The organism is Sphingomonas spermidinifaciens, from assembly GCF_002351485.1.
Taxonomy (GTDB): domain Bacteria; phylum Pseudomonadota; class Alphaproteobacteria; order Sphingomonadales; family Sphingomonadaceae; genus Sphingomonas; species Sphingomonas spermidinifaciens.
Genome location: NZ_NWMW01000003.1, coordinates 1 through 227,456 on the forward strand (window position 1 = coordinate 1; position 227,456 = coordinate 227,456).

Genomic DNA, 227,456 nt, shown 5'->3' on the forward strand with positions numbered 1-227,456 from the left:
GTTCATCGGCGTCGCCATGACCGCGGTGGGCGAGAAGGCCGCGCCGCTCCTGCGCGGGGTCGAGGCGTTGGCGCAGGTCATCCTTCAGGTGACGAACTACGTCATGCGTTTCGCCCCCCTCGCCGTGTTCGCGGCGGTGGCCGGGACGCTTGCCGAGCGGGGCGCGGGGATCATCGGCAGCCTCGCCTACTTCATGGGCACCTTCTATCTCGGCATGGGGCTGCTCTGGCTGCTGCTGATCGGCGTCGGGTTCGACGACCAGTCGGAGCGATAGCTGCCGTCATAGCCGAAATAGAACTGCCCGCTCTCGCCGAAGAGGTTGCCCTCGGCATTGGCCTCCGCGCCCCACGAGAAGGCCCACTTCGACACGCCCGGCAGGTCCTGGCCCGAGGCATCGACGAAAGGCGGGCTGTTGCCGCCCGGCGTGCCCGGCGCGCTCGGCATGCCCGAGAAGCTGCACGGCCCCGTTGCCGGCAGCGTCATGCCGCCCGACAGCTCGGGCGGCGGCGGCGCGTCGCAGAAGGTCACATATTCGGCATCGGTAAAGGCGCCGCTGGCATAGGCGTTGAACCGAGCGCTCGGCCGGACCGAGAAATCGGCCTCGAACCCGCGGCTCCTCACCTTTTCGGCATTGGCGAGATAGCCACGCACCGTGCCGAACTGGCCGTTGCTGACGTTGGCCTGGAAATCCTTGATGTCGGTCCAGAAGCCGGTGACGTTGAAGGTCACGCGTCGGTCCCAGAACTGCGTCTTGATGCCGCCCTCGAAGTGATCGACCTGCTCGGGCTCGATCGTTGCGGCCGCGAGAATCGGCGCGCCATTGGCATTGGCCGGCACGCCGTTCAGGTTGATACCGCCCGTCTTGAACGCGCGCGAATAGGTCGCATAAAGGTTGATGTCCTCGGCCAGCTCGTACCGAAGGTTGAGGTCGTAGCTGAGGTTCCACGCGCTGAAGCGCGGCTCGAAATACTGCGACGCCTGAATGCCGCGCTGCTGCGCGGTCCAGGAATCGTTGTAATAGGGCGAGCCGGGAACCGCCGAGACGATCTGGCGCGTGCCGTCCGACGCGGTGCCCGTCACGACCGAATCGTAGAGTCCGTCCTTCCTGTCGTAATTGACGCGGATGCCCGGCGACACGGTGAAGCGGTCGGTCACTTCCCAGTTGAGCTTGCCGAAGACCGCCAGGCTGGTGTTGTCGAGGCGGATGTCGTTGATCGCGACGACGTTGTTGAGCACCGCCGGATTGTTCGACAGCGCGCTCGTCGGGTTGAGCAGCCACCTGCTCGCCGCGGGGCCGGTTTCCTGGATGCCGCTAGTGCGGATCTTCTGGTGGAAGCCGAACAGGCCGAGCGTCAGGTCGAATCCGCTACCCTGATGGTTGAAACGGAACTCCTGCGTATACTGGTTCTGCTTCGTCGGATTGTTGACCTTCGTATAAATGGGCAGGCCGGTGTAGTCGCGGTCATTGGCGGGGGTCCAATCCCAGTATCGCCACGCGCTGATCGACGTGATGGTGTTCGCCTCGTCGAGCTCCCAGACCAGCCGCGCCGACAGGCCGCCATGTTCGTTGCGTGCGCGCAGCTCCGCATCGACGTCGGTCAGGCGGTCATAAGGGTTGGTGCTCGGCACCGCGTAGCCGGGGAAATAGCCGACCAGTGCCGGAAACTGCCGGTTCGCCGCGCGCTGCGTCGAGCCGTAGCTGCCATAGGAAAACGCGCAGCAGATCGGGTCCTGAAGGTTCCAGTCGCCCGAGACGGTGATGTCGAGGTCGGGCTTCACCTTCCAGAGGAGCGACCCGCGCACGCCGACGCTGTCCTGCGATTGGACATACTGGTCGGTGGTGGTGTTGTAGACCGTCCCGCGCCGGTCGGTCACGGTGGCACTCAGCCGCGCGGCAAGCGTTTCGGACAGCGGGCCGGAGACCGAGACCTTGCCCTGCTTGAAGTCGAGATTGCCGGCGGTCACCTCGGCCTTGCCCTCGAACTCGAAGCTCGGCGCCCGCGTCGTGATGTTGATCGCGCCGGCGGTCGTGTTCTTGCCGTAGAGCGTGCCCTGCGGCCCGCGCAGCGTCTCGACCCGCTCGACATCGACGAAGTCGAGCGTCGCCGACGCGATCCGGTTGTAATAGACATCGTCGATATAGATGCCGACGCCCTGCTCGAACCCGTCATTCGTCAGGCCGAACGGCGCACCGATGCCGCGGATGTTGATGAAGGTGTTGCGTGGGTTCTGCGAATAGAATTGCAGCGTAGGCGTGAGCTGCGTCAGGCGCGAGATGTTGTACGTCCCCTGCGCGTCGAGTGTCGCGCCGCTGACGACCGAGACGGCGATCGGCACCTGCTGCACATTCTCCTCGCGCCGGCGGGCGGTGACGGTGATGTCGCCGGCTTGCTGCGCGGCGAGTTCCTCGCCCTCTTCGAGCGCGGGGGCGACGACGGGCGCTGGCACGCGCGGCGGCTCGGCTACGGCGACAACCTGCGGACTGGCCGCGATCAGCAATACTCCCTTCAGCGCAACAACACTCATGACGATGATCCTCCCTGGAACATCGTCAAACCTACAATTCCTATCGGGATGGTCGATAAAGAAGCATTTGGGGATTGTGAAGCGTCGCTGCTCCGGTCGTTGCTCTTGAAATCAGACCGATCCGGCCCATCTTCGTTCCTGTCGGCGACGCCAGCGAACGGGTCGTCGGCGGCGCCGCGCCGTTACCGGGCGGCGGCCAACGTCACATTGCTTCCTCGGAGGATATGACATGAGCCGTTTCGACTTCACTCCCTATCGCCGCTCGACGATCGGTTTCGATCGCCTGTTCGACCTGCTCGAGGCAAGCACGCGTCAGCAGCAGAGCGACAACTACCCGCCCTTCAATCTCGAGAAGACCAGCGAGGATCATTACAGGATCACGCTCGCGGTCGCCGGCTTCAAGTCCGACGAGATCGACATCACCGCGCAGCAGAACCTGCTCCTGGTGTCGGGCCGCAAAGGCGAGGACAATGACAACCAGCGCGGCAGCTTCCTGCACCTTGGCATCGCCAACCGCAGCTTCGAGCGGCGGTTCGAGCTGGCCGATTTCGTGCGGGTCGAGGCCGCTAACCTCGCCGACGGGCTGCTGACGATCGACCTCGTCCGCGAAGTGCCCGAGGCGATGAAGCCCAAGAAGATCGCGGTGACCACCGGCACGCCCACCGGCCCGGCGATCGAACACAAGGCGGCGTAACGCGCCGCTTCCTCGCTAGCAGGCGCCTTGCTCCCTTGGGCGTCGCAGCGAAAGGCGTCCGGACCATGGGTCCGGGCGCCTTTTGACTCTCCAGGAAATGTGCCGAACTTCCTTCGTCACCCCGGACTTGGTTCGGGATGACGAGAGACTCAAACCAGTCGCGACTGCGCCACCGCCGCCGCGATGAAGCTTGCGAACAGCGGGTGCGGGTCGAAGGGCTTGGACTTGAGTTCCGGGTGGAACTGGACGCCGACGAACCAGGGATGGTCGGGCCGCTCGACGATCTCGGGCAGCATGTCGTCGGGCGACATGCCCGAGAAGACGAGCCCGCCCTTCTCCAATGCGTCGCGATAACCGGTATTGACCTCGTACCGGTGGCGATGGCGCTCCGAAATCTCGGTCCCGCCATAGATCGAGGCGACGACGCTGTTACCCGCCAGCTTCGCCGGATAGGCGCCGAGCCGCATCGTGCCGCCCAGGTCGCCGCCTGCCTCGCGCGTCTCCAGCCCCTTTTCGCTCATCCATTCGGTGATGATGCCGACGACGGGCTCCTTGGTCGGGCCGAACTCGGTCGAGGACGCCTCGGCGATCCCGGCCAGGTTCCGCGCCCCCTCGATACAGGCCATCTGCATGCCGAAGCAGATGCCGAAATAGGGTACGCGCCGTTCGCGCGCGAAGCGCACGCTGGCGATCTTGCCCTCTGCCCCGCGCGACCCGAATGCGCCGGGGACGAGGATCGCGTGGCACGGCTCGAGCGCGGCGGCGACCTCCGCCTCGTCGCCCTCGAACAGCTCGGCGTCGATCCAGCGGATGTTGACGCGTACCTTGTTGGCGATGCCGCCGTGAACCAGCGCTTCGTTGAGCGACTTGTAGGCGTCCTGCAGGCCGACATATTTGCCGACGACGCCGACCGTCACTTCGCCCTCGGGATTGAACAGGCGGTCGGTGATCTCCGACCAGCGACCGAGGTTCGGCTTCTCACCCGGCTCGATGCCGAAGGCGCGCAGCACTTCCTCGTCCAGCCCCTCCTCATGGTACTGGAGCGGCACGGCATAGATGCTCTTGGCGTCCAGCGCGGCGATCACCGCCTCGGGCCGGACGTTGCAGAACTGCGCGATCTTGCGCTTGTCGCCCTCGGGCAGCGGCTTTTCGCAGCGGCAGACGAGCACGTCGGGCTGGACGCCGAGCGCCGCCAGCTCGCGCACCGAATGCTGCGTCGGCTTGGTCTTCAGCTCGCCCGCGGCGGCGATGTACGGCACCAGCGTCACATGGACGCTAATCGACTGGCCGCGGCCGAGGTCGTTGCGCAGCTGGCGGATCGCCTCGATGAACGGGAGCGACTCGATGTCGCCGACGGTGCCGCCGATCTCGCACAGGACGAAGTCGAGATCCTCGGTCTGGTCCTGCGAGAACGCCTTGATCGCGTCGGTGACGTGCGGGATCACCTGCACCGTCGCGCCCAGATAATCGCCGCGCCGCTCGCGCTGGATGATCGTCTGATAGATACGACCCGACGTCACATTGTCCGACTGGCGCGCCGATACGCCGGTGAAGCGCTCGTAATGGCCGAGGTCGAGGTCGGTCTCCGCCCCGTCGTCGGTCACATAGACCTCGCCATGCTGATAGGGGCTCATCGTCCCCGGATCGACGTTCAGATAGGGATCGAACTTGCGGATCCGCACGCGATAGCCGCGCGCCTGGAGCAGCGCCGCGAGGCTCGCTGCCATAAGACCCTTGCCGAGCGACGAGACCACGCCGCCGGTGATGAAGATGTACCGCGCCATGGGAGGAAACGCCTAACGCCGAAAACAATGGGGACCAAGCGCGCGAATCCGCGACGCCCGAAAATAATGCGAAGCAAGGGGCCTCGCGCGCCGTGGGCGTTACTGGCCCGGCGCGCTCGAATTGCCGGCCGGTGCCGCCTGGTTCGCGACCACCGCACCGGCAGCCGCGTCGAGCGGATCGACAGCGGGCGCCGCAGGCGCGGGGCCGGTCGGCACCGCGGGGGCTGCCGAGGTCGGCCGCGCGAGGCTGGTGTCGATCGCGTCGGCGCGCCGCGTCGCCGCCAGCACCGCGAGCAGGATGCTCATCGCGATGAACAGGCCCGCCAGCACCGCGGTCGCGCGCGTGAGGAAATTGGCGGCGCCGCGCGCCGACATCAGCCCGGAGGGGCTGCCGCTCGAGGTCAGGCCGCCGCCCTCCGACTGCTGCATCAGGATGACGGTAACGAGCAGGGCTGCGATGACCGCATGCACAATGAGGAGGAAGGAGAACAGCATCGGGGGCAAGGAATCCAGTTCGCGGGCGCGACAGGCGACGCCCTGATTGCCGCGCACATAGGCCGGGCGCGCCGCCGGATCAACCGCGCCGGCACCGGCCTCGATCGGACGAATGTGACATTTGCGGAACGTCGCGAAACCGCAGGGCTTTCAGGGCGTTCAGGTGCGCAGAGAGCCTCCGTGCTTGCGGAGCTGTAACGATATGGATTCGCGCGTGAATGCGATCAGCCCTGCAGCATTGTCGTCATGGATGCACACGCTGGTGGATTATGTCCGCTCGGGCGAGCCCGATCTGACCAATCGCCAGATGGCATTGTTGATGCTCGTCTACCTCGAACCCGGCCCGCATACGGTGCGCGGGCTTGCCCGAGCGCTCAACGTCTCAAAACCGGTCGTCACGCGCGCCTTGAACAGGCTGGGCGCGCTCGGCTATCTGCGCCGCCAGCGCGACGATAGCGACAAGCGCAACATTTTCGTGACGCGCACACCGGAAGGGGCGGAGTTTCTTGCAGAATTCGGGCATTTCCTCGAGGCCGACGACGCCTATCCCCGCCGTAACGGCGTCGGCACCGCGTGAACGCCATGCGCTGACCGGCCGCTCGGTCCGCCTCGATCCCCGGATCGACGCGGTGCGCGCCGACCTTACCGACCTGCGCCTCGCCGACCGCGTGTTTGCCCCGCATTATGCGGAGGCGCAGGCGCAGACCGCGCTCGCCGCGACACCGCTGCTGGTGGCGCCCGGCGGCATCGCGGTGTCGGAGCTGTTGCCGGGCGACGCCTTCGACTTGCTCGAGCTCAGCGGCGGTTTCGCCTGGGGCCGGTCGCTCACCGACGGCGTCGTCGGCTATATCGATGCCGGCGCGCTGGGCGAGCCCGTGACCGCGACCCATATCGTCTCGGCGCGCGAAGCCGCATTGCACGAGGCGCCCGACCGCAATGCCGCACCGCTCGCGGCACTACCGATGGGCAGCCGCATCGCCGCCCTGGGCGAGCGTGACGCCTTCCTGCTCACCGATCACGGCTATGTCGCGGCCGAGGCGGTTCGGCCGATCGGCGAAGCCGACGCCGCAGAGGTCGCCGCCGCGGCGCTCCGCATGATCGGGGCGAGCGAGCGTGCCGGTGGCCGGTCAGGCGCGGGCGTGGATGCGGCGGGCCTCGTCTTCCTTGCCCACGACGTTGCCGGAGTCGCGGTGCCGCGCCTCCCCGACCTGATCGCGGCGGCGCTGACACCCGGCGGCGACGCGCCGGCGGCGGGCGATGTGGTCGTGTTCGCCGATCACCTCGCGATCATGGTCGATGCGGTCAGCGCCGTGCATGTCGAGGGGCGCGTCGCCCGCGAACGGCTGTCGACGCTGGCAGAGCGGCACGGTGCGCCGGTCGCATATGGAAGGATCGGCTGATGCGCAGCGTCTTCATCGACGGCGGCGCGGGGACCACGGGCCTCGAAATCCGCGAACGGCTTGAGGGTCGACCCGAGTTTCACGTGACGACGCTGGAGGGCGACGCGCGCAAGGACGCCGCCGCGCGCGCCGAGGCGCTCGACGCCGCCGACTTCGTCATCCTCTGCCTCCCCGACGACGCCGCGCGCGAGGCGGTAGAGCTGATCCGCAACCCCGCCGTCCGCATCATCGACGCCTCGAGCGCGCACCGCGTCGCCGACGGCTGGACCTATGGCTTCCCCGAGCTTGAGCCGGTGCAGGCCGCGGCGATTGCCGAAGCGGCCCGCGTCAGCAATCCCGGCTGCTATCCCACCGGCTTCCTCGCGCTGGTGCGGCCGCTGGTTCGGACCGGCCTCGTCCCGCACGACTGGCCGCTCAGCGTCAATGCCGTGTCCGGCTATTCGGGCGGCGGCAAGGCGATGATTGCCGAGTTCGAGGCCGGCGCGACCGCCACGGCGCACCGCGCCTATGGCCTGTCGCTGTCGCACAAGCATTTGCCGGAGATGCAGCGCCACGCGCGTATCGCCCACCCGCCGATCTTCCAGCCTGCAGTCGCGCGGACCTATCGCGGCATGCTGGTCGAAGTGCCGCTGCCGCTCCACGCGCTGCCGCGCAAGCCCTCGCTCGCTGCGATCGAGGCGGCGTGGCGCGAAGCCTACCGCGACCAGCCGCTGGTTCGTGTCGCAGCAAGCGAGGAAGCGACGAGCGTCGAGATCGAGGCCGATGCCGGCACCGACCGCATGACGCTGCGCGCCTTCGGCAATGCCGAGACGGGGCAGGCGCGGCTGATCGCCACCCTCGACAACCTGGGCAAGGGCGCAGCGGGCGCGGCCGTGCAGAACCTTAACCTGATGGCCGGGCTGGATCAGGCGGCGGGGCTGCGGGTCTGAACGGGCAAACCGTAACCCAGCGGATGCTGGGGTACGGCGCCGAATTCTACGCGGTGACCAGCGCCTCCAGCGCGTTGATCGTGAGCGGCTGGGCGCAGAGAAAACCCTGGTAATACTGACACCCCTCGGCCGCCAGCAGTTCGAGCTGCTGATCCGTCTCCACCCCCTCCGCGATCACGGCGAGGCCCAGTGAGCGGGCCATGTCGATGACGCCGCGCACGACGATGCGGTCGCGCGGATTGCCGGCAATGTCCTGCGCCAGCGCCTTGTCGATCTTGAGATAATCGAGCGGCAGCGCCTTGAGATAGGCGAGGCTCGAATAACCCGTGCCGAAATCGTCGATCGCGACGCGCAGGCCCGCCCGGCGCAGTTCGGCGAGCAGGCGCGACGCCTCGCCCAGCTCCGCCATGAGGCCGCTCTCGGTGATCTCGACGGTCAGCCGCGCGCGCGGGAAGCCGCTCGCATCGACGCGGTCGAGCAGCCGGTCGGCGAACCCCGCGCGCGCAACGTCGCCGGCGGTGACGTTGATCGAGACGCGGAGCGCCGTCAGCGCTGCTGGCCACGCCGCCGCGCGCGCGAGCGCCAGCGACTGGACGTGATCCGACAGCGTCGATGACAGGCCCGCGCGGCCGGCGGCGGCGAACAGCGTTTCGGCCCCCAGCTCGCCCAGCTGGGGATGACGCCAGCGTGCCAGTGCCTCCACCCCGACAATCGCGCCGCTCGCAATCGCGACCTGCGGCTGCCAGAGGATCTCGATCTGCCCGCCCTCGATCGCATCGCGCAACTGTACCGCGAGCGCGTCTATCGACACCGCCTGGTCCGAATCATCCTCGCCCAGCCGCCGCAGCAGCGCCGCCGCATCGTCGCCGGGTTGACTAACGACACCGCGGACAGATGCGCCGACGGGCATCAACTCGCCTTCGACGACAAAGGGCCGTGAGAGCGCCGCCTCGATAGCCGGTGCCGCCTCATCGAGCGGGCGGCGCGCAGCGACCACGAACTCGGCGCCGTCAAGGCGCGCGACGATCGGCCGCGGAGCGCCCTGCGCCCCCAGCGCCTCCTCGATCCGCCGCGCCGCCGACTGGATCAGGCGGTCGCCCGCGCCCCGTCCGTAAGCGAGATTGACGATGTCGAGCCGCGCCAGGCCGATCGCGAGCAGATGCACCGGCCCCTCGATCAGCGCATGATCGATCCAGCGCCGCGCGCCCGCGGCGTCGCGCACGCGCGGCATCGCCTCGCGAAGCAGGGCGGCGACGTCGGGCGGCGTGCCCAGCGGCTCGACCAGCGCTAGCAGCCGGCCGGTGCGGGCGTCACGCTGGAGATGCTGGACGACGCGCCCGAGCGGCTCGATCGTCTGGACCACCGCCGTCGTCGCGGCGATGTCGCGCAGCGCGCCGCGAAGCTCGTCCCGTGCCCCGGCCGACAACAGGCGCATCGCGGCACGCGCCGTCAGCGAATCGGGCTGATCGACCAGCCGCGCAAGCAGCGGCGACAGCTGCACGCGCCGGCGCTCGGGATCCCAGCGCCAGCCGATCAGGTCGCGGCCCGGCGCGGCACTGCCACGCGGCGTCGCACCGCGCGCGGCGAATCGGAGCGCCTGAAGCAGTTCTTCCTCGCCAAAGGGGCTGGCGAGGAAATGCGTCGCCCCCGCCTCATACAGCGCGCCGAGCCGCGACAGGTCGGTCTTCGACACGCAAACCAGCATTGCTGCCGGCCGCTCCACCGCCTCGCCGAGCGCGCGCGCCGCGATCAGCCCGTCCTCGAACGCTCCGCGCGCATCGATCAGCGCCATCGCCGCACCCGAGGTGCGAAAGCGGCGCTCGACCGCTTCCCCGCGCCGAGCGGCTACCGCCTGCCACCCGCCGCGCGCCACCAGCGCGGCGAGCTCGTCACGTTGTCGGAACGAAAGCACGAACAATGGCGGCTGGCCGCGCGGTGCAATCTCGGCGTCGCTGGTCACCCGCTCCCCTTCCCCTCTGACCTGAGGGTGTAGCGCGGCGGCACTTGCGCGCCAATCCGGGGTTGTTCGCAATTCACCGACGACCTAGGTTATTTGGCAGCATGACGATCCCCACCCCCCTTATCGATCGTCACGGCCGCGCCATCCGCTATCTGCGCGTCTCGGTCACCGACCGCTGCGACCTTCGCTGTCGCTATTGCATGGCCGAGAAGATGAGCTTCCTGCCGCGTTCGGCGCTGCTCACCCTCGAGGAGATGGCGCTGATCGCCGAGCGGTTCGTCGCACGCGGGGTGACCAAGATCCGGCTGACCGGGGGCGAACCGCTGGTCCGGCGCGACGCGATCGATCTCGTGCATCGATTGGGGCGGCACGTCGGCACCGGGCTCGACGAACTGACGATGACGACCAACGGCACGCGGCTCGCAGATCATGCGGGGGCGCTGTTCGCCGCGGGCGTGCGGCGGATCAACGTCAGCCTCGACAGCCTCGATCCCGCGACTTTCCGGCACATCACCCGCCACGGCGACCTGGGCCAGGTGCTGGGCGGCATCGCTGCGGCCAAGGCGGCGGGGCTGGCGGTCAAGATCAACGCGGTCGCGCTTGCCGGGCTCAACGATCATGCGCTCGGCGACATGCTCGACTGGTGCATCGCCGAGGGGCATGACCTGACGCTGATCGAGACGATGCCCGTCGGGGCAATCGACGAGGATCGCGCCGACCGCTTCGTCCCGCTGACGAAGGTGCTTGGACAATTGCAGGCTCGTTTCGAGCTTACCCCCGATGCCCGCTCGACCGGCGGGCCTGCGCGATATTGGCGTGTCGGGGACAGCGACGTTCGCCTCGGTCTTATCTCTCCGCTCACGGGCAATTTCTGCGCGGGCTGCAACCGCGTCCGGCTGACGACCGAGGGGATGCTCTATACCTGCCTCGGTCACGAGGATTCGGTCGATCTGAAGGCGGCGATCCGCTCGGGCGGGCTCGCTGGCGTAGACGCTGCAATCGACGCGGCGCTCGCCGCCAAGCCGCTCGCTCACGAGTTTCGCATCGCGCCGGGCGCGGCGCCGGCGCATGCACGGCACATGAGCGTCACCGGCGGATGAGCATCTTTTCGCGGGCCGCGCTGGTGGCCTCTCCCACGGGTCCGGCGCAGGCCGCGATCGGCGAGCTTCGCGAGCGCTATGAGTGGGTCGATCTGGACGCGGCCGAGATGCTCGTCGTCCTCGGCGGCGACGGCTTCATGCTCCAGACGTTGCACATGATGCTCGAGCGGCGGCGGATCGTGCCGGCGTTCGGCATGAACCTCGGCACCGTCGGCTTTCTGATGAACGAATGGCGGCTGACCGGGCTGGAGGAACGGATCGCCCGCGCGCGACCCTTCCGCGTATCGCCGCTCCTCATGACCGCCACGACGATCGACGGCACGCGCCACGTCCTGCCCGCAATCAACGAGGTGTCGCTGCTGCGCGAGACGCGTCAGACCGCCAAGTTGCGCGTCGAGGTCAACGACCGCGACGTGCTACCCGAATTGGTCTGCGACGGCATCCTCGTCGCGACGCCGGCGGGCTCCACCGCCTACAATCTGTCGGCGAACGGCCCGATCCTGCCCTTGGGGTCGAAGCTGGTCGCGCTCACTCCTATCAGCCCGTTCCGCCCCCGGCGCTGGCGCGGCGCGATCCTGCCCGAAAAGGCGCGCGTCGCGCTGACGGTGCTCGAGGCGGACAAGCGCCCGGTCAGCGCCGTCGCCGACCAGCGCGAGGTCCGCGACGTCGCCCGTGTCGAGATCGCGATCGACCATATCCGTGACCTCACCCTGCTGTTCGATCCCGAACACGCGCTCGACGACCGGATCACGATGGAACAGTTCATCGCCTGACCGCCCGGGCCGCCCGTCGCGGCGCCGACCATTTTTTCCAATCGCCGCCGGTCAGGTCGCGTTAGATGGTCGCGCGGGGGTGTAGTTCATGACGATAAAAGTGATCCTGCTCGCCACTGCCGCGGCGGTTACGGCCGCACTGCTGCTCTTGGCTCATCGCAAGTCGCAACGCAAACGACGCGCCGCACGCGCATCTCGGCGCGAACACAACCTGGAACTCGAGCGCAAGTGGCAAGCGTTCGTCGCGCGTCAGCAAGAAAGCGAATGATTGCACGAGGAACTCGAGAGCGATCCGCCGCGACGGACAGGCTTCCGGTGGCTCCCTGAGTAGGATTCGAACCTACGGCCGCTCGATTAACAGTCGAGAGCTCTACCGCTGAGCTATCAGGGATCACCAAGTGCCGGCGGGCGTCCCGCTCGCCGGAGGCGCGCCTATAGCAACGCCGTTTCGGATCGCGCAAGCGGGGAAGGCAGGTTTTTTTGCCCTCCCCGCCGTCGTCCGGTCACCCAACGAATGCGCGCTCGATCACGAAGTCGGCAGGCCGCGCATTCGAGCCTTCCTCGAAGCCGATCGCCTCGAAATGCTTGGCGAACTCGTTGATCATCGCGGTCGAGCCGCAGAGCATGATGCGATCCTCGGCGGGATCGAACTGCGCCGGGCCGGTGATAGGCTCGGCGAACATCTTGCCGCTTTCGATCAGCGCCTGGATGCGGCCCTGATTCTCGAACGGCTCGCGCGTGCAGGTCGGCAGATAGTGAAGCTGCGCCGCCGCCTGCTCGCCGACCAGCGGATCCTCGGCGAAGCTGGCCGACAATTCCTCACGGAAGGCGAGGTCGCTGACCCGGCGCACCGAATGGACGACGATCACCTGCTCGAACCGTTCATAGGTGTCGGGATCTCGGATCAGGCTGAGGAACGGAGCAAGGCCCGTGCCGGTCGACAGAAGGAACAGCCGCTTGCCCGGCCGCAGCGCGTCGGTGACAAGCGTACCGGTCGGCTTGCGGCCGAGATAGAGCTCGTCGCCCTCGCCCACCAGCTGAAGGCGCGAGGTCAACGGGCCGTCCTCGACCTTGATCGACAGGAACTCGACCTCCTCGGCCCAGGCGGCGCTGGCGATCGAATAGGCGCGCATCAAGGGCTTGCCCTCGACTTCCATGCCCAGCATCACGAACTCGCCCGAGCGGAATCGGAAGCTTTGCGGGCGTTCGACCGCCAGGCTGAACAGATGCTCGTTCCAGTGGCGGACCCAGAGCACCTTGACCGTGTCGAAGGCGGCGTGCGGGGGCTGGACGATCGGCAGGCGGGCGGGGGCGTTCAAGACAAGGGCTCCGTGGCGGGGCGCGCAGACGGGCGCGCGAGGAATGGCGGCGAAATGATCGCAGCCGCTTCCGGTTGCAAGACAGTTTGTCTTGGGCAGGCATGCCGAGCACCTTGGCCCGATTGAATGTTGCATCGCAAAACTTATGAACGGGCTCGTACAAAAATGTTGTGCGGGTACCTTGCAATCGGATGAACGGCTTCGCACTTAGCTGCTGCCCAAGCGCCGTGAGAGCGCGGCCTTGCAAAAGGGATTCATCCAGATGCGAACCTTCCCCGCCCCTGCCCGCATCGCCGTGCGCAGCACTGCCGCGACTCCTTTGCTGGCGCTGCTGGCGCTGACCGCCTGCGGGGGCGGACAGCCGCCCCAGGCACCTCCGCCGCCGGTGGTGCAGGTCGCCAACCCGATCCAGCGCGAGATCTACGACTGGGACGAATATGTCGGCCGGTTCGAGGCGATCCAGGATGCCGAGATTCGTCCGCGCGCGTCGGGCACGATCCAGGAAGTGCTGTTCAGCGACGGCCAGCGCGTGTCGCAGGGTCAGGCGTTGTTCCAGATTGACCCCCGCCCCTACCGCGCCGCGCTCGCAAATGCGCGGGCGCAGGTGCTGCGTGCGCAGGCGACGCTCGCCAACGCCCGTTCGGTGGCGGCCCGCTCCGAATCGCTCCTGAAGGCGCAGGCGGTCAGCCGCGAGGAGTATGAGCAGAACACCGCGAACGTCCGCACCGCCGCCGCCGATCTCGAAGCGGCGCGCGCACAGGTGCAGACCGCCGAGCTCAATCTCGGCTTCACCACCGTCCGCTCGCCGATTGCCGGCCGCGTGTCGCGCCGGTCGGTCAGCCGGGGCAATTTCGTCCAGGAGGGAACGACGGTGCTGACGCGCGTCGTCTCGGTCGATCCCATCTGGTTCAGCTTCGACGGGGCCGAGGCATTCTACCTCAAATACAGCCGCCAGAATGCGCGGGGTGAGCGCGGCTCGTCACGCGACACCGGCAATCCGGTCGAGGTCCAGCTCGCCGACGAGAGCGGCTATAACTGGCGTGGTCGGATGGACTTCGTCGACAACGCGATCGATCCCAATTCGGGCACGATCCGCGCGCATGCCCGGATCGCCAATCCCGACGGCTTCCTGACGCCGGGCATGTTCGGCCGCGCGCGACTGCTGGGATCGGGCACCTATCGGGCGATGCTGATCCCCGATACCGCGATCGTCACCGATCAGGCGCGCAAGATCGTCTATGTCGTGGGGCAGGACGGCAAGGTCGCGCCGCGCCCGGTCGTCACCGGGCCGCCGGCCGATGGCCTGCGCGTCATCCGTGACGGCTTGGCGCCCACCGACCGCGTCGTGATCCAGGGGCTGACCACGCTCCAGCCCGGCATGGCCGTCCAGGCCAAGCTGACCCGCATCCAGGCCAAGCCCAAGGGCGACACGCCGGGTTCCCAGCCGGTGACGACGCCCCCCGCCGCCGACGCCAGCCAGGCGAACTGACATGCGCTTCCCGCATTTCTTCATCGACCGCCCGATCTTCGCGGCGGTCCTCTCGGTTCTGATCCTCGTCTTCGGCATCGTCGCGCTGCCGACGCTGCCGGTGACGCAGTATCCGGAGATCGCGCCGCCGACCGTCGTCGTCACCGCGCAGTTCCCCGGCGCGAGCGCCGAGACGCTGGCCGAGACCGTGGCCGCTCCGCTGGAGGAGGCGATCAACGGCGTCGAGAACATGATCTACATGTCCTCGTCCTCGACCGGCGACGGCGCGCTCCAGATCACCGTGACCTTTGCGCAGGGCACCGACGCCGACCAGGCGCAGGTGCTCGTCCAGAACCGCGTCGCTTCTGCCGAGCCGCGGCTCCCTGAACAGACGCGACAGATCGGCGTCACGACGCTCAAGAACTCGCCCGACTTCCTGATGGTGGCGATGTTCTCGTCGCCCGACGGGTCGCTCAGCCAGGAATATGTCTCCAACTATGTGGGGACGCAGGTCATCGACCGGCTGGCGCGTGTGCAGGGCGTCGGCAATGCGCAGGCGTTCGGCAGCCGCGACTATAACATGCGCGTCTGGATCGATCCCGACCTCGCCGCCGCGCGCAACCTGACCGTCGATGAAATCACGACCGCGATCCGCGGTCAGAACGCACAGGTCGCCGCCGGTGCGGTTGGCCAGCCGCCGTTCGCAGGCTCGGGCTCGGCCTTCCAGCTCGGCGTCCAGACCGAGGGGCGGCTGACCACGCCCGAGCAGTTCGGCGAGATCATCATCAAGCGCGACGCCAATGGCGCGATGACGCGACTGCGCGACGTTGCGCGGATCGAGCTGGGCGCGGAGACCTATGCCGTCAACGCCTATCTGAACGGCGTGCCGGTGACCGCGGTCGCGATCAGCCAGCTGCCGGGTTCGAACGCGCTCGACGCCGCCGACGCCGTCATCAAGGAGCTGGAGGAAGCGAAGAAGTCGTTCCCGCCGGGCATGACCTATTCGATCCCCTACAATCCGACCGAGTATATCTCTGCCTCGATCGAGGCGGTGGTCGACACGCTGGTCGAGGCGATCATCCTCGTCGCGCTGGTGGTGCTCGTCTTCCTCCAGAGCTGGCGCGCGGCGATCATCCCGATCATCGCGATCCCGGTTTCGCTGCTCGGCAGCCTCGCGATCCTCGCGGGCTTCGGCTATTCGCTCAACAACCTGTCGCTGTTCGGCATGGTGCTGGCGATCGGTATCGTGGTCGACGACGCGATCGTCGTCGTCGAGAATGTCGAACGCCTGATGGAAGAGCGCGGCATGTCGCCGCGCGAGGCCGCGCACGAGACCATGGATGAAGTGGCCGGCGCGCTGATCGCAATCGCACTGGTTCTGTGCGGCGTGTTCGTGCCGACGATGTTCATTCCCGGCATTTCGGGGCAGTTCTATCAGCAGTTCGCGCTGACGATCGTGTCGGCGACCGCCATTTCGGCGATCGTGTCGCTCACGCTGTCGCCTGCGATGGCCGCGCTGATCCTGAAGCCCAAGGCGCATGACGCCGAGCCGAAGCGCGGCTGGCGCGGCCTGCCCGGCCGCTTCGCGCGCGGCTTCAACCGCGGGTTCGACTGGCTGGCGGAACGTTATGGCCGCTTCACCGCGCGCGCGGTGCGCATGCTGGGCGTCATCGCCATCGCCTATGTGCTGTTGATCGGGCTTGCCGGCTGGCGCTTCTATGCGACGCCGACCGGCTTCATCCCGGCGCAGGACCAGGGCTATCTCATCACCGCGGCGCAGCTGCCGCCGGGCAGCTCGCTCCAGCGGACGACCGAGGTGATGCTTCGCGCCGAGAAGACCGCGCGCCAGATCCCGGGCATGAAGGACACGGTGATGTTCGTCGGCCTCGACGGCGCGAGCTTCTCGACCGCGCCCAATACCGCGGCGATGTTCGTCACCATGCAGCCGCATGCCGAGCGCGCCGACGCCGACACGCTCGCCAATCAGCTGCGCGGCGCGCTCGCCCAGTTCAACGAGGGGCTGCTGCTTGTCATCCCGCCGCCGCCTGTCCAGGGCATCGGCACCGGCGGCGGCTGGAAGATGATGATCGAGGACCGCGAGAATCGCGGCTACCAGGCGCTCGAGGCCGCGACCTTCGGCATGATGATGAAGGCTAACCAGACCCCCGGCATCGCCGGCGCCTTCACCCTCTTCAACACGCGCACCCCGCGCCTGTTTGCCGATGTCGATCGCGAGCGCGCCGAGCAGCTGGGCGTCCCCGTCAGCAACATCTTCTCGACGATGGGCACCTATCTCGGCTCCTCCTATGTCAACGACTTCAATCTGCTGGGCCGCACGTTCCGCGTAACGGCGCAGGCCGACGCGCCCTATCGCGACGAGACGTCGGACATCGGCCGGCTGCGCACGCGATCGGCGTCGGGGGCAATGGTGCCGCTCGATGCCGTCATGACGATCCGCGACGACAGCGGGCCGTACCGCGTGGTGCGCTACAACCTCTATCCCTCGGCCGAATTCCAGGGGGATACGGTGCCCGGCTTCTCCTCGGGCCAGACGCTCGCCGCGCTCGAAAAGATCGCCGCGGAGACGCTGCCCGAGGGCATGTCCTACGAATGGACGGAGCTTGCCTTCCAGCAGAAGCAGGCGGGCAATACCGGCGTGATCGCCTTCGCCCTCGCGGTGCTGTTCGTCTTCCTGCTGCTCGCGGCGAATTACGAGAGCCTCGTGCTGCCGCTAGCGGTCATCCTGATCGTGCCGATGTGCCTGCTGGCGGCGATGCTGGGCGTCAACCTGATGGGGATGGACAACAACATCCTCACGCAGATCGGCCTCGTCGTGCTCATCGGCCTCGCGGCGAAGAACGCGATCCTGATCGTCGAGTTCGCCAAGCAGAACGAGGAGGAGGGCAAGGAACTGCTCGAGGCGGCGCGCCTTGCCGCCGCGCAGCGACTGCGCCCGATCCTGATGACCTCGATCGCGTTCATCCTCGGCGTGCTGCCGCTGGTGATCGGGACGGGGCCGGGTGCCGAGATGCGCCGTGCGCTGGGCGTGGCGGTCTTCTTCGGGATGATCGGCGTGACGCTCTTCGGCCTCGTCTTCACCCCCGCCTTCTACGTCATCAGCAGGAAGTTCGGCGATTGGGCCGGCCGTCGCCTCCGGCGGAAGCCCAAGGCAACGCCGCCCGCCCCTGTCGCCGAACCGGGAGCCCCGGCATGAAGAAACTCGCCAGCCTGACGGCCGCGCTGCTGCTCGGCGCCTGCGCGGTCGGTCCCGACTATGAAAAGCCGGCGACGCCCGGCGGGATCAATGCCGAGGGGGCGTTCGTGGAGGGTGCCCGCCTGTCGGCGGTCAACGCCGCCGAACTGCCGCCCAAATGGTGGCAGCTCTACGACGATCCGAACATCGACCGGCTGGTCGGTGAGGCGCTGGCGCACAACACCGACATCCGCGTCGCCGCCGCCAACCTCCAGCGCGCACGGGCGGTGCTGAACGAGGCGCGCGGGCGGCGGCTGCCGACCACAGAGCTGTCGGCCCAGTACACGCGCCAGCGGACCGGATCGAACAGCTTCGGGGCGCAGTTCGGGGGCACGCAGCAGATCCCCTCGTTCGAGACCGACCTGTTCACCACGGGCTTCAACGCCAATTACGAGCTCGACCTGTTCGGCGGCGTCGGCCGCGCGATCGAAGCGGCGCGCGGCGACGTGCAGGCGGCGGCGGCGCAGATCGACGCCGCTCGCGTCTCCGTCGCGGCGGAGACGACGCGCTCCTACGCGCTCGTCTGCAGCAACGCCCAGCAGATTGCCGTCGCGCAGGAGACGGTGCGGCTTCAGGAACAGACGCTCGCCCTCACCCGCCGGCTGTTCGATGCCGGCCGCGGGCAGCGCCGCGATGTCGAGCAGGCCGATACGCTCCTCGCCCAGACCCAGGCGCAGCTGCCGGGACTGGAGGCCGAACGCCGCGCGGCGCTATACGCGCTGGCGACGCTGACCGGTCGCCCGCCCGCGGAGACTGACGCCGCCGCTGCGCAGTGCGCGCGGCTGCCGCAGCTGACGCAGCTCATCCCCGTGGGCGACGGCGCCTCGCTGCTCCGCCGCCGGCCCGACGTGCGCCAGGCCGAGCGCCAGCTCGCCGCCGACACCGCACGCGTCGGCGTGGCGACCGCGGCGCTCTATCCGTCGATCTCGCTGCTGGGTTCGATCAGCCTCACCTCGACCACGCTCGACACGCTGGTCGACAATGACAGCGTCGGCTTCTCGCTCGGGCCGCTCATTTCGTGGAGCTTCCCCAACCAGACTGCGGCACGTAGCCGCCTGCGGCAGGCCGAGGCGACGGCCGAAGGGAGCCTCGCCAGCTTCGACGGCACGGTACTGACGGCGCTGCGAGAGACCGAGCAGGCGCTGGCCCGCTATGCCGGCGAGCTCGATCGCAACCGGGTGCTCCGCCGCGGCGAGCGCTCGGCGGCCGAGGCGGCGCGGCTGTCGCGCCTCCGCTTCGACGCCGGCCGCGAGAGCTTCCTCCAGCTGATCCAGGCAGAACGCGATCGCGCCGATGCGCGCGCGGCGCGGGCGCAGTCCGACGCGGCGCTGGCGGAGGCGCAGATCGCCCTGTTCCGTGCGCTTGGCGGCGGATGGGAGGATGCGCCGGAGACGACACGGCGGGCCGGTTGAGGAGAGAAGCGGGATTTCGAGCCAGGCCCGGGATGACGTGACTGGGTAGGCCCTTCCCCTCGCCCCCCGCGTCACCGCCGGACCCGATCCGGGTCCCTCTTCTGCTTCCTTCCTCCGACGACCACCAAAATCGCGCTAGAATAGCTATGCACGGGTTGCGCCCGCCGCCCCATCCGCTACCCCGCGGCCAGCGGCAATGAAGGGAGACGGCACGAAATGCGCGATGCGGTGGGCAAGCTGCTGTTGTTCGGCGCCACCGGCGACCTGTCGCAGCGGATGCTGCTGCCGTCGCTCTACGGCCTCCATGCCGACGGCCTGCTGCCCGAAGGGCTGACGATCACCGGCACCGCACGTTCGCCCCAGAGCGATGACGAGTTCCGTGCCTTCACCCGTAAGGCGCTCGACACCTTCCTCCCCGACGACCGCAAGGACGAGGCCGCGATCGAGGGCTTCCTCGCGCGGCTGCAGTACCAGGCGCTCGACGCCTCGACGATCGAGGGGTTCGACGATCTGGCGGCCAAGATCGGCGACGTATCGGGTGGACTGGCCATCTTCCTGTCGACCGCGCCGTGGCTGTTTGGCCCTACGATCAAGGGGCTGCAATCGGCGGGCCTCGCCGGCGACAATGTCCGCATCGGGCTCGAAAAGCCGCTGGGCAAGGACCTCGCTTCCAGCCGCGAGATCAACGATATCGTCGCCGCCGCCTTCCCGGAGGAGCGGACCTTCCGGATCGACCATTATCTCGGCAAGGAGACGGTCCAGAACATCCTGGCGCTCCGCTTCGGCAATTCGATGTTCGAGCCGATCTGGAATGCGCGCGGCATCGACCATGTCCAGATCACCATCTCAGAGACGGTGGGGCTCGAGGGGCGCGCGGGCTATTATGACGAGGTCGGCGCGCTGAGGGACATGGTCCAGAACCACATGCTCCAGCTGCTGGCGCTGATCGCGATGGAGCCGCCCGCGCGCTTCGACGGTACCGCCATTCGCGACGAGAAGGTGAAGGTCCTCCGATCGCTCCGCCCAATTCCGGCCGACGAGGTCCCGCACGTCACCGTGACCGGCCAATATGACGCCGGCGCGGTCAAGGGCGAGATCGTCAAGAGCTATGACGAGGAGCTCGGCAAGGATTCGCGGACCGAGACGTTCGTGGCGCTCAAGGCGCATGTCGACAACTGGCGCTGGCAGGGCGTGCCCTTCTATCTGCGCACCGGCAAGCGGATGCCGGAGCGGCGCAGCGAGATCGTCATCCAGTTCAAGCCCGTGCCGCACTCGATCTTCGCCGAGCGTGGCGGCATGCTACAGCCCAACGTCCTCGCCATCCGGCTGCAGCCTGAGGAATATGTCCGCCTGCTGGTGATGGCGAAGCAGCCCGGCCTCGACCGCGAGGGCGTGCGGCTGCGCGAGGTGCCCTTGAACCTCAGCCTCGATACCGAGTTCGCCGGCACCCGCCGCCGTATCGCCTATGAGCGCCTGCTTCTCGACCTGATCGAGGGCGACCCGACCCTCTTCGTCCGCCGCGACGAGGTAGAGGCGCAGTGGCAGTGGATCGACCAGATCCGCGCCGGCTGGAAAGCCAACGACGTCAAGCCCAAGGGCTATCAGTCGGGCAGCTGGGGGCCGTCCTCCAGCATTGCTCTGACCGAGCGCGACGGCGTGACCTGGAACGAGTGATTTTTGCGGGGGACCTCATCGCAACCTCCCCCGTTCGTGCAGAGTAGGCGCCGAGCTTGTCGAAGCGCCGGATCGACGCACCTGATCGAAAACTGTCCTTACGATACGCCGCTTCGGCTTCGCCCGGCGGCTACTCAGGACAAGCGGATTTGGATGGGTACATGACCGAGATTGAATGGTGGGACTATGATGACGCGGACGAGCTGGCCGACGCCGTGGCCGGTGACGTCCAGTTCGTCATCGAAAGCGCGATCGACGCGCGCGGCAGCGCGGTCGTTGCGCTCGCGGGCGGCAAGACGCCCTTCCCAGCCTACGAAAAGCTCGCCGCGGCGAAGCTCGACTGGAAGCGGGTGACGATCGTCCCCACCGACGACCGGCTGGTGCCGATGGGCGATCCGCTGTCGAACGTGACCGCGCTCGGCAAGCTGTTCGTGCCCAGGGGCGCGCGCGTCTTCCCGATCACCAGCGAGGCGGCCAAGGATTACAAGGCCGCTGGCCGCGCCGCCGATGCGCGGCTTCAGGACCTGCACTGGCCGCTCGACCTCTGCCTGCTGGGCGTCGGTGGCGACGGGCATACCGCCTCGATCTTCCCCGGCCCCGATTTCGACGAGGCGCTGAACGGGCCGAAGGATCGCCGCGCGCTCGGCGTCATGCCCGACCCGATGCCGCCCGAGGCGCCGGTCGCGCGCGTGTCGCTGACCCGCGCCTCGATCGTCTCGGCCAAGGCGGTGATGATCGCCGTCACCGGCCAGGCCAAGCGCGACGTGATCGAGGCGGCAATCAAGGAGGGGGCCGGCTCCCCTTATCCGATCGGCCGCGTGCTCGCCGACGCCGAACTGCCCGTCGACATCCACTGGGCCGCGTGATCCGCGACAAGAGGCCAGACGCATGACGCTCCACCCCATCATCGCCGCCGTCACCGACCGCATCATCGAGCGGTCGCGACCGGGCCGCACCGCCTATCTCGACCTGATCGAGCGGGAGCGCGCGTCGGGCTTCGATCGGCCCAAGCTCGGCTGCGCGAACCTCGCCCATGCCTATGCAGGGACGGACGAGCAGCGTGACCGGATGAAGGACGGGCGGGCGATGAACATCGGCATCGTCACCGCCTACAACGACATGCTGTCGGCGCATGCGACCTATTACCGCTATCCCGAACAGATGAAGGTATGGGCGCTTGAAGCGGGCGCGACGGCGCAGGTCGCGGGCGGCGTGCCGGCGATGTGCGACGGCGTGACGCAGGGCTATCAGGGGATGGAGCTGTCGCTGTTCAGCCGCGACACGATCGCGCTCGCGACTGCGATCGCGCTCAGCCACCGGACGTTCGAGGGCGCGGCACTGCTCGGCATCTGCGACAAGATCGTGCCGGGGTTGCTGATGGGGGCACTCCGCTTCGGCCACCTGCCGATGGTGATGGTCCCCGGCGGCCCGATGCGCACCGGTATTCCCAACAAGGAAAAGGCCGCGGTCCGCGAACGTTATGCCGAGGGCAAGGCAACGCGCGAGGAACTGCTCGACAGCGAGATCGCCGCCTATCACGGCAAGGGCACCTGCACCTTCTACGGCACCGCGAACTCGAACCAGATGATGATGGAGGCGATGGGCCTCCACATCCCCGGCGCCGCCTTCGCCAATCCGGGCACCAAGCTGCGCCAGGAACTCACGCGCGCGGCGGTGCAGCGGCTGCCCCAGATCGGCTGGGGCACCGACGATTATCGCCCGATCGGCCACTGCGTCGACGAGCGCGCGATCGTCAATGCGGCGATTGCATTGCTGGCGACCGGCGGCTCGACCAACCACCTCATCCACCTGCCCGCCATCGCGCGGTCGGCAGGGATCGTCATCGACTGGGAGGATTTCGACCGCCTGTCGAAGGTCGTGCCGCTCCTCACCCGCGTCTATCCCAACGGCTCGGCCGATGTGAACGCGTTCGAGGATGCCGGCGGGCCTCCGTTTGTCCTGCGGGAGCTGTCGCGCGGCGGGCTGATCCATGACGACATCCTGACCATCGCCGAGGGCGGCTTCGCCCAGTACGGCCGCAAACCCGATATCGAGGGCGACGCGCTGGTGTGGCGCGACCTGCCCGCCGAGCCCGGCGACGACGGCATCGTCCGCACGGTCGAGAACCCCTTCTCGCCCGAAGGCGGCTTTCGCATCCTGCAGGGCAATCTCGGCCGCGCGTGCATCAAGACCTCGGCCGTCGATCCCGACCGCTGGGTGATCGAGGCGCCGGCCCGCGTGTTCTCGACGCAGCAGGACGTGCAGGACGCGTTCAAGGCGGGTGAACTCGACCGCGACGTGGTGGTCGTCGTCCGCTTTCAGGGGCCGCAGGCCAACGGCATGCCCGAACTGCACAAGCTCACGCCGCCGCTCGGCGTCCTTCAGAACCGCGGTTTCCGCGTCGCGCTCGTCACCGATGGGCGTATGTCGGGCGCGAGCGGCAAGGTGCCCGCCGCCATCCACCTCTCGCCCGAGGGGTTCGCGGGGGGGGCGGTCGCGAAGCTGCGCGACGGCGACGTGGTGCGGCTCGATGCCGAGGCGGGCACGCTCGAGGCGCTGGTCGATGCCGCGGAATGGGAAGCGCGACCCTATGCCCAGACGCCGCCGATGGCCGACGGCACCGGCCGCGAGCTGTTCCGCATGATGAATCAGGCCGCGGATGAGGCCGAACGCGGTGCCAGCGCGATGCTGGCCGCAGCGGGGCTGTAAGAACCGTCACCCCAGCGAAAGCCGGGGGCTCGTGCCACGAGCGTGCGCTTGCGGATGGCGGTCCCAGCTTTCGCTGGGATGACGGTGGGGAAAGGGAGTTTCAGATGGAAGTCGTCGCAGTCGATATCGGGGGTACCCATGCCCGCTTCGCCATCGCCGAGGTCGAGGGCGGGCGCGTCGTACGCATCGACAATCCCGTCACGCAGAAGACCGCCGAGCATGGCAGCCTGCAACTCGCCTGGCAGGCCTTCGGTGAGGCGGCGGGCCGCCCCCTGCCCCGCGCCGCGGCGATCGCCGTCGCCTCGCCGATCAATCCCGACCTCATCAAGCTCACCAACAATCCCTGGATCATCCGCCCGCCGCTGATCCGCGAGCGGCTGGAGGTCGATGACTGGACGCTCATCAACGATTTCGGCGCGGTCGGTCATGCGGTGGCGCAGCTGCCCGACGAACATTTCGTCCACCTTTGCGGACCCGAGGGCGGGCTGCCCGACAGGGGGTCGATCACCGTCTGCGGGCCGGGCACCGGCCTGGGCGTCGCACAGGTTTTCCGCACCGGCACCGGCTATCATGTGATCGAGACCGAGGGCGGGCACATGGACTTCGCCCCGCTCGATCATATCGAGGATGCGCTGCTCGCCCGGCTGCGCAAGGATTTCACCCGCGTCTCGACCGAGCGCGTCTGCTCCGGTCCCGGCATCAAGGCGATCTACGAGACGCTGGCGGGGATCGAGCATCGCCCGATCCACCAGCTCGACGACAAGGCGATCTGGACGATGGCGTTCGAGGGCACCGACAGCCTCGCCGCCGCGGCGATGGACCGATTCTGTTCGGCGCTGGGCTCGGTAGCGGGCGACCTCGCGCTCGCGCACGGGCCAAAGGGGGTGGTGATCGCCGGTGGCCTCGGCCTCCGGCTCAAGGACCATCTGCTCAACTCGGGCTTCGGTCAGCGCTTCGTCGCCAAGGGACGTTTCCAGGGCCTCATGGCCTCGATCCCCGTCAAGCTCATCACCTATCCGCAGCCGGGCCTCTACGGCGCCGCCGCCGCCTTCGCGCAGGAGCATACGCAATGACCATCGAAGACATCATGCGCACCAGCCCCGTGATCCCCGTACTGGTGATCGACGATGCCGCGACCGCCCGCCCGCTGGCCGAGGCACTGGTGAAGGGCGGCCTCAAGGTGCTGGAAGTGACCCTGCGCACCCCCGCCGCGCTCGACGCCATCGCCGAGATGAAGAAGGTCGAGGGCGCGATCGTCGGCGCGGGCACCGTCGTCTCGACCCAGCAGTTCGAGCAGGCGATCGCCGCGGGCAGCGAGTTCATCGTCTCGCCGGGCCTGACCGAAGCCCTTGCCGAGCCGATCGTCAATTCGAACGTCCCCTATCTGCCCGGCGTCGCGACCGCGGGCGATATCATGCGCGGCTACGCACTGGGGCTCCGCCACTTCAAGTTCTTCCCCGCGGAAACCTCGGGCGGACTGAAGGCGCTGAAGGCGCTGGCCGCGCCCTTCTTCGAGGCGCGGTTCTGCCCCACCGGCGGCATCTCCGAAGTGACCGCGCCCGACTGGCTGGCGTTCGACCCGGTGCTGTGCGTCGGCGGCAGCTGGGTAACGGGCGGCGCGCTCGCCGACGTGGAAGCGCGGGCGGGCGCGGCGGCGCGGCTGGGGCGTTGATAGCCTGATTCCGGCATCCCGAACGTGGTCCGAGGTCCCGCTTCGTCCGAGCCGATTGAAGACGAAGCCAGCGGGATCTCGGATCAAGTCCGGGATGACGTAAAGATAATGGCTTTCAGGGTGTATTAGCGGCTGACAGCACCGCCCCCACCGGCTTAAGTGGCGGACATGGCGCTCGACATCCGGAACAGCGGGCTTTCCGATGCCCTCGTCATCCTCGGCTCCGCCGGGCTGGTGATCCCTGCCTTCGCGCGTTTCAAGATCAGCCCGGTGATCGGCTTCATCCTCGTCGGCATTCTCGTGGGGCCGAACGCGCTCGGCTCGATGGTCGACCGATATCCGTGGCTCTATTTCGTCACCATCTCGAACGCCGAGGCGATCGAGCCGTTCGCCGAGTTCGGCATCATCCTGCTCCTGTTCTCGATCGGGCTCGAGCTGTCGTTCCGGCGGCTCTGGGCGATGCGCGTGCAGGTGTTTGGGCTGGGTGCGGCGGAGCTCGTGATCTCGGGTCTGCTGATCGGCACTGCACTCTACCTGATGGGACAGGCATGGGGCGGCGCCATCGGCCTGGGCCTGGCGCTCGCGCTTTCCTCGACCGCGCTCGTTCTCCCGCTCGCGGGCACTACCAGCGCGATCGGGCGCGGCGCGTTCGCGATGCTGCTGTTCGAGGATCTGGCGCTCGTCCCGATCATCTTCATGCTCGGCGCGCTCGCGCCGACCGCCACGGACGAGGGCTGGAACGGGCTGGCGGAGGTTGCGATCGCCGGCGGCATCACCATCGTCGCGCTCTATGTCGCCGGGCGCCTTGTCCTTCCGCGCATGTTCGGACAAGCGGCGCGGACGAAAAGCCCCGAGCTGTTCCTTGCCGCCAGCCTGCTTGTCGTCATCGTCGCCAGCCTCGCCACCGCGGCGGCCGGCCTGTCGCCGATCGTCGGCGCGCTGCTCGCCGGTCTTCTGATCGCCGAGACCGAATATCATGAGGAGGTCGACGCGATCACCGCGCCGTTCAAGGGACTGGCGCTCGGCGTGTTCCTGATCTCGGTCGGCATGGCGCTCGATCTCAGACTCGTCGCGCGGTACTGGCCCGAACTGCTCGCGGCGATCGCAGGGGTGATGGCGGTCAAGACGCTCGTCACCATGGTTGCGCTTCGCCTGTCGGGCACGCGGCCGGGCGTCGCCGCCGAAACCGGCGTGCTGATGGCCAGCCCCTCGGAAACCACGCTGATCGTGCTCGCGGCGGCGGGCGCGGCGGGGCTGATCCAGCCGTCGACCGCGGCGTTCTGGACCACCGTTACCGCGATCGGCCTGACGATCACCCCGCTCCTCGCCAAGGGCGGCCGCCTGATCGCCCGACGGATCGAGGCTAAAGCAGGCGGGCCGACCGAACCTGCGGACCTCGGCAGTGTCGTGTCGAACGGCACCGTCGTGGTCGGCTTCGGCCGCGTCGGCCGCACCATCGCCGACATGCTGCGCGCGCATGACAAGCCCTATCTCGCGATCGAGGCCGATATCGACGTCGTCAACATGGCGCGCGCCGAGGGCTATCACGTCCAGTTCGGCGACGTGGCGCGATCGGACATGGTCGATCGCCTGAACCTCGGCCATGCCAAGGCGCTGGTCATCACGATGGACGATCCGGTGTTGAGCGTCCGGCTGACGCGGCGGGTGCGCGGCTGGGTGCCCAATCTGCCGATCATCGTCCGCGCGCGTGACGCCGCGCACGCCGCCGCGCTCTATCGCGCGGGGGCGACCGACGCGGTGCCCGAAACGCTCGAAAGCTCGCTGCAATTGTCGGAGGCACTGCTCGTCGATCTGGGCGTCGCGGTCGGGCCGGTGATCGCCTCGATCCACGAGAAGCGCGACGAGATGCGCAAGACGATCAAGGACGCGGCCGGGCTCGAGCGCGAGCCGCGCATCCGCCGCGTCCGCCAGGCTGAAGCTTGAGCACGCCCGCACAGGCCGGCCTTGGCCGGCCGCGGCCGACGCTGGGGCCGATCGACCTGCTCGCGCTGATCGTCGGCATCGTCATCGGTGCGGGCATCTTTCGCACCCCTGCCCTTGTCGCGGGAATGGCGGGGAGCGAGGGCGCGCTCGTCGCGGTCTGGGTCGCCGGCGGACTGCTCTCGATCGTCGGCGCCCTCTGCTATGCCGAGCTTGCCGCCACCTATCCGCATGTCGGCGGCGACTATCACTTTCTCGGCCTCGCCTACGGCCCACGCATCGCCTTCCTCTATGGCTGGGCGCGGCTGGCCGTCATCCAGACGGGCTCGCTGGCACTCCTCGCCTATGTCTGCGGCGACTATCTTCAGGCGCTGCTGCCGCTCGGCCCCGTCGGCTCGAGTCTGTGGGCGGGTACAGCCGTCATCGTCATCACCGCGATCAACTGGCTGGGCGTGCGCGAGGGGGCGGCGGTGCAGCGCTGGCTGACGCTGGCCGAGGTCGGAGGACTCGTGCTGCTGATCGTCGCCGGCTATGCCGCCGATCGCGCGCCCCCCGCACCGGTGACGGCCGGGGGCGGATCGGTCGGGCTGATGCTCGTCTACGTCCTCCTCACCTATGGCGGGTGGAGCGAGGCGGCGTATCTGTCGGCGGAGGTGCGTGGCAGCAAGCGGCGCATCGCCTCGGTCCTCGTCGCGGGGCTCGCGCTCGTCACCGCGCTCTACGTCCTCGCCAACCTCGCCTTCGTTAACGCGCTCGGCCTTGACGGGGTGGCAAAGAGCGAGGCGGTCGCGGCAGAGGTCGCACGCGCCGCGTTCGGCCCCACCGGTGCCGCGCTGATCGCCGGCGCCGTCGCGATCGCGGCGCTGACCTCGGCCAACGCGACCGCGATCACCGGCGCGCGGACGACCTGCGCGATCGGCCGCGAGTATCCGGCGCTCCGCTGGCTGGGCCGCTGGAACGAGGCGCGGGATACGCCCGCCAATGCGCTGCTTACGCAAGCGGCGATCGCCCTGCTGCTGGTCGGCGCCGGGGCGGCCGCACGTGACGGGTTTGCGCTGGTGGTCGACTACACCGCGCCGGTCTTCTGGCTGTTTCTGCTGCTTACCGGCCTGTCGCTGTTCATCCTCCGCCGGCGCGACGCCGCGATCGAGCGGCCCTTCCGTGTGCCGCTCTATCCGGTGACGCCGGCACTTTTTTGCGCGACGACCGCTTATCTCCTGTGGTCGAGCCTCACCTATACCGGCTGGGGCGCGCTTGCGGGGTGCGCGGTGCTGGCGGCGGGCGCGGCGCTCCTCCTGTTCCTGAAACCGGCCGCGACGGAGATGGCGTCATGAAATCGCTGATGCTCTGCCTTGCCCTGATCGCTGCGCCCGCCATTGGCCAGACCCCGCCACAGAACCCGCCCGAGCGACTGCCCGACGTCATCTATGTTCCCACCCCGCCCGAGGTGGTGGCGGCAATGCTCGACCTTGCCGAACTTAAGGACGGGGATGTGCTCTACGACTTGGGCTCGGGCGACGGACGCATCCCGATCGCCGCGGTCAAGCGCAACCGCGTGAAGGCGACGGGCATCGACATCGACCCCACCCGCATCGGCGAGGCCCGCGAGAATGCGCGCGCGCAAGGCGTCGAGGGCAAGGTGACGTTTAAACAGGACGACATCTTCACCACCGACTTTTCGGACGCGAGCGTGGTCACGCTCTATTTGCTCGATTCGCTCAATGAAAAGCTGCGCCCGCGGCTGATGCAGCTGAAGCCGGGCACCCGGATCGTCAGCCACGCCTTCCGAATGGGCGACTGGCAGCCCGAGGCCGAGCGCGATATCGGCGGCCGCCGCATCTTCCTGTGGCGCGTGCCCAAACGATGAGCCGCGTCACCGCTTCTTGAAGAGAAGCCACATTCTGGGGCGGCCGGTCGGCTTCCTGACACCGTCGATCCGCTCGACGCGCAGGATCGGGATGGGCCTCAGGATCATCTGGCCCTTCATCGCATCGAACCCGCCACCGGTCGGCACCGCCAGGATCCGCTTGGCGACTGCCATTCCGGCGATAACCCGCCCGAACGCGGCATAGCCCAAATAACCTTCGCGCCCGTCGAGCTGTGGCGCCGGGCCGACGCAGATCACCCAATTGCCGCCCGCCGACTTGGGATTGGCCCCCCGCGCCATCGAGATCGCGCCATCGACATGGCGCAGCCCCGTTTTGGTCGTCGGCTCGAACGCAAAGGGCGGCAGGATGCGGCGCGCGTCGGTCTGGATCCCGCCCTGGATGAAACCGGTGCCGGGGATCTTCTTCGATCGCGCCGCGCGATAGAAGCGCGTGCCGTCGAACCGCTCGTCATCGACATAGGCGAGGAAGTTGGCGGTCGTCGCCGGTGCCCGCCGCGCATCCAGCGCGACGATGATCGCACCCACCGGCGTCACGATCCGAACCCGCACGACGGCCGGCTCGCGCGCGGCGGCCGCGCGCGGGGCGGCCAGCAGCGCCGCACCGCCCGCGATCAGCCCTCGCCGCGTCAGCAAGGTCAGCGCGCCATGCCCCCCGCCGCCAGCACCGCGAGCGTCACGAGGTCGCTCGCCGTCGCGGTCATCGGCGCGATCTGGACGTTCTTCTCCATCCCGATCAGCATCGGCCCGATCATCTGGTCGCCGCCAAGCTCGCGCAGCAGCTTGGCCGAGATGTTGGCCGACTGAAGGCCCGGCATGATGAGCACGTTGGCTGGCTCGGACAGGCGGGCGAAGGGATAGTTGGCGAGCTGCTTGGCGTTGAGCGCGACGTCGGGCGCCATTTCGCCCTCATACTCGAAGCCCGGCTGGCGCTTGTCGAGCGCGCTCACCGCCTCGCGGATGTTGTCGAGCCACTTGCCCTCGGGATTGCCGAAGGTCGAGTAGCTGAGGAACGCAACGCGCGGCTCGTGGCCCATGCGCCGCGCGACCTGCGCCGTCGCCTCGGCGATGTCCGCCAGTTCCTCGCCGGTCGGCCGCTCGTTGACGGTCGTGTCCGCGATGAAGACGGTATGCGTCTGGCCCACCAGCACATGGATGCCGAACGGCGTGCGGCCGGGCGCCGGGTCGATCACGCGCTTGATCTCGCGCATCGACTGGGCATAGGCGCGGGTGACGCCGGTAATCATCGCATCCCCCTCGCCGAGCTGGAGGAGCAGCGCGCCGAAGATGTTGCGGTCCTGGTTAACCATCCGCTCGCATTCGCGGCGCAAGAAGCCGCGCCGCTGAAGGCGGGCGTAGAGGAAGTCGACCATCGCCGGGACGAGCGGCGAGATGCGGCTGTTATGCACCTCGAAGCTCTCGGGATCGGCGACGCCGAGCGCCTTGAGCCGATCGTGCACGTCGTCGCGGCCGACCAGCACCGGCGTGCCGTAGCCGCCGTCGCGAAAGGCGATCGCTGCGCGCAGCACGACCTCTTCCTCGCCCTCGGCGAAGATGACGCGCTTCGGCCGGGCGCGCGCGCCCTCATAGGCAAGGCTGAGTACCGCAGTGGTCGGGTTCAGCCGCGCGCGCAGGCTGGTGCGGTAAGCCGCCATGTCGAGGATCGGCCGCGTCGCGACACCCGAGTCCATCGCTGCCTTGGCAACGGCAGCCGACACGACCTCCATCAGTCGCGGGTCGAAGGGCGCGGGAATGATGTATTCGGGGCCGAAGCTGTGCTGCACGCCATAGGCCGCCGCCACTTCGTCAGGCACCCGGTCGCGCGCCAGCTCGGCGATGGCGTTGGCGGCAGCGATCTTCATCGCGTCGTTGATCCCCGTCGCCCGCACGTCGAGCGCGCCGCGGAAGATGAAGGGGAAGCCGATGACGTTGTTGACCTGATTGGGATAGTCCGACCGGCCCGTTGCGATAATCGCGTCGGGTCGCGCCGCCTTGGCGAGTTCGGGCCGGATCTCGGGCTCGGGATTGGCCATCGCGAAGATGATCGGCGCGGGCGCCATGTCCTTGACCATCTCGGGCTTGAGCGCGCCCGCCGCCGACAGACCCAGAAACACGTCGGCGCCGTGTAGCGCCTCGGTCAGGGTGCGCGCCTCGGTGGCGGCGGCGTGCGCCGACTGCCACTGGTTCACGTCGTCGCGCCCCTGATAGATGACGCCCGTGCGATCGCACATGATAACGTTGTCGTGGCGAACCCCCATCGCCTTGACGAGCTCGGTGCAGGCGATCGCCGCCGCGCCCGCGCCGTTCACGACGACCTTGATATCGCTGAGCCGCCGCCCCGTCAGCAGGCAGGCGTTGATGAGGCCCGCGGCGGTGATGATCGCGGTGCCGTGCTGGTCGTCATGGAATACGGGAATGTTCATCCGCTCGCGCAGCGTCTGCTCGATGATGAAGCATTCGGGTGCCTTGATATCCTCAAGGTTGATGCCGCCGAAACTCGGCTCCATCAGCTCGACTGCGTCAATGATGCGATCGACGTCCTCGGTCTTCAGCTCGATATCGATCGAATCAACGTCGGCGAAGCGCTTGAAGAGCACCGCCTTGCCCTCCATCACCGGCTTCGAGGCGAGCGCGCCGAGATTGCCGAGGCCCAAGATAGCGGTACCGTTCGAGATCACGGCAACGAGATTGCCCTTGGCGGTATAGTCGTAGGCGGTCGACGGATCCTCGGCGATCGCCTTCACCGGCCAGGCGACGCCCGGTGAATAGGCGAGCGCCAGGTCGCGCTGCGTCGTCAGCGGCTTCGATGCGACGATCTCGATCTTGCCCGGCCGGCCCTCCGCATGGAAACGCAGCGCCTCGCGCTCGGTGAACTGGTCGGCGGGTACATCGGTCATGCTGCGCAGCGCTCCGGGGACGGGAATGACGCTACGGCTCTTGGCCGCTCGGGCCGCGAAGGGCAACCCCGCTAGGCAAGTGGTTAGCTGCCGCCTAAAGGCCGGGGATGATCGCGGACGCCCCCTTCCACCGCCCATGACAACCAGCGCGCCGACGCCGATGATGGCGCAATATCTGACGCTGAAGGAAGAGGCGGGTGACTGCCTGCTCTTCTATCGCATGGGCGACTTCTTCGAATTGTTCTTCGACGATGCGAAGGTCGCCAGCGCTGTCCTCGACATCGCCTTGACCGCGCGCGGCGAGCATGACGGGGAGAAGATTCCGATGTGCGGCGTGCCGATCCACGCCGCCACCGCCTATCTTCAGCGGCTCATCAAGGCCGGGCACCGCGTCGCCATCGCCGAACAGGTCGAGACGCCAGAGGAAGCCAAGAAGCGCGGCGGGTCAAAGGCGCTGGTCGCGCGCGCGATCGTCCGCGTCGTCACGGCGGGCACGCTGACCGAGGAGGCGCTGCTCGACTCGCGCGTCGCCAACTGGTGCGTTGCGGTGGGCGAGGCGGGCGGCGCGGTCGCCGTGGCCGCCGCCGAAGTGTCGACCGGCCGGTTCGAGCTGTTCGAGACCGACGCCGCGGCACTCGGCGCCACGCTCGCTCGCCTGTCGCCGGCGGAGACCGTCGTCGCCGAGGGGTCGCCAGTCGAGGCCACCGTCTATCGCCCGCGCGGCGAGTTCGACAGCGCGAAGGGAGAGGCGCGGCTGAAGGCGCTGTATGGCGTCGCCACGCTCGACGGTTTCGGCCAGTTCGACCGTGCGTCGCTGGCGGCGGCGGGGGGCCTCATCGCCTATCTCGACCATACGGCGAAGGGCGCGCTCCCGTTCCTGCGCCCGCCCGTCCGTCACGCCGGCGGTGCGACGATGGCGATCGATGCGGCGACGCGCGAAAGCCTTGAGCTTACCTGCACGCAGGCCGGTGCGCGGGCTGGCAGTCTGCTCGACGCCGTGGATCGCACCGTCACCGGCGCCGGTGCGCGGCTGCTTGCCGCCGACCTCTCCGCACCGCTGATGGACAGCGACGCAATCGGCGCCAGGCTCGATCTCGTCCAACGCTTCCATGACGAGGGTAGTCTCCGCGAGCGAGTGCGCGCGAAGCTGCGCGCGCTGCCCGATATCGGCCGCGCGCTCGGCCGCATCGTCGCCGGACGCGGAAGCCCGCGCGACCTTGGCCAGTTGCGCGATGGCCTCGACGCCGCGTGGCAACTCGGCGAGAGCCTGTCGAAGATAGCCGCGCCGCCCCCGCTCCTCGCCGACCTCGGCCCGCGACTGCGGGGGCACGGCGCACTGATCGACCTTTTGCAGCGCGCGCTTGTCCCCGCGCCGCCGATCGAGACGGCGCAGGGCGGCTACATCGCCGAGGGGTTCGATCCCGCGCTCGACGACCTGCGCGCGGCCGGCGCCGGGGGCCGGCGCGTCATCGCCGCGCTCGAGGCCGAATATCGCACCCGTACCGGCATCGCCGCGCTCAAGATCCGCCACAACGGCGTGCTCGGCTATCATGTCGAGGTGCCCGCGCGCGCCGCCGACAAGCTGATGGCCGAGGGGAGCGGCTTCACTCATCGTCAGACGCTGGCCGGCGTCGTCCGCTTCAACGCTCCCGAACTGCATGAAGCCGCGCTCCGCGTGACTCAGGCGGGCAACCATGCCCTCGCTGCCGAGGCCGCGCATCTCGAAACGCTGATCGAGGAAGCGATGGCGCGGCGCGAGCCGATCGCCGCCACCGCCGATGCGCTCGCCCGGATCGACGTGGCCGCAAGCCTTGCCGAACGAGCGGTCGAGGGCGGGTGGTCGCGCCCCGCCTTGGTCGATCACGCCTGCTTCGAGGTCGAGGGCGGCCGCCATCCGGTGGTCGAGGCAGCGCTTGCCAAGCGAGCGGAGCGCTTCGTCGCCAATGACTGTGCGCTCGGCGAGGACTCGCGCCTTTGGCTCGTCACCGGGCCGAACATGGGCGGCAAGTCGACCTTCCTGCGCCAGAACGCGCTGATCGCCGTCCTTGCACAGGCGGGCAGCTACGTCCCCGCAACCCGCGCGCGCATCGGCCTGGTCGATCGCCTGTTCAGCCGCGTGGGCGCCAGCGACAATCTTGCGCGCGGGCGCTCGACCTTCATGGTCGAAATGGTCGAAACCGCCGCGATCCTTGCTCAGGCGACTCCCCAGAGCTTCGTCATCCTCGACGAGGTGGGGCGCGGCACCTCGACCTATGACGGGCTCGCCATCGCCTGGGCGGTGGTGGAGGCGATCCACGAGGTCAATCGCTGCCGCTGCCTGTTCGCGACGCACTATCACGAGCTGACGCGGCTCGCCGAGCGGTGCCAGGCGCTCCGCCTCCACCATGTCCGCGCGCGCGAATGGAAGGGCGATCTCGTCCTTCTTCACGAGCTCGCCCCTGGCCCCGCCGATCGCAGCTACGGCATTGCCGTCGCCCGGCTCGCCGGCCTGCCCCCGGCGACGGTCGCGCGGGCGAAGGCTGTGCTGGCGAAGCTGGAGGCGGGGCGGGCGAAGACCGGCGGTCTGGCCGCGGGTCTCGACGACCTGCCCCTATTTGCCGCCGCCGCGGAGCAGGAGGCGCAGGAGGTCGATGCGCTACGGGACATGCTCGCCGCCATCGACGTCGATGCGCTGTCCCCGCGCGAGGCGCTCGACGCGCTCTACAGGCTCAAGTCGCTGGCCGCCGAACCTGCGCGTTAGATGAACGAGCGGCCCACGCCCCGTTCAGGCGAATCGGCCTAGTGCAGCTTCACCGGGAACGCCGGATCGGCTGAACGTTTCGTTCATGAAACTCTCTGCCGAAACCGACGTTCAGAGGGGCGAGATTGAGAATTAGGGAGTTTGAACCATGCGTAATCTGATGATGGCGGTTGCCGCCGCCGGCCTGATCGTTCCCGCCGCCGCGGTGGTCCCGACCACCAAGGCCGAGGCTTCGGCGCAGAAGCGCTACAAGTACCGCGAGTGGCGCGGTCGTGACGGTCGCCGTTACTGCCGCAAGCCCGATGGCACGACCGGTCTGCTGGTCGGCGGTGTCGCGGGTGCGCTGGTCGGCCGCACGATCGACACGCGCGGCGACCGTACGCTCGGCACGCTGCTCGGGGCCGGTGCGGGTGCGCTGGCAGGCCGCGAGATCGAGCGCAGCGGCCAGCGTCGCTGCCGCTGACGCGATCATCCGAAAAGATGTAACGAAGGGCGGGCATCCATTGCCCGCCCTTTTCGTTTGGGCGACGCACCCACAAAGGAGAAGCCTGAGATGACGACCCGCAGCGCCAGCGCGAAATATGAAGGCCTCGGCAAGGAGGGCAAGGGCCACGTCTCGCTCCAGTCGGGCGTGCTCAAGGACCAGTTCTATGGCTTCAACACCCGCTTCGCCGACGAGCCCGGCACCAATCCCGAGGAGCTGGTCGCCGCCGCCCACGCCTCCTGCTTCACCATGGCGCTCAGCTTCGCGCTCGCGGGCGCCGGCTACACGGACGGAACGCTCGAGACCACCGCGAAGGTGACGCTCGACAAGGACGGCGACGGCTTCAAGATCACCCGCTCTGCCCTGACCCTTGCGGCGCAAGTCGGCGGGATCGAGCCCGCCGAGTTCGAGCGGATCGCGGGCGAGGCCAAGGCCGGCTGTCCGATCTCGAAGCTGCTCAATGCCGAGATCACGCTCGAGCATACGCTCAACGCGTGATGCACGGCGCGGGAAGGTGGCGGATCGCTTAACCTTCCCGCGCTAGACGGGCGCGATGCTGCGCGCCCTTACGCTATCCACGCTGTTCCCCGACGCGAAGCGGCCGAACTTCGGCGTGTTTGTCGAGCGACAGACGCTCGGGTTGGCGGCGCTGCCAGAGACCGAGGTGCGGGTGGTCGCGCCGGTCGGCCTGCCGCCATTCCCGCTGTCGCGGTACCCGAGCTATCGCGGGCTGGCGGGTTTGCCGCGAGCCGAAATGTGGAAGGGGCTTGCGGTCGAGCGGCCGCGCTTCCTCAACCTGCCCGCCACGAGCGGCCGCTTCCACGCGGCAATGCTTTCCCGAGCGCTGACGCCAGCGCTCGAGCGCATCCGCCGCAACTTTGCGTTCGACGTGATCGACGCCTCCTTCTTCTTTCCCGACGGTCCGGCCGCGGTGGCGCTCGGCCGGCGCTTCGGGGTGCCGGTATCGATCAAGGCGCGCGGGGCCGACATCCACCACTGGGGCCGATCGCCTGCCACTGCCGCTGCAGTGCACGCGGCGGGCGAGGCGGCCGACGGCCTGCTCGCGGTCAGCGCGGCGATGCGCGAGGACATGATCGCGCTGGGCATGCCCGCGGACCGCATCGCCGTGCACCACACTGGCGTCGACCAGACGCGCTTTCGTCCCGATCCGACGGCGCGGAAGGCGCTCGGGGTCGAGGGGCCGCTCGTCGCTTCGATCGGCGCGCTGATCCCGCGCAAGGGGCACGATATCGTCATCGATGCTGTCGCGCGGCTGCCCGGCGTGTCGCTGCGCATTGCCGGCGACGGCCCCGAGCGCGCGGCGCTTCAGGCGCAGATCGATCGGCTTGGCGTCGGCAACCGGGTGCGGCTGCTGGGGCCGATCGCGCATGATGCCCTGCCCCCGCTCCTCGCCGCCGCAGACGTGATGGCCCTCGCATCGTCGTCGGAGGGGCTCGCCAATGCCTGGGTCGAGGCGCTGGCGAGCGGCACGCCGGTCGCCATCCCTGACGCCGGCGGCGCGCGCGAGGTGGTCGACCGGCTTGAGGCCGGGCGGATCGTCGATCGGACGCCAGAGGCGTTCGCGGCGGCGATCAATGAGCTACTGGACGCGCCGCCGGACCGCGAACTGGTCCGTGCCGCCGCGGCGCGCTTCTCCTGGGAGCGCAATGCCGAGACGTTGCGCGCTCACCTTCAAACATTGGTCCGCAGCCGACTTGGCGGACAGAAACGGGCTTAACCCGACCGCAGCAGCGCGACGCCGGCATCACGCTCGAACAGATAGAGCGCCAGCCGCGCCGCCTCCCCCCGCGGCCCGCTGAGCCCCCCATCGCGATCGACGAGGAGCCGCGCGTCGGCATTGGCGACGGGCAGCAGCTCGCCCAGCATCTCGGGGGCGGCCAGCCGGAACGCCGCTTCCCCCGACTGGCGCGTGCCGAGCAGTTCGCCCGCGCCGCGCAGTTCGAGATCGCGCTCGGCGATGACGAAGCCGTCATTGGTCTCGCGCATCAGCGCCAGTCGCGCCCGCGATGTTTCGGACAACCCGCCGCCGCGCAGCAGCAGGCAGATCGACTTGCCGCCACCCCGCCCCACCCGCCCGCGCAACTGGTGCAGCTGGGCGAGGCCGAAGCGGTCGGCATGCTCGATGACGATCAGCGTGGCGTTGGGCACGTCGACCCCGACCTCGATCACCGTCGTCGCGACAAGCACGCCCGCGCGCGCCGAAGAGAAGCGCGCCATCTCCGCATCCTTCTCGGGCGGCTTGATGCGACCATGGACCAGCGCCACCGCGTCCTCACCGAAGCGTTTGCGCAGCACTTCCGCGCGCATCTGGGCGGCGGCCATGTCGGACTTCTCGCTCTCCTCGACGAGCGGGCAGACCCAATAGGCCTGGCCCCCGCCGGCGAGGTGCCGGCCCAGCCCCTCGATCACCTCGGCCAGCCGGTCTTCCGAGACCACCCGCGTCTCGATCGGCTCGCGCCCCGGCGGCATCTCGTCGAGCCGGCTCACGTCCATCTCGCCATATTGGGCGAGCGTCAGCGTGCGCGGGATCGGCGTCGCGGTCATGACGAGGAGGTGCGGCGGCCGCTCGGCCTTGGCCTGGAGGAGCATCCGCTGCGCAACGCCGAAGCGGTGCTGTTCGTCCACGACGACGAGGCCGAGGTCACGGTACGTCACCGCCTCCTGAAAGATCGCGTGCGTGCCGATCAGGATGTCGATCTCCCCCGCCGCAAGCCCCATCAGCGTCGCCTCGCGCACCCGCCCCTTGTCGCGGCCGGTCAGGATCGCGACGCGGGCGATGCCCGACAGGGTGCGCGACAGGTTCTCGTAATGCTGCCGCGCGAGAATCTCGGTCGGCGCGAGCAATGCGCCCTGCGCCCCGCCCTCGACCGCGATCAGCAGCGCCATCGTCGCGACCAGCGTCTTGCCCGACCCGACATCGCCCTGCAGCAGCCGGAGCATTGGCCGCGCCTGCGCCATGTCGCCCTCGATCTCGGCCACCGTCCGCGACTGTGCGCCGGTGGGCGTGTAGGGCAGGTTCAGCCTCGCACGCAGCCGCCCGTCCCCGGCGAGCGCCCGCCCTCGCTTCGCCCGCGCCTCGCCGCGCACCAGCAGCAGCGCCAACTGGTTGGCGAACAGCTCGTCATAGGCGAGCCGCGCCCGCGCCGGCCCGTCGCTGGGGTCGGCATGGATGCGCGCCAGCGCCTCCCGCCAGCCGGGCCATTGCCGCTGTGCCAACACGCTCGGCTCGATCCATTCGGGCAGGTCAGGGGCGCGCTCGATCGCCTGCGCGGCGAACCCGGCAAGGCGCTTCGAGTTGATGCCCTCCGACTGCGGATAGATCGCCTCCCGCCCACCGACCGTCTCGGCTTCTTCGGGCGCAACCACGATGTCGGGGTGAACAATCTGGAGCATCTCACCATAGGTTTCGAGCTTGCCCGACACGAAGCGCGGTTCGTTCAGCGGAAACAGCTTCTTCACCCAGCCTGAATGGCCGCCGAAATAGGTGAGCGCGACGGCATTGCCCGCGCCGTCGGTGGCGATCGCCCGGGTCGGCCCACGACCGCTGGACGTTCGATAGTCGATCGCGGTCAGCACGATCGCGATCACCAGCCCAGCGTCGGCTGGATCAAGCCGGTCGCGCCGCACCCGATCGACATAGCCGGTGGGCAGGTGGAACGCCATGTCGACGACGCGCGCGATCTTCAGCCGTTCGAGCGGCTTGGCGAGCGCCGGTCCCACGCCCTTGAGCGCGGTGATCTCTGCAAACAGCGGATTGAGCAATTGGGGTCGCATGCCTATTTCGCCCCATACACCAGCCGACGGCCGCCGCCAGCGCCCGCCGGCCATTCGGCATTGGAGGATCGCCCATGGATCGCGAACATCGCCTCAAGCGCCTGCGCTTTCGTGCCTGGCACCGCGGGACCAAGGAAGCGGACCTGCTGATCGGCGGCTTTTTCGACCGGCATCATGGCGGCTGGGGCGATGCGGAGATCGACCTGTTCGAGCGGCTGGTGGAGGAACAGGATGTCGACATCATGGGCTGGGCGACGGGCTCGCAGCCGGTGCCGCCCGAATATCGTGGGCCGATGATGCAGGCGCTGGAGGCGCTGAACTACGTGCCGATCGCGGAATAGGCAGCGAGTGACCTCAAAAATCCGTTCGCGCTGAGCCTGTCGAAGCGTTGTCCTGCCTTCCGGCCATTGCCAAGAAGGACAGTGCTTCGACAAGCCCAATACGCACGGCTCTTAACGTGACCAATCAAGGCGTTTGATGCCCGACCTCTCGAAGATCCTCACCGCAAAGCATCCCCTCACGCTCGCGGGCGTGCCGAGCGGCTTCCTTCCCTCGCTGCTCGCCGACCTCACCCGTGCGGCGTCCGGCGGCGCGGTGTTCGTCGCGACCGACGACAATGAAATGCGCGCGATCGCCGCGACCGCGCCCTATTTCGCGCCCGAGATCGAGGTCGTGCAGTTCCCCGCCTGGGACTGCCTCCCCTACGACCGCGCCAGCCCGTCGCTCCGCGTCATGTCGGAGCGGCTGGCGGCGCTCCACACGCTTCAGCAGAAGCCGACGCGCCCGCGCCTGTTCCTGACGACGGTCAACGCCGCGACGCAGCGCGTCCTGACCCGCTTCCGCGTCCGCCAGCTCGTCGCCCGCCTCGCGCCCGGCGAGCGCATCTCGCTCGACAAGCTGACCGCCTTGCTCGCCGGCAACGGCTATGTCCGCACCGATACCGTGCATGACGCGGGCGAGTTCGCGATCCGGGGCGGGTTGGTCGACCTGTTTCCCTCGGGCGCCGAACAGGCGCTGCGCCTCGACTTCTTCGGCGACGAGATCGAGAGCGTGCGCACCTTCGACCCCGCCGATCAGCGAACGACCGGCCGGATCGACGGCTTCACCCTTCTTCCAGCGTCCGAAGCGTTGCTCGACGAGGACACGATCAAGCGCTTCCGCACCCGATACCGCGAGCGGTTCGGCGCGACCGCGACGGGCGATCCGCTCTATCAGGCGATCAGCGACGGCCGCCGCCTCGCCGGCATGGAGCATTGGCTGCCGCTGTTCGAAGAGCGGCTGGAGACGCTGTTCGACCATCTGCCCGCCGATGCCGTCATCGTCCGCGACGCCAATGCCGTGTCGGCGGCGGACTCGCGGTTCGAGGGGATCGCCGACTATCAGGCCAACCGCGTCCGCGCCCAGTCGAGCGATCCGGGCAGCTATCGCCCGCTCGGCCAGGACCAGCTCTACCTCCTCGCCGAGGAATGGGCGAAGCGCGTGGAGGAGGCCCCCGCGCACCTCGTCACCACCTTCCACGAGCCCGAAAGCGCCCGTGTCCTCGACTTCGGCGTCGACGGCCCGCGCGACTTCACGCCCGAGCGGACCGCGCAGGCCAACGTCTATGAGGCGGTGGCCGAGCATGTCGAGAAACTGCGGAAAGAAGGCCGCAAGCCGATCCTCGCCAGCTATTCGGGCGGTGCGCGCGAGAGGCTGATGGGCCTGCTCGTCGATCACGGGCTGAAGGGCGCAGTGCTGGCCGACACGTGGCAGGAGGCACTGGGCAAGGCCGACACCTCGAAAAGCTTCGGCGTCAGCCTGATCGTCCTGCCCCTCGACCACGGTTTCACTGCCCCGGGCGTCGCGGTGCTGACCGAGCAGGACATGCTCGGCGACCGGCTGATCCGGCGAAAGAAGCGCAAGAAGTCGACCGACGCCTTCCTCGCCGAACTCGCCACGCTGTCGCCCGGCGACCTCGTCGTCCATGTCGATCATGGCATCGGCCGGTACGAGGGGCTGACGCAGATCCCGGTGCAAAAGGCACCGCACGACTGCGTCGCACTGACCTATGCCGGCGGCGATAAGCTCTACGTTCCGGTCGAGAACCTCGAGGTGCTGAGCCGCTACGGATCGAGCGAAGAGGGCGCGAGCCTTGACCGGCTCGGCGGCGAGGGCTGGCAGCGGCGCAAGGCGGCGATGAAGGAGCGCATCCGCGAGATCGCGGGCGAGCTCATCAAGACCGCCGCCAAGCGCGCGCTCCGCCCCGGCCAGGTCGCCGAGCCCGATGCCGGCGGCTACCCCGCCTTCCTCGATCGTTTCCCATATGAGGAGACCGAGGATCAGGATCGCGCCATCGACGATGTGCTCGGCGATCTGGGATCGGGCAAGCCGATGGATCGTCTGGTCGTCGGCGACGTCGGCTTCGGCAAGACCGAGGTGGCGCTGCGCGCCGCCTTCGTCGCGGCGATGGCCGGGATGCAGGTCGCGGTCATCTGTCCGACCACGCTGCTCGCGCGCCAGCACTACACCAATTTCTCCGCGCGGTTCGAAGGGTTCCCGATCAACATCGGCCGCATCAGCCGCCTGGTCCCCGCGCCCGAGATCAAGAAGGTGAAGGAGGGGCTCGCCGCCGGTACGATCGACGTCGTCATCGGCACGCATGCGCTGCTCGCCAAGGGTCTCGACTTCAAGCGCCTCGGCCTCGTCATCGTGGACGAGGAGCAGCGCTTCGGCGTCACTCACAAGGAACGGCTGAAGGCGCTGAAGGCCGACGTGCATGTCCTTACCCTCACCGCCACGCCGATCCCGCGCACGCTCCAGATGGCGATGTCCGGCCTGCGCGACTTGTCGGTGATCCAGACGCCGCCGGTCGATCGCCTTGCGGTGCGCACCTATGTCATGCCGTGGGACCCCGTCGTCCTGCGCGAGGCACTGCTGCGCGAGCATTATCGAGGCGGGCAGAGCTATTTCGTCACCCCGCGCATCGCCGACCTGCCCGAGATCGAGGAGTTCCTCCGCAACGAAGTGCCCGAGGTCCGCTACGTCGTCGCTCACGGCCAGATGGCGGCGAGCGAGGTCGAGGAGCGCATGTCCGCCTTCTACGACAAGAAGTTCGAGGTGCTGATCTCGACCACCATCGTCGAAAGCGGCCTCGACATCCCGAGCGCCAACACGATGATCGTAAACCGCGCCGACAAGTTCGGCTTGGCGCAACTCTACCAGCTGCGCGGCCGTGTCGGGCGAGCGAAGACACGCGCCTATGCCTATCTCACGACGCCGCCCGAACGGCTGATGACCGAGGCGGCGGACAAAAGACTGAAGGTACTCTCCGACCTCGATTCGCTGGGCGCCGGGTTCCAGCTCGCCAGCCACGACCTCGACATTCGCGGCGCGGGCAATCTGCTTGGCGACGAGCAGTCGGGGCACATCAAGGAAGTCGGCTACGAACTCTACCAGGCGATGCTGGAGGAGGCGATTCTGGAGGCCAAGTCGGGCCGCACCGCCGACGACGGCGACCTCAAGCCCACCGACTTCTCGCCGCAGATCACCGTCGACGCGCCGATCATGCTGCCGGAGGACTTCATCCCCGACCTAGACCTGCGCATGGGCCTCTACCGACGCCTCAACGACGTCGAGGACCGCCGCGGGATCGAGGCGTTCGCCGCCGAGCTCATCGATCGCTTCGGCAAGCTGCCCGAGGCGACCGAGAACCTCCTCATATTGATGGAGGCGAAGCTCAACGCGAAGAAGGCGTGCATCGCCAAGCTCGACGTGGGGCCGAAGGGCGCGCTCATCAGCTTCGCCAAGGATTACTTTCCCAACGTCGACGGGCTGATGGCCTATGTCGGGCGCCTCGAGGGAACGGCGAAGCTGCGCCCGGACATGAGGCTGGTGGTCAATCGCCCGTTCGCGACGCCCAAGGCGCGCCTGAACGCGGCGCTCCAGATCAGTCGTGGATTGGCGAAGGCGGCGGGCTGACCGTCCCGCCAAGCTGACAAACAAAACGGGCGCGGCCTCCGATCGGAAGCCGCGCCCATCTTGCTTGAACCGGAGCGGGTCACCCCGCTCCGACCAAATCAATAGCGATAGTGATCCGGCTTGAACGGCCCCTCGACCGGCACGCCGATATAGCTTGCCTGCTTCTCGGACAGCTTCGACAGCTTCACGCCCAGCTTTTCGAGGTGCAGCGCCGCGACCTTCTCGTCGAGGTGCTTGGGCAGGACATAGACCTTGTTCTCGTACTTCTCGCCGGCCGTCCACAGCTCGATCTGCGCGAGCGTCTGGTTGGTGAAGCTCGACGACATGACGAACGACGGGTGGCCGGTCGCGCAGCCAAGGTTCACGAGGCGGCCCTTGGCCAGCACGATGATCTGCTTGCCGTCGGGGAACTCGACGAGGTCCGTGCCCGGCTTCACCTCGGTCCACTTGTAGTTCGACAGCGCCGCGATCTGGATCTCGCTGTCGAAGTGGCCGATGTTGCAGACGATCGACATCGGCTTCATCGCCTTCATGTGATCGGCGGTGATGACGTCGGCATTGCCGGTCGCGGTGCAGAAGATGTCGGCGCGGCCCACGGCCTCCTCCATCGTCACGACCTCATAGCCCTCCATCGCCGCCTGCAGGGCGCAGATCGGGTCGATCTCGGTCACGAGCACGCGCGCGCCGCCGTTGCGGAGCGACGCCGCCGAGCCCTTGCCTACATCGCCGAAGCCCGCGACGACCGCGACCTTGCCCGCGAGCATCACGTCGGTGGCGCGGCGGATCGCGTCGACTAGCGATTCCTTGCAGCCGTAGAGGTTGTCGAACTTCGACTTGGTGACGCTGTCGTTAACGTTGATCGCCGGGAAGGGCAGCTCGCCCTTCTTGGCGATCTCATAGAGCCGGTGGACGCCGGTGGTGGTCTCTTCGCTGACGCCCTTCAGGTTCTTGACCGTCTCGGTCAGATAGCCGGGCTTGCGTGCGATGAAGGCCTTGAGCGCGCGCTGGAACTCGACCTCTTCGGCGTTCTCGGGCTCGGGCAGCGTCGCGCCGGCCTCGAGCTTCGCGCCCCACAGCGCGAACATGGTCGCGTCGCCGCCGTCGTCGAGGATCAGGTTGGCCGTCGTGCCCGAACCGTCACGATCCCAGTCGAAGATCTCGCCGACATAGTCCCAGTAATCGGCCAGCGTCTCGCCCTTCACGGCGAACACCGGGATGCCGGCGGCGGCAATCGCGGCCGCGGCATGGTCCTGCGTCGAGAAGATGTTGCACGTCGCCCAGCGGACATCGGCGCCGAGCGCGGTCAGCGTCTCGATCAGCACCGCGGTCTGGATCGTCATGTGGAGCGAGCCGGTGATGCGCGCGCCCTTCAGCGGCTGCGACGCGCCGAACTCCTCGCGCAGGCTCATCAGGCCCGGCATCTCGGTCTCGGCGATCTTGATCTCCGCACGGCCGAACTCGGCGAGCGACAGATCGCTGACGACGTAATCCTGCGTCTCGAGGACGGGGGCGGTGGCCACAATCATTCTCCTGAATCGCGATAGCGTGGCCGTCCCCTAGCGAACTCCCAGGCGGAACGCAAACTCGATATAAAGATATCTTTATATGTGGCTGGCCACCGACTTCGAGTCGACCTTGTCGGTATTGCGAAAGCGGAAGGGCAGCGACAGCCAGTCGCCGACGGTGCGCGGCTGGTCGAGCTCGGCGATGCCGGTGTCGGGCCATTCACCCTCGCGCGGCATCCAGGCGGTGCCGAACAGCCGGTCCCACAACGGCGTGAACGCTCCCTGCGCTATCAAGGGGCCGTTTCCGCGCGGTTAATGTGCCGCCGCCTCAGGCACTTCCCGCCGAGGGCGTTAGCATCCGCGGGTCGATGCCCGCGGCCGAGAAGGCGCGGTGCCAGCGATCGTCGGCATCCGTGTCGTACAGAAGCGCCTCGTCCCCCTCGACGTTGAACCAGCCGTGGCGCGTCATCTCGCCGTCGAGCTGCCCCTCGCCCCAGCCGGCATAGCCGAGCGCGACGATCCAGCGCGCCGGCCCCCGGTCCTCGGCAATCGCGCGCAGCACGTCGACGGTACCCGACAAGGCCCAGCGGCCCGCGACATCGACAGTGTCCTGTCCGCTCCAGTCGGTTGAATGAACCACAAAGCCGCGGCGCGGCTCGACCGGGCCGCCAAAATGCACGGGCGCGGCGGGGACGCCGTCGGTCGCGATCTCGAACTGGGCAAGCACGTCGTGGAGCGTCAGCCCGTCGACCACCGCGCCGATGCCGATGCCGAGCGCTCCGGCCGCGTCGTGCGCGCACATCGCGATCACCGCCCGCTCGAAGCGCGGATCGCCGATGCCAGGCATCGCGAGCAGGAACTGACCGGTCAGGAACGGGCTGGGAGTGGGAGACACATTCATGACGCCAAAACCCTAAGGCGGCCGGTTATGATCCGCCAATGCTTGAAAAAGGCCCGGAACGAACCAAGCTGGCGTGCGACCGAAGAGGAGCAAGGCATGACGATCAAGGCAGGCGACCGCATTCCCGATACGACCTTCATCAAGGCGGGGGACGCCGGTCCCGAGCCGGTCGCCGCCGCCGACTTCTTCAAGGGTCGCCGCGTCGCGCTGTTCGCGGTGCCGGGCGCCTTTACCCCCACCTGTTCGGCCCGCCACCTGCCGGGCTTCGTCGAGCGCGCCGAGGAGCTCAAGGCCAAGGGCATCGACGAGATCGCCTGCACCTCGGTCAACGACGCCTTCGTGCTCGGCGCCTGGCGCCGGGCAAATGATGCGGAGGCGGTGACGATGCTCGCCGACGGCAATGGCGAGTTCGCGCGGGCGGCGGGGCTCGAGATGGACGGCAGCGCCTATGGCATGGGCACGCGCAGCCAGCGCTATGCGATGATCGTCGATGACGGCGTGGTCGAGCAGATCCATGTCGATCAGCCGGGCGAGTTCAGCGTCAGCTCCGCCGATCACCTCCTCGAACGGCTTTGACGCGGAACCCTGCTGCTCCGAAAATGTTGCTCCTGCGAAAGGAGATATCGCGATGACCACCGAAGCCGCGACCACCACCGCAGAGGACGCCGCCGAGGCGACCAAGAACAAGGCCGCTAAGGCGACAGCCGCCGTCAAGCAAGCGGCGAGCGATGCCGCCGACAAAAGCCGCACCGTCGCCAAGAAGGCGGCCAAGCGCATCGACGAGGCGACCGAGACGACGGTCGATTCGGCCAAGCGCCACCCGGTCGCCGCCGCCGCGATCGCGGTCGGCACCGCTGCCGCCGTTGCCGGCGCGGCGTTCGGCGTCAGCAAGCTGGTCGAAAAGCGCAAGGACACCAAGCCTGCGGCCAAGCGCAAGCCCGCGGCGAAGAAGCCGGCCGCCAAGCCGAACGGCGCGGCCACCGACTGACGATCGATCGCGGCGGCGCTTGGCCCGCGCCGCCGCGAGATCGTCACGGACACGTCTTGCCAGCGTCATCGCGGCGAATTAGCCGTCAAAGATGACACAGGCAGAATCCATCGTCGCCGACCTTGATCGGCTCTACACCGCCTCCGTCTCGCGCTTGAAGACCGCGCTTGAGATTTATCTCGCCACCGGCGAGGCGCCCGCGCCCGAGACGCGCAAGGACGGCAGCTTCGCCTATCCCGAAATCCGCGTCCGCTACACCGGTGGGCCCGACCGCCCCACGCCGACGCGCTCGTTCGGCCGTCTCGTCACCGCGGGCGACTATCGCATCAGCGTGACCAAGCCGGCGATGTACGGCGACTATTTGACCGAGCAGCTGACGCTCCTGATCGAGGATTACGACGTCGAAGTCGAGGCGGTGCCGGGGCGCCAGGAAATCCCCTTCCCCTACGTCCTCGACCCCGGCCATGCGCTCCAGCTCGACGAGGTGTCGGCTTCCGAACTCGCGCGCTTCTTCCCCGCAACCGAGCTCGCGCATATCGGCGACGAGATCGCCGACGGGCTGTGGGTCAGCCTCGACGGCACCCGGCCGCTCGCGCTGTTCGATGCGCTGCGCACCGATTTCAGCCTCGCGCGGCTGCGCCACTACACCGGCACGCCGACCGAGCATGTGCAGAAATATGTGCTGTTCACCAACTATCACCGCTATGTCGACGAGTTCGTGCGCTGGGGCACCGAGCAGCTCGGCAAGGGCCAGTACACGGCGCTGTCGGGTGCGGGCGGCCTCTATCTGGAGGCGGACGCCGACCCGGCCGATCACGTCGCCGACAGCGCGTGGCGCCGGCACCAGATGCCCGCCTATCACCTGATCGCGCCCGACCGCAGCGGCATCACCCTCGTCAACATCGGCGTTGGTCCCTCGAACGCCAAGACGATCACCGACCACCTGGCGGTCATGCGGCCCGAGGCGTGGCTGATGATCGGCCATTGCGGCGGCCTGCGCCCCAGCCAGCGGATCGGCGACTATGTGCTCGCCCATGCCTATCTTCGTGACGATCACGTGCTCGACGAGGTGCTGCCTCCCGCCATCCCCGTCCCCGCGATCGCCGAGGTGCAGCAGGCCCTGGCTCGCGCGGCGCAGACAATCTCGGGCCAGTCGGGCGACGAATTGAAGCGTCGGCTGCGCACCGGCACGATCGTCACCACCGACGACCGCAACTGGGAGCTGCGCTTCTCGGCCTCGGCGCTGCGCTTCTCTCTGAGCCGCGCGGTCGGCATCGACATGGAATCGGCGACGATCGCCGCGCAGGGCTATCGCTTCCGCGTGCCCTACGGCACGCTCCTTTGCGTCTCGGACAAGCCGCTGCACGGCGAACTCAAGCTGCCGGGCCAGGCCAACCGCTTCTACGAGCGGGCGATCAGCGAGCATATGCGGATCGGCATCGAGACGGTCGAGGAACTGCGGCGCGAGGGCGCGAAGCTTCACAGCCGCAAGCTGCGCGCATTCAACGAGCCGCCGTTCCGGTGACGGATAGGATCACCGCCTAAGGCGTTGAGCGTTCGACCTTCCTCCAGGAGAACGCATCATGTCGATCAGCCTGAAGCCGCTTGCCGAACAGACGATCGTCATCACCGGTGCCTCCTCGGGCATCGGACTCGCCACGGCACGCCGCGCGGCGCGCGCCGGCGCGCGCGTCGTCATGGTCGCGCGCAACGAGATGGCGCTGCGCGAGGCGGCCGAGGCGATCGGCCGGGCGGGCGGCAAGGCGGCCTGGATCGCGCTCGACGTGGCGGACGAGGATGCGCCGCAGCGGATCGCGGCACTCGCCGACCAACGCTTCGGCGGGTTCGACACCTGGGTCAACGACGCTGCGGTCGCGCTCTACGCCCCGCTCGCTGAGACCGGCCTCGAGGAGCATCGACGGGTGTTCGAGGTCGGCTATTTCGCGCTCGTCCGCGCCTCGCTCTTCGCAGTCGAGCGGCTGCGCGACCGCGGCGGCGCGCTCATCAATCTGGGCTCGGTGCTGTCGGAGCGAGCAATCTCGCTTCAGGGCAGCTATTCGGCGATGAAACATGCGGTGCTCGGCTTTACCGAGGCGCTGCGCACCGAGTTGGAGGGTGATGGCGTGCCAATCTCGGTCACGCTGATCAAGCCGACCGGGATCGACACGCCCTATCCCGAACATGCGCGCAACAAGCTCGACAAGCCCGCGCGCATCCCGCCGGTCGTCTACGACCCAGAGCTCGTCGCCAAGGCGATCTGCTTTGCGGCGGCGCACCGGAAGCGCGAGCTGACCGTCGGCGGCGGCGGGTTCATGATCTCGGGCCTCGGCAACGCAATGCCGCGCATGACCGACTTGATGGTCGAAACGGTGTTCGGCAAACCGGCCCAGACGATCGACACGCCCCCCGAACCCGGCACCGAGGACAATCTGCTCGAGCCGCGCAAGGACGGGCGTGAACGCTCGAACCAGGACATCTATGTCCGCCGCACCAGCCTGTCGCTCGAGGCACAGATGCGCCCGGCTGCGACCGCGGCGTTGGTCGGTGGCGCCGCGGCGGCGTTATGGCTGCTGCTCCGCCCCACGCGACTTGGCGACGGGACGCTCATGGGACGCGCGCATCAGGCGGACGGAACGGATTCGACCGCCTCATGGCAGGCCGGAATCGCGGACGAAGGCACAATTCCGGAGCGCGAGCCGGTCGCGGCGAGCTAACGCATTTTCCTGGCCCCGGGCCTGCCCCCGGGGTCACACTTTTGCTTCTATCAAAAAGTTGGCGGGACTTCGGAACAAGTCCGGGGCCCCGACATGGCATCAATTAGCGCCGAGCCACGCCGCCAGGGCATCGCCCAGTTCGGGCTTCGTCACCGCGCTCATATGTCCGCCCGGGACCTCCACCAGCGTCGCGCCGGGAATTGCCGCCGCCAGCTCGCGGTGCGAGCCGTTGTCGTCGTCTTCCTCACCCGCCAGCACCAGCGTCGGCTGATTGATCGCGCGCACCCGCTCGATCGGCGTATCGACGAAGGTGTCGAGGACGTGACGCAGCGCGACCGGATCGCCCTTGGTCGTCTTCAGGAACGCCTCGACCACCCACTTCGGCGACCCGCGCTCGAACGTGCCCAGATTGTCGAGGATGCCCCGGAAATGCCCGCTGCGGCGGTTGGTGTCGGTAAGCCCCTCCAGCCCCATGCCGACAAAGATGACCTTCGTCGGCGTCGGCACCCGCGCCCGGTCGAGCACCCGCATCGCCGTCCGCGCGCCCAGCGAGTAGCCGCCGAGGTCATAATCGGTCAGGCCGAGCCGCGCGATCAGCGCCTCGGCATCCTCGGCCAGCACATCGGGGCGATAGGCGGCGGCGTCGTGCGGCCGGTCACTGCCCCCGTGCGCGCGCAGGTCGGGCATGATGACGCGGTAACCTTGCGCCGCGACCTTGCCCGCATGCCCCCAGCGCATCCAGTTGGTGAAGGCGTCGGACATGTAACCGTGGATCAGGACCACCGGCCGCCCCTCCCCCAGTTCGTGCCAGCTCAGTCGCGTGCCGTCGGTCGCGGTCAGGTGGTGGATGGTGGATTGATCGGTCATGATAGCTTCAACGCCTCTACGGGGAACGCGCGCCCGCTGATGGCGGCGAGGAACTTTCGGTCGGCGGTCACGCGCGTCGCGCCGGTTTCAATCGCGAGCATAAGATACAAACAATCGTCGAGCGCGTGATTGAGATCGACCGCCATCCGCATTGCCCGCATCGATAACGAGCATCACTCCGTCCAACCGGCCGGCCTTGCTAACACGGTCATGGTGGATCGTGAGTGCTGTCGGCAACTCGCAACCTCCGGCCACACGCGACCGGAAAGCGCCATCAGCGTCGCAGGGGTTCTTTTTGGCGAAAGGCGCAGTCGCCTCGATCACGCAGCGCAGTTCGGTCTTCCGCGAACTGACGCATCCGGATGCCAGCGCGCGATAGGCGGCCAGCATGCCCGGCTTCAGCTTGCGGATCAGCGCCTGTTCCATCGTGCGTTGATAGCAGGTTGCTATCAACGCTCCAGCGGCTTCACCCCTTCTTCAGATGCCGGCGCCCGAGCAGTTCGGCGATCTGCACGGCGTTCAGCGCCGCGCCCTTGCGGAGATTGTCGCTGACGCACCAGAAGGCGAGGCCGTTCTCGACCGTCGAGTCCTCGCGCACCCGGCTGACGAAGGTCGCATAGTCGCCGACGCATTCGATCGGCGTCACGTATCCGCCGTCCTCGCGCTTGTCGACGAGCATGATGCCTGGCGCCTCGCGCAGCAGGTTCTGCGCCTCCTCGGCCGAAATCTCGCGCTCGAACTCGACGTTCACCGCCTCCGAATGGCCGACGAACACGGGCACGCGAACGCAGGTCGCGATGACCTTGACCTTGGGGTCGAGGATCTTCTTGGTCTCGACCACCATCTTCCACTCTTCCTTCGTCGATCCGTCGTCGAGGAAGCTGTCGATGTGCGGGATGACGTTGAAGGCGATCTGCTTGGTGAACTTCTTGGGCTCGGCCTGGTCGCCGACGAAGATGTTGCGGCTCTGCTCGAACAGCTCGTCCATCCCCGCCTTGCCCGCGCCCGACACCGACTGATAGGTCGCGACCACCACGCGCTTGATGCCCGCCGCATCGTGCAGCGGCTTAAGGGCGACGACCATCTGCGCGGTCGAGCAGTTGGGATTGGCGATGATGTTCTTGGCCTTGTAGCCGTCGATCGCCTCCGGGTTCACCTCCGGCACGATCAGCGGCACATCGGGGTCCATGCGGTAGAGCGAGCTATTGTCGATCACGACGCAGCCCGCCGCCGCGAACTTGGGCGCGTACACCTTGGTCGCGTCGCTGCCGATCGCGAACAGCGCCATGTCCCAGCCGGTCGGATCGAAATGCTCGATGTTCTGGATCTTCAGCCGGCGGCCCGTCTCGCCATATTCGGCTTCCTCGCCGACAGAGCGGCTGCTGGCGAGCACCGCAATCTCGTCGGCCGGAAACTCGCGCTCGGCGAGGATGTTGAGCATCTCGCGCCCGACATTGCCCGTGGCACCCGCGACGACGATCCGATAACCCATGGTCCGCAACTTCCTGTCGTGAATTGCCCTTGTCGGGGCACGAAAACGACGGTGGCTTTAGAAGGTCCCGCTGCGAATGGAAGGGCCTTTCCCTTGCGCACAGCCAAGCCCCGCTTGGTCAGGCGGCGACGCGGCCGTATCGCTGGACGGTGAACGGATGGCTTGAAGAGAGCCCGCCATCGACGACGATCGCCTGCCCGTTGACATAGCTCGCCGCATCGCTGGCGAGGAACAGGACCGCGGCGGCGACCTCCTCGGGCAACCCCGCGCGCTTCAGCGGGTTGAGCGCGCCGATCCTCCCCTCCACGCCCTTCTCTCGCGCCCGGTCGAAGATCATCTGCGTCATGCCCGTCTCGATCAGGCCGGGGCAAACGGCATTCACGCGGACGCCCGATCCGGTGAGCTGCTGCGCGGCAGTCTGGGCAAGGTTGACGACCCCCGCCTTCGACGCCGAATAGGCAGCCCCGCCCGCGCCGGACCGCAAGCCCGCAACGCTGGCGGTCAGCACGATCGACCCGCCGCCGCGCTCGGCGATCCGGGGGGCGGCGTGCTTCACTGCGAGAAAGGGGCCGATCAGGTTGATCCGCAGGATCTCTGCCCAGTCGGCCGCGCTCTGCTCGAACAGTCCGGCGAGCCCGCCCGACACGCCGGCATTGGCGTGGAAGATATCGAGCCCGCCATGCGCCGCCACCGCCGCCTCGACGAGGTCGGCAACCGCCGGCTCTTCTCCCGCATCCGCGGTCACGCCGATCGCGCGTCCGCCCGCCTCCCGGATCGCCGCCGCCGTCTCGTCCGCGCCCGACAGGTCGGCGCAGACCACCGCCGCGCCTTCGGCCGCCAGCCCGATCGCAGTGACTCGGCCGATCCCCGATCCGGCGCCCGTCACGATTGCCGACTTCCCCGCAAATCGCATCAGCGCGCCCCCTCGATTGCCCGGTCGTCGAACATCCCGAACATCAACGTCGAGGCATAAAGCGCGACCGCCCGTTCACGCGGCATCGTGCGTGCCCAGTTGCGCATGTCGAAGGCGGCGTTCTGGAGCGCCATCAGCGCCTGTGCCGCGACCAGCGGATCGACGGCGCGGCACGACCCCTCGGCGATGCCGTCGCTGATCGTGCCGGCGAAGCGGCGGGCGATCCGGTTCGAGCGGTCGATCATCACCTGTCGCACGCCCGTCGGCAGCCCCGACAGGGCGGTGGTGCGCAGGAGTGGCCCCGCTTCCGAAAACTGGATGTCGAGCAATGTCGCGATCATGCTCGACAGCCGCTGCCAGTGGCTGCCGCCCGCCGCATCGCCTTCGCGCTGCGCGCCCGTGATGGTCTCGAAGCTGCGCGCATAGCATTGCGCGACGAGATCGTCCTTGGCGTCGAGATGGTGGTAGAAACTGCCCTTGGTGACGTTGAGCTCGCTCGCGATCCGCTGCACCGAGGCACCGCGATAGCCGAGCTCGTTGATGAGGCGTGTGGCGGCGAGCAGGAAATTCTCGCGGCTCGTGCGCGGCGCACCGTGCGTGAGATCGAGCAGCGCCGGGGTCCAGCGCGCTCCCGGTCCGGCGACGCCGCTCGCGAACAGGTCCATCAGCCGCGCCTCGATGCGCGGAAACTGATCGAGGTCGTAGCGGTCGAGCCAGACCGTCAGCCAAAAGCTGTTCTCGAGCAGCACATGCGCGCGTGCACCGTTGAGGTCGGTTTGCGCGCGCGTCGACATCGGTCCGAACAGCTGGCGCGTCCGCCGGAACACCTCGCGCCAGCGGGCGAGCAGCGCACCCTTGGCCGGTTCGTCCATCGCACGCAGGTCCGACAGCACCGCGACCGCCGACTCGCTCCCCTCGCGCACCCGCGCCAGCCGCGCGAAGGTGAGCGCGACGAACCGCGCCACGCGGTCCTGCGGCGTCGCCTGTTCGAGCGCATCGTCGAGCGTGGCGAGCAGCACGTCGATCGTCTGCTCGAACGTCGCGGCGGCCAGGTCCTCCTTTCGCTTGAAATAATAGGTGACGCTCGTCGTATTGAGCCCGACGCGACGCGCCACGTCGGCGAAGGTCATGCCCTTGGCCGATTGCTCGTTGATCGCCGCCGCCGCCGCCGCGAGGATCGCGTCGCGCTTGGCCTGAAAACGTTTGGTCCCCTCGGCCGCACGTGCGGCCCCCTCTGTCGCGCTCATGGCATCGAGATTAGCGAATGCTTTTCGAAGATACAGTGTTTTTTGGGTTCGCCCGACGATCGCTGTTAACGCGGCGGCAACGCGCATCGGGTGCCGCTTGTCCGAAGATCGGGTATGGTCTACCCCGGTTGCCACACGGATTGCCGGAGGGGATCGATGGACTTCACGCTGACCGCGCGCCAGACACATTTCCGCGACCGCGTGCGCGACTTCATCGCGCGAGAGATCGCCCCGCGCGACCACGACTATCATGTCGAGATCGAGCGCGGCGACCGCTGGGCGCCCTCTACGGTTATCGAGGCGCTTAAGCCAAAGGCCCGCGCTGCCGGCCTCTGGAACCTCTTCATGCCCCCTGCCCCCGCGATCGATCCCGTCGACGATCGCTTCCGGTTCGAGGGCGAGCAGCTTACCAACCTCGAATATGCACTCTGCGCCGAGGAGATGGGGCGGTTTCATTGGGCGAGCGAGGTGTTCAACTGCTCGGCCCCCGACACGGGCAACATGGAAGTGCTCGAACGCTACGGCACGTTCGAACAGAAGGAACGCTGGCTGCGCCCGCTGATGCACGGCGAGATCCGCTCGGCCTTCCTGATGACCGAGCCGGCGGTCGCCTCCTCCGACGCGACGAACATCGAGACCTCGATCCGCCGCGACGGCGACAGCTACGTCATCAACGGCCGCAAATGGTGGTCGTCCGGCACCGGCGACCCGCGCTGCAAGATCGCGATCGTGATGGGCAAGACCGATACCGAGGCGAAGCGGCACCAGCAGCAGTCGATGATCCTCGTCCCCCTCGACACGCCCGGCGTGCGGATCGAGCGGATGCTAGGCGTCTATGGCTATGACCACGCCCCCCACGGGCATGGCGAGGTGGTGCTTGAGAATGTCCGCGTTCCCGCCGACAACTTGCTGCTCGGCGAGGGGCGCGGCTTCGAGATCGCGCAAGGAAGGCTGGGGCCGGGGCGCATCCACCATTGCATGCGCACGATCGGGACCGCCGAGATGGCGATCGAGCTGATGGCGAAGCGGCTGATGTCGCGCACGGCCTTCGGCAAGCGCATCGCCGACCATTCGATCTGGGAACAGCGGATCGCTCGGGCGCGCATCGACATCGAGATGACGCGCCTCCTCTGCCTCAAGGCCGCCGACATGATGGACCGTGCGGGCAACAAGGCGGCCCAGCTCGAGATCGCGATGATCAAGGTGCAGGCGCCGACGATGGCGCTGCAGCTGCTCGACGACGCGATCCAGGCGCATGGCGGGATGGGCGTGTCGCAGGACACGCCGCTCGCCGCCGCCTGGGCAGGGCTGCGCACGCTCCGCTTCGCCGACGGGCCTGACGAGGTTCACAATCGCGCGATCGCCCGCGCCGAGTTCGGACGGCACGGCGCGTGAGGGTAGACGCCGCGGTCCTGCGCGAGGCGGGCCGGCCGCTGTCGATCGAACCGATCGAGGTCGATGCGCCCGGCCCGCGCGAGGTGCTGATCCGAACCGCGGCGTGCGGCGTCTGCCGGTCGGACCTGCACTTCGTCGATGGCGCCTTCCCGCACCCGATGCCGACCGTGCCGGGGCACGAGGCGGCCGGCGTCGTCATCGCGGTGGGCGACGGCGTGGCGAGCGTGAAGCCCGGAGATCACGTCGTCACCTTCTTCACCGTTTTCTGCGGCGCGTGCGAGTTCTGCGCGAGCGGACGACCCTCGCTCTGCGTCAGCCCGGCGACGCGCCGGCCGAAGGGTGCGCCGCCGCGCCTCCGCCTTGACGACGGCACGCCGCTCGCCCCGTTCCTCAACCTGTCGGCGTTCGCCGGGGCGATGCTTGTCCACGAGAATGGCTGCGTCGCGATCGACCCTGCCATGCCGCTCGACCGCGCCGCGCTGCTCGGCTGCGCGGTCATCACCGGCGCGGGTGCGATCTTCAACGACAGCCGGGTGCGGCCGGGCGAGAGCGTTGCAGTGATCGGCGCGGGCGGCATCGGCCTGGCTGCGATCAACGCCGCGCGGATCGCAGGCGCGGGACTGATCGCGGCGATCGACCCGGTCGCTGACAAGCGCGACCTTGCGCTGAAGATGGGCGCAACCCACGCCTTTGCGCCCGAGGACGCCGCGCGCGAGCTGACCGCGCTGCCCGGCGGCGGCGTCGATTACGCGATCGAGGCAGTGGGGCGCCCCGCGACCGCCGAGCTTGCCTGGACGATCCTCAAGCGTGGCGGCACCGCGACGATCCTCGGCATGATCGCGCCGGGTCAGGCGGTGTCAATTCCCGGCCCGTCCTTCCTCACAGGCAAGAAGCTGCAGGGTTCGCTCCTGGGCTCGACCCGCTTCCCGATCGACCTGCCGCGGCTGGTGCGCATGTACCTCGATGGCCTGCTCGACCTCGACACCATGGTCGCGGAGCGGATCGCGCTCACCGACGTCAACGCCGCGCTCGACCGGCTGCGCGCGGGCGACAGCGTGCGGTCGGTGATCGTCTTCAAATAGAAAACGGGCGGGGGCCCGAGAGCCCCCGCCCGCTCCCCTCCCCCCGGATCAGAAGCGGGTGCGCAGCGTCACGCCATAGGTGCGCGGCTCGGCCAGATATTGCGAGAAGATCTGGCGCCCGCCCGGGAATTGCGGATCGACGAAGGGCGCACTGGTCGCCCCCGCCTGGAACGGCGAGTTGAACGCGACCTGGGCGTATTGCGTGTTGGTCAGGTTCTGCGCCCAGACCTCCAGCGCCCACAGCTCGTCGCGCCCGCGGATGCCGACGCGCGCGTTGACCAGGACGAAGCTGTCCTGCGCCTTTTGCGGGAACAGGTCGGACCCGGTGTTGAAGTCGTCCGTCACGCGCGTGTCGACATAGAACAGCCCCTGCAGCCCCGAGCTGCCGAGTTCGGGCGTCCACGACGCGCTCGCCGTCGCCACGATCTCGGGCGCGTTCGACAGCTGGCTGCCGGGCAGCACGCGCAGCGCCGGGTCGAGCGGCACGCCGCTTGCGCTGCCGACGAGATTCTCGCGGTAATGCGTGTCGGCATAGGTCACGCCGAGATTGAGGTTGACGTCGCGGGTCGGCCGCAGGCTGCCCTCGAGCTCGAGGCCCTGCGATACGACGCCGTACGTCACGTCGTCGGGCGCGCAGGCCCCCGTCGTCGCGCTCAGATCGCGGTCGGCGCCATTGAGGTCGCTCTTGCAGGCGTTGACCGTGGCGACGAGGAAGACCGCGCCGTTGAAGGTGTTGAGCTGGAAGTTCTTGAACTCCTGCCGGAACGCCGCCGCTGTGAGGGTGAAATTGCGCACCGACAGCTTGGCGCCGATTTCGTAGGCGTTGACGATCTCGGGGTCGAACTGGAGGTTGCGCGTCAGTGCCTGCGGCCCGCCGAGCGAGGCGAAGCTCTGAAGCGGGTTCTTGAGAGCCGAGCGGTCGAGGTTGAAGCCGCCCGCCTTGTACCCGCGCGAGTAGCTGCCATAGACGAGCAGGTCGTCGGTCGGCTTCCACGACAGGACGGCAGTGCCGGTGAACTCGTCCTCATTGCGCTCATCGGCGATCTGCGTGCCGTTGATCTCGCTGGTCGAATTGCCCTGGCACGACAGGCCGATGATGCCCCCCGCCACCGCCGCCAGCGCCGGATTGGTCAGGAAGCTGCCCAGTGCCTGCTGGTTCTGGACGCAGGCAGTATTGTCGTTGGTGAAGGCAGCGTTCAGCCGCTTGCGCTCGTTGGTGTAGCGAAGGCCGAGCGTCAGATCGAGCGTGTCGGCCAGATGGATGATATTATGCGTGAAGAACGCATAGTTGCGGCTGTTCTGCTCATAGACGTCGACGATCGATCCGCGATTGTTGATCCCGTCGAGAACGTCGAGCGCGCGGACGACCCCCGGCCCCGCCGGCCCCAGCGGCGACGGCACGGTCGGCACCTGGCCGTTGAGCACTGCGCGGCCGGTCGGACTGATGCACCCGGCACTCGTCGGCGAGTAGAGGCTTGCGAGCGCCCCGCCCGAGATGATGCGGCACGTCGCGAACCGCCCATATTGGTTGCCGAAGCGCAGGTTGTCGGTGACGGTCAGATCCTCGTTGGCATAGTAACCGCCCACCAGCCAGTCGAGCGTGCCGCCGAACGCCTCGCCCTGCAGCCGCAGCTCTTGGCTGAACGTCTCGAACCGGCGGCTCGAATTGCCGTCGGCGGCGCGATAGAGGATGTCGATCGTCGAATAGTCGGTGTCTGACCCCTGATCCGAGCGATAGTCGCGATAGCCGGTAATCGAGGTGAGCTTCGCCCCGCCGAAGTCCCAGTCGATCTGCGCCGAGATGCCCTTGTCCTCGGTCTCGCCGGCGAAGCTGCGGCCCGGCGTCGAGTAGATCGTCCGGTCGTAGCCCGGCGTGAACGACGCCAGCGGCTGGCCCAGGTCGCGCAGCACGTTGATGATGTTGTTGCCGCCCGGCAGTCCCGTCGTCAGCGGCGTCGCCGGGTTGTTGAGGTTGCCAACCGACGGCTCGACGGAGCGATCGACATAGGTCGCGCCGCAGCACCGCTCGTCGCGCTTGGTGTAGTCGCCGATGATACGGACGGTGAAGTCGCTGGTCGGTTCGAACAGGATCTGACCGCGCACGAACCAGCGGTCGCGGTTGTTGACGTCGACATTGTTGGCGACGTCGTTGTAGAAGCCGTCGCGCTTGACATAGACGCCGTCGACCCGTGCCGCGAGCGTCTGGCCAAGCGGCACGTTGAGCGCGCCCTGCAACCGCCAGAAATCATAATTGCCGTAGGTCGCCTCGGCCATGCCGTGGATGCCGCTGAAGCTCGGCTGCTTCGAGACGATGTTGATGATGCCGGCCGACGCGTTGCGGCCGAACAGCGTGCCCTGCGGCCCGCGCAACACCTCGATCCGGTCGATCTCGCCCAGTTCGTTGAGGCCGATGCCCGAACGCGAGCGATAGACGCCGTCGATGAACACCGCGACCGAGCTTTCGAGGCCCGGATTGTCGCCGACCGTGCCGATGCCGCGGATGCGCGCCGATCCGTTCGCCTCGGTCCCCGTCGAGCTGACGAGCAGCGAGGGGGCCAGCTGGTTGAGTGCGCGGATGTCGGTTGCGCCCGACAGCTGCAGCGCCTCTGCGGAAACCGCCGACACCGCCACGGGCACGTCGGTCAGGATCTGTGCGCGGCCTTGCGCCGTCACGATGATGTCGGCGGCCTCCTGTTCGGTCGTCGATGCCTGCTCGGTCGGGCTTGCCGGCTGGGCGGCCGGATCGGTCGCGGCCGTCTGCGCGGCGGCGGGCGATGCCCCGGCGAGCGCCAGCGCGGCAAGCCCGCACGCGGTCATCAACTGCGGCTTGGTCATATCCTCTCCTCCCGGGCCACGCATTTATCGATGCGCGTACCCATTGCTCGAATAAGCGACGCTTGCGCCCGGACGTCAAGCGGTATCTGCACGTCTACGTCTGGCTTTTCCGGGACGTGTTGCCCGCATGTCATCATCCTAATTGAGCATACCCGGCTTCCGAAAAGTTGCACTTTGCAACTCGCGCCTGCGACATTTCGCGACAAACACGTCGGTCGGGCGACATATCGGTGCGACAGCGTGCGGCGATAACATGGCCACGACGCCGGGAATGGCCCCCGTCGCTTATGCTGGAGCTACCCCCAATGACCCGAACCACCCTGTACCGATGGATTGCCGCGCCCCTGCTTGGCGGTGCCGCACTTGCCGGCGTCGCCTACGCCGCACAGGATCCCGCGTCCCGCCCAGCCCCGCCGGCCACCCAGGCCGAGGCGATGGCGCGCGCCGACCAGCGCTTCGCCGCGCTCGACGCCAATCGCGACGGCCAGCTTACCGCCGACGAGTTCAAGGGTCGCCGTGCCGCTCGGATGATCGGCCGCGTCGATACCGACAAGAATGGCGCAGTCAGCCAGGCCGAATTCCGCGCCGCCGCGGCGCAGCGCTTCGCCCGCGTCGACGCCGATCGCGACGGCACGATCGAGCCCGGCGAGCGCCAGGCGATGCGCGGTAAAGGCGGCAAGCGCGGCGGCGGCATGGGCATGCTCGCGCGGCTCGACACCGACCGCGACGGCGCGATCAGCCAGGCCGAGTTCGCGGCGGGTGCGCAGCAGCGGTTCCAGCGGATCGACACCAATGGCGACGGCCGCATCGACGCTGCCGAGATGCAGGCCCGCGCCGATCGCCGTCAGGGCCCACGCCGCGGTCCCGGCACGCCGCCGCCGCCCTCCGGCGCCTGACGCCGGCGCGCCGGGCGGGCGAGCCTCCTCCCCGACGCCCGCCCGGCGCAACCTTCCGACTAGCCAAGCCGACCCCTCGCCTGCCAAGGTCCCAACATGGCCGAAATCCCGCATCTGCTCCTCGTCGACGATGAACGCTCGATCCGCGAGCCGCTCGCGCAGTACCTGACCAGGCAGGGCTTCCGCGTGACGCAGGCGGGCGATGCGGAGGGCGCACGCGCGCGCCTCGCCGCCTATGCTATAGACCTCGCCATTCTCGACATCATGATGCCGGGCGAGGACGGCCTCAGCCTCTGCCGCCATATCCGTGAGACGAGCGAGACGCCCGTCATCCTGCTGACCGCGCGCAGCGAGGAGACCGACCGCATTGTCGGGCTGGAGATGGGCGCCGACGATTATGTCGTGAAGCCCTTCTCCCCGCGCGAGCTGCTCGCGCGGATCAAGGTGATCCTGCGCCGGGTCGCCTCCGGCGCCGTGCGGCAACATGCGCCGGAGGCAGGCGCCTACGCCTTTGCCGGCTGGGTGCTCAAGACCGGCGAGCGAACCCTGGTTGATCGCGAGGGCGTCGAGGTGCCGCTCTCAACCGGTGAGTACAACCTCCTCCTCGCGCTCGTCACGCGGCCGCGGCAGGTGCTGACGCGCGACCAGCTGCTCGACCTGACACAGGGGCGAGAGGCGGCGGCGTTCGACCGCGCGATCGACAACCAGGTCAGCCGGCTTCGCAAGAAGATCGAGGGCGATCCCAAAAATCCCGCGATCATCAAGACCGTGTGGGGCGGCGGCTATACCCTCGCCGCCGAAGTCACCCGCCTGTGAAGCTGCGGCTGGAGCCGCCGCGCAGCCTGTCGGGCCAGATCGCGCTGCTCGTCGCGGTCGCGCTCTTCGTCGCACAGGCGATAAATTTCGGCCTCCTCTATCGCGAGCGGCGCGAACTGCGCTTCACCCAGATCGTCGTTCCGACGGTGACGCGCGTCGTCGACGCGGCCGAGCGCTATCAGGCGGGCCGCATCGCCCCGTTCGAGCGGCCGCGCTCGCGGCTCAAGATCGTTCCGAGCAATCCGGTGCCGCCGGGCCTGCCCCATGCCGAGGAGATCGAGGCGGGCATCCGCGCGGGCCTCGCCGACAGCAATGTCGAACATGGCCGCGTGGTCAGCGGCATCCGGCGCTTCAGCTCGAACGATCCGCGGCTTGCCGACATGCGACCCGACCGTGCCCGCCGCCTCGCCAGCCTGGGCGCCGAGGTGATCGTCGGCGTCGAACTGCCCAATGGCCGCTGGCTGAGCCTCAACGGCCCTTGGCCGCGTACCGAGCAGGGACTGGTCTGGCAGCTGATCGCGCAGACGCTGATCCTTTATGCCGTCGTCCTGCTGCCCGTCCTGTGGATCGGCCGCCGCGTCGCACGTCCGCTGTCCGAGCTCACCGCCCGCGCCCGCGCCTTCGCCCCCGGCAGCGATCCCGAACCGATGGTCGAGCGCGGGCCGGGCGACCTGCGCGCGCTGATCGTTGCGTACAATGAACTCTCCGCCCGCGTGTCGGCGATGCTCGACGAGAAGGATCGCATGCTCGGTGCGATCGGCCACGACCTGCGCACCCCGCTCGCGGCGCTGCGCGTCCGGATCGAATCGGTCGATGACGATACCGACCGGCAGCGCATGGCCGACATCGTCGACGAGATGACGCGGACGCTTGAGGACATCCTCTCGCTTGCGCGGCTCGGGCGCCCGTCGGAGCCGCTTGCCGACGTCGATCTCGCCGCGCTGGTCGACGCGGTGGTCGAGGATTTCCGCGACCTCGACCACGACGTCGCCTTTGACGAGGCCGAGCGCATCCGCATGCGCCTGCGCCCCAGCCTGATGCGGCGCGCCGTCCGCAACCTGATCGAGAACGCGATCAAATATGCAGGCGCGGCGGAGGTGCAGATCAGCGTCGCGGCCAACCGCATCGTCATCGCCGTCTGCGACCGCGGCCCCGGTTTGCCGCCTGACAAGCTCGACGCGGTGTTCGACGCGTTCGTCCGCCTTGAAAGCTCGCGCAATCGCGACACGGGGGGCATCGGCCTCGGCCTCGCGCTCACCCGTGCGATCGTGCGCGATGCAGGCGGGCGGGTGACGCTCCAGAACCGCGATGGCGGCGGGCTGATCGCGCGGATCGAGCTCGACCGGTGAGCGTGGGGGAACCGGCCAGCGTGCGGGGGCTTTCAAAGACCCGATGCTGAAGGTCGCGAGCTACAACATGCGCAAGGCGATCGGCACCGACCGTCGCCGCCGTCCCGAGCGCATCCTCGACGTGCTGGCCGAGATCGACGCCGATATCGTCGCCCTGCAGGAAGCCGACCGCCGCTTCGGCACGCGCGCGGCGGTGCTCACCCCCCACCTCCTCGCCGAACACAGCGACTATCAGGCGGTACCCGTCGCCGTCCGCGCCGCCAGCATGGGGTGGCACGGCAACGTCCTTCTCGTGCGCAAGTCGGCGACGATTCTCGATGCCGAGCCGATCCATCTACCGGCGCTCGAGCCCCGCGGTGCCGTCCGCGCCGACGTTCGCGTCGACGGGCGCGAGGTGCGCGTCGTCGGCATGCATCTCGACCTGTCGGGCCTGTGGCGGCGACGCCAGGGCAAGGCGGTACTGGACCACCTCGATGCTGCGCAGCATAAACTGCCCGCGGTGATGATGGGCGACCTCAACGAATGGCGGACGGCCGCCGGCTGCCTTCAGGATTTCGCGCGCGGGCACCGGATCGCGGAGACGGGGCCGAGCTTCCATGCGCGCCGCCCCGTCGGCCGGCTCGACCGGATCATGGTCACCCCGGACCTGACCATCGCCGATTGCGGCGTGCACATGAGCGCGGCGGCGCGCGTCGCGTCCGATCACCTCCCGATCTGGGCACTGCTTCGCTGATGCGCGACAAGGAACTGCGGCTTGCGCTGGTCTGCTACGGGGGCATCAGCCTCGCCGTCTACATGCACGGCATCACCAAGGAGCTTTGGCGGCTGCTGAGCGCCAGCCGCGCCTTTTGCGCCGGCGATCCGGCGGCGGGCGGCAGCCAGGGCATCTACCGCGCGCTGTTCGAGGAAGTGGCGGCGGCTTCGGGCGTGCGCTTGAGGGTGCTGACCGACATCCTCGCCGGCGCGAGCGCGGGCGGGATCAACAGCGTGTTCCTGGCCCGCGCGATCGATACCGGCGAGAGCCTCGACCCGCTGACCGAGCTGTGGCTGCGCGATGCCGATGTCGAGCGGCTGATCGACCCCGCACAGGCGCCCGGCCACGCGATGACAAAGTTCTGGGCACGTCCGCTCGCTTGGCTGGCGGCGGGAAGCGGCAAGCTGATCGACGAGACGGTCGAGGCGGGCGCCCGCGAGGAGGTTCACGCCAAGCTCGACCATTTCGTCCGCTCGCGATGGTTCGAGCCGCCGTTCGGGGGCGAGCGGCTGTGCCACCTGATCCTCGACGCCTTCGACGCGATGGCGGCGGCGCCGGCCGGCCCGCGCCTGCTGCCCCCGGGCCAGCCGCTCGATTTGTTCGTCACCGTCACCGATTTCACCGGCCATCCCGAGCGGCTGCGGCTTCACTCGCCCGCCGAAGTGGTCGAGACCGAGCATCGCCTCGTCCTGTCGTTCGCCTCGCAAGGTCGGCCGGGCGAGCGACTGGCCGCGGCACCGGACCTCACCTTCGCCGCGCGCGCGACGTCGAGCTTCCCGGGCGCCTTTCCGCCCTTCACCGTCGCCGAACTCGACCGCGTGATCGCCGCGCGCGGGGCGGCGTGGCCGTCGCGCGACGCCTTCCTCGCCCGCGCGATGCCGCGCCATGTCAGCGCACTCGGTGCCGAGCGGGCGGTGCTGATCGACGGATCGGTGCTCGCCAATGCCCCGTTCCGCCCCGCCATCGCGGCGCTGCGCGAACGGCCGGCGCGGCGCCAGGTCGACCGGCGATTCGTCGTCATCGACCCGGCGCCCGGCTTTCGCTTCGCACTCAGCGGCGAGATCGACGGGGTACCCGGCTTTTTTCAGACGCTGATCGGCGCGCTGTCAGAGATCCCTCGCCAGCAGCCGATCCGCGACAGCCTCGAGACGCTGTCGGCCCGCTCGGCGCGGATCGAGCGGATGAACGCCATCCTCGAACAACTCCGCCCGGAAGTGGAGGGACAGGTCGAACGGCTGTTCGGCTACACCTTCCTCCTAGACTACCCAACGCCCAAGCGACTGGCCGCATGGCGGCGCCGAGCGCAGGCGGCGGCGGCGACGCGCGCGGGTTATGGCCAGGCGGCCTACGGGCTCCTCAAGCTCGAGGGGGTGATCGATCGCATCGCCCAGCTCCTCTCGCAGCTCGCCGGTCATGATGGCGGCGAGCCGCAGCATCGCATCCGCGAGGCGGTGGCGGCGGCGGCGCGGACGCGCGGCGCGTTCGAGATCGGGACCGCGCATGCGGGCGGGGCCGCACCCCAGGCGATCGGCTTCCTGCGCGCCTTCGACATCAGCTTTCGCATCCGCCGCCTTCGCCTGCTCGTCCGGCGGATCGGCGAGCAGGACGGCGATGAGGAGCTCGCTGAGGTCCGCGAGGCGGCCTATGCGGCACTCGCGGCCTATCTCGAACGCCAGCGCGTCGAGACGCACGCCGGACTGCGCGAGGCGGCGCGCGCCTTGCCGGTCGAAGCGGAGGCGACGCTCGCCTCCCTCGAAAGCACGCTCGACCTTACGCGCCTCGACGCCGAAACCGACGCCGCGCTGGCCGCGGCGCTCAGCGGCCTGTCGCGCGAACACAAGCGGCCGCTGCTCCTCGCCTATCTCGGCTTTCCCTTCTTCGACATTGCCACGCTGCCGCTGCTGCAGGGTGAGGGACTCGACGAGTTCGATCCGGTGCGCGTGGACCGGATCAGCCCCGACGACGCCACCGCCATTCGCGGGGGCGGCGCGGCGGCGTGCCTCAAGGGCATCCAGTTCCACAATTTCGGCGCCTTCTTCAGCCGGGCCTATCGGGAGAACGACTATCTCTGGGGTCGCCTCCACGGCGCCGAGCGGCTGGTCGATATCGTTCTTTCCTCGCTTCCCACCGGTACAAGCCTCGGCGCCGGCCGCGCGGCGGCGATCAAGCGCGCGCTGTTCCACGCGATCCTCGACGAGGAAGCCGACCGTCTGACCGCCATCCCCGCCCTGATCGCGGCGGTCCGCTCCGAATTGGGGCCGCCGGTGGACGCCGGAGAGGGCTAGCCCCCGCGCGCCCGAACGCCTAGCATCGGGGCTTCACAGCCCTAGGGGTCGCAATGCAGTTTCTGCGCACGTTGATATGGGTGCTGATCGCCGGCATCGTCGTTGCCTTCTCGTTCAACAACTGGGCGCCGGTGCCGGTGAAGTTGTGGGGCGGGCTGGTCGCCGACATCAACCTGCCGCTCTTGATGGGACTGATGTTCCTGCTGGGTTTCCTGCCGATTTGGCTGGTGCATGTCGGCACACGCTGGCGTTTCAAGTCGCGGCTGGCGAGCACCGAACGGACGATCAACGAGCTGCGCGCCGCTCAGGCCGCCCCCGCTGCGGCGCCGGTCGCGGGGGACACCCTGATCCTGTCGGAGCCCGCCGCCGCGCCGCCGCTGATCCCCGCCGACACGGCCGTGGAGACGCGCGCATGAGTTCGCCGATCTACGTCGCGCTCGATACCCCCGATCTCGATCGCGCGGCGGCGATCGCGAAGCGCGTTCGCCACCATGTCGGCGGGATCAAGCTCGGCCTCGAATTCTTCATGGCCAATGGCCGTTCGGGGGTGAAGGAAATGGCGGAGATCGGACTGCCGATCTTCCTCGACCTCAAGTTCCACGACATTCCCAACACCGTGGCCAAGGCGATACAGGCATTGCGACCGCTGGAGCCCGCGATCCTGACCGTCCACGCCTCGGGCGGGCGCGCAATGCTTGAGGATGCGAAGGCGGCGGCACCGACCGGCACGAAGGTGGTGGCCGTCACGACGCTCACCAGCCTCGACGGAGAGGACCTTCGATCGATCGGCGTCGAGCGCGACCCGCACGAGCAGGTGCTGCGGCTGGCCGAACTGGCGCATGAGGCGGGGGTCGACGGCATCGTCTGCTCGGGCGCAGAAGTCGCCGCCGCGAAAAAGGCCTGGCCGCAGGGGTTCTTCGTGGTGCCGGGGGTGCGTCCCGCCGAGGGCCCGGCGGGCGACCAGAAGCGCGTGGTGACGCCGCGCACGGCGCTGGACGCGGGGGCGTCGATCCTCGTCGTCGGGCGGCCGATCACCCAGGCCGAAGATCCCGATGTCGCAGCCCGCGCGATCGAGGCGACACTCTAACCGCCCCCGTGGCCCGGGCTTCATCCGGAATTTTTAGTCTGCGGTGGTTCGCATCGCCGATCCGCATGCTTCACGGGCTCGGTGGGGCCGCCCCGCGCGGTCAGAGGCGTGACCTCTCTGCGCCTCCGCATGACCCACCTTCTGTCCTTCGCTAAAGGGACGAGGCAGAACCGCGGATCAAGTCGAGGGTGAAAAGCCAGGCGAGTCTACGCGACTGTCAGCAGTCGCTGGGCCTGTGCGCGCGCTTCCGGCGTCACCTCCTCGCCCGACAGCATTCGGGCGATCTCCTCGCGGCGTTCCTCGGCGTCCAGTGGCGTCACGCCGGTGCGCGTCACGGTGCCGTCGCTCGACTTGGCGATGCGATAGTGGCGGTCGCCGCGCGCCGCCACCTGGGGGCTGTGCGTCACCACGAGCACCTGATTGCGGCCCGACAATCGCGCCAGCCGCTCGCCGATCGCGCTCGCCACCGCGCCGCCGACGCCGCGGTCGATCTCGTCAAAGACAAGCGCGCGCGCCCCGCCCTCCTCGGCGAGCGCGACCTTCATCGCCAGGATGAAGCGTGACAATTCGCCGCCGCTGGCGATCTTCATCAGCGGCGCGAAGGGGGCACCGGGGTTGGTCGAGACCTCGAACTCCACCCGGTCGCTCCCCTCCGGACCCCAGCCCTCGCGCGGGAGCGACGCGACGACGGTACGGAAGCGGGCGGCATCGAGCTTGAGTGGTGCGAGTTCGGTCATGACCGCGGCGTCGAGCCGCGCCGCCGCCTCGCTTCGCTGCGCCGACAGTGTCTGCGCCGCCTCGGCATAGCGCGCCTCTGCCGCGGCGGCGGTTCGGGTCAGGCCGGCAAGGCTCGCCTCCCCACCTTCGACCAGCGCCAGCCGCTCGGCCAAGTCGGCGGCCAGTGTGGCAAGATCATCGGGCTGGACACGGTGCTTTCGCGCCAGTCCACGCAGCTCGAACAGCCGCGTCTCGTCGGCCTCCAGCACCGCGGGGTCGAAGGCGAGCGCCTCGGCCGCGGCGTCGATCTGATCCTGCGCGCTCGCGCCCTCGACGATCGCGCGGTCGATCGCTGCCAGCGCCTCGGCGAGCGCGGGATGCGCGTCGCCTGTGCGTTCGAGGATCCGCGCCGCCTGGCGCAGCCGCGACAGCGCGCCGTCCGACCCGTCGAGCAGGTCGGCGACCGCGGCAAGCTCGCCCGCTGCGCGCTCGCCGCGCTGCATCGTCGCACGGCGCTCGGCCAAGCGGGCTTCCTCGCCCGGCTCGGGTGCGAGCTTGGTCAGCTCCTCGACAGCATGGGCCAGATATTCGCGGTCGCGCTCAGCCACGTCCTGTAACGCCCGCGCCTCGTCGAGCCGGGCGAGCGCCGCTCGCCAATCGCGCCACGCCGCATTTACCGCGGCGGTATCGGCGCGCGCGAAGGCGTCGAGCAGCGAGCGATGGCCGCGCGGATTGAGCAGGCCGCGGTCGTCATGCTGGCCGTGGATCTCGACCAGCATCGCGCCGAGCTCGCGCAGCAGTCCGGCAGAGGCCGGCTGATCGTTGACGAACGCGCGGCTGCCGCCATCGGCCTTGACCAGCCGCCGGATCATCAGCGGTTCGCCGGGTTCGAGATCGAAGCCGTTCTCGGCGAGCAGCGCGGCGATCGTGCCGCCCGCCGCAGGTGTCTCGAAGCTTGCGGTCACCACCGCCTGCCCCGCGCCATGCCGCACCAGCCCGCTGTCACCGCGCGCGCCAAGGACGAGGCCGAGAGCGTCGAGCAGGATCGACTTGCCCGCCCCCGTTTCGCCGGTCAGCACGCCGAGACCCTGGCCGAAGTCGAGGTCCAGCGCCTCGATCAGCACGACGTCGCGGATCGACAGCGCGTTCAGCATGGGCGAAGCGTCGCGGCGGGCGTCAGGCGCCCACCGGGTCGATCTCAGTCGCGGGCTTCACCGCCTGCTGCGGCGGCAGGACGGGATATTCGTTGACCAGCTTGTAAGCGCGCTCGTACCAGTCGGTACCAGGATAATTGGCACCAAGCACCGCCGCCGACTTCTTCGCCTCCTCGCGAAGGCCGAGGTTTAGATAAGCCTCGGTCAGGCGCAGCAGCGCCTCGGGCGCATGGCTGGTCGTCTGAAACTGGTCGACGACCGAGCGATAGCGCATCGAGGCGGCGAGCCACTGGCCGCGGCGGCCATAGAAGCGCCCGACCTCCATCTCCTTGCCGGCCAAGTGGTCGCGGACCAGATCGACCTTGAGCCGCGCATCCGCAGCGTAGCGCGTGTCGGGATAGCGGCGCGACAGCTCGCCCAGCGCGTCGAGCGCCTGGCTGGTGATCTTCTGGTCGCGCGTCACGTCGGTGATCTGCTCGTAATAGCCGAGCGCGATCAGATAATAGGCATAGGGCGCATCGCGGTTGCCGGGGTGCACCGACAGGAAGCGCTGCGCCGACTGGATCGACTCGGTGTAATCCTTGTTGAGGTAATAGCTGAACGCACTCATCAGCTGCGCGCGGCGCGCCCAGACCGAATAGGGGTGCTGGCGCTCGACCTCGTCGAACAGCGCCGCCGCCTGCTTGTACTGGCCGCGGTCGAGCCGCTGCTTGGCGGCAGTGTAGAGCGTGCCCACGTCACGCGCGACATACGGGATGTCCGCGCCCTTGTTCGACTGCGCACAGCCCGACAGGCCGATGGCGGAAAGGGCAATCGCGCCGAGCGCGAGCGGGCGGAGAGGAAAGCGACGCATCGCGCCTCCTTACCCGAGCGGGCAAGGCGCGAACAACGGATTTTTAGGGATGCGAAAATCGGTTGCCCGCGGGGGCACCGCTGGCGATACCGCTGCGTTGCAGCGACGCCATTTAATCCACGGAGAAGCCCCTTGCCCGCGACCAAGCTTGCCACCCACCGCGTCGAAAAGCCCTGGGGCCGCACGCGGCTTTTCCCCGGCTTTCCCGATCCCGCGCCGGGCGGCGAGCCGGTGGGCGAGGTCTGGTTCCAGCAACCCGGCGACAGCACGCCGGACCTGCTCATCAAATACCTGTTCACCAGCGAGAAACTTTCGGTGCAGGTCCACCCCAATGACGAGCAGGCACAGGCCCGCGGCCTGCCGCGCGGCAAGGACGAGTGCTGGCTGATCCTCGACGCCGAACCCGATTCGACGATCGCGGTCGGCACGGTCCGCCCCCTCTCCGCCGACGAGCTGCGTGCCGCCGCGCTCGACGGGTCGATCGAGGATCTGCTCTACTGGAAGCCGGTGAAGGCGGGCGACTTCCTCTATTCGGAATCGAACACTGTCCACGCGATCGGCGCGGGCATCACCCTGATCGAGGTCCAGCAGAACAGCGAGACCACCTATCGCCTCTACGATTATGGTCGCCCGCGCGAGCTGCACCTCGACGACGGTGTCGCGGTCAGCGATCCGGTGCCCTATGTCCCCTACGCCTCGCCGGGTGAGGTCGAGGCGGGACGGACGATCCTCGTCGAAGGGCCGAAGTTCGTACTCGAGCGCTGGACCGGCGGGCACGACGTGGTGCTGCCGGCCGGCACGACCGGCTGGCTCGTCCCCGTCAGCGGCAGTGGCAAGGTCGCCGATGTCGAATGGCAAGCGGGCGAATGCGTGTCGATCACGGGAAGCGAGAAAGTCGAGGCGGAAACAAGCGCCGATCTGCTCTTCGCCTATCCAGGCATGACCCGTCTGTAAGCTGAACCGAACGTAGTTTTACGTTCACGCAACTGCGGACAAATCGCATCGTTCTTCCGCCACCAACTTAGGAGGAAGTTCGATGCGTACGCCCATCCTGACCGCGCTGATCGCCGCGATTGCCATTCCCGCGGTTCCGCTCGCGGCGCAGCAGACCCCCGGTCAGGCCAATCGCGAGTATCGCCGCGAAGTGCGCGACGCGCAGCGCGATTATCGCCGCGACCTGCGCCAGGCCGACTCGCGCCGCGACGTGCGCGAGGCGCGGCGCGAATATCGGGACGAGGTGCGGGATGCCCGCCGCGACCGGCGCGAAGATCGCCGCGACTGGCGTCAGGCGCGCAACTATGACTGGAACCGTCTGCCGCCCGGCCAGCGCCGTTACTATGCCGATAACTATTACCGGGACGGGCGCTATTATCAGCCACGTCGCCTCGGTCGCAACGACCGGATCTATCGCGGCAATGACGGGCGCTACTATTGTCGCCGGAGCGACGGTACGACGGGCTTGATCATCGGCGCGGTCGGCGGCGGCGTGCTCGGCAACCTTTTGACCAACGGCAATTCGGGCCTGCTCGGCACGCTGATCGGCGGCGGTGCGGGTGCGCTGCTCGGCCGCCAGATCGACCGCGGCGGGATCAGCTGCCGGTAAATCATCACGAAGCGACGGACAGGCCCGGCGAGCGATCGCCGGGCCTTTTCCTATGTCAGATGATGCCGCCGCCAAGCATCAGCCGAAGGGCACCAATCACGAGGATGACGAGGTTGAGGTTACGGCCGGCATTGCTGCTCGACAGCGCGCCCACCACCGCGCCGACGATGGGGATCATCAACCCGAACCACAGCGACCAGCCGAGAAACGGGATGAAGCCGAACAGCAGGAACGGCAGCGCGACGAGTCCGATCAGGATCGAGAGCAAATTCAACATAGAGGTGATATAGCCCTATAGAACACCGGCTTCAATAGATGCTGGAAACCGGCAGTAGCACCTCGCTGCGCCGCAACGGTCCCGGCATGAGCGGCGCGTTGTAGAACGCATATTCGGCCGGCCCTGTTGGCTTGAGCCCATAGCCCGACAGCCACTCGCGCAGCACCGCTTCGCGCTCGGCCAGCAGCGCATCGTCGGCGCGGCCGGCGAAGCGGATCGCGGCGACGCGACGCGGCGCGAGCGTCATCGTACGCACCGCATCCGTCGCGGGCGCTGGTGGGGCAAGGTCGAGATACTGGGCCGGCAGCACGAAGCGGGTGCGCCACCCGTCCCCGGCGCGATCGGCGATCACCGGCGCGGTCATCGCGATCTTCTCGCCCCCGCGCGACCTCGCGAAGATATAGTCGGCGAGCGCGCGGAAGCCCTTGCCAAGCGCCGCGTCGCGCTCGCCGTCGTGCACGGCCTCGGCGACCGGCAGGGTGCCATAGGCACGGACCTCGATCGCGCCGTCCTTCAGCACCAGCGAATAGGCAGGCGTCTCGGTCCGGGTGAACCACCAGGCGGCAACCCCCGCGACCGCCGCACCCGCCACGCCACCGCCGATCAACCAGGCCCGCTGACTTGCCCCGTCCGCCATACGCACACCTTCCGCATCTGTCCTACAGCGAACCATATGGGTTAGCTGCCGACTCGTTTCGGCAGGAGGGTAGCATGGAAATCGAGGCGTTGATCGACGATCTCATCGCGCGGGAGGGCGGCTTCGTCGATCACCCCGCCGACCGCGGCGGACCGACGCGCTGGGGCGTGACCGAGGCCGTGGCCCGCGCCGCGGGCTATCGTGGGGCAATGCGCGACTATCCGCGCAGCGCCGCCGCCTCACTCTATCGCAGCCGCTACTGGCTGGCGCCGCGCTTCGATGCAGTCGCCGCACGCGCACCGAGGCTCGCGGCCGAGCTGTTCGACACCGGCGTCAACATGGGGACGGGCGTCGCGGCAAGGTTCCTTCAGCGCGCGCTGATCGCGCTCAACCGGCAAGGGCGAGACTTTGCGGATATCGCGGTCGACGGCCGCATCGGCCCGCGCACGCTCGCCGCGCTCGCTGCGTTCCTCGACGTGCGCGGCGAGCGGGGCGAGATCGTCCTCCTCAAAGCGGTCGAGGCGATGCAGGGCGAACGCTATCTCCGCCTCGCCGAGCAGCGTCCCGCAAACGAGGCATTCCTCTACGGCTGGCTCGCAAACCGCCTCGCCGACCCGATGGAGGACGGCCGATGAGCATCCTCGACGCGATAATCGGGCCGCTCGCAGGCCTCATCGACAAGGTGATCCCCGATCCCCGTGCGCGCGACGCGGCCAAGCTCGAACTGCTCAGGCTGCAGGGCAGCCAGGAGCTTGAGGTGTTGCGCACCCAGCTTTCGGCGATCGTGGCGGAGGCGCAGTCGCCAGACCCTTGGACCAGCCGCGCGCGCCCGGGCTTCCTCTACGTCATGTACGCGCTGTTCCTGTGGGCGATCCCGATGGGCCTGATCGCGGCGGCCAGCCCCGCCACCGCCGACGCGATCGCGCGCGGCATCACCGGCTATCTCCGCGCGCTGCCCGAGGAGCTCTACACGCTCTTCGGCACCGGCTATCTCGGCTATGCGGCGATGCGCCAATGGGGGAAGGTCAAGGGCGTGGAGAGATAGCGGCACTCTTGGCAGCGCCCCGCCCCTCCCCATATGCGCGGCCATGAGCAACGACAATGCGTGGCACGGCACGACGATCCTTTCCGTGCGCCGCGGTGGCCGGGTGGTGATCGCGGGCGATGGCCAGGTCTCCGCCGGCCAGACCGTCATGAAACCCAATGCGAAGAAGGTCCGCCCGCTGGGTGACGGCAAGGTTATCGCCGGCTTTGCGGGCGCGACCGCCGACGCCTTCACGCTGTTCGAGCGGCTCGAGGCCAAGCTCGAGCGGCATCAGGGCCAGCTGCTGCGCGCCGCGGTCGAGCTGGCCAAGGACTGGCGAACCGACAAGTTCCTCCGCAATCTTGAGGCGATGCTGATCGTCGCGGACAAGGACGTGACGCTGGTCGTCACCGGCAACGGCGACGTGCTTGAACCCGAGGGCGGCATCGCGGCGATCGGATCGGGGGGCAATTTCGCCTTGGCCGCCGCCCGCGCGCTCGCCGACTATGAGCCTAATCCCGAGGTGCTGGCGCGCAAGGCGATGGGCATCGCTGCCGAGCTGTGCGTCTACACCAACGACCGCCTGACGGTGGAGACGCTGGAAAGCGCCCAATAACCGTCACCCAGCGAAAGCTGGGACCGCACCCCAACTGCGCGCCCTTGCGGCCCCCGATCCCAGCCTTCGCTGGGATGATGAAGTGGATGAAATGAACGACACCCTCACCCCCAAGGCGATCGTCGCCGCGCTCGATGCACACATCATCGGTCAGAAGGACGCGAAGCGCGCGGTCGCCGTCGCCCTGCGCAACCGCTGGCGCCGCCAGCAGCTGTCACCCGACCTGCGCGACGAGGTTTCGCCGAAGAACATCCTGATGATTGGCCCGACTGGCTGTGGCAAGACCGAGATCAGCCGCCGCCTCGCGAAGCTGGCCGACGCGCCGTTCGTCAAGGTCGAGGCGACCAAGTTCACCGAGGTCGGCTATGTCGGCCGCGATGTCGAACAGATCGCCCGCGACCTCGTCGAGGAAGCGATCCGGCTGGAGAAGGAACGCCGCCGCGTCGCGGTGAAGGACAAGGCTGAGGCGGCGGCGATGACACGCCTGCTCGACGCGCTCACCGGCAAGGATTCGAGCCAGGCGACGCGCGAGGCGTTCCGCCAGCGGCTCAACGACGGTCATCTCGACAACACCGAGATCGAGATCGAGCTGGAAGCCTCCAGCCCGATGCCGTTCGAAATCCCCGGCGGCGCGCCGCAGATGATCAACCTGGGCGAGATGATGCGCGGCCTCGGCGGCCCGCAACTCAAGCGTCGCAAGATGAACGTCCACGCCGCCTGGGCCAAGCTTGTCGAGGAAGAGGCGGACAAGCGCCTCGACCAGGACGAGGTCAACCGCGCCGCCCTTGCCGACGCCGAGGCGAACGGCATCGTCTTCCTCGACGAGATCGACAAGATCGCGGTCAGCGACGTGCGCGGCGGATCGGTGAGCCGTGAGGGCGTGCAGCGCGACCTGCTGCCGTTGATCGAGGGCACCACCGTCGCGACCAAGTACGGGCCGATGAAGACCGACCATGTGCTCTTCATCGCCTCCGGCGCGTTCCATGTCGCCAAGCCCAGCGATCTGCTTCCGGAGCTTCAGGGCCGCCTGCCCATCCGGGTCGAGCTGAAGGGGCTGACCGAAGACGATTTCGTCGCGATCCTCACCGATACCAAGGCGAGCCTGCCCGAACAGTATCGCGCGCTGATCGGGACCGAGGGTGTGGAAGTCGCCTTTACCGACGACGGCATCCGCGCGGTTGCCCGCATTGCCGCGCAAGTGAACGGTGAGGTCGAGAATATCGGCGCCCGCCGGCTCCAGACGGTGATGGAGAAGCTGCTCGAGGAAGTAAGCTTTGATGCCGAGGATCGCAGCGGATCGACCGTTACGGTCGATGCCGCTTACGTGGAGGCGCAGCTGGCAGGCATCGCGCGCAACACCGATCTCAGCCGCTACGTGCTGTGAGGCGGAGCGGCGCATTGCCGCTCCGCTTCGGCGATCAGCTGTCCTGCGACTTGAGGACAACTTCCGACCCGTCCTGCTGATCGGACACGGGCGCCCGCGTTTCAGGTGAGGGTCATAACGCGGGTCTGAAGATCAAGACCTGGGGGCGCGATAGGGCGTAAAGTCGCCATAGCGACAGAACGGCCCCGGAATCGCGATACCGCCGCGCCGGGCGGTCCGGAACCGATCGTTGCGACAAAGCTGGCCGCCGAACACCTCGGCGATCACGATCGAATCGCGATCGATGAACGGGCACCCCTCGACACGCGTGACCCACACAGCGTTCAGATCGCGGTAAACGAGCTTGTCGGGCGCCACCAGTTGCGGGCCGCCCGCTGTCTGCGGGTCGATGCAGCGCGCGGGCTTGCCCGGCACGCGCCCCTCGATCGCGGCCGCAAACTCGCGCTCGCCGCGCGCACGAATCTGCTCGGCGGTCCGGTCCTGACCCGCGCATCCGGCGAGCACCAGCGCGCCGAGCATCAGGCCAAGCTCTGCTCGCATCAACTGCGCGTCTTTCGATACGGCGTGAACTCGCCGAGCGCGCACGAGCCAGTGGGGAACCGCGACGCTCGATCGACCGTGTGCGCAATGTCGCCGCGGCAGAGCTGCCCGATGGTCGATCGGGTGACGAGGATGTCGTCGTTGCGCAGGCTGCACCCCCCGCTGGTGTCGGTACGGTACAATAGGTTGCCGCTGACCTCGTAAATGATCGTGTCGCCGAAATAGTCGGATCGGCGCGCGTTGCGGTTGGGCAGGCAGGTGGTCGGCTTACCGGCGGTGAAACCCGCAAGCCGCTGATCGAGTTCGGCCGCCGACCGCGCTTGGCGCGCTTCGCGGGCCGCCGTCTCGCGCGGGGTAGCCGCGCATCCGGAGAGCGTCGCGGCGGCCGCCACGGCGGCGGCGACGATGGCGATTCGCGACATGGCCTGCATCCTCCTTATCGACACTCCGCACCTGAACGCATGAACGGGGGCTGAGCAGCGCAAGACTGCTACAGATTATCCTTTCTTGCACGCAGGGCCGCAAGTTCATCGGCATCGGCCGCGCGGACGAAGGGGTTGGTCGCCCGCTCCTCCCCGATCGTCGTCGGCACCGTCGGCTCGCCCGCAGCGCGCAGCGCCTCGACCCGCGCCAGCCGTTCGGCGATCGCGGCGTTGTCGGGCTCGACCGCGGCCGCGAACTTCGCGTTGGAGAGCGTATATTCGTGCGCGCAATAGACGGTCGTGGCCTCGGGCAGCGCCGCCAGCCGCTGAAGCGCCGAATGCATTTGCGCCGCCGTCCCCTCGAACAATCGGCCGCAGCCCATCGCGAACATCGTGTCGCCAACGAAGACCAATGCTTCGCCCTCGAAATGGAAGCTGACATGGCCGGCGGTATGCGCGGGCGTTTCCCAGACGCGCGCCTGCCGCCGCCCGATCGTCACCGTGTCGCCCTCCGCCACCAGCCGGTCGGCCGACGGGATCTTCACCCCCTCGGCCGCCGGGGCGGTCACGACGGCGCCATGCGCGTCCTTGATCGCCTGGTTGCCGGCGGTGTGGTCGGGATGCCAGTGCGTGTTCCAGACCTGACCGATGCGCCAGCCGCGCGCGTCGGCGGCGGCGAGCACCGGCGCCGCCTCGCCCGGATCGACGACGACGGTCTCCCCGCTCTCGTCGTCATGGATCAGCCAGACATAATTGTCGCTGAGCACGGGCACACGAACGATCTCGAGCGGGCCGTCCATCTTACCAGGTCCCGGTATTTGGCATCGACGCCCAGGGCTCGACCGGGGCGAGCGCGTCGCCGGCCTGCAACAGCTCGATCGAAATGCCGTCGGGCGTCTTCACGAACGCCATGTTGCCGTCCCGCGGGGGACGGTTGATCGTGACGCCGCCGTCCATCAGCCGCTGGCAGGTCGCGTAGATATCGTCGACGCGGTAGGCGAGATGCCCGAAATTGCGCCCGCCGGTATAGACCTCGGCTGCGCTGCCGTCCTCGGGCGGCCAGTTATAGGTGAGCTCGACCTCCGCTTTGGCGCGCTCGCCGGGGCCGTTCATGTCCTCGGGCGTGGCGAGGAAGATCAGCGTGAAGCGGCCGGCCTTGTTCTCCATGCGGCGCACTTCCTTGAGCCCCAGCAGCTCAAAGAAGGCGATCGTTGCGTCAGGATCGGTCACGCGGATCATCGTGTGGAGGTAGTTCATCGCCAATCGGCTCCATTCGTCGTATGTCAGCAACGGTTCATCGGCGCAGCCGCAGCATCGCCGCGCAGCATATGGGGAGTCGAGAGCGATGGAAAAGCGGGGTTCGTGGGCGGTGATCGCGGCGGCGCTGGTGGCGCTGGGGCTAGTGCTGGGCGGCTATCTGCTGGGCGACGGCCTGCGCCGCGCGCGCGCCGCCGACCGGTCGGTGACGGTGCGCGGACTGGCCGAGCGCGACGTGACAGCAGATCTTGCGGTCTGGACGCTCAACTATAGCCGCTCGGGCGAGGATCTGGCCGCCGTCCGCGCGCAGATCGACGGGGATACGGGCGCGATCCGGCGCTTCTTCGCCGGGCTCGGCTTTCCCGCCGACGCGCTGCGGCCTGCGGGGGCGAGCGTAATGCAGAGCTATGACAACGGCGTACAGCGCTTCACCGTGACGCAGCGGCTGCAACTGCGGACCGGTGACGTGGCGCGGGCGCAGCGCGCGGCGGCGCGGCAATTCGACCTGGTCCGCGACGGCGTGGTGCTGCAGGAAGGGTCGGGCCTCAGCTACAGCTTCACCAAATTGAACGACATCAAGCCGTCGATGGTGGCCGAAGCGACCCGCGACGCCCGCGCCTCGGCCGAGCAGTTCGCCAAGGACAGCGCGACCGGCGTCGGCGCGATCAAGAGCGCAACGCAGGGCTATTTCTCGGTCGAGCCGCGCGACGGCGACCAGGGCGGCTATGGCGTCGCCGACACGCCGTTCAAGAAGGTGCGCGTGGTGACGACAGTGGACTTTTATCTGCGGTGAAGCTTCTCCCCGACACGGGAAGGATTAGACGACCGCCTCGACCGCCCGCACGATCATCGCGATGTCCTGATCGCGCGACAGCCGGTGGTCGCCGTCCTTGACCAGCCAGCACTGCACGTCGTCGCTTTCGATCAGCTGGGCGAGGCGCGCCGCGCGCTCCCACGGCACGTCGGGGTCGCGCATCCCCTGGACGATGCGCACCGGCAGCTTGAGCGGGATCGGCCCATGCATCAGTCGGTTGGCCTCGCCCGCGGTCCAGAAGGCGCGGGTGGTGACGGTCGGATGCGGCGAATAGGGCGATGGCTTCTCCAGCCGCCCCTCGCTCAGCAGCGTCATCTTGTCGGCCTGGCTGAAGCCCCAGTCGGTGAAGTCGGGGGCGGGCGCGATCCCGACCAACGCCGCGATCCGATCGGGCCGTGCCTTCGCGACCAGCAGCGCGATCCAGCCGCCCATCGACGATCCGACCAGCACCACCGGCCCTTTCGCCACCTGATCGACGACGAGCAGCGCATCGTCGCGCCAGTCGGCGAGCGTATAGTCCTCGAACGCGCCCTCGCTCTCGCCGCAGCCGCGATAGTCGAAGCGGACGAACGCCCGGCCCTGTGCCTTGGCCCAGGCTTCCAGCGCCAGCGCCTTGGTCCCGCTCATGTCGCTGGCATAGCCGGGCAGGAAGACGATTGTCGGCCCTTCTCCCTCGGTCACGCGAAAGGCAATGCGGGCGTCGTCGGTCATTCGGGGTTCCTTGTGGCAAGCGCGGCGAGCATGTCGGCGGCAAGCTGGCTAAGCGTATCGTCGCGCGCGCCCATCACGACGACGCGGTCGCCGGGCGCGGCGGTCGCGACGAGGTGCGCGGCGGCGGCGGCGCGGTCGGGGATGTGGCGCGCGGGCGCGCCCTGCGCAGTCAGGTCCGCGATGATGTCGCCGCTCGTCACCTCACGCGACGTCGTGCCGCCATGATAGACCGGATCGGGCAGGACGAGTTCGTCGCCCGGCCGCAGCCGCGCGGCGAGGCTTTCGACCAGCTCGCGGCGCATTACCTTGAGCGGGCCGTAGCCGTGCGGCTGAAACAGGAGCTTGAGCGCGCCGGGGAAGGCCATCAGCGTGTCGAGCGTCGCGGCGATCTTGTCGGGATTGTGCCCGAAATCGTCGATCACGGTGACGCCGCCCACCTCGCCCACCAACTCGAACCGGCGCTTGAGCCCGACGAAGCCATCGATCGCGCTCGCCGCGTCCTCGACCGGCACGCCAGCGGCGACGACTGCTCCGATCGCCGCGAGCGCGTTGGCGACGTTGTGGCGACCCGGCACCGACAGGCGTACGGGCAGTCGCTTGCTCCCGCTTTCGAGCGTGAAGGCGATCGCGAACGGCTCGGGCGACAGGTCGCGCGCCACCAGATCGGCCTCGCCCTCGATCGCGAACGTCGTGCGCCGGTCGCTGCCGATCGTCGCGGCCAGCGCCGCCGCTTCCGGATCGCCCGCATTGACCACCACTCGCGACGCCTTTGCCGCGAAATCGCCGAACAGCGCGCGTAGTTCGTCGAGCGACTTGTGATCGAGGCTGACATTGTTGAGCACCGCAATGTCGGGCGAATAGAGTGCGATCGACCCGTCGCTTTCGTCCACCTCGCTGACGAACGCCTCGCCCTGCCCCACCAGCGCGCTGGCGAAGGGGCGGTCGGGCGAGGCGAAGTTCTTCATCACCGCGCCATTCATGACCGTTGGATCGCGGCCGAGCGCGTGAAGGATCCAGCCGATCATGCCGGTGACGGTGGACTTGCCGCTGGTCCCGGCCACGCCAATCCGCACCCGGCTGTCATTGAACAGCGACGCGAGCAGGTCGGCGCGGCGCATCCTCGGCGCGCCGACCCGCGCCGCCGCAACCATGTCGGGCACCGTCTCCTCGACCGCGGCGGAGGCGACGACGACCTGTTGCGGCGAGGTAATGCCGCTGCCGTCCTGGGGGAAAAGGTCGATGCCCAGCGCCCTCAGCGCGTCGAACTTGGGCGCCAGCCGGCCCTGATCGAGCGTCCGGTCCGACCCCGCGATCGACGCCCCGCGCCCGGCAAGGATCATCGCCAGCGGCATCATCCCCGACCCGCCCACGCCCACGAAGAAATAACGCTGCTGCATGGCGCCCGCCTATCGGCACTTGCGTTGGCAAGGGCAAGCCTCGACACAGGCGCGCATGAGGATCGCCGTCGTCGCCCCTGCCCGCTCGACCCGCCCCGAATCGGCCGCCCGCGGCGCGGCGTTCGCGGCGCTCGAATTCCCCGAGGTCGAGCTCGTCATCGACCCGCAATGCTTTGCCGAGGCAGGACATTTCGCCGGCCCCGATGCGCTGCGCGCCGAAACCTTCCTGCGCTATGCCAACGACCCGGCCTATGACGCCATCTGGTTCGCGCGCGGCGGCTATGGGTCGAACCGCATCCTTGCCGAGGTGATGCCGAAGCTGAACGACGCCGCGCGGGCGAAGGCCTATCTCGGCTTTTCCGACATGGGCTTCCTGCTCGGCGCACTTTATGCGCGGCGGATCGGGCGGCCGTGCCACGGGCCGATGTCGACCGAGGCGACTGCGCGCAACCGCGGCGGGCCGGCGTGGCGCGCGCTCGCCTGGCTGACGGCGAAGGACCGGCGCGCGCTAGAGCCGGGGCTCGACGGGCGGCCGGCCGCGGCATTCAACCTCGCGATTTTGACGGCGATGCTCGGCACGCCCTGGGTGCCGGACCTCACCGATCACGTGCTGCTGATCGAGGAAGTGGGCGAGAGCTATTACCGGATCGACCGGATGATGTTCCAGCTCGCGAACGCGACGCAGCTGCGCGGCCTTGCAGGCATCCGCCTCGGCAGCGTCACGGACGTGCCCGACGGTGACGGGCCGGAAGCGTTCGGCGAGACGCTCGACCAGATCATGGCGCGCTGGTGCGGCGAGATGCGCGTGCCGTATCTCGGCCGCGCGAGGATCGGCCATGACGCCGACAATTGCGTGGTGCCGTTCGGCATCGCCTAAAGCGGCAGCCCCAGAGCGCGCGATTTGGCTGGCGCTCCCGCCTTCACCTTGAAGAAGCCGGCGGTGGCGAGCGGCCAGACAGCGGCGTCATAGTCACGCACGAAGGTGTCGACCTGCGGCAAGGCCGGCGCATTTCCCAGCGGCACATAAGCCGCGACGAGCCGGCCCGCGCGGATATCGCCCAGCGTTGCGGCATCCTCGACCCGGTGCACCGGGCAGCCATAGCTCGCGCCCGCCCGCGTCGCCGCATCCTCGACAGCCCCTCGCCGGAACGCCGCGACCGCGGGCGCGACCCGCTCCTCTCGCGGCACCAGTGCGACGATCGCGGAGGGTGGGGTCGCCAAAGAGTGCCCGATCGCGAGATCACCCTCGTGCAGCAACAGCGACCACTCGCCCGCGGGTTCGGGTCGCGGCGGCGGTGTGAAGCGGATGAGCGGCGCCTCCTCATCCTCGGTCAGCGGCTCGACCTCCTCGACCAGCCCCTTGGGATTGAAGCGCCCGCCGGTGTAGCGGGCGATATTGTCCGCGCGCGCGGCATAGGCCTTGCCGCGCGTGTGCAGCCCCGCCACCCAACGCCACGAAAGCGTATTCGACGCCGCATCGCCGTCGAGCAGGTGCCGCAGGAAGAAGTCGGCGCCCAGCACCCAGGGCAGGCGAAGCGTGAAGATCCAGATGCTCGCGAACCACATCCGCGCATGGTTGTGCAGCCAGTTGTGGGCGGTCAGCTCGTCCGCCCACGCATCGAAACAGTCGATGCCCGTTCGCCCCTCGATCGCGGCACGATAGTCGCGCGCGAGGCCGCCATTCGCCTCCACCGCCGCCAGCGCAGCATCGCGCTCGGCCAGATACCGGTCCCACACCGCCGGCCGCTGCTCAAGCCAGCCGCGGAAATAGCCGCGCCACAGCACCTCGCTGACGAACTTCTCCGCCGCGTCGGGGCCGTGCTTATCAAGCGCCCGCGCCAGCACCTCCTGCTCGTCGATCAGGCGGTGGCGCAGATAGGGTGACAGCATCGACACGTTCGCCGGCCACGCGCCTGCGCTGCCATGGTCGTGGTTGCGCTCGGCCGCATATCGCCGGCCCATGCGGGGCGAAAAGGCATCAAGGCGCGCGAGCGCGGCGGCGCGGGTGGGTTCGAGGATCATCGGCTTGCGCTAGGCCGGCGTCGCCGCCGCCCCAATCCCGCTTTTGGTCGAGCCGCAACGATTGCCAGCCTTGGCCGGGCGCGCCATATGCCCCGCACCCCAACCCAGCGACGAAAGCCCGCGAATGTCTGCGATGTTCAAGATCACGCTCCCTGACGGCTCGGTTCGTGAGGTAGCGCCGGGGACTACCCCCGCGGACATCGCCGCCGCGATCGGGCCGGGTCTTGCCAAGGCGGCGATGGCGGCGCGCGTCGATGGCGAAGTGCGCGACATCATGCGGCCCTTCGAGGGTGATGCGCAGCTCGCGCTCATCACCGCAAAGGACGAGGCCGACGCGCTCGAGCTCGTGCGTCACGATTATGCACACATCCTGGCCGAGGCGGTGCAGAAGCTGTTCCCGGGCACGCAGATCACCTTCGGCCCGGCGACCGACGACGGCTTCTACTACGACTTCGCGCCCAAGGACCGCCCCTTCACAGAGGACGACCTGCCCGCGATCGAGGCCGAGATGCGCCGCATCATCGCCGCCGACGAACCGCTGATCCGGGAGGTGTGGCGCCGCGAGGACCTGATTGCGCGCTGGAACGCGCAAGGGGAAACGTTCAAGGCCGAATGGGCCGCCGAGCTGCCCGATGGCGAAGAGCTGACCGTCTATCGCGCGGGCAGGGGCGAGGACGCCTGGCTCGACATGTGCCGCGGGCCGCACCTGGCCTCGACCGGCAAGGTCGCGGCCGACGCCTTCAAGCTGACGCGCGTGTCGGGTGCCTATTGGCGCGGCGACCAGAAGAACGCGATGCTCAGCCGCATCTACGGCACCGGCTGGCTGAACAAGAAGCAGCTCGACGCGCATCTCCACCGGCTTGAGGAAGCGGCCAAGCGCGACCATCGCAAGCTCGGCCAGGAAATGGACCTGTTCCACCTTCAGGCCGAGGCGCACGGGTCGGTCTTCTGGCACCCCAACGGCTTCGTCATCTGGCGCGAGCTGGAGGCCTATATGCGCCGCGCAATCGACGCCGCCGGCTATCAGGAGGTCAAGACGCCGCAGGTGATGGACGCGCGCCAGTGGGAGGCGTCCGGGCATTGGGGAAAGTATCGCGAGAACATGTTCGTCATCCCCGACGAGGTGCCGAACACCGACGATGACGGGCCGATCGTGTCGAACGATGCCGAGTGGATGGCGCTCAAGCCGATGAACTGCCCGGCGCACGTCCTGATCTTCCGCCAGGGGATCAAGTCGTACCGCGATCTGCCGATGCGCCTCTACGAAAATGGCTGCTGCCACCGCAACGAGCCGCACGGCGCGCTCCACGGCCTGATGCGCGTGCGCCAGTTCACGCAGGACGACGCGCATATCTTCTGCCGCGAGGACCAGATCGTCGATGAGGTGCGCAGGTTCTGCGAACTCGCCGACCGCATCTACCGCGACTTCGGCTTCACCTATTCGATCAAGCTCGCGCTCCGCCCCGAAAATCGCTTCGGCACCGAGGAGATGTGGGACCAGGCGGAGGCCGAGCTGCGCAACGCGGTGATCGAGGCGGGACTGGCGACCGAGGAATATGGCTGGGAAGAGCTTCCCGGCGAAGGTGCCTTCTACGCGCCCAAGCTCGAATGGCACCTGACTGACGCGATCGGGCGGACATGGCAGGTCGGCACGATCCAGTCCGACCGCGTGCTGCCCGAGCGGCTCGATGCGAGCTATGTCGGCGAGGATGGCGAGCGCCACCGCCCGATCATGCTCCACCGCGCGATCTTCGGCAGCTATGAGCGGTTTATCGGCATCCTGATCGAGCATTTCGCCGGCCGCCTGCCCGTCTGGCTGGCGCCGACCCAGGCGGTGGTCGCGACGATCGTGTCCGATGCCGACGACTATGCCCGCGAGGTCGAGGGCAAGCTCAAGGCCGCGGGCATCCGCGCCGACGCCGACCTCCGCAACGAGAAGATCAACTACAAGGTGCGCGAGCACAGCCTCGCCAAGGTCCCGCACCTGCTCGTCGTCGGCAAACGCGAGGCCGAGGAAGGCACGGTCGCCGTCCGCACGCTCGGCCGCGAGGGGCAGCGGGTGATGCCGATCGAAGAGGCGATCGCGACGCTGACCGCGGAAGCGACGCCGCCCGATCTGCGTTGATCGGGCGGGCGCCTGTTGCGCCCCCGCATCACCCGTGGCCCGCCGCGCTCGATTGATCGTGACGGCGGGCCAAGGGCGCTTCCAAATTTGCGTTCGAGCGACTATCTAAGGCGATCGAAATAGCCTCAGGAGAAACAGCTATACGTCCCCCGATGCGGCGCCCGATGGCGCCCCCGCCCATGAACGGCCCCCGCTTCAACGAATTCATCCAGAGCCCACGCGTCCGCGTCATCGACCAGGACGGCGAGAATCTGGGCGTGATGTACACGCGCGAAGCGATGGAGCAGGCGAAGGAAGTCGGCCTCGACCTGGTCGAAGTGTCGCCCAACGCCGATCCGCCCGTCGCCAAGTTCCTCGACGTGGGGAAGTACAAGTACGAGGCCCAGAAGAAGGCGAACCTCGCCCGCAAGTCGCAGAAGACGCAGGAGATCAAAGAGATCAAGATGCGTCCGAACATCGACGATCACGATTACGACGTGAAGATGCGCGCGATCCACAAGTTCATCGGCGAGGGCGACAAGGTCAAGGTGACGCTCCGCTTTCGCGGCCGCGAGCTCAGCCACGGCCAACTCGGCATGCAGCTGCTCCAGCGCGTCGCCGGCGACTGCGCCGAGGATGCGAAGGTCGAGAGCTATCCGCGGATGGAAGGCCGGCAGATGCTGATGGTGCTGTCGCCAAAGTAAGCGAAGCCAGATGAGCAACAAAAAAGGGCGGTCCGATCGGGGCCGCCCTTTTTTGTTGCTCAGCAGAGGCTCGTCACCCCGGCTCCCGAGCCGGGGTGACAATCTTTCGGATCGTCAGAACTTCAGCCCGAGCGTCGCACTCGCGGTCCGCGGGGCGCCATAGAAGCCCTGCTCCCAATAGAGACTGGTAATGTACTTGACGTTGGTCAGGTTACGCACGTTGGCGGTCAGCGACAGTGCCGGCGTGATCGACCAGCGTGCCATGAGGTCGACCAGCGCATAGCCGCCTTGCCGCGTGAAGATCGCATCGCGCGCCGGTGCCGTATCGGTCGCAGGCACCGCGTCGCGCTGCAACCGCTCGATCTCGCTCTGATACTGGACGGCAGCGCCAACGGTGACCGCGGGCAGCGACGGCGGCGTGTAGGTCGCGTTGAGACGTGCGGTGTGACGCGGGACATAGGTCCGCACCGCCTCGCCATCCGCCGGGTCGCGCACGCGCAGCGCGGTATAGCCGCCGCTCAGGTTGAGGCCGGCGAGCGGCTGGCCGCCCAGATCGAGCTCGATCCCCTCCGACCGCGCGTCGATCGTCGTGTAGAGCTGCTGGGCGATCGTGGTGTCGAACCGCCCCGCCTCGGCGATGCCGTTCTGCTGCGCCCGGAACACCGCGGCCGACGCGTAGAAGCGGTTGTCGAACCAGCTGCCCTTGACCCCCGCCTCGACATTGTCGCCCTCGGCGGGCGGCAGGATCGTCAGCTGTTCGCTCAATTCGAACTGCGGGTTGAAGATCTTCGCATAGCTCGCATAGAGGCTGATCGTCGGCGTCAGCTCGAACGTCGCGCCCGCAAAGGGCAGGAACCGGCGCTCGTCATAGACACGATCGACGCCATACGAATAACCCTCGCTCTCGATCCAGGTATAGTTGCCGCCCACCATGATCTTGAGCGGATCGACGGGGTTCAGGCGAACAAGACCATAGACCGAGTTTCGCTTGGTCTCGAAATCGGCCTGAAGGACGAAGGGTGGAAAGTCGGGCTCGGCGATGCTGCCGTCGAAGGCGCTGTTGCCCGGAAGCGGCGCGCCTGCAGGCGGATAGCTCGACGACTGGCGCAGGCGGCTGGTGCCGCGATTGACGCCGACCACGACCTCATGGGTGCGCCCACCAATCTTGACCGGCCCGGTGACATAGGCGTCGAGCGTCAGCTCGCGCGTCGGCCCGCGGAAGGCACCGGGAAAGGCGAACAGCCCGGCATTCGCCGCCTCGCCGGGATTGCCATAGACGTAGAAGAGCCTCGAATCCTCGTCGACCGCCCGGCGCAGCACCGACAGCTTGGCGCTCCAGTCGCCGCTCAGTTCCTGCGTCAGGTCGCCGAAGATCTGCTGGTCGAGCGTGTTCCAGCGCGTCCATTCGGCCGAGGTGCTGGTCGAGCGTGGCAGGTCCGTCGCCGCCCCCTCGGTCGTGAAGAGCGGCAGCGCGCCCCACAGGCCGCCATCGGTGCGATTGTCCTGCCGCTGATAGCCGACCGACAGCGTCGTCGTCGGGGTCAGGTCGGCCTCGACGACACCGTACAGCACCGATCGCTTGCCGGTGTAGCGATCGAGATAGCTGCCGACGTCCTGATACGCGCCGACGATCCGCGTCCGCACGTCGCCCGCGGCGTCGAGCGGCACGGTCACATCCCCCTCCACCCGCTTGGTGTCGTAGGTGCCGCCGGTCAGCAGCACGCTGCCGGTCAGCGCGCGTCCGGGCCGCTTGCGAACGAAGTTGATCGTCGCCGAAGGGTTGCCCGTCATCGACAGGAGGCCGTTGGCGCCGCGCAGGACCTCGACCCGCTCATAGGCGGCGGTGTCGAGCGCACCGTTCTGGAGCCCATAGGCGAAGGGCAGGCCGACACCGTCGAGCTGGAAATTGGTGATGTCGAACCCGCGCGCCGAGTAATAGGTGCGGTCGGTTTCCGCCTGCTGGACGTTGATGCCGGTGGTGGTGCTCAAGAGCGTGTTGACGTCGCGCAGCTGGAAATCATCGATCTGCGCGCGGGTGACGACGCTGATCGACTGCGGCGTATCCTTCTGGCTCAGATTCAGCCGGCTCGCCGAGCGGGTGGCGCGGACGCCATATTCGTCATCGTCCACCGTGACGTCACGAACGCCGGTGACGACGATGTCCTGCGCGCTCTGCGGCTCCTCCTCGATCGGCGCGGCGAGGGTGAGCGCGGCGAGCAACAACGGTGCGGGCATCGTAACAAGTCTCCTTCTGCCGCGCGCTTTAACGTCGGCGACAGAAGATGCAAGTCACTCTCAATAGCGCACAGGAGATTGCGGATCAGTCGCAGCCGCGCCCGCCGCCATCGCCGCAATCGGCCGAACCCGTGTCGCTCGCTGCCGTGTCGCTGTTCGTCGTAGAGGCCGATCCGCTGTCCGCCCGCCTCATTGGCCGCCGCTTGCGTAAATGGCGACGGAGCAGCACGCCGCGCAGTACTACGACGGCGACGATCGCGGTCGCCACCAGCAGCAACGTCGGCGTATCGAGCCCCTGTCCCGCCGGCGCCGTCGCGGCCACTAGCAGCGGCGCGGCAGCCGTCATCATCAGAGTCGGTCGGATCATGTCAGCAAGCTCCCGCCAAATTCATGCCGCCTCGGCCATCGCGCCCTCGCCCGCCGCTGCCTCGAGCAGCCGCCGCTCGATCGCGCGCATCCGGCTGGCCGAGTCGATCTTGTCGCCGATCAGGTCGGTGACATAGAAGGTGTCGACCGCGCGCTCGCCATAGGTCGCGACATGCGCCGAATGGATCGTCACCTTCGACTGGAACAGCGCGTTGGCGAGGTGGAAGAGAAGCGCCGGTCGATCGCGGGCATTGACCTCGATCACGGTGAAGCGGTTCGAGGCGTAGTTGTCGATCAGTACCGCCGGCTCGATCGAGAAGGCATCGGCGCGCGGACGCGGCAGCGGCTTGGCGCGCAGCCGCTCGGTGATGCGCGCCCGGTTGAGCAGCGCGTCGCCGATCGCCGCCTTCAGCCGCTCGAGCTGGCCTGGATCGTCAAAGTTGCGGCCAAGCGGATCCTGGACGAGGAAATTGTCGAGCGCCATCCCCTCGCGCGTCGTATGGATGCGCGCGTCGATGATGTTGCCGCCCGCCGCATGGATCGCGCCGGCGATGCGATAGAAGATGCCGGGATGGTCGGCGGCGTAGATCGTCACCAGCGTCGCACCGCGCTCGCGGTCCGGCTGGGTATCCACCGACAGCTTGTCGTGCCCCGCGCGCTCGATCAGCCGGGCATTGCGTTCGAGCACGTCGAGGGGCTCGGCCACCCAATAGCTCTCGGGCAGCTTCCTCACGAGCCGCTGGAAAGCCGGCGCGTCCCAGCCGAGTGCTCGCGCCAGCGCCTCCTGCTTCGCCACGACCCGCTCGCCGCGCCCGCGCTGCTTGTGACCCAGGCGCAGCACTTCCTCGGCGGCCTCGTACAGGTCGCCGATCAACTGGCGCTTCCAGCCGTTCCACGTCCCCGGCCCTACCGCGCGAATATCGACGACGGTCAGCACCATCAGCATCATCAGCCGCTGCGGACTGGCGACCGCGCCGGCGAAATCGAGGATCGTCTTGAAGTCCGAAAGGTCACGCTTGAACGCCGTCGCCGACATGAGAAGGTGCCAGCGCACCAGCCAGGCGACGACCTCCGTCTCGGCCGCGCTCAATCCGAAGCGGGGGCAGAGGCGCTCGGCCACGTGCGCGCCCAGCACCGAATGGTCGCCGCCACGCCCCTTGGCGATGTCGTGCAGCAGCACCGCGACATAGAGCGCGCGGCGCGACACGATCTGGGGAAACAGGGCGGTCGCGATCGGATGCTCGTCCTTGAGCTTGCCCTGCTCGATCCGCGCGAGCAGCCCGACGGCTCGGATCGTGTGCTCGTCGACCGTGTAGTGGTGATACATGTCGAACTGCATCTGCGCGACGACGCGGCCGAAATCGGGCACGAAGCGGCCGAACACCCCCGCCTCGTTCATCCAGCGCAGCACCGTCTCGGGATCGCGGGGACTGGTCAGCACGCCGATGAACAGCGCATTGGCGCGGGGATCGTCGCGGTGCTCGTCGATCAGCTTGGCATCACGTGCGGCCAGCCGCATCGCCTGGGGGTGGACCTCCAGCCCGTGCTGGTCGGCGAGTGCGAAGATCTCGATCAGCCGGACGGGATCCTCGCGGAAGAATTGCTCGCCGGGCAGCGCCAGCCGTCCACGATCGAGCACGAAGCCGTGGAGCTTGCGCGGGGACCGCCGGATGAACGGCAGGCCGAACCGCCGCCCGCGCGACGCGAAGGTCTCGTCGAGGTGCGCGAGGAACACGCCGGTCAGGTCGCCGACCGTCTTGGCCTGCAGGAAGTAGAACTGCATGAACCGCTCGACCGCGAGCTTGCCCGGCCGGTCGGCATAGTTCATCCGCGCCGCGATCTCGCGCTGCATGTCGAAGGTCAGCCGATCCTCCGCGCGCCCGGCAAGCAGGTGAAGGTGGCATCGGACCGCCCAGAGGAAGTTCTCCGCGCGGTGGAAGCGGCGATACTCCTGGCGCGTGAGGACGCCCTTCTCGACCAGTTCGGCAGCGCGTTGCACGCCGTACGCGTCCTTGCCGATCCAGAACAGCGTATGGAGGTCGCGCAGCCCCCCCTTCCCCTCCTTCACATTGGGTTCGACGACGTAGCGGCTGTCGCCCATCTTGATGTGGCGCTGGTCGCGCTCGGCCAGCTTCTGCGCGATGAAGCCGCGGGTGTCCGACTGGACCTCCGACCGGAACCGCCGCGACGCCTCGTCATACAGATCGGTGTCGCCCCAGACATAGCGTCCTTCAAGGAGCGCGGTGCGGATCGTCACGTCGCTCTTCGCCATCCGCACCATCTCGTCGAGCGAGCGGGATGAATGGCCGACCTTCAGCCCCATGTCCCACAGGGCATAGAGCATCGATTCGATGACCTGCTCGCACCATGCGGTCCGCTTCCAGGGGGTCAGGAATCCCAGATCGATGTCCGAATGCGGCGCCATCTCGCCGCGGCCATATCCACCGACCGCGATCAGGGTCATCCGCTCGGCGGCGGTCGGATTGGTGTTCGGATAGATGCGCTGGACGGTAAAGTCCCACAGCAGGCGCAGAAGCTGGTCGGTCAGGAAGGCATGCGCGTTCGCCGTCTCGAGCCCGCGCGTCGGATGCTCGGCGAAGCGCCGCTCGATCTCGGCCCGCCCGTCGTCAAGCGCCTGCTTGAGGATCGCGGTGCCCGCCTGGCGAAGGCCCGTGCCCTTACCCCCCTCGACCACCGCAAGCCGGTCGGCAACGACGCGCCGGTCGATAATCGCGCGGCGGCTGGGCAGATGGGCGAAGCGGTTGGGCATGGCCGCCTAGATAAGGCGCGAAGGCCTGATTGTCGTGCCGTTTCGACTGACCGTCTCAAGCACCTCCCCGGCTCGGGGAGGTGCTTGGATCGATCTACTCCGCCGCCTTCGCCACGCCCACCAGCGCCGGGCGCAGAAGGCGGTCGCGGATCATGTAGCCGGCCTGCACTTCCTGCACGATCGTGCCCGGCGCGACGTCGGCGCTCGGCACCTCGAACATCGCCTGATGGCGATTTGGGTCGAGCGCCTCGCCGACCGAGGCGATGCGGCTGATGCCGTGGCGCGCGAAGATGCTCTCGAGCTCGCGCCCCGTCGCCTCTAGGCCCGTCACCAGCCCCTTGAAGCGCTCCTCGGCCCGGACCTCGTCGGGAATGGCCGACAGGCCGCGCGACAGATTGTCGGCGACCGACAGGATGTCGCGCGCGAACGCCGTCGCGGCATAGGTGCGCGCGTCGGCGGCCTCCTTCTCGGCGCGCCGCCGGACATTCTGCACCTCGGCTTGCGCATATAGCACCTGGCGCTTGGCCTCGGCCAGTTCCTCGGCCAGGGCGGCGTGAGCGTCGGCCTCGGCCACCTCGGGCGCGGCCTCGGCGGTCGCCTCGCGCAGTGCTTCGGCATCGGCCGTCCCGGCCGCCGTCGTGTCTTCGTTTTCCATAAGCCCCTGTCGTACAGTCCGTTCGTTCAAGCAATCAGCTCAAGAGCCGCGAGAGCGTCGCGGCCGTCAGGTCCACCATGGGCACGACCCTCGCATAGTTCAACCGCGTCGGGCCGATGACGCCGACCACGCCGACCACCCGCCCGTCGAGCGCGCGCACGGGCTTGGCGATCACCGATGAGCCCGACAGCGCGAACAGCTTGTTCTCCGACCCGATGAAGATGCGCGCGGCATCCCCCTCGCGTGCCGAATCGAGCAGGCGGGCAATCTCTTCCTTGTCCTCGAGCTCGTCGAGGAGCTGGCGCACGCGGTCGAGGTCCTCGGCGGCACTGGTGTCGAGCAGCCGCGCCTGGCCCCGCACGATCAGCACCGGGCGGCTGTCGCCATCCTCGCTCCAGACGGCGAGGCCCCGCTCAACCAGATCGCGCGCCGCAACGTCGAGTGCCGCCCGCTCGCGCGCGATCTGCTGGGCAAGCGCGGCGCGCGCCTCGCTCAGCGTCCGGCCGGCGAGCGTCGCCGACAGATAGTTGGCCGCCTGTTCGAGCGCGAAGGCAGGAAGGCCGGGCGGCAGATCGATCACCCGGTTTTCGACCGACCCGTCCTCGCCCACGAGCACCGCCAGCGCCTTGTCGTGGCTCAGGGGCACGAAGCCCACCTGCCGCAGCCGCGGCTCGCGCTTGGGAACGAGGACGAGGCCTGCACAAGCCGACAGACCCGAAAGCACTGCGGTCGTGTTGGCGATCGCCGTCTCGACCGGGCCGTCGCCGCCGCGCGCACCGCCCTCGATCGCGGCGCGTTCCTCGGGAGAAGGTTCGTGGCTCTGCATCATCCCGTCGACGAACAGGCGCAGGCCGCTTTCGGTCGGCATCCGTCCTGCACTGGTGTGCGGCGCGGCAAGCAGGCCGAACTCCTCCAGGTCCTGCATCACGTTACGGATGCTGGCGGGCGACAGGTTGAGGCCCGAGATCTTCGACAGCGTGCGCGAACCCACCGGCTGTCCGGTGTCGAGATAGCTTTCGACGACGATCCGGAACACCTCACGCGCGCGGTCGGTCATTTCGTGGATCGGCGGGGTCATGCCCCTGATCTAGGCGCGCGGGCGCCCCCGCTCAACGCTTTCCGACGAAGGCATCGATCGGAAGCAGCGCCGGTGCCGCCTCCAGCACCGCGCGCACCCGGTTCGCCTCGTCCGACCGACAGCCCAGATAAAGGTGCAGCGACTGCGGCGCGGCGCCGGTGTTCGCGTCCCACCTCACGTCGATCGAGGGCATGTCGGTCGGCGCGACGCCGCAATCGGGGCTGCCCATCTCGATCCGGCGATCGCCGGCTACGGGCTTCACCGCGCCCAGATGCTCGATGAAGCGCGCGGCGGTCGCGCGATCGACGCTGAAGCGGCGCTCGCCCGTCGCGGCGACGTGCCGTTGCCCGGTGAACACGCCCTCCCCCTCGGGCGTCATCGTCACCGAATAGACGGGGCAGAAGCCAAAACAGGGGGCGGTGGAATAGGTCACCGCCTCGCGCTCGATCGGCACCGGCGTGTCGGGCGCGGCGCCCGGCTGCATCGCACAGCCGGCGGCGAGCAGGGGCAACACGGCGGCAATCGAACGAAGCTTCACGGGCAATCCCCTTATGTCAGGCTGGCGCCAGCGCCACACCCGGTCTATCGCGCGCCTCAACCCAATAGGAGCTGAATAGATGCGCCCATCCGGCCGCGCCCCCGACGAAATGCGCCCCATCACGATCGAGCCTAATTTCACCCGCCATGCCGAGGGATCGGTGCTGATCGGCTTCGGCGACACGCGCGTGCTGGTGACCGCCAGCGTCGAGGAACGCGTGCCCCCCTTCCTGCGCGGCAAGGGCGAAGGCTGGGTGACTGCCGAATATGGCATGCTCCCGCGCGCCACCCACACCCGCGGCAGCCGCGAGGCGGCGAAGGGCAAGCAGTCGGGCCGCACGCAGGAAATCCAGCGACTGATCGGCCGCTCGCTGCGCGCGGTCACCGACCTCAAGCTGCTCGGCGAGCGGCAGATCACGCTCGACTGCGACGTGATCCAGGCCGATGGCGGCACCCGCACCGCCTCGATCTCGGGCGCGTGGGTGGCGCTGCGCCTCGCGGTCGACAAGCTGATGGCCGAGGGCAAGCTCACGACCGACCCGATCCTGCATCAGGTCGCGGCGGTCAGCTGCGGCATCCACAACGGCACGCCTGTCCTCGACCTCGACTATCCCGAGGATTCGGCCGCCGACGCCGACGCCAATTTCGTGCTGCTGGGCGACGGCAAGATCGCCGAGGCGCAGGCCACCGCCGAGGGCGCGTGCTATGACGAGGAGTCCCTCCTCCGCCTCCTCCGCCTCGCGCGCATCGGCTGCAACTCGATCTTCGAGGCGCAGCGCAAGGCAATCGGCCGATGAGCGGCGAGGGCAAAGAGCCCCAGGCGATCCGCAAACTCGCTCCCGGCAAGCTCGTCATCGCCAGCCACAACCAGGGCAAGGTGCGCGAGATTCGCGCGCTGCTCGCCCCCTATGGCATCGAACCTGTCTCGGCGGGCGAACTCGACCTGCCCGAGCCCGAGGAGACCGGAACCACCTTCGTCGCCAATGCCGAGCTCAAGGCGATGCAGGCGACCGACCTCAGCGGGCTCCCTGCCCTTGCCGACGATTCAGGATTGTGTGTCGAGGCGCTGGGCGGCGAGCCGGGGATCTTCTCCGCGCGATGGGCCGGCCCGACCAAGGACTTCACGCTCGCGATGCAGGCGGTCGAGAACCGGCTCGCCGCGATCGATCCCGCCCCCACCCGCGCCGCGCACTTCGTCTGCGCGCTCGCGCTCGCCTGGCCTGACGGGCATGTCGAATGGTTCGAGGGGCGCGTCGACGGCACGCTTGTCTGGCCGCCGCGCGGCGACCGCGGATTCGGCTACGACCCGATGTTCCTGCCCGACGGCGGTACGGAAACGTACGGTGAAATGGACCCGGAACAAAAGCATGCGACCAGTCATCGGGCTGATGCATTCCGGCAACTGGTGTCAACGGTATTTTAAAGCTAGGATCGTAGTCGCCTGATCGCGGCCGGCATGTGCAACGCATTTCAACGCGACGGGTTATCGATGGCAGCACGCGATGCCATCTTGCGGGCTGCTGATGTTTAGGGAGTGAGATATGTTCGGAAAGATTGCCCTGGCGCTTGCCGCCACCACCATGGCCGCCGCGCCGCTGGCCGCCAACCCGGCCGCCAGCCTGTCGGTCGCGAAGAATGTTCGTGCGTCTACCGCCACGAAGAACGCCAACCGTGCCATCGGTGGCGCGGGCCTGTTCGGCCTGGCGATCGGCGCCGGCGTGATTGCCATTCTGGCTGTCGGCCTGACCAACGACTCGGACGTGCCTGACAGCGATTGATCGCGCGCCGATCATCGTCGCCTCGTCCAAAGGGGTAGCGGAAAAGGGAAGCCGATGGCTTCCCTTTTTTGTGTCTGCCGTCAGCCGGCGCGTTCGCGCCACTTCGCCCGCTCGGCGAACAACGCCGCGACCGCGTCCAGATTGGCGCTGCCCCATTCGCACAGCGGCGTCAGTGCCCCGGCCAGGCTGCGCCCAAGCGGCGTCAGCGCATAATCGACGCGCGGCGGCACCTCGCGATAGTCGCGGCGCACGACAATGCCGTCGGCCTCCAGTTCCTTCAGCTGCTGGATCAGCACCTTGTCACTGACGCCGCGCACCGCACGCTTCAGCTCGCCGTAGCGATTGGGCTCGTCCCGCAGAAAATAGATGATCAACGGCTTCCACTTGCCCGAGATCAGGCGAAGCGTCGCATCGAGGCCGCAGCTGAAGCCGGTGACGGGATCGGGTCGAGGGTGGCTCATTCTTTGATACTTACCAAAAGGTGCATACTTGTCGATAGGTATGTGCGCTGCCAGCTCCGTGCCTCCTGATCCAAGGAGGCAATGAATGACACGGTTGGAAGGCAAGACGGCGATCATCACGGGCGGCGGCACGGGCATCGGCTTGGGCGCGGCGCGGCGGTTCGTCGAAGAAGGCGCGTTCGTCTATCTGTTCGGGCGGCGGGCCGACGCGCTCGAACGCGCCGTGGCCGAGCTCGGTCCCAATGCGCGCGCGGTTGCCGGATCGGTACGATCGGATGAAGACCTCGACCGGCTCTATGCGGCGGTCCGCGACGAGCGGGGCACGCTCGACATCCTTTTCGCCAACGCCGGCACGGGCAACCTCGCGCCGCTCGGCGCGCTGACCCACGACGACTATGACGCCACCTTCGGCAGCAATGTCGAAGGATTGATCTTCACGGTGCAGAAGGGCCTTCCCCTCATGCGCGCCGGCGGCTCGATCATCCTCACCGGCTCGACCACAGGCGAGATGGGGGGCAGCAACTTCAGTCTCTACAGCGCGAGCAAGGCGGCGGTGCGCAACCTTGCGCGCAGCTGGGCGCTCGACCTCAAGGGGACGGGCATCCGCGTCAACGTCCTCTCGCCCGGACCGACGCGCACCGAGCTGGCGGGCGAGGTCGTGGGTTTCGAGGCGCTAGAAGCACTGGGATTGGGCACCCCGCTCGGCCGCGTCGGCGAGCCTGCGGAAATCGGCGCCGTCGCCGCCTTTCTCGCCTCGTCGGACAGCAGCTTCATGACGGGGGGCGAGGTGTTCGTCGACGGGGGCCTCGCGCAGAACTGAGGCCCTAGTCGAATCGACTAGGCCAAATAGTCGCTCTGACGAGCGCGGTCGGCGGCCAGCCATGCTCTAACCCGTGACGTCGAACGTCGCTTGGAAAGGCATGGCATGGTCGCCGAAACCGCATCGATCTCGGGCTCGGGCAGCAATAGCACCTCGCTCGCGCCCGATCAGGCCGCGGCACTAGCGGCCACGGCCCGCGCAAGCGGCAGCTTCGACGCCAACGCGCTCGCCGCAAGCCTGACCGAACTCGGCGCTGGTGATCCCGCCGCCGCGCAGACGCTTCAGGCCGAGGTCGAGGCGCAGTTGACCCCCGTCGAACGCGGCGAGCTCGCCCGCGCGATGGACGCGCCCGCCAACGACAATGCCCCCGCACCCGGCGCCGGCCCCGACCCGGTGCAGCTCGGCCTCGACCTCGGCCAGATGGCGCTCGACGTCGCCGGGCTGTTTGATCCGACGCCGATCAGCGACGGGGCGAACGGCATCGTCTCGGCCGGCCGGGCGATCGGCTCCCTTTTCTCGGGCGACTGGGGCGCGGCGGGCGGCCATGCCGTCAACGGCCTTATCTCCGGCGCGTCGATGCTCCCGGTGCTCGGCGACACCGCCAAGCTCGGCAAGATCGGCAAATGGGCGGAGACCGTCAGCGACGCGGTGAGCGCGGTCGCGCACGACCCGGCGCTCCGCGAAACGCTCGCCCCCGCGCTCCAGAAGGTGAAGGACGCGATCGGCGCCATTCCGGAAGGCGCGCTCAATGCTCTGCCCGCCAGCGCCCGCGAATCGCTCGAGGCGACGAAACGCCAGCTCGACGAGTTCTTCTCGCCCACGGTCGCCGCCGATGCCGCGACCGCCACGAACCTCACCGCGCGCGTCGGTGCCAACACCGCCGAGTGGACGGTCAACGCCGCTGGCCAGCCGACCCGTGTCACCGCCACCCTTTCGGAGCTTCAGCCGAGCGGCCTCGCCCGCGGCCGCGACGAACTTGCCGCGCAAGATACGGTGCGCGGCCGCGGCCTCGCCGACGACGATGCCGGCCATGTGATCGGCCACCGCTTCCTGGGCGACCAGGGCGCGCGCAACATGTTCCCGCAGAACTTCAACTTCAACCGCAGCGCCTACAAGACCCTGGAGAATGAGTGGGCGACCTGGATCGACAAGGGCGGCACGGTAAAGGTCGACATCGAGCTGATCGGCGGCACCAGCGGGCGTCCGGCTCAGGTCGGCGTGAGCTATGAAGTGTTCAACGATGCGGGCAAGCGCGTCTTTGACAATCAGGAGCTGTTCGACAATGCCGCCGGACAGGTGTTCGACCGCGTGCCGACCGCGGACATGGCGAGGATCCTCCGCCAGTGATCGCGATCGAGGCACCGGCCATGACGGGTGATGCGATGGAGCAAGCGACCTTCGACCAGCAGCGCGCCGACGCGCTGATCCAGGAAATCGGCAGCGAGATCGTGCGCGGATCGAAGTTCGCGAGCCGTCCGTGGGAGCGGATCGTCGTCGTCGCTGAAATTGCGGACCGCAAGCGGCTGTTCGGCTATGTCTATTGGGACGGCAACCAGTGGGAAGCGGCGACGCCTGACGGCTTCCGCGCGCTGACGCTGTTTCAGGAGCTTCAGGCGGCAACGCAGGTATCGGGCAAGGCCCCGTGGCGAAAATGCCTGACCCGAATCGATCGCGCGACGGGCAAGATTGACGTCGAGTTTGACCACGACGGCAAGCGCTGGGTGCCCGACATGGCCGACCCGGAGGGGTTCGCACGGCGACTGCGCGCGACGGACGAGGGCTGAACTCTTCCATCGCGCCGCTCTCGCGCGCATAGGCGGCGGCGATGTCCGCCGATCCGCTCGCCCTCTATATCCACTGGCCGTTCTGCGTCTCAAAGTGCCCCTATTGCGACTTCAACAGCCATGTCCGCGACGCGGTCGATCAGGAGCGCTGGCGAGCGGCGCTGCTCGCCGACCTTGAGCATGAAGCGGCGCTGACGCCCGGCCGGCGCGTCGGCTCGATCTTCTTCGGCGGTGGTACCCCTTCGCTGATGCCCCCCGCGACCGTCGCCGCGTTGATCGAAGCAGCCGACCGGCATTGGGGCCTCGCCACCGATTGCGAGATCACGCTGGAGGCGAACCCTTCTTCGGTCGAGGCGGCGCGCTTCGCCGATGTGGCGGCGGCGGGGGTCAACCGCGTGTCGCTCGGCCTCCAGGCGCTCGACGACGATGCGCTCGCCTTTCTCGGCCGCGCGCATTCGGTGGCGGAGGGGCTCGGCGCGCTCGACACCGCGCAGGCGGCGTTCGCGCGCGTGTCGTTCGACCTCATCTATGCTCGTCCCGGCCAATCGCTCGCCGCATGGGAGGATGAGCTGACGCGCGCGCTCGGCTTCGGCACCGGGCATCTGTCGCTCTACCAGCTGACGATCGAGCCGGGCACTCGTTTCGCCACGCTCGCCGCCAAGGGAGAACTCACCATCCCCGACGCGGACGATGCCGCCGACCTGTTCGAGGTGACGCGCGCGATGACGGCAACGGCGGGCCTGCCCGCCTATGAGATTTCCAATCATGCGCGGCCGGGTGAGGAGAGCCGCCATAACCTGACCTACTGGCGCTATCGCGACTATGTCGGGGTCGGGCCGGGCGCGCACGGGCGGCGCGGCGGCCATGCGACCTTTCGCCGCAAGAAGCCGGAAAACTGGCTCGCCGCGGTCGATCGTGACGGCCACGGGATCGAGGCCGAGGACGCGCTAGCCCCGGCCGAACAGGCGGTCGAGGCCCTGCTGATGGGTCTTCGCCTGCGTGAGGGTGTCGATCTCGCGCGGATCGGCGCGCAGACGGGCACGCTGCCGCTTCAAACCGCGCGCGTCGATGCGCTCGCGGCGCAGGGGCTGCTGGCGCGTCAGGGCGATCGGCTGCGCGCCACCGAGACGGGGATGCCGGTGCTCGAAGCGATCCTTCGCGAGATCGTCACCCCCTGATTGCCCGCGCGTGCCGGATGCGCGAGGGTGCGGCGATGCTGCAAGCCGCCGCGCCCCCGCCGTTCGTCCAGACAGCCCCGGCCGCCGATGTCGACCGGCGGCTGGGCGAGATCGTCGCCCTGCTGAGCGGCGCCGGCGATTACGAGGCGACCTTTGCCCAGCGCTTCCGCACCGAAATACCCAAGCAGCGCTTCGACGCGATCGCGGCGCAGCTTCGCGCCGGGCTCGGCAAGCCGCGCGGCGTCTGGCGGATCGAGCGCTACAATGCGCTCGAGGCCGACGCGCTGCTCGACTATGAGCGGGGTCGAGTCCGCGTTCGACTGACGCTCGCGCCCGGCGGCTCGCGGCAGGTCGCGGGTTTCTCGATCATCGGTACCGCACCGCTTCAGGATAGCTTCGCCGTCATCGCCGCCGAGGCGGCGCGGCTGCCCGGCGAGGTCGGTTTCGGCGTCTATGCGCTGGAGGATCCCGCCCCCCGTGCGCTGGCAGAGCATCACGGCGAAGCGGCGGCGCCGATCGGCTCTGCGTTCAAGCTCTGGGTACTGGCCGAACTCGCCGCGCAGATCGCCGACCGCCGGCATCGCTGGGACGAGGTGGTGGCGCTCGCCCGGCCCTCGCTCGCCAGCGGGATAACACAGGACTGGCCCGCCAGCACGCCGATGACGCTGCAGGCGCTGGCGACGCTGATGATCGCGATCAGCGACAATACGGCCACCGACACGCTGATGGGCGTGCTCGGCCGCGCGGCGGTGGATGGGCGAGCAAAGGCGCTCGGCGCCGCGCAGCTGCCGGTGCTGACGACGGCGGAAGCGTTCCGGCTGAAGCATCCCGCCGCCGCGCCGCTCGCCGCCGGCTGGGCCGCGCTCACGCCCGAGCAGCGGCGCGCGCGGCTCGCCGACCCTGCACTGGCGACGGTGCCGCTCGACCCCGCGCTGTTCGGCGACGCGGCGGTGCGGCCCGACATCGAATGGTTCGCCAGCCCGCGAGCGATGGCGACGACGCTCGACTGGCTGTCGCGCAAGGGCGATCGCACGACGCTGGCGATCCTCGCCACCGCGCGCGCCGACCGGCATGGCCTCGCCTATGTCGGCTATAAGGGCGGGTCTGAACCCGGCGTGCTGAGCCTCAACCACCTCGCCCGCGATGCCGCCGGCAAATGGTATGTCGTCGCCGCCAGCCAGCACCGCAACGACGGTGCGGTCGAGCCCTCAGCGCTCGCCAATCTTGCGGCGCGCGCGCTCGACCTTCTCGGCACGCGCCGCTGACCAGTCCGCGGGCAGCAGCCCGTAGAGCGCGGTGTCGCGGACGCCGATATGCGTCTCCCACTCGGCGCGCAGCAGCCCCTCCAGACGGAAGCCCAGCCGTTCGAGCAGCGCGCGTGACGCCGCATTGTCGGGATCGGTGTCGGCAAAGACGCGCCGCTGCCCCTCGGCGAAGACTCGGTCGATGACCGCGCTCACCGCTTCACCCGCGAAGCCGCGGCCCCAGTGCGCCCGCGCGAGCATATAGCCGAGTTCGCTGACATTTCCCTGGCGCTTCTCGCCCGCCGCAACGAAGCCGATCGCGGTTCCGCTGCCGGCAGGCGTGATCGCCCAGACGCGCCAGCCACCGCCGTTGCGGGCGAAGTCGGCATGCGTCTCCTCGACGTTGGCGTGCGGTGCGCACGACCAGTACCGCATCGCCTCGACATCGGCGAAGGCAGGGAACAGCGCCTCGGCATCGGCAGGGGTGCGCCGGCGCAGTACCAGCCGCGCGGTGCGAAGGGTCGGGGTCGGGCGCACCGTCAGGCCGCGAGGGCGTCGACCAGCGCGCGCACCTTCTTCTGGCGCCATTGCGGCAGCGGGGCGACCATCCAATAGCCAAGGCTGTAAGGCTTGGGCGCGCCGACCGGCACCACCCGCCCGGCGGAAAGATCGCCGCGCGCCAGCAGCTCCGGCACCGTCGCGAACCCCAGCCCCGCCGCCGCCGCCTCGATCGCGAGGCCGGCATCCGCGACGGTGACGAGCGACACCGACTCCTCGTTGAGGCAGCCGGGCCACGAGATGCGCGTGTCGGCCCCGCCGCCGGGCGCGCCCACCGTCACCATGCCGTCCGATTCAAGCGCCTCGCCCTCATGCTCGCCCGGCCCCTCGCCCCAGCGGATGGCGAGGTCGAGATTCGCCTGCGCAAAATCGACCCCCTCCTCGGCGGCGACGAGGGTAAAGCGCTGCTCGGGTTCGGCGCGCGCGATTTCGGCGAGGCGCGGCATCAGCCATTTCTGCGTCAGGTCGCGCGGCGCGGCGATCGTCAGCGACCGCGACGACTGCCCCGCCTGCATCGCCCGCACCGCTTCCTCGAACTGGAGGAAACCGTCGCGCAGCGCGATCAAGCCGCGCTCGCCCTCGGGCGTCAGCTCCAGGCCGCGGGTGGTCCGACGGAACAGCACGACGCCGAGCGTATCCTCGAGCGCGCGAATCTGCTGGCCCACCGCCGCGGGTGTTACGGCGAGCTCGTCGGCGGCACGAGTAAAGGACAGGTGGCGCGCGGCGGCGTCGAGGACGCGCAGACCATTGAGCGGCAGGTGGGTCCGCTTCATCCCGCCACCGCCGGGGCAATCAGCCCGAACTTGGGAATGGTCACGTCGAAGCCCGACCCGTCCTCGCCCAGCATGTGATAACTGCCCTGCATCGAGCCGATGGGCGTCGCGAGGTGACAGCCCGAGACATAGTCGAAGCTGCCACCCGGCGCGATCATCGGCTGCTCGCCGACCACCCCCTCGCCCTCGACCGAATGGCGCGCGCCCCGCCCGTCGGTGATGATCCAGTGGCGGGTGAGCAGCTGGACCGCCATCTCGCCCTCATTCTCGATGCGGATGTGATAGGCCCAGAACCAGCGGCCGCGATCGGGCTCCGACTGTTCGGGCAGATAGCTGACCGAGGTGCGCACGACGACGCCCCGCGTCCGTGCCTCCTCGGTGAACAGCGCCTTCACAGCCCCACCTTGTCCAGCGCCTGGCCGAGGTCGTCGATCAGGTCGGCAGGATCCTCGAGCCCGACGTTGAGCCGCAGCAGCCCCTCGGTTACGCCCATCTCCAGCCGCTTTTCCTCGGCGACGCCGTAATGCGTGGTCGAGGCGGGGTGCGTCATCAGCGAGCGCGAGTCGCCGATATTGTTCGAAATGTCGATGAGCTCGAGCGCGTCGAGCAGGCCGTGCGCCTGGGCGCGCCCGCCATCGACCTCGAATGAGAAGATCGGCCCCGTCATCGCCATCTGCGACAGCGCGAGGTCGTGCTGGGGGTGGCTGGGCAGGCCCGGATGGTTGATCCGCGGCACGCGCTTTTCGAGGAAGCGGCCGACCTCCAGCGCATTCTCCGACTGGCGGCGGATGCGCAGGTCGAGCGTCTCCAGTCCCTTCAACACCACCCAGGCGTTGAACGCGCTCAGCGTCGGGCCGGTATTGCGCGTGAAGGGCAGCAGCTCGTTGAGGATGAAATCCTCGGTCCCGCACACCGCGCCGGCAAGGACGCGCCCCTGCCCGTCCATCATCTTCGTCGCCGAATAGGCGGTGATGTCCGCGCCGAAGTCCATCGGCCGCTGGAGCGCCGGCGTGGCGAAGGCATTGTCGACGACGGTCCGAACGCCGCGCGCGCGGGCAAGGTCGCAGACGGCCTTTAGGTCGACGATGTCCATCGTCGGATTGGCGGGCGTCTCGAAGAACCAGAGCTTGGTCTTGTCGATGGTCGCATCGACGAACGCCTGCGCGTCGCGCGCATCGACGATCGTCGTCGCGATCCCGAACTTGGGGAGCAGCGTGTCGGTCAGCCAGCGGCACGATCCGAACAGCGCGCGGCCCGCGACGACATGGTCGCCCGCCGACAGCTGACAGAGGAGCGCCGCGGTCATTGCCGCCATCCCCGTCGCGGTCGCGCGGCACGCCTCGGCCCCTTCGAGCAGGGCGATGCGATGCTCGAGCATCTCGACGGTCGGGTTCTGGAGCCGCGAATAGGTCATGCCCGACTGTTCGCCGGCGAACCGCGCGGCGGCGTCGCCCGCACAGTCATAGGCATAGCCGGAGGTCAGGAAGAGCGCCTCCGACGTCTCGCCGAACTCCGACCGCATCGTCCCGCCGCGCACCGCCTGCGTCGCGGGGCGCCACGTGGAAGTGATCGAGCGGTCCTGGCCTGTCGTGCGCTTCATGGCCCGCTTCCTAGGCGCGTGGCCTTGCGCGATGCAAGGGGCGCGCTAAGCCGGGCGTGCATGCGCCTCGCCGAACGACCCACGCTATTGGCCCTGATCGTCGCGGCGGCGGCGCTCCTCTTGTTCGCGCTTAACCTCGACCGGCCGGCCAAACCGGTTTTCGACGAGGTTCATTACGTCCCCGCCGCGCGCGCAATGCTGGCGCTGTCGCACCCCGCCAACACGGAGCATCCCCCGCTTGCCAAGGAACTGATTGCGGTCGGCATGGCGGTATTCGGCGACAATCCGGTTGGCTGGCGGGCGGTGCCGGCGCTGGCGGGGGCGGTGACGGTTGCGGCGGGGTTTGCGTTCCTGTTCCTGCTGGTCGGCTCGACAAGGACGGCGCTGTTTGGCGCGCTGTTCATCGCGATCAACCAGACGGTGTTCATCCAGGCGCGGATCGCGATGCTCGACGGGTTCCTGGGCGCGTTCGTGACCGGAGGGCTGGCCGCGACCCTCTGGGCGATGAAGGCACCGCCCGGCGCGCGGGGTTGGCGGGTCGCGCTCGCCGGCCTGCTGCTCGGCGCGGGGGTCGCGGTGAAGTGGGCTGCCGCCCCCTATGTGGCGCTGGCCTGCGTGGCCGTTCTCGCGTTCGATCGGCGGCCGGTGGCGGGGCTGGGCCTTGCGATCCCGCTCGGCCTCGTCGCGATCGCCACCTATTTCGCGACCTTCGTGCCCAGCTTCTACTACGCCGCCGATCCCGTCCGGCCGGACGCGCTCGTCGACCTTCAGCGCCGGATGTACGAAGCGCAGACGCAGATCCTTCAGGCGCACCCATATCAGTCCGACTGGTGGAGCTGGCCGCTGATGCTGCGGCCGATCTGGTATTTCTACGAGCCCGATATGGGCGTCCAGCGCGGGGTGCTGCTGATCGGCAATCCGGCGATCATGTGGGGCGGGCTGGTCGCAATCGCCGCCTGCCTATGGGTGCGCGGGCCGACGCGGGTGATCGGCGGGCTGTGGCTGTTCTCGATCCTGATCTGGGCGGCGATCCCGAAGAGCCTCGGCTTCTATTACTACTATCACCTCTCCGGCATCTTCGCCGCGCTTGCCTGCGCCGCGGGGCTGTCGCTGCTGCCGGCGCGATGGCGTTGGATCGAAGGGGCATTCGCCGCGCTGGCGATCGGGCTGTTCCTTTATTTCTACCCGATCATCAGCGGCGCGGCGCTTTCGGACCCGCAGGACTTCAACCACTGGATGTGGATGAATAGCTGGCGTTGACTCCGGTAATTTCTGTCATTACAGAAATGGCTATGAAGACGCTGCTCGAGCATCCCGACGTCAAGGCCTTCGTCATCCATTGGGGCGAGATGGGGACGCAATGGGGCGTCAACCGCTCGGTGTCGCAGATCCACGCGCTGCTCTACCTCTCCGACCGCCCCCTGCCCGCCGACGAGATCACCGAGGCGCTGGGCCTCGCCCGTTCGAACGTGTCGACCGCGCTCAAGGAGCTTCAGGGCTATGCGATCGTCCGACGCGTCCATGTCGAGGGCGACCGCCGCGACCATTTTGTCGCCGAGACCGACCTGTGGGAAATGCTCCTCCGCATCGCCGCCGAGCGCAAGCGGCGCGAGATCGACCCGACGATTGCGCTGCTCGGCGAACTGGCCGAACGCCTCCGCCACGACGAGACCGCGCCGAAGCTGGTTCGCGAGCGGATCGGCCGGATGCACGAGTTCATCTCGACGCTCGGCAACTGGTACGAACAGGTCCGGGGCCTGCCCAAGCCGACGCTGGTCGCGCTGATGAAGCTGGGCGGCAAGGTGGCCCGCTTCGTCTCGCCGCTGAAGGGGAAAGCGAAGTCCTGAACGTTCTTCATTTGCCCATAAGTTTCTGTTTCTACCGAAACGTCTGAAGAAGGGAGAACTTCAATGCTCGTCGAGACCGCCTACGCCCTTTACCTCGCCATCACGTTGGCGATCACCATCTGGGTGGCGCGCACGCTCGCCCGCAACGGAGAGGTGTTCCTCATCCAGTGCTTCGGCCACAACGCCGACCTCGCGCGTTCCACCAACCATCTGCTCGTCGTCGGCTTCTACCTCGTCAACATCGGCTTCATCGCCCTGACGCTTAGCCTAGGGGATGAGCCCTCCACGATCGCCGGCGCGATCCGTTTTCTCAGCGCCAAGGTCGGCCTCGCCGTGATCGTCATCGGCGTGATGCACTTCTTCAACATGGGTGCGATCGCACATTTCGGCCGGACCGTTGAAGGCTGGTTCACCGCCCGCCCCACTGCTCAGCAGAGCGCCTGAGCCATGGCCTATGCCGATCATGCGGCGCCAACCGGCGTCTTCGCGGCAGTCGCCGCATCGGCCGCGGCCGGCCCGATCTTCGTCGCCAGCTATCCGCTGGCGATGGGGGTCGCGGCGGCCGGTGGCCAGCCCGGAGCGGTGCATCCCGCCGGCGTCTGGATTGCGCTTGGGATCATGGTGGTTGCGGCCCCGATCGGTATGGCGATCGCGTTCGTACCTTGCCTGATCGCGGCGACTTTGCTGACGCCGCTCGCCCGGCGGCCGGGGGTTGTCCGTCTGGCGCCGGTCTGGATGATCGCCGGCGCGGCGCCGATTGCGCCGCTCGTGATCGTCGAAGAACTCGGCGCGCCCGAGGCATTTGCGTTGGCGGCGACCGCCGCCCTCTGCGCCCTTGTCGCCCGACAGACGCTGCTTCGCCAGCTTGCGTCCGCCGACTGACCCCTGTCCATCGACGCCCTCCTCGCCTATCTGCCCCCGATGACCGAATACGACATCCATGTGATCGGCGGCGGGCTCGCCGGATCGGAGGCGGCGTGGCAGCTCGCCGGCGCGGGCTTCCGCGTTCGCCTGTCGGAAATGCGCGGCGGCGGCGACATGACGCCGGCGCACCAGACCGACGGGCTTGCCGAGCTCGTCTGCTCGAACAGCTTCCGCTCCGACGATGCCGAGCGGAATGCCGTGGGGCTGCTCCATGCCGAGATGCGCGATCTGGGCTCGCTGGTGATGACCGCCGCCGACGCGCATCAGCTGCCCGCGGGCTCGGCCCTGGCGGTCGATCGCGACCGTTTCTCCGAACAGGTGACGCGCACCCTCGCCGGCCATCCCAACATCACGATCGTACGCGAGCGCGTCGATACGCTGCCGACCGACACGCCGGCGATCGTCGCCACCGGTCCCCTCACCGCGCCTTCGCTCGCCGAGGCGATCGGCCAGTCCACCGGCGCCGACGCGCTCGCCTTCTTCGATGCCATCGCTCCCATCGTCCATGCCGAGTCGATCGACATGGGCATCGCCTGGAAACAGTCGCGCTGGGACAAGGCGGGCCCCGCAGGCGACGGCAAGGATTACATCAACTGCCCACTTGATCGCGAGCAGTACGCCGCCTTCCACGCCGCCCTGCTCGCGGGCGAGAAGAGCGAGTTCCGCGAGTGGGAGAACGTCCCCTATTTCGATGGCTGCATGCCGATCGAGGTGATGGCCGAACGCGGGTTCGACACGCTCCGCTTCGGACCGATGAAGGGCGTGGGCCTGGACGATCCGCGCACAGGCCGCTGGCCCCATGCGTGTGTCCAGCTGCGCCAGGATAATGCCCAGGGCACGCTCTGGAATATCGTCGGGTTCCAGACGAAGCTGAAGCACGCCGAACAGGTTCGCATCTTCCGCACCATTCCCGGCCTTGAACATGCCGAGTTCGCGCGGCTGGGCGGGCTCCATCGCAACACCTTCATCCGCTCGCCGATCCTCCTCGATCGCGAGCTCCGCTTGAAGGCGCGGCCGAATCTGCGCTTCGCCGGTCAGATCACCGGCTGCGAAGGCTATGTCGAGAGCGCCGCAATCGGCCTGATCGCAGGCCGCTTCGCCGCTGCCGAACTCGCCGGACGCACGCTGCCGACGCCTCCGGGAGAGACCGCGCTCGGCGCTCTACTCTCCCACATCACCGGCGGGGCGGAGGCCGAGACCTACCAGCCGATGAACGTCAATTTCGGCCTGTTCCCGCCGATCGAGGGCCGCACGAAGAAGGCCGATCGCAAGCTCATGTACACCGCCCGCGCCCGCGTCGCGTTTGGCGAATGGGCACGCGCGCTCGAACCGGTGCCCGCCTAGCTCTCCTCCGCCTCGCGCGGTGTCGGCGGGCAGTCGGCGCGGCGGCGCGGCGGCTTGCGCTTCGGCGCGGTCGTCGCGAACTCGGTACGGTCGAGCGTGGCCGAGCGGTCCTTGTCCGCGCCTGCGAACTTGGTCGTCGTCTTCGCCGCCCATTCGTCGAAGCTCAGCCGCCCGTCGCCATTCGCATCGAGCCTGGCAAAGGCCTTCCTGCGGCTGGCGAGATACTCGTCGCGCGTGATGCGATCGTCGCGATCCTTGTCATAGCGGTTGAAGCGCCGCTCCTCGCGCGACTTAGGCGCAGCCTCCGGCACAGGTTCGTCCGCAGGCTCGCCGCTCTGCGGCGCTGATGCCGCAACGGTCAGCGGCGGCGGGGGGGGGCAGCAGGACGTCCGCGGTCGCGCTCGACCGGAACAGGAACATCGCCGCCCCTGCGAGCAACAGCGCAGCCAGCGCGCCCGCCCAGTATCGCCACATCTTCCCACTCCTGCTTGTTTCGGCCAAGCCTAGACCGAACGCGGGTGACGGGTCGAGCGGCTTGGTCAGCGCCCCGTCAGCCGATGCCAGGCGAGCCGCGCGATCCGCCCCGGCGTGGCGGCGGGCAGCGGCAGCGTTGGATCAGCCGTCAGGTCCATTGCCGCCTGTCGCGCCAGCGCACCGAGTACGCGAAGTCGGCGCGGCCATGGCGTCGCAAACGCCGGCGCCAGGAACGCGCGCGCCTCCGTCGCCGCGTCGCGCGCCGCCGCGACGTCACTCAAAGACCGCGACAGGTCGGCCAGCGCCCAGCCCCGTCCCGCGTCTGCAAGCGCCCGCGCGTCGCCGCCGCACAATCGCGCGGCGAGCGCGAACAGCCGTTCACCCCGCTTCGCCGCGAACGCCGTCCGCGCCACCGGATCGGTGGGCTCGCCGTCTAGAAGCGCTTCCCATCCCTCGACCAGCGTCGCCAGTTCGGCACCCGCCACCGCCGCAGGGACGACCGATGCGGCGAGAGCCATCAGAACGGGCTGCGCCGGCGCCGGCGCTGAGTCGAGCCGCATCATGGCGTCGTGCCACCAGGTCAGTCGCATCTGCGCGATCATCGGTTCGCGCACGCCGCGCATCACCGCCGCCAGCGTGTCGTCGAGGTCGAGCAGCGCCGCCACGCCCGCACGCGCGGTTTCCGGGGCATAGGACAGGATAAGTCGCCGCTCCGCCGCACGCGCCGCCGCACCGGGTTCGAAGGTTTCGCCGCCGTTAACCATGCTGTTTCAATCCGGCTTATCGCTTGGGCGCGCATAGCGCCCGACTGGACCGGATTGTCAAACGGGCGGGGCATGGGCAGGCGAATGGGGTGGCAGGGGTTAAAGGCGTGGGCAGTCGGCGGGTTCCTCGCGCGGCTGGCCCGTGACACGCGCGCCAACACCATTGCGATCGTCGCCGCGGCGATGATCCCGCTGTGCGGCATGATCGGCGGCGGCTTCGACCTGAGCCGCATGTACATCGTCAAGACCCGGCTTCAGCATGCCTGCGACGCGGGCGCGCTGGCGGGGCGCAAGTCGATGGGCGGCGGCACCTGGGCACAGTCGAGCTATATGCCGCGCCAGATGGCCGAGCGCTTCTTCGACGCCAATATCCAGGCCGACGCCTATGGCTCGAACACGATCACCCGCACCTTTACCGAGAATGCGGGAAAGGTTTCGGGCACGGCATCGGCAGTGCTGCCGATGACGCTGATGCGCGTGCTGGGCAAGACGTCCGAAACGCTGAGCGTCACCTGCGAAACCGAGATGCGGCTGCCCAACACCGACGTGATGTTCGTCCTCGATACCACCGGCTCGATGGATCAAAAGGCTCGCTCGAGCGACACGATGAAGAAGATCGACGGGCTGAAACTCGCGGTGCGGTGCTTCTACGAGATCGTCGCGCGGCTCGATACCGTCGCGAATTGCGATGGCGGCGCGCCGTCGGGCGGCACCGGCAGCCAGGTGCAGATACGCTTCGGCTTCGTCCCCTATTCGACCAACGTCAATGTCGGGAAGCTGCTGCCGAACGCGTGGATGGCCGACGAGGGGATGTACAATACGCGCGCTGAACTCGGCAACAGCGGTCGCTTTCGCTACGACCTGCTGCCCGTCAATTTGAGCGGCATGAAAAACGGAACGGGATACAACAACTCGTTCGACGTACAGACGGGACCGAACAAAGGCGTCACCTCAACCTTCCGCGTCAACTGGACCGGCTGCATCGAGGAGCGCCAGACCGCGAAGACGACGGACTATTCGCCGATCCCGTCGACTGCGCTCGACCTTGACGTCGATACCGCTCCAACGCCTGGTAATCCGGCGACGCAGTGGAAGCCGGCGTTGCCCGAGATTACCTACCTGCGGCAGCTGCGGACTAGCTGGACCGAGCTCAGCCGTGACAACGTATCGAGCACCGATCAGACCTATTACCGCTATGACCAACTCCGCAGGTATTATTGCCCGACGGAGGCGCGTCTGCTTCAGACATGGCCCGACGCCAGCGCCTTCGACAATTACGTCAGCAGCCTGACACCAGTCGGTAACACCTATCACGATATCGGCATGATTTGGGGCGCTCGCCTGATGTCGCCTGATGGGATGTACAGGGCGCAGAATGAGTTCACGCCCCAAGGCGGCGAGATCGAGCGGCACATGATCTTCATGACCGACGGCGACGCGGTGTCGACCAACTGTGACTACAATGCCTACGGCATTCACTTCTACGATCGCCGCCAGACCGACGATGTCGGCAACTGGTCGAACTGCATGGACGGGGACTCGCTGAGTTCGCTGACGAGCCAGATCAACAGCCGGCTCGAAGCGCTTTGTGACGTCGTCAAGAACAAGAACATCACCCTCTGGGTCGTCTCGTTCGGCGGCGGCAACTCTGAAGATACCGAGGATCGCCTTGAGAGCTGCGCATCGCCGGGTCGCTATTTCCTCGCAAACGACTCGGCCGCGCTCCAGCGCACGTTCAAGTCGATCGCCGACCAGATCAGCGCCTTGAGGCTCATCAGGTGATCCGCGCCCCGCTTCCGCTCGCCCGCGACCGGCGCGGGGTATCCGCGGTCGAGTTCGGCTTCATTGCGCCGACCTTCTGCATGGTGCTCCTCGGGATCTTCGACTTCGGCCACACGCTCTACATGCGCGGCGCGCTGCAGGGGGTGGTTCAGAAGAGCGCGCGCGATTCAACGCTCGAAAGCAACACGACCGCGGGGCAGCAGGCGATTCTCGACGCCCGCGTGCGCGCGCAGGTCAAGGCGCTGGCCAACAATTCGACGGTCGAGTTCAAGCGGCGCTACTATCGCACCTTCTCCGATGCGGCGGCGGCCAGCGCGGAGGATTGGACCGACACCAACAACAACGGCCGTTGCGACGCCGGCGAACCCTATGAGGACGCCAACAACAACAGCAACTGGGATGCCGATGGGGGCAATGACGGACAGGGCGGCGCCAAGGACGCGACCGTATTGACCGTCACCGTTACCTATCCGCGGATGTTCCCGCTCCTGAAGCTGCTAGGCGACAATACAGCCAATGCCAAGATTGTCGCGACCACGGTACTCAAGAACCAGCCTTATTCGGATCAGGGCAGCTATGCTGCGCCGACGCGCCGGAACTGCCCGGCATGACCCGCGCACTTCGCCCTGTCCGTCACTTCCTCCGACGCCTCGCCGCCGCCCGCGACGGGGTCATCATCATCGAGTATGCCTTTTATCTTCCCATCCTGCTGCTTCTGGGGCTGTCGGGGGCGGAGATCACCAACTACATCATTACGCGGATGCGGATCAGCCAGCTGGCGCTGCATCTGGCCGACAACGCGGCGCGCATCGGCACGGGCACGCAGCTCCAGCAAAAGACGATCAACGAGGTCGATATCAACGACCTGCTCACCGGCGCGGGACTCCAGGCGGGCGAACTCGACCTGTTTACGCGCGGCCGGGTGATAATCTCGAGCGTCGAGAACGATCCCGCCAATGCCGGCAAGTTCCGCATCCGCTGGCAGCGCTGCCGCGGCAGCAAGAGTTACGACTCGCCTTATGACAACACGAAGACCAACCTCGCCGGGGTCGGACCCAGCGGGCGTCAGGTCATCGCGCCGACCGATGGCGCAACGATGTGGGTCGAGGTCAGCTACACCTATCGCCCGCTCGTCAAGGAAGCCTGGTCGCCTTCGCTCGACATGGTCGAGACGGCGTCGATGATGGTGCGCGACCGGCGCGCGCTGACGCCCGCCGCGACCGTGGATGCGAACGGCGACGGCGTTCTCGAAGTGGCGGGCGAGGCTGCCTCGACCTGCTGACCGGCGTCAGGGCGCCGGAAAGGTAAGTACCGCTCGCGCGCCCGCGCAGCCTGCACGCGCGCCCATCTCGATTTCGCCGTCCAGCTGCCGCGTGAGGCTGGCGATCATCCGCGTACCGAGACTTCGCTTGGAGTGCGCCTTCGGATCGAAATCGGCGGGCAGGCCGATGCCTTCGTCCTCGATCGTCATGACGATCCGGCCGTCCTCGCGCGCGATCCGGATGTCGATCGCCCCGCCCTCGCCTTCCGGGTAAGCGTATTTGATCGCGTTGGTCACGAGCTCGGTCAGGATCAGGCCGAGGGGGATCGCAGTGTCGGCGCTCAACTCGATCGGCTCGGCATGACAGCGGATGCGGTGCAGCGGCGACTGTTCGGCAAGCGCATTGGCCAGCCCGCAGGCGAGGTCGTCTAGCGCAACGATGCCGACGCGCGCGCCGCGCCACAACTGGTCGTGCGTCTGCGCGATCGCGGTGATGCGCGCCTGCGCGTCGCCAAGGAGGCGGGTGACTCGCGGATCCTCGTCGGCCTGCATCTGGAGCGACAGCATCGCCGACACGAGCGCCAGGCTGTTCTTGACGCGATGGCTGGCCTCGCGGACCAACAGCTCCTGGTGCTCGACCGAAGCGGCGAGCCGCGCCTCCGCCTGCTGACGCTCGATCGCCACGCCGATCAGGTTGGCAAAGCCCTGCATGAAGGCGAGATCGTCGGCATCGAACGTCCCCTCGCCCTCGCTATCGACCTCGAGCACGCCGTAGCGCTTGCCGTCGGCCTCGACGAGCACGTTGATCGCCCGGCGGATGTCGTGCTCGACCATCAGGTCGGGCGTGCGGAACCGCTCCTCGCCCTCCAGATGGTTTGAGATAACGGGTTCGCCGGTCTTGAATGCGAAGCCCGCGGGACTGGCGGTGTCGCCGCCCATCGTGGCCACCCCGACGACGCCCTTGGCCCAGCCCACACCCGCCTCGACCCGCATCCGCTGCTCGGCGTCGGGCGCCGACAGGAACTTGGCGTAGCGTGCCCCCATGCCCTCGGCGCACAGCTCGGTCGCCTGCTGCAGCATCGCGCCAATATCGCGCGAGCGCAGCGCCACCATGCCGAACTCGGCAAGGATCCGCTGCTGGCGCAGGCGATACTCGATGACGTCGCCGCCCGGCGGCGGCGACGGATCGGCAGGGGCTTCCTCGACCACGGCCACTCGGGACGTCAGCGCGTCAGCTTCTTGTAGGCAAGCCGCGTCGGCCGGTCCGCAGCATCACCCAGGCGGCGGCGCTTGTCCTCCTCATAGGCTTCGAAATTGCCCTCGAACCATTCGACATGGCTGTCGCCCTCGAAGGCGAGGATATGCGTGGCGAGGCGGTCGAGGAAGAAGCGGTCGTGGCTGATGACCACGGCGCAGCCCGCGAAGTTCTCGATCGCTTCCTCGAGCGCGCCCAGCGTCTCGACGTCGAGGTCGTTGGTCGGCTCGTCGAGCAGCAGCACGTTGCCGCCGCGCTTCAGCATCTTGGCGATGTTGACGCGGTTGCGCTCGCCGCCCGACAGCTTGCCGACGTTCTTCTGCTGGTCCTGTCCCTTGAAGTTGAACGCACCGACATAGGCGCGGGTCGAGGCGTCGTGGCCGTTGACCTTCATATAATCCAGCCCGTCGGAGATCTCCTCCCAGACGTTCTTCGAGGGATCGAGATGGTCGCGGCTCTGGTCGACATAGCCGAGGCGGACGGTCGTCCCGATCTCGATCTTGCCGCTGTCGGGCTGTTCCTGGCCCGTGATGAGCTTGAACAGCGTCGACTTGCCCGCGCCGTTCGGCCCGATCACGCCGACGATGCCGCCCGCGGGGAGCGTGAAGGACAGGTTCTCGAACAACAGCTTGTCGCCATACGCCTTCGAGACATTCTCGACCTCGATCACCTTGCCACCCAGCCGCTCGGGCACCTGGATGACGATCTGCGCCTTGCCGGGCGTGCGGTTCTGCTGCTGCTCGACGAGCTGCTCGAACTTCGCGATACGCGCCTTCGACTTGGTCTGACGGCCCTTGACGCCCGCCCGGATCCATTCGAGCTCGTCCTTGATCGCCTTCTGGCGCCCGGTGGCCTCGCGGTCCTCTTGCTCCAGTCGCTTGGCCTTCTTCTCGAGATAGGTCGAGTAATTGCCCTCGTACGGGAAATACTTGCCTCGATCGAGCTCGAGGATCCAGTTGACGACATTGTCGAGGAAATAGCGGTCGTGGGTGATCATCAGCACCGCGCCAGCATATTCCTTGAGGTGATTTTCCAGCCACTTGACGCTTTCGGCGTCGAGATGGTTCGTCGGCTCGTCGAGCAGCAGGATCGAGGGCTTCTGGATGAGCAGGCGCGTCAGCGCCACGCGCCGCTTCTCACCGCCCGACAGGTTTTCGACCGGCCAGTCGCCCGGCGGACAGCGCAGCGCCTCCATCGCGATCTCGAGCTGGTTGTCGAGCGCCCAGCCATCGACCGCGTCGATCTTGGCCTGAAGCTCGCCCATCTCCTCCATCAGCGCGTCGAAGTCGGTGTCGTCCTTCGGGTCGCCCATCTCGGCCGAGATCGCGTTGAAGCGCTCGACCAGATCGGCGGTTTCGCGCGCACCGTCCTTGACGTTCTCGAGCACCGTCTTGGTGGGATCGAGCTGCGGCTCCTGCTCGAGATAGCCGACGGTGATGTTCTCGCCCGCCCACGCCTCGCCCGAGAAATCGGTGTCGATGCCGGCCATGATCTTGATCAGCGTCGACTTGCCGGCACCATTGGGGCCGACGATGCCGATCTTGGCACCTTGATAGAATTGCAGGTTGATGTTCGACAGCACCGGCTTGGGCGCGCCGGGGAAGGTCTTGGTCATGTCCTTCATGACGAAGGCGTACTGGGCGGCCACTTCGGGTCTCCGGGATGGGGGATCGGCAAGGACGGGAAATCGCCGCGGGAGATAGCGACGGCGGCGCGGATTGGCAATCAGGGGGCCTTTACCCCGACGCTTGAGGAGCTACCAATGCGGCATGCCGAGCATCATCCTTCCCGCGCTTGCCGCGCTCGCCCTTCCCGCTCCCCAAGCTGACGATGCCAACCTGCGCGTCGCCGCCCAGCGCGATGCGGCGCTCGATGACGATTACGCCTATGCGATCACCGAGGCGATTACGACCGAGCTCGGCCCGCGCCTTGCCGGCACCGCGGAGGAGGCGCGGGCGCGCAAATGGGCGGTGGCGACGCTGACCAAGATGGGCTTCAGCAACGTCCACGACGAGCCCTTTCCTCTCCGCACCTGGGTTCGCGGCACCGAAAAGGCGATGGTCGTAGGCGCCAATTCGCAGCCCCTCGCCCTCACCGCGCTCGGCAATTCGGGCGCGACGCCCGAAGCGGGGCTCGAGGGCGAGATCGTCTTCTTCCCCACGCTCGACGACCTCAAGGAGGCGCCAGACGGCTCGCTCGCCGGCAAGATCGCATTCGTCAGTCACGCGATGACGCGGACGCAGGATGGCAGCCAGTACGGCTATTATGGCGCGGTCCGGCGCCAGGGACCGGCCATCGCGGCAGCGAAGGGGGCCGCCGCGATCCTGATCCGCTCGGTCGGCACCGACAGCCACCGGATGCCGCATGCCGGCAGCACCGTCTTCCCCGAGGGGACCGCGCCGATCCCCGCCGCCGCGCTCGCGATCCCTGACGCCGAGCAACTCGAGCGGTTGATCGGGCGCGGCCCCGTGCGGGTCGCGCTGACGCTGACGCCGCGCATCCTCGGCACGCAGACCTCGGGCAACGTCATCGCGGAGGTGCCGGGTCGCGACCCTGCCGCGGGCATCGTCGTCGTGGCCTGCCACCTCGACAGCTGGGACCTCGGCACCGGGGCGATCGACGATGCGGCGGGCTGCGGCATCGTCGCCGCCGCGGCGAAGCGGATCATGGACGCCGGCCGCCCGCGCCGAACGATCCGCATCCTCTGGGCCGGGTCTGAGGAAGTCGGCGTCTTCGGCGGCCGTGCCTATTTCGAGGCGCACAAGGGCGACAACCATGTCCTCGCCGCCGAATCGGACTTCGGCGCCGACCGCATCTGGCGCCTCGACACCAACTTCGCGCCCGCCAACAAGCCGCTTGCCGACCGCCTCGCTGCCGCGCTTGCGCCGCTCGGCATCTCGGCGGGGCGCGAGGCAGCACGGGGCGGGGCCGACGTCGCCGCGCTGATTTCGGCTGGCGTCGCGGGGGTCGATCTGCAACAGGACGGCACCCGATATTTCGACCTGCACCACACGCCAGACGACACACTCGACAAGGTCGATCCGGCTCAATTAAGGCAGAATGTGGCGGCTTGGACGGCGATGCTGGCGATCGTCGCTGACGCGCCCGAACCGATTTCTGCGACGAAATGACGCCGCTTTCCCATGCGCTGAGTGGATTTAACCGTTGACGGACCTGCAGCGGGCGCTAATGCGGCAGCTTCGTGACGGCATTCGGGCCGGTTACGAAACGGATTTGCTTGGGAGCAAACGAATGAAGAAGATCGTTCTTGTCGCTGCTGCCGCTGGCCTGATGTCTCTGGCCGCGTGCAATCAGGGCACGCCCGCCGAGAACGCCGGCGACGCGATGGCGGCGAACCTCGAGGCCGAGGCCGACAACATGGAGGCCATGGCCGACATGACCGGCAACGAAGCCGAAGCCGCTGCGCTCGAGAACGCTGCCGACAACCTCGAAGAGGCTGCCGACAACGCCGACGACATGGGCGAGATGAACCTCACCAACGCGATGTAATCGCGAGCGGCGCCCTGCGCGCCGCGGTGATGTTTTTCGAAAAGGAAAGGGCGTCCCGTTCGGGGCGCCCTTTTCTTGTTTGCAGCAGCAACGCCGTTCGCGCCGAACTCGTCGAAGCACTGCGGCTCCTCTTGTCGGCGAAAATGGCCAGCCCTTCGACAAGCTCGTCCGGGCAAACGGCTGGGGCGGGTCTCGGCTTCCCTGCCCGTTCCACCAGTAAAAAAAAACCGGGCCGGAGGCTTCCCCCGACCCGGTCCGTCAATCGATGCCGCCTGAGATCAGCCGACGATCTCTTCGGGCTTGAAGAAGAAGTCGATCTCGATCTTCGCATTCTCTTCCGAATCCGAACCGTGAACGGTGTTCGCCTCGATCGATTCGGCTAGCTCCTTGCGGATCGTGCCGGGCTCGGCATTGGCAGGGTTGGTCGCGCCCATGACGTCGCGGTTGCGGGTCACCGCGTCCTCGCCCTCGAGCACCTGGACCACGACAGGGCCGGAGATCATGAACTCAACGAGGTCATTGAAGAACGGCCGCTCGCGGTGGACGCCGTAGAAGCCCTCGGCCTGCTCGCGCGTCATCTGGATGCGCTTCGAGGCGACGACGCGAAGGCCTGCTTCCTCGAGCATCTTGGTGACCGCGCCGGTCAGGTTGCGACGCGTGGCGTCGGGCTTGATGATCGAAAAGGTGCGCGTGACGGCCATGACGGACGTGTTCCTTGTGTTCGGTGGGATGTATCGGCGCGCGCCTTAGTCGCCGCTTGCCGTGCGTGCAAGCGCGTCAGGCGGCCTGTTCCCAGCCGCGCTCGGTCTGCTTCCAGTAGCGCCGCTCGACGCCGTCGCGATCGGCCAGCCCCTTCCATGCGGCGCGTGCCGCAGCGACCTGATCCTCGCCGAAGAAGTGGAAGGCGCGATCGAAGGTCAGCGCCTCGTCGCGCCATGCCCCATCGACGATCGCAACCATCCGCGCGCCGTTGCCGGCGGCAACCTCGCCCGCGATCAGGACCGGCTGGACCGCATCGTCCCCCTCGCCAGCGATGCCATGCGGCAGGAAACTCGCGGGTGCATAGGTCCAGAGTGCGCGGTCGAGCGCTGCGCGCTGACCCTCGTCGCCGCTGACGATAAGCAGCCGCGCGCCGCCCGCCAGCACCTTCTCGGCGATCTGCGGCAGCGCGCGCTCAAGCGGGCGCAGCGTCAGGTGATAGAAGTCGACCTGCACGCCGTGCCCGCTCCTTGCCTCAGTTCTCGACCGTGTCGCGTACCAGTCGGTCGAGCACGCGCACGCCAAAGCCCGTCGCACCCTTGTCGTGCGTCGAACCCGGCTTGTCGGCCCAGACCATGCCGGCGATGTCGAGATGCGCCCAGGCGACGCCCTCATCGACGAAGCGCTGGATGAACTGCGCCGCGGTGATCGACCCGGCGCCGCGCGGGCCGACATTCTTCATGTCAGCGATCGGGCTGTCGATCAGCTTGTCATAGGCGGGCGACAGCGGGAAGCGCCAGAGCTTGTCCCCCGTCTCGCGCCCCGCCGCCAGCAGCGCATCGGCCAGCGCATCGTCATTGGAGAACAGCCCGCCATGCTCGTTGCCGAGGCTGATGATCATCGCGCCCGTCAGCGTCGCGAGATCGACGATCGTCTTCGGCCGATACTCACGCTGGACCCAGGTGATGACGTCGCACAGCACCAGTCGCCCTTCGGCATCGGTGTTGAGGATCTCGATCGTCTGACCCGACATCGACGTCACGACGTCACCGGGGCGCTGCGCGTTGCCGTCGGGCATGTTCTCGACCAGTCCGACGACGCCGACGACGTTCGCCTTCGCCTTGCGCAGAGCCAGTGCCTTCATCGCGCCCGCGACGGCGCCGGCACCGCCCATGTCCCACTTCATGTCTTCCATGCCCGGTCCGGGCTTCAGGCTGATGCCGCCGGTGTCGAAGGTCACGCCCTTCCCCACCAGCGCGATCGCCGGATCGCTCTCGGCACCGGTGCCGTTCCAGTGCATCGCCAGCACCCGCGCCTCTCGCGCCGAGCCCTGGCTGACACCGAGCAGCGCGCCCATGCCGAGCCCGCGCATCGCCGCCTCGTCGAGCACCGTCAGCTTGACGCCCAGTTCCTCAAGGTGCCGACACCGCTCGACGAAGGTTTCGGGATAGAGGATGTTCGGCGGCTCGGCGACAAGCGTTCGGGTCAGTTCGAGCCCCTCGGTCAGCGCGCGAGTCTCGGACCACACGCCCTCGCTGCCGTGGGGCGCGCCGCCGATGACGAGGCGCTGGAGCGTCGGCTTCGACGCCTCGGGCAACTTGGTGCGATAGATATCGAAGCGCCAGCCGCGCTGCGCCGCCGCGCCCGCAAAGCGCGCCACACCCGATGCGTCGGCAGCCGACAGATCAACGCCGATCGCCTCGATCCCCGCCGTCTCGTACCTCGCGGCAAGCGCGCCGCCCGCCTTTTCGAGGTCTACGTCCTTGCCCTCGCCGATGCCGATCAGGATGACGCGGCCCGCATCGCCGCCCCTCGGCACGAAAATCTCGGCGATCGACCCCGCCTCCCCCTCGAACCGTGCCGCCTTCGCCGCCGCCGTCACCAGCGTGCGCGCGGCATCCAGCCGGTCGAGCGCGGGAGTCGCGCCCTTGGGCACGGCAATGGCGATCGTGGCGAGGTCGGGGAGTTCGTTCTGGAACTCGATCTTCATGGGGCGGCGGCCTTTCGCTTCTTGTCGTTGCGCACGTGCAACCAAGCGTCGCACGAGTCATTCTGCCCATCTAGGGACCAACAGGCGTCCGCAAAACCCGCCTCGATTGCGTGGCGGCTTTTGCGGTGCGATAGGGTCGGCTTGTCCGGGGGCAGCGTTTCGCTCTCGGGCGACAAAGGGGACACGATCCATTCGCATGCGCCAGGCCCTGTTGCGTACCGCCGCGCTGCCCGTCTGTCTGTGGCTCGCCCTGCCCGCCCTCGCCGCGGCGCAGGACCTTCAGGATCGTCCCGACGCGGCGCTGCCGCCGCCGATCGAGACGGCCACCCCCCGTGCCGACGACCAGATCGACTTCAGCGCCGACCAGCTCGAATATGACTTCGACGCCGAAATCGTGAACGCGACCGGCGACGTGCGCCTGTTTCGCCAGGGCGAGCGGCTGCGCGCCGACAAGGTGACGTGGAACCGCAAGACCGGACAGGTCGTGGCCGAGGGCGACATCGCCGTCACCAACCCGCAAGGCGACGTCGCTTATGGCGACCGGATCGAGCTGACCGACACGCTGAGGGATGGCGTCGTCGACAACATGCTCGTCGTCCTCGAACAGGGCGGCCGAATCGCCGCCCAGCGCGGCGTGCGCGAGAATGGCGGCGTCCTGCGCGTGACGCGGGCGGCCTATACTCCTTGCGCGGTCGAGACGAGCGACGGCTGTCCCAAGGAGCCGAGCTGGAAGATCACCGCCCGCGAGGTCGTCTACAATCCGGACCGGAAGCGCATTCGCTACAAGGGCGCGCGCGTCACCCTGTTCGGGCTGTCGCTGCCGCTCCCCGCGTTCAGCCACACGCTGGGCGGCGAGAATGCGCCCGGCCTGCTCGCTCCGCAAATCCGCATCAGCCGCGTCAACGGGCTGGAGTTCGCGCTCCCCTATCACTTCAATCTCGCGCCCAACCGCGACCTGACGGTCACGCCGCACCTCTTCACCGGCGCGCTGCCGATGATCGAGGGCAATTACCGTCAATACAGCTCGCTCGGCGCGTTCGACGTGACCGCCTACGGCACCTATTCGCGGCGAAGCGACGACCTTATCACCGAAACAGGCACCGCACCCACCAGCGAGAATGCCTTTCGTGGCTACGTCGATGCCACCGGTCGTGCGCAGTTCGATCCCTATTGGAGCGCGTTCGGGTCGATCCGCGTGGCCACCGACAAGACCTTCCTGCGCCGCTACGACATCTCGCGCGACGACCGGCTGCGCAGCAATATCGGCGTCCAGCGGATCAGCGAGAACACCTATTTCGCGATTCAGGGCTGGGCGGTGCAGTCGCTGCGACTCGACGATGCCGGCCAGACGCAGCCCGTCGCGCTGCCCGAGATCGACTTTCGCCACCGTCTGACCGATCCGCTCCTCGGCGGAAGGATGACGATACAACTCAACAGCCTCGCCATCTCGCGCAACAACGGCGAGCAGGATACGCAGCGCGCCTTCGCCTCGGCGCTTTGGGAATTGCGGCGGATTACCGGCTGGGGACAGGAGATGACCTTCAGCGCCTTCGCCCGCGGCGACATCTACAACACGAATGACAATGCCGGCACCGCCGCGCTCTATCGCGGCGAGGAGGGCTTCCATACCCGTGCGATCGGCGCGGTCGCAGTCGACGTAAAATGGCCCTTCATCGGTCAGGCGTTCGGCGGCGACCAGCGCATCACCCCGCGCGTCCAGATCGTTGCCTCACCCAAGGTGAGCAACATCGACATTTCGAACGAGGATGCGCGCGCCGTCGATCTCGAGGACTCGAACCTCTTCTCGCTCAACCGCTTCCCCGGCTATGATCGTTATGAGGATTCGACGCGCATTACCTATGGCCTCGATTATGCGCTCGACCTGCCGGGCATCGCCATCAACGCCAATATTGGCCAGAGCTATCGCCTGGACCAGCGAACCTCGATCTTTCCCGAGGGCACGGGCCTGACCGATCGCTGGTCCGATTTCGTCGGCCGTACCGAGGTGCGTGTCGGCCAGTTCGTCGCCTTCACCCACCGTTACCGCCTCGACAAGGACGGGCTGGCAGTGCGCCGGAACGAGGTCGATGCGACCGTGGGCTCGCGCAAGACCTATGCGCTGGTCGGTTATCTCCGCCTCAATCGCAACAACGACCAGCTCGTCGAGGACCTGCGCGACCGTGAGGAGCTGCGCGTCGGCGGCCGCGTCGCATTCGCGCGTTTCTGGTCGGCGTTCGGCTCGGCGACCGTCGATCTCACCGATCGCGAGGAGGACCCGCTGTCGCTGTCTGACGGGTTCGAGCCGATCCGCCACCGGCTCGGCGTCCAGTATGAGGACGACTGCGTGCGCCTCGGCCTGACCTGGCGCCGCGACTATCAGGACAATGGCGATGCGCGCGCGGGCAACAGCTTCCTGCTGACGCTGGCGCTCACGAACCTGGGGCGCTAAAGCGGCGGTTCATGATGGCGGGCTTATTGGTCCGCGGTTCGGCGCGTGGGCGCGGCAAGAGGACGACGATTTGGCAACGACGTTGAAGATGGTGGCGGGTGTGCTTCTCGCCGGCGCAGCGGGCATCGCGGTTGCGCAGACCGTGGGCGACCAGGCGCAGACGCCCGCGGCGGGCCTCAACCTGCCCCAGAACCTCCAGATTTTCGGCAAGGCCGATCCCAACATCCGCAAGCCCACCGCGATCGTCAACGATGCCGTCATAACCGGCACCGACGTCGATCAGCGGATGAACATGATCACCGGCCTGCGCAACCTGACGATCCGCGACGAGGAACGCGATCAGCTGCGCCTCCAGGTGCTGCGTCAGCTGATCGACGAGACGCTGCAGATCCAGGAAGCCAAGCAGAACGAGATCACCGTCACGCCGCAGGAGATCGAGCAGAGCTTCAACCGCGTCGCGCGCAATTTCCAGCGCGATCCGGCAGGGCTGCGCACCTATCTCACTCAGATCGGTTCGTCGGAACGCTCGCTCAAGCGCCAGATTGAGGGCGAGCTCGCCTGGCAGCGGCTGCTACGTCGCCGAGTCGAGCCCTTCATCAGCGTTGGCGAGGAGGAAGTGAAGTCGATCCTCGAACGCCTCGAGCAGGCCAAGGGGACCGAGGAGTTTAATCTTCGCGAAATCTACCTCTCTGCCCCGCCCGAGCGCGAGGCCGAGGTGACTCAGGCAATGCGCGCAATGGTCGAGAAGATGCGCACCGGCACGCCCTTCGAGTATTTTGCCAGCAACATGTCGGAGGCCTCGACCCGCGCCGTCGGCGGCGATCTCGGCTGGGTGCGCCCGGCGATGCTGCCGGAGCCGCTGGCGCGCGCCGCGGCCGAGATGCAGGTCGGACAGATCGCCGGTCCCGTACCGGTGCCCGGCGGTTTCTCGCTGCTCTATCTCGTCGACAAGCGCACCGTGCTGGGTGCTGATCCGCGTGACGCCAAGCTCAGTCTGCGTCAGGTCTCGGTCAAGTTCCCGCAGGGCCTCGCCGATGCGCAGCTTCAGGCGCGCGCCGCCGAGTTCGCCAAGGCAACGCAGGCGATCCAGGGCTGCGGCAACGTCCAGAAGGTCGCGACCTCGATCGGCGCCGACGTCGTCGACAACGACTCGATCCGCGTGCGCGACCTGCCGCCCCAGCTTCAGGACATCGTGCTGAAGCTGCAGGTGGGACAGGCGACGCCGCCCTTCGGCTCGCCCCAGGACGGCGTGCGCGTGCTCGTCCTGTGCGGTCGCGACGATCCGCGCGTCGCCGCCCAGCCTTCGGCCGAGCAGATCCAGCAGGGCCTTGAGCAGGAGCGTGTCAACCTGCGCGCGCAACGGATGCTGCGCGACCTTCGCCGCGACGCGATCGTCGAGTATCGCTGACATGGCCGCGGGCGGCCCTCTCCACCGCCCGCCCCCTCGCCCGATCGCCGTATCGATGGGCGACCCGGCGGGCATCGGGCCGGAAATCATCGCCAAGGCATGGGCGGCGCGTGACGTTCACGCGCTCACGCCCTTCTTCGCCGTCGGCGACGCGCGCGCGGTTGAGCGCGTGTGGCACGGCCCTGTCGTCCGGATCGACACACCCGAACACGCGGCCTCGGCCTTTGGCGACGCACTGCCGGTGATGACGGTCGCCGACGCAGGCGAGATCGTGCCGGGCCGCCCCGATGTTGAGGGCGCGCGCTGCGCCTTGCAGAGCCTCGAGCTCGCGATGGGCCTGACGCAAGCGGGTGCCGCCTGCGCGCTCGTCACCGGGCCGGTGTCGAAGTCGCAGCTTTATTCGATCGGCTTCCACTATCCCGGCCAGACCGAGTTCGTGTCCGAACGGTGCGGCATCGCCCACGCCAACACCGTGATGATGCTCGCCGGTCCGACGCTGCGCGTGGTGCCGGTGACGACGCACGTGCCGCTGGCGGCGGTGCGCGGCCTTCTCACCGTCGATCTCATCGTGGCCAAGGCGCGCGTCACGGTGCGCGGCCTTACCCGCAATTTCGGCATCGAGCGCCCCCGCCTCGCCTTTGCGGGGCTCAACCCGCACGCGGGTGAGGGCGGCGCGCTCGGGACCGAGGAGATCGACGTGATCGAGCCTGCCATCGCCATCCTTCGGGAGGAGGGGATCGACGCGATCGGGCCGCTGGCCGCTGACACGATGTTCCACGCCCGCGCGCGCGCCACCTACGACGCGGCGCTCTGCGCCTATCACGACCAGGCGCTGATCCCGTTGAAGACGCTGCATTTCGACGAGGGGGTGAACATGACCCTCGGCCTGCCGATCGTGCGCACATCGCCCGACCACGGCACCGCGTTCGCCATTGCCGGCACCAACATGGCCGAGCCCGGCGCGATGATCGCCGCGATCCGTATGGCCGCCGAAGCCGCCGCGCGCCGTCGTCTCTGCGAACCCGCGTGACCGCCCTGCCCCTGCCGCCGCTGCGCGAGGTCATCCGCGCGCATGGCCTCACCGCGAGCAAGGCGCTCGGCCAGAATTTCCTGTTCGACGGGCAGCTGCTCGACCGGATCGCGCGCGTACCCGGCGACCTCAAGGGCGCCGAAGTGCTCGAGGTGGGCCCCGGTCCCGGCGGCCTCACCCGCGCGCTGCTCGGGGCCGGCGCGCGCGTGACCGCGATCGAGCGCGACCGGCGCTGCATCCCCGCGCTCGCCGAGCTGGCCGATGCCTATCCCGGCCAGCTCAAGGTGATTGAGGGCGACGCGCTCGCAATCGATCATGCCAGCCTGTTCGAGGGCGCGCCGCACGTCGTCGCCAACCTCCCCTACAATGTCGGGACCGAGTTGTTCGTCGGCTGGCTCAGCGCAGAATGGCGACCTTGGTGGCAGAGCCTCACGCTGATGTTCCAGCGCGAGGTCGCGGACCGCATCGTCGCCGCGCCCGGCACCGACGCCTATGGCCGCCTCGCCGTCCTCGCTCAATGGCGTTCGGTCCCGCGCATCGCCATGCCGGTCCATCGCTCGGCCTTCACCCCGCCGCCAAAGGTGATGTCCGCGGTCGTCCATGTCGTGCCCGTGGACGCGCCCGAAGGCGTCCGCCTGACGACGCTCGAGCGTCTGACTGCCGCCGCCTTTGGCCAGCGGCGCAAGATGATGCGCACCAGCCTGAAGGCCATGCCCGGCGCGATCGAGGCGGCAGAGGCGGAGGGTATCGACCTCACCCGCCGCGCCGAGACGGTGAGCGTCGCCGAGTTTTGCGCGGTTGCGCGCCGCATCGGCTAATCGTTCGATTTCACTTGGCGCATCAAAGTTATGTGATAGCATCACGTGACCGCAGCCGGCATCAAGCGGCGCGGTCATGAAGAGGATGCCCATCATGTCCTATGCCAATAGCGGCTCGGGACGGGAACGGATCGTGGCGATCGGCCTTGTCGGGCTGATCCAGGGCGGCATTATTGCCGCGCTCGTGTCCGGCCTCGCCGTCCAGTTCGTCGAGAAGATCGTGGACAAGCCCCTCGAAACCTATTCCGTGCCGCTCCGGCAACCGCCGCCGCCCGATGTGAAGAAACCCGAGACGCCGAAGACGATCGAGGCGCGAACGACGACGATGCCGGTGATCGACGCGCCCAAGCCGCTGGTTGATCTAGACAAGCCGGCCCCGCCGCTGATCTCGATCGACATCCCGCCGGCCAAGGTCGATCCAGCGCCGTTGCCCTCGCTGCCCTCGCCCACTCCCACGCCGATGAATCTCTCACGCGGCGCCAGCGCCCGCGGCAACATCGGCGCGTGGTTTCCGCAGAACGCCTATCCCGCGGCCGCGCTGCGGGCGGAGGCGGAGGGGCGCGCATCGGTCCTGCTCGACGTCACCGCCGAAGGGCGCGTGTCCGACTGCCGGATCGTGTCTGGCACCGGCAACGCCGCGCTCGATGCTGAGACTTGCCGGCTTGCAATCCGCAACGGCCGGTTCGAACCCGCCCGCGACGCCGCCGGGAATCCGATCGCTTCGCAGATGCGACTGCCGCCCGTGGTCTGGCGCATCGTCAACTGACGGCAAACCCCTTCCCCGCATACTCGCGGGGAAGGGAAGCCGACTTGGGCGATCGAGCTCTCCAGCGCGATATCCGCTCAGTCGCAGGCGCCCGGCCCAGCGAGGCATCCCGGCGAGAAATTGGAGCGGGTGAAGGGAACGAGCCGTAGCCGTACGTGGCTGGTCGCGAGGGCGTTACGATTGCAAAGGTCGGGCGATCGCCATTTCAATATTCAAGCGCTCGCTGTGCTCGTCCACAAACCAGTCGCGCACCTTGCGCACCTTCTTGGCGCGGCAGCGGACCTCCGCTTGAGACAGTGCGCAGCCAACGACGTATAGACGATAAATTCAGGCAGCGCGTCGCGCCGCCATGACCCGCCCCATCGCCCCCAAGAGTGGCGCCATTGCGACCGGCTTCTGTAGGAAATCGTCGGCGCCGCTTTCGACGCAGCGTGTTTTGAGATTAAGGGCCGTGTCGGCGGTGACGACGATGATCGGCACACTGCGCTTGGCATCCTGACGCGCCCGAACCAGCTGGATGGCGGTCTCCCCGTCCATGCCGGGCATGCGAAGATCCATCAGCACGACGTGGAAATCGTCCTCTTCGATCATCCGCAATCCGGTTTCGGCGTCGTGAGCTTCCGACATCACGGCGCCCACAACGCTCAACATATCACGCACGACACGACGGTTCAGCGGATCGTCTTCGACAAACAGGACCTTCACAAAGGCCTCCCATGATACGCAATTACAGAATGATTAAGCACGATCACGCCGCCAGCTTTCCGCCGGACCAACCCGCGTCCACGAACGCGGCGGGTTCGTCGCTCGCCAAGGTCAGAACGGCTCGAACGAACTGCCCGTCCTCTACGGGCTGCATGATGATCTGATCGGGTCGAAGCATCATCAATTCAGCAATGCTGGGTGCACCGAGCATACCCTGCTGAACGGCAAGCCGACCGCCTGCATGAGCAACCCTCGCGGCAATCTGCCGAATGGACTCGATGCCTTCGTTCTCGGCCAATGTCCTTGCGTTGATGATGACGATGCCCGGCGATGCCGTGTCGAATGCATCGAGTGCCTCGGCGATCGAACCAGCGACCGAGAGTTTCGCTCCGCGCCCCGACAGCAGGCTTTGCGCCACACGGCGGCTATCTGGGTCGGCATCGATCAAGAGCATCGAGCAACCGGCCAGTGGTGACGAGCCATCGGCCGCCTCGCTGGCCGCATCCGTCCGGACCGGCAGATCGACTGTGAACGTCGCTCCCTCGCCGAGCGCACTCTCCAGCACGATCGAGCCGCCAAATCGCTCGACGAGCTGGCGTACGATCGAAAGACCGAGCCCGGTTCCTGAAAACTGGCGGGTCATGCCGCCATCGACCTGACTGAATGCTTCGAACACTTGCGCCTGATCGTTCTCGTCGATGCCGATGCCCGTATCCCGGACGACAAGGCGCAGAGCCGGTTCCGGCCCCTCTTCGCGCAGCAAGGCCGAGACGCTGATCGAGCCGACCGGCGTGAACTTGACCGCATTCGACAGCAGATTGAACAGGATCTGCCGAACCCGACCCGCGTCGGTCAGAACGTACTCCGGCAAACCGGCCAGATCGCAGTCGACCGTCAGCCCCTTCTCCTCGGCCTGACTACGCCATAGCGTGACCGCGCGGCTGACAAGGTCGCGGATTGCCACGCGTTCCTCCACCAGCGTCAGGTCGCCATGCTCCAGCTTGGCCACATCGAGCAGGTCGTCGACCAGTGCGCGCATCGTCTCGCCCGCGCCGTGCACCACCTCGATCTGTTCGCGCACGTCGCCGGGCACCGATCGATTGGTGAGAAGGACCTGCGTCATGCCGAGAATGCCGTTCAGCGGCGTGCGGATCTCGTGGCTGGTCGTCGCAAGGAACTCGGTCTTGGCCTTCAGCGCCTTTTCCAGCGCAATGTTGGTGCCGGCGAGTTCGGTATTCGCCGCTCGAACCTGATTGCGGCTGCGCCTGACCGAGAAGAAGCCGTAGAGCGCCACGCCGAGCACTATCGCGCCCGCGAGCGCTAATCCCGCGAACAAGTTGGTGCGATATCGCGAACGCTGCCGTTCGATGGCGATATCGCGTTCGAGCTGCCCCTGCTTGAGCTGGGCGATGCGCAGGTTCTGGTTGGTGAAGTCGAACTGGGCCGCCATCAATTGCGCGCTGTTCGTCGCGATCAGGCGCTGCGCCTCCTTGTCCAGACGCTGATTGGCGCGAAGGTGCGCGAGCGCAGATGCCTCCTCGCCCCGGCGCTCGAAGATGCGCGCCGCGATCTGATGGGCTTCGCGATAAGCCATCGACGTCGACGTCAGATCCTGCCCGGCAAAGGCGAGCCTTATATGGCTTGCCGCGCGATCGAGGTCGTTTCTACGTTCGGCGAGTTGAGCGGCGGCTGCGTGAATGAACGGGCGCCACTCCGCCGCGTCCGGCTGGCGCGACGCGTGAAAGGCGGCGGCAATGGTTCGTGCGGCTGCGCCAAGGCGACCTGCTTCGATCTGCGCATCGGCGCGATTCGTCAGGATACGCGCCTCGAGCATTTCGCTCTTCAAGCGCTTCGCTGCGTCCAATGCTTTGGCGTATTCGGTATCCGCGTCCGCTGGCCGGCCCATGGTCCGCAGCACCTCGCCCCGCGCATTGTGGAGCGCCAGCAGCAGCGACGCATCGTCGCGCGGCATCAACTCCTCGGCCTGGGTGAAATAGCGAAGGACGCGGTCGTAATCGGCCGCGTCCCAGTAAATCTGACCAATGTCGAGCAGCGCGATCGATCGCGCTCGTCGATCATTTGCCGCAGTGTAGATGCGATAGGCGTTCTGGTGGTGGGCCAAGGCTCGTTGCACCCTGCCCTGCATTCCCGCGATCGCGCCGAGCGTTCGTTCGATATCACCGGCGATCTTCGCGGTCGGCGCCGCACCCTGGATCAACGCCTTTGCCCGAAGCGCAGGCGGTTCGGCTTCGGCGAGGCGGTTCAATCCCAGTAAGGCTTCTGCCTCGAGCCGGAGGGCGGTCGCTCGCGCGATCTGAGCCTCGCGACCGGGCGCCTGGGCTTCTGGCAAGGCTGCGGCCTCCCGAGCGAGGCGAAGCGCCGCGTCGGGATCCGCCATGAGCGCGGCCTCCACTTTTTCTACCTTGTCGGGGAAGGTATCGGCATGAGCCGTCCCTCCAGCAGCGAGCGCAAGGCAGCCGAGCAGTGGGATAAGGAGCGCGCGGATCATGACATTTTGCCTAGCGCCCAAAGGTTAAGGGGCAGCAAAGCACCGGCCCTGCCGCCCCGCCAATCAGAACCGCATACTGCCCTGCGCGCCGATCATGATCCGCGGCACAGCGGCATCTACGGCGCGAAGCTCCCCGCGCCCGAACATGCTCAGTTCGGCCAGACCGCCCATCAACGGGGTGCCGTAAAGCACCTCGGCCACCGCACGCCGCCGCTGGTTGCCCAGGTCGAAACGCTGGGTCACCGGTCCTTTGTCTCCCGTCTCGCGGTCGATGACCATGATGCTGGTAAACTCGATCGCACCGCGCTCGATTGTCAGCGGCTGCGCCAGCGTCATGCGCAGCCGGTCATTCCGGCCGAGCAGCCCCTGCTTGGCGGCGCCGATCTGATAGGCGCTCCCCAACGCCCCGCGTCCAGCCATGCGGAAGGCGGCGGCATCGTCGCGGTTCGCCGTGCGCGCGCCCGTCGCCGACCCAAACACGACCATGCCCTCGTCGAGGTTGAGATCGGCCTGCACGGTTATGCCGTCGGTGGTGGTGCCGTCGCCGAAGTCGGAGTTGGCGAGCGACAGCGTGCCAAGGAAGGCGCGATCCTCCTCGAGGCGAGTAAACGACCCAGACACGCCCAGCCAGTTGGCCGGCCGATAATCGACCCGCACGGTCATCGCGTCCGCCGCGTAGCGATTGCGGCTCATCAGCCCGCGATCGTCGATGTCAGCGATGCCCAGCGTCATCTCGCGCGTCGACATCCGACGCGAGGTGGCGCCAAACGAAACCTCGAAATCGCGGCTGACCGCCAGCGTCGAGGCGACATGCGCCCCGCCCGAGGCAAAGCCGAGCAGCGGATTGACGCCGCCGGTATAGGGATCGAAGTCGGACGAGGTCTGGAGCCCCATCCGCCCGCCCAGGCTCACCGCGCCGTCGCCGCTGCCGAAGGTGAAGCGCACCCGGCTTTGCGGTGCAGCCACCGTCACCGACGAACGAAGCTGCGGCGCGCCGATGCCGCCGCCACCATAATGCTCCGCAACCAGACGACCGGTCATGCTGAACGACCAGCCATTACCAAGGTTGGCATCGGGCGTCGCCATCGTATCCGTGAAGCCGAACCCGCGCTGCGGATTGACGCCGGTGAAACCGACCCCCGTCTGCAACCAGTTGACGAAATGATTGTAGACAAACTCCTGAAAATACTGGCCGTTGCGCATCGTGCCGAACAGTCGGCTCGATAGCGGGATCAAAAAGTCGCGTTCGGCGCTGTCGATCTTTTCGAACGCAGCGAAATACATGTCCTTGTCGGACCAGATCTGCTGAAAACCCTTGGTCTTCAGCGTGCTGACCGTAAGATCGGTCTTTGAGCTGCCGTTCCAGAGCTCGTATTTGAGCCGGTCAAAATCGAGCACGCCCTGCGCCCGTTCGATGTTGAGCAGCCCGCGGCCATAAACCGGGTCGGCGCCCGGCTCCCCCAGGTCGGTGGCCGAATCGAGCAGGATCTTGGCGACGTCGCGCGGGTATTTCTTCAGCCACGGCCAGCGGTCATGGATCAGCGCGATCGCGCCGGCGACCAGCGGGGCGGCGAAGCTGGTGCCCGACATCCGCGTGACGCCGCCCTCGCCGTCGGCGACCAGGATCATCTCCCCCGGCGCGACGAGGAAGCGGTTCATCAGCAGGCCGCTTTCCTTCAGGTAGTCGGACTTGAGGAAGGTATCGCCGGTCCTGCCCACGCCAGCGCGCATCGTGTTCTTGCACGTGCCGTCATCGGTCAGACAGACAAAGCCCGGCCGGTTCGAGAAGTCGGAGATCACATTGTCGGGCGACACCGACCCGACAACCAGGAACGTGTTGTCAAACGCGTCCTTGAAATTGACGTTCGCGGTTTGGGTCACACCACTGTTGCCCGCCGCAATAACGTAAAGGGAGGTGTCCTTGTAGTTGTTCACCTCGCTCGTCTTGAAGACGTTCCGCCATTCGGAATGAAAGGTGTGACCCGGCACGCCGAGCGACAGGTTGATGACATTGGCGCCTGCTTTGTTTACCGCGATGATGCCCTTGGTCACGTCGGTCCAGCTGGCCGTGTGGGTCGCATCGAACGGGTTGTAGGCGGCGACGCGCGCGTTGGGGGCGATGCCCATCACGCCCTTGCCGTCGTGGCTGGCCAGGATCAGGCTGCCGACGCCCGCGCCATGGCCGGTGAAGGCGGTATATCCGCCCGAGTAGATCACCTTCTGGGCGATGTCGGGGTCCTTGGCGACGAAGAAGTCGACCAGACCGATCACGGCGCGGGTGCCGCTGCCCTGCTGCTGAGTCAGCGCGGGCGACCATCCTATGCTCTTCATCCAGTGGTCGACCTGATCGGCGCCGGAGAATTGCATGAGGTTGTCATGCCATTCGAGGAAGAACATCTCGCGCTGGTCGCCCGAAAGCTTGGCTAGGCTCTGGGCATCGTTCAAATCGATCCCGTACTTGTTGAGCAGCGGATCGGTAATGACGGTCGAAAAGCTCTTGCCGGTTTCCTTCTGAACGGGGACCGCCCAGAAGGCCTCGGACTGGCTGATGAAGGCCCTGTAGTCCGAAAGCGCGGCGGCGTAATCGACGACGGCGCTCGTGTCGTGCGCCCGGATCATGCGCGCGGTCGCGGAAAGTTCGCCCATGTGCGCGCGGATCATGCCGCGCATGCCTTCGAGATCGCCCTCATGCGCACGGATCATCCCGGCAAGCGCGGTCAGCTCACCCTCGTGCGCACGGATCATCCCGCGATAGGGTTCAAGCTTGCCCCAGAACGGTTCGAGCTCGCCCGTTTCCGGATCGACGTCGATTCCGACCTGCGGCCCGTCAGACCAGAACGGGCTGATTTCGTCCATGTGCGCGCGGATCATGCCGCGCGTGGGGGTAATGGTGCCCGCCTGTGACGCGAGCGGGCGAGCACTCGTCGTCTTTGCCTCAAGCGGCTTCGGCGCGGGTACGTCCTGCGCGGCCGCCGGTGCAGTCAATGCGACTGCACTGACGGTAACGGCAAGCGCGGCTGCCCCCAGCCGGCCTTTTACTGACACCATCCTTGATCCCCTTTTCGGGCGCTGAAGCCCGTTTTAACAGGATCGCATTAGGGGAAGGACGATTGCGAGTTCTGCAACATGCTAGCTTAGCCGGCCGTTAAGCCTGTTTGGCGTCCGGGACCGGAAGATCGACGATCGCAGCCCCCTTGCCGACAAAATTGCGCGTGTCCGCCAGCCATGCAGACAGCGCCGCACACTCCATTGGACGCGCGATCAGAAAGCCCTGAACCTGATCGCAGCCCATCACGCGCAGCAGCGAGAGGCTGAGCGGATCGTCTACGCCTTCGGCCGTCACTTCCATATCGAGCGCGTGCGCGAGGTCGATTGTGGAGCGGACAAGTAGAGGATCGCGGTGACTCGTGGTCAGCGCCTTGATGAACATCCGATCGATCTTCAGTTCGTGCGCCGGCAGATCCTTCAGATAGGCGAGCGACGAGAATCCCGAACCATAATCGTCGATGGCAATCCTGATGCCCGCCTCGGCCAGAAGATTGACGTTGCGGATCGCCTCCTCCGGGTCGAAGAGCACGGCCGTTTCCGTGATCTCGACTCCGACACCGCGACCTTCAAGTCGAACTGCCAATCGGTCGATATACGTTCGGTGTGACAAGAGCCGGCCGGACAGATTGATGTCGATGGTCGGCGAAAAGCCATCGCTGGCGAGGAGCACCCGATCGGCCAGGATGCGCTCGACGAGCCAGTCGGTCAGCGCCTCGACCGCGCCGATACGCTCTGCAATCAGAAATACGCGGTCGACCGGCACATCGGCCAGTTCTGCCAGCGAAAAGCGGGTGAGCGCCTCGACCGCGTTAATCCGCTCCTGACGGCAATGCAGCTTCGGTTGGTAGATCGAGCGCAACTCGTCCTGCTCGATCGCCCTGTAAATTGCGCGCGCAAGTTCAAACTCGTCGGGCAATCCGGCCTGCACATCGACAGGTTGAAAACCAATGCGATCTGCTCGCCGGGCAGCCAGCGCGGCGCCGGCCGATGCCCGATCGATCGAGGCATCATCGATCGACCGTGACGGTAACGGTGTAAAACCGGCAACGGCCCGAAAGTTGAGCCGAAGCCCGGCGTGATGAAGCGGTTGCTCGAATTGGCTTAACGCGCGCGTCAAAACGGTCTTGGCCGCCACATCGTCTTCGGCCTCGAAGCTCAATTCGATCGCATTTCGACCGACGCGCCCAAGCGAAGCATTGGGCGCAGCCGAGGCAATTCGACCCGCCCAAGCCGCCATCAGGTCTTCGGCAACGCGATAGCCGAGACTGGCACGCGCTTCGTCGAATTGCTGGACAACCACCACCGCACAATAGGCCGGGCGGCTAGACCCCGCCCGATGCTGGCCTGGTTCCTCGCGGGCAGTCATGGGGAAACAAGGCGATGGCATCGATTGCGGTCTTTCCAGGCAGCCTATTCCAAGGATCGGAATAAGATAGCCGCCTTCCGAATAGGTTAAGGCGCATGCTGCCATGACCAGACCCAACGAGTTGGACCCGTCCGCCATGTCGGTCAATCGTGACCGCGTTCGAACAATCGGTTTGCTGCACGACAACAGCGAGTGTGGCGTGACCGGCCGTACTGCTGCCGATAGGCGTCCCGGCCGCGGCCGATCGACAGCGCGGCTCGCGGATCACCCGGTTGGCCAGATCAAGCAATGCCGCGTTCGAGGAGCGGACGAAGGGAACGCGCGATTATCGTAGGTGGGATAAGGCCGACGTTCAGATCGAGCAGCCAAAATGCCCGCCGTGCTCGTACGGCAGGTCGCGACAAGGCTTCGAATGCGACGCCGTGCTCCTATCGGCAGGCCAAAGACATACGGACCATTTCAACTAGGTTGTTGGCGCCGAGCTTTTCCATGATGTGCGCGCGGTGTGCCTCCACCGTCCGAGAGGAGATATCGAGCTTACGAGCGACCTGCTTGTTTGACAGGCCTTCGGTCAGCGCGTCAAAGACCTCTCGTTCCCGACCTGTCAGCGCCTCGATGCGCGACTTCGCGGTGTGAACGGCTTCGTCGACCGCAAATTTGTCGAATGCACGATCTAGTGCTTCGAAAAGCTGATGCGTTGCGAAAGGCTTCTCAATGAAGTCGATCGCGCCCCTCCGCATGGCGGCCACCGCCGAGACGACGTCGCCATGCCCCGTCAGGATCACGACTGGCCAGCTATCGCCGTCGGCCGCCAGCGCACTTTGGATCTCGAGTCCGTTCTGATCGGGCATTCGAACGTCCAGCAGTATGCAGCCGCGAGGCAGCGAAACTTTCTCGCGGAGGAAATCAATGCCGCACGGATAGGGCACGACTTCGTAGCCATAGGTCTCGAGTAGAAGCCCTACGGACCGACGCACGCTTTCTTCGTCGTCAATAAGATAGATGATCTTCATTGGCATCACGCGTTCACGTCACGCAATGGAAGGGTAAAGTGAAAGGTCGCGCCGGTTGATTTGGCCGGGTCTAGCCATATTTGACCGCCATGTGCCTCGACGATGGTTCGGCTTATCGACAGACCGATACCGAAACCGTCCGCTTTTGTCGTTGTAAACGCTTTGAACAGGTCCGCGCGACAGTCATCCGAGACACCGCATCCGGTGTCAGATACGGAAATGCGAACTTTGTCACGACACTGTTTACTTCTGATCGTAAGCTTGGGGTCTGGCGACGAACGCATCGCTTGCACTGCGTTGCGTATAAGATTCACCAGCACTTGCTGAATCTGCACACGATCCGCAAGGACGTGGGTCACATCCGGATCAAGCTGTTGGCGGTAGCGCATGCCCGGGGGATGCGGTCCCAACAGTGCAAGACGGGCAGCATCCTCGATCAAGGATCCCAGTTCTTCGCGTTGTCGCTCGGCCTTGCCACGCGTGACGAACGATCGCAGCCCGCGAACGATCTGACCCGCGCGCAGCGCCTCGTTGGTTGCGTCGGCGAGCGCATCGGATAAGCGGCCTGCCTCTGAAGGCATCGTGTCGATCATGTGCCGGGCAGCATCAATATAGGCTGAGATCGCAGTCAGAGGCTGATTGATTTCGTGCGCCAGTATCGAAGCCATCGTCCCCATGGCGCTGAGGCGGGAGACGTGTATCAGCTCGCTTTGCAGTTCGCGGATACGCAGTTCCTGTCGCCTTCTTTCGGAAAGGTCCCGCACAAACCAGGTAAAGATGCGGCCGTACGCGCCTTTCGCCTCGCCAATTGAAAGTTCTATCGGAAACGTGCTTCCATCCTTCCGCCGGGCTAGAACGATGCGATCATGGCCGATGACGCGGCGCGTTCCGGTGGAGAGATATTGCGCGATATAGGCATCGTGCGATGCCCGGCATTCTTCTGACATCAAAAGCTGGACGTTCTGACCAATCACCTCGTTACGGGTATAGCCGAACAGGCGTTCGGCGGCGGCGCTGAACGACTGGATCAACCCATGGTCGTCGATGACAACCATCGCGTCCGGGACCGTCGCGAGTACCGACCGCATATGCGCGGCATTCGCCTCAAGCGCACACTCTGCTGCTTTCCGCTCGGTGATATCGGAGATGCTGTAACCGAAGCTGAGCCTGCGATCACCATTGGGGCGGGCAAGCGAGACGGTGACATCGGCCGCGAACCGAGAGCCATCGAAGCGCATCCCTTCGCTTTCGAAGCGCATCGTCGCGCCGCGCAATACGCTCGCGCGATCGTCTCCGAATCCATTGACCCCGCGGTCGACAAGCGCCGAGATGTTGGCGCCTAGGATCGCCTGCCTCTGCCCGGCAAACAGGCGCTCCGCACCGGTGTTCGAATAGAAGATCGTGCCATCGTAAGTGACGAGCAGTATCGCCCGATCGGTCACGTTAGCAGCGAAAGCGGCGAGCGCTTGTTCCGCGTCGCTTCTAGGCTGCCGCGGCTGCGGACGGCGACGATCGACGCGGATGCTTTGTGTTCCGGACCTCATTCGAGCGTCAGCTTTGTCGAACGCAGGAAGCGGACTTTCGGAGCGACTGCATCGCGACAAGCCGCCACCGACAGCGAACACGATCATGCCTAAGTGCCGTGTTGCCCACGATCATTCCTCCCCTTTTACTTATTCTTTATCATTCCAGTTTGGACCAATCCATTGGTAAAAATCCTTACTTATGTCTCGCTTTGCTTCAGTGTTCACTCTTTCGAGTGATGCGATAGGGCGGCGCGGCCTCGCTCTCGACGAAAAGCGTGGCGGTCCATCCGCTCTTCGCGGGCACGCGGACGCGGGACACGGTCTGCCGTTCGTTGTCGAGCGTTACCGACCCGGCGTGCCGCGTATAGGATTGGCCTTCGACCGTAAGGGTATAGCGAACGCGCTGCCGTGCCGGGGCGCTGCCCGCGACGACAAGCGTGGCCGTCTCGCCCGATGAGACGACATCCAGTTCGAGCGGCCTTCCCTGTAAACCCGTCATCTCCTGTCCCATCAAAAGGAGCGCAGCGACCATGACGATCACGACCGGCGGCGAAACGCTCATTTGTTCGGTTCGTCGACCAGAGGCTCCGGCGCCCGTTCGAACGGCATTGACGGCGTTTCGAACAACCGCTCGGCGCCCGGGTAGGTCGCCAGAAATCTGGCAAGAGCTTCCGGCCCGATTTCCTTTGCCAGCAGTTCCGCGGTCGGCTGCTGGCCCCGCTGTCGCAATTGGTTCCACGTCCGGAGCACTTCGGCGTGCAACACGCGATCAGGCGTCGGCGCCGACGTGCTCAACACCGATTCGGGCGCTTCGGCACCCTCGCGCGCCTCAAGATTGCCCGGCAGCTGGTTGATCCCAGCCGAACGATTGGTCGGCGAAATCGCCGGTAGCGGCGCAACCGTCCGCGCCGCCTGGGGGGAGATCTGGTCGCTGCGGACGCGCGCTTGCCCCGGCAGGGCAGCGGGCGCACTGGCTGTGTCCCGCTGGTTCGCACGAGCACACGCGCTGGCACCTATGGCCGCGGACAGGAGCAGCATCGGGAACATCGCCGCACCCATCAGTTCGACTGCGTAATCGCAACCGCGGCGCCGCCCGCCTGACTGACGGCGATCGCGAGCGAACTGCCGAGTTGTGCAAGGCTCGCTTCGTTCGCATCACCTGATTGGGTCAGGCTCGCCCGATTGTTGTCGCCCAATTGTAGCAGCGAGGCGGTGCTGCCGCTTCCGTCCTGATGGAGTGCTGCAATATTGGCTGCGCCCTGTTGAGCAACGGATGCCGCGTGACCCGGCCCGGACGCTGACTGGAACACGTCCGCCCGATTGCCTTCGCCGTTGATCGTCACCAATGCGATATTGGCATCGGATGCGAACCCGTGCTGGACAACGTCCACGGCGTTGTCGCGGCCTTCGATCGTTGCGGCGATCCGACCTTCGCCTGCCTGCCGTGCCGACAGATGCTGATCGGTACCGCGCATCTCGGCTTCGATCGAGCCGGCGCTTTCGATCTGATCGATCCGGGCATCGTTGCGAACCCCGTCCTGTCGCAGCGAAAGCGATTGAGCGTTCGCGCTGCCGCCGGCAAGGGCCGTGGCGGCGATCCTCAATAGCAATGGGTAGCGCATGATCTGGCTCCCTTCGAAGAAGTACCGGCCCGAGGCGCGTGAGGGGCTGGGAATTCCCCGGGCCGGCACCTTTGTTACTGCGTAACGGACGCCGTGTTGAACGAACCACTCTGCAGCACGGTCGAGATATCCCCGTTCGAAGTCTGCGCGACGTAGGCAGCGTTGTTGTTGCCGCTCTGATTGACGCTCGACAGGTTGTCCGAGCCGTACTGCAGCACGAGCGCATACTGGCCGCTGCCCGACTGGGTCACGTCGGAGTCGTTGTTGTCGCCATACTGGCCCACACCGGCATAGCTGCCCGAACCGGTCTGCAAGATCGTCGATTCGTTGAAGTCGCCGCCCTGCTCGTTGACCGCAACGTGGTTGTCGCCGTCCTGATCGATCGACGACATGTTGTCGTCACCATACTGATAGATCGCAGCCGAGAAATTCTCGGTCGGCGGGCTGTCCTCACGCTGGACGATGCTGGCGGTGTTGCGGCTGCCGGTCTGGTAGGCGAAGGCATCGCTGTCCTCGGCGCGCTGTTCGATCGTTGCGCTGTTGTCGTCGCCCGACAGCTGCCAGACATAGGCCACCGAACGGTTGCCATAGTTCATGACCAGCGCGTTGCTGTTGGTGCCGTTCTGCAACACTTCGGCATAGCCCTGGTTGGCGCGCTGGAACACGTTGGACGTGTTGCCGTCGCCCGCCTGGCTGACATAGGCCGCTGAATCGATCGGCCGAATGCCACCGGGCGAGGTCTGGTCGATCAGCGAGGTGTTGCCGTTGCCCGACTGGTTGACGGTCGCAAGGACATTCTCGCCATCCTGCACGACGTCGGACGTGTTGAAGTCGCCCGACTGGGTGACGTTGGCGACATCGGCCGTTCCGGTCTGGAGAACGGTGGAGCCGTTGTCGTTGCCGGTCTGGAGCACCGAGGCGCTGTCCGCATCGCCGAGCTGATCGACGCTGCTGCTGTTGCCCTGTGCCAGCTGCGACACGGTGGCGCTGTGCCCACCGGTGCCGGCCTGATTGACGGTGCTGGTGTTGCCCCAGCTCGCGTCGCTGAGCGCCAGCGTTGCATCGCCCTGCGTCACACTTGCGACGTTGCCGTCGCTCGACTGATCGATCGTCGAGCTGTTCTCATCGTCCAGCTGGACCACGTCGGCCGTGTTCATGTTGCCCGACTGATTGACGTCGGAGACGTTGGGATTGATGTTGATCGACGTCGTCTGCGTGACGTTGGCGATATTGCCGTCGCCCGTTTGATCGATCGTCGAATCGCTCGCCGGCGGGATCGATCCGCCCGAGAAGTTCGTGCCGTCGTCAGACTGATTGACGTTCGCGCTGTTGCCGGCGCCGGACTGATTGACCAGCGATGCCGAACCGGTGTCGGACGGCACCTGATTGACCACCGCGGAGTTGCCGGTGTTGCTCTGGTTGACGGTGCTCGTCGACTGCGCGAACGCGGCCGACGAGACGGTGAGGGCGAGCGCCGATACGGCGCCCAGCATTACGGTTTTCATGACTTCGTCTCCCACTGTGGGGATACCGGTTGCCGGCATCCGCTCCATTGCCGGTTAAGGACGGCCGCGGTTCCGGCATGGCGCGGCCGACGGGGCATCGCGGGAGATCGCCGGCGAGCCTGCATGACACTTGCCTGACGGCAGAATTTCACGCATATTGCTCGCGTGAGCTTGTTCTCACGCCAGCTCGGTTCCCGTAACCGAACTGATCCGGGCTCGCCGGCGTCCTGACGCCAATCTGAGCGTCGACGGGCCCGCTGATCTTTTCCGGCGATATGCCGGTCTTACATCTCTCCTCTTCGCAGCCGGTTGGTCTCCGTATCCGGTACGGCTGGCTTGATTGCCTGCCGCTGTGGCTGGGGTTGGGGCGGAACGATCCTCGCGGCCGGTGAAGCCGAGGCGGCAAGTCGCGCGCCGGTTGCTCGCGGCATCGCCGCCAAACGAGCGCTGGCGCAGGAGCCATCGACCGACGACCCCTTGGCGTCGCGCGGTAACGTCACCTTGTCGGCGTCGATATTATCGCGGTCGGCATAGTATCGGCGGAGCGTATCGCTGGCAAATGCCGGCGTCGTGTTGAGGCACCACAGGTTGGTTGCGGCACCTTCCATCACCAAGCCGTACACGGCCGTTTCGATCGCCGATTGCAGCGCGAGCGCGTCTGGCTCGTTATAGGCGACGCCTGCTTCGAGCTCGAGCAAGTCCTTGAACGCGACATAGCGAAACGCGTTGGCGTTGATGCCGAGCGACGCGATCGACTTGCGGACACTGATGGTCGCCAGCACTTCGCCGGTCCGAACACTGACCGCCCGCAGATAGATGGTGACGGTATCCTCTCGATACTGCGTACTGCCGCCGATCCCGAGGAACCGCGCGCCCGCACCACCCGATTTGGTGTTGCTGTCATAACCGATAATTCCGCCCTCCAGCAGCACGCCCGCGAACAGAAGCGGGGGCAGTGCCTGGGGATTGACCTTTTTTTCGCCGAGATAGGCGGCACGCATTTCGCGGATCACGGCACGCTCGCGCAGCAGGTTGTCGAGCTTCTCGCGCTCGATGACCGTAAACCAGCTGTTGTTGCCGGCCTCCTGTAGCGCCTTGATCAGGATCGATGTCGAGCCTTGAGTGACCGCCCTCGACAGGGTCTGAACGTTGTCGCTCGTCTTGAACTGGCCCGTCTGATCGACGAAATTGTAAACCGCGATCGCAACCCGCTCGCCAGCCGGAGGTAACTGGGCGAGGCGTTTGGACGCCGGTGTCGGCCGCGTCGCCTGCGCCGGGTCCCACACGGCCTGGTTGTGAACCGCGCATCCGCTCAACATCGCCAGCGACCCCACAAGCGAAACGGCTCGGACGCGGCGCGTAGAAAAGATCACAATCCGTCCCCCGTCAGCAGGGGCACGACGATTTCGGTAACGCTGCCGTCCGCAAGATTGGAGATCGTCAGGGTTACCGAATCCAACCCCCGCACGAACGATATCTCCTGATCGCCGAACTTGATCAGTCCACTTTCCTGCGCATTGTCGCCGAAGATCAGATCGGTGATCTGTGTGGCGAGCGACGACAACAGCCGGCTTTGCAACGTGCGCAGAAACTGGTCGGCAGGGTTCGCGTTCGTGATCGCGCTTGGATCCTTGTATTTATTCTGAGCAGCCGCAATCCCGAGCAAGTGTGCAGAATTGAACGGATTTCCGCCGAAAGACGGATTGATCGGCGTATAGACGATGTCAGACGCCGAGGCTGAGGTCGGCACGAACGCCATCGCGACGAGCGTCGCCGCTCGAATAACAATGCGCATACACCCTCTCCGTTGCAGCTTCTGCTGCACTATCGTTGAAAGCGCGACCATGTTGTCTGGGGCGTCGGCGGATATTGCCCCCGCGGCGCCGGAAAGACCTTTACGATCGATGAATCGAGTCGGGAATCCGTAGGAATACGCAGCACGAGTTCCGCGAAATCACGGCGATTTCGGGTCGGTGGAGGTCGCGGCGCCGTCAGCGCGAACGCCATATGCTTACGCAGTCAGTCGAGACGCCGAGCCGACGCGGAGGCGTCGCCGAGCTTCCGCAGTCACGTCGTTCGGGGGCCGGATAAAGCGAGCGGGCCATGGCCGTAATTGGCTGATGGCAGATGCTTGACGACCACTGACGGCCGTTCGAGTTGACGGCTCAGGATCGCGGATCAGTCTTGCCCGCCGGCTTGAACGTCACCGGCGCTTTCGCCAGCCTCATGATCGGCCCCTCGATCGAATAGAGGTCGCGCAGAAATCCGCTGATCGCCTCGCGACCCTTGGTGCTGAGGCTGAGGCGCACCCGGCGATGATCATTCTCGTCATGCGTCCGCTCGACGAGCCCGACCGCCTCAAGCGCGTCGATGCGGCGCACCGATGCCGCCGCGCTGTCTTCGGCGATGTGCATCGCGTCCTTTGCGCACAGGCTCCGCCCCTCGCCCGCCGCGATGAACAGTTCGATCAGGATATCCCAAGAACGGTCGCGGAACAGGTCTTTGGGGAAATGATCCGAATACCGTGCACGGGCGGCGCGCGCCCGCCTGGCGTGATCCAGCAGCGTCGCCTGCGGCACGAAGGTCGTCGGCGTCTCGACCGGCCGGTCCGCCTCGCCGCCGCCGGGGGCCGCTTTCGGATCAGGCGGGCTCATCGCTCGCGCAGGGCCTCGTTCACACGGTTAAGCGGCTTTAGAAGATAGTGCAGCACCGACTTGCTGCCGGTGTGGATATCGACGGTCGCGACCATGCCGGGGGTGATCGGAAACGCCCTGCCCTTGTCGTTGCTCAGCCGGTCGGACGTGGTACGGATATAGACGCGGTAGTAGAAGACGTCAGGATTCACCTCGTCGCGGATCGTATCGGGCGAGATGCTGACCACCACGCCCTCCAGTCCGCCATAGATCGAATAGTCGTAGGCGGTGATCTTGACGCTGGCGCGCTGGCCCGGGTGGATGAAGGCGATGTCGCGCGGCGAGATGCGCGCTTCGGTCAGCAGCCGGTCGTCCCGCGGGACGATTCGCATCACCTCGCCATTGGGCGGCACGACGCCGCCGATCGTCGAAACGGCCAGACTTTTCACCACGCCGCGCACGGGCGAGCGCAGGACGAGGCGCTGGAGCGTGTCCGAACGGCCGCGCACGACGGGCGCGAGTGCGTTCACATCCTGGCTGACGCGGGCGAGCTCCTGCCGCGCCTCGACCAGATATTGCGATCGAAGATCGGCCTTTTTGAGCTGCAGTTCGGCCTGCTCACGCCTCAGCTTGATGACTTCGACGGTGCTCGCCGCACCGACGGCCGTAAGCTTTTCGCCAATGTCCACCTGACGGCCGATCAGCGCCAGCGACTTGTCGATCAGTGCGGCCGACTGGGCAAGGCCCGAACGGCGGGCATTGTAGAGCCGCGTCTCGCTCGCGACGATGGCGGGGAAGCCCCTGAGTTCGTCGGGAAAGCGCAGCGGGGTGTCGGCGACCTCAGCCGACAGTCGCGCTTGCGCGCCGAGCGCCGCCTGATACTTCGCCTCGCTCTCCTCGACGGTCGATCCCGCCAATGTCGGGTCGAGCCGGGCGAGAATCTGGCCGGGCTCGACCAGATCGTCCTGCTTCACGCGCATTTCGCGCACGATCCCGCCCTCCAGCGACTGCACGACCTGTTCCTGACTGGTCGGCACGACCTTGCCCTGGCCGGTCGAAACCTCGTCGAGCTTGGCGAGCCACGCCCAGACCAGCGCCGCCGCGAACAGCGCGGTCAGCGTCCACAGCAACTGGGTCGAGACGGCGAGCCGCCGCCGCTCGCCATCGTCGAGGAGGTCGTCGTCGAGAATCGCCGCAGCGCTCATACCGAATGCCCGCCGGCGGCCACGGGCGCGCCCATCGCTTGTGCGCGCGCGCCCTGCATCGTGCGGATCGCCTGCGCCTTGGGCTGGTCGAGCAGGATGCGGCCGCCATCGACGACGACGACCCGATCGGCCAGATCGAGAACGCGCATCCGGTGGGTCGCGACGACGACGGTGCGATGCTCGGCCCAGGTGCGAAAGCGCTGGATGAACTGGCGCTCTACCGTCTCGTCCATCGCCGCCGTGGGTTCGTCGAGCAACAAGACCACCGGATCGCGCAGCATCAGTCGCGCGAGCAGCAGCGACTGGACCTGACCGCCCGAGAGGCCGCGCCCGCCCTCAAGCACCGGATGCTCCAGCCCGTCGGGCAATTGTCGGACGAACGTCGCCGCGCCCACCATCGTCAACGCGTCCCAGATCGCCTCCGCGCTCGCCTGCGGCGCCCCGAGCGTCAGATTCTCCCGCAACGTGCCGTGGAACAGCCGGCTGGATTGCGTCAGCAGGCCGATGTCGCGCCGCACGTCGGCCGGATCGATCTGATGCACCGCGAGGTCGTCGAGCAGCAATTCGCCCGCGGTCGGCCGCATCAGCCCCGACAGCGCCTGGAGCAGCGTCGATTTCCCCGCCCCGTTGCGACCGAGGATCGCGACCTTCTCGCCCGCCGCGATGTCGAGCGCATCGATGGTGAGCGCCGGCCTCGTCGCCGGATCGACGCCATAGGTGAAAACCGCGCGACGCACCGCGAACTTGCCATTGGCCGCCGCCAGCGGAATGCGATTCTCGAAGTCGGGCTGATCGACGGGCAGCGCCATCAGCTCGTCCAGCCCCTTGGCTGCGACGCGCGCCTGCTGATAGCGGCTGAGCAGCTGCGTCACGCTCGACATCGGCGCCATCATCCGCGACCCGAGGATCGAGACGGCCACCAGCGCGCCGGTCGTCAGATCGGCGGCGATCACCATCGGGGCACCGATCAGGATAATCGTCGCGTAAACGCCGTTCTGCACGGCGCGCGTCCATCCGATCAGGCTGTTGGTCAGCGAGCGCAGCCGCAACTGCGCCTCGCCGGCCACGGCATTATAGTGGTTCCATTGCTGTTGCAGGCGATCCTCCGCCTGGAGCAGCTTGATGTCCTCAATCCCCTGCACCGCCTCGACCAGCAGGGCGTTGCGCAGAGAACTCTCGCGCATCGCCTCGGTCGCCAGCGCGCGCATCCGGCGCTGGGCGAGCAGCCCGGGGACGAGCAGCAGCACGACCGCGACGAGGGGCACGAGCGCCAGCGCGCCACCGATCGACCAGAGGATGAACAGGAACAATACGAAGAAGGGCAGATCGGCAACCGCCGCCACCGTCGTCGACGTCAGGAGATCGCGCACCTGGTCGAGATCGCGAAGCTGCGCAATGAAGGTCCCGGTCGAGCGTGGCCGCGCTTCGGCCCGGACCCGAAGCGCATGGCCGAATACACGATCGGAAATGCGCAGATCGGCGCGCTTGCCGACCACGTCGATGATGATGCTGCGCAATCGCTGAAGCGCGAAATCGAAGAGGATTGCCAGTAGGACGCCGGCGAACAGGATGTAGAGCGTCGCGGTCGAATTGGCCGGCACGACCCGGTCATAGACCTGCATCGAGAAGAGCACGGTCGCCAGCGCCAGGCAGTTCGACACCAGCGACGCGATCATGACATGGCCATAGGCGCCGGCATCGCGCATCAGGATGCGGCGAAGCCAATGCTCCTCATAGGGCCGGACATAGGCGTCGATCCGCGGATCGGGTGCCGACCGGGCGGGCCGCGCCACGACGATCAGCGTCGCCTCGGCCACCAATTCGGCCAGCGGGAGGCGCGTTTCGAGGCCGCTGTCGCCCGCCGGCGCGCAGACCGCCTGCCCCTCGGCATCGATTGCGGTCATCAGCAGGAGCTCGCCCGAGGTCAGGCGCAGGATCACAGGAAGCCGCGAGCGTGTGAGGCGGACACCACCACCCGGCTGGAAACGGACCGACAATCCGCTGGCGCGCGCCAGCGCTTTGACCATGGTGCACTCGTCATCGCCCTGCCGCCATCGCCCGGCGATCCGTACGTTCTGCTCGGACAGCGGCAACCGATAGTGGCGGGCGATGCTGCGCAGCATCACCATCCAGTCGTCCAGCGAGGGCGCCGGATCGGCACTGATCGCGCTCAGCATCTTCATCCGCGCCCTCCCCGTGCCGCGGCCGGATCGATGCCGAAGGCGGAGCGCAGCCGACCGCTGTTGTAGAGACAGTCGGTCTCGATCCGTCGAAGGTCGTGGCGCGTGTTGACGATGTCGAATGCGACCTGATGCAGTTCCTGCTCGGCGTTCAGCAGATCGACGAGGGTGCGGGTCCCCATCTGCAGATACTGCATCTCGTAGAGCCGGCCCGTTTCGGTCATGTCGGACAGCCGCCGGTCGAGCGTGACCAGCAGCTCGCGCAGCTGCGGCACCTGCGTCACGGCCTCGGCGAGCGCCTGGTCCGTTTCCAGCCGAGCGGCGGCGATCGCGACCTCCGCGGCACCCAGCGCCAACTCGGCCGACCGAGCTCTGGCGCGCCGTGCGCCGCCGCCGAATACTTCGCTAGAGGCGCGCAGGCCGAAGCTGTAGATGCTGCGATCGGCCGCTAGCGAGGTAATGTCGGTGGACGCATCGCCGCCGACCGAGACGGTCGGATATTGTTCGGCCCGGCTGCGGCGCAGATTGGCCGCTGCTTCGTCACGGCGTGCCTCCGCCGCCATGACGGCGGGTGCCGGTTCGGGGCGGACGACGGCGTCGGCGCAAGCCGTTTCGAGGAAGGCGGGCGCGGTCTCGATCATCTGATCGACGGGCGCGTCGCGTCCGGTGAGATAGGCGAGCGCCGTGGCCCAGCGTCCACGGCTCGCGACGATCTGGGACAGCGTGGCGCGCGCGCTCTCGACGCGGGCGCGCGCCTGGATCGCGTCCGATCGCGTCGTCGCGCCCACATCGGCGCGGTCACCCACCAGCCGGCTGATCTCCGCCACGCGCTTCAACTGCACGTCCGCAACCTTCTGGAGCGCGGCGGCGCGTTGCAGCTCGATCGCGGCATGCGCCGTCTGGCGCGCCAGATCGTCGATCGCGAGCAACAGCCGTGCCTCGCCCTCGCGCGTGTCGGCCCGGGCCGCGGCCACTGCGCCCGCGACCTTGCCGAAGTCGAAGATCATCTGGTCGATCGACGCGGTGGGACGCGGGCGCCAGGAATTGCGGATGCGGCTGTCGTAACCGCTTTCGATCCCGGCATTGACCCTGGGCAGGTACCCCGCGCGCGCGATCGCGATCGTGGCGAGCCTCGATTCGAGATCGCCCGACGCCTCAGCCACGCGGGGGTGCCAGGCAACCGCCTGACGCACGGCCGAAGTCAGATCGAGCGGACCGGACACAGGCTGGCCCGATGCCCACGCCATCGTTGCCGGCGTGGCCAGAAGAACGCAGACTGCTTTCGCCGTCCTCGAAACGCGCCGCATGTGGCACACTCCTCGCCTGGCGAGAGCAAACCGCAAGCGGGTTAACCGATTACTAAATAACGGAAGTTTGGTACATTATCGTCTGTTACTGGGCTTAGATGGAATTGAGCCGATCCCGGTCGTCTTCGATCGGGCGGGCGTCGATAAAGGCGAACGGATCGTCGATGGTGGTGCCGACCGCCGCCGCCGAAGGCATCACATCGGAGGTCCGCAAACCATGGCCGGCGGGCGCCATTTCCGGTTCCTGCGCGTCGAGATAGGCGCTCAGGACTGCTTCCAGTTCGCCATGAACCTCGAACAGCGCCGGGTCCTCGGCGAACGCCATGCTCGCCGCGCCGGCCGGCGTTTGCGCCGCGATCGCGATGTCCAGCGTCGCCGTGGCGGTTGCCCCGCCCGGCTGCACGATCTCGTAGGCGAAGCTCTCGACGCGATCGACCGCGCTATACGGAAGACCGGCATCGACGACGTAGCGGTAGCTACCATCGGCATCGATGAAAAGTGTGCCATACTCGCCATCGACCTCGACCTGCGCCGATCCCACGCTGACGAAGCCGGTCGGCGTTTCGATGCGAAGCGCGGCGAAGGTGCTGCCCTCGACATCGTTGGCGAGGATGTTGCCGCTCACGTCCGCCGCGCCGTCATAGACGAACTCGTCGAGATTGGTGATCGACTGGCTCACCACCGCGGTTGTCGTATAGCCGGTGCCGACGATGTTGGTGCTGCTGACGGTGAAGCTGTAGTTGCCGGGCGCCAGGTCGGGCACTGTCAGCGAAAACCCCGCACCCAGCGGCCCGACGATCGCGACCCCGGTGCCGGAAGCCACCTGAACACCGGCATCGTCCCGAACTATGATGGTATAGCTTGGCAGGAGACTGAGATTGCCGCCGCGGATCGCGCTGATCGTCACGTCGCTGATGTCGTTCGCCGCAACCGCGAAGCTGCCCGTCTGCGATGCCGTGACCGGCAACACGATCGCCCCCGGCGTGTCGAAGCTGAACGCGTTCACCGGGGCCGGGTTGGTCACCAGATAGTCGTAGTCGACCGAGACGGCGGCGCTGTCGGCGACCGCCTGGGGCGGGCCGGTGACGTCGCCGCTGCCGATCCCGATCGTCAGCGCCGCGCTCTCGCGTTCGCCGTCGCTTGGATCGAGCAGCGTGTAGGTGAAGGCGTCCGTCCGGCCGATCGCCGCCGCGCTGGCATCAGGGACATAAACATAGGAGCCGTCTGGATTGATCGTCAGCGTGCCATGGTCGCCGCGGATCGCGGTGCCGCCGGCTGCGACAACCGTGACCGTGCCGCCGAACGTCACGGTTTCCACCACGGTGGCCGGCGACACCACATCGACCGCACCGCCCGGTCCCGCATCGGTGATGACGTTGCCGGTCGCGGCTTCGGGCAAGATCCCGCCGATCTGCGTGAAATCGCTGTCGATCCCGCTTACCTCGAGCCCGCCGAGCAGTCCGACCCCGGCAAGGCCCTCAAAGGCGACGAAGGCGCGATACTGGCCCGGCCCCAGGTCGGCGACCGCGTTCAGGTCACCGTTCAACAGGCCGAGTTCGAGCAGCGTGGCGCCCGGCGAGCCTGCCAATGAGACCCACTGCGTTCCATCGAAGCGCTGGACGACGATGCGATAGTCGGCGGCGACACCGATGCTGGCGAGCGCGTCGTAGCTGAAGCTCGCCGCCAGGCTGTGCCCCGCGGCGACGGTGAAGTTCACCGCGGGGACCGCCAGCACCTGTGCCTGGAGATCGATGATGCCGAGAGACAGCAGCAGCGTGTAGTTCGCCTCGCCCAGATCAACCGCCGTCGTCACCGGAACCAGGTCGAGCAGCGCCGTGTCGGCATTGTCGAAGGCGATGATGTCGAACGGGGCCGCCACATCGCCGGCACCCGAACTATTGCCGGCCGCGTCGATCAGGACGACGCCCAGCGCCTGCCCCGCGACCTGCGGCGGCACCAGCGCAACCGAGAAGCGGCCGTCGCTCCCCACCGTACCGCTGCCGATCAGGTTTCCGCCCGGATCGGTCACGCGAACGAGCGCATTCGCTTCGCCGAGGCCCGTCAGCGTCGCACCGTCGGCCGCTACCGCCAGATCGACCGGCACGGCCGGCGGCGTGATGTCGGGCGCGGCGACGGTGATCCCCGGCGACGGGTTACCTGCCGCATCCACCTGTACGACGGTCAGTATCTCGCCATTCGCCTGAGGCGGGCTGAGCGTCGCGGTGAACGCGCCGCCCGCCGCCACCACTGCGCTGGCGACGACGTTCCCGCCAGCGTCGCGGATCGTCACCGTCGCTCCTGCCTCGCCCGTGCCGGTGACGGTCAGGCCGTCGCCCGAGACGGTCGCGGTCGGTGCGTCGGGTGCGGTCAGGTCGGGGGCGAGCGCATTGGCGCCGCCCGAGACGTTGCCCGCGGCGTCGGCCTGCGTGACAGTCAGCACCTGACCCATGATCTGGGCGGTCGCCAGCGTGACGCTGTAGCTCCCCTCTGCCGTGACGGTGGCCGTACCCAGCGCGGTGCCGTCCGGCGCGCGAACGGTGACGGTCGCCCCCGCCTCGCCTGTGCCGGTGACGGTCAGGCCGTCCCCCGAGACGATCGCGGTCGGCGCGTCGGGCGCGGTCAGGTCGGGGGCGAGCGCATTGGCGGCGCCCGAGACGTTGCCCGCGGCATCGGCCTGCGTGACGGTCAGCACCTGACCCGCGATCTGGGCGGTCGCCAGCGTGACGCTGTAGCTCCCCTCTGCCGTGACGGTGGCCGTACCCAGCGCGCTACCGTCCGGCGCGCGAACGGTGACGGTCGCCCCCGCCTCGCCCGTGCCGGTGACGATCAGGCCGTCGCCCGAGACGATCGCGGTCGGTGCATCGGGTGCGGTCAGGTCGGGGGCGAGCGCATTGGCTGCGCCCGAGACGTTGCCCGCGGCATCGGCCTGCGTGACGGTCAGCACCTGACCCGCGATCTGGGCAGTCGCCAGCGTGACGCTGTAGCTCCCCTCTGCCGTGACGGTGGTCGTACCGAGCGCGGTGCCGTCCGGCGCGCGGACGGTGACGATCGCCCCCGCCTCGCTCGTGCCGGTGACGGTCAGGCCGTCGCCTGAGACGATCGCGGTCGGTGCATCGGGTGCGGTCAGGTCGGGGGAAGCCAAGCTGACCGGCGGGGACGGATTGCCCGCTGCATCGGCCTGCTGCACCGTCAGGATGTCGCCTTCCACCTGCGGCGGCGTCAGCGTGGCGGTGTAGCGGCCGTCGGCGGCGACGATGGTTGTGCCGAGCACGCTGCCGTCTCGATCGAGCACGTTAATCGTCGCACCGGCGCTGCCGATGCCGCTGACGGTCGCGCCATCGGGGGTGATCGTGGCGGTCGGAGCCGGCGGGCCGTCATAGTCGGGCGCGGTGAGCGGTGTCGGCGGCGAGACGTTGCCGGCGGCATCGACCTGCGTCACGCTGACGGCCTGGCCGTTGGTCAGCGGCACTGCCAGCGTGGCCGTAAAGGCTCCATCCGCACCGACGATGGTGCTGCCGACCTCGACGCCATCGACCTGGATGCGGACCGATGCGCCGGGCTCGCCGGTGCCCGACACCGACCCGCCATCGATCGCGATCGTGGCGACGGGTGCGCCCGGCGCGGTCAGGTCGGGTGCGACGGCGCTGACCGACGGCGAAGCGTTGCCTGCGGCATCGGTCAGCACGACGCCCACCGTTTCGCCGTTGCGCAGCGGCGGCGAGAGCGGCAGGGTGAAGCTCCCGTCGGTACCCACATTGCCACTGGCGATCACAGTGCCCGCAGCGTCGGTGACGGTGACGATCGCGCCCGCTTCGCCCGTGCCGACCAGCGTCAGGCCGTCGTCGGCGACCAGCGCGACCGGCGCATCGGGCGCCGTCGCATCCAGCGCCGTGACGGCGGTCGGGGCCGAGACGTTGCCCGCTGCATCGACGAGCACCACGCCGACGACTTCGGCCGAGAGGAGCGGCGGCGCAAGCGGGATCGAGAAGGTGCCGTCCGCATCGACCGTACCTGACGCGATCACGTTGCCACTCGCATCGCTGACGCGCACCAGCGCGCCTGCTTCGCCCGTGCCGGTCAGGCGCGCGCCGTCGTCGGACAGCGCGGCAACCGGCGCATCGGGGGCGGTGAGGTCGGGCGCGCGTAGCGGCAGCGGCGCGGAAACGTTACCGGCGCCATCGACCTGCGTCGCGCTCAACAGCTCGCCATTGCGCTGCGCCGGGCTAAGCGCGGCGGTGTAGTTGCCCGCCGCATCGACGATGGCGCTACCCAAGAGGACGCCCGCGGCATCGACGACGCGGATCGTCGCGCCCACCTCGCCGCTGCCGGTGACGGTCGCGCCATCGTCGGCAATCGCCGCCGTCGGAGCGTCGGGCGCGGTAAGGTCGGGGGCGGTGACTGTGACCGCCGGCGATCGATTGCCCGCGGCATCGCGCTGATCGACCGACAGCACCTGTCCTTCGCGAACCGGCGGCGCGAGCGGAACGGTGAAGGCACCGCCGGCATCGACGACCGTGCTGCCAAGCGTCACCCCGTTCGAGTCGAGCACGCGCACCGTGGCACCGGGCTCACCCGTGCCGGTCACGCTTGCCCCGTCGGCGGCGATCGTCGCCACCGGCGCGTCGGGCGCGGTAAGGTCGGGCGATGTTGCGCTGGCCGGGGGCGAGACATTCCCGGCCGCATCGGTCAGGCGCACGGTCAGGGCCTCGCCCGACACGACCGCCGGCGCGAGCGCGATGGCGAAGCTGCCATCGGCCGCGACCACGCCGGTCGCGATCACGGTGCCTCCGGCATCGGTCACGCTGACCGCAGTGCCCGGCTCTCCCGAACCAAGGATCTGCGCACCATCAGGTGCCACCGCCGCCAACGGTGCCTCCGGGGCCGTCAGGTCGGGCGCCGTCGCGGTCGCGACCGGCGACACATTGCCGGCCCCGTCACTCTGGGTCGCACTCAGTTGCTGGGCATCGACCTGGGCGGGATCGAGCGCCGCGGTGTAGCCGCCGTCGGCCCCCACGACCGCGGTTCCGATCACGATACCCGCGGGATCGGTGATGGTCACGGTTGCGCCCGGCTCGCCGGTGCCTGTGGCGACCGCACCGTCGGCACCGATCGTCAACGTCGGCGCGGCCGGCGGCGTCGTGTCAAGCGCCGTGAGCGGCGTCGCGGCCGAGGGATTACCCGCCGCATCGACCTGAACGACGCTCAGCACCTCGCCATTGGTCTGCGCTGGGCTCAGCGCGATGGCGAAGGCGCCGTTGGCGTTTGCAGTGCCGGTGCCGAGCACCGCGCCGTCCGCCGCGCGCACCGTCACGGTCGCGCCGGCCTCACCCGAGCCGGTGACGACATCGCCTGTGGGCGACAGCGCTGCAGTCGGGGCGTCGGGTGCGGTGAGGTCGGGTGCCGTCACGAACGCCGGGGGGGAACCGGCACCGCCGGGACGCACCTGCACGACGCTCAGCACCTCGCCGTCGCGCTGCGCAGGGGTGAGCGCGATGGAGAAGCTGCCGTCGCCGAGCACCGTGCCGGTGCCGACCGAGCTGCCGTCCGGTCCTCGTATCGTCAGCACCGCGCCGGGTTCGCCGGTGCCGCTGACGACGCCTCCATCAGCGCTGATCGAAGCGATCGGGGCGACCGGTGAGTCGTTCGGGACCAGATCAGGGGCGATCGCCGTCGCCGCGGGCGAGAGGTTACCAGCCGCGTCGATCAGACGAACAGTGATCGTCTCGCCGTTCACCTGCGGAGGCGCCAGCGCGATCGTGAAGTCGCCGCCGGGCTGGACGATCCCGGTGCCGATGAGCTGGCCGGTCGGATCGAACGCCCGGACGGTGGCGCCCGCCTCGCCCGTGCCCGTCAGCTGCGAACCATCGGCTGCGATCGCCGCCGATGGAGCCGCGGGCGCGGTCAGGTCGGGGGCGATCACGCCGGTCTGACCGGAAGCGTTGCCGGCTGCATCGGTCTGGACGACCGAGAGGGCTTCGGAATTGATCTGCGCGGGGACTAGGCTGACGGTGTAGCCGCCCGCCACATCGACCGTGCCGGTGCCGAGAAGCGTGCCGTCGGGCGCGCGCACCGCGATCGCCGCGCCCGGTTCGCCGGTGCCGGTCACGATCGTTCCGGTCGCATCGATCGCCGCCACCGGCGGTGCTGGCGCGGTCAGGTCCGGGCTTGCCAGCGAGACCGTGGGCGAGGCGTTGCCCGCCGCGTCGCGCTGCAACACGCCGATGGCGCTGCCATCGACCTGTGCCGGCGTCAGAACCGCCGAATAGAGGCCATCGGCCCCGACCGTCGCCTGACCGATCAAGCTGCCATCGGCGGCGCGGACCTCGACCGTCGCGCCGGGTTCCCCCGTCCCGGTGACGACAGTCCCATCGACATTGATGCTCGCGGCCGGTGCGTCGGGGGCGGTCTGGTCGGGGGCCGTCACGCTGACTGGTGGCGAGACGTTGCCACCTTCGTCCACCTGCCGCACCGACAGTGTCTCGCCGTCGCGCTGCGCCGGCGCGAGCGTTGCGAAATAGGTGCCGTCGGCACCCACCGGTGCGCGGCCGATCACGACTCCTGTCGCGTCGGTGACGACGACGATCGCGCCGGGCTCACCCGCGCCGGTCACGCTCGCGCCGTCTGCCGCGATGGCCGCGGTGGGGGCACCGGGCGCGGTCAGGTCGGGCGTCGCCAGCGACAGCGGTGCGGACACGTTGCCCGCTGCATCCTGCTGGACAAGGCTGATCGCAGCGCCATCCGCGCGGGGCGGCGACAGGGGAATGGTGAAGCTGCCGTCGGCCGCCGGGACGCCGCGGGCAATCTCGACACCCGCGGCGTCGCGGACGATGATCGTCGCGCCAGCTTCCCCCGTGCCCGTCAGCGAGCCGCCGTCGGCAGCGATTGTCGCCGTCGGCGCATCGGGCGCGGTCAGGTCGGGCGCGGCCAGCGTCGTCGGCGCACTGGTGTTGGCGGCGGCGTCGGTCAGCGTGACGGTCACCGTCTCGCCATTTGTGAGCGGCGGCACGAGCGCCACGGTGAAGCTGCCGTCGGCGGCAACGATCGCGGTCCCGATCACCGCGCCGGCGGCACTGCGAACGACGATCAGCGTCCCCGCCTCACCGGTGCCGGTCACGTTGCTGCCATCGACATCGACGGCTGCGACCGGGGCAGCCGGCGCGGTCAGGTCGGGCGCAGTTGCATCCACCGCGTCCGACCGATTACCCGCCGGGTCCGTCTGGTTGACCGACAGCGTTCCACCATTGGCCTGAACGGGGTTCAGAGCGACACTGTATGTGCCGTCGGCGGCGACCGTAGCAGTGCCGAGCACGCGCCCGTCGGATGCGCGGACTTCGACGAGGGCACCGGGTTCGCCGGTGCCGGCGACGGCACCGCCCGCCGCATCGACGACCGCCGTCGGCATCGCCGGCGGGGTGATGTCGGGCGCCGCCAACGACGCCGCGGGCGAGACGTTCCCCGCCGCATCCGACTGAACCACGGCAAGCGTGCCGCCATTCGCCGCGGGAGGGCTGAGCGGCAAGATAATGCGGGCATCGCTGCCGACCACGCCGCGGGCGAGCTCGACACCGGCGGCATCGCGCACGATCACCGTCGCGCCCGCTTCGCCCGTACCCGAGACACTGGTGCCGTCGGCCGCGATGCTAACCACCGGTACACCCGGCGCTGTGATATCCGGAGCATTGATGAGCGTCGGCGCGGACACGTTGCCCGCGCCATCGCTCTGCACGACCGCCACCGCTTCGCCATTGCTCAGCAGCGGCGAGAGCGCGATCGCGAACGCACCATCGGCACCGACCACAGCGGTCCCCACTTGCGCCCCGTCCGGGCCGCGCACGACGATCGTCGCGCCCGGCTCGCCGGTCCCGCTCAGCCGAGTGCCGTCTGCGTCAATCGCCACGACCGGCGCACCGGGCGCGGTCAGGTCCGGGGCGGTCGCCGTCGTCGATGTCGAAACGTTACCCGCGGCGTCGGTCAGCGTGACCGACACGCCCTCGCCATTGGTGCGCGGCGGGTTGAGCGGCAAGTTGAACGTCCCGTCGCTGCCCACCGTACCGGTCGCGATCACGGCACCCGCGGCATCGCGGATCGTCACCGTCGCGCCCGCCTCACCGGTCCCGGTGACGGCTTGCCCGTCCGGTGCCACCGTCACGACCGGCGCTCCGGGCGCAGTGGAATCCGGGGCCGTCGCCGTCGTCGGCGTCGAGACGTTGCCCGCGGCGTCGGCCAGCGTGACTGACACGCTCTCGCCATTGGTGCGCGGCGGGTTGAGCGGCAAGTTGAACGTCCCGTCGCTGCCCACAGTACCGGTCGCGATGACGGCACCCGCGGCATCGCGGATCGTCACCGTCGCGCCGGCCTCACCGGTACCGGTTACGGCTTGCCCGCTGGAAGCCACCTGCACGACCGGGGCGCCCGGCGGTGACGTGTCCGCCGTGCCGCCGCCACCGCCACCGCCATTGCCAGGCGGAACGACGCCATCCGATGAATCGTCTCCGCCCCCTCCCGCCGCCGCAGTTGCGCCGACGCCCGCCACTCCTGCCAGCAGCGCCGGGATCAGGACCGAGCTGCCGCCCGCCGGGGCGGCGGCGCTGGCGAGCAGTTCCTCGATATCGTTGAGAAGCCGATAGCGGCCAATGCCGTTGCCGGGCGCTTCGGCCAGCCACAGTGTTCGGTCGGGCTCGACGAAGACAAGGTCGCTCGTCACGCCGGCCGTCGTGTCGTAAAAATTGGCGATCCGGATCTCCTGGCCGTCGATCAGGCGGACGATGAGATCGTTGCCATCCCGCGTCATCGAAGCGACCGATTCTCGGGCGATCTGGAGCCGAACGATACTCGGCGCGTCGAGCGCGATCGCATCGATTGCTACGTCGGTGGTTCTGCCAGTTGCCTTGTTGACGAGGTCGGCCTGCACGAGCAATCCTCCTTCTGGCCGCTCTGCCGCAGGTTCATCGTCGATTGTTCAGGCGATGGCGCGGTCGGGAAACGGCATCTTGATCGATGCCGGTGTACCGCGCGGGCGGACAACATGCTGCTATGCTTCCATTTTCGGAAGCAATCATGTTCCTGCGCGGTGACAGGATCCATCATGAGCCGGGCTTCGCTGAACCAGCCCGGCTTCATATCCGGCGGGTCCTTCGAAGCGGACGCTTACGTTCTCGCGGTCAATTTCGAGGGAAGCACGTCATTCTAAACGGACGGAGGCCCCACCCGGACAGCCGCGCCGTGTCGATACGGGTCAAGGACTGCTTTGCCAACATCGTCACACTGGCTGCCGGAAGCCGGCTGTCGCAGACACGGTCTGTAAAGCTGGAGCGGGTGAAGGGAATCGAACCCTCGTCGTAAGCTTGGGAAGCTTCTGCTCTACCATTGAGCTACACCCGCGACGCTTGCGCGCCATAGCCGGGTGCGGAGGGTCAATGCAAGACCGTCCACACCCGGCCACGCATTACCAGATGCGCACCCGCTGCGGCGCTGCGAGATAGAGCTTCGAGCCCGGTGCGGGCTGGAACGCCGGATACCAGGGGTCGAGGTTTCGGACGATCCAGGCGCGCTGCTGCGAAGGCGAATGCGGGTCGGTCAGCAGCCGGTTGCGCAAGTCCGCCTCGCGATAGTTGCGCCGCCATACCTGCGCCCAGCCGAGATAGAAGCGCTGGTCGGCGGTGAAGCCGCCCACCGTCGGCGGCACCTTGCCGCCTAGCGATGCCAGATAAGCGTCGTGTGCAACCGTCAGCCCGGCAAGGTCGGCGACATTCTCGCCCAGCGTCAGCGCACCCTTCAGCTTCATGCCCGGGAGCGGTTCGTAGGCGTCGTACTGCGCCACCAGCGCGTCGGTGCGCTGCTTGAACGCGGCGACGTCGGCGGGCGTCCACCAGTCGGTCAGGCGCCCCTCGGCATTGTACTTGGCGCCCTGGTCATCGAAATGATGGCTCAGTTCATGGCCGATCACCGCGCCGATGCCGCCATAATTAACGGCCGGATCGGCATTGGGGTCGAAGAAGGGCGGCTGCAGGATCGCGGCGGGAAACACGATCTCGACCATGCCGAAATTGGCATAGGCGTTGACCGTCATTGGCGTCATCCCCCACTCCCAGCGCTGGAGCGGCTTGCCGAGATGGCCGACATTCCATGCGTGCGCCCATTCGGCCGCCCGCACCTTGTTGCCGAAGGCGTCGCCGGCGACGATCTCAAGGTCGGAGTAATCGCGCCAGCGGTCGGGATAGCCGATCTTCGGCGTGAAGGCGGCGAGCTTGGCATGCGCCTTTGCCTTGGTCTCGGGCGCCATCCAGTCGAGCCGGTCGATGCGCCGGTCCATCGCGGCGATCACGTTCTTGACCAGCGTGTCCGCCGCCGCCTTGGTTTCGGGCGGAAAGTAGCGCGCGACATAGACTTTGCTCACCTCGTCGGCGAGCGCGTCGCTGGTGAAGCCGACGGCGCGCTTCCACCGCGCCTCCTGCTCGGGCGTGCCCGAAAGGACGGTGCCTTTGAACGCGAAGACCGCATCGTCGATCGCCGCGGGCAGGACGTCGGCATATTCCTCGAGGCTGCGGACGATCAACTGGTCGCGCAGGACCGAAACCGGCGTCGCGGCGATCAGCTTCGCCTCGCCGGCGAGGGCGGTCGGCTGGGCGACGATCAGTTCGCTTACCGGCGTGCCGATACCGCGCAGATAGGCGGCGAAGTCGAAGCCCGGCGCCGTGCGCGCCAGCTCGTCGACGGTCATCTTGTTGTAGACCTTGTCGCGGTTGCGGCTTTCGACCCGCGTCCAGTGCGCGCGCGCGATACCCGTCTCGAAGTCGAGAATCGCTTTGGCGCGGGCCGCCGCATCACCCTCCCCCGCCAGCGTCAGGATACGGGCGAGATGCGCCTGATAGGCCGTGCGCGCCTCGACCAGCTTGGCATCGCTCGAGAGATAATAATCGCGATCGGGCATCCCCAGCCCGCCCTGCGACAGGCGGACGACATAGGTTTCGGGTGCCTTGTCGTCCTGACCGACATAGCTGCGCACAGGGACGGCGATGCCCATGCGATCGGCCTGGGCAAGCAGGGCGGGGTAGCCGCGCTTGTCGGTAAGCGCCTTGATCCGGGCGAGCCACGGCTGGACGGGCGCAAGTCCCTTCGCGTCGATCGCCGGACGGTCGAGATAGGCGGCATAAGCTATGCCGATCTTTGAATTGCCCTGCGCCCGCGCCGCCTCCAGAAGGCCGCGGGTCCGCTCGGTCGACAGGTCGGCGAGCACGCTGAACATGCCATAATTCGACTTGTCGGCGGGGATCGGCGTGCGCGCCGCCCAGCCGCCATTGGCGAACGCATAAAAGTCTTCACCAGGCGCGACCGAGCGGTCCATGCCGGCCACGTCGAAACCAAAGGTGCCGATCTGCGGCTTGGCGGCGGCGGCACTGGCCTGATCGGGGCCGGCCCCCGAGCGGTCCGTGGTCGTGCACGCGGCGACCAGCGAGACCGAGGCTAGCAACACACTGGTACGGATAAGCTTTCCCATGAACATCCCACTCGTTCGGGTTCCCGATCGGGATGTAGACCGAAGCGCCTGCCCGGCCAAGATCGTTACGAACAGTACCATCGACGCGAGTGTCGAGGCATCATGGGCGCAGCGGTATCTGCTCCAGCTCGAACAGCCGGTCGACCTCCATCACCAGCTCGCGGAGGTGAAAGGGCTTGGACAGGACGCGCGCCTGCGGCATCGCCTTGCCTGCCTTCAGCGTCACCGCGGCGAAGCCGGTGATGAACATCACGCGCATCTCGGGCGCGATCTCGCCCGCGCGCTGCGCCAGCTCGATCCCGTCCATCTCGGGCATCACGATATCTGTCAGCAGCAGGTCGAACCGTTCCGCCTCGATCAGCGGCAGCGCCGCGGTCCCGCGATCGACGGCACTGACGAGGTAGCCCGCGCGTTCCAGCGCACGCGTCAGATATTCGCGCATCACCGTATCGTCTTCGGCGAGCAGAATTCGGTACATCGTCACCCCTTCGATCGAGGCGTTCGTGTATGTCCAAAGCCCTTAAGATTTTCCAGCCACGACGCCCGGACTGCGACGGACCGATTGCCGAGGCGGGCAAGGACGCATAGCGTGCTGTCCGTGACCGACGCCCCTTCGCGCAGCTTCGATCTTCATGGCCCCGCCACGCCCGACAGCCCCGTGGTGCTCAGCGTGCCACATGCCGGGCGCGACTATCCGCGCGAGTTGATCGACGCGCTGCGCGTCCCGCTGGCGGCGCTGCTGCCGCTCGAAGATCGGCACGTCGACGCGATCGCCCATGCGGCGCGGCGCGGCGAAACGATGATGGTCGCGCGCCGGCCGCGCGCGTGGATCGATCTCAACCGGTCGGAACGGGAGCGCGATCCGCTGGTCGACGACGGAGTAACGCCGCATGCCGCGCCGCAACCTTCGATCAAGCTGCGCAGCGGCCTTGGCCTCGTGCCGCGGCGGGTGGCGCCGGCGGGCGAGCTTTGGCGCGGACGGTTCGCGGGCAAGGCAATCGAGCGACGGATCGCGGAGGACCACCGGCCCTACCACGAAACGCTCGGCGCGTTGCTCGAGGCAGCGCGCGCACGCTTCGGGATCGCGATTCTGATCGACCTTCATTCCATGCCGACGCTTGGGGTTGGCGGCGCGCAAATCGTGCTTGGCGACCGGTTCGGTCGCGCCGCCGCGAGTCCCATCGTGTCGATCGCCGAGGCGGCGGCACGCGCTCACGGCTTTCACACCGCGCTCAATACGCCCTACGCAGGCGGCCATATCCTCGAGCGGCACGGTGCGCCCGCGCGCGACGTGCACGCCATTCAGGTCGAGATCGACCGGCTGCTCTATCTCGATCCGCTCACGCTCGAGCCGGGTCCGGGCCTCGTCCGTATGGCTGCGATGCTGCGCGCGATGATCGACGCGCTCGCCGATCTCGCCCTTCCCCGCCTCGCCGCCGCGGAATAGCGCGCAATAAAAAACCAGCCGATGCTGAAAGCACCGGCTGGCCAAGGTTCAGGGAGGAGACACGCCCGGAGGCGTGTCATACGGCCCAGCGAAAGGGGGGACACCAGACCGTACAAGTCGAATATAGGCGCCCGGACCTGTGGCGCAAGAGGCACGCTCAAGGAAAAAGTTTGCGTCCGAAAACGAACGCCCCGAACCGTTGCCGGTCCGGGGCGAAGTGTGTTCGTTCGGTGATCCGAGTGGAAAGTCAGCCGCTTGAACAGGCCCGAAGCCACTCTTGGAGCGGGCGGGCAGAACGCAGACGCTCCTCACCCGCCCGTTCAGTTGGTCGCGAGCGGCACCGGCTGCTGCGGCATCTTGCCCTGGCGCATCTGCTTGGCGAACACGTCCCGCATCAGGCTCAGGGAGAAGAGGTGGGCATAGATGAGCGGAAGCATGCCGTTCTGCTGCATTTTGCGCAGCTGGTCGCCGCGCAGATCGTTGAGCTTGGCTTCGTCGATCATCTGGAAGCCGCGGTAGACGAAGGGCTGCGCACCCTCGGGCTGGATCGAGATCTCGCCATCCATCAGCAGGCCTTGGCCCTTGAGCTCGGCCATGAATGCGCTGGTGCGCTGACCGGCCTGCTCGAACTGCTCGGCAAAGCTCAGGATGCCGCGCGTCAGTTCGGTCGGCTCGCCATTCTCGAACAGCTTCTCGCCATCCTCGAACGCCCCGATCGTGTCCGACGTCGGATCGAAGCAGAGCGACAGCTCCTCGCTCTCCGGCCGCAGCCGCGCGAGCATGTAGGGATAGCGACGGACATAGGCCGGAATGTAGGTCTCTTCGTCGAGCAGCTTGCCGTCGGCGTCGAGGAAGGTGTTCACCCCCTCGTTCAGACCCATCAGCGCCAGCGGCACGGGGTCGTCGCCGACCGAGAAGACGATCGGCATACGGCGCTGGACCAGCGGGAACTCCTCGACCGTCAGCGGCACCGCGTGATGATTTGCCAGGAACGGCGCGGTGTTCGCCGGGCGCACCCGGAACTCGGCATGGTCGACGCTCGAGAGCGCGGCAAGCTGATTGTAGAAAAGCGGAAGCTGTCCCTGCGGCGCGCTGGCCATCATACTCTCCTGGTATTCGCAAAGTCGGCGGTCCCGTACCGCCCGGTTCGACGCGCGCGTCTAGGTCGGCTGGCTGCCGGGCGCAAGGTTGACCAGCTTGCCGGGGTTGAAAAGCCCCTGCGGGTCGAACGCCGACTTTATGCCCCTCAATGCAGCAAGATGGGCGGGCGGGGACAGCCGTTCAAGCTCGCCGAGCTTCATCTGGCCGATGCCGTGCTCGGCCGAGATCGAGCCGCCTGCCGCCACGACGAGGTCGTGCACCATCCGCGTCGCGCGCGGCGCAACGTCGCCATACCATTGCTCGGCGGACATGCCGGCGGGCGCACGGACGTGAAAATGGACGTTGCCATCGCCAAGATGGCCGAAGCCGCTCGCATGACTGCCGGGAAACGCCGCCTCGAGCGCGGCGGCCGCCTCGACCATGAAGCGCGGCATGACGGGCACGGGCACCGAGATGTCGTGCTGCGCTGCCGGCCCGGCCGCCCGCTCGGCCTCCGACAGCGAATCGCGGAGGCGCCAAAAGGCTTCGGCCTGCGCCTCGTTCGCCGCCAGTACCGCGTCGGCCACCAGCCCTGCCTCGATCGCTTCGTCCAGCAGCGCGGTCAGCGTCTCGGCAAGCGGCGCCTCGGCGTCGCCGCTCGCCGCCTCGATCAGGACATGCCAGGGATGATCGCCGGCCAGCGGCGCACGGGTGCCGGGGATATGCTCGACGACGAGCTTCAGCGACGCGCCGGGAATGATCTCGAAGCTCTCGATCGTCGGCGTGCGCGCCTCCATCCGGCGGAGCAGCGCCAGCGCATCCTCCGGGCTGGCGACGCCTGCCCAGCCGACCGCGCGCGCTGCCACCGCGGGCACCAGCGTCAGCGCGGCGGCGGTCACAAGGCCCAGCGTCCCTTCCGCCCCCACCAGCAGCTGATTGAGGTCGTAGCCGCGATTATCCTTTTTGAGGGCGGACAGGCCGTCATGGATTGATCCGTCGGGCAGCACCGCTTCGACGCCCGCGACCAGCCGCCGCATCGTCCCGAAGCGCAACACCTGCGTGCCCCCCGCGTTGGTCGAGACGAGCCCTCCGATCGTTGCCGACCCGCGCGCGCCGAGTGTCAGCGGAAAGCGCATCCCCCGCCCGCCCGCCGCCTCGTGAAGCTCGGCAAGGATCACCCCTGCCTCCGCCACCGCGAGTCCGCCGGCCGGATCGAGCGAGCGGATCGCGCGCATCCGCCGCGTCGACAGGATCAGCGCCGATCCGTCACCGGGCGGCGTCGCGCCGCCGACCATCGAGGTATTCCCCCCCTGCGGCACCAGCGCGACGCCGAGCGCGCGCGCCTCGCATACGATCGCCGCCGCCTCTGCGGTACTCGCGGGCGACAGGATCGCCGGCGCCTGTCCATGATAGCGTCCACGCCAGTCGGTCAGCCATGGGGCGATGTCGGTCGGGTCGGTCACCGCCGCGCGCGCACCGCCGAACCGGCGGGCCGCGGCGACAAGCTCGGTCTGGGCTGGCGTCATGGTAGCGGCGGCGGTAGCATGGGTGAACGCCGACGCCAATTCATCGGCCGTTCAATCCGCGCGCGGCAACCCTACATGTCCGCTTCGATGGTGAGTTTGTTGTTCGATCTGCTCCTTCTGCCGTTGCTGTCGTCATCGGCGCCTGGCTTTCAGGCGCAGGTCGCACGCACGGCGCCGGTGGGCAGCCGCACCCAGATCCGCATCGAACGGCACGTGATCGTCCGCGTACCGCGCATGAGCGTGGCGCCGGGCGTCGTCACCACCGCCGCCGCTGCGCCGCTGCCGCCGATCAGCTGGAGCGAGCGACGCGCCGAGCAATGCGTGCCGGTCCGCGCGCTCGCGGGCGCTTCGATCACGCGGCCCGACAGCGTCGATCTCGTCCTTTCGGGCGGCCGCCGGATGCGTGCGCGGCTTGATGACGACTGTCCCGCGCTCGGCTTCTATTCGGGCTTCTACCTGCGCCCGCCTGCCGACGGCCAGATCTGCGCCAAGCGCGACTCGATCCGGTCGCGGTCGGGCGGCGAATGCCGGATCGAGGGGCTTCGAACGCTCGTTCCCTCCCGCTGAAACCGCCGCCGGACTTGACTTTCGGCCGCAAATCCGCAAGCGGCCTTGGGGTCGCGGCCATGGTTTTGGAGCCGCTTTTCCGGACAATTGCATGAACTTTGCCGATCTCGGCCTTTCAGACGAACTCCTGCGCGCCGTGACCGAGGCGGGCTATAGCGAGCCGACGCCTATTCAGGCGAGCGCGATCCCCTCGGTGCTGATGATGCGCGACCTGATCGGCATCGCTCAGACGGGGACCGGCAAGACTGCCAGCTTCGTCCTGCCGATGATCGACATCCTGTCGCAGGGGCGCACGCGCGCGCTAATGCCGCGCAGCCTGATCCTCGAGCCGACGCGCGAACTCGCAGCACAGGTGGCCGAGAACTTCGAGAAGTACGGCAAGTACAACAAGCTCTCGATGGCGCTGCTGATCGGCGGCGTCCAGATGGGCGACCAGGTCAAGGCGCTCGAGAAGGGCGTCGACGTACTGATCGCGACGCCCGGCCGGCTGATGGATCTGTTCGAGCGTGGCAAGATCCTGCTCACCGGCTGCGAGCTCCTCGTCATCGACGAGGCGGATCGGATGCTCGACATGGGTTTCATTCCCGATATCGAGACGATCTGCTCGAAGCTGCCCAAGACGCGCCAGACCCTGCTCTTCTCGGCGACGATGCCGCCTCCGATCAAGAAGCTCGCCGATAAGTTCCTGAGCAATCCCAAGACGATCGAGGTATCGCGCCCGGCGAGCACCAATCTTGATATCACCCAGCGCCTGGTGCCTGTTCGGGCCGACAAGAAGCGCGAGGTGCTGCGCACGCTTCTGAACGCCGAGGATGTGCGCACCGCGATCATCTTCTGCAATCGCAAGACGACGGTGCGCGAGCTCAACAAGTCGTTGCGAGCTAATGGCTTCCAGTCGAGCGAGATCCATGGCGACATGGACCAGCCCGCGCGCCTCGCCGAACTTGATCGCTTCAAGCGCGGCGACGTCAACATCCTCGTCGCCAGCGACGTCGCGGCACGCGGCCTCGACATCAAGGGCGTCAGCCACGTCTTCAACTTTGACGCGCCCTGGCACCCCGACGACTATGTCCACCGCATCGGCCGCACCGGCCGCGCGGGCGCCAAGGGCGCGGCTTTCACCTTCGTGACGAGCGAAGATGCCGAGAACATCGCCAATATCGAGAAGCTGACGGGCCAGACGATCGAGCGCATCGCGGCGCCTGGCCGCGAGGCGGCGGACGAGCCTGCCGCCGAGCGGCCGCGCCGCGAGCGGGCGCCGCGGCGCGAGAAGCCGGTCGAGGCGTCGGCCACGCGCGAGCCCGAGCCCCACCGCGAGATCGGCGCCCGCGACGCGCGCCGCGACGCCGCCCCCGAACTCAAGCGCGAACGAGGCGGCCGGCGCGATCGCCGCCGCGAGCGCGGCGACGAGGATGGCGACGATGGCGGCTGGAACGGCCCGATCCCGGCGTTCCTCGACGTCACGCTCGGCCGCTGAGCCACGCGGCGATGACCCGCGCGTTCGAGCGCACGCCGACGGTCGCGATCGAAAGTCCGTGCATCCTCGTCTGCACGCTCGATACCGCGAGCGGCCTGTGCCTTGGATGCGGCCGCACGAGCGACGAGATCGCCTCCTGGACGCGGTTGTCGCCCGCAGCCAGACGCGCCGTGATGGCCGAATTACCCCAGCGCCTCGCGCGCCTTGAGCGTTAAAATATCCTCCAAAACCGTGTCGATTCTAACCGATCGATAACCAGCCACGCGGTACCGAGGCGATCGTGAAAAGCGATCCTCCGACCCCGCCCGTTCGCCTGCCGGTCGATCGCCTCGCGCTGCTGGGCCTTCGCGATGGAGCGGACGGCTGCGACTGGGCCCGGATACGCGGCAGCCAGCTGAGCACGGGCGGTCATTTCGCGATGCCATTGCTGGCGGCGAACGCGCTGTGCGCGGGCGTGCTCGTCGCGCTGCTGTCGGGACAGGTCCCCCTTTGGCAACTGCTCGCCTGGGCAAGCGCCGTCGCCGCGGCCGCGCTGGTCGTCGCCTTTCGCCGGCTGTCGAGCGGCAACCGCACGCTGGTGACGGCGACGCTCGGAATGGTTCGCGGCACCGCGCTCGACGGGCTGCTGCTCGCGCTGGTCTGGTCGCTTATGCCGCTGGTCTTCGCCGGACAGGCAAGGGGTGATGCGGCGCTGGGCCTATGGATGACGCTGGTCATCCTGATGACCGCTTCGACGGTGGCGATCGTGTCGCTGCCGCTGGCCGGCATCGCCTTTCTGGCAACGCTCGGATCTTCGATGGCGCTGTCGCTCGCCCTGTCGGGACACCCCTCGCTCGCGCTTGCGGCGCTGGTGTTTGCGGCGCTGCTCGGCGTGATCTGCGTGGGTCGCGCACGCGCCCTGATCCTCGTGCGCGCGCAGGATCTCGCGCTCGCCGAGCGCGACGAGACGGTGAGCCTGTTGCTCCGCGAGTTCGAGGAGAGCACCGCCGACTGGCTGTGGGAGATCGACGCCCAGCGCCGGATCGTCCGCGCGAGCGCGCGCTTCGGCCTGACGCTCGGTCGCGAGCCGGCACAACTCGACGGGCTGCCGCTTCTTCAGGTGCTCGCCGGTACCGACTGGGAATCGGGCAACGTCGCCCCGACCCTGCGCACCCTGGCCGACAAGCTCAAGGCGCGCGAGGCGTTCCGCGACCTGCTAGTTCAGGTCGATATCGCTGGCGAGAAACGCTGGTGGCAGCTCGCGGCCAACCCGCGCCACGATGAGGGCGGCGCGTTCGTCGGCTTTCGCGGCGTCGGCTCGGACGTGACAGAGGCGCGCCAATCGACCGACCGCATCGCGCGGATGGCGCGCTACGACACGCTGACCGGCTTGCCCAACCGCCTGCTCATCAATGAGGCGCTGGGCCATGCCATGTCGGAGGCCGACAAGTGGGGCTCGCGCTGCGCCTTCATGATGATCGACCTCGACCGGTTCAAGGCGGTCAACGACACGCTCGGCCACCCTGTCGGTGATCGCCTGCTCGGTCGCGTCTCGGAGCGGCTGCGCGAGATGATGACCGACAACGAGATCATCGGCCGCCTGGGCGGCGACGAATTCGCCGTCGTCGTCCGCGACGCGCGCGATACCGAGCGGCTGGAAACGCTGGCGCGCACGATCATCGCCAAGCTGTCGCGCCCCTATGAGGTCGATCAGCACACCCTCTATATCGGTGCCAGCGTCGGCCTGGCCGTCGGCCCGCGTGACGGGCGCACGGCGGAGATGCTCGTTCGTTCGGCCGACCTCGCTCTCTATCGCTCAAAGGATGCGGGCGGCGGCGTCTTCCACTCCTACGAGCCGCAGCTCCACGTCGCCGCGGAGGAACGCCGAATTCTCGAGATCGCGCTGCGCAGTGCGCTCCAGAACGACGAACTTCATCTCAATTTCCAGCCCGTCGTCGATACCGCGGCGGGCTCGCTCACCGGGTTCGAGGCGCTGCTGCGCTGGACGCATCCCGATTTCGGCCCGGTCAGTCCGTCCAAGTTCATCCCTCTCGCCGAGGATGCGCGCTTGATTGCGCCGATCGGCGAATGGGTGCTGCGCCGCGCCTGTGCCGAAGCGGCGCACTGGGACGAGTCGATCCGCATCGCCGTCAACGTCTCGTCCGAGCAGTTGCACAACCCCGCTTTCGTTTCGGTCGTCGCGCAGGCGCTCGGCCAGTCGGGCCTCCGTCCCGAGCGGCTCGAACTCGAAGTCACCGAAAGCGTGTTCCTGCGTGAGGGGACCGGTGCGGTGCGCGTGCTCGAGCAGATCCTCGAGCTCGGTTGCCGCCTCAGCCTCGACGATTTCGGCACCGGCTATTCCTCGCTCGGCTATCTTTCGCGCACGCGCTTCTCGACGATCAAGATCGACCGCAGCTTCGTGCAGGCGGCGGCGAACGGCGGGCGCGAGGCGACGGCGATCATCCGCGCCGTCGTTGCGCTGGCCGACTCGCTCGGCATGACAACGACGGCGGAGGGAGTCGAGACCGAGGACGAGCACCGGGTGGTCGGGGCGCTGGGCTGCGGCAAGGCACAGGGCTTTTACTTCGGGCGCCCGCTGCCGCTCAATGAAGCGCGCACGCTTGCCACGAACAGCAAGGGCGGCAACAGCGCCGCCGCCTGAGCGCGAAAGCGCGCTTGCCGCCGGGCCGGTCGCGCGCTAAAGCCGCGCTCCGGCTGCAGGAGTGTAGCTCAGTTGGTAGAGCATCGGTCTCCAAAACCGAGGGCCCACGGTTCGAGTCCGTGCACTCCTGCCAGCCGTCTCCCCATCGACGGCGTCTTCCCGTTCAAACTGGCGAAAGCCGATCCGCGCCATGAGCGGCCCCGACCATGTCGGGAGCAAGCCATGTCCGAACCCACCCCCTCCCCCACCCGCCGCACGCTGATCGGCCTGATCGCGGCGGCGCCCATCGCCGCACTCGCCGCCTGCGCGACCCCGCTCGGCGGCATTTCTCCCGAGGAGGGTGTCCAGCGGCTGTTGACCGCCGCCAGCCAGGCGGCGTTCGCGCGTCTGATCCAGCCGGGTGGCTTCTACGACGATCAGCTGACGCGGCTGGCGTTGCCGACGCCGGGCGAGGGGCGCGGCGGGGCGGTGCTGGCGGCGGTATTGAGGACGCAGGCGGTGCAGCGGCGGCTGGCGATGGCGGTCAACGACATTGCCGTTGATGCCGCTGACCGGGCAGCACCGATCGTCTACGACTCGATCCGCCGCATGTCGTTCGCCGACGCCGTCTCGATCCTGCGCGGCGGCCCGACCGCGGCGACCGACCTGCTTCGCCGCGAGACAGGCGGCGCGCTGGTCGAGGCGATGTTTCCCGAGTTCACCGCGGGGCTGCGCGGCGATGCGTTCGAGATCCTGACCGCCGCGCTCGCCGCCCAGTCGGGCTTCGATATCGGCGCGGTCGCGAACACCATCTCGCGCCAGGCGAGCGACTCGATCTTCCGCGCGATCGGCCGCGAGGAAGCGGCGATCCGCGCCGAGCCGGAGCGCACTCGCGACCCGCTGCTGATCGCACTGCTGCGGGGTGGCGTGCTTTAGGGCCACTCCGCCGTCACAAGCCGTTACTCGGACGAAAGCGGGGAACCGCTCGACCTATGCCGCCAGCGACCCCAGCTTTCGCCGGGGTGCGCACATCGGGAGCCAGGCTCAGTAGGTGACGATCTTCACCTTGTCGCCCGCGCGCACCGCATCGCCCCTGCCCAGCCGGTTGAGCACCTGAAAGCGTTCGACCGGCGCGTCGGTATAGGCCATGCGCCGGGCGAGACTCTGCACCGTCTCACCTTGCTTCACCGTGATGACGCGCAGGTAGCGGGGGCGAGCGGCGCGGTTGTCTTCGGCGGTCATTCGGCGGAACGAGTCGATCATCGGCGCGAACGCCGCCACGCCGCGTCCGGCCGGCGTGACGATCGAAAAATGATAGGCTTGTCGCGCGTCAGTCGCATAGGCGACGATCGTCACGTCTACCTGCGTTTGCCCGCTCGATCCGCGCACCGTCGTCACCGCCGCGGGAAAGCCGCCGATCGTCATCCGCTCGACCGCCGGCTGCGCGTTGGTCGCGCCGAGGCCGCGCAGCACCGCGCCGACATAGCGTTCCAGATTGCCGTCATAGGCGCCCGCCGCGAACTGCGCCTGGCCGCCCTGCCCGCTGATGCTCACTGCCTTGGCCCCGTTCTGCATCGTATAGCCCGCGGGCACGGTGAAGGCGACGCGGCCTGGGGGATAGAGGAAGCTCTGCCCCTCGATCACGCCCTGCTTCGGATCGTCGCCATAGAGAAGGCCGTCGATCGCCGCGAGAAAGGCGTCGCGGTTGCGCATGCCCGTCGCCGGCCCGGCCTGTTGCGCGGCACGCTCGACCCGGGCGCCCGGATCGGGGTGCGTGCTCGCCCAGGCGGGCGTCGCCCGGGCATCGCCGCGCAACTGCTGCTCGAGCGCGGTCTGCGACGCGAGCGCGTCGAGCATCGAGGCCATCGCCTCCGGATCGTAGCGCGCACGGCGCAGGTAATTGATGCCGAGATCGTCCGACTCGGTCTCCTGCTTGCGCGAATAGCCGAGCGTGAGAAGCTGCGCGCCGGTCCCCACGCCGCGGCCGAGCAGCTGGCCGAATCCCGAATTACCCGTCACCGCGCCTACCGCCAGCTGGCCGAGCGCGCCGAGGATCGAGTTGCGCTGCGCCACCCGCTGCCGCGACTGGCTGTGCCGCGCGGCGACATGGCCGACCTCATGTCCCAGCACCGCCGCCAGCTCCGCCTCGTCGTTCATCAGCGCGAGCAGCTGGCGCGTCACATAGATGTAGCCGCCGGGGATCGCGAAGGCATTGTTGACCGGGCTGTTGAGCAGCGTCACGTCGAACGCGCCGGGATTTGACGAGAGCCCCGATTGCGTCGCGATCCGCCGGCCCACGCCCTCGACATAGGTCGCGGCCCGTCCACTCATCCGGCCGCCATATTCGGCGACGATGCCGGCATTGGCCCTGGCCCCCTGCTGCCGCTCGGCCGGGGTGATCGCCGCGGCCTGTCCGGCGGCAAGATCGGCGCGCTGCGCAGGTGCCGCGACGGGCGCCGCCAGCATCAGCGACGCGGTTGCAAGCCAGGCGCTCTTCTTCATCATCCACTCCAAACCCCGGTTTGCCCCGGCTAACGCCGCGCCATCCCGCCGGTTCCGGAACGATCCAGCCCTTGCCCCGCAGCCTTGCCAGCGCTATGTCCGGCGCTCAATCCGACAATCTGGATGGACTGCACCGACTTCCCCGAGGGAAACGGGCAGCAGGCCCATGCCCGGTTGGCGGCCGATCAATCGAGGATCAGTGAAGTGGCCAAGACCAGTCCGTCCGAGTTCATCCGCCAGGTACGCGCCGAAACCGCAAAGGTGGTGTGGCCGACGCGGCGCGAAACGGTGATGACCGCGGTGATGGTGGTCATCATGACCTCGCTGCTCGCGATCTTCTTCCTGGGCGTCGACACCTTCTTCGACACCCTGGTCAAGTTCCTCCTCTCGCTCGCGCAAAAGGGATAATTCGACGATGGCGCGCTGGTACATCATCCACGCTTATTCGGGCTTCGAGAACAAGGTCCGCGATTCGATCATGTCGGAAGCGAACCGCATGGGCCTGGAGCGGCTGGTCGAGGCGATCGAGGTGCCGACCGAGCAGGTGACCGAGGTCCGCCGCGGCAAGAAGGTGCAGTCCGAGCGCAAGTTCATGCCCGGCTATGTCCTCGCCAAGCTTGAGCTCAACGACGACGTCTATCACCTCGTCAAGAACACGCCCAAGGTGACGGGCTTCCTCGGCTCGTCGGGCAAGCCGCAGCCGGTGAGCGACGCCGAAGCCGCGCGGATGCTCAATTCCAAGGAAGAGGCCGCCTCTGCGCCTAAGCAGAAGATCAAGGTCGATTTCGAGATCGGCGATTCGGTCAAGGTGCTGGACGGCCCGTTCGCCAGCTTCAACGGCCTCGTCGAGGAACTCGATTTCGACAAGGCAAAGGTCAAGGTCGCGGTGTCGATCTTCGGCCGCGCGACCCCGGTCGAACTCGACTTCGAGCAGGTCGAGCGCAGCAAGTAGTTGTCTTGGCCCCGCCGTGCACGATCGCGGCGGGGCACTTCTCCCCTTGCCGCCGCGCCCACGACCCGCGACAAGCGCCGCTCGAGTGAAGGGGAGTTCGAATGATCCTGTCGGACCGGTGGATTCGCGAAGCGGCGCAGGGCGGCATGATCGAGCCGTTCGTCGAGAGTCAGCGTCGCGAGGGCTGCATCAGCTATGGGCTGTCCTCCTATGGCTATGACGCGCGCGTTGCCGACGAGTTCAAGATTTTCACCAACGTCGATTCGGCGGTGGTCGACCCCAAGGATTTCGCCGCCAACAGCTTCGTCGATCGCAAGACCGACGTATGCATCATTCCGCCGAACAGCTTCGCGCTGGCCCGCACGGTCGAATATTTCCGGGTGCCGCGCGACGTGCTCGTCATCTGCCTCGGCAAGTCGACCTATGCGCGCTGCGGGATCATCGTGAACGTGACCCCGCTCGAACCCGAATGGGAGGGGCATGTGACGCTCGAATTCTCGAACACGACGCCGCTGCCGGCCAAGATTTATGCCAACGAAGGCGCCTGCCAGTTCCTGTTCCTGAAAGGCGAGCAGCCGTGCGAGACGAGCTATGCCGACCGCGCAGGCAAATATATGGGTCAGCGCGGCGTCACGCTGCCGCGGCTCTGACGGCGGTGACCGAAGACGTGCAGTTCGACGATCAGGCCCGCCACTATTTCGGCACCGATGACCTCGGCAGCGTGCCGCAGGACGCGCTGCTCGCCGGGATCGAGCGGATGCGGGTGGATCTGGGGCTCACCACCGATGCCTCGCACCGCTTCGCGCTCTGGACGATGCTCTACATGCTGGGCGCGGCACCCGATCTGGAGGCGACGTTCAAGCGAGCCGAGGATCGTGAGGCGGCACGCGACCTCATGGATATGCTCGACGCCGAGGACGAGGACTGAGGGCCCGGCTGTCAGCCTCCTTCTCCGGCTACTCGTCAGCCCGGACTTGATCCGGAGCACTGCTTAAGCGTCACCTCGCGTAGGCGCGGATGCCGATCAACTCCGAAGTAAGGCACGTGATAGCCGGCGCTTTGGCTTGGCCCCTCGCGCCGAGAAGATGCAGCGGCGCCGTCCCGCAACGCTGTGGCAGAGCGCGCCTATAGCGGGCGCGCCCTGCCCTGGCGTCAGCGAGCAGCCATCCGCTGTCGCTCGAGCTTCATCATTCCGCGCTTGGCGATCACATGCGAATCCTGCGCGAAGTCGGGGCGCAGCAGCAGTGACACGTTTTCGGCCTGCATGGCGCGCGCATACATCGCCTGCGCTGCGTCGAGCCGGTTGGTGCGCGCATAGATCGCCGCGAGATTGATGAGCAGTTCGGGCTTTGTCGGTTCGAGCGCGAGCTGCGCGCGCAGCGACGTCTCGGCCTCGGTGAAGTCGCCCGCCTCGATGGCGTTGTGGGCATAGGGGTCGGCCCGGTCCTGTGCCACGGCCGACGCCGCCGGGACGCCCAGCATCGCCGTGACAATGATTGCCTTGATCACACGCATTTCGTCATCCTTCACATGTCTGTTACGTGTCGCTTACGTGACACTTATATGACATGCGCGTTTCATTAGGATGACGCAATAGCCTGTTTAAGCGAGCGGTCGCTCGAGCCGACGATTGCAAGCTTCGCAATCGACACAAAAAAAGAGGCGGCCGAAGCCGCCTCTTGAAACGAGACTCATCCGAACGGATCAGAACTCGCGGTACTGCTCGTTTCCGATGAAGCCCAGCTTCGTGACGTTCGCCCGCTTGATGATCGCCAGCACCTGGTCGACGCGGTCATACTTCGCCTCGGCGTCGGGCTGGAAATGCAGCTCGGGCTGCGGGCTCATCTGCGCCGTCTGATCCAGATACTGGGTCAGCGTCACCTCGTTCACGGGCGCGCCATTCCAGCTCAGGTTCCCCTGCGGATCGATCACGATCTTGTTCTTGACCGGATCGACTTCCTGCGGACGATTGGTTGACGAGTCCTGCGGCAGGTCGACCTTCACCGCGTGCGTCTGGATGGGGATGGTGATGATGAACATGATGAGCAGCACGAGCATGACGTCGATCAACGGCGTCGTGTTCATTTCGCCCATCGGTTCACCGTCTTCGGTGCCACCGCTCATTGCCATGTTTCAGTCTCCTGTCGGGTCGCCGGCAATTACGCGCGGCGACCGCCGGTGCCCGCGGGCGGCTCTGAAATGAAGCCGACCTTGATGAAGCCCGCCTGCTGCATCTGATAGACGGTTCCGCCGATGCACCGGTACGGCGTGGTCACGTCGCCGCGGATATGCACTTCGGGAATGTCTTCAGGCGTCAGATTGGCGCCGAACCGGTCCACCACACCCTTCAGATTGGCGACGGCGCGGTCCTGCAGTTCCTGGCTGTTGACGCGGGTGGTGTTCCAATAGACCTCGCAGCTGCCGTCGGGCGCGCCGCGAACCGCAAGGTTGATGTTTTCGGGCTTGGTCGTGGTCGGCTCGAACTCGACCTTGGGCAACTGCACATCGACCGATTGCAGCACCACCGGCACCGCGATCAGGAAGATGATGAGGAGCACCAGCATCACGTCCACGAGCGGCGTGGTGTTGATGTCCGACATCACCCGCTCTTCCGTGCCGTTGCCTACGCTCATCGCCATATGCGAATTCCTATCCTAGTCTCATGTCCGGCTTGAGCGGCCGGTGGAGCGATACCAGATCCCGCAGGACCCGGCATCGCTCCAACCCGATCGATCAGCGGGTCTGCGCGCCGCCGACCTGGCCGGCCGTCGTCGTCGGAGCGGCGGCCTTGGTCGCGGCACCGGGCTGCGCCTTGGGCGTGCCGGCGGCGGTGGCGATCGACGGACGCACCGCGCCGTTCGAGGCGAGATAGCCGAGCACGGCGGTCGAGAAGGCCGACAGCTCCTCGGCGATCGCCTTGTTGCGACGCTGCAGCCAGTTGTACGACAGCACCGCCGGGACGGCGACCGCAAGACCGAGGGCGGTCATGATGAGCGCCTCACCGACCGGACCGGCAACGGCATCGATCGACGCCTGCCCCGACATGCCGATCTTGATGAGCGCGCGGTAGATGCCGATCACGGTACCGAACAGGCCGATGAACGGCGCGGTCGAACCCACGGTCGCGAGGAAGGCGAGACCGCCGCCCAGCTTCGAGTTGATCGCCGCTTCCGAACGGGCGAGCGAACCGTGCAGCCAGTCATGCGCCTCGACCGGATCGGTCAGCTTCGAGTGCTGCTCCTGCGCGTCGATGCCGTCGTCGACGAGCTGGCGATAGGCCGAGTTCTTCTCGAGCTTCGCCGCACCCTCGCGCAGGCTGTTCGAGCGCCAGAACTCGGCGCGGACGCGCTTCGCCTGGTTCATGATCTTCTGCTGCTCGAAGAGCTTGGTGAACAGGATGTAGAACGACACGACCGACATCAGGACCATGATCGCGAAGGTGCCCTGCGCGATCAGACCGCCCTGCTCGAGAGCGGCCATCAGGCCGTAGGGGTTTTCGCCTTCGGCCGCCGGCGCGGCGGCAAGGATGGTGGTGAGCATGTTCAGGTAGATCCTCTGGAAAGGGTATGGGGGCCGGCCCGGACCATGACGGTCCGGACCCTGAAACCGCTAGTCTTCAAGCTGCCATGTGATCGACAGCGGATAGGTCGACTGGATCGGCCTCCCCGAGTCGTCCTGCGCGGGGGTAAACCGGGCCCGTCGGGCACCGCGACAAGTCGCCTCGTCGAGCGCGCTGTTGCCCGAGCCCGACGTCACGACGCAGTTCGCCACGCGGCCGTCAGTCCCGATGGTCAGCGTCGCACGAACGCGGCCCTGGGCCTGATCACGAATGGCCGACGGCGGGTAGTTGTCGCGGCCGAAATACTGACCGAGATTACCCTTTGGGCCCGCCTTCTTGCTGATGACGGGCGCGGGCGGCGCGGGCGGAGCAACGGGCGCGGGCGGGGCCGGCGGCGCTGCGATCGGTACCGGCACATAAACCGGCGGCGGCTCCCTGACCGACTGCACCACCACCGGCGGCGGCGTGTTGGTCTTGACGATCGGCGGCGGCGTCACAACCGGGGGCGGCTGCGTCGGCTGCTCCGGCGGCGGCGGTGGCGGCTCGTCCGGCGGTGGCGGCGGCTCTTCCTGGACGTCGAAGACATCCATCTTCTCGGTCGCCTGCTTGATGTATTGAAACGCCAAGCCGGTTACGAAGGCGTAGCCCAACACCGCGTGGATCGCCGCGACGATAATGATCGCGATGATCCTGCCGGAGCCTGCTTTTTGGTCAGCATAGGCCATTCAGTAACGACACTCCTCAATTCCCGCGCGTAGCTCATCCGGCGCCGCGGCTCCGGGCCCATGTGCTCTTGCACAATGTGCCCAAAATGCGGCGGCACGCCAAGCCCGCTGCTCCGCTGCGGCACGCGGCCTGTCCGGAGCCCGGATTGTTATCGTTGCATCCGACGTGACGCAAACGGTTTGTCGGACGCAACAAACGTATAAACGACGTATGGCAGAATTATTTCTGTAACCCCCCGCCCCGTTCGCATAGGAAGCCAGCCCATGAAACCGACCTCCTTGCTAGCGGTAGCATGCGTTACCGTCGCGATCCCGGCCAGCCCCATCGGGGCGCAAAACCAACAGATCGTGGCGGAAAGCGGGCAGGCTCCGCAAGCGGCGTCGCCCACGCTCGGTTATGCCGACACAATGGGCCGAGTGCTGCAATCACCCATGATCGTCGATGCGACGATCCGAAGCGCCGTCAGGATAAAAGGAGCGGAAGCGGCCGGGTTGGCAACCGGATATGCACGTTTCTACGTCGAGGCCGACTTGGGCCAGCTGATTCGCGCGCCCGGTCCGGCGGCGTCCCGGCTTGGCTGGCTTGCTGATGTGCCGCTCGATGCTCGCGGGCGGGTGCCCCGGCTCAGAAAGGCGCGCGTTATCGCCTTTGCGCGGCCGGTCGCCGGTCGGGCCGACCAGATCCAGCTCATATCGCCCGAGGCGCAGATCGCCTGGACGCCGGCCGACGACGCGCAGATCAAGCGCGCGGTACGCGAGGTGCTTGCCCCCGACGCGCCGCCCGCGATCACCGGCATCGGCAACGCATTCCACGTCCCCGGCAGCCTGCCCGGCGAAGGCGAGACCCAGGTCTTCCTCCAGACGCCGAGCGGCGACCCCGTTTCGCTGCTGATTCTGCGCCGCCCGGGCGAGCAGCGCCGCTGGGCGGTGTCGCTCGGCGAGATTGTCGACGAGGCCGCGGGTCCGCCGGCGCGCGACACGCTGCTCTGGTATCGGCTCGCCTGCGGTTTGCCGCGTGTGCTCCCTGACAGCGCCGTCGCCAACGAAGAGCCCGCGCGCGCCGGCATTGCGGCGGAGGACTATGCCTTCGTGATCGCCGCGCTGGGGCCATGCGGTAAGCCGGCCTAGTCGCGCTCGAGATGCACGAAGTCGCGGGCGAAGTCGTGCAGGCCGGCGCCCCCGTCGACGAACAGCGTCTGTCCCGTGCTGGCACGTGCGCCCGCAAGATAGACGACGGCGGCGGCGACATCCTCGGGTTGTGACAGGCGGCGGAGCGGCATCGTGGCGGTCAGACGCGCGAGTTGCGCATCGCCGTAATCTTGCGTCGGGATGGTAAGACCGGGTGCCACCGCATTCACCCGCACCCGCGGCGCGAGCACGCGGGCGAGCGTCCGCGTGGCTTCGGCCAGCGCCTGCTTCGACAGCGTGTAGGCGAGCTGGTCGGCGGGCGGGTGCGCGATCCGCTGGTCGAGGATATTGACGACTGCCCCCTCGCCCTCGCCCAGCATCTGCGCCAGCGCCTTGGCGAGCAGCACCGGCGCTGCGGCGTTGACGCGAAAATGATCCACCAGTGCGTCGCCGCCGGGCAGCCCCTGCTCGTCGGCAGCGAAACGCGAGGCGTTGTTGACGAGCAACACCGGCACCCGGCCGAACGACGCCGCCACGCGCGGCACCAGATGCTCGGCCGCGGCGAGATCGCCAAGGTCGCAGGGGAGCGCCATGAACGTGGCACCCGCGATCGTCAGTCGATCGGCGAGCCACCTCTCGGGTTCGGCACGGCTGCTCGCATGGAGCGCGAGGTCATAGCCCGCCTCGCCCAGCGCCGCGGCGATATGCGCGCCAAGGCGGCGGCAGCTGCCGGTGACGAGCGCGAGGGGGCGCTCGCTCATCGCCGCTCCCGCACCATCGTGATGCCGATCCGCTCGCCCGCCTCGGCGATCGCGAGCTTGACGATCTCGACCTCCACCCGCGTCACACGCTCGTCACCGATGAACAGCGTGTCGGCGATATGCTCGGCCACCGCCTCGATCAGGGTGAAATGGACACCCGCGGGCAGGTTCTGCGCCGCGGACTTGAGGTCGAGATAGGATTTCGACGCCGACAGCGGCGTATTGGGGTCGAAGCGCTCGGGCATCCTCAGATCGACGGTGATCGAGATACGCAGCGGCTGGGGCAGGTGCGTCTCTTCGGAATAGACGCCGGTCAGGACGTCGACCTCGAGATCGCGGACCTGTAGCTTGAGGCTGTCGGGCAAGACTCGTGCCTTGATGATGGTTGAAACGCCGCGGCCGGTAGCAGAGCGCCGCGGCCGCGACCAGTCAGGCCGCGGCGCTGGGCCGCGCGCCCGCCGCCGCGTGCCAGCGGCGCAGGTTCACCGCATCCTCCGGCACTGCCAGCTTCGCCCGTCCGCAGAAATCGAGCGTCACCAGCGCGGTGATGTCGGCAAAGCTGTAGGCGTCGGTCGCGATCCATTCGCGGTCCGTGAGGTGCGCGTCGAGATCGGCGACAAACGCCGTCCACATAATCCGCGCACGCTCCACGAGTTCGGGGATCTGCGGGACAGAGGGTGCGGCGCCGACCAGCGCCCGGCCCGCCAGCGATCGCGCGCTGTTGCGAAAGGCATAGACGCCCGCGGCATAGCCCTCCCCCTCGATCCGCCTCGTCCATTGCTCGATGCGGCCTACCTCGATCGGCGACGCGCCGAACAGCGGCGGATCGGGCTGCAGCGCCTCCAGATAGCGGCAGATCGCCGGCCCTTCGGTCAGGCAGGCGCCGTCATCGGTTTCCAGCACCGGCACCGCACCGCGCGGATTGCACTTCAGGAAAGGCTCGCGCAGGTGCTCGCCGCCGGGCAGGTCGACTTCGACCAGTTCGAGCGCGATGCCCTTCTCGGCAGCAAAGATGCGCACGCGGCGCGGGCTGGGTGCCCAGGGCGAATCGTAGAGGCGCATGCTTCTCTCCCCAAGAAATCGACGCTTGTCTTGTCATGTTGGAGCGTTATGGCCCGCCGCCCGCACTGTTCGCGGACAGGAAAGCCGACGCCCGTGTTCGATCTCGTCCCCATCCAAGCCGTTTCGCCCGCCGCTGTCGAGGCTTTGCTCGACGCCGCCTTCGGCACCGACCGGCATGGACGCACCGCCTATCGCCTGCGCGAGGGCGTCGCGCCGATTACGGCGATGAGCCTGGCGGCGGTGATTGGCGAGGAGTTGGTGGGGAGCATCCAATGCTGGCCCGTCCGCCTGATCCGCGACGCGGGCGGGTCGGTGCCGATGATCCTCGTCGGACCGATCGCAGTCAGCCCCGCGCATCAGGATATCGGCATCGGCCGGGCGCTGACCCGTACGGCGATCGAGCGGGCTGCCGAGGTCGAAGGGGGCGACGCGATGATGCTGATCGGCGATCCCGACTATTATGGCCGCTTCTTCGGGTTCAGTGCGGAGCGGACCGGCGGATGGCGGCTGCCCGGCCCGTTCGAGCCGCAACGGCTGCTCGCACTTGGGGCGGGCGTCCCCGAAACGGCGGGCGAAGTTGCGCCGCGGGTCAGCGCCGATACCTTGCAGCCGGCCGCTGGAGCTGATCCGCGTTCTTGAAATCCGTCAACCCAGTGCAGCCGGCGTCGCTGGCGGCAGGTGCGGCGTACGATCGTCAAGCGATCCCAGCTTCCGCTAGGAAGAGGAATTAGCGTCGCCGTCGCCGGAAGCTGCGCGCGGCGATCAGCGCGCCGATCACCAACAGCGCGAGCGGCGCGATCCAGAGCAGCGCGGTTGCCCCGCTCAGCGGCGGATCGTAACTCACATAATCGCCATATCGCTCGATCAGCCAGCGGCGGACATCGTCGGGCGCCTCTCCCTTGCCGATCCGCTCGCGCACCAGCGAGCGCATGTCGCCCGCCATCTCGGCATCCGAGTCGGCGATCGACTGGCCCTGACAGACGATGCAGCGCAGCGTCTCCATCAGAGCCTTGGCATCGCGTTCCCTGGCGGGGTCGGGCAGCTGGACGTTCGCCATCGGCGCCGCTGCCTGGTTCGACTGGCCGAGCGCGGGCGCGGCGACGACCAGCAGCGCGAGTGCGGTTCGCTTCACTTCGCGTCCTCGATCGCCTTCAGGATGTCGTCGACCTCGTTGGCGTTGATCGGCCCGACATGCTGGTGCGCGATCCGGCCCTCGGCATCGATGACGAAGGTTTCGGGCACGCCCGAGGAGCCTAGCGACAGTTGCACCTGGCTACGCGGATCGTCGCCGACGCGGGCATAGGGATCGCCGTTCTCGGTCAGGAAGCGCTGCACCGCCGGCCCCGTGTCGCGGATGGCGATGGCGTCGATCTCGACCCCGCGATTTTTGAGCGCCATCAACTGCGGCGCTTCGGCGATGCAGGGAATGCACCAGCTGCCGAAGACATTCAGCAGCCGCACCCCGCCCTTCATGTCCGCCGCCGCCAGCCCGGGCTTGCCCGGCGCGATCGGGGCAAGGCGAAATTCGGGCAGCGGCTTGCCAACCAAAGCCGAGCGCACGACCGTATTGTCGGGCCGATAAAGCCCATAGAGCACCAGCCCCGCCAGCCCGACGAAGACGGCGAACGGCAACCAGATCAGCAGCCGCCGGTTCAAGCCAGCGCCTCGCGCCGCGGCGCCTTTCGCTCACGCCGTACCCGGCCGATCAGGCTGAGGAGGCCGCCGAAGCCGATCAGGCCGCCGCCCGCCCAGATCAGTGTCACCCACGGTTTCCACCAAAGGCGTAGCTGCCAGCGCCCCTGCCCGTCGGGCTGGCCGATCACGGTATAGAGCTGGCCGTCGGCCGCGGTCAGGATATCGGCCTCGCTCGTGTTGGTCGGCGGGTCGGAGAAATAGCGGCTCTGCGGATGCATCCAGAAGGGATCGCCCTGCCCGCGCCGGACCGACAGTGCCGCCTCGATCGCCGACCAGTTGGGGCCGATTGCCGGGCGGATGCCGCGCATTTCGACCCGATACGGCCCGACCCAGAAGGCATCGCCGACGCGCGCGGCGACGAGCTTCTCGATCGTGAAGGCCCGCTCGCTCGCCATCCCGGCGATGCTCACCGCGACGCCAAGGTGCGCGATGACCATGCCCCAGGTGAATAGCGGCGTGCGGCGCAGATTGCGCTTCCACAAGGGCGCGACGCTCGCCACCGCAAGCCCCGCAGCAAGACCGAGCCCGAGGATCGCGAACGCTCCCGCGCCCCAGGCGAAGACGAAGAACGCCGCGGCCGTGAACACCGCCACCGCCAGCGGGATCGTGACGCGATTGAGCAGCGCCTGCCCGTCGTCGCGCCGCCAGCGGATCATCGGCCCCACCGCGATGCCGATCATCAGAAGGAGCGTGATCGGCACGATCGTCTTGTTGAAGAAGGGCGGCCCCACCGACAGCTGCGTTCCCATCGCCTGCGCCAGTATGGGATAAAGCGTCCCGATCAGGACGATGCCGAGGATGACCGAAAGAAGGAGGTTGTTGAGCACCAACCCGCCCTCACGGCTGATCGGCTCGAACGTCGAGCCCTGCTTCACCGTCCCGATCCGCGCGCCGAACAGTGCCAGCGCGCCGCCGATGTAAAGGACGAGCAGGGCGAGGATGAAGCTGCCGCGCGTCGGATCGACGGCAAAGGCATGGACGCTGGTCAGGATGCCCGAGCGGACGAGGAAGGTGCCGATCATCGACATCGAGAACGCGACCACCGCCAGCATCACCGTCCAGGCGCGCAGCCCGTCGCGTGTCGCCAGCACCGTCACCGAATGGAGAAGCGCCGTCGCCGCCAGCCACGGCATCAAGGATGCATTCTCGACCGGGTCCCAGAACCACCAGCCGCCCCAGCCCAGTTCGTAATAGGCCCAATAGCTTCCCGCGGTGATGCCGATCGTCAGGAACACCCAGGCACCCAGTACCCACGGCCGCATCGCCCGCGCGAACGCCGCGCCCACGTCGCGCGTCACCAGCGCTCCGACCGCGAAGCTGAACGCGACGGACAGACCGACATAGCCGAAATAGAGCGTCGGCGGGTGGAAGGCGAGGCCGGGGTCCTGAAGCAGCGGATTGAGCCCGTTGCCGTCAACCGGCGCCGGGCTGACCCGCGCGAACGGGTTCGAGGCGAACAGGAGGAAGGCATAGAAGCCAAGCGCAATCAGCGCCTGCGCGCCCAGCGTCGCCACCAGCGTCCGCTCGGCCAGCCGCCGCTCGAGGATCGCAATCGCGCCGCCGGCGAGGCTGAGGATCGTGACCCAGAGGAGCATCGACCCCTCGTGATTCCCCCACGCCCCCGCGATCTTGTAGATCAGCGGCTTCATCGAGTGGCTGTTGGTAGCGACCAGCAGCACCGACATGTCCGATCGCACGAAGACGAGGATCAGAAGCGCGAACGAAAGCGCCGCCAGCAGCCCCTGCACCACCGCGACCGGCCGGACGCCTCCCATCAACTGCGCCGCTGCGGCCACGCTTGCGCGGTCCTGCCGGTCGGCGCGCCCCGGCCGCGCGCTCCACAGTCCCCCCGCCGCCAGCATCAGCTGAAGGAGCGCGAGCGCCGCGGCGAGCCACAGCGCGGCCAGTCCGGTTTCGGCGATCATTGCTGGAGCGTCTTGGCCGCGGCCATCTTGCCAGCCATTTCGGGCGGCATGTAGCGCTCGTCATGCTTGGCAAGCAGGTTGTCGGCGGCGAAGCTGCCATCGGCGCGGAACTGCCCCTCGGCCACCACGCCCGACTGTTCCTTGAACAGGTCGGGGGCGATGCCGCTGAACGTGACGGGCACGCGCGCCTTGCCGTCGGTAACGGTAAAGGCGATCGTCACGCCGTCGTTCTGCCGGTGGATCGATCCGGCCTCGACCATCCCGCCGAGCCGTACCGCGCGGCCGACCGGCGGCGCCTTGCCCGCGACATCGGCGGGGGCATAGAAGAAAGCCGCCTCGTCCTTGAGTGCGGAGAGCGCGAGCCCGCTCGCCCCCATCACCGCGACGAGGCCGAGGCCGACGAGCGCGAGGCGCTGATGCTTGGCCTTCATCGCCGGCTCAGCTTTTCGGCGGCGCGCTCGGCGCGGCGCATCGTCTGCCAGCTGTGAAGCGTGATGCCGACCGCGCCCGCGATCGTCACGGCATAAGCGGCGATGACGAAGCTCCACTGGTTCATGCCGCCGCCATCCGCCGCATCCGCGCCTCGACCTTCCCCGCGGCCAGCATCGCGCGCATCCGCATCAGCACGATCCCTGCAAACAAGAGGGTGAAGCCGACCAGCGTGAACGGGAGTGGCCACAGGATCGCATTGTCGATCGTCGATTTGGTCAGCGTCAGGCTCTGCCCCTGATGGAGCGTGTTCCACCACACCACCGAATAGCGGATGATCGGCAGCAAGACGGTGCCGGCCAGCCCGAACAATGCGGGGATCCGCCCGTCGCCACCGCGCTGCGCATCCGCGCGCGACAGGGCGATATACGCCAGATAGACGAAGAACAGCAGCAGCATCGACGTCAGCCGCCCGTCCCATTGCCACCACGTCCCCCAGGTCGGCCGCCCCCAGATCGAGCCGGTGACGAGGCAGATGGCGGCGAACAGCGCGCCCGGCACCGCACAGGCGCGCGCCGACAGGCTGGCGAGCGGGTGACGCCAGACGAGATAGGCGATGCTGCCGATCGCGATCCCGCTCCATCCGCCCATGCCGAGCCAAGCGGCGGGGACGTGAAGATAGAGGATGCGGACGGTTTCGCCCTGAAGATAATCAGGCGGCGTCTGCGTGAGGCCTGCCCAGGCACCGAACGCTGCGAAGGCGATGCCCGTCCAGATCAGCATCGGCGTCAACGGCCGCGCGATCTTCAGGAAACGGGCAGGGTTGGCATAAGCGTGCAGCACGATGTCTCTTGTCTATCGCGGCTTTGTGCGAAACGCCACTGTCCGAAAGGCGAGTTGCGCGTTGCCGGGCCGGGCCGCCGCCGCTAAGCCCCGGCCATGCTCAAGCTCATCCTCGGCAACAAGGCCTATAGTTCATGGTCGCTGCGCGGCTGGCTCGCCGCCAAGCATTCGGGACTTCCCTTCGAAGAGGTGGTCGTGCCGCTCTACGACGCCGAATGGGAAGCGCGGCGCGAGGGTGACGAGTTCGCGCCATCCTCGGGCAAGGTGCCGATCCTGTGGGACGGCGACGACGTGGTGGTCTGGGACAGCCTCGCCATCATCGAATATCTGAACGAGAAGACCGGCGACGACCGCTATTGGCCCGCGGATCCCGCCGCCCGCGCGATGGCGCGCTCGATGGCGGCCGAGATGCATTCGAGCTATGCGGCCCTCCGCAAGAAGCACCCGATGAACGTGCGCCAGGTCTATGAGCCCAAGCGCCCGGACGATGACGTGATCGCCGACCTCACCCGCATCATGGAACTGTGGGCACAGGCACGCGCGCGGTTCGGCGGCGAGGGCGACTTCCTGTTTGGCCAATGGAGCGCCGCCGACATGATGTTCGCGCCGGTGGTCACGCGGATCGTCACCTATTCGCTCCCGATCGCGCGCTTTGCGGGCGGCTATCTCCAGGCGGTTATCGGCCACCCGCACATGCAGGACTGGATCGCCGGCGCGCAGGAAGAGGACTGGGTGCTCGAGCAATATGAGCAGGACACCGCAACCGCCTGACATGAGCGGCGAACCGCCCCTTCCCGTGCGCCTGACCCAGGCGCTGATCGCCGCCGAGAGCGTGACGCCCGCGCGAGGGGCCGTGTTCGACGTGCTCGAGGCGATGCTCACGCCACTCGGCTTCGCGGTCGATCGCTTCGTGACAGGCGAGGCGCCCGAAGGACCGGTCGAGAACCTGCTCGCCGTGCGCGGCACGGGCGGGCCGCACTTCGCCTTTGCCGGCCATGTGGACGTGGTGCCCGCCGGGACGGGCTGGAGCGCGGGCGCGTTCGAGCCCGTCGTGCGCGGCGACCTGCTCCATGGCCGCGGCGCGGTCGATATGAAGGGCGCGATCGGTGCCTTCGTCGCGGCCGCCTCTGCCCCGCAGGACCGGGGGACGCTAAGCCTCATCATCACCGGGGACGAGGAAGGCCCAGCAATCCACGGCACCCGCGCGCTGATCGACCGGATGCGTGTCCGCGGACTCCAACCCAACATGTGCCTAGTAGGCGAGCCGACCTCCACGCATCGGCTGGGCGACACGATCAAGGTCGGGCGGCGGGGGTCGGTCAATATCTGGATCGACGTCCCCGGCCAGGCGGGGCACGTCGCCTACCCTCACCTCGCCGACAATCCGATTCCGCGGCTGGTGGCAGCGCTGGCCGAGATCGACGCGCTGGTGCTCGACACCGGCACCGACTGGTTCCAGCCCTCGAACATCGAGATCACTGACCTGGCCGTCGGCAATCCCGCGACCAACGTCATTCCGCCCCTCGCCTCGGCGCGGCTCAGCATCCGCTTCAACGACCAGCATCGCGGTGCCGAGCTGGGTGAGCGGATCGCGGCGATCGTCCGCGCACATGCGCCCAACGCTGTGGTGCGGCCGGTCGTCTCGGGCGAGGCGTTCCTCACCGAGCCGGGGCCGCTTTCCACCCTCGTCAGCGACGCGATCGAGGCGCGGCTAGGCCTGCGGCCCGAACTATCGACCAGCGGCGGCACCTCGGACGCGCGCTTTCTGTCGGCGCTCTGCCCCGTGGTCGAATTCGGCCTCCTCAACGCGACGATGCACAAGGCGGACGAGGCGGTGGCGATCCCCGATCTGGTGGCGCTGGCGGATATTTACCGGGATATCGTGGCGCGGGCGCTGGCCTAGCTCGCGCTCCCGCGGAAGCGGAGCACGGCTTACCTAGGACGCCGCAGCACGATGTAGAGCGCCCCCGCCCCGCCATGCCGCGGATGCGCGGCGCGTACCGCGGCGATCCGGTCGGCATGGCGCGAGGCGGCGATCCAGTCGCCCACCGCCGCCCGGATCGCACCGCGGGCATAGGGACGCTCGGCCTCGGGGCGCGGCGGCTTGCCCGTGACGAGAAGGAGCACCCGGTCGCCGCGCGCGATCGCCCGCGCAAGCCCCTGGTCGAGCATCGCATGCGCGCTGGCCAGCGTATGGCCGTGCAGGTCGATGCTGCTCTCCGGGCTGACCAGCCCTCTCGCGAGCTTCTTGTCCCAGCCGCCGTCGAGCGTCACCCCCGGCATGGCCGTACGGCGAGCGAGCGGCTTCGCCGCAAGCGGCGTCACTGTGATTGCGGGGGTCGTCAGTGATGCCGGCTCGGGCGGCACGGGCGGGCGACTGCGGCCGGGCAGCGGCTGCACCGACGCCATCACCCGCGCCCAGAGCGCGGACTCGTCAGGGGCGAGCCGGCGCCCGGCCATTGCCCAGCCTCGCCAGCGTACCCCGCGGCACCAGCAGGAACGCCGTGCCCCGCGCGGTCAGCCCGCCCGCAAACGCCCGGGCATCCTCGCCCGCGCCCCAGAAGGTGTCGAAGCGGTTGGCGCCCTTGATCGCGCCGCCGGTGTCCTGCGCAACCCACAGCCCGCTCGCCTCCGCCCGGTCGAGCGACAGAAAGACCGGCGCGCCGAGCGGCACGAAGCGCGGGTCGGCGGCGACGCTGGCATTTGCAGTCACCGGCAACCCCATCGCGCCAAGCGGCCCCGGGCCCGTCAGCTCGCGAAAGAAGACATAGCTCTTGTTCTCGCGCATCAGCGCGCGGCCCCGATCCGGATCGGCGCGCAGATACGCCATGATCCCCTGCATCGACGCCTGTCCCGGCTGGACGAGCCCGCGGTCGCGCATCAGCGCGCCGATGCCGGTATAGGCGCGGCCGTTCTGGCTGGCATAGCCGATCCGCATCACGCCGCCATCGGGCAGGCGAAGCCGCCCCGAGCCCTGGACCTGGAGGAAGAACAGCTCGACCGGATCGGCCGCCCAGGCGATGATCGGCGCCTTGCCCGTCAGCGCCCCCTCCTCGATCGCGGTACGGTCCGGATAAGGGACGAAGCGGCTGCCCTCGACCCGCCCGCGGATCTTGCGGCCGGCAAGGTCGGTGGCGAAGGGGGTGAGATCGACTTCGACCAGATCGCTCGGCACGCCGTAGATCGGCGTCTCGTAACCCGCGCGCCGGGAACGGCTCCCGGCGATCTCGGGCTCGTAATAGCCGGTCGCGAAGGCACGGCCATCGGCGATCTGCACCGTTTCGAACCGGTCACGGAAGAAGGCGTTGGCGTCCCCCGCCTGCCCCGCCGCCGCGCATGCCGGCACCCAGTCAGGCCCCTTTGTCAGCCCGGTCGCGTCGGCGCGCTTCTGGAGCGACGGACAGGACAGCCGAAACGCCGCCAGCGCCCGGCGCGCGGCCGCCGCGTCAATCGGCAGCGACGCGATCGGTGGTCCGGCGACCCACCCGGCCGCGACCGCACTCGTCGCATCCGCCGGAGCGGCAGCGGCCGGGATCGCCGGCATCGGTGTCGCGGGCGTGCCAAGCTTGACGCCCGGCGTGTAGCGCGTGGGCTGCCCTGTCGATGCAACCGGGACGCGTGGCCAGGTGGGCGACGTCCCGCGGTCGATCCCCGCGGGCACGATCGCGTTGGAACAGGCGCTTGCCAGCAGAAATAGCGGCAAGCCGATGACGCTGACGCGCCACACCCCCTGAGCGCGCATTCGCCCCTCTCTCAGGCTTCGTCGGTTTCGGCGAGCTTCCAGTTCGGATCGTCGCTGCGCAGCCGGCGGACAAAGGTCCAGACGTCGTGCGTCTCGACCGCGTCGGTCAGCGAACCGGCGACGACATTGCCCTCGCCATCGCGCGTGACCGCAGCGATGTCGGCGTCGAAGCGGACGGTGATGCGAGCGGTCTGGCCGTCGAGCGCGGCGTCGGCGATCACCGCGCGCTCGATCGACACCAACCGGTTGTCGAGCGTGTGGCCCTCGGCCTCGCGCGCGTCGATCGCGCCGACGAACGCCGCCTTGACGTCAGGCTCGGTCAGCCAATCGAGCGTATCGCGGTCACCCTTCCAGAACGCCTCGAGGATCATGCGGTACGCGCCCTTGGCCCCATCGAGGAACTGGACGACGTCGAAGTTCGAATCGGCGCCGACGATCGCGCGGATGCCCTGCTCGGCGCGACCCTCGATCGCGCGCGTGGCAGCTTCGCGCGGTGCGGACTCGGCATCGATCGTGCGCGGTTGGGGGCGCACGATCGCGCCGCCCTCTTCGGCCGGTTTAGGCAGCGGCTGGTGATGCCCCGTCCGCTTACCGAGAACCGAGTAAAGCCGAAGCGCGAGGAAACCCGCGATCATGGCCAGGACGATGACGTATAGAAGCACCGGACCTCCGATCGAATTCTGGCCCAACATAGGCGCGCGCGCCCGATGATTCAAACGATCGCGCGACCCTGTCCTAAGCGATCGTTGAACTGGTCCGTTCCCGCTGCTAGTCGCCGCGCTTTCCCGGACCGGCCAGCCCAGGCCGCGCCGGCCTTTTCGACGAGGACATGATGGACCAGCAAGACCAGCCCTTCGATGCGGGCACGCCCCTTCCCAATGGCGAGGATACCGCGCCGGTCGCCAATGTCCTGTCGCAGTACGTCAAGGACCTGTCGTTCGAGAACCCGAACGCTCCCGCCATCTACCAGTCGCAGGGCGCGCCCAAGCTCGACGTCCAGTTCAACATCGGCGCGGCGCTGGTCGGCGAGGACGTGCACGAGGTGACGTTGAAGATCGAGGCGCGCGGCGAGGTCGACGGCCGCGTCATGTACCTGTGCGAGCTGAGCTATGCCGGCCTGTTCGGCCTGCGCAACATCCCCGACGAGCATCTTCAGCCGTTCCTTCTCGGCGAGGCGCCGCGCATCCTCTTCCCCTTTGCCCGCCGCGTGCTGGCCGACGCCGTCCGCGACGGCGGCTTCCCGCCGCTGCTGCTCGAGCCGATCGACTTCGGCGCGCTCTATTTCGCGCAGGCACAGGCCGCCGCCGAGCAGGGCGAGATTAGCGGCGACATCGGCAACGCCTGACCAGCCGGCCGGCGCGCGGGTGCGAGTGAAGCCATGAACCTCGTCCGCGCGCTGGGATCGGTCGGCGGTCTGACGCTGGCCAGCCGCGTGCTCGCGCTCGTCCGCGACACGCTTCAGGCGGCATATATCGGCGCGAGCTTCGCCTCCGACGCCTTTTTCGTTGCCTTCCGCCTGCCCAACATGTTTCGCGCGCTGTTCGCCGAGGGGGCGTTCGCCTCGGCGTTCATCCCGCTGTTCAACCAGAAGGTGGGCGAGAACGGCGACCTGGCCCCCGCCATCGCCTTTGCCGAGCGGGCGCTCGCCTGGCTGTTCCCGATCCTCGCCGCGATGACCGCGCTGATGATCCTCGCCGCCTGGCCGCTCACCTGGGTGCTGGCGGGCGGGTTCGAGCGACAGCAGCCCTCGGCCAGCGATTTCGCCTTCGCGGTGACGCTGTCGCGGATCACCATCCCCTATCTCTTCCTCATCTCGCTCGCGTCACTGCTCGGCGGCATCCTCAATTCGCTCGACCGCTTCTGGGTCAACGCCGCGGCACCGATCCTCCTCAACGTGTCGATGGTGAGCGCGCTGTGGTTCCTCCACGGCGATCCCTATGAGACCGCGCGGGTGCAGGCGTGGGCGGTCACGGCGGGCGGTGCACTTCAGTTCGGCTGGCTGGTGCTCGCCTGCCGATCGGCGGGCGTGAAGCTGCGGCTGCGGCTGCCCAAGCTCGACGACGATGTGAAGCGCCTCCTTAAGCTCATCGTTCCGGCCGCCGCGGGCGCCGGCGCGGCGCAGATCAACCTCGCCATCTCGACCGCGCTCGCCGGCTGGCTGCTGGCCGAAGGGTCGATCTCCGCCATCAACTATGCCGATCGCGTCAATCAGCTGCCGCTCGGCATGATCGGGATCGGGCTGGGGACGATCCTGCTCCCCACCGTCACGCGGCTGCTTCGCAAGGGCGATGACGCGCAGGCGATGGAAACGCAGAACCGTGGCATCGAACTGGCGCTGTTCCTCACGCTGCCCGCCGCTGCCGCCTTCGTCTTCGCCGCCGAGCCGATCGTGCAGGGCCTGTTCCAGCGCGGCCAGTTCGACGCGACCGACACGATCCGCACCGGCTGGGTGCTGTCGGCCTTTTCGATCGGCCTGCCCTCTTATGTGCTGGTCAAGGTGCTGACGCCGGGCTTCTACGCGCGAGCCGACACGAAGACACCGGTGCGGCTGGCGATGATCTCGATCGCGGTCAACATCGCCGGCAACCTCGTGCTGATCCCGACCGTCGGCATCATCGGCTCGGCGCTGTCGACTGCGCTGTCGTCGAGCCTCAACGTCGCAATGCTCTATTCGACGCTTCGGAAGCGCGGTCATTTCACCGCCGACGCGCAGCTTCGCCGCCGCATCCCACGCCTCACGGTCGCCGCGCTGGCGATGGGCGGCGTGCTCTATTTCATCAAGCCGTGGTTCGTGCCCTATACGCAAGGGTCGCTGCTGATGACGCTGCCCGCCTTGGCGGTGCTGGTCGGGATCGGCGTTGCCATCTATGCGGTCGCCTGTTTCGCGACGGGCGCGTTCCGGCCTGCCGACATCAAGGCGCTCATCCGCCGCCGTTCCACCGACTAGGACCAGACAAATGCGTATCGTCTCGGGTATTCAGACCACCGGCAATCTGCACCTCGGCAATTATCTGGGTGCGATCCGAAACTGGGTGGCGATGCAGGACGCGATGGCGCCGGGCGACGACTGCCTGTTCTTCCTCGCCGACCTGCATGCGCTGACGGTGCATCAGGAGCCGGCGCAACTCGCCGCCGCGACGATCGAGATGGCGGCGACGCTGATGGCGGCGGGGATCGACACCGATCGCGCGATCCTGTTCAACCAGGCGCGCGTCCCCGCCCATTCGGAGCTCTGCTGGCTGCTCGGCGGCACCGCGCGTATGGGCTGGCTCAACCGCATGACCCAGTGGAAGGACAAGGCGGGCAAGAACCGCGAAGGCGCGAGCGTCGGCCTGTTCACCTATCCCGTGCTTCAGGCCGCCGATGTGCTCGTCTATCAGGCGACCCACGTGCCCGTGGGCGAGGACCAGAAGCAGCACCTCGAACTCGCGCGCGACATCGCGACCAAGTTCAACCTCGACTTCGGCGTCGAGCTCTTCCCGCTGCCCGAGCCGATCATCCCGGCCGAAGCGCCGCGAATCATGTCGCTGCGCGACGGCACGGCGAAGATGTCGAAGTCCGACCCCAGCGACATGAGCCGCATCAACCTGATCGACGATGACGACGCGATCGCGGGCAAGGTGAAGAAGGCCAAGACCGACCCCGAACCGCTGCCCGAGACGATCGAACGCCTCGCCGAACGGCCCGAGGCCCGCAACCTCGTGACGATCTACGCCGCCCTCGAAGGGCGCACCCCGGCCGAAGTGCTGGGCGAGTTTTCAGGGCAAGGCTTCGGCGCCTTCAAGCCGCGCCTGGCCGACCTCACCGTGGCGAAGATCGGCCCGATCCGCGACCGGTTGACGCAGCTACTGGCCGACCGAGGCGAGGTGGCGGCGCAACTCCGCAAGGGCGCGGCCAAGGCGCAGGCGCTGGCCGCGCCTATGCTTCGCGCGGCTCAGGACGCAATGGGGCTTCAGGTGGACTGAGGCCCCGCCGCCTCAATAACGCGGGGTCGCATTGTCCAGTTTGCGGAAATAAGCGACGCGCGCCTTGCGCGTCGGCAGCGCGCGCAGTTCGGCTTCGGCGTTCGGATTGGCTGCGAGGATGCGATTGATCCGGTCGCGGCGAAGGCGCTGCTATTCTTCCCGGTTCGAAGCCCCGATTCGCGGATCGGGATCGTGGCCGAAGCTGTTGCCGATCGCGGGAAGTCCTGCGCCCGATACCATTCCCGGCGTGACCTGCGGTGAAATCTGGGCCGATGCGACCCCGACATGCCAATGGCAACCAGTCCGATCGACGTGCGGTGGATGACGACCTCAACAGGGGCACCTGTGAGGCACAAAGGCTATGGCTGGGTCAACGCGTTGAACAGCGCCCCTATCCTTCGAGCTGGCGCATCAGCCCCCTGACCGCGGTGTCGATCTCCCGGTCCTTGTCGCGCAGTTCCTCGATCCGCTTGACCGCGTGGATCACGGTCGAATGGTCGCGGTTGCCGAACTTGCGGCCGATTTCGGGCAGGCTACGCGTCGTCAGCTTCTTGGCGAGGTACATCGCGATCTGGCGCGGCCGCGCGATCGCGACGGCGCGGCGCTCGGAGACGAGGTCGAGCTGCTTCACCTCGAAATGCGCGGACACCGCCTTCTGGATCTCGTCGATCGTGATGCGGCGCTGCGGGCCCTTCAGCACCTCGCCCAGCGTCTGGAGCGCGAAGTCCATCGTTACCGCCTCGCCAATGAGCTGGGCATAGGCGACGAGGCGGTTGAGCGCCCCCTCCAGCTCGCGGATGTTCGCGGTGATTCGCATCGCAAGCAGCTCGAGCACCTCGTCGGGCACGCTCACCTGCGGCATGTCAGCCAGCTTCGCGGCGAGGATCGCCCGCCGAAGCGCATATTCGGGCGGACGGATGTCGGCGACGAGGCCAGAGGCGAGCCGGCCGACCAGCTTGGGGTCGATCCCTTCAAGCATCCGCGGGCTGCGATCAGCGCAGATGACCAGTCGCTTGCCCATCGTCATGAACTCGTTGACGGTGTGGAAGCACTCCTCCTGCGTCGAATCCTTGCCGGCGATGAACTGGAGGTCGTCGATGACGAGCAGGTCGACGCTGCGCAGTCGCGCCTTGAACGCGAAGGTATCGCGCTCGCGCACCGCCTTCACGAACTCGAACATGAAGCGCTCGGCCGGCATGTAGATCGCGGTGCCCGCGGGATGCGCCTCCAGAAACGCGTGGCCGATCGCATGGGCGAGGTGCGTCTTGCCCTGCCCCGTCGCGCCGTGGAGGTAGAGCGGGCTGAACCGGACCGGTCCCTCCGCGGCGAGCAGCCGCGCGGCGTTGAACGCGACCTGATTGGTCGCATCGGCGACAAATCGGTCAAACGTGAAGCGCGGGTCGAACGCGAATCGCTCGCCCTCGCGTGCGGGCTTGGCGGGCGCCGCGGCGAGCGGGCGATCGGCGCCCAGCACACGCGGCACCGACGGCGCTGGCGCGGCAGTGGTGGCGGGTGATTCGTCGTTGGCGCTCGGCGGCACCAGCGCCTTGGTCGAGGTCTCGACGACGACGCTGCGCACGCTCGGCATCAGCTGCCGGAACTCGAGCCGCAGCCGGTCGCCGAAATGGCTCTTCACATAATTGGTCATGAATGGCGACGGCAGGCCGATGCGCACCGTCTCCTCATCGGAGCCCGCCGCCAGCACCGCCGGCTTCAGCCACTGATCGAAGACCTTCGCGCCCGACTGGCTACGCAGGTTGCGGCGCACCAAGTCCCAGGCATCGACGATCGCCGGCATGGATCGAAGCGGTTCGTTGCCGTGCACGCGCGCAAATCTCCCACGTTCCGCAAAGCACCTGCTTTGCAGCCCTGCCTATAACCAGCGATCGGTTGCCCCCCGCCGGGTCCGAAGAACCCGGCAGTCCCGCTTTCCGACGGAGCCAGAGTGCGTACGACGACGCAGCGGGACGCTCGTTTTGAAAGGGTCGGGGCATCCGATCAAGGCCCGCACGTCAACAAAATGAAATATAAAACGCTTGACTCGAAACGCCGCGGGGTAGCTCGTTCAATGCCGCTAAGTAACTGTTCTTAGGGCTATATTTGAGGTTACCGGAACATTTGCCGCCGCCCGACTCGTGGACTTTCCTTGGCTCTCGATTCGTTCCCCATTTGGGATGCAGCGGGCACGCAAAAGGCCCCGCCGGCGACTGCCGACGGGGCCTTTAAACGGTTCGATCAAGCGATTAGGCGAGCGCCGCGAGACGCTTCGTCAGGCGCGAGAACTTGCGTGCCGCGGTGTTCTTGTGGACGACGCCCTTGGCGACGCCGCGCGCCAGTTCGGGCTGCATCGCGGCCATCGCCGCGGTCGCTGCCGCCTTGTCACCCGACGCGAGCGCCGCCTCGGCCTTCTTCACGAAGGTCCGGATGCGGCTGACCCGCGCCCCGTTGACTTCCGCGCGGCGCTCGTTGCGCCGGATACGCTTCTTCGCTTGCGGCGTATTCGCCATGCCCGTCCTCGAAACCTGTGATGTGAAAGAGCGCCGCCGACGGCCGCACTCGGGAAAGCGCGCCCCTTAACGAAGGCGGTCCGAACGGTCAACCGTCAACGCTGGCATTTCGGGCACCAGAAGGTCGATCTTCCACTCTCGACGCGCCGGCGAATCACCGTCCCGCACCCGCATGCCTGCCCCTCGCGTCCATAGACGCGCCACTGCTTCGAGAAATAGCCGAGCTCGCCGTCGGGCCGCGCATAGTCGCGAAGCGTGGAGCCGCCCGCCTCGATCGCCGCGAGCAGCACCGATCGGACCGAGTCGGCGAGCAGCGCCAGCCGCTTCGTTCCGATCCGTCCGCCCGCGCGCGACGGCGCGATCCCCGCCATGTGCAGCGCCTCGCAGACATAGATGTTGCCCAGCCCCGCGACCACGCGCTGATCGAGCAGCAGCGCTTTCGCCGGCGCGATCCGCCCCTCGAACTGCGCCGCCAGATGCCCTGGCCCGAACGACTCGCCCAGCGGCTCCGGCCCCAGCGCGCCGAACGGCCCCCAGTCCTCGACCTCGGCGGTCGGCACCAGATCGACCGACCCGAAACGCCGCGGGTCGTTGAGCGCCAGCCGCCGCCCCTCGTCCGTCTCGATCAGCAGATGATCGTGCGTCAATGCCTCCGACGGGTCCACCCGCCACCGCCCCGACATGCCGAGGTGGAAGACCATCGTGTCGCCGCGATCGGTATGGATCAGCCCGTACTTGGCCCGCCGCCCCAGCCCCGTCACCCGCGCGCCGGTCAGCCGCTGGCCGAGGTCGGGGGGCAGCGGGCGGCGCAGGTCCGACCGGTTGGCGACGACGCGCGCGATCCGCCGCCCCGCCAGCACTGGGGCGAGGCCGCGCACGGTCGTCTCGACTTCGGGAAGTTCGGGCATACAGGCTTTGGAGCTAGGACGCGGCCCCCCGCCCCGCAAGACTTGGCAGCGACACGCTTTGCGGCCATGGACCGATGCCATGACCGACACCGTCTCCTTCGGCTACGAAGACGTCGCCCCCGCCGAGAAAACCGCCCGCGTGGGCGAGGTCTTCAAGAGCGTCGCCAGCCGCTACGACCTGATGAACGATGCGATGTCGGGCGGGCTGCACCGTGTCTGGAAGGACGTGTTCGTCCGCCGGGTGAAGCCGCGCGGCGGCGAGCACATCCTCGACATGGCGGGCGGCACCGGCGACATCGCCTTTCGCATGGCCCCCTCGGGCGCGTCAATCACCGTCGCCGACATCAACCCCGCGATGCTCGAGGTCGGCATGGGCCGCGCGGCGAAGCGCGGTATCGACGGGCTCGTGTGGACCGAGGCGAATGCCGAGACGCTGCAATTCCCCTACCGCTTCTTCGATGCGTACACGATCGCCTTCGGCATCCGGAACGTCACCGACATCCCGGCGGCGCTCCGCGAGGCACATCGCGTCCTCAAGCGCGGCGGACGATTCTACTGCCTTGAATTCTCGACCACGCTCTGGCCGGGTTTCGCAGAAGTGTACGACGCCTATTCGCACCACCTCGTGCCCAAGCTTGGCAAGGCGCTGGCGGGCGATGCCGACAGCTACAAGTACCTCGTCGAATCGATCCGCCGCTTCCCCGACATGGCCCGGTTCGAGGCGATGATCGCCGAGGCGGGATTCGTGCGCACGTCGGTCGAGCCGATGCTCGGCGGGCTGGTCGCGATCCACAGCGGGTGGAAGATTTGACGGGCCTTCTTTCTCCCCTCCCCGCAAGAGAGCGGAGTGGGTTGCCGATATGACCGCCCCCGCCATCCATCTCTGGCGCCTGCTCAAATGGGGCCGCACGCTCGCCCGCCATGGCGCGCTGACCGGGATCGAGCGCGACCCCAACACGCCGCCCGCCGTCCGCCGCGTCGCGCGGATCGCCCGCTTCGGCGCGCGCGTGCCGAAGCGCCCGGCCTATGCCGACGCCTTCCAGGCGATCGGACCCGCGGCGATCAAGCTCGGCCAGACGCTCGCCACCCGCCCCGACCTCGTCGGCGAGGAAGCTGCGCACGACCTGCTCCGACTTCAGGACGCGCTGCCGCCCGTCCCGTTCGAGGATGTCTGCGCGGTGATGCGGGCGAGCTTCGGCAAGCCGCTCGAAAGCCTGTTCACCGAGATCGAGCCTGTCCCGATCGGCGCCGCCTCGATCGCGCAGGTCCACCGCGCGACCACTACCGATGGCCGCCGTGTGGCGATCAAGGTCATCCGCCCCGGCGTCGAGGCCGAATTCACGCGCGCCATCGACACCTATGAATGGGCGGCGGCGCAGGTCGAGCAGATGGGCGGGGAGGCCGCGCGCCTTCGCCCCCGCCTCGTCATCGACACGTTCAAGCGCTGGACGCTCCGCGAGCTCGACCTGCGACGCGAGGCCGCCTCTGCCTCTGAACTCGCACAGGGGATGACCGCCGAGCCCGATTTCGTTGTCCCCGCGATCGACTGGCAGCGTACGACCGGCAAGGTGCTGACGCTCGAGTGGATCGACGGCATCAAGCTGTCGAACCGCGAGGCGCTGATCGCCGCGGGCCACGACCTGCCTGCGCTTGCCGCCAAGCTCGTGCGCGCGTTCCTGCGACAGGCGATCGCCGAGGGCTTCTTCCACGCCGACATGCACCAGGGAAACCTGTTTGCGCTGCATGACGGGCGGATCGCCGCGATCGACTTCGGCATCATGGGCCGGATCGACCGGCGCGCGCGCGTCTGGCTGGCGGAAATCCTCTACGGCCTCATCACCGGCAACTACCGGCGCGTGGCCGAGATCCATTTCGAAGCGGGCTATGTCCCCCCGCACCACAGTGTCGCCGAATTCGCGACCGCGCTGCGTGCCGTGGGCGAGCCGGTCCGCGGCCTCGCGACCAAGGACATGTCGGTCGGCATGATGCTCGACAGTCTGTTCAACATCACCCGCGACTTCGACATGCAGACGCAGCCGCACCTGCTCCTTCTGCAAAAGACGATGGTGATGGTCGAGGGGGTGGCGACCAGCCTCGATCCCGACGTCAACCTGTGGGACGTGGGCGCCCCCTTCATCGGCGAGTGGATCAGGACCGAGCTGGGGCCGGAGGCAGCGGTGGCGGATCGACTGGTCGAGGATCTGCACACCCTCGCCCGCCTGCCCCGCCTGATCCGCAATATCGAGCGGCAGTTTCCCGATCCGGGCGGGGCGCCCCCCGCGCCGCCGCTCCGCGAAATCGAGGTAATCCGTGTCGGCGGCGGCTGGCGCTATGCGGCGATGGCGGTGCTCGGCGCGGGGGCCGGGATCGCCGCGACGCTGCTGCTGACGTGAGGGCGCGGCCGCCGATCTGGCTGGCGAGCCCCAGCCGGTTCGCGGGTCTGCCACGCGCGCGCGCGCGAATGATCCTTGCCGGCGTCGCGCTGCTCGTGCTCGCCTCCCTCCAGTCGCTGCTGCTGGGCGAAGCCCCCGCTGCATCGGGCGGCGCGGGGGCGAGCGATCTGGCACTCTACGAAGGGATCGTTGCGGGGATGCGCGCCGGGGGCGGTTACTACGACGTCGCCGCCGATCAGCTGCGCGCGCTCGACTATCCGCTCCGTCCGTTCCTGACCTTTCGCGTGCCGACGCTGGCCGTCGTGCAGGCCGCGCTGCCGCCGCTCGCGGTTTTGGCGCTGATGCTGGCGCTGTCGGTCGCCGCGGGCCTCGCCTGGCTCGCGGCGCTGATGGCGCGCGCCTTTACCCGCCCTGCCCCGCTGGTTGCCGCGGCGGTGCTGCTCGCGGGCGGGCTCGTCGCCTTTGTCCAGTGGCCGCTCTGGCCCTTTCACGAGTTCTGGGCCGCGCCGCTGATCGCGCTGTCGCTCGCGATACGCCGCCCCGGCCTGTGGCTGAGCGCCGCGGCGATCGGGCTGGCGGCCACGCTGATCCGCGAAACGGCGGCGCTCTATCTCCTCGTCATGGCGGCCTGCGCGTGGATCGAGGGCGATCGGCGCGAGGCAATCGGATGGGGCACGGCGATCGGCCTGTTCGCGATCGTGCTCGGCTTTCATGCCTGGGCGGCGAGCCAGGCGGTGGGGCCGCTTGATGCGCAGTCGCCGGGCTGGGCGGGGCTCAACGGCCCCGGCCTGTTCGTCCGCGCGGTGTGGCAGTCGAGCGCACTGCAACTGCTGCCGCTTGGCGTCGCCGCGCCGATCGTCGCGCTCGCCGCATTTGGCTGGAGCGCCTGGGCCGACCCGGCGGCGAAGCGCGTCGCGATGACGATCGCCGCCTATGCAATCGTCATGAGCCTCTTCGCGCGCCTCGACACCTTCTACTGGGCGCTCATGGCGACCCCGCTGATCCTCGTCGGGCTGACGTTCCTGCCCGACGCCCTGCGCGACCTCATCGTGGCGACAATGGACACGCGGCGCGTGCGGGTGCAGAGGATCACGCGATGAAGCGGATCCTGCTGATCGTGGGCGGCGGCATCGCCGCGTACAAGGCGTGCGAGCTCATTCGCCTCTGCCGCCGCGCCGGGATCGAGGTGACCTGCGTCCTGACCGAGGGCGGCGCGCAGTTCGTGACCCCGATGACGCTGGCGGCCTTGAGCGAGAACCCGGTCCACACGACGCTCTGGGACCTCAAGGACGAGGCCGAGATGGGGCATATCCAGCTCAGCCGCGAGGCCGACCTCGTCGTCGTCGCGCCCGCCACCGCCGACCTCATCGCGCGGATGGCGGCGGGCATTGCCGACGACCTCGCCACCACGCTCCTTCTTGCCACCGACAAGCCCGTACTCGCCGCGCCGGCGATGAACGTGCGGATGTGGGGGCATGCTGCCACCCGCCGCAATGTCGCGACCCTCAAGGCCGACGGCGTGACCGTGCTCCAGCCCGACGAGGGGTCGATGGCGTGCGGTGAATACGGCCCCGGTCGCCTGCCCGAGCCGCCGGAGATCCTCGCCGCGATTCAGGCGGCGCTGGCGCCCGACCAACGCCTGTCGGGCAAGCACATTCTCGTCACCGCCGGCCCGACGCACGAGCCGATCGATCCCGTCCGCTACGTCGCCAACCGCTCTTCGGGAAAGCAGGGCTTCGCCATCGCCGACGCCTGTGCGCAGCTTGGCGCGCGCGTGACTCTGGTGAGCGGCCCCGTCGCGCTGCCCACCCCGGCCGGCGTCACCCGCGTCGATGTCGAGACCGCGCGCGAGATGGCTGACGCGGTCGGCGCCGCGCTCCCCGCCGATGTTGCGGTCATGGTCGCCGCCGTCGCCGACTGGCGCGTCGAGGCCGCGGGGCAGAAGCTCAAAAAAGGCGCGGGCGCCCCGGCCCTGTCGCTCGTCCCCAACCCCGACATCCTCGCCGATCTCGGCGCCTCGCCCCACCGCCCGCGCCTGCTCGTCGGCTTCGCGGCGGAGACCGAGCGCGTCCTCGACCACGCCGCCGCCAAGCGCGCCGCCAAGCGCGCCGACTGGATCGTCGCCAACGACGTGTCGGGCGACGTGATGGGCGGCGAGGCAAATACCGTCCACCTCGTGACCGAAACCGGCGTCGAAAGCTGGCCACACGCGCCCAAGGCCGTGGTCGCCCGCCGTCTCGCCCAAAGGATTGCCGATGCGCTCTAGCTTGTCCCTCGCCGCTGCCCTTCTCCTCGCGGGCTGCGCGACGACGACGGCGCGGCAACAGACAAGCGCTCCCGCCCTGCCGCTCGCGGTCGAGACCTATGGCGCGCTGAGACCCGCGCAGGTCCGCAACCTCGTCATCGTTCTTCACGACGACCTCGCGCCCGGCACGCCCGTCGACTATTCGGCCTTCGCCGCACGCGCCGCAGCGACGGTGCCTGCCGGTGCTGCCGTTGTCCTGCTCCGTCCCGGCTATGCCGATGCCAACGGCCATATGAGTGGCGGGGTGCGCGCGCGCGGGATCGGCGACGGCTATTCGGCCGAGCAGATCCGCCTCGTCGGCGAGAGCGTGCAGGCGCTGGCGGCGCGCTACCGCAACGCCCGCACGATCCTCGTCGGCGATGGCGGGGGCGCGGTGCTGGCGGCGAACGTCGCGGCGATGCGACCGTCGCTCGTCGGCTCGATGCTGCTGGTCGGCTGTCCCTGCGCATTGCCCGAATGGCGCAAGCACATGGCGCGGCGCAATCCGGGCTTTGCCGAGGAGGTCGACAGCCTCGACCCCCTGCAGACGGTGGGTGGCATCGCCCCCAGCGCGCGCATCGCCCTCGTCTCTGGCGGCGACAAGGCGCGCGTCCCCGCCCGCATCGCCCGCCTCTATGCCGAGGCGCTGACGCTACGCGGCATCGCCGTCGAGTATCGCGTGGTCGAGGGGGACGGGGCCGATCTCCTCAGCAACAACGAAGTAACCCAGTTGCTTGCGCGGCTTGCGGACAGCGCGGCAAAGACGGAGCCGAGGACATGAGCACCGGCCCGATCCGCATCGCGCTCCAGCGCCTGCCGCATGGCGACGGCCTGCCGCTTCCTGCCTATGCAACGGCGGGTGCCGCTGGCCTCGACATCGTGTCCGCCGAGGACGTAACGCTGGCGCCCGGCGCGCGTCACGCCGTCGCCACCGGTTTCGCGATCGCCATTCCAGAGGGCTATGAGGTGCAGGTCCGCCCGCGATCGGGCCTCGCGCTCAAGCACGGCGTCACCTGCCTCAACACGCCGGGGACGATCGACAGCGACTATCGCGGCGAGGTGAAGGTAATCCTCGCCAATCTCGGCAGCGAGCCTTTCGTCGTCGTGCGCGGCGAACGGATTGCCCAACTCGTCCCCGCCCCGGTCCAGCGCGCCGACTTCGCCGAGGTCGAGCGCCTCGACATGACGCTGCGCGGCGCGGGCGGGTTTGGCTCGACGGGACAGTGAGCGGTGCGCTGCCCCTGATGATCGCGGTGGCTGTGGCGCAACAGGCGGCGCCCCCGCCGCTGCCGCTGCCATCGAGACGGGGTCAGGTGATCGCCTGGGACACGCTGCCGCCCGTCCCGTACCGCACGCCACCGGTGATGCTGCCAGAGATGATGGCGTTCGTGTCGGGCGAGGTCGGGTCCAACCGCTGCCGGTTCGCCGGCGCCACGGCTGCCCGCGGCGAGGTGGTGGTCGATGTGGCGATGCTGGTGACGCCCGACATGGGGCCGAGGCTGACCATCCCACGTGCGATCGATTGTCCGACGGTCGAGCAATATGCCGCCGGCCTGGTCCTGAGCTTCGCGCGCAACAATTTGCCGCCGCGGGCGATGGTGCCGCAATGGTATCGCGCGACGCTGCGGTTCCGATGGCCGGGCTGAACGACGCGCAGCTCGATCGGTACGCCCGCCACATCGTCCTGCGCGAGATCGGCGGCGGCGGTCAGGCGCGGTTGCTGGCGGCGCATGTCGTCGTGGTGGGCGCAGGCGGCATCGGGTCGCCGGCAATCCAGTATCTCGCCGCCGCGGGGGTCGGTCGGCTTACCATCATCGACGACGATGCGGTTGATCGCTCGAACCTCCAGCGCCAGACGCTGTTCACCGAAGCCGATCTGGGCGCGCCCAAGGCCGGGCGCGCGGCGGCGGCGGCGATCCGGCTCAACCCGGATGTGCGCCCGACACCCCTCTCCACGCGAATTGACGCGGACAACGCCGCCGAGCTGATCGCCGGCGCCGACGTCGTGCTCGACGGCTGCGACAACTTCGCGACGCGCCTCGCCGTCGCCGATGCGACGCACCTTGCGCGGATCCCGCTCGTATCGGCGGCAGTGACGCAGTTCGACGGCCAGCTCGGCGTCTATCGCGGGTGGGAACCGGGCAAGCCCTGCTATGCCTGCGTCGTCGGCGACGCGCCCGAGCGGCCGGGGACAAGCTGCGCCGAGGTCGGCGTGCTCGGCGCAATGGCGGGCGTGATGGGCAGCATGGCCGCGCTCGAGGCAATTCGTGCGATCGTGCCCTTCGGCGAGGACATGGCCGGCCGCCTGCTGATCGCCGACGCGCTGACGATGCGCTTTCGCACGCTGTTGGTGCCAAAGGATCCCGGCTGCCGGCACTGCGGCTGAACGCCCCGCATGTAGCGAGAGCTGCTCGTGACCTCAGCTTTCTCTGGGATGAGAATCGTGGCCAGCTATCGCGCCCGGACCAAAATCGCCTGCCAGTCTCCGTCAGCCGGCCGCTCACGCGCGGCAAGCAAAGTGTCGAGCCGTCCCGCCTCGGCCACCCGCCCCGCTTCCGCCGCCATCGTCGCCGCGCGGTCGCGCCAGCCCGGATGCGTCGCCGACCTCAGCCCACCGGCCCGCTTTGGCCCGAACGTCCGCCAGAACCGGCCCGCCAGCGCCGGATCGTACCCGGCTTTCGCAAGGATGTGGACGGAGAGGATATCGGCCTCGACCTCGGTCTGCTTGAACAATCCCGCGTTTCGACCGATCCCCGACAGCAGCCCGCGGCGCACCCCCGCCGAGTCGAGCCGGCGGCGATGCTCGAGAACGTTGTGCGCCAGCTCGTGCGCGAGCAGCACGGCCACACCGTCGTCGTCCAGTTCGTTCATCAAGCCGGCGCTGATCTGGACCAGGATGCCATCGGCGCTCGCCTCGACCGCGTCGGAATCCCGCTGTTCGAAGCGGGCGCGGCACATCGCCACAGGGGCCAGCGTCGCCGACAGCGTTGCACCCGACCGTTCGAGCACGAGCCGGAGCGGGGCGCTTGGCGGCAGCGTGGCGGCGAACCGGTCGAACGCCGCCAGCGGCGCCGTCGCCTTTGTGTCGCTCGGCAGCGGCGCCAGCGTCGCGGTCGATCGATAGCCGATCGACCCGATCGAATCATCGGCCCTCACGCCAGCACGGGCAGCTGCACCACCCGGCACGATGCCCGCAACGCCGATCGGTGACGTGAATCCGAAATGAGCGATCGCTGCGGCGCGCGCGTCGCCGAGATACTGATCCGGCCCGTGGATCGCGATGCCCAGCGCAGGCTGCACGGTGCGGCACCACGGCGCGGCCGCGACGGCCAGTCGTTCACCAAGCGTCTGCAGCCGGGTGTCGGCAGCACGCAGCGTTTCGAAGACCGGACGATAGTCCTCGGCCGCAACCGATGGGGGCCCTATCAGCGTCAGCGCGACCGCCGCCACAAGCTTGCAGAGGCGTCTGAGGCGCACCATAGGGGCAGGCTGGTTCATCTACCTCGCCTTAGCCCGGCACGGCCGCGAACTGAAGTGCCGGACCCCGACGGAGCCCTTTCTCGTCAACATGTTGAAGCGCCTGATTAAAGCGGTTTCGTCAAAGCCCGCTGGCCCCGATGCCGCGATACCACCCGGCATGCGTGTCTATGCGATCGGTGACGTGCATGGCCGTCTGGACTGCCTCGATGCGCTGCTCGCGATGATCGACGCCGACGACGCGGCACGTGGACCTGCGGACACACAGATCGTGCTCCTCGGTGACCTCGTTGACCGCGGCCCCGATTCGGCGGGTGTCGTCGAACGGGCGATGACCCTGGCGCGCGAGGGGCGTACCGTCCGCGGACTGAAGGGCAATCACGAAGAGATGTTCCTCGCGGCACTGGCGGGCAACGAGCGGGCGATGCGCGGCTTCGCCCAGTTCGGCGGACGCGAAACCCTGCTGTCCTATGGCATGTCGCTGAGCGACTATAACGAGTATCTCTATCCTGAACTGGTCGAGGCGGCCCAGCGTATCGTGCCGCCAGCGCATCTTGCCTATCTTGACGCGCTCGAAGACATGATTGAGATTGGGGATTATCTGTTCGTTCATGCCGGTATTCGACCCGGCATAGCTTTTAGCGCGCAGAAAACCGAAGATCTGCGATGGATTCGACGCGAATTTCTGGAGCACCGCGGCGATCTGGGTCGCTTCGTCATTCATGGCCACACAATTACGCCCGACGTGGACATCCGCGCCAATCGCATCGGTATCGATACAGGTGCCTACGAGAGCGGCCGCCTGACGGCGATCGGTCTGGAGGAGCGGGCACGCTGGTTCCTGCAGACTTCCTCCACGCTAGATATTTAGTGGAACAAACGCGACAAAAGGCGACTTAGCCCCTTCAACGAGCGCGTTGCCGGCTTGCCGCGGCGCACAAGTTGCGCTAGAGCCGGCTGCCATCACAGGCGGTTGGCCGTCTTGAATGATTTAATGCGTCTGCGGCCAACCGGTGACGCAACTTTTACAAAGGGAGTGTTTCTGATGCGTGTTGCAAAGATCCTCGCAACTGCGGCTATGGTTTCGATGACCGCTGCTCCGGCGATTGCCGCGAACAGTGCGTCGAAGCTCTCGGTTGCGCAGGCCAAGACCGTCCGCGCGTCGAGCGACTCGCGCGACGCGAACAAGGCGGTTGGCTCGGGTGTGATCATCGGTGTCGTGGCGGCTGCCGCGGTTATCGGTGGCATCATCATCGCGGCCGACGGCGACGACTCGGACAGCAACTAAGCTTTCCGGCGTCAGCCAGGCTACGGAAACGGCGGTCCCTCGGGGCCGCCGTTTTTTGTCTGCCGCAGGGCGGACGGGCGGCTCAATCCGGGTATAAGGCGCCCGTGCGTCCGGGGCTGACCGTTGAACCAGAAGCACCAGCAGCAGCTGTTGTCATGCGCGCGCTCACACTGATACTCGCCTCGTCTGACCGTTCGCGCGCGAGCTGCGCCATCGGACTTGCCGCCGCGCAAGCGGCACTAGGCACAGCAAGCCGGCTTCATATAGACGCGCCTGCCATTTCGTTGCTTGCGGACAGCGCGCTAGTCGCCGCACTCGAGGAGGCAGCGGCACTTGGCGTGGCAGTCTCGCTCTGTCCGACCGGCCTTGCCGACGCCGCGATCGACCCGCCGCCCGTGCCCGAGGCCGAGCGCTACGGCCTCGTCACACTGCTTGCTGAGCTTGAAGACGACGCCCGGCTCCTCGTCATTTGACCAACGCGATCTTAACCGATGCTCGTCTAGAGCGCGCGGATGCGTAGCTATCTGTCGATCGGCCTGATCTGCGTCTCGCTCGCCGCCTGTTCGGATGGCGGCAGCGGCAACGAGAGCGACCTCGCCGCCCTCGATGCCGAACTGACCCAAGGCCAGTCGGCGAGCGGCGCCGATCCGCAAGTGATGGCGACGCTGAACGACCCGATCATGGTCGATCCGCAACTCGGCGCAAAGAGCAATGCCGACGCCATCCGCCCGGCGCCCCAACCCTATGCCGCGCCCGTGCCGCACCCCGGCGTCGCCGCGGGCAGCGCCGCGCCCGACGAGAAGCTGCTCGCAGCGCCGGCGCCCAAGCCGCTCACCGATGCCTCGATCCGCCAGTCGATCACCCTCGCCTCGCTTGCCGGGTCACGGCGGACAAAGGCCGCGGCCTGCAACGGCCGGCTGGCCTATTCGGCGAACTGGGCCAACCGTCTGCCCGCCGAACTGCCGCTCCATCCCGACGCGCGCGTGACCGAGGCAGGCGGGGTTGAAGGAAATGGCTGCTCGATGCGCGTCGCCAGCTTCTTCGTCGCCAAGCCGGCGGCGTTGCTGGTCGACTGGTACTATACCCGCGCCGTCCGGGCCGGCTTTTCGGCCGAACATCAGGCCGATGGCGCGACGCATGTGCTGGGCGGCGGGCGGCGCGAAGGCCTCACCTATCTCGTCGTGCTTACCGACCGCGGCGACGGCGGTACCGACATCGACCTCATCACCGGCCGCTGAGTTCCCAAATCCGCCTGCCCGCGCTAGGGGAGCGGCATGGCTTATCTTTTGGTGATGCTGGGCGGCGCGGCCGGCTCGGCGGCGCGCTTCGCCGTAGGGCGAGCGGCGACCGGCGCTTTCGGCCCGAACTGGCCGTTCGGCACGCTGGCGGTCAATATCGTCGGCGGGCTGGCGATGGGGCTGCTCGCAGGCCTGCTCGCGCGGGCGGGCACCGGCGGCGAGAACTGGCGGCTGCTGATCGGCGTCGGCTTTCTGGGCGGTTTCACCACCTTCTCCGCCTTCACGCTCGAGCTCGTCGGCATGATCGAGCGCGGTCAGGCGCTCGCCGGCATCGGCTATGCCGTGCTCTCGGTGATCGGCGCGGCGGCGGCGCTGTTCGCGGGGCTCTATGCCGTCAGGACGCTTGCATGAGCGACGAAAAGGGCCAGGTTCGCCAGTTCACGGTGGACGCCGAGGACGACGGCATTCGCCTCGACCGCTGGTTCAAGCGGCACCTGCCGGAGGCGAGCTTCAACCTCGTCTCGCGCTGGGCGCGGACGGGGCAGCTTCGCGTCGACGGTGCGCGGGCCGACCCCGGCGACCGGCTCGCCACCGGACAGATCCTCCGCGTCCCCCCCGCCGAGCCTGCCGCCGCCACCGCGCGGCCCGTGCGCGAGAAGCGTCCGCTGACCCCCGACCAGATCGCGACCGCCGAGGCGATGGTGATCCACCGCGACGCGCAGGCGCTCGTCCTCAACAAGCCGCCCGGCCTCGCGACGCAGGGCGGCACCAAGACACACGACCATGTCGACGGCCTGCTCGACGCGCTGTCGTTCGAGCGCGAGGACCGGCCCAAGCTCGTCCACCGCCTCGACAAGGACACCTCGGGCGCGCTCCTGATCGCGCGCAGTCCGCGGGCAGCGGCGTTCTTTTCCAAGCGCTTCTCGGGCCGCTCGGCCAAGAAGATCTATTGGGCGCTGGTCGTCGGCGTGCCCGAGATCGCCGACGGCCTGATCGACCTTCCCCTCGCCAAACAGCCGGGCACCGGCGGCGAAAAGATGCATGTCGACGAGGAGAACGGCCAGCCCGCGACCAGCCGCTACCGCGTGATCGAGCGCGCGGGCAACCGCGCCGCATGGGTCGAGCTTCAGCCGCAGACGGGCCGCACTCACCAGCTGCGCGTCCACATGGCGGCGATCGGCCACCCGATCGTCGGCGACGGCAAATATGGCGGGCAGGAAAGCTTCCTGACCGGCGGGATCAGCCGAAAGATGCACCTCCACGCCCGCCGCATCCGCATAGACCATCCCGATGGCGGCAAGCTGGAGGTCACGGCCGAGCTGCCGACGCACTTCGCCGAATCGATGGAGATGCTCGGCTTCGACCCGGCGCTCGGCGACGTTCGCGTCGATGACAGCCCCCCGCCCGCCACGCGCGAGATGAAGAAGGCGAAGGCGCGCGCGCATGCCAAGACGATCCGTAAGGAGCGCCGCGGCGAGCGGCGCGGACGGGGCCGGACTTGAGTGCCCGCCTCGCCGTCTTCGACTGCGACGGCACGCTGGTCGACAGCCAGGCGAACATCTGCCTCGCGATGGAGCAATGCTTCACCGGACACGGCCTGGCCGCGCCGGCCCGCGCTGAAATACGCCGGATCGTGGGCCTCAGCCTGATCGAGGCGATGGCCGCCCTGCTGCCCGATGCCCCGCCCGAGCAGCACCGCGCAATGGCCGAGGATTACAAGCACGCCTTCCAGGCGCTGCGCGGCAATGGCGGCCTCACCGACGAGCCGCTGTTCGACGGCGTGGCCGAGGCGCTCGACGCGTTCGAGGCGGCGGGCTGGCGGCTGGGCGTTGCCACCGGCAAGTCCGACCGCGGCCTGTCGCTGATCCTCGCGCATCACGGCCTGACCGGCCGCTTCGTCACGCTGCAAACGGCCGACCGCCACCCCTCAAAGCCCCACCCCTCGATGCTCCACGCCGCCCTTGCCGAAGCGGGCGCGGCGGCGGAGCGCAGCGTGATGATCGGCGACACCAGCTTCGACATGGCGATGGCCGTGGCAGCCGGCGTCAGGCCGATCGGCGTCGCCTGGGGCTATCACAACGCACACGAGTTGCGCGACGCCGGCGCGCTGGTGGTGGCGGACCATGCGGGCGAGTTGGCGCGGCTGGCGGCGGGGACGTACTGAGCGGCGGGTTCGCGGATGCGGTCGATTGGTTGCCCCCCGAACCGGCGATCGAAGTAAAAAGGATATTGTCTGCTAGCTGCCTTTCATCAAGCCTGCTCGATAGGGTAGAACTAATCTATGGCGATGGATGAAGTGTTTGCAGGACAATCGCGGGACCGATTTCCATTCGTTGAGTGGCTCGAACTTACGACTCCGCTTCCGCCTCGTATCGGCCACTTCTTCATGGCCTCTTCAGCGACGCTCCCTCACGTGCGGCGGTCGCAATCGTACGATGCCGGCGGAGTTCGACTTATTGCTCATTCCCCCCGACTGGCGCCGCCAGCCCCGCCCGCCTATCTTCGCCCCATGACCCACCCCCGCCTCGTCCCGTGACCCCGCCCCGCGATCCGGCGATCGGCCGCTATTACCTGATGACGCTTGCGCGGATCGTGCCGGTGGCGGGGGCGCTGTTCGGGCTCGTCATCATGGGGCGGGCGACGCAGTTGCCGCAGCAGATCCTCGGCCTCGCCATCGTGCTCGCGGCGCTGTGGGTGATGGCCACGCTGCCGCGCGCGCTCGCGCGCAAATGGCGGACGCCGCCGGCGCCATGAAGCGGTTTTGGACGGAGGTGGCGGTGGTGCCGGGGTTCGGCATCACCCTCGACGCGCGGCCGGTGCGCACGCCGGGCCGCACGCCGCTCGAGCTGCCGACACGCGCGCTGGCCGAGGCAGTCGCCGACGAGTGGCGGCGCGTCGAGGGCGAGGTGGATCCGCGCGCAATGCCGCTCACCGGCCTCGCCAACGCGGCGATCGACCGGATCGCGCCCGACCCGGTGGCCTTTGCCGCGGGCCTTGCCCGATACGGCGAGAGCGATCTCACCTGCTACCGCGCCGACGGACCCGCGGCGCTGGTCGCGCGGCAGGCGGCGGCATGGGACAAGCTGCTCGACTGGGCACGCGGCCGCTACGACGTGCATTTTGCGGTGACACAAGGGGTCATGCACGTGCCCCAGCCCACCGCGACGATCGCGCGGCTGGGCGACGCGATTGCCGCGCGCGACCCTTTCGAGCTCGCGCCGCTGTCGATCGTCACCACGATCACCGGCTCGCTCGTCATGGCGCTGGCGCTCGCCGAGCGGGCGTTCGATGCGGATGCGATCTGGACCGCGGCGCAGGTGGACGAGGACTGGCAGACCGAGCAATGGGGCGAGGACACGCTGGCGACACAGGCGCGCGACGCCCGGCGCGCGGAGTTCGACGCGGCGGTCCGCTTTCTCGATGCGCTTCGCGACTGACTTGAGCGCCGCCTAGCCAAGCTTGCTTGCGGTGCCGTGTGGATTGGGCGATCCGCACGCCATGCCGCTTCGCCTGTTCAAGCCGCTGCTCGCGGGTGCGACCCTGTCCGAGCGCCTTGTCGCCTGTGTCGGCGCTGGGCTTGGCCTCGCGCTCACCTATCTCGCGGGCCTCCTCGCCCCGCACGGCACGCTGCCCGCGATCGTCGCGCCGCTCGGCGCCTCGGCGGTGCTCGTCTTCGCGGTCCCGGCGAGCCCGCTGGCGCAACCCTGGCCGGTCATTGGCGGCAACACCATCTCGGCGCTGGTCGGCGTCGCGGTGTGGCGGCTGGTGCCTGATCCGGCGGTCGCCGCGGGGGTGGCGGTGGGTGCGGCCATCCTCGCCATGTCACTGCTGCGCTGCCTCCACCCGCCCGGCGGTGCCGCGGCGCTGACAGCGGTGATCGGCGGCGCCGCGGTGCATGAAGCGGGCTATGCCTTCGCCTTGGCGCCCGTGGCGCTGAATTCGGCGGCGCTGGTCCTGGCGGGCCTTGCCTTTCACCGGCTGACACGGCGCGCCTATCCGCACCGCCCCGCTGCGCCGGCCCCCGCAACCCGGCCGCCCGCGATTCTCGCCACCGACATCGACGCCGCGCTGGAGGAAATGCACGAAAGCTTCGACATCGCCCGCGAGGATCTCGACCAGCTCATCGCCCGCGCACAGGCGCACGCGGCGACGCGCGTCAATTCTTGAGCATCGACCGGATGAAGCCGATCAGGCCGGTCTGGCGCGACCGCTTCAACCGCTCGGCGGCGAGGATCGTGCGAACGCACTCGTAGCACTGCTCGACATCGTCGTTGACGAGCACATAGTCATAACCGTCCCAGTGGCTGACTTCGGCGGCGGCGCGGCCCATACGCGCATCGATCACCGCTTCGCTGTCGGTCGCGCGCGCGATCAGGCGGCGGTGCAGTTCCTCCATCGAGGGGGGCAGGATGAACACGCGCACCACGTCGCCCCCGGCGATCTGGAACAGCTGCTGCGCGCCCTGCCAGTCAATGTCGAACAGCACGTCGCGGCCGGAGGCGAGGATGTCCTCGACCTGCTGGCGCGGCGTGCCGTAGCGGTGGTCGAACACGTGCGCCCATTCGAGGAACTCGTGGTTCGCCACCATCGCGCGAAAGCGTTCGAGATCTACGAAATGATAGTCGCGCCCATCGACTTCGCCCGGTCGGATCGCGCGCGTCGTCGCCGATACCGACATCTGAAGGTCGGCATCCTCGGCAAGCAGCTTTCGCGCGATTGTCGATTTTCCCGCGCCTGAGGGCGAGGAGAGGACGAACAGCACGCCCCTGCGCTTCATGCCATGCGGGTCGGACTCGGTGGAATGCGCCATGTCCGCCATTGGCGGGGCGATACGGGCAAGGTCAATCCCCTGCCCGTCCGCACGACATCAGTAGGGCCGCCGGCCCTTGCGCCGGTCGTACATCTTCTTCCCGACATAGGCCGCGCCAAGCACGGTACCGAGCGGCCCCATTCGGCGGAGCAGACCGCCCGCGGCATAGCCGATCGCCGCACCCTTCACACCGCCGCGCCCGTCGCGCCGGTCGATCTCGCGCCCAACCAGCGCACCGATAATCTGTTTGATCATGCCCTTTGCTCCTTGCCGGTAATCGTGTCGAACGCCTGGCCGATCCCGCGCAGCACGGCCCAGCCCACGGCATAGGTCAGCACGACCGGCACCGCGACCTTAAGCACGTTGGCCGTGACGGCACCGATGATCGCGCCGTCGCCGACACCGTCGTCGCCGCTCATCCCGTCGATCGCCGCGCCGACGACCGCACCGATGGTGGTGGCACCCATGTGAAAAGCCCTTCCTTGCGTTCGCTCGCGATTGCAAACGGCGGCGTCCGGCGAGGGTTCCGTCAACGCCCGACCATCGCCTCCGGCCGGACGACGCGATCGAACGTCGCCTCGTCGACCAGCCCGAGCGCCAGACCCGCCTCCTTCAGCGTCAGGCCCTCGGCATGTGCGTGCTTGGCGATCTTGGCCGCATTGTCGTAGCCGATCTCGGGCGCGAGCGCCGTCACCAGCATCAGCGAGCGCTCGACGAGCTCGGCGATCCGTCGTTCGTTCGCCTCCAGCCCCTCGATGCAGCGCTCGGCGAAGCTCTCCATCGCGGTCGCGAGCAGATCGATCGAGCGCAGCACATTGGCGCCGATCAGCGGCTTGAACACGTTGAGCTCCAGATGGCCTTGCAGCCCGCCGATGGTGATCGCTGCGTGATTGCCCATCACCTGCGCGGCGACCATCGTCAGCATCTCGCACTGTGTCGGGTTCACCTTGCCCGGCATGATCGAGCTGCCGGGCTCGTTGGCCGGCAGGTCGAGCTCGCCGAGCCCCGAGCGCGGGCCGGAACCGAGCAGGCGGATGTCGTTGGCGATCTTCGTCAGCGCGACGGCCAGCGTGTTGAGCGTACCCGACAGGTGAACCAGCGGATCGTTCGACGCGAGCGCCTCGAACGCATTCTCGGCGGGTGCGAAGGGAATGTCGGTCAGTGCCCGCATTTCGGCGCAGAAATTGCGCGCGAAGCCGGGCGGCGCGTTCAGGCCGGTGCCGACCGCCGTCCCACCCTGCGCCAGCCGGTTCGTGCCGTGCTCGATCGCCGGCTCGATCCGCCGCCCCGCGCGATAGAGCTGGTTGGCATAGCCCGAAAACTCCTGCCCCAGCGTCAGCGGCGTCGCATCCTGAAGATGCGTGCGGCCGATTTTGACGATCCCATCCCATGCCGCCGCCTTCGCCTCGATCGCGATGCGCATGCGATCGAGCGCGGGGAACAGCCGCCGGTGCGCGGCGAGGCTTGCGGCGATGTGCAGCGCGGTCGGGAAGCTGTCGTTCGACGACTGGCCGCGATTGACGTCGTCATTGGGGTGGACGGGTGATTTGCCGCCGCGCGTGCCCGTCAGCGCCTCGTTCGCGCGGCCGGCGATCACCTCGTTGACGTTCATGTTGGTCTGGGTGCCGCTGCCCGTCTGCCAGATGACGAGCGGGAACTGGTCGTCGAGCGCGCCCGAGGCGACCTCGGCCGCCGCTGCCTCAATCGCGTCGGCCTTTTCCACCGCCAGCCCATGCCGCCGGTTCACCCGCGCCGCCGCCTGCTTCACCAGCGCCAGCGCATGGACAATACCGATCGGCATCCGCTCGGCCGCGGCGAAGGGAAAGTTCTCGATCGACCGCTGCGTCTGCGCGCCCCAGTAGGCGGCAGCAGGCACCTCGATCGCGCCGATCGAGTCAGTTTCGGTACGGGTGTGGCTCATGCACATTCCTTTTCGAGGCACCGCAGACGATGCGGCGCGCGCCAACAACGCCCGGCCGCGGCATCGGGTCAACACGCCCGATCGTTGGTTCACGGCGATTGGACCGATACCGGTCATCGACCCCTTGCACGCTGCGTCGCACCATGCTGTTGCTTCTGAACAGTACACGTCCCCACCGGAGTTTATGTTGTTCGACACCACCCGAGAGCTCGTCGCCTATGGCCTGATCGCGGCGATCCTCGTTCTGGGCCTTCCCTGGCTGGCAATCACTTTCAACAAGCGTCGGCGTGACAAGCTTCGGCGTCGGGGGATCAAGCGTCACGGCCATTGATCGGGGCCAGGTGCCCTTGCACTCGCCGCTGATCACGGCATGAGCGGGAAATGGACATTCCCGGCATTTACCACGACTGGATCATCTGGATCGGCGACGGCACCGGCCTTCCCGATGCGATCCTGCACATCCATGCGGGGCTGGCGATCCTACTGATCGTGCGACTCGCCTCGCGCAGGTCGCTCGGCTCGTTCATCCCGTTCGCGGCGGTCGTCGTTGCCGAGTTCGGCAACGAGTTGCTCGATTATCTGCACTATGGCCTACGGCTGGACGACACGCTGGCCGACATCGGCAACACGCTGTTCTGGCCGCTGGTCATCAGCTTGAGCGTGCGCCTGCGCCCGATGGTGCTTCACGACTACCGCCCGCGCCAGACCGACGGGGGCGACGACCCTACTTCTTCCGCTTGAAGTCCACCGCGACGACGTTCGAGCCGTCCTCGACGGGTTCAGCGCGCGCCGTCTCCCCGTCGTTCTCGGCGGGTTCGTGCTCGCTTTCCTCGACATCGGAGGCCTGGAAGCGCAGCTCGAAATTGACCGCCGGGTCGTGGAAGCCGGTGATCGCGGAGAAGGGGATGTCGAGCATCGACGGCACCTGATTGAAACTCAACCCCACGCTGAAGCGCGTGTCGCTGACCTTCAGGTCCCAGAAGCGATGCTGGAGGACGATCGTCATCTCGTCAGGAAAGCGGTCGATCAGCCGCTGGGGAATGTCGACGCCGGGTGCCTGCGTCTTGAAGGTGATGTAGAAATGGTGGTTGCCGGGCAGCCCGCCGGTCTGGGCCACCGAACCGAGCACGCGGCCAACGACGGCGCGAAGCGCCTCCTGCACGATTTCGTCGTACGGAATCAGGCTGTCGGGGATGGTGCCGCTCATGCCCCTTAGCTAGCGCCCTGCCCGCCGGGGTCAAGGTGGGTGCGGCGTTGCATGGCCCCCGGGAAACGCTATGTGGCGCGCATGCGCACCGCCACCGTCAGCCGCCACACCAGCGAAACGCGGATCGAGGTCGAGGTCAATCTCGACGGCACCGGCCACTATGCGATCGAGACGGGCGTGGGCTTTTTCGACCACATGCTCGAACAGCTCGCCCGCCATTCGCTGATCGACATTCGCCTGAAGTGCGATGGCGACCTCCATATCGACCAGCATCACACCGTCGAGGATTCGGCGCTGGCGCTGGGCGAGGCGGTGGCGAAGGCGCTGGGCGACAAGCGCGGCATCCGCCGCTATGCCGACGCGCACTCGCCGATGGACGAGACGCTGACGCGCGTCGCCGTCGATATCTCCGGCCGCCCGTGGCTCGTCTGGAAGACGGCGTTCAGCCAGACGCGGCTGGGCGAGATGGATACCGAGCTGTTCCAGCACTTCTTCCACAGCTTCGCGCAGACCGCGGGCCTGACGCTCCACGTCGAGACGCTCTACGGCGAGAACAACCACCACATCGCCGAGAGCGCGTTCAAGGGCCTTGCCCGCGCGCTCCGCGAAGCGGTGGAGATCGATCCGCGCAAGGCGGGCGTCATTCCCTCGACCAAAGGTGTGCTCTGACATGATCCGTCCCGCGACGCCGCTGACGCTCGTCCTCATCACCTATACCGACATGGACGCGATCGAGCGACTGCGCCCCGCCCATGTCGAATGGATCCGTGAGGCCATCGACGCGGGCGTGATGCTGCTCGCGGGGCGGCGCGACGATGCGGCGGGCGGCGTCCTCCTGTTCCGCGGCACGCCCGAGCATGTTCGGCCCGTCGCTGAGAGCGACCCTTTCGTGACCGGCGGCGGCGCGACGATCGAGCTGGTGGGCTTTCCCGCGAACCTCGCGGCCGATGCGCTGGCGGGGGTGCTGGGGTGAGCGGGGCTCCTTCTTCACCCCTCCCCTCAAGGCCAGGCGCTTAAGGTGACCACCGCGCTCATCGATTATGGCGCCGGCAACCTCCATTCGGTCCACAACGCCCTCAAGGCCGCGGGCGCCACCGACATCGCCATCACCGCCGACCCTGACGTCGTCGCGCGCGCGGACCGCATCGTCCTGCCCGGCGTCGGCGCCTTCGCCGCCTGCCGCGACGGCCTTGCCGCGCTCGACGGGATGATCGAAGCGATGGAGTCGCGCGCGCTGAACGGTGGCGTCCCCTTTCTCGGCATCTGCGTCGGCATGCAGCTGATGGCGACGACCGGCGAGGAGATGGGCGTCCATGCTGGCCTCGGCTGGATCGAGGGGACCGTCGCGCGCATCCCCGATGCCCCCGGCGTCCGCGTGCCGCACATGGGTTGGAACACCGTCGTCCCCGCCGTGAACCATCCGCTGATCGAGCCGGGCGAGGCCTATTTCCTCCACAGCTATGCCTTTGCCGGCGCCTCGGTGCTCGCGACGACCGAGCATGGCGGGCCGGTCACGGCGGCGATCGGGCGCGACAACCTGATCGGCATCCAGTTCCACCCCGAAAAGAGCCAGCGCTACGGCATCGCGCTGCTCGAGAGGTTCCTTGCATGGCGGCCCTGACGATCTTCCCGGCGATCGACCTCAAGCGCGGGCAGGTGGTGCGGCTGGCCGAGGGCGATATGGATCGCGCGACCGTCTATGGCGACGATCCCGCGGCGCAGGCGGCGCTGTTTGCCAAGGCGGGTGCGGACCATCTTCACGTCGTCGATCTGGACGGTGCGTTCGCCGGCGATTCGGTGAATGGCGAGGCGGTGCGCGCCGCCGTCACCGCCTTTCCCGGCCGGGTGCAGGTAGGCGGCGGCATCCGCGACATGGCCGCGGTCGAGCGCTGGCTGGCGCTCGGCGTCGCGCGCGTCGTGATCGGCACCGCCGCGCTCAAGAACCCCGATTTCGTCAAGGCAGCTGCCGCCGCGCATCCCGACGCGATCATCGTTGCGGTAGATGCCCGCGACGGCATGGTCGCGACCGAGGGGTGGGCCGACGTGTCTGACGTGTCGGTCGAGGACCTCGCCCGCCGGTTCGAGGATGCGGGCGTCGCCGCCCTGCTGTTCACCGATGTGGGCCGCGACGGGCTGCTCAAGGGATGCAATGTCGAGGCGACGGTGGCGCTGGCCCGCGCGGTGTCGATCCCCGTCATCGCCTCGGGCGGGGTCGCGGGGATCGAGGACATCCATGCCCTCCGGCCGCATGTCGAGAGCGGCGTGACCGGCGTCATCACCGGTCGCGCGCTCTATGACGGGCGACTCGACCTCGCCGAAGCGATCCGGGTCGCCGCGGCGTGACGGTCTGCGCGCGCGTCATCCCGTGCCTCGACGTCGCCGAGGGGCGAGTGGTCAAGGGCGTCAACTTCGTCGACCTGATCGATGCGGGCGATCCGGTCGAGCAGGCGCGCGCTTATGACTCGGCGGGCGCCGACGAGCTCTGCTTTCTCGACATCACTGCCAGCCACGAGGCGCGCGGGACGATCCTCGACGTCGTGCGCCGGACGGCGGAGGTGTGCTTCATGCCACTGACCGTCGGCGGCGGGGTGCGATCGGCCGAGGACGCGCGCGCCCTCCTCCTCGCCGGAGCCGACAAGGTGGCGGTCAACTCGGCCGCCGTCGCACGGCCCGAAGTGGTCGCCGATATCGCCGAGCGCTTCGGCAGCCAGTGCGTCGTCGCCTCGGTCGACGCGCGCCGGGTGGACGATCGGTGGGAAGTCTTCACCCATGGCGGCCGCCGCGCGACCGGCATCGACGCCGTCGAACACGCGCTGCGGCTGGTCGAGCTGGGCGCCGGCGAGCTGCTCGTCACCTCGATGGACCGCGACGGGACCCGAAGCGGCTACGACATCGAGCTGATCCGCACCATTGCCGACCGGGTACCCGTGCCGGTCGTCGCGAGCGGGGGCGTCGGTGGCTTGGGCGATCTCGTGGCCGGGATCCGCGACGGCGGGGCGAGCGCGGTGCTCGCCGCGTCGATCTTTCATTTCGGCGAGGCGAGCATCGCTGACGCTCATCGTGCGCTCGCCGACGCCGGCATTCCCGTCCGCTCGCCTGTCGGCTGAGTTGACAGCTTCGGGTCTGGCGTCCTCGCCGGGCCGCACATTTCCGCGATCGGCACGGTCGTTGCTTAATCCTCCGGCAACCACAAACGGGGGATTGCTTATGACCAAGTTCCTGATCGCCGCCGCGCTCGTCGCGATGCCAGCCGCCGCGCTTGCCTATGACGACAAGCCGACCCCGCCGCCGAGCAGCAGCAGCGGTGGGTCGTCGGGCGGCACCGGCAAGCCGACGCCCGTTCCCGCGCCGGCCGCGCTCGGCCTGTTCTCGCTGGGCGTCGCCGGGCTGGCGCTCGCGCGCCGCCGCCGCCGCTGATCGGCTCGCGCCCCTCGCCGGCGCGGCAGGCGTTGACAAGCGACGCCCGTCCCCGCCAGCGAGGGGCATGACCAACAGCGATCCGCTCGACGCGCTCGAAGCCGTCATCCGCAGCCGCCGCGGCGGCGATGCCAGCGCAAGCTATGTTGCCGCCCTGTTCGAGAAGGGCCGTGCAAAGATCGCGCAGAAGGTCGGCGAGGAAGCCGTCGAGACGGCGATCGCCGCCGTCCAGGGCGACCGCGCCGCGCTCAAGGGCGAGGCGGCGGATCTCCTCTTCCACCTGATCGTGCTGCTCGTCGATGCCGGACTTCGCCTCGACGACGTGCGCGCTGAGCTCGCCCGGCGCGAGGGGTTGTCGGGCCTCGTCGAAAAGGCCGCGCGAACCGCGCCGCCGCCGCCCGCTCCGGTCGAACCGCCGCCCCCTGCCGCAGTCCCCCTGCCGCTCGGGCAGGACGAGGGGGCGCCGACCGCCGCACCGCTCCAGTCGGGGTCCGCCGAAACCGGGCGCCCGCGCCCGCTTCCTTCCGCCACCGGAGGCTTCTGATGCCGATCGACGCCACCCGCCCCTATGACGACGCCAACGTCTTCGCAAAGATCCTGCGCGGCGAGATTCCGGCGCGGCGGGTGTACGAGGACGAATTCGCCCTCGCCTTTTACGACATCGCGCCCCAGGCGCCCGTCCACCTCCTCGTCATCCCAAAAGGCGCCTATGTGAGCTGGGACGATTTCAGCGCGCGTGCGAGCGAGGCCGAGATCGCCGGCTTCACCCGCGCGATCGGCCATGTCGCGCGCGAGCATGTCGGTTCGGGATACCGCCTGCTCGCCAACACGGGCTCCGATGCCGGGCAGGAAGTGCCGCACCTTCACGTTCACATCTTCGCCGGCGCGCCGCTCGGCCCGATGCTGGCGCGATAGGCGAGGCGAGTTGTCCATCGCGTCTTTGCGCGTTCCCGTCCTCCTTCCCGGCTCCGCGCCCGCGTTGCGCCACGGCCACAACGCCCGGACAAGTCCGCTTTTGCCGGTTGCAAGCGTAACTTTTGCCACTAGGCTCCGCGCGTTCTAATCCGCGGCGACCACAAGCCGCACCCTAGGGGACAGCTCAATGCTATTCGGGCGCGTGAAGCCTCTCGACGCCATTCTGGCGACCGCCGAAAAGAAATCACTGCATCGCTCGCTGGGCGCCTTCCAGCTGACCATGCTGGGCATCGGTGCCGTCATCGGCACCGGCATCTTCGTGCTGACGGCTGAGGCCGCGCAAAAAGCCGGGCCGGGCATGATGATCTCGTTCATCATCGCCGGCCTTGTCTGCGCGGTCGCCGCGCTCTGCTATGCCGAGATGGCGGCGATGGTGCCCGTCTCGGGTTCGGCCTACACCTACAGCTACGCGGTGATGGGCGAACTGATCGCCTGGATGGTCGGCTGGGCGCTGATCCTCGAATATGCGGTCGCCGCCGGCGCGGTTTCGGTCGGCTGGTCGGGCTACATGATCGGCTATATCGAGCATGCCTTCAGCATCGATATTCCCAATACACTGGTGCTGGGGCCGCTCGACGGCGGGCTCATCAATCTGCCGGCGATGGTAATTGCGGGCCTCGTCACCTGGCTGCTCGTCATCGGCACCAAGGAATCGGCGACGATCAACGCGATCCTCGTCGGCATCAAGGTCATCGCGCTGACGCTGTTCATCATCCTTGCCATCCCGGTCATGCAGATGGAGCAGTTCGAGCCCTTTGCCCCCCTGGGCTTCGGCGGCATCTCGGCCGCGGCGGCGTCGATCTTCTTCGCCTATGTCGGCTTCGATGCCGTGTCGACCGCCGCCGAAGAAACCAAGAACCCGCAGCGCAACATGCCGATCGGCCTGATCGGCAGCCTTGGTTTCTGCACCATCTTCTACATCCTCGTGTCCGCGGGCGTCATCGGCGCCCCTGGCATCAGCGCGCAGCCGGTGATGAGCGCGATCGGCGGCATCCTCGAGCCGGGCAGCCCGCAGCTTGCGCAGGAGTGCGCCGCCCGCGCGGCGGCGGGTGCAAAGGACGTGGTGTGCTCGAAGGAGGCGCTCGCCTATGTGCTGCGCGAGATCGGCTGGCCCCAGATCGGCAATCTCGTCGGCTTGGCCGCGATCCTGGCGCTTCCCTCGGTCATCCTGATGATGATGTTCGGCCAGACGCGCATCTTCTTCACGATGAGCCGCGACGGCCTGTTGCCGGCGATGTTCAGCCGCATCCACCCCAAGTTCAACACCCCGCACGTCATCACCATCCTGACCGGGATCGCGGTGTCGCTATTCGCGGCGTTCTTCCCGGTGGGCGCGCTCGCCAACATCTCGAACTCGGGTACGCTGTTCGCCTTTGCCGCGGTGTCGTTCGCGGTGCTGGTGCTGCGCCGGACCGACCCCAGCCGCAAGCGGCCGTTCCGCACGCCGCTGGTCTGGATCGTCGCGCCGCTATCGATCCTCGGCTGCATCTACCTGTTCTTCAGCCTTGATTCGCACAGCATCATGCTGTTCGCGATCTGGGCAGCGATCGGGTTCGCCGTCTACTTCGCCTATAGCCGGTCGCGCAGCCATGTCGGCCGCGGGATCGTCGACGTGCCGGAGGTAGACAACGACCTGCAGCCGCCGCCGCCGGGCGCCTATACACCGAACTGACCGTTCGCGCCGAACACGAAAAGGCCCCCGCCGCACGCCGCGACGGGGGCCTTTTTACATCAGAAGCGCGCGGTGATCTGGCCGCCGTAAAAGCGCGGTTCCGCCGGAATGAAGGTCGGGATGCCGAACCCGCCGCCGGTATTGCCCGCGTCGAGCAGATAATCCTCGTCGGTCGCGTTGCGGATGAATCCGGCGAGCTCGAACCGCTCCTCGGCGAAACTTACGCCCGCACGCGCGTTGACCAGCGTCACCGGCCCCTGTGACAGCGCGGGGTTGTTGGGCAGCTCGAAGAAGATGCGGCTGCGATAGGTGACGCTGGGCGTCGCGAACAGCCGCATGCCGCCCCCCAGCGGCGCGTCGATCGTGAAGCCCGCGGCCGCCTGCCATTCGGGCTGAAGGCGGAAGCGGTTGCCCGCGAAGCGACCGTTCGCCGCATCCTCGTCGATCCCGCCGTCGATATAGCCTGCATTGCCGAACAGACTGAGCCACGACGTCGGCCGCACGGTCAGCTCGGCCTCGACGCCCAGATTGCTGGCCGTCCCGGCGCTTTGCGTCTGCGTCGATCCGTTGGGCAGCACCACGCTGACCTGGAAGTCATCGTACTTCTGATAGTAGACGCCGAGCGAGCCCGACACCGGGCCGACGCTCCCCTTGATCCCGCCCTCATAGTTCCAGACCGTCTCCTCGGGGACCAGCTGGACGCGCGGACTGACGCGGAAGCTGCCGGGCGTGGTCGGGGCGCGCTGCGCATCGACCTGGACGACGGGCGAGCGGCGCCCCTTCGACACCGTCGCATAGACGTTGACGGCGTCGGACAGGCGGAACAGCGCATTGAAGCGCGGCAGCACCGCGGCATAGCTTTCCTGTCGCCAGAAGGTCTGGCCCGCGGTGTCGATCTGCGTCGGGATCAGCGCGAACGCGGTCGGATTGAGCTGCGGACGCGGCGCCCGCGCATTGAAGCCGGACTTGCGCTGCTCGATCAGCACGCGCGCACCCGCGGTCAGCTCGAGCGCCGGCACCGGGATCCAGGTGACGTCGGCGAACATCGAATAGGCGTCGTTCTCGCCGATATTCTTGAACTCCGAGCTGTAGGGCACCTGCGTCAGTCGCCCGCCCGTCAGCGCCGCTGTCGCCAGCGACGCTTCGACCACGCCGGCCGCGTTGATGCAGCCGAGCGTGCGGACGAGTGGCGCCCCGGCGAGCGCCGTCGAGCATTGCAGGAACGTCCCTTCCTCGCTCGAGAAGGGCACGCGCTGGAAATTGTCCTCGACGAACACGTTCCAGCCGAACTGCGCGCGCCAGCTGGGGTCGCGATAGCTGAAGCGGCCCTCATGGCTCGCCTGCCAGCCGCGCGAATCTTCCGCAAACTCGAGGAACCAGGCGGCAGATCCGTCGGCGTCGAACACCTCGTTGCTGTCGAACTTGCGATAGCCGTTGACCGTGGTGAAGTTCCAGCCGTCGGCGAAATCCCACGAGGCGGTGAGGTTCACGTCATAGACGTCGCGCTTGAGCCCCAGCTGATCTTGCCCCAGCACCTCCGCCGACAGGGGCGAGCCGCCGAGATGCGCGACGCCGAAAGGGTTGCCCGGCCCCGCCTCGGTCGGCAGGCGGCGCGAAACGAAGGGCGTGCCGCCGTTGCGCTGCCGGTCATAGGTGCCGATCAGGTCGATCGTCAGGTCCTCGGTCGGCGTGAAGCGCAGCGATGCGCGGACGCCGAGCTGGTCCTGCGCATAGAGCTCATCCTCCTGCCGCGGCGACAGATTCTCGACATAGCCGTCACGCTGCCGCCATTCGAAGGCGATGCGTCCGGCGACCTTGTCGTTGCCGGCGTTGAGGAAGCCCGACACCAGCGCCTGATCGAAATTGCCATAGCCACCGGTCAGCGCGCCTGAAAAGCCGGGCTTCGGCCGGGCGGAGGTCAGGCTGATCGCGCCGACCGCACTCGCGGTGCCGAACAGCGTCGCCTGCGGCCCCTTGATGACCTCGACCCGCTCGAGATCGTAGATCGCCTGATAAGACCCACGCGAGCGCGAGATATCGACGCCGTTGTAATAGAGCGTGACGCGCGGCCCCTGCTGCGCCGAGCCCGAGTCCGAGGTAATGCCACGGATCACGATGCCGGGGTTGTTGGCGCTCTGCTCCTGGATGTTGAGGCCGGGGATATAGTTGGACAGCTCGTCGAGGTCACCGACGCCCAGCTCGCGGATCCGCTCGCCCGACACCGCCGAGATGGTGATCGGCACGTCCACGGCGCGCTGCTCGATCTTCTGCGCGGTGACGAGGATGTCGTTCGAGCCGTCGGCGCGCGCATCGGGCGCAGCCGCATCCTGAACCGGCGACTGGGCCAGCGCGGGGCCGGCGACCGAGGCGAGGAGCAGCGTGGCCGTGGAAAGGCGCAATCTCATAAAAACCCCCTTGTTATGGTTCGGGGGCGCGTTGCGCGCGGTGCGTGAACGCTGCGCTGCAATATGATGACGGAGGCGTGACGGCTCGTCGAGAGCGTTACTTCACTTCGTCACATTCCAAGCGAAACCGCAATCCTGCTCCGTAAAGGTTCAGGCCAGCGCCGCCCGCACCGCGTCCGCCAATTCGGGCCGGACGATCATCAGGTCAGGGAGATAGACGTCGGAATTGTTGTAGGTGAGCGGCGTGCCGTCGAGCCGCGTGCAGACCAGCCCGTGTGCGAGCGCGACGGCGACCGGCGCCATCGAATCCCACTCATACTGCCCGCCCGAGTGGAGGTAGAGCTCGGCCTCTCCCGTCACCACCGCCATCGCCTTGGCCCCCGCCGACCCCATTGGTACGAGTTCGGCGTTCAAAGCCTCGGCCACGGCGAGCGCCTCGGCCGGCGGGCGGCTGCGGCTGACGACCATGCGCGGGCGGGCGGGGACCGGCGGCAGCGGCTGCGGCCGGTCGGACCGGAGCACCCGCCCCGCCCCCGGCAGGGCCACCGCGCCGACGCTCGGCACGCCGTCCATCGCCAGCCCGACATGCACCGCCCAATCGGCGCGTGCCTCGCCATATTCGCGCGTGCCGTCCACCGGATCGATGATCCAGACGCGCGACTTCGCCAGGCGCGTGCCATCGCACTTCATTTCCTCGGACAACAGACCATCCTCGGGCCGCGCGGCACGGATCGCGTGGACGAGAAACTCGTTGGCCGTGCGATCCCCCGCCGCGCCCAGCGCCTTGCCCGCGAACACGCCGGAACCTCGCACTTCGAGCAAGAGACGCCCCGCAACCTCCGCCAGATGCGCGGCAAGGTCGCCGTCGGTCATGGCACCAGCCTCGCCACGATCAGCTCGGCGGCTTCCTCGGCGGTCATCGCGGTCGTGTCGATGCGGATCTCGGGCGCCTCGGGCGGTTCATAGGGGCTGTCGATGCCGGTGAAGTTCTTAAGCGCGCCCGCGCGCGCCTTGGCATAGAGGCCTTTCACGTCGCGCGCCTCCGCCTCCGCCAAAGGCGTGTCGATATGGATCTCGACGAACTCGCCCGGCGCCATCATCGCGCGCACCATCTCGCGCTCGGCGCGGAACGGCGAGATGAAGGCGGTGATGACGATCAGGCCGGCATCGGTCATCAGCCGGGCAACCTCGCCCACCCGGCGGATATTCTCGACGCGATCGGCATCGGTAAAGCCCAGATCCTTGTTGAGGCCGTGACGCACATTGTCGCCGTCGAGCAGGAAGGTGTGGCGGTTCATCCGCGCCAGCTTCTTCTCGACCAGATTGGCGATCGTCGACTTGCCCGCTCCCGACAGGCCGGTGAACCAGAGCACCGCGGGCTGCTGGTTCTTGAGCGCGATGCGCGTCTCGCGCGTCACGTCGGTCGCCTGCCAGTGAACATTCTGCGAGCGACGGAGCGCGAAGTTGAGCATTCCCGCCGCCACGGTGGCGTTGGTCAACTTGTCGATCAGGATGAAGCCGCCGAGCGTCTTGGACGCCTCATAGGGCTCGAACCCGATCCGCCGGTCGGTCGCGATCGTCGCGACCCCGATCGCGTTGAGCTCCAGCGTTTTCGCAGCAAGCTGTTCCAACGTATTGACGTTGATCTGGTATTTCGGCGCCTGAACCGTCGCGCTCACGGTCTGCGTGCCGAGCTTCAGCCAATAGGCGCGGCCCGGCAGCAGTTCCTCGTCGGCCATCCACACGATCGTCGCCTCGAACTGGTCGGCGACCTCTGGGGGCGCATCGGCAGCGGCGATCACGTCCCCGCGCGAGCAGTCGACCTCGTCGGCCAGCGTCAGCGTGACCGATTGGCCCGCCACCGCCTGCGGCAGGTCGCCCTCGAGCGTCACGATCCGCGCGACGCTCGTGACCTTGCCCGAAGGGAGCACGCGCACCCGGTCGCCCGGCCGGACCACGCCGCCCGCGATCAGCCCGGCGAACCCGCGAAAGTCGAGGTCAGGGCGATTGACCCACTGCACCGGCATCCGGAACGACCCCGCTGCATCGCGCGCGGCGTCGACCTCGACGCTTTCGAGATGCTCGATCAGGCTAGGTCCGGCATACCAGGGCGTGTTCTCGCTCGCGCCCGCGACATTGTCGCCGCGAAAGCCCGACAGCGGGATCGCGGTGAACTCGCCGATCCCGATCTTCGCGGCGAACTCGCGATAATCGGCAACGATCGCGTCGAAGGTCGCGCGGTCATAGCCGACCAGGTCCATCTTGTTCACCGCCAGCACGATGTGACGGATGCCCACGAGGTGCGCGAGATAGCTGTGCCGCCGCGTCTGGGTCAGCACGCCCTTGCGCGCGTCGATGAGGATAACGGCGAGGTCGGCGGTCGAGGCGCCGGTCACCATGTTGCGCGTGTACTGCTCGTGACCGGGCGTGTCGGCGACGATGAACTTGCGCCGCTCGGTCGAGAAGAAGCGATAGGCGACGTCGATGGTGATCCCCTGCTCGCGCTCGGCCGCCAGACCGTCGACGAGCAGCGCGAAGTCGATCTCCTGCCCTTGCGTCCCTACGCGGCGGCTGTCGGCCTCGAGCGAGGCAAGCTGATCCTCGAAAATCGTGCGAGAGTCGAAGAGCAAGCGCCCGATAAGCGTCGATTTTCCATCATCGACGCTGCCACAGGTTATGAAGCGCAGCAGCGACTTGTTCTGATGCTGTGCGAGGTACGCCTCGATATCGTCGGCGATGAGCGCGTCCGGGGTGTAGGCGGTCATGCGCCAATCCCTTCATCCCGGCGCAAGCTGAGATCACCGATCTTTTGCGGCGCACTGGTGGCACGCGTTCCGAGCTTTCGCTGCGGTGACGATCGAGGGATGCACCTCATCAGAAATACCCCTCCTGCTTCTTCTTCTCCATCCCCGCGCCGCCGGCATCCTTGTCGATCACCCGCCCCTGCCGCTCGCTGGTGGTGGTAAGCAACGTCTCGCGGATCACGTCGGTCAGCGTCGCCGCCTCGCTCTCGACCGCGCCGGTCAGCGGGAAGCAGCCGAGCGTGCGGAAGCGGATCGACCGTTCGGTGATCGGCAGCTTGCGGCCGAGTACCCGCTCCAATCGCGCCTCGTCATCGGCCATGAACAGCTGGCCCTCCCACTCATAGGTCGGGCGCGGGGCGGCGAAATAGAGCGGGACGATCGGCACGTCGTTCAGCTGGATGTACTGCCACACGTCGAGCTCGGTCCAGTTCGAAATCGGAAAGACGCGGATGCTCTCCCCCTTGGACTTCATCGCGTTATAGAGGTTCCACAGCTCAGGCCGTTGATTTTTCGGGTCCCAGCGATGATTGGCCGAGCGGAAGCTGAACACGCGCTCCTTTGCGCGGCTCTTCTCCTCGTCGCGGCGCGCACCGCCGAACGCGGCATCAAAGCCATATTTATCGAGCGCCTGCTTCAGCCCCTCGGTCTTCCAAAGGTCGGTGTGGAGCGCGCCGTGATCGAACGGATTGATGCTCCGCGCCTCCGCCTCCGGGTTACGATAGACGAGGAGTTCCATCCCGCTCTCGCGTGCCATCCGGTCGCGCAGATCGTACATCGCCCGGAACTTCCACGTCGTGTCGACATGGAGCAGCGGAAAGGGCGGCGGCGCGGGGTAGAAGGCCTTGCGGGCGAGATGCAGCATCACCGCCGAATCCTTGCCCACCGAATAGAGCATCACCGGCCGCTCGGCCTCGGCCGCCACCTCTCGCAGAATGTGGATGCTCTCGGCTTCGAGACGCTGGAGATGCGTCAGGCGGGCGGGGTCGGTCGGCAACATGGTGACCGCGAGATAGGCACACGGGCCACCCATCGGGAGCAAGGATTTGTTGGGGGAAGCGAAGCGATCACCTCCCCGCCCGACCGATCAGGCTCGCGCGTCCACCAGTCCCTCGCTGTTGTGGCGCAGCGCCTTCAGCACGGTATCGACGATATGCGCGGCGTTCAGCCCCGCCTCGTCATACTGCAGCTCGGGCTTGTCCTGGTCCTGGAAGCGGTCAGGAAGGCGCATCGTGCGCAGCTTGAGGCCCGCGTCGATCAGCCCCTGATCGCTGGCCATCGTCAGCACATGCGCGCCAAGGCCGCCGATCGCATTCTCCTCGATCGTGACCGCCACCTCGTGCGTCGTGAGCAGGCGGCGAATCAGCGCCTCGTCGAGCGGCTTGGCGAAGCGCAGGTCGGCGACCGTGGTCGACAGCCCCTTTGCCTCGAGCGCCTCGGCAGCCTTCAGCGCTTCGCCCAGCCGCGTACCGAGCGACAGGATGGCGACGCTCTTGCCCTCGCGCACGACGCGGCCCTTGCCGATCTCGAGCTTCTCCGGGACGACGGGCAGGTCGATGCCGATGCCGTTGCCGCGTGGATAGCGGACCGCGACCGGCCCGCTGTCATGCTCGGCCGCGGTGTAGGTCATGTGGACCAGCTCGGCCTCGTCCGCCGCGGCCATCACGACGAAATTGGGCAGCGACGCAAGGTAAGTCACGTCGAAGCTGCCCGCGTGAGTCGCCCCGTCCGCGCCGACCAGCCCGGCGCGGTCGATCGCGAAGCGGACCGGCAGGTTCTGGATCGCCACGTCGTGAACGACCTGGTCATAGGCGCGCTGGAGGAAGGTCGAGTAGATCGCGCAGAACGGCCGCATCCCCTGTGCGGCCAAGCCTGCGGCGAAGGTGACGGCGTGCTGCTCGGCGATACCGACATCGAAGGCACGCGTCGGATGCGCCTGCGCAAACTTGTCGACGCCGGTGCCCGAGGGCATCGCCGCGGTGATGGCGCAGATGCGCGTGTCGGTCTCCGCCAGCTTCGCCAGCGTCTCGCCGAACACGTTCTGGTAGGAGGGCGGCCCCGGCGGCGCCTTGGCCTGCGCGCCGGTGATGACGTCGAACTTCTGGACGCCGTGATACTTGTCCGCAGCGTTCTCGGCGGGGGCGTATCCCTTGCCCTTCTTGGTCACGACATGGACGAGGATCGGGCCTTCCTCCGCGTCGCGCACATTCTCGAGCACGGGGATCAAGTGGTCGAGATTGTGGCCGTCGATCGGGCCGACATAATAAAAGCCCAACTCCTCGAACAGCGTGCCGCCCATCGTCATCCCGCGCGCGAACTCGTCGGTCTTCTTGGCGGCGCTGTGGATCGGACGCGGCAGCTTGCGCGCGAACTTCTTGAGCGTTTCGCGCAGGCCCAGGAACTCGCGGCTCGACACGATCCGGCTGAGATAGGCCGACAGCCCGCCCACTGGCGGCGCGATCGACATGTCGTTGTCGTTGAGAATGACGACCAGGCGATTGCCCGCCTGCTCGGCATTGTTCATTGCCTCATACGCCATGCCCGCCGACATCGCGCCATCGCCGATCACCGCGATCGCCTTGCCTGGCGAGCCCGTCAGCTTGTTGGCGATCGCAAAACCCAGCGCCGCCGAGATCGAGGTCGAGCTGTGCGCCGCGCCGAAAGGATCGTATTCGCTCTCGGTCCGCTTGGTGAAACCGGAGAGGCCGCCGCCGGTGCGTAGCGTCCGGATGCGGTCGCGCCGTCCGGTCAGGATCTTGTGCGGATAGCATTGGTGGCCGACGTCCCACACCAGCCGGTCGCGCGGCGTATCGAACACATAATGGATCGCCGTCGTCAGCTCGACCACGCCCAGGCCCGAGCCCAGATGCCCCCCCGTCGTGCCCACCGCGGAGATCGTTTCTGCCCGCAGTTCGTCGGCGAGCTGGCGAAGCTGGGCAGGCTTCAGGCGACGGAGTTCGGCGGGGGTCGGGACCGTGTCGAGCAGCGGCGTGTCGGGCAATTGTGACATTTCCGGTGTCTACCGTATCGAACCGGGCGTGTCGATTGTCGGACGGGCCGACTTTGGACGGTGATTCAGCCTTCCGCCTGCGCGCAATCGGCGCAGAGCCCGCGCACCTCGACGATCGGCCGCCGCGCGACGAAGCCGCGGTCGCCCGCCACCTCGCGTACCATTGCGGTCACGCGGTCGGCGTCGAGATGCCGCGCCTCGCCGCACCGATCGCAGACGAGGAAGATGCAGTCGTGGAGGCAGCCCGGATGGGTGTTGGCGACATAGGCGTTGACGCTCTCGACCCGGCGGGCGAGGTCTGCGGCGACGAACAGGTCGAGGATTCGATAGACACTGTTGGCGGCGACGCGGCGGCCGACTTCCTGCGATACCGCCTCGGCGATGTCATAGGCGCTGGCGGGCTTGTCAAAGCGGGCAAGCACCTCGAACACGCTGGCGCGCATCGGCGTCCACTGTTCGCCCGCTTCCTCGAGTGTGGTGCGCGCGGCGGCGGTCAGCGCCTCGCCGCGGCTGTCATGATGGCGGTGCGATACCGATGCCTGGGCCATGATCTGGATTTAGGCGCCCGCCGCGCGGCGGGCAAGTTTCAGGCGCGGGCGGCGCGCTGGTTGAGGATGTGGCCGATCGCCAGCAGCGTGACCCCCGCGACGGTCACCCCGACCTCGCCCGGCCCATGCGGCAGAAGGATGTCGAGCGCCATCAGCACGAGCCCGGCCGAGCCGACAACGAGCGGCAGCCGCTGCCCATGCGTGCGAAGCCCCCGGCCCAGCGCCACCGCGCCAAGGATGACCGCGATGCCCAGCCCCACCTCATGCACCCGGTCGTCGAGCAGCGGCCCCGCGAACGAGGCGAACAGCGCCAGGACCACCGCACTCGCCAGGCAGTGCGCCAGGCACAGCGCCGACAGCGCGATCGCGATCCGATCGAGCCGGCCACGCGGCGGTTGAGTCGAGGCGGTATTGATGGCCACGACCGCCATCTAGAGGCTCCGGCACGAGGTTACAACATCACATGATGTTTTTCCCCGCCCCCCTCCCTCGCCCCCGGCGACCCCTCCTATCCCGACGCACCCGCCCCATCGTCCCGGTTGAACGTCCCCCGCCGACGCGGCATAGGCGCTGCCATGGCCCGATCGCTCGCCGCCGCGCCCCTTCCCGCTGCCTCAACGCCGCGCCCGCGCGCCATTGCCGCCTGGCTCTATGCCGTCGCGCTGCTGATCGTGCTGATGGTGGCGGTAGGCGGCATTACCCGGCTGACCGAATCGGGGCTGTCCATCACCGAATGGAAGCCCGTCTCGGGCGCGATCCCGCCGCTCGACGCCGCCGACTGGCAGGCGGAGTTCGCCAAGTATCAGGAAACGCCCGAATATCAGCAGATCAATGCGGGCATGAGCCTTTCCGACTTCAAGTTCATCTATTTCTGGGAGTGGGCGCATCGCTTGCTGGGCCGGCTGATCGGCCTGGCCTTCGCGCTCCCGCTCCTGTGGTTCGCCGTACGGCGGCAGATTCCATCGGGGTACGGCCCGCGGCTGGTCGCGCTGCTGGCGCTCGGCGCGGCGCAGGGGGCGGTGGGCTGGTGGATGGTGGCCTCGGGCCTCGTCGACCGGACCGATGTCAGCCACTATCGGCTGGCCGCGCACCTGTGCCTTGCGCTGTTCATCCTCGGCGGGCTGGTCTGGACCGCGCGCGACCTTTCGGCGCTGGCCCGCGATCCCGGCGCGAAGGCGTCCACCCTCCGCCTGCTGCCGCTCGTCGCGCTGGGCATCCTCGCCGTGCAGATCATGTTCGGCGCCTTCACCGCGGGGCTCGACGCTGGCCATGTCACGACCGAATGGCCGCTGATGAACGGCCGCGTGGTGCCGCAGGCCGCCTGGAGTGACGCGCTCGATGATCCGTTCGCGATCCACTTCATCCATCGCTGGTGGGCTTTTGCCGCCTTTGCCGCGATGATGCTGCTCGCACGCGCCGCGAAGCGGGCCGGCGACCGCCGCGCGTCGATCGCGATCCATGTCGCTGTGGGCATTCAGGTCCTGCTCGGCATCGTCACGGTCATGTCGGGCGTCCGCTTCGAACCCGCCCTGACCCACCAGATCGTCGGCGCCCTCCTCGTCGCGGCCGCGGCCGCGGGCGCGCATGCTGCCGGACGGCGCGCATGAGCGACATCGCGCTCCTCCAGACGACCTTCGGCACGGCGGAGGAGGCCGAGGCGGTGGCACGCGTGCTGGTGGAGGAAGGCCTCGCCGCCTGCGTCAACGTGATGGCGTCGTGCACCTCGATCTTCCACTGGAAGGACGCGGTCCAAACCGAGGTCGAGACGCCGGTGCTGTTCAAGACCAGCATGGCGCGGGCACTGGCCCTGCGCGATCGCCTGATCGAACTCCACAGCTACGACCTGCCGATGATCGAGCTGTGGCCCGCCGCCGCGACCGAGGACGGCGCGCGCTGGATCGAGGAAACGCTTGCCCGTTGAGTGGCTTGCCGCGGCGCTGCTGGCACAGGCAGGGACGCCGGTGTTCGCGCCGCCGCCGGGTGTGCCGCTGACGCTCGAGATCGACCATCGCCAGGTCGAGGCGGGGCGGCCCGAAAGGCATTATCGTTCGGCGCGCCGAATCGTCTTCGAACGTGATGGTGCGGGT

220 protein-coding genes, 3 tRNA genes and 2 pseudogenes (1 of these 225 running past the window's edge) are annotated in these 227,456 nt (G+C 68.0%); 121 read left to right on the top strand and 104 right to left on the bottom strand.

Translation table 11 applies throughout. The features are described from left to right. A pseudogene (locus tag COC42_RS15345) lies at positions 1–250 on the top strand (cation:dicarboxylate symporter family transporter); the annotation flags it as partial. Here COC42_RS15345 and COC42_RS15350 read toward each other — a convergent pair. Further along, entirely contained in the window at positions 205–2,526 is a 2,322-nt protein-coding gene (locus tag COC42_RS15350) for a TonB-dependent receptor (RefSeq protein WP_096344256.1), read from the bottom strand. The pseudogene COC42_RS15345 and the gene COC42_RS15350 overlap by 46 nt on opposite strands. 229 nt (positions 2,527–2,755) lie before the next feature. Between COC42_RS15350 and COC42_RS15355 the strand changes: the two genes are divergently transcribed. After that, entirely contained in the window at positions 2,756–3,220 is a 465-nt protein-coding gene (locus tag COC42_RS15355; protein ID WP_096344257.1) for an Hsp20 family protein, read from the top strand. 149 nt (positions 3,221–3,369) lie between these two features. Here COC42_RS15355 and COC42_RS15360 read toward each other — a convergent pair whose 3' ends face one another. Both COC42_RS15360 and secG read right to left on the bottom strand, forming a co-directional pair. Further along, positions 3,370–5,004: a CTP synthase gene (locus COC42_RS15360; RefSeq protein WP_096344258.1), complete on the bottom strand. Its 1,635-nt coding sequence runs from the start codon at positions 5,002–5,004 to the stop codon at positions 3,370–3,372. A gap of 99 nt (positions 5,005–5,103) precedes the next feature. After that, entirely contained in the window at positions 5,104–5,499 is a 396-nt protein-coding gene (gene secG / locus COC42_RS15365) for a preprotein translocase subunit SecG (protein WP_425442866.1), read from the bottom strand. 250 nt (positions 5,500–5,749) lie between these two features. Here secG and COC42_RS15370 point away from each other — a divergent pair, with 250 nt between their 5' ends. From COC42_RS15370 to argC, 3 genes are read left to right on the top strand one after another with little or no spacing between them, the layout of a single operon-like run. Beyond that, complete coding sequence (locus tag COC42_RS15370) at positions 5,750–6,076, top strand: MarR family transcriptional regulator (RefSeq protein ID WP_096344551.1); 327 nt, start codon at positions 5,750–5,752, stop codon at positions 6,074–6,076. Beyond that, on the top strand, positions 6,006–6,899 hold the full coding sequence (locus COC42_RS15375) for a hypothetical protein (RefSeq protein ID WP_141395863.1): 894 nt from the start codon (positions 6,006–6,008) through the stop codon (positions 6,897–6,899). The genes COC42_RS15370 and COC42_RS15375 overlap by 71 nt, the downstream gene beginning before the upstream one ends. Then, a complete protein-coding gene (gene argC, locus COC42_RS15380) occupies positions 6,896–7,828 on the top strand; it encodes an N-acetyl-gamma-glutamyl-phosphate reductase (protein ID WP_096344260.1) in 933 nt (310 codons plus the stop codon). The genes COC42_RS15375 and argC overlap by 4 nt, the downstream gene beginning before the upstream one ends. A gap of 46 nt (positions 7,829–7,874) precedes the next feature. Here the strand turns inward: argC and COC42_RS15385 are convergent, their stop codons facing one another. Next, positions 7,875–9,788, bottom strand: a complete 1,914-nt coding sequence (locus COC42_RS15385) for an EAL domain-containing protein (protein ID WP_245844287.1) — start codon at positions 9,786–9,788, stop codon at positions 7,875–7,877. Between the two features lie 101 nt (positions 9,789–9,889). Here COC42_RS15385 and moaA point away from each other — a divergent pair, with 101 nt between their 5' ends. The 3 genes from moaA to COC42_RS17780 all read left to right on the top strand — a co-directional run bounded on the left by moaA (position 9,890) and on the right by COC42_RS17780 (position 11,929). Continuing rightward, a complete protein-coding gene (gene moaA, locus COC42_RS15390) occupies positions 9,890–10,888 on the top strand; it encodes a GTP 3',8-cyclase MoaA (RefSeq protein WP_096344262.1) in 999 nt (332 codons plus the stop codon). Further along, positions 10,885–11,661: an NAD kinase gene (locus tag COC42_RS15395; RefSeq protein WP_096344263.1), complete on the top strand. Its 777-nt coding sequence runs from the start codon at positions 10,885–10,887 to the stop codon at positions 11,659–11,661. The genes moaA and COC42_RS15395 overlap by 4 nt, the downstream gene beginning before the upstream one ends. Positions 11,662–11,761: 100 nt before the next feature. Continuing rightward, entirely contained in the window at positions 11,762–11,929 is a 168-nt protein-coding gene (locus tag COC42_RS17780) for a hypothetical protein (protein ID WP_176484718.1), read from the top strand. Positions 11,930–11,977: 48 nt separating this feature from the next. On the opposite strand, the gene COC42_RS15405 is transcribed toward COC42_RS17780, so the two are convergent. Together COC42_RS15405 and COC42_RS15410 are read right to left on the bottom strand one after the other, a co-directional pair. After that, positions 11,978–12,052: transfer RNA gene (locus COC42_RS15405), tRNA-Asn, on the bottom strand. 112 nt (positions 12,053–12,164) lie between these two features. Further along, entirely contained in the window at positions 12,165–12,962 is a 798-nt protein-coding gene (locus COC42_RS15410; protein ID WP_281253120.1) for a ferredoxin--NADP reductase, read from the bottom strand. A 280-nt stretch (positions 12,963–13,242) separates the two neighbouring features. Here COC42_RS15410 and COC42_RS15415 point away from each other — a divergent pair, with 280 nt between their 5' ends. The 11 genes from COC42_RS15415 (at position 13,243) to COC42_RS15465 (ending at position 28,976) form a co-directional block, all read left to right on the top strand. Beyond that, entirely contained in the window at positions 13,243–14,469 is a 1,227-nt protein-coding gene (locus COC42_RS15415) for an efflux RND transporter periplasmic adaptor subunit (RefSeq protein WP_096344266.1), read from the top strand. 1 nt (position 14,470) lies between these two features. Then, positions 14,471–17,662: an efflux RND transporter permease subunit gene (locus COC42_RS15420; RefSeq protein WP_096344267.1), complete on the top strand. Its 3,192-nt coding sequence runs from the start codon at positions 14,471–14,473 to the stop codon at positions 17,660–17,662. Beyond that, complete coding sequence (locus COC42_RS15425) at positions 17,659–19,113, top strand: efflux transporter outer membrane subunit (RefSeq protein ID WP_096344268.1); 1,455 nt, start codon at positions 17,659–17,661, stop codon at positions 19,111–19,113. The genes COC42_RS15420 and COC42_RS15425 overlap by 4 nt, the downstream gene beginning before the upstream one ends. A 216-nt stretch (positions 19,114–19,329) precedes the next feature. Further along, positions 19,330–20,787 (top strand): glucose-6-phosphate dehydrogenase, encoded by a 1,458-nt coding sequence (gene zwf, locus COC42_RS15430; protein WP_096344269.1) that lies wholly within the window; start codon positions 19,330–19,332, stop codon positions 20,785–20,787. Between the two features lie 161 nt (positions 20,788–20,948). Next, positions 20,949–21,653 carry a 6-phosphogluconolactonase gene (gene pgl / locus COC42_RS15435; protein ID WP_096344270.1) on the top strand — a complete coding sequence of 235 codons (705 nt, stop codon included), beginning with the start codon at positions 20,949–20,951 and terminating at the stop codon, positions 21,651–21,653. A gap of 22 nt (positions 21,654–21,675) precedes the next feature. After that, complete coding sequence (gene edd, locus COC42_RS15440; protein WP_096344271.1) at positions 21,676–23,496, top strand: phosphogluconate dehydratase; 1,821 nt, start codon at positions 21,676–21,678, stop codon at positions 23,494–23,496. A 104-nt stretch (positions 23,497–23,600) separates the two neighbouring features. Next, a complete protein-coding gene (gene glk, locus COC42_RS15445) occupies positions 23,601–24,569 on the top strand; it encodes a glucokinase (RefSeq protein WP_096344272.1) in 969 nt (322 codons plus the stop codon). Continuing rightward, positions 24,566–25,168: a bifunctional 4-hydroxy-2-oxoglutarate aldolase/2-dehydro-3-deoxy-phosphogluconate aldolase gene (gene eda, locus COC42_RS15450; RefSeq protein WP_096344273.1), complete on the top strand. Its 603-nt coding sequence runs from the start codon at positions 24,566–24,568 to the stop codon at positions 25,166–25,168. Before glk ends, eda begins: the two co-directional genes overlap by 4 nt. A 168-nt stretch (positions 25,169–25,336) precedes the next feature. Beyond that, positions 25,337–27,112 carry a cation:proton antiporter domain-containing protein gene (locus tag COC42_RS15455; protein ID WP_096344274.1) on the top strand — a complete coding sequence of 592 codons (1,776 nt, stop codon included), beginning with the start codon at positions 25,337–25,339 and terminating at the stop codon, positions 27,110–27,112. Next, positions 27,109–28,443: an APC family permease gene (locus COC42_RS15460; protein ID WP_096344275.1), complete on the top strand. Its 1,335-nt coding sequence runs from the start codon at positions 27,109–27,111 to the stop codon at positions 28,441–28,443. Before COC42_RS15455 ends, COC42_RS15460 begins: the two co-directional genes overlap by 4 nt. Beyond that, the gene (locus COC42_RS15465; RefSeq protein WP_096344276.1) at positions 28,440–28,976 is read left to right on the top strand and encodes a methyltransferase domain-containing protein; all 537 of its coding nucleotides are present in this window, start codon (positions 28,440–28,442) and stop codon (positions 28,974–28,976) included. The genes COC42_RS15460 and COC42_RS15465 overlap by 4 nt, the downstream gene beginning before the upstream one ends. A 6-nt stretch (positions 28,977–28,982) precedes the next feature. On the opposite strand, the gene COC42_RS15470 is transcribed toward COC42_RS15465, so the two are convergent. Next, complete coding sequence (locus COC42_RS15470) at positions 28,983–29,627, bottom strand: peptidylprolyl isomerase (protein WP_425442867.1); 645 nt, start codon at positions 29,625–29,627, stop codon at positions 28,983–28,985. Positions 29,628–29,632: 5 nt separating this feature from the next. Next, a complete protein-coding gene (locus tag COC42_RS15475; RefSeq protein ID WP_096344278.1) occupies positions 29,633–31,891 on the bottom strand; it encodes an NADP-dependent malic enzyme in 2,259 nt (752 codons plus the stop codon). A 160-nt stretch (positions 31,892–32,051) separates the two neighbouring features. Between COC42_RS15475 and mutS the strand changes: the two genes are divergently transcribed. The 4 genes from mutS to COC42_RS15495 all read left to right on the top strand — a co-directional run bounded on the left by mutS (position 32,052) and on the right by COC42_RS15495 (position 36,853). After that, entirely contained in the window at positions 32,052–34,631 is a 2,580-nt protein-coding gene (mutS, locus tag COC42_RS15480; protein ID WP_096344552.1) for a DNA mismatch repair protein MutS, read from the top strand. Between the two features lie 148 nt (positions 34,632–34,779). Beyond that, positions 34,780–35,094, top strand: coding sequence for a glycine zipper 2TM domain-containing protein (locus COC42_RS15485; protein WP_176484719.1), 315 nt, complete (start codon positions 34,780–34,782; stop codon positions 35,092–35,094). 90 nt (positions 35,095–35,184) lie between these two features. Further along, positions 35,185–35,613, top strand: coding sequence for an OsmC family protein (locus tag COC42_RS15490; RefSeq protein ID WP_096344279.1), 429 nt, complete (start codon positions 35,185–35,187; stop codon positions 35,611–35,613). A gap of 55 nt (positions 35,614–35,668) precedes the next feature. Further along, complete coding sequence (locus tag COC42_RS15495; RefSeq protein ID WP_096344280.1) at positions 35,669–36,853, top strand: glycosyltransferase; 1,185 nt, start codon at positions 35,669–35,671, stop codon at positions 36,851–36,853. Here the strand turns inward: COC42_RS15495 and recG are convergent. After that, on the bottom strand, positions 36,850–38,910 hold the full coding sequence (gene recG / locus COC42_RS15500) for an ATP-dependent DNA helicase RecG (RefSeq protein WP_096344281.1): 2,061 nt from the start codon (positions 38,908–38,910) through the stop codon (positions 36,850–36,852). The genes COC42_RS15495 and recG overlap by 4 nt on opposite strands. 74 nt (positions 38,911–38,984) lie before the next feature. On the opposite strand from recG, the gene COC42_RS15505 reads away from it, so the two are divergent. Then, positions 38,985–39,251 carry an FAD assembly factor SdhE gene (locus COC42_RS15505; protein WP_096344282.1) on the top strand — a complete coding sequence of 89 codons (267 nt, stop codon included), beginning with the start codon at positions 38,985–38,987 and terminating at the stop codon, positions 39,249–39,251. A 136-nt stretch (positions 39,252–39,387) separates the two neighbouring features. Beyond that, positions 39,388–42,867 carry a transcription-repair coupling factor gene (gene mfd / locus COC42_RS15510; protein WP_096344283.1) on the top strand — a complete coding sequence of 1,160 codons (3,480 nt, stop codon included), beginning with the start codon at positions 39,388–39,390 and terminating at the stop codon, positions 42,865–42,867. A gap of 98 nt (positions 42,868–42,965) precedes the next feature. Here mfd and ahcY read toward each other — a convergent pair whose 3' ends face one another. The 3 genes from ahcY to COC42_RS15520 all read right to left on the bottom strand — a co-directional run bounded on the left by ahcY (position 42,966) and on the right by COC42_RS15520 (position 45,273). Then, positions 42,966–44,393: an adenosylhomocysteinase gene (gene ahcY, locus COC42_RS15515; RefSeq protein WP_096344284.1), complete on the bottom strand. Its 1,428-nt coding sequence runs from the start codon at positions 44,391–44,393 to the stop codon at positions 42,966–42,968. Between the two features lie 75 nt (positions 44,394–44,468). After that, positions 44,469–44,666 (bottom strand): sterol desaturase family protein, encoded by a 198-nt coding sequence (locus tag COC42_RS17530; protein ID WP_141395864.1) that lies wholly within the window; start codon positions 44,664–44,666, stop codon positions 44,469–44,471. A 34-nt stretch (positions 44,667–44,700) separates the two neighbouring features. Further along, complete coding sequence (locus COC42_RS15520) at positions 44,701–45,273, bottom strand: YqgE/AlgH family protein (RefSeq protein ID WP_096344285.1); 573 nt, start codon at positions 45,271–45,273, stop codon at positions 44,701–44,703. A 96-nt stretch (positions 45,274–45,369) separates the two neighbouring features. On the opposite strand from COC42_RS15520, the gene COC42_RS15525 reads away from it, so the two are divergent. From COC42_RS15525 to COC42_RS15540, 4 genes are all read left to right on the top strand, one after another. After that, positions 45,370–45,849 carry a peroxiredoxin gene (locus COC42_RS15525; protein WP_096344554.1) on the top strand — a complete coding sequence of 160 codons (480 nt, stop codon included), beginning with the start codon at positions 45,370–45,372 and terminating at the stop codon, positions 45,847–45,849. Between the two features lie 52 nt (positions 45,850–45,901). Continuing rightward, the gene (locus tag COC42_RS15530; RefSeq protein WP_096344286.1) at positions 45,902–46,261 is read left to right on the top strand and encodes a hypothetical protein; all 360 of its coding nucleotides are present in this window, start codon (positions 45,902–45,904) and stop codon (positions 46,259–46,261) included. Between the two features lie 91 nt (positions 46,262–46,352). After that, complete coding sequence (locus COC42_RS15535; protein WP_096344287.1) at positions 46,353–47,786, top strand: AMP nucleosidase; 1,434 nt, start codon at positions 46,353–46,355, stop codon at positions 47,784–47,786. Positions 47,787–47,844: 58 nt separating this feature from the next. Beyond that, positions 47,845–48,975: an SDR family oxidoreductase gene (locus COC42_RS15540; RefSeq protein ID WP_096344288.1), complete on the top strand. Its 1,131-nt coding sequence runs from the start codon at positions 47,845–47,847 to the stop codon at positions 48,973–48,975. Positions 48,976–49,074: 99 nt separating this feature from the next. On the opposite strand, the gene COC42_RS15545 is transcribed toward COC42_RS15540, so the two are convergent. The 5 genes from COC42_RS15545 to COC42_RS15560 all read right to left on the bottom strand — a co-directional run bounded on the left by COC42_RS15545 (position 49,075) and on the right by COC42_RS15560 (position 53,494). Continuing rightward, positions 49,075–49,842: an alpha/beta fold hydrolase gene (locus COC42_RS15545; protein ID WP_096344289.1), complete on the bottom strand. Its 768-nt coding sequence runs from the start codon at positions 49,840–49,842 to the stop codon at positions 49,075–49,077. Positions 49,843–49,929: 87 nt separating this feature from the next. After that, entirely contained in the window at positions 49,930–50,268 is a 339-nt protein-coding gene (locus tag COC42_RS17535) for a hypothetical protein (RefSeq protein WP_141395865.1), read from the bottom strand. Between the two features lie 40 nt (positions 50,269–50,308). Next, a complete protein-coding gene (locus COC42_RS15550; RefSeq protein WP_096344290.1) occupies positions 50,309–51,334 on the bottom strand; it encodes an aspartate-semialdehyde dehydrogenase in 1,026 nt (341 codons plus the stop codon). A 118-nt stretch (positions 51,335–51,452) separates the two neighbouring features. Beyond that, positions 51,453–52,247, bottom strand: coding sequence for an SDR family NAD(P)-dependent oxidoreductase (locus tag COC42_RS15555; protein WP_217991308.1), 795 nt, complete (start codon positions 52,245–52,247; stop codon positions 51,453–51,455). Then, complete coding sequence (locus COC42_RS15560; RefSeq protein WP_096344292.1) at positions 52,247–53,494, bottom strand: TetR/AcrR family transcriptional regulator; 1,248 nt, start codon at positions 53,492–53,494, stop codon at positions 52,247–52,249. Before COC42_RS15560 ends, COC42_RS15555 begins: the two co-directional genes overlap by 1 nt. A 156-nt stretch (positions 53,495–53,650) precedes the next feature. Here COC42_RS15560 and COC42_RS15565 point away from each other — a divergent pair, with 156 nt between their 5' ends. Continuing rightward, a complete protein-coding gene (locus tag COC42_RS15565) occupies positions 53,651–54,889 on the top strand; it encodes an acyl-CoA dehydrogenase family protein (RefSeq protein WP_096344293.1) in 1,239 nt (412 codons plus the stop codon). Continuing rightward, positions 54,886–55,971 carry a Zn-dependent alcohol dehydrogenase gene (locus COC42_RS15570; RefSeq protein WP_096344294.1) on the top strand — a complete coding sequence of 362 codons (1,086 nt, stop codon included), beginning with the start codon at positions 54,886–54,888 and terminating at the stop codon, positions 55,969–55,971. Before COC42_RS15565 ends, COC42_RS15570 begins: the two co-directional genes overlap by 4 nt. Positions 55,972–56,019: 48 nt before the next feature. Here the strand turns inward: COC42_RS15570 and COC42_RS15575 are convergent, their stop codons facing one another. Then, positions 56,020–58,806, bottom strand: a complete 2,787-nt coding sequence (locus COC42_RS15575) for a TonB-dependent receptor (protein ID WP_096344295.1) — start codon at positions 58,804–58,806, stop codon at positions 56,020–56,022. Between the two features lie 305 nt (positions 58,807–59,111). On the opposite strand from COC42_RS15575, the gene COC42_RS15580 reads away from it, so the two are divergent. The 7 genes from COC42_RS15580 (at position 59,112) to pyrF (ending at position 65,993) form a co-directional block, all read left to right on the top strand. After that, positions 59,112–59,702: an EF-hand domain-containing protein gene (locus COC42_RS15580; RefSeq protein WP_176484720.1), complete on the top strand. Its 591-nt coding sequence runs from the start codon at positions 59,112–59,114 to the stop codon at positions 59,700–59,702. A 96-nt stretch (positions 59,703–59,798) separates the two neighbouring features. Continuing rightward, positions 59,799–60,518, top strand: a complete 720-nt coding sequence (locus COC42_RS15585; protein ID WP_096344297.1) for a response regulator — start codon at positions 59,799–59,801, stop codon at positions 60,516–60,518. Next, on the top strand, positions 60,515–61,867 hold the full coding sequence (locus COC42_RS15590) for a sensor histidine kinase (protein WP_425442864.1): 1,353 nt from the start codon (positions 60,515–60,517) through the stop codon (positions 61,865–61,867). The genes COC42_RS15585 and COC42_RS15590 overlap by 4 nt, the downstream gene beginning before the upstream one ends. 43 nt (positions 61,868–61,910) lie before the next feature. After that, on the top strand, positions 61,911–62,600 hold the full coding sequence (locus tag COC42_RS15595; RefSeq protein WP_096344298.1) for an endonuclease/exonuclease/phosphatase family protein: 690 nt from the start codon (positions 61,911–61,913) through the stop codon (positions 62,598–62,600). Beyond that, positions 62,600–64,906 carry a patatin-like protein gene (locus tag COC42_RS15600; RefSeq protein ID WP_096344299.1) on the top strand — a complete coding sequence of 769 codons (2,307 nt, stop codon included), beginning with the start codon at positions 62,600–62,602 and terminating at the stop codon, positions 64,904–64,906. Before COC42_RS15595 ends, COC42_RS15600 begins: the two co-directional genes overlap by 1 nt. A gap of 53 nt (positions 64,907–64,959) precedes the next feature. Next, a complete protein-coding gene (locus tag COC42_RS15605; RefSeq protein WP_096344300.1) occupies positions 64,960–65,322 on the top strand; it encodes a lipopolysaccharide assembly protein LapA domain-containing protein in 363 nt (120 codons plus the stop codon). Further along, positions 65,319–65,993: an orotidine-5'-phosphate decarboxylase gene (gene pyrF / locus COC42_RS15610; RefSeq protein WP_096344301.1), complete on the top strand. Its 675-nt coding sequence runs from the start codon at positions 65,319–65,321 to the stop codon at positions 65,991–65,993. The genes COC42_RS15605 and pyrF overlap by 4 nt, the downstream gene beginning before the upstream one ends. A 206-nt stretch (positions 65,994–66,199) precedes the next feature. Here the strand turns inward: pyrF and recN are convergent, their stop codons facing one another. Both recN and COC42_RS15620 read right to left on the bottom strand, forming a co-directional pair. Beyond that, on the bottom strand, positions 66,200–67,864 hold the full coding sequence (gene recN, locus COC42_RS15615) for a DNA repair protein RecN (RefSeq protein WP_096344302.1): 1,665 nt from the start codon (positions 67,862–67,864) through the stop codon (positions 66,200–66,202). A gap of 22 nt (positions 67,865–67,886) precedes the next feature. Then, positions 67,887–68,717 (bottom strand): outer membrane protein assembly factor BamD, encoded by an 831-nt coding sequence (locus COC42_RS15620; protein ID WP_096344303.1) that lies wholly within the window; start codon positions 68,715–68,717, stop codon positions 67,887–67,889. 132 nt (positions 68,718–68,849) lie between these two features. Here COC42_RS15620 and COC42_RS15625 point away from each other — a divergent pair, with 132 nt between their 5' ends. Beyond that, positions 68,850–69,671, top strand: coding sequence for a class I mannose-6-phosphate isomerase (locus COC42_RS15625; protein ID WP_096344304.1), 822 nt, complete (start codon positions 68,850–68,852; stop codon positions 69,669–69,671). A gap of 82 nt (positions 69,672–69,753) precedes the next feature. Continuing rightward, the gene (locus tag COC42_RS15630) at positions 69,754–70,320 is read left to right on the top strand and encodes a glycine zipper 2TM domain-containing protein (protein ID WP_096344305.1); all 567 of its coding nucleotides are present in this window, start codon (positions 69,754–69,756) and stop codon (positions 70,318–70,320) included. Between the two features lie 55 nt (positions 70,321–70,375). Here the strand turns inward: COC42_RS15630 and COC42_RS15635 are convergent, their stop codons facing one another. Together COC42_RS15635 and COC42_RS15640 are read right to left on the bottom strand one after the other, a co-directional pair. Beyond that, positions 70,376–70,597 carry a hypothetical protein gene (locus COC42_RS15635; protein WP_096344306.1) on the bottom strand — a complete coding sequence of 74 codons (222 nt, stop codon included), beginning with the start codon at positions 70,595–70,597 and terminating at the stop codon, positions 70,376–70,378. A 31-nt stretch (positions 70,598–70,628) separates the two neighbouring features. Then, positions 70,629–71,234, bottom strand: coding sequence for an SOUL family heme-binding protein (locus COC42_RS15640; protein WP_096344307.1), 606 nt, complete (start codon positions 71,232–71,234; stop codon positions 70,629–70,631). 74 nt (positions 71,235–71,308) lie between these two features. Between COC42_RS15640 and COC42_RS15645 the strand changes: the two genes are divergently transcribed. From COC42_RS15645 to hslU, 4 genes are all read left to right on the top strand, one after another. Continuing rightward, positions 71,309–71,869, top strand: a complete 561-nt coding sequence (locus COC42_RS15645; protein WP_096344308.1) for a glycoside hydrolase family 108 protein — start codon at positions 71,309–71,311, stop codon at positions 71,867–71,869. Continuing rightward, positions 71,866–72,279: a holin family protein gene (locus COC42_RS15650; protein ID WP_096344309.1), complete on the top strand. Its 414-nt coding sequence runs from the start codon at positions 71,866–71,868 to the stop codon at positions 72,277–72,279. Before COC42_RS15645 ends, COC42_RS15650 begins: the two co-directional genes overlap by 4 nt. A 43-nt stretch (positions 72,280–72,322) precedes the next feature. Further along, a complete protein-coding gene (gene hslV / locus COC42_RS15655; RefSeq protein WP_096344310.1) occupies positions 72,323–72,874 on the top strand; it encodes an ATP-dependent protease subunit HslV in 552 nt (183 codons plus the stop codon). Between the two features lie 91 nt (positions 72,875–72,965). Then, positions 72,966–74,258, top strand: coding sequence for an ATP-dependent protease ATPase subunit HslU (gene hslU, locus COC42_RS15660; RefSeq protein ID WP_096344311.1), 1,293 nt, complete (start codon positions 72,966–72,968; stop codon positions 74,256–74,258). Between the two features lie 132 nt (positions 74,259–74,390). On the opposite strand, the gene COC42_RS15665 is transcribed toward hslU, so the two are convergent. The 4 genes from COC42_RS15665 to COC42_RS15680 form a co-directional block, all read right to left on the bottom strand. Further along, positions 74,391–74,777, bottom strand: coding sequence for a hypothetical protein (locus COC42_RS15665; RefSeq protein ID WP_141395866.1), 387 nt, complete (start codon positions 74,775–74,777; stop codon positions 74,391–74,393). Positions 74,778–74,797: 20 nt separating this feature from the next. Further along, on the bottom strand, positions 74,798–75,220 hold the full coding sequence (locus tag COC42_RS15670; protein ID WP_141395867.1) for a hypothetical protein: 423 nt from the start codon (positions 75,218–75,220) through the stop codon (positions 74,798–74,800). A gap of 68 nt (positions 75,221–75,288) precedes the next feature. Then, the gene (gloB, locus tag COC42_RS15675) at positions 75,289–76,020 is read right to left on the bottom strand and encodes a hydroxyacylglutathione hydrolase (protein ID WP_096344314.1); all 732 of its coding nucleotides are present in this window, start codon (positions 76,018–76,020) and stop codon (positions 75,289–75,291) included. A gap of 1 nt (position 76,021) precedes the next feature. Further along, the gene (locus tag COC42_RS15680) at positions 76,022–76,477 is read right to left on the bottom strand and encodes a VOC family protein (protein WP_096344315.1); all 456 of its coding nucleotides are present in this window, start codon (positions 76,475–76,477) and stop codon (positions 76,022–76,024) included. 88 nt (positions 76,478–76,565) lie between these two features. Between COC42_RS15680 and COC42_RS15685 the strand changes: the two genes are divergently transcribed. Next, positions 76,566–77,270: an SIMPL domain-containing protein gene (locus COC42_RS15685; protein WP_096344316.1), complete on the top strand. Its 705-nt coding sequence runs from the start codon at positions 76,566–76,568 to the stop codon at positions 77,268–77,270. Positions 77,271–77,294: 24 nt separating this feature from the next. Here COC42_RS15685 and COC42_RS15690 read toward each other — a convergent pair whose 3' ends face one another. Then, on the bottom strand, positions 77,295–78,002 hold the full coding sequence (locus COC42_RS15690) for an alpha/beta fold hydrolase (protein ID WP_096344317.1): 708 nt from the start codon (positions 78,000–78,002) through the stop codon (positions 77,295–77,297). Then, the gene (locus tag COC42_RS15695; RefSeq protein WP_096344318.1) at positions 77,999–79,399 is read right to left on the bottom strand and encodes a UDP-N-acetylmuramate--L-alanine ligase; all 1,401 of its coding nucleotides are present in this window, start codon (positions 79,397–79,399) and stop codon (positions 77,999–78,001) included. Before COC42_RS15695 ends, COC42_RS15690 begins: the two co-directional genes overlap by 4 nt. Positions 79,400–79,454: 55 nt before the next feature. Here COC42_RS15695 and COC42_RS15700 point away from each other — a divergent pair, with 55 nt between their 5' ends. Then, positions 79,455–80,276 (top strand): LD-carboxypeptidase, encoded by an 822-nt coding sequence (locus COC42_RS15700; protein WP_096344319.1) that lies wholly within the window; start codon positions 79,455–79,457, stop codon positions 80,274–80,276. Here the strand turns inward: COC42_RS15700 and COC42_RS15705 are convergent. Continuing rightward, positions 80,273–81,421 (bottom strand): FAD-binding domain-containing protein, encoded by a 1,149-nt coding sequence (locus COC42_RS15705; RefSeq protein WP_096344320.1) that lies wholly within the window; start codon positions 81,419–81,421, stop codon positions 80,273–80,275. The two genes, COC42_RS15700 and COC42_RS15705, sit on opposite strands and share 4 nt — an antisense overlap. Positions 81,422–81,545: 124 nt before the next feature. On the opposite strand from COC42_RS15705, the gene thrS reads away from it, so the two are divergent. Then, the gene (gene thrS, locus COC42_RS15710; RefSeq protein WP_096344321.1) at positions 81,546–83,546 is read left to right on the top strand and encodes a threonine--tRNA ligase; all 2,001 of its coding nucleotides are present in this window, start codon (positions 81,546–81,548) and stop codon (positions 83,544–83,546) included. Between the two features lie 152 nt (positions 83,547–83,698). Beyond that, complete coding sequence (gene infC, locus COC42_RS15715; protein WP_096344322.1) at positions 83,699–84,229, top strand: translation initiation factor IF-3; 531 nt, start codon at positions 83,699–83,701, stop codon at positions 84,227–84,229. A 114-nt stretch (positions 84,230–84,343) separates the two neighbouring features. Here the strand turns inward: infC and COC42_RS15720 are convergent, their stop codons facing one another. From COC42_RS15720 to COC42_RS15745, 6 genes are all read right to left on the bottom strand, one after another. Continuing rightward, complete coding sequence (locus tag COC42_RS15720) at positions 84,344–86,464, bottom strand: TonB-dependent siderophore receptor (protein ID WP_096344323.1); 2,121 nt, start codon at positions 86,462–86,464, stop codon at positions 84,344–84,346. Between the two features lie 85 nt (positions 86,465–86,549). Further along, positions 86,550–86,831, bottom strand: coding sequence for a hypothetical protein (locus tag COC42_RS15725; RefSeq protein ID WP_096344324.1), 282 nt, complete (start codon positions 86,829–86,831; stop codon positions 86,550–86,552). A gap of 21 nt (positions 86,832–86,852) precedes the next feature. Then, positions 86,853–89,600: a [protein-PII] uridylyltransferase gene (locus COC42_RS15730; protein WP_096344325.1), complete on the bottom strand. Its 2,748-nt coding sequence runs from the start codon at positions 89,598–89,600 to the stop codon at positions 86,853–86,855. A gap of 94 nt (positions 89,601–89,694) precedes the next feature. Continuing rightward, entirely contained in the window at positions 89,695–90,255 is a 561-nt protein-coding gene (grpE, locus tag COC42_RS15735; RefSeq protein ID WP_096344326.1) for a nucleotide exchange factor GrpE, read from the bottom strand. A gap of 34 nt (positions 90,256–90,289) precedes the next feature. Then, positions 90,290–91,333: a heat-inducible transcriptional repressor HrcA gene (hrcA, locus tag COC42_RS15740; protein ID WP_096344327.1), complete on the bottom strand. Its 1,044-nt coding sequence runs from the start codon at positions 91,331–91,333 to the stop codon at positions 90,290–90,292. 31 nt (positions 91,334–91,364) lie between these two features. Next, entirely contained in the window at positions 91,365–91,871 is a 507-nt protein-coding gene (locus COC42_RS15745; protein ID WP_096344328.1) for a DUF6438 domain-containing protein, read from the bottom strand. Between the two features lie 79 nt (positions 91,872–91,950). Here COC42_RS15745 and rph point away from each other — a divergent pair, with 79 nt between their 5' ends. The 3 genes from rph (at position 91,951) to COC42_RS15760 (ending at position 93,648) form a co-directional block, all read left to right on the top strand. After that, complete coding sequence (gene rph, locus COC42_RS15750) at positions 91,951–92,667, top strand: ribonuclease PH (RefSeq protein WP_096344329.1); 717 nt, start codon at positions 91,951–91,953, stop codon at positions 92,665–92,667. Further along, the gene (gene rdgB, locus COC42_RS15755) at positions 92,664–93,293 is read left to right on the top strand and encodes an RdgB/HAM1 family non-canonical purine NTP pyrophosphatase (protein WP_096344330.1); all 630 of its coding nucleotides are present in this window, start codon (positions 92,664–92,666) and stop codon (positions 93,291–93,293) included. Before rph ends, rdgB begins: the two co-directional genes overlap by 4 nt. Before the next feature lie 118 nt (positions 93,294–93,411). Next, complete coding sequence (locus COC42_RS15760; protein ID WP_096344331.1) at positions 93,412–93,648, top strand: hypothetical protein; 237 nt, start codon at positions 93,412–93,414, stop codon at positions 93,646–93,648. A gap of 80 nt (positions 93,649–93,728) precedes the next feature. Here the strand turns inward: COC42_RS15760 and COC42_RS15765 are convergent, their stop codons facing one another. Then, positions 93,729–94,109: a winged helix-turn-helix transcriptional regulator gene (locus COC42_RS15765; RefSeq protein ID WP_096344332.1), complete on the bottom strand. Its 381-nt coding sequence runs from the start codon at positions 94,107–94,109 to the stop codon at positions 93,729–93,731. Between the two features lie 85 nt (positions 94,110–94,194). Between COC42_RS15765 and COC42_RS15770 the strand changes: the two genes are divergently transcribed. The 5 genes from COC42_RS15770 (at position 94,195) to COC42_RS15790 (ending at position 99,156) form a co-directional block, all read left to right on the top strand. Next, positions 94,195–94,929: an SDR family NAD(P)-dependent oxidoreductase gene (locus COC42_RS15770; RefSeq protein WP_096344333.1), complete on the top strand. Its 735-nt coding sequence runs from the start codon at positions 94,195–94,197 to the stop codon at positions 94,927–94,929. Positions 94,930–95,034: 105 nt separating this feature from the next. Then, positions 95,035–96,276: a DNA/RNA non-specific endonuclease gene (locus COC42_RS15775; RefSeq protein ID WP_096344334.1), complete on the top strand. Its 1,242-nt coding sequence runs from the start codon at positions 95,035–95,037 to the stop codon at positions 96,274–96,276. Then, entirely contained in the window at positions 96,273–96,713 is a 441-nt protein-coding gene (locus COC42_RS15780) for a hypothetical protein (RefSeq protein WP_096344335.1), read from the top strand. The genes COC42_RS15775 and COC42_RS15780 overlap by 4 nt, the downstream gene beginning before the upstream one ends. Before the next feature lie 41 nt (positions 96,714–96,754). Beyond that, positions 96,755–97,891: a radical SAM family heme chaperone HemW gene (gene hemW, locus COC42_RS15785; RefSeq protein WP_096344336.1), complete on the top strand. Its 1,137-nt coding sequence runs from the start codon at positions 96,755–96,757 to the stop codon at positions 97,889–97,891. Positions 97,892–97,926: 35 nt separating this feature from the next. Continuing rightward, entirely contained in the window at positions 97,927–99,156 is a 1,230-nt protein-coding gene (locus COC42_RS15790) for a serine hydrolase (protein ID WP_141395868.1), read from the top strand. Here the strand turns inward: COC42_RS15790 and COC42_RS15795 are convergent. Genes COC42_RS15795 through COC42_RS15810 form a run of 4 tightly spaced genes read right to left on the bottom strand, consistent with a single transcriptional unit; the run spans position 99,100 to position 102,066 of the window. After that, positions 99,100–99,672 (bottom strand): GNAT family N-acetyltransferase, encoded by a 573-nt coding sequence (locus tag COC42_RS15795; protein ID WP_096344338.1) that lies wholly within the window; start codon positions 99,670–99,672, stop codon positions 99,100–99,102. The genes COC42_RS15790 and COC42_RS15795 overlap by 57 nt on opposite strands. A 2-nt stretch (positions 99,673–99,674) precedes the next feature. After that, the gene (locus COC42_RS15800) at positions 99,675–100,466 is read right to left on the bottom strand and encodes a LysR family transcriptional regulator (RefSeq protein WP_096344339.1); all 792 of its coding nucleotides are present in this window, start codon (positions 100,464–100,466) and stop codon (positions 99,675–99,677) included. Next, positions 100,463–100,861 carry a Co2+/Mg2+ efflux protein ApaG gene (gene apaG, locus COC42_RS15805; RefSeq protein WP_096344340.1) on the bottom strand — a complete coding sequence of 133 codons (399 nt, stop codon included), beginning with the start codon at positions 100,859–100,861 and terminating at the stop codon, positions 100,463–100,465. Before apaG ends, COC42_RS15800 begins: the two co-directional genes overlap by 4 nt. Continuing rightward, on the bottom strand, positions 100,858–102,066 hold the full coding sequence (locus COC42_RS15810) for a trans-sulfuration enzyme family protein (protein WP_096344341.1): 1,209 nt from the start codon (positions 102,064–102,066) through the stop codon (positions 100,858–100,860). Before COC42_RS15810 ends, apaG begins: the two co-directional genes overlap by 4 nt. A 60-nt stretch (positions 102,067–102,126) precedes the next feature. Here COC42_RS15810 and COC42_RS15815 point away from each other — a divergent pair, with 60 nt between their 5' ends. The 5 genes from COC42_RS15815 (at position 102,127) to trmFO (ending at position 106,181) form a co-directional block, all read left to right on the top strand. Beyond that, a complete protein-coding gene (locus tag COC42_RS15815; protein WP_096344342.1) occupies positions 102,127–103,326 on the top strand; it encodes a phospholipid carrier-dependent glycosyltransferase in 1,200 nt (399 codons plus the stop codon). A gap of 32 nt (positions 103,327–103,358) precedes the next feature. After that, the gene (locus tag COC42_RS15820) at positions 103,359–103,913 is read left to right on the top strand and encodes a GbsR/MarR family transcriptional regulator (RefSeq protein WP_096344343.1); all 555 of its coding nucleotides are present in this window, start codon (positions 103,359–103,361) and stop codon (positions 103,911–103,913) included. 63 nt (positions 103,914–103,976) lie between these two features. Further along, positions 103,977–104,357: a hypothetical protein gene (locus COC42_RS15825; protein ID WP_096344344.1), complete on the top strand. Its 381-nt coding sequence runs from the start codon at positions 103,977–103,979 to the stop codon at positions 104,355–104,357. A 3-nt stretch (positions 104,358–104,360) separates the two neighbouring features. Then, positions 104,361–104,795: a hypothetical protein gene (locus tag COC42_RS15830; RefSeq protein ID WP_096344345.1), complete on the top strand. Its 435-nt coding sequence runs from the start codon at positions 104,361–104,363 to the stop codon at positions 104,793–104,795. Positions 104,796–104,834: 39 nt separating this feature from the next. After that, complete coding sequence (trmFO, locus tag COC42_RS15835; protein WP_096344346.1) at positions 104,835–106,181, top strand: methylenetetrahydrofolate--tRNA-(uracil(54)-C(5))-methyltransferase (FADH(2)-oxidizing) TrmFO; 1,347 nt, start codon at positions 104,835–104,837, stop codon at positions 106,179–106,181. On the opposite strand, the gene COC42_RS15840 is transcribed toward trmFO, so the two are convergent. From COC42_RS15840 to COC42_RS15845, 3 genes are all read right to left on the bottom strand, one after another. After that, a complete protein-coding gene (locus COC42_RS15840) occupies positions 106,178–106,492 on the bottom strand; it encodes an EF-hand domain-containing protein (RefSeq protein WP_245844293.1) in 315 nt (104 codons plus the stop codon). The two genes, trmFO and COC42_RS15840, sit on opposite strands and share 4 nt — an antisense overlap. Continuing rightward, a complete protein-coding gene (locus tag COC42_RS18030) occupies positions 106,473–106,655 on the bottom strand; it encodes a hypothetical protein (protein WP_245844296.1) in 183 nt (60 codons plus the stop codon). The genes COC42_RS15840 and COC42_RS18030 overlap by 20 nt, the downstream gene beginning before the upstream one ends. Before the next feature lie 65 nt (positions 106,656–106,720). After that, positions 106,721–107,419, bottom strand: a complete 699-nt coding sequence (locus tag COC42_RS15845) for a squalene/phytoene synthase family protein (RefSeq protein ID WP_096344347.1) — start codon at positions 107,417–107,419, stop codon at positions 106,721–106,723. 72 nt (positions 107,420–107,491) lie between these two features. Here COC42_RS15845 and COC42_RS15850 point away from each other — a divergent pair, with 72 nt between their 5' ends. From COC42_RS15850 to COC42_RS15860, 3 genes are read left to right on the top strand one after another with little or no spacing between them, the layout of a single operon-like run. After that, positions 107,492–109,201, top strand: coding sequence for a Tad domain-containing protein (locus COC42_RS15850; RefSeq protein WP_096344348.1), 1,710 nt, complete (start codon positions 107,492–107,494; stop codon positions 109,199–109,201). Next, on the top strand, positions 109,198–109,812 hold the full coding sequence (locus COC42_RS15855; protein ID WP_096344349.1) for a TadE/TadG family type IV pilus assembly protein: 615 nt from the start codon (positions 109,198–109,200) through the stop codon (positions 109,810–109,812). Before COC42_RS15850 ends, COC42_RS15855 begins: the two co-directional genes overlap by 4 nt. Continuing rightward, positions 109,809–110,483: a tight adherence protein TadE gene (locus COC42_RS15860; protein WP_096344350.1), complete on the top strand. Its 675-nt coding sequence runs from the start codon at positions 109,809–109,811 to the stop codon at positions 110,481–110,483. Before COC42_RS15855 ends, COC42_RS15860 begins: the two co-directional genes overlap by 4 nt. A gap of 6 nt (positions 110,484–110,489) precedes the next feature. On the opposite strand, the gene COC42_RS15865 is transcribed toward COC42_RS15860, so the two are convergent. Together COC42_RS15865 and ettA are read right to left on the bottom strand one after the other, a co-directional pair. Next, positions 110,490–111,671 (bottom strand): sensor histidine kinase, encoded by a 1,182-nt coding sequence (locus tag COC42_RS15865; RefSeq protein WP_245844299.1) that lies wholly within the window; start codon positions 111,669–111,671, stop codon positions 110,490–110,492. A gap of 14 nt (positions 111,672–111,685) precedes the next feature. Continuing rightward, positions 111,686–113,365, bottom strand: coding sequence for an energy-dependent translational throttle protein EttA (gene ettA / locus COC42_RS15870; protein WP_096344351.1), 1,680 nt, complete (start codon positions 113,363–113,365; stop codon positions 111,686–111,688). A 121-nt stretch (positions 113,366–113,486) separates the two neighbouring features. Between ettA and COC42_RS15875 the strand changes: the two genes are divergently transcribed. Both COC42_RS15875 and COC42_RS15880 read left to right on the top strand, forming a co-directional pair. After that, positions 113,487–114,848 (top strand): M20/M25/M40 family metallo-hydrolase, encoded by a 1,362-nt coding sequence (locus tag COC42_RS15875; RefSeq protein WP_096344352.1) that lies wholly within the window; start codon positions 113,487–113,489, stop codon positions 114,846–114,848. Between the two features lie 34 nt (positions 114,849–114,882). Continuing rightward, positions 114,883–115,227 carry a hypothetical protein gene (locus COC42_RS15880; protein WP_245844302.1) on the top strand — a complete coding sequence of 115 codons (345 nt, stop codon included), beginning with the start codon at positions 114,883–114,885 and terminating at the stop codon, positions 115,225–115,227. Positions 115,228–115,505: 278 nt separating this feature from the next. Here the strand turns inward: COC42_RS15880 and ndk are convergent, their stop codons facing one another. From ndk to COC42_RS15895, 3 genes are all read right to left on the bottom strand, one after another. Continuing rightward, positions 115,506–115,928 (bottom strand): nucleoside-diphosphate kinase, encoded by a 423-nt coding sequence (gene ndk, locus COC42_RS15885; protein WP_096344354.1) that lies wholly within the window; start codon positions 115,926–115,928, stop codon positions 115,506–115,508. 76 nt (positions 115,929–116,004) lie between these two features. After that, a complete protein-coding gene (locus COC42_RS15890) occupies positions 116,005–116,442 on the bottom strand; it encodes a DNA polymerase III subunit chi (protein WP_096344355.1) in 438 nt (145 codons plus the stop codon). A gap of 19 nt (positions 116,443–116,461) precedes the next feature. Further along, complete coding sequence (locus tag COC42_RS15895; protein WP_096344356.1) at positions 116,462–117,916, bottom strand: leucyl aminopeptidase; 1,455 nt, start codon at positions 117,914–117,916, stop codon at positions 116,462–116,464. Positions 117,917–118,112: 196 nt separating this feature from the next. Here COC42_RS15895 and COC42_RS15900 point away from each other — a divergent pair, with 196 nt between their 5' ends. The 5 genes from COC42_RS15900 (at position 118,113) to COC42_RS15920 (ending at position 124,387) form a co-directional block, all read left to right on the top strand. After that, positions 118,113–120,365, top strand: a complete 2,253-nt coding sequence (locus COC42_RS15900; protein WP_096344357.1) for an LPS-assembly protein LptD — start codon at positions 118,113–118,115, stop codon at positions 120,363–120,365. A 70-nt stretch (positions 120,366–120,435) separates the two neighbouring features. Beyond that, positions 120,436–121,773: a peptidylprolyl isomerase gene (locus COC42_RS15905; RefSeq protein ID WP_245844304.1), complete on the top strand. Its 1,338-nt coding sequence runs from the start codon at positions 120,436–120,438 to the stop codon at positions 121,771–121,773. Between the two features lies 1 nt (position 121,774). Beyond that, entirely contained in the window at positions 121,775–122,803 is a 1,029-nt protein-coding gene (gene pdxA, locus COC42_RS15910) for a 4-hydroxythreonine-4-phosphate dehydrogenase PdxA (protein WP_096344359.1), read from the top strand. After that, positions 122,800–123,621, top strand: a complete 822-nt coding sequence (gene rsmA, locus COC42_RS15915; protein ID WP_245844312.1) for a 16S rRNA (adenine(1518)-N(6)/adenine(1519)-N(6))-dimethyltransferase RsmA — start codon at positions 122,800–122,802, stop codon at positions 123,619–123,621. Before pdxA ends, rsmA begins: the two co-directional genes overlap by 4 nt. A 76-nt stretch (positions 123,622–123,697) precedes the next feature. Continuing rightward, a complete protein-coding gene (locus COC42_RS15920) occupies positions 123,698–124,387 on the top strand; it encodes an energy transducer TonB (protein ID WP_096344360.1) in 690 nt (229 codons plus the stop codon). A 327-nt stretch (positions 124,388–124,714) separates the two neighbouring features. Here COC42_RS15920 and COC42_RS15925 read toward each other — a convergent pair whose 3' ends face one another. From COC42_RS15925 to cpdR, 20 genes are all read right to left on the bottom strand, one after another. Continuing rightward, a complete protein-coding gene (locus COC42_RS15925; protein WP_096344361.1) occupies positions 124,715–125,092 on the bottom strand; it encodes a response regulator in 378 nt (125 codons plus the stop codon). Positions 125,093–125,135: 43 nt separating this feature from the next. Then, complete coding sequence (locus COC42_RS15930; RefSeq protein WP_096344362.1) at positions 125,136–127,601, bottom strand: ATP-binding protein; 2,466 nt, start codon at positions 127,599–127,601, stop codon at positions 125,136–125,138. Positions 127,602–127,664: 63 nt separating this feature from the next. Then, positions 127,665–130,649 (bottom strand): S8 family serine peptidase, encoded by a 2,985-nt coding sequence (locus COC42_RS15935; RefSeq protein WP_096344363.1) that lies wholly within the window; start codon positions 130,647–130,649, stop codon positions 127,665–127,667. Positions 130,650–130,746: 97 nt separating this feature from the next. Next, positions 130,747–132,153: an EAL domain-containing protein gene (locus COC42_RS15940; protein ID WP_096344364.1), complete on the bottom strand. Its 1,407-nt coding sequence runs from the start codon at positions 132,151–132,153 to the stop codon at positions 130,747–130,749. Between the two features lie 290 nt (positions 132,154–132,443). Further along, positions 132,444–133,028 (bottom strand): response regulator transcription factor, encoded by a 585-nt coding sequence (locus COC42_RS15945; RefSeq protein WP_245844314.1) that lies wholly within the window; start codon positions 133,026–133,028, stop codon positions 132,444–132,446. A 5-nt stretch (positions 133,029–133,033) separates the two neighbouring features. Next, positions 133,034–134,659 (bottom strand): PAS domain S-box protein, encoded by a 1,626-nt coding sequence (locus COC42_RS15950; RefSeq protein ID WP_245844317.1) that lies wholly within the window; start codon positions 134,657–134,659, stop codon positions 133,034–133,036. 109 nt (positions 134,660–134,768) lie between these two features. Continuing rightward, positions 134,769–135,116, bottom strand: coding sequence for a curli-like amyloid fiber formation chaperone CsgH (csgH, locus tag COC42_RS15955; RefSeq protein WP_096344367.1), 348 nt, complete (start codon positions 135,114–135,116; stop codon positions 134,769–134,771). Further along, the gene (locus COC42_RS15960; RefSeq protein WP_141395871.1) at positions 135,113–135,601 is read right to left on the bottom strand and encodes a hypothetical protein; all 489 of its coding nucleotides are present in this window, start codon (positions 135,599–135,601) and stop codon (positions 135,113–135,115) included. The genes csgH and COC42_RS15960 overlap by 4 nt, the downstream gene beginning before the upstream one ends. A gap of 11 nt (positions 135,602–135,612) precedes the next feature. Beyond that, positions 135,613–136,176: a hypothetical protein gene (locus COC42_RS15965; protein WP_096344369.1), complete on the bottom strand. Its 564-nt coding sequence runs from the start codon at positions 136,174–136,176 to the stop codon at positions 135,613–135,615. 74 nt (positions 136,177–136,250) lie between these two features. Next, positions 136,251–137,681 carry a hypothetical protein gene (locus tag COC42_RS15970; protein WP_176484722.1) on the bottom strand — a complete coding sequence of 477 codons (1,431 nt, stop codon included), beginning with the start codon at positions 137,679–137,681 and terminating at the stop codon, positions 136,251–136,253. Positions 137,682–137,965: 284 nt separating this feature from the next. Next, on the bottom strand, positions 137,966–139,015 hold the full coding sequence (locus COC42_RS15975) for a CsgG/HfaB family protein (RefSeq protein WP_245844319.1): 1,050 nt from the start codon (positions 139,013–139,015) through the stop codon (positions 137,966–137,968). Positions 139,016–139,050: 35 nt separating this feature from the next. Beyond that, entirely contained in the window at positions 139,051–139,476 is a 426-nt protein-coding gene (locus COC42_RS15980) for a curli assembly protein CsgF (RefSeq protein ID WP_096344371.1), read from the bottom strand. Between the two features lie 370 nt (positions 139,477–139,846). Further along, a complete protein-coding gene (locus tag COC42_RS15985; protein WP_096344372.1) occupies positions 139,847–140,335 on the bottom strand; it encodes a helix-turn-helix domain-containing protein in 489 nt (162 codons plus the stop codon). Further along, positions 140,332–141,519, bottom strand: a complete 1,188-nt coding sequence (locus COC42_RS15990; RefSeq protein ID WP_096344373.1) for an HlyD family type I secretion periplasmic adaptor subunit — start codon at positions 141,517–141,519, stop codon at positions 140,332–140,334. The genes COC42_RS15985 and COC42_RS15990 overlap by 4 nt, the downstream gene beginning before the upstream one ends. Further along, positions 141,516–143,702 (bottom strand): type I secretion system permease/ATPase, encoded by a 2,187-nt coding sequence (locus COC42_RS15995; RefSeq protein WP_096344374.1) that lies wholly within the window; start codon positions 143,700–143,702, stop codon positions 141,516–141,518. Before COC42_RS15995 ends, COC42_RS15990 begins: the two co-directional genes overlap by 4 nt. Then, positions 143,699–144,922, bottom strand: a complete 1,224-nt coding sequence (locus COC42_RS16000) for a TolC family protein (protein ID WP_245844321.1) — start codon at positions 144,920–144,922, stop codon at positions 143,699–143,701. Before COC42_RS16000 ends, COC42_RS15995 begins: the two co-directional genes overlap by 4 nt. 178 nt (positions 144,923–145,100) lie before the next feature. Then, complete coding sequence (locus COC42_RS16005) at positions 145,101–153,917, bottom strand: BapA/Bap/LapF family large adhesin (RefSeq protein WP_096344376.1); 8,817 nt, start codon at positions 153,915–153,917, stop codon at positions 145,101–145,103. Positions 153,918–154,313: 396 nt separating this feature from the next. Further along, positions 154,314–154,387 (bottom strand) — tRNA-Gly (locus COC42_RS16010). Positions 154,388–154,451: 64 nt separating this feature from the next. After that, complete coding sequence (locus COC42_RS16015) at positions 154,452–156,503, bottom strand: M13 family metallopeptidase (RefSeq protein WP_096344560.1); 2,052 nt, start codon at positions 156,501–156,503, stop codon at positions 154,452–154,454. A 100-nt stretch (positions 156,504–156,603) separates the two neighbouring features. Continuing rightward, complete coding sequence (gene cpdR / locus COC42_RS16020) at positions 156,604–156,981, bottom strand: cell cycle two-component system response regulator CpdR (RefSeq protein ID WP_096344377.1); 378 nt, start codon at positions 156,979–156,981, stop codon at positions 156,604–156,606. A 120-nt stretch (positions 156,982–157,101) separates the two neighbouring features. Here cpdR and COC42_RS16025 point away from each other — a divergent pair, with 120 nt between their 5' ends. Beyond that, a complete protein-coding gene (locus tag COC42_RS16025) occupies positions 157,102–157,950 on the top strand; it encodes an N-formylglutamate amidohydrolase (RefSeq protein WP_096344561.1) in 849 nt (282 codons plus the stop codon). 320 nt (positions 157,951–158,270) lie between these two features. Here the strand turns inward: COC42_RS16025 and COC42_RS16030 are convergent, their stop codons facing one another. Further along, entirely contained in the window at positions 158,271–159,050 is a 780-nt protein-coding gene (locus COC42_RS16030; protein WP_096344562.1) for a SapC family protein, read from the bottom strand. Between the two features lie 60 nt (positions 159,051–159,110). Continuing rightward, on the bottom strand, positions 159,111–160,556 hold the full coding sequence (locus COC42_RS16035; RefSeq protein WP_096344378.1) for an FAD-binding oxidoreductase: 1,446 nt from the start codon (positions 160,554–160,556) through the stop codon (positions 159,111–159,113). 99 nt (positions 160,557–160,655) lie between these two features. Here COC42_RS16035 and COC42_RS16040 point away from each other — a divergent pair, with 99 nt between their 5' ends. The 6 genes from COC42_RS16040 (at position 160,656) to COC42_RS16065 (ending at position 166,156) form a co-directional block, all read left to right on the top strand. Further along, positions 160,656–161,123: a hypothetical protein gene (locus COC42_RS16040; protein ID WP_141395872.1), complete on the top strand. Its 468-nt coding sequence runs from the start codon at positions 160,656–160,658 to the stop codon at positions 161,121–161,123. A 91-nt stretch (positions 161,124–161,214) separates the two neighbouring features. Further along, positions 161,215–162,600, top strand: coding sequence for a DEAD/DEAH box helicase (locus COC42_RS16045; RefSeq protein ID WP_096344380.1), 1,386 nt, complete (start codon positions 161,215–161,217; stop codon positions 162,598–162,600). Between the two features lie 11 nt (positions 162,601–162,611). Further along, a complete protein-coding gene (locus tag COC42_RS16050; protein ID WP_096344381.1) occupies positions 162,612–162,815 on the top strand; it encodes a DUF1289 domain-containing protein in 204 nt (67 codons plus the stop codon). Between the two features lie 65 nt (positions 162,816–162,880). Beyond that, positions 162,881–165,241 (top strand): putative bifunctional diguanylate cyclase/phosphodiesterase, encoded by a 2,361-nt coding sequence (locus COC42_RS16055; protein WP_245844323.1) that lies wholly within the window; start codon positions 162,881–162,883, stop codon positions 165,239–165,241. 57 nt (positions 165,242–165,298) lie between these two features. Next, positions 165,299–165,374 (top strand) — tRNA-Trp (locus COC42_RS16060). 89 nt (positions 165,375–165,463) lie between these two features. Next, the gene (locus COC42_RS16065) at positions 165,464–166,156 is read left to right on the top strand and encodes a DUF4197 domain-containing protein (protein ID WP_096344383.1); all 693 of its coding nucleotides are present in this window, start codon (positions 165,464–165,466) and stop codon (positions 166,154–166,156) included. 108 nt (positions 166,157–166,264) lie between these two features. On the opposite strand, the gene COC42_RS16070 is transcribed toward COC42_RS16065, so the two are convergent. Continuing rightward, the gene (locus tag COC42_RS16070) at positions 166,265–167,722 is read right to left on the bottom strand and encodes a M48 family metalloprotease (RefSeq protein ID WP_096344563.1); all 1,458 of its coding nucleotides are present in this window, start codon (positions 167,720–167,722) and stop codon (positions 166,265–166,267) included. Positions 167,723–167,926: 204 nt separating this feature from the next. Here COC42_RS16070 and secE point away from each other — a divergent pair, with 204 nt between their 5' ends. The 4 genes from secE (at position 167,927) to COC42_RS16090 (ending at position 169,602) form a co-directional block, all read left to right on the top strand. Beyond that, on the top strand, positions 167,927–168,130 hold the full coding sequence (secE, locus tag COC42_RS16075; RefSeq protein WP_176484731.1) for a preprotein translocase subunit SecE: 204 nt from the start codon (positions 167,927–167,929) through the stop codon (positions 168,128–168,130). A gap of 7 nt (positions 168,131–168,137) precedes the next feature. After that, positions 168,138–168,674, top strand: a complete 537-nt coding sequence (gene nusG / locus COC42_RS16080; protein WP_096344385.1) for a transcription termination/antitermination protein NusG — start codon at positions 168,138–168,140, stop codon at positions 168,672–168,674. Between the two features lie 101 nt (positions 168,675–168,775). Continuing rightward, entirely contained in the window at positions 168,776–169,324 is a 549-nt protein-coding gene (gene dcd / locus COC42_RS16085; protein WP_096344386.1) for a dCTP deaminase, read from the top strand. 17 nt (positions 169,325–169,341) lie between these two features. Beyond that, complete coding sequence (locus tag COC42_RS16090) at positions 169,342–169,602, top strand: hypothetical protein (protein ID WP_096344564.1); 261 nt, start codon at positions 169,342–169,344, stop codon at positions 169,600–169,602. Positions 169,603–169,826: 224 nt separating this feature from the next. On the opposite strand, the gene COC42_RS16095 is transcribed toward COC42_RS16090, so the two are convergent. The 5 genes from COC42_RS16095 to COC42_RS16115 all read right to left on the bottom strand — a co-directional run bounded on the left by COC42_RS16095 (position 169,827) and on the right by COC42_RS16115 (position 172,958). Continuing rightward, entirely contained in the window at positions 169,827–170,189 is a 363-nt protein-coding gene (locus tag COC42_RS16095; RefSeq protein WP_096344387.1) for a tetratricopeptide repeat protein, read from the bottom strand. Between the two features lie 189 nt (positions 170,190–170,378). Next, positions 170,379–170,804 carry an ExbD/TolR family protein gene (locus COC42_RS16100; protein ID WP_096344388.1) on the bottom strand — a complete coding sequence of 142 codons (426 nt, stop codon included), beginning with the start codon at positions 170,802–170,804 and terminating at the stop codon, positions 170,379–170,381. Positions 170,805–170,833: 29 nt separating this feature from the next. Beyond that, positions 170,834–171,313 carry an ExbD/TolR family protein gene (locus tag COC42_RS16105; protein WP_096344389.1) on the bottom strand — a complete coding sequence of 160 codons (480 nt, stop codon included), beginning with the start codon at positions 171,311–171,313 and terminating at the stop codon, positions 170,834–170,836. A gap of 94 nt (positions 171,314–171,407) precedes the next feature. Beyond that, entirely contained in the window at positions 171,408–172,214 is an 807-nt protein-coding gene (locus tag COC42_RS16110; RefSeq protein ID WP_096344390.1) for a MotA/TolQ/ExbB proton channel family protein, read from the bottom strand. A gap of 69 nt (positions 172,215–172,283) precedes the next feature. After that, positions 172,284–172,958 carry an energy transducer TonB gene (locus COC42_RS16115; protein WP_096344391.1) on the bottom strand — a complete coding sequence of 225 codons (675 nt, stop codon included), beginning with the start codon at positions 172,956–172,958 and terminating at the stop codon, positions 172,284–172,286. Between the two features lie 492 nt (positions 172,959–173,450). On the opposite strand from COC42_RS16115, the gene COC42_RS16120 reads away from it, so the two are divergent. Further along, positions 173,451–174,086 (top strand): hypothetical protein, encoded by a 636-nt coding sequence (locus COC42_RS16120; protein ID WP_245844325.1) that lies wholly within the window; start codon positions 173,451–173,453, stop codon positions 174,084–174,086. On the opposite strand, the gene COC42_RS16125 is transcribed toward COC42_RS16120, so the two are convergent. The 3 genes from COC42_RS16125 to COC42_RS16135 form a co-directional block, all read right to left on the bottom strand. Beyond that, positions 174,083–174,847: an SDR family oxidoreductase gene (locus COC42_RS16125; protein WP_096344393.1), complete on the bottom strand. Its 765-nt coding sequence runs from the start codon at positions 174,845–174,847 to the stop codon at positions 174,083–174,085. The genes COC42_RS16120 and COC42_RS16125 overlap by 4 nt on opposite strands. Beyond that, entirely contained in the window at positions 174,844–175,212 is a 369-nt protein-coding gene (locus COC42_RS16130; RefSeq protein WP_096344394.1) for a dihydroneopterin aldolase, read from the bottom strand. The genes COC42_RS16125 and COC42_RS16130 overlap by 4 nt, the downstream gene beginning before the upstream one ends. Positions 175,213–175,276: 64 nt before the next feature. Beyond that, positions 175,277–175,909: a glutathione S-transferase family protein gene (locus COC42_RS16135; protein WP_096344395.1), complete on the bottom strand. Its 633-nt coding sequence runs from the start codon at positions 175,907–175,909 to the stop codon at positions 175,277–175,279. Between the two features lie 93 nt (positions 175,910–176,002). Here COC42_RS16135 and COC42_RS16140 point away from each other — a divergent pair, with 93 nt between their 5' ends. Continuing rightward, positions 176,003–176,548: a GNAT family N-acetyltransferase gene (locus COC42_RS16140; protein WP_096344396.1), complete on the top strand. Its 546-nt coding sequence runs from the start codon at positions 176,003–176,005 to the stop codon at positions 176,546–176,548. Between the two features lie 88 nt (positions 176,549–176,636). On the opposite strand, the gene COC42_RS16145 is transcribed toward COC42_RS16140, so the two are convergent. From COC42_RS16145 to ccmC, 6 genes are read right to left on the bottom strand one after another with little or no spacing between them, the layout of a single operon-like run. Next, the gene (locus COC42_RS16145; protein WP_096344397.1) at positions 176,637–177,041 is read right to left on the bottom strand and encodes a cytochrome c-type biogenesis protein; all 405 of its coding nucleotides are present in this window, start codon (positions 177,039–177,041) and stop codon (positions 176,637–176,639) included. Next, positions 177,038–177,565 carry a DsbE family thiol:disulfide interchange protein gene (locus COC42_RS16150; RefSeq protein WP_096344398.1) on the bottom strand — a complete coding sequence of 176 codons (528 nt, stop codon included), beginning with the start codon at positions 177,563–177,565 and terminating at the stop codon, positions 177,038–177,040. The genes COC42_RS16145 and COC42_RS16150 overlap by 4 nt, the downstream gene beginning before the upstream one ends. Then, a complete protein-coding gene (locus COC42_RS16155) occupies positions 177,562–179,529 on the bottom strand; it encodes a heme lyase CcmF/NrfE family subunit (RefSeq protein ID WP_096344399.1) in 1,968 nt (655 codons plus the stop codon). The genes COC42_RS16150 and COC42_RS16155 overlap by 4 nt, the downstream gene beginning before the upstream one ends. Continuing rightward, positions 179,526–179,960, bottom strand: a complete 435-nt coding sequence (gene ccmE, locus COC42_RS16160; RefSeq protein WP_096344400.1) for a cytochrome c maturation protein CcmE — start codon at positions 179,958–179,960, stop codon at positions 179,526–179,528. Before ccmE ends, COC42_RS16155 begins: the two co-directional genes overlap by 4 nt. Next, complete coding sequence (locus COC42_RS18135) at positions 179,957–180,085, bottom strand: hypothetical protein (RefSeq protein ID WP_281253115.1); 129 nt, start codon at positions 180,083–180,085, stop codon at positions 179,957–179,959. Before COC42_RS18135 ends, ccmE begins: the two co-directional genes overlap by 4 nt. Beyond that, positions 180,082–180,741 (bottom strand): heme ABC transporter permease CcmC, encoded by a 660-nt coding sequence (ccmC, locus tag COC42_RS16165; RefSeq protein WP_245844354.1) that lies wholly within the window; start codon positions 180,739–180,741, stop codon positions 180,082–180,084. The genes COC42_RS18135 and ccmC overlap by 4 nt, the downstream gene beginning before the upstream one ends. A gap of 156 nt (positions 180,742–180,897) precedes the next feature. Between ccmC and COC42_RS16170 the strand changes: the two genes are divergently transcribed. Then, positions 180,898–181,572, top strand: coding sequence for a glutathione S-transferase family protein (locus COC42_RS16170; RefSeq protein ID WP_096344401.1), 675 nt, complete (start codon positions 180,898–180,900; stop codon positions 181,570–181,572). Position 181,573: 1 nt separating this feature from the next. Continuing rightward, positions 181,574–182,704, top strand: coding sequence for a succinyl-diaminopimelate desuccinylase (gene dapE, locus COC42_RS16175; RefSeq protein ID WP_096344402.1), 1,131 nt, complete (start codon positions 181,574–181,576; stop codon positions 182,702–182,704). A 29-nt stretch (positions 182,705–182,733) separates the two neighbouring features. Here dapE and COC42_RS16180 read toward each other — a convergent pair whose 3' ends face one another. Genes COC42_RS16180 through COC42_RS16190 form a run of 3 tightly spaced genes read right to left on the bottom strand, consistent with a single transcriptional unit; the run spans position 182,734 to position 185,178 of the window. After that, positions 182,734–183,261 carry a Smr/MutS family protein gene (locus COC42_RS16180; protein WP_176484725.1) on the bottom strand — a complete coding sequence of 176 codons (528 nt, stop codon included), beginning with the start codon at positions 183,259–183,261 and terminating at the stop codon, positions 182,734–182,736. Continuing rightward, on the bottom strand, positions 183,236–184,543 hold the full coding sequence (mltA, locus tag COC42_RS16185) for a murein transglycosylase A (RefSeq protein WP_096344403.1): 1,308 nt from the start codon (positions 184,541–184,543) through the stop codon (positions 183,236–183,238). The genes COC42_RS16180 and mltA overlap by 26 nt, the downstream gene beginning before the upstream one ends. 11 nt (positions 184,544–184,554) lie before the next feature. Further along, positions 184,555–185,178, bottom strand: a complete 624-nt coding sequence (locus COC42_RS16190; protein ID WP_096344567.1) for a Tim44/TimA family putative adaptor protein — start codon at positions 185,176–185,178, stop codon at positions 184,555–184,557. Between the two features lie 197 nt (positions 185,179–185,375). Between COC42_RS16190 and secB the strand changes: the two genes are divergently transcribed. Genes secB through trpS form a run of 3 tightly spaced genes read left to right on the top strand, consistent with a single transcriptional unit; the run spans position 185,376 to position 188,508 of the window. After that, entirely contained in the window at positions 185,376–185,888 is a 513-nt protein-coding gene (secB, locus tag COC42_RS16195; RefSeq protein ID WP_096344568.1) for a protein-export chaperone SecB, read from the top strand. Between the two features lie 33 nt (positions 185,889–185,921). Then, on the top strand, positions 185,922–187,490 hold the full coding sequence (murJ, locus tag COC42_RS16200; protein ID WP_096344404.1) for a murein biosynthesis integral membrane protein MurJ: 1,569 nt from the start codon (positions 185,922–185,924) through the stop codon (positions 187,488–187,490). A 10-nt stretch (positions 187,491–187,500) separates the two neighbouring features. Beyond that, positions 187,501–188,508 carry a tryptophan--tRNA ligase gene (trpS, locus tag COC42_RS16205; RefSeq protein WP_096344405.1) on the top strand — a complete coding sequence of 336 codons (1,008 nt, stop codon included), beginning with the start codon at positions 187,501–187,503 and terminating at the stop codon, positions 188,506–188,508. A 391-nt stretch (positions 188,509–188,899) separates the two neighbouring features. Here the strand turns inward: trpS and dnaA are convergent, their stop codons facing one another. From dnaA to mutM, 3 genes are all read right to left on the bottom strand, one after another. After that, entirely contained in the window at positions 188,900–190,306 is a 1,407-nt protein-coding gene (gene dnaA / locus COC42_RS16210; protein WP_096344406.1) for a chromosomal replication initiator protein DnaA, read from the bottom strand. 445 nt (positions 190,307–190,751) lie between these two features. Continuing rightward, a complete protein-coding gene (gene rpsT / locus COC42_RS16215) occupies positions 190,752–191,015 on the bottom strand; it encodes a 30S ribosomal protein S20 (RefSeq protein ID WP_096344407.1) in 264 nt (87 codons plus the stop codon). A gap of 95 nt (positions 191,016–191,110) precedes the next feature. Beyond that, positions 191,111–191,923 carry a bifunctional DNA-formamidopyrimidine glycosylase/DNA-(apurinic or apyrimidinic site) lyase gene (mutM, locus tag COC42_RS16220; RefSeq protein ID WP_096344408.1) on the bottom strand — a complete coding sequence of 271 codons (813 nt, stop codon included), beginning with the start codon at positions 191,921–191,923 and terminating at the stop codon, positions 191,111–191,113. Positions 191,924–192,002: 79 nt separating this feature from the next. Between mutM and COC42_RS16225 the strand changes: the two genes are divergently transcribed. From COC42_RS16225 to COC42_RS16260, 8 genes are read left to right on the top strand one after another with little or no spacing between them, the layout of a single operon-like run. Beyond that, entirely contained in the window at positions 192,003–192,734 is a 732-nt protein-coding gene (locus tag COC42_RS16225; protein WP_096344409.1) for a class I SAM-dependent methyltransferase, read from the top strand. Positions 192,735–192,783: 49 nt separating this feature from the next. Continuing rightward, entirely contained in the window at positions 192,784–194,316 is a 1,533-nt protein-coding gene (ubiB, locus tag COC42_RS16230) for a 2-polyprenylphenol 6-hydroxylase (RefSeq protein WP_096344410.1), read from the top strand. Next, positions 194,313–195,416 carry a hypothetical protein gene (locus COC42_RS16235; RefSeq protein ID WP_096344411.1) on the top strand — a complete coding sequence of 368 codons (1,104 nt, stop codon included), beginning with the start codon at positions 194,313–194,315 and terminating at the stop codon, positions 195,414–195,416. The genes ubiB and COC42_RS16235 overlap by 4 nt, the downstream gene beginning before the upstream one ends. After that, positions 195,413–196,582: a bifunctional phosphopantothenoylcysteine decarboxylase/phosphopantothenate--cysteine ligase CoaBC gene (gene coaBC, locus COC42_RS16240; RefSeq protein WP_096344412.1), complete on the top strand. Its 1,170-nt coding sequence runs from the start codon at positions 195,413–195,415 to the stop codon at positions 196,580–196,582. Before COC42_RS16235 ends, coaBC begins: the two co-directional genes overlap by 4 nt. Continuing rightward, a complete protein-coding gene (locus tag COC42_RS16245; protein WP_096344413.1) occupies positions 196,572–197,381 on the top strand; it encodes a hypothetical protein in 810 nt (269 codons plus the stop codon). The genes coaBC and COC42_RS16245 overlap by 11 nt, the downstream gene beginning before the upstream one ends. After that, on the top strand, positions 197,378–197,827 hold the full coding sequence (gene dut / locus COC42_RS16250; RefSeq protein ID WP_096344414.1) for a dUTP diphosphatase: 450 nt from the start codon (positions 197,378–197,380) through the stop codon (positions 197,825–197,827). Before COC42_RS16245 ends, dut begins: the two co-directional genes overlap by 4 nt. Further along, positions 197,824–198,246: a hypothetical protein gene (locus COC42_RS16255; RefSeq protein ID WP_245844326.1), complete on the top strand. Its 423-nt coding sequence runs from the start codon at positions 197,824–197,826 to the stop codon at positions 198,244–198,246. Before dut ends, COC42_RS16255 begins: the two co-directional genes overlap by 4 nt. Then, positions 198,234–198,986, top strand: coding sequence for a HesA/MoeB/ThiF family protein (locus COC42_RS16260; protein WP_096344415.1), 753 nt, complete (start codon positions 198,234–198,236; stop codon positions 198,984–198,986). The genes COC42_RS16255 and COC42_RS16260 overlap by 13 nt, the downstream gene beginning before the upstream one ends. Before the next feature lie 65 nt (positions 198,987–199,051). Here the strand turns inward: COC42_RS16260 and COC42_RS16265 are convergent, their stop codons facing one another. Further along, the gene (locus COC42_RS16265; RefSeq protein ID WP_141395874.1) at positions 199,052–200,098 is read right to left on the bottom strand and encodes a M48 family metallopeptidase; all 1,047 of its coding nucleotides are present in this window, start codon (positions 200,096–200,098) and stop codon (positions 199,052–199,054) included. Positions 200,099–200,168: 70 nt separating this feature from the next. Between COC42_RS16265 and COC42_RS16270 the strand changes: the two genes are divergently transcribed. The 10 genes from COC42_RS16270 to COC42_RS16315 all read left to right on the top strand — a co-directional run bounded on the left by COC42_RS16270 (position 200,169) and on the right by COC42_RS16315 (position 206,770). After that, the gene (locus COC42_RS16270) at positions 200,169–200,948 is read left to right on the top strand and encodes a metallophosphoesterase family protein (RefSeq protein WP_096344417.1); all 780 of its coding nucleotides are present in this window, start codon (positions 200,169–200,171) and stop codon (positions 200,946–200,948) included. Between the two features lie 174 nt (positions 200,949–201,122). Further along, positions 201,123–201,365 (top strand): hypothetical protein, encoded by a 243-nt coding sequence (locus COC42_RS16275; protein WP_096344418.1) that lies wholly within the window; start codon positions 201,123–201,125, stop codon positions 201,363–201,365. 338 nt (positions 201,366–201,703) lie between these two features. Next, complete coding sequence (locus tag COC42_RS18140) at positions 201,704–201,838, top strand: hypothetical protein (protein WP_281253117.1); 135 nt, start codon at positions 201,704–201,706, stop codon at positions 201,836–201,838. Between the two features lie 39 nt (positions 201,839–201,877). After that, the gene (locus tag COC42_RS16285; protein WP_096344420.1) at positions 201,878–202,603 is read left to right on the top strand and encodes a hypothetical protein; all 726 of its coding nucleotides are present in this window, start codon (positions 201,878–201,880) and stop codon (positions 202,601–202,603) included. A gap of 36 nt (positions 202,604–202,639) precedes the next feature. Continuing rightward, positions 202,640–203,014 (top strand): fluoride efflux transporter CrcB, encoded by a 375-nt coding sequence (gene crcB, locus COC42_RS16290; RefSeq protein ID WP_096344421.1) that lies wholly within the window; start codon positions 202,640–202,642, stop codon positions 203,012–203,014. Further along, complete coding sequence (locus COC42_RS16295; RefSeq protein WP_096344422.1) at positions 203,011–204,105, top strand: RluA family pseudouridine synthase; 1,095 nt, start codon at positions 203,011–203,013, stop codon at positions 204,103–204,105. Before crcB ends, COC42_RS16295 begins: the two co-directional genes overlap by 4 nt. Continuing rightward, a complete protein-coding gene (locus tag COC42_RS16300) occupies positions 204,102–204,767 on the top strand; it encodes an HAD-IA family hydrolase (protein WP_096344423.1) in 666 nt (221 codons plus the stop codon). The genes COC42_RS16295 and COC42_RS16300 overlap by 4 nt, the downstream gene beginning before the upstream one ends. Before the next feature lie 368 nt (positions 204,768–205,135). Further along, positions 205,136–205,357: a hypothetical protein gene (locus tag COC42_RS16305; RefSeq protein WP_245844328.1), complete on the top strand. Its 222-nt coding sequence runs from the start codon at positions 205,136–205,138 to the stop codon at positions 205,355–205,357. Next, positions 205,354–206,040, top strand: a complete 687-nt coding sequence (locus COC42_RS16310; RefSeq protein ID WP_096344570.1) for an ATP12 family chaperone protein — start codon at positions 205,354–205,356, stop codon at positions 206,038–206,040. The genes COC42_RS16305 and COC42_RS16310 overlap by 4 nt, the downstream gene beginning before the upstream one ends. A 61-nt stretch (positions 206,041–206,101) precedes the next feature. Continuing rightward, the gene (locus COC42_RS16315; protein ID WP_096344424.1) at positions 206,102–206,770 is read left to right on the top strand and encodes an HPP family protein; all 669 of its coding nucleotides are present in this window, start codon (positions 206,102–206,104) and stop codon (positions 206,768–206,770) included. Here COC42_RS16315 and gmk read toward each other — a convergent pair. The 4 genes from gmk to fumC all read right to left on the bottom strand — a co-directional run bounded on the left by gmk (position 206,760) and on the right by fumC (position 209,334). Next, a complete protein-coding gene (gene gmk, locus COC42_RS16320) occupies positions 206,760–207,413 on the bottom strand; it encodes a guanylate kinase (RefSeq protein ID WP_096344572.1) in 654 nt (217 codons plus the stop codon). The two genes, COC42_RS16315 and gmk, sit on opposite strands and share 11 nt — an antisense overlap. 57 nt (positions 207,414–207,470) lie before the next feature. Continuing rightward, the gene (locus COC42_RS16325) at positions 207,471–207,668 is read right to left on the bottom strand and encodes a hypothetical protein (protein WP_096344425.1); all 198 of its coding nucleotides are present in this window, start codon (positions 207,666–207,668) and stop codon (positions 207,471–207,473) included. After that, positions 207,665–207,880 (bottom strand): hypothetical protein, encoded by a 216-nt coding sequence (locus COC42_RS16330; protein WP_096344426.1) that lies wholly within the window; start codon positions 207,878–207,880, stop codon positions 207,665–207,667. Before COC42_RS16330 ends, COC42_RS16325 begins: the two co-directional genes overlap by 4 nt. Before the next feature lie 62 nt (positions 207,881–207,942). After that, positions 207,943–209,334 carry a class II fumarate hydratase gene (fumC, locus tag COC42_RS16335; protein ID WP_096344427.1) on the bottom strand — a complete coding sequence of 464 codons (1,392 nt, stop codon included), beginning with the start codon at positions 209,332–209,334 and terminating at the stop codon, positions 207,943–207,945. On the opposite strand from fumC, the gene COC42_RS17540 reads away from it, so the two are divergent. Together COC42_RS17540 and COC42_RS16340 are read left to right on the top strand one after the other, a co-directional pair. After that, positions 209,333–209,665: a hypothetical protein gene (locus COC42_RS17540; RefSeq protein ID WP_141395875.1), complete on the top strand. Its 333-nt coding sequence runs from the start codon at positions 209,333–209,335 to the stop codon at positions 209,663–209,665. The genes fumC and COC42_RS17540 overlap by 2 nt on opposite strands. A 50-nt stretch (positions 209,666–209,715) precedes the next feature. After that, the gene (locus COC42_RS16340) at positions 209,716–210,075 is read left to right on the top strand and encodes a hypothetical protein (RefSeq protein ID WP_096344428.1); all 360 of its coding nucleotides are present in this window, start codon (positions 209,716–209,718) and stop codon (positions 210,073–210,075) included. Here COC42_RS16340 and COC42_RS16345 read toward each other — a convergent pair. Then, positions 210,059–210,541, bottom strand: coding sequence for an SspB family protein (locus COC42_RS16345; protein WP_096344429.1), 483 nt, complete (start codon positions 210,539–210,541; stop codon positions 210,059–210,061). The genes COC42_RS16340 and COC42_RS16345 overlap by 17 nt on opposite strands. Positions 210,542–210,622: 81 nt before the next feature. Here COC42_RS16345 and hisB point away from each other — a divergent pair, with 81 nt between their 5' ends. The 9 genes and pseudogenes from hisB (at position 210,623) to COC42_RS16390 (ending at position 216,605) form a co-directional block, all read left to right on the top strand. After that, on the top strand, positions 210,623–211,210 hold the full coding sequence (hisB, locus tag COC42_RS16350) for an imidazoleglycerol-phosphate dehydratase HisB (RefSeq protein ID WP_096344430.1): 588 nt from the start codon (positions 210,623–210,625) through the stop codon (positions 211,208–211,210). Between the two features lies 1 nt (position 211,211). Continuing rightward, a complete protein-coding gene (locus tag COC42_RS16355) occupies positions 211,212–211,514 on the top strand; it encodes a YciI family protein (protein ID WP_096344431.1) in 303 nt (100 codons plus the stop codon). Between the two features lie 45 nt (positions 211,515–211,559). Further along, a complete protein-coding gene (gene hisH, locus COC42_RS16360; RefSeq protein ID WP_096344432.1) occupies positions 211,560–212,162 on the top strand; it encodes an imidazole glycerol phosphate synthase subunit HisH in 603 nt (200 codons plus the stop codon). After that, entirely contained in the window at positions 212,150–212,884 is a 735-nt protein-coding gene (hisA, locus tag COC42_RS16365; protein ID WP_096344433.1) for a 1-(5-phosphoribosyl)-5-[(5-phosphoribosylamino)methylideneamino]imidazole-4-carboxamide isomerase, read from the top strand. The genes hisH and hisA overlap by 13 nt, the downstream gene beginning before the upstream one ends. After that, positions 212,881–213,648: an imidazole glycerol phosphate synthase subunit HisF gene (gene hisF, locus COC42_RS16370; RefSeq protein WP_096344434.1), complete on the top strand. Its 768-nt coding sequence runs from the start codon at positions 212,881–212,883 to the stop codon at positions 213,646–213,648. Before hisA ends, hisF begins: the two co-directional genes overlap by 4 nt. 100 nt (positions 213,649–213,748) lie before the next feature. After that, on the top strand, positions 213,749–213,958 hold the full coding sequence (locus COC42_RS16375) for a PEP-CTERM sorting domain-containing protein (protein ID WP_096344435.1): 210 nt from the start codon (positions 213,749–213,751) through the stop codon (positions 213,956–213,958). Between the two features lie 67 nt (positions 213,959–214,025). Further along, positions 214,026–214,340: pseudogene (locus COC42_RS16380) on the top strand (phosphoribosyl-ATP diphosphatase); the annotation flags it as partial. A 161-nt stretch (positions 214,341–214,501) separates the two neighbouring features. After that, a complete protein-coding gene (locus COC42_RS16385) occupies positions 214,502–214,873 on the top strand; it encodes a histidine triad nucleotide-binding protein (RefSeq protein ID WP_096344437.1) in 372 nt (123 codons plus the stop codon). A gap of 187 nt (positions 214,874–215,060) precedes the next feature. Continuing rightward, positions 215,061–216,605: an amino acid permease gene (locus tag COC42_RS16390; protein ID WP_096344438.1), complete on the top strand. Its 1,545-nt coding sequence runs from the start codon at positions 215,061–215,063 to the stop codon at positions 216,603–216,605. Positions 216,606–216,664: 59 nt separating this feature from the next. Here the strand turns inward: COC42_RS16390 and COC42_RS16395 are convergent, their stop codons facing one another. The 7 genes from COC42_RS16395 to COC42_RS16425 all read right to left on the bottom strand — a co-directional run bounded on the left by COC42_RS16395 (position 216,665) and on the right by COC42_RS16425 (position 225,800). Continuing rightward, the gene (locus COC42_RS16395; RefSeq protein WP_096344439.1) at positions 216,665–219,010 is read right to left on the bottom strand and encodes a TonB-dependent receptor; all 2,346 of its coding nucleotides are present in this window, start codon (positions 219,008–219,010) and stop codon (positions 216,665–216,667) included. A gap of 150 nt (positions 219,011–219,160) precedes the next feature. Then, the gene (locus tag COC42_RS16400; protein ID WP_096344440.1) at positions 219,161–219,883 is read right to left on the bottom strand and encodes a 3'(2'),5'-bisphosphate nucleotidase CysQ; all 723 of its coding nucleotides are present in this window, start codon (positions 219,881–219,883) and stop codon (positions 219,161–219,163) included. Beyond that, positions 219,880–221,775: a sulfate adenylyltransferase subunit CysN gene (cysN, locus tag COC42_RS16405; protein WP_096344441.1), complete on the bottom strand. Its 1,896-nt coding sequence runs from the start codon at positions 221,773–221,775 to the stop codon at positions 219,880–219,882. The genes COC42_RS16400 and cysN overlap by 4 nt, the downstream gene beginning before the upstream one ends. 109 nt (positions 221,776–221,884) lie before the next feature. Further along, positions 221,885–222,844, bottom strand: a complete 960-nt coding sequence (gene cysD, locus COC42_RS16410; protein WP_245844330.1) for a sulfate adenylyltransferase subunit CysD — start codon at positions 222,842–222,844, stop codon at positions 221,885–221,887. Between the two features lie 54 nt (positions 222,845–222,898). Then, on the bottom strand, positions 222,899–224,821 hold the full coding sequence (gene dxs, locus COC42_RS16415; RefSeq protein WP_096344442.1) for a 1-deoxy-D-xylulose-5-phosphate synthase: 1,923 nt from the start codon (positions 224,819–224,821) through the stop codon (positions 222,899–222,901). A gap of 65 nt (positions 224,822–224,886) precedes the next feature. Then, positions 224,887–225,369 (bottom strand): Fur family transcriptional regulator, encoded by a 483-nt coding sequence (locus tag COC42_RS16420; RefSeq protein WP_096344443.1) that lies wholly within the window; start codon positions 225,367–225,369, stop codon positions 224,887–224,889. A 38-nt stretch (positions 225,370–225,407) separates the two neighbouring features. Further along, entirely contained in the window at positions 225,408–225,800 is a 393-nt protein-coding gene (locus COC42_RS16425) for a MerC domain-containing protein (RefSeq protein ID WP_096344444.1), read from the bottom strand. A 144-nt stretch (positions 225,801–225,944) separates the two neighbouring features. Between COC42_RS16425 and COC42_RS16430 the strand changes: the two genes are divergently transcribed. The 3 genes in view from COC42_RS16430 to COC42_RS16440 are tightly spaced (each overlapping or abutting the next) and all read left to right on the top strand, a layout consistent with a single transcriptional unit that may run on beyond the window. Continuing rightward, positions 225,945–226,976, top strand: a complete 1,032-nt coding sequence (locus COC42_RS16430) for a COX15/CtaA family protein (RefSeq protein ID WP_096344445.1) — start codon at positions 225,945–225,947, stop codon at positions 226,974–226,976. Further along, positions 226,973–227,290, top strand: coding sequence for a divalent-cation tolerance protein CutA (gene cutA / locus COC42_RS16435; RefSeq protein WP_096344446.1), 318 nt, complete (start codon positions 226,973–226,975; stop codon positions 227,288–227,290). The genes COC42_RS16430 and cutA overlap by 4 nt, the downstream gene beginning before the upstream one ends. Continuing rightward, positions 227,280–227,456 carry the 5' portion of a hypothetical protein gene (locus COC42_RS16440; protein ID WP_096344447.1) on the top strand. It continues 621 nt past the right edge of the window, so the window shows 177 of its 798 coding nt (coding positions 1–177); its start codon is at positions 227,280–227,282; its stop codon lies beyond the right edge, outside the window. Before cutA ends, COC42_RS16440 begins: the two co-directional genes overlap by 11 nt.

Coding starts and splice junctions, on each gene's coding strand:
- COC42_RS15540 (WP_096344288.1), top strand. CDS start 47,845: ATGTCGATCAGCCTGAAGCCGCTTGCCGAACAGACGATCGTCATCACC.
- COC42_RS16425 (WP_096344444.1), bottom strand. CDS start 225,800: ATGGCGGTCGTGGCCATCAATACCGCCTCGACTCAACCGCCGCGTGGC.
- COC42_RS15825 (WP_096344344.1), top strand. CDS start 103,977: ATGCTCGTCGAGACCGCCTACGCCCTTTACCTCGCCATCACGTTGGCG.
- COC42_RS15810 (WP_096344341.1), bottom strand. CDS start 102,066: ATGAAGCGCACGACAGGCCAGGACCGCTCGATCACTTCCACGTGGCGC.
- COC42_RS15645 (WP_096344308.1), top strand. CDS start 71,309: ATGGAAATCGAGGCGTTGATCGACGATCTCATCGCGCGGGAGGGCGGC.
- COC42_RS17535 (WP_141395865.1), bottom strand. CDS start 50,268: ATGGAACAGGCGCTGATCCGCAAGCTGAAGCCGGGCATGCTGGCCGCC.
- COC42_RS16315 (WP_096344424.1), top strand. CDS start 206,102: ATGCCGCTTCGCCTGTTCAAGCCGCTGCTCGCGGGTGCGACCCTGTCC.
- COC42_RS16050 (WP_096344381.1), top strand. CDS start 162,612: ATGACCCGCGCGTTCGAGCGCACGCCGACGGTCGCGATCGAAAGTCCG.
- thrS (WP_096344321.1), top strand. CDS start 81,546: ATGTCTGCGATGTTCAAGATCACGCTCCCTGACGGCTCGGTTCGTGAG.
- COC42_RS16330 (WP_096344426.1), bottom strand. CDS start 207,880: ATGGGTGCCACCACCATCGGTGCGGTCGTCGGCGCGGCGATCGACGGG.
- ccmC (WP_245844354.1), bottom strand. CDS start 180,741: ATGCTGATCTGGACGGGCATCGCCTTCGCAGCGTTCGGTGCCTGGGCA.
- rpsT (WP_096344407.1), bottom strand. CDS start 191,015: ATGGCGAATACGCCGCAAGCGAAGAAGCGTATCCGGCGCAACGAGCGC.
- COC42_RS15875 (WP_096344352.1), top strand. CDS start 113,487: ATGCCGAGCATCATCCTTCCCGCGCTTGCCGCGCTCGCCCTTCCCGCT.
- COC42_RS16430 (WP_096344445.1), top strand. CDS start 225,945: ATGGCCCGATCGCTCGCCGCCGCGCCCCTTCCCGCTGCCTCAACGCCG.
- COC42_RS15725 (WP_096344324.1), bottom strand. CDS start 86,831: ATGATCCGACCGACTCTGATGATGACGGCTGCCGCGCCGCTGCTAGTG.
- COC42_RS15980 (WP_096344371.1), bottom strand. CDS start 139,476: ATGCGCATTGTTATTCGAGCGGCGACGCTCGTCGCGATGGCGTTCGTG.
- COC42_RS16065 (WP_096344383.1), top strand. CDS start 165,464: ATGTCCGAACCCACCCCCTCCCCCACCCGCCGCACGCTGATCGGCCTG.
- COC42_RS15720 (WP_096344323.1), bottom strand. CDS start 86,464: ATGCCCGCACCGTTGTTGCTCGCCGCGCTCACCCTCGCCGCGCCGATC.
- COC42_RS15920 (WP_096344360.1), top strand. CDS start 123,698: ATGAAGAGGATGCCCATCATGTCCTATGCCAATAGCGGCTCGGGACGG.
- COC42_RS15455 (WP_096344274.1), top strand. CDS start 25,337: ATGGCGCTCGACATCCGGAACAGCGGGCTTTCCGATGCCCTCGTCATC.
- COC42_RS16035 (WP_096344378.1), bottom strand. CDS start 160,556: ATGACGCCAGCCCAGACCGAGCTTGTCGCCGCGGCCCGCCGGTTCGGC.
- pdxA (WP_096344359.1), top strand. CDS start 121,775: ATGGCCGCGGGCGGCCCTCTCCACCGCCCGCCCCCTCGCCCGATCGCC.
- COC42_RS17540 (WP_141395875.1), top strand. CDS start 209,333: ATGCACATTCCTTTTCGAGGCACCGCAGACGATGCGGCGCGCGCCAAC.
- cpdR (WP_096344377.1), bottom strand. CDS start 156,981: ATGTACCGAATTCTGCTCGCCGAAGACGATACGGTGATGCGCGAATAT.
- pyrF (WP_096344301.1), top strand. CDS start 65,319: ATGAGTTCGCCGATCTACGTCGCGCTCGATACCCCCGATCTCGATCGC.
- COC42_RS15685 (WP_096344316.1), top strand. CDS start 76,566: ATGGAAAAGCGGGGTTCGTGGGCGGTGATCGCGGCGGCGCTGGTGGCG.
- ndk (WP_096344354.1), bottom strand. CDS start 115,928: ATGGCCGTCACGCGCACCTTTTCGATCATCAAGCCCGACGCCACGCGT.
- grpE (WP_096344326.1), bottom strand. CDS start 90,255: ATGGAAAACGAAGACACGACGGCGGCCGGGACGGCCGATGCCGAAGCA.
- hisB (WP_096344430.1), top strand. CDS start 210,623: ATGCGCACCGCCACCGTCAGCCGCCACACCAGCGAAACGCGGATCGAG.
- COC42_RS15640 (WP_096344307.1), bottom strand. CDS start 71,234: ATGGCGGACGGGGCAAGTCAGCGGGCCTGGTTGATCGGCGGTGGCGTG.
- COC42_RS15620 (WP_096344303.1), bottom strand. CDS start 68,717: ATGCGTCGCTTTCCTCTCCGCCCGCTCGCGCTCGGCGCGATTGCCCTT.
- COC42_RS16180 (WP_176484725.1), bottom strand. CDS start 183,261: ATGGCCGGGCGCCGGCTCGCCCCTGACGAGTCCGCGCTCTGGGCGCGG.
- COC42_RS15415 (WP_096344266.1), top strand. CDS start 13,243: ATGCGAACCTTCCCCGCCCCTGCCCGCATCGCCGTGCGCAGCACTGCC.
- coaBC (WP_096344412.1), top strand. CDS start 195,413: ATGAAGCGGATCCTGCTGATCGTGGGCGGCGGCATCGCCGCGTACAAG.
- dapE (WP_096344402.1), top strand. CDS start 181,574: ATGAGCGGCGAACCGCCCCTTCCCGTGCGCCTGACCCAGGCGCTGATC.
- COC42_RS16310 (WP_096344570.1), top strand. CDS start 205,354: ATGAAGCGGTTTTGGACGGAGGTGGCGGTGGTGCCGGGGTTCGGCATC.
- COC42_RS16260 (WP_096344415.1), top strand. CDS start 198,234: ATGGCCGGGCTGAACGACGCGCAGCTCGATCGGTACGCCCGCCACATC.
- COC42_RS15535 (WP_096344287.1), top strand. CDS start 46,353: ATGACACAGGCAGAATCCATCGTCGCCGACCTTGATCGGCTCTACACC.
- COC42_RS16070 (WP_096344563.1), bottom strand. CDS start 167,722: ATGAAGAAGAGCGCCTGGCTTGCAACCGCGTCGCTGATGCTGGCGGCG.
- COC42_RS15350 (WP_096344256.1), bottom strand. CDS start 2,526: ATGAGTGTTGTTGCGCTGAAGGGAGTATTGCTGATCGCGGCCAGTCCG.
- COC42_RS16420 (WP_096344443.1), bottom strand. CDS start 225,369: ATGGCCCAGGCATCGGTATCGCACCGCCATCATGACAGCCGCGGCGAG.
- COC42_RS15945 (WP_245844314.1), bottom strand. CDS start 133,028: ATGAAGATCATCTATCTTATTGACGACGAAGAAAGCGTGCGTCGGTCC.
- hslU (WP_096344311.1), top strand. CDS start 72,966: ATGAACGACACCCTCACCCCCAAGGCGATCGTCGCCGCGCTCGATGCA.
- COC42_RS15555 (WP_217991308.1), bottom strand. CDS start 52,247: ATGCGATTTGCGGGGAAGTCGGCAATCGTGACGGGCGCCGGATCGGGG.
- dnaA (WP_096344406.1), bottom strand. CDS start 190,306: ATGCCGGCGATCGTCGATGCCTGGGACTTGGTGCGCCGCAACCTGCGT.
- trmFO (WP_096344346.1), top strand. CDS start 104,835: ATGACCGAATACGACATCCATGTGATCGGCGGCGGGCTCGCCGGATCG.
- COC42_RS15505 (WP_096344282.1), top strand. CDS start 38,985: ATGGATCGCGAACATCGCCTCAAGCGCCTGCGCTTTCGTGCCTGGCAC.
- COC42_RS15845 (WP_096344347.1), bottom strand. CDS start 107,419: ATGGTTAACGGCGGCGAAACCTTCGAACCCGGTGCGGCGGCGCGTGCG.
- hslV (WP_096344310.1), top strand. CDS start 72,323: ATGAGCAACGACAATGCGTGGCACGGCACGACGATCCTTTCCGTGCGC.
- mltA (WP_096344403.1), bottom strand. CDS start 184,543: ATGCGCGCTCAGGGGGTGTGGCGCGTCAGCGTCATCGGCTTGCCGCTA.
- COC42_RS15635 (WP_096344306.1), bottom strand. CDS start 70,597: ATGTTGAATTTGCTCTCGATCCTGATCGGACTCGTCGCGCTGCCGTTC.
- COC42_RS15630 (WP_096344305.1), top strand. CDS start 69,754: ATGCGTACGCCCATCCTGACCGCGCTGATCGCCGCGATTGCCATTCCC.
- COC42_RS15650 (WP_096344309.1), top strand. CDS start 71,866: ATGAGCATCCTCGACGCGATAATCGGGCCGCTCGCAGGCCTCATCGAC.
- mfd (WP_096344283.1), top strand. CDS start 39,388: ATGCCCGACCTCTCGAAGATCCTCACCGCAAAGCATCCCCTCACGCTC.
- COC42_RS16355 (WP_096344431.1), top strand. CDS start 211,212: ATGATCCGTCCCGCGACGCCGCTGACGCTCGTCCTCATCACCTATACC.
- COC42_RS16135 (WP_096344395.1), bottom strand. CDS start 175,909: ATGCGCCTCTACGATTCGCCCTGGGCACCCAGCCCGCGCCGCGTGCGC.
- COC42_RS15530 (WP_096344286.1), top strand. CDS start 45,902: ATGACCACCGAAGCCGCGACCACCACCGCAGAGGACGCCGCCGAGGCG.
- COC42_RS15550 (WP_096344290.1), bottom strand. CDS start 51,334: ATGGGTTATCGGATCGTCGTCGCGGGTGCCACGGGCAATGTCGGGCGC.
- COC42_RS15965 (WP_096344369.1), bottom strand. CDS start 136,176: ATGCGCTACCCATTGCTATTGAGGATCGCCGCCACGGCCCTTGCCGGC.
- COC42_RS16125 (WP_096344393.1), bottom strand. CDS start 174,847: ATGAGCGAGCGCCCCCTCGCGCTCGTCACCGGCAGCTGCCGCCGCCTT.
- COC42_RS15485 (WP_176484719.1), top strand. CDS start 34,780: ATGCGTAATCTGATGATGGCGGTTGCCGCCGCCGGCCTGATCGTTCCC.
- nusG (WP_096344385.1), top strand. CDS start 168,138: ATGGCGCGCTGGTACATCATCCACGCTTATTCGGGCTTCGAGAACAAG.
- COC42_RS16395 (WP_096344439.1), bottom strand. CDS start 219,010: ATGAGATTGCGCCTTTCCACGGCCACGCTGCTCCTCGCCTCGGTCGCC.
- COC42_RS15895 (WP_096344356.1), bottom strand. CDS start 117,916: ATGAAGATCGAGTTCCAGAACGAACTCCCCGACCTCGCCACGATCGCC.
- murJ (WP_096344404.1), top strand. CDS start 185,922: ATGAACCTCGTCCGCGCGCTGGGATCGGTCGGCGGTCTGACGCTGGCC.
- COC42_RS15665 (WP_141395866.1), bottom strand. CDS start 74,777: ATGCTCGGCGCGCTGGTGCTCGCCGGATGCGCGGGTCAGGACCGGACC.
- COC42_RS15670 (WP_141395867.1), bottom strand. CDS start 75,220: ATGTCGCGAATCGCCATCGTCGCCGCCGCCGTGGCGGCCGCCGCGACG.
- secB (WP_096344568.1), top strand. CDS start 185,376: ATGGACCAGCAAGACCAGCCCTTCGATGCGGGCACGCCCCTTCCCAAT.
- COC42_RS16245 (WP_096344413.1), top strand. CDS start 196,572: ATGCGCTCTAGCTTGTCCCTCGCCGCTGCCCTTCTCCTCGCGGGCTGC.
- zwf (WP_096344269.1), top strand. CDS start 19,330: ATGCGCGATGCGGTGGGCAAGCTGCTGTTGTTCGGCGCCACCGGCGAC.
- COC42_RS15730 (WP_096344325.1), bottom strand. CDS start 89,600: ATGCCCAACCGCTTCGCCCATCTGCCCAGCCGCCGCGCGATTATCGAC.
- rdgB (WP_096344330.1), top strand. CDS start 92,664: ATGAGCGGCGAGGGCAAAGAGCCCCAGGCGATCCGCAAACTCGCTCCC.
- COC42_RS16105 (WP_096344389.1), bottom strand. CDS start 171,313: ATGGCGATGAGCGTAGGCAACGGCACGGAAGAGCGGGTGATGTCGGAC.
- COC42_RS18030 (WP_245844296.1), bottom strand. CDS start 106,655: ATGTGGCGATACTGGGCGGGCGCGCTGGCTGCGCTGTTGCTCGCAGGG.
- cutA (WP_096344446.1), top strand. CDS start 226,973: ATGAGCGACATCGCGCTCCTCCAGACGACCTTCGGCACGGCGGAGGAG.
- gloB (WP_096344314.1), bottom strand. CDS start 76,020: ATGGACGGCCCGCTCGAGATCGTTCGTGTGCCCGTGCTCAGCGACAAT.
- mutM (WP_096344408.1), bottom strand. CDS start 191,923: ATGCCCGAACTTCCCGAAGTCGAGACGACCGTGCGCGGCCTCGCCCCA.
- COC42_RS15800 (WP_096344339.1), bottom strand. CDS start 100,466: ATGAAGCGGACCCACCTGCCGCTCAATGGTCTGCGCGTCCTCGACGCC.
- pgl (WP_096344270.1), top strand. CDS start 20,949: ATGACCGAGATTGAATGGTGGGACTATGATGACGCGGACGAGCTGGCC.
- COC42_RS16340 (WP_096344428.1), top strand. CDS start 209,716: ATGGACATTCCCGGCATTTACCACGACTGGATCATCTGGATCGGCGAC.
- COC42_RS15930 (WP_096344362.1), bottom strand. CDS start 127,601: ATGATCCGCGCGCTCCTTATCCCACTGCTCGGCTGCCTTGCGCTCGCT.
- COC42_RS15595 (WP_096344298.1), top strand. CDS start 61,911: ATGCTGAAGGTCGCGAGCTACAACATGCGCAAGGCGATCGGCACCGAC.
- COC42_RS15815 (WP_096344342.1), top strand. CDS start 102,127: ATGCGCCTCGCCGAACGACCCACGCTATTGGCCCTGATCGTCGCGGCG.
- csgH (WP_096344367.1), bottom strand. CDS start 135,116: ATGAGCGTTTCGCCGCCGGTCGTGATCGTCATGGTCGCTGCGCTCCTT.
- COC42_RS16385 (WP_096344437.1), top strand. CDS start 214,502: ATGCCGATCGACGCCACCCGCCCCTATGACGACGCCAACGTCTTCGCA.
- COC42_RS15700 (WP_096344319.1), top strand. CDS start 79,455: ATGAGGATCGCCGTCGTCGCCCCTGCCCGCTCGACCCGCCCCGAATCG.
- COC42_RS15770 (WP_096344333.1), top strand. CDS start 94,195: ATGACACGGTTGGAAGGCAAGACGGCGATCATCACGGGCGGCGGCACG.
- COC42_RS16270 (WP_096344417.1), top strand. CDS start 200,169: ATGTTGAAGCGCCTGATTAAAGCGGTTTCGTCAAAGCCCGCTGGCCCC.
- COC42_RS16045 (WP_096344380.1), top strand. CDS start 161,215: ATGAACTTTGCCGATCTCGGCCTTTCAGACGAACTCCTGCGCGCCGTG.
- fumC (WP_096344427.1), bottom strand. CDS start 209,334: ATGAGCCACACCCGTACCGAAACTGACTCGATCGGCGCGATCGAGGTG.
- COC42_RS16155 (WP_096344399.1), bottom strand. CDS start 179,529: ATGATCGCCGAAACCGGACTGGCCGCGCTGTGGCTCGCCGCGGCGCTC.
- COC42_RS15360 (WP_096344258.1), bottom strand. CDS start 5,004: ATGGCGCGGTACATCTTCATCACCGGCGGCGTGGTCTCGTCGCTCGGC.
- hrcA (WP_096344327.1), bottom strand. CDS start 91,333: ATGACCCCGCCGATCCACGAAATGACCGACCGCGCGCGTGAGGTGTTC.
- COC42_RS16190 (WP_096344567.1), bottom strand. CDS start 185,178: ATGATCGCGGGTTTCCTCGCGCTTCGGCTTTACTCGGTTCTCGGTAAG.
- crcB (WP_096344421.1), top strand. CDS start 202,640: ATGGCTTATCTTTTGGTGATGCTGGGCGGCGCGGCCGGCTCGGCGGCG.
- COC42_RS16285 (WP_096344420.1), top strand. CDS start 201,878: ATGCGTAGCTATCTGTCGATCGGCCTGATCTGCGTCTCGCTCGCCGCC.
- COC42_RS15560 (WP_096344292.1), bottom strand. CDS start 53,494: ATGAGCGCGACAGAGGGGGCCGCACGTGCGGCCGAGGGGACCAAACGT.
- COC42_RS15525 (WP_096344554.1), top strand. CDS start 45,370: ATGACGATCAAGGCAGGCGACCGCATTCCCGATACGACCTTCATCAAG.
- cysN (WP_096344441.1), bottom strand. CDS start 221,775: ATGACCGCCTACACCCCGGACGCGCTCATCGCCGACGATATCGAGGCG.
- COC42_RS15935 (WP_096344363.1), bottom strand. CDS start 130,649: ATGGTGTCAGTAAAAGGCCGGCTGGGGGCAGCCGCGCTTGCCGTTACC.
- dut (WP_096344414.1), top strand. CDS start 197,378: ATGAGCACCGGCCCGATCCGCATCGCGCTCCAGCGCCTGCCGCATGGC.
- rph (WP_096344329.1), top strand. CDS start 91,951: ATGCGCCCATCCGGCCGCGCCCCCGACGAAATGCGCCCCATCACGATC.
- COC42_RS16400 (WP_096344440.1), bottom strand. CDS start 219,883: ATGACCGACGGCGACCTTGCCGCGCATCTGGCGGAGGTTGCGGGGCGT.
- COC42_RS15420 (WP_096344267.1), top strand. CDS start 14,471: ATGCGCTTCCCGCATTTCTTCATCGACCGCCCGATCTTCGCGGCGGTC.
- glk (WP_096344272.1), top strand. CDS start 23,601: ATGGAAGTCGTCGCAGTCGATATCGGGGGTACCCATGCCCGCTTCGCC.
- trpS (WP_096344405.1), top strand. CDS start 187,501: ATGCGTATCGTCTCGGGTATTCAGACCACCGGCAATCTGCACCTCGGC.
- COC42_RS16345 (WP_096344429.1), bottom strand. CDS start 210,541: ATGAGCGGCACCATCCCCGACAGCCTGATTCCGTACGACGAAATCGTG.
- COC42_RS15575 (WP_096344295.1), bottom strand. CDS start 58,806: ATGACCAAGCCGCAGTTGATGACCGCGTGCGGGCTTGCCGCGCTGGCG.
- gmk (WP_096344572.1), bottom strand. CDS start 207,413: ATGGCGCATTCCACCGAGTCCGACCCGCATGGCATGAAGCGCAGGGGC.
- COC42_RS16325 (WP_096344425.1), bottom strand. CDS start 207,668: ATGATCAAACAGATTATCGGTGCGCTGGTTGGGCGCGAGATCGACCGG.
- COC42_RS16390 (WP_096344438.1), top strand. CDS start 215,061: ATGCTATTCGGGCGCGTGAAGCCTCTCGACGCCATTCTGGCGACCGCC.
- COC42_RS15370 (WP_096344551.1), top strand. CDS start 5,750: ATGCACACGCTGGTGGATTATGTCCGCTCGGGCGAGCCCGATCTGACC.
- recG (WP_096344281.1), bottom strand. CDS start 38,910: ATGCGACCCCAATTGCTCAATCCGCTGTTTGCAGAGATCACCGCGCTC.
- COC42_RS15860 (WP_096344350.1), top strand. CDS start 109,809: ATGACCCGCGCACTTCGCCCTGTCCGTCACTTCCTCCGACGCCTCGCC.
- COC42_RS15830 (WP_096344345.1), top strand. CDS start 104,361: ATGGCCTATGCCGATCATGCGGCGCCAACCGGCGTCTTCGCGGCAGTC.
- ubiB (WP_096344410.1), top strand. CDS start 192,784: ATGACCGCCCCCGCCATCCATCTCTGGCGCCTGCTCAAATGGGGCCGC.
- COC42_RS15960 (WP_141395871.1), bottom strand. CDS start 135,601: ATGTTCCCGATGCTGCTCCTGTCCGCGGCCATAGGTGCCAGCGCGTGT.
- COC42_RS15585 (WP_096344297.1), top strand. CDS start 59,799: ATGGCCGAAATCCCGCATCTGCTCCTCGTCGACGATGAACGCTCGATC.
- COC42_RS16170 (WP_096344401.1), top strand. CDS start 180,898: ATGCTCAAGCTCATCCTCGGCAACAAGGCCTATAGTTCATGGTCGCTG.
- COC42_RS15605 (WP_096344300.1), top strand. CDS start 64,960: ATGCAGTTTCTGCGCACGTTGATATGGGTGCTGATCGCCGGCATCGTC.
- COC42_RS16030 (WP_096344562.1), bottom strand. CDS start 159,050: ATGGCCAGCGCGCCGCAGGGACAGCTTCCGCTTTTCTACAATCAGCTT.
- hisA (WP_096344433.1), top strand. CDS start 212,150: ATGGCGGCCCTGACGATCTTCCCGGCGATCGACCTCAAGCGCGGGCAG.
- COC42_RS15600 (WP_096344299.1), top strand. CDS start 62,600: ATGCGCGACAAGGAACTGCGGCTTGCGCTGGTCTGCTACGGGGGCATC.
- COC42_RS15900 (WP_096344357.1), top strand. CDS start 118,113: ATGCGCCAGGCCCTGTTGCGTACCGCCGCGCTGCCCGTCTGTCTGTGG.
- COC42_RS16015 (WP_096344560.1), bottom strand. CDS start 156,503: ATGGGAAAGCTTATCCGTACCAGTGTGTTGCTAGCCTCGGTCTCGCTG.
- COC42_RS15990 (WP_096344373.1), bottom strand. CDS start 141,519: ATGAGCGCTGCGGCGATTCTCGACGACGACCTCCTCGACGATGGCGAG.
- COC42_RS15705 (WP_096344320.1), bottom strand. CDS start 81,421: ATGATCCTCGAACCCACCCGCGCCGCCGCGCTCGCGCGCCTTGATGCC.
- COC42_RS15950 (WP_245844317.1), bottom strand. CDS start 134,659: ATGATCGTGTTCGCTGTCGGTGGCGGCTTGTCGCGATGCAGTCGCTCC.
- recN (WP_096344302.1), bottom strand. CDS start 67,864: ATGCTGAACGCGCTGTCGATCCGCGACGTCGTGCTGATCGAGGCGCTG.
- COC42_RS15695 (WP_096344318.1), bottom strand. CDS start 79,399: ATGCAGCAGCGTTATTTCTTCGTGGGCGTGGGCGGGTCGGGGATGATG.
- dxs (WP_096344442.1), bottom strand. CDS start 224,821: ATGTCACAATTGCCCGACACGCCGCTGCTCGACACGGTCCCGACCCCC.
- COC42_RS15580 (WP_176484720.1), top strand. CDS start 59,112: ATGACCCGAACCACCCTGTACCGATGGATTGCCGCGCCCCTGCTTGGC.
- COC42_RS15495 (WP_096344280.1), top strand. CDS start 35,669: ATGCTGCGCGCCCTTACGCTATCCACGCTGTTCCCCGACGCGAAGCGG.
- COC42_RS16275 (WP_096344418.1), top strand. CDS start 201,123: ATGCGTGTTGCAAAGATCCTCGCAACTGCGGCTATGGTTTCGATGACC.
- COC42_RS16265 (WP_141395874.1), bottom strand. CDS start 200,098: ATGAACCAGCCTGCCCCTATGGTGCGCCTCAGACGCCTCTGCAAGCTT.
- COC42_RS15425 (WP_096344268.1), top strand. CDS start 17,659: ATGAAGAAACTCGCCAGCCTGACGGCCGCGCTGCTGCTCGGCGCCTGC.
- COC42_RS15970 (WP_176484722.1), bottom strand. CDS start 137,681: ATGAAAACCGTAATGCTGGGCGCCGTATCGGCGCTCGCCCTCACCGTC.
- COC42_RS15985 (WP_096344372.1), bottom strand. CDS start 140,335: ATGAGCCCGCCTGATCCGAAAGCGGCCCCCGGCGGCGGCGAGGCGGAC.
- COC42_RS16095 (WP_096344387.1), bottom strand. CDS start 170,189: ATGCGTGTGATCAAGGCAATCATTGTCACGGCGATGCTGGGCGTCCCG.
- COC42_RS15490 (WP_096344279.1), top strand. CDS start 35,185: ATGACGACCCGCAGCGCCAGCGCGAAATATGAAGGCCTCGGCAAGGAG.
- COC42_RS16225 (WP_096344409.1), top strand. CDS start 192,003: ATGACCGACACCGTCTCCTTCGGCTACGAAGACGTCGCCCCCGCCGAG.
- infC (WP_096344322.1), top strand. CDS start 83,699: ATGCGGCGCCCGATGGCGCCCCCGCCCATGAACGGCCCCCGCTTCAAC.
- COC42_RS15775 (WP_096344334.1), top strand. CDS start 95,035: ATGGTCGCCGAAACCGCATCGATCTCGGGCTCGGGCAGCAATAGCACC.
- hemW (WP_096344336.1), top strand. CDS start 96,755: ATGTCCGCCGATCCGCTCGCCCTCTATATCCACTGGCCGTTCTGCGTC.
- COC42_RS15850 (WP_096344348.1), top strand. CDS start 107,492: ATGGGCAGGCGAATGGGGTGGCAGGGGTTAAAGGCGTGGGCAGTCGGC.
- COC42_RS15765 (WP_096344332.1), bottom strand. CDS start 94,109: ATGAGCCACCCTCGACCCGATCCCGTCACCGGCTTCAGCTGCGGCCTC.
- COC42_RS16375 (WP_096344435.1), top strand. CDS start 213,749: ATGACCAAGTTCCTGATCGCCGCCGCGCTCGTCGCGATGCCAGCCGCC.
- edd (WP_096344271.1), top strand. CDS start 21,676: ATGACGCTCCACCCCATCATCGCCGCCGTCACCGACCGCATCATCGAG.
- COC42_RS15995 (WP_096344374.1), bottom strand. CDS start 143,702: ATGAAGATGCTGAGCGCGATCAGTGCCGATCCGGCGCCCTCGCTGGAC.
- COC42_RS15760 (WP_096344331.1), top strand. CDS start 93,412: ATGTTCGGAAAGATTGCCCTGGCGCTTGCCGCCACCACCATGGCCGCC.
- ccmE (WP_096344400.1), bottom strand. CDS start 179,960: ATGAAGGCCAAGCATCAGCGCCTCGCGCTCGTCGGCCTCGGCCTCGTC.
- COC42_RS15395 (WP_096344263.1), top strand. CDS start 10,885: ATGAGCATCTTTTCGCGGGCCGCGCTGGTGGCCTCTCCCACGGGTCCG.
- COC42_RS15475 (WP_096344278.1), bottom strand. CDS start 31,891: ATGACCGATGTACCCGCCGACCAGTTCACCGAGCGCGAGGCGCTGCGT.
- cysD (WP_245844330.1), bottom strand. CDS start 222,844: ATGGGTGGCCCGTGTGCCTATCTCGCGGTCACCATGTTGCCGACCGAC.
- COC42_RS16110 (WP_096344390.1), bottom strand. CDS start 172,214: ATGCTCACCACCATCCTTGCCGCCGCGCCGGCGGCCGAAGGCGAAAAC.
- COC42_RS15680 (WP_096344315.1), bottom strand. CDS start 76,477: ATGAACTACCTCCACACGATGATCCGCGTGACCGATCCTGACGCAACG.
- COC42_RS15790 (WP_141395868.1), top strand. CDS start 97,927: ATGCTGCAAGCCGCCGCGCCCCCGCCGTTCGTCCAGACAGCCCCGGCC.
- ahcY (WP_096344284.1), bottom strand. CDS start 44,393: ATGATTGTGGCCACCGCCCCCGTCCTCGAGACGCAGGATTACGTCGTC.
- dcd (WP_096344386.1), top strand. CDS start 168,776: ATGATCCTGTCGGACCGGTGGATTCGCGAAGCGGCGCAGGGCGGCATG.
- COC42_RS15355 (WP_096344257.1), top strand. CDS start 2,756: ATGAGCCGTTTCGACTTCACTCCCTATCGCCGCTCGACGATCGGTTTC.
- COC42_RS15565 (WP_096344293.1), top strand. CDS start 53,651: ATGGACTTCACGCTGACCGCGCGCCAGACACATTTCCGCGACCGCGTG.
- mutS (WP_096344552.1), top strand. CDS start 32,052: ATGATGGCGCAATATCTGACGCTGAAGGAAGAGGCGGGTGACTGCCTG.
- COC42_RS18135 (WP_281253115.1), bottom strand. CDS start 180,085: ATGAACCAGTGGAGCTTCGTCATCGCCGCTTATGCCGTGACGATCGCG.
- COC42_RS15520 (WP_096344285.1), bottom strand. CDS start 45,273: ATGAATGTGTCTCCCACTCCCAGCCCGTTCCTGACCGGTCAGTTCCTG.
- moaA (WP_096344262.1), top strand. CDS start 9,890: ATGACGATCCCCACCCCCCTTATCGATCGTCACGGCCGCGCCATCCGC.
- COC42_RS15545 (WP_096344289.1), bottom strand. CDS start 49,842: ATGACCGATCAATCCACCATCCACCACCTGACCGCGACCGACGGCACG.
- COC42_RS15940 (WP_096344364.1), bottom strand. CDS start 132,153: ATGGCGGACGGGTCCAACTCGTTGGGTCTGGTCATGGCAGCATGCGCC.
- COC42_RS16100 (WP_096344388.1), bottom strand. CDS start 170,804: ATGGCAATGAGCGGTGGCACCGAAGACGGTGAACCGATGGGCGAAATG.
- COC42_RS16295 (WP_096344422.1), top strand. CDS start 203,011: ATGAGCGACGAAAAGGGCCAGGTTCGCCAGTTCACGGTGGACGCCGAG.
- COC42_RS15820 (WP_096344343.1), top strand. CDS start 103,359: ATGAAGACGCTGCTCGAGCATCCCGACGTCAAGGCCTTCGTCATCCAT.
- COC42_RS15690 (WP_096344317.1), bottom strand. CDS start 78,002: ATGACCGACGACGCCCGCATTGCCTTTCGCGTGACCGAGGGAGAAGGG.
- eda (WP_096344273.1), top strand. CDS start 24,566: ATGACCATCGAAGACATCATGCGCACCAGCCCCGTGATCCCCGTACTG.
- secG (WP_425442866.1), bottom strand. CDS start 5,499: ATGCTGTTCTCCTTCCTCCTCATTGTGCATGCGGTCATCGCAGCCCTG.
- COC42_RS16115 (WP_096344391.1), bottom strand. CDS start 172,958: ATGGCCTATGCTGACCAAAAAGCAGGCTCCGGCAGGATCATCGCGATC.
- COC42_RS15465 (WP_096344276.1), top strand. CDS start 28,440: ATGAAATCGCTGATGCTCTGCCTTGCCCTGATCGCTGCGCCCGCCATT.